Here is a 187,614-nt window from a genome sequence, read left to right on the forward strand (position 1 = left end):
GACGGAATACCGCCCTTAATAAGCTTGACATCCTTGACGGCGTCGGGATTAAAGACTGAGAAAAAACCGAACAAGTGGGACGAGTTATAAATTGGCGCTTCGTCGAGCAGTACCAGATTCTGATCAATACTTCCACCCCGAACGTTGAAACCCGTAGCGCCTTCGCCCACCGTCGAAACGCCCGGTAGCAGCTGAATACTACGTATTACGTCTACTTCGCCGAGGAGTGCCGGAATACGCTTCAGGGTTTTGACGTCAATTTTATTGACGCTCATTTCTATATTCTTGACGTTGTCGTCCTCTCGGCTTGTCGAAACGACTACTTCCTGTAGCTGTTTACCTTCCTGACTGAGTTCAAGGTCAAGCCGTACGTTTCGTTCGGTCAGGTCAACGGTCTTGGTTTGTCTGGCATACCCAACGTAGCTGATTACCAGATTGTATGTTCCCGGTGGGACAGTTACTGCGAAGAAACCGTAACTATTCGTGACGGCTCCGGTGCCCGTTTCTTTTACATAAACTGACACCCCAATCAAGCCTTCACCGTTGGCCGCGTCCTTTATGTACCCACTGACGGTATAGCCTGCATGAACGGTCTTGGCTGGGGATCTTTCAAGAGAATTGGCTGTCTGCCCCTTGCTGTTCCCCATAGGTAGAAAAGCGAAAGAGAGACAGTAGAGCCAGAATCGTATAGTCTGTTTCATTGCGTTATCAATTGGCCACGCATTTATTTGACGGTGACTCAGGTTGTTAACGCAAAAGTAGGAAGGGCACTAGTAGGATTATGTAAAAATTAGATGAACCGACTAAATCTAATCGTGAACGGTATTGGACGTAGGACAAAACCAATAACGATTGAATGAGAGAGCAGCAACCGAGAATTTATTTGCCACCATCCTGCTTTTTAATTTGCCTGATTAGTTTCTGCGCTTCCTTTTCGTCCGTTTTAGGGAACGATACGGGCAATGATTCCAGTACGTCGGTCAGAATACGCGCAATAATGAGCTGCTGGTTATCGCGGTCATCGCTTGGAATCACATACCAGGGATTCTGGCGAGTGGCTGTTGCGTTGATGGTATCTTCGTAGGCCTGCATATACTCAGGCCAGAACTCTCGTTCTTCCAAATCGTTTTCACTCAGTTTCCACTGCTTTTCGGTATCTTCCAGGCGGGCAATCAGTCGTTTGCCCTGTTCTTCTTTGACAACGTGCAGGTAAAATTTCACAATCGGGAAACCGTTTCGGAACAGGTAATCCTCGAAGTGAACAATATCGCCAAACCGCTGCTTCCAAAGCGTCTGGTCATTAGTTGGAAGCAAATTTTCTGGAATCAACTGCTGCTTCAGCCGTTCCGGATGGACACGTAGCGCAAGCACTTCTTCATAGTAGGATCGGTTGAATACGCCAATGTTACCCCGTTCGGGAAGTTCCTGCCAAAACCGCCAAAGAAAATCGTGTTTCAGGTCTTCTTCCGCCGGTTTTTTGAATGGTGCCATCTGGAAGCGAGACGGATTGACGCCTTTGAACACGCGCCGAATACTGCTGTCCTTCCCGGCGGCATCCATCGCCTGAAAGACAACAAGCATCCCGTAGTGCTCATCGGCGTGCATCCGGTTCTGGGCCTGATCCATCCGCTCGGCTAATTCATCCAGCTGGCGATCAAGATCCGCTTCGTCGGTATAGAATGGCTCAACTAGGGTGGGTGTAGCGTTGGCTGAAAATGGCTTCTTTCCGTCGTATCGGAACGTATTGGTGTTGAATTTTTTCATGATGTAACGCGGCTGGAAAGCCGCGATTATCTAATAGTGAAATCGCGGCTTTCCAGCCGCGTTACTGACCCTGAATAACAGAAATCAATTTTTGCAGCTCCTTAAATCGCTTCTCGTCGGGTTCGGGATTAGCAATAGGTAGCTTTTTAAGTTGCTCAATAATCACCTGACCGACCAGCAATCGCATGTTTTCTTTATCGTCGGCTGGAATCACGTACCAGGGCGCATTGTCCGTAGCGGTTTCATTGATCGCTTCCTGGTAAGCATCCTGATAGTCGTCCCAGAACTCCCGTTCTTTGACGTCCCCTTCCTCAAACTTCCAGTTTTTTTCGGGGTCTTTAATCCGGGCGATAAGACGATCAGCCTGCTCTTTTTTAGAAACGTGCAGATAAAACTTAATGGTTATGAAGCCGTTTCGGTAGAGAAATTTTTCCATATCCCGAATGGATTCATAGCGCTGTTTGAAGAGCTTGTCCAGATCATTAGTTACTTTTTCGGGCAATCGCTGGCTTTGCGTCAGGATCTCCGGGTGGACCTTCGTGACCAGCACTTCTTCGTAATAGGAGCGGTTAAAAATGCCAATGGTACCGCGTTCGGGCAATTCGCGCCAGCTACGCCACAAAAAATCATGATCAAGCTCCTGATCAGTTGGTCGTTTAAACGAATAGACACGTACGCCCGTTGGGTTTGTGCCCGTAAAAACGTGTTGAATCGTGCCATCTTTACCAGCGGCATCCAATGCCTGAAACACCACGATTACACCGTATCGGTTGTAGGTATACATTCGTTCCTGCCACTTGTCGATATCGGCCGCCTGTTGCCGCAGCAGGGCTTCATAATGATCTTTATCTTCGTAAAGCTTATCCACGTCTGTGGGTGCCTTTTTGATTTTAAATTCCTTATCTCCGTCATAGCGGAACCGGTCGGTATCGAAATCTTTCACAGGCTTAGGGGCGCAAAATTTACGCAGGTCAGTTATAGTCTATCATTGAACAACCACAAACCTGACGAATGGTTGCAACACCACGTCGCTAGCCATGTGTCTGATTGCCCCCTCTACGCCTTCAGAGTAGCAGCGTGACCGTACCTGGCCAGCCAAAAGAAATCAGTAATCAGGTCCATAAACAAATTTAGTGGAGCCACCTTTTTAGACAGGTATTTAAACAGAAATTGACTCTGGAAGTTACTCGTTAGGCTATCCTGGTGTATTTATTCATAAATAATGCAACTTGGCTATGAGTTACTTTTTTTGTGAATAAAGTGAGCTATTAAAATTAGTCGAAAATAACGTATTGATTATTAGTTATTTAACTTACTAACTTGCGTTCTGTTTATAATTATGTGCGTTGAAAATCCGCCAGTTCAGTACGTATTCAGTGGTTGAGTTTATATATGACCGATTAATAAGACGTTTACATTTTTGCTTGGTCGCCCAAAAGATTCGCATTTACTTTGTCCGAAATTTTACTTTTAAATCAGTTGAACCAAATGAAAAAAATCCACTTTTCTATTTTACTCGTGCTTGGTTTGTTAGCCGGTACTCAATCATTTGCCCAGCTCGCTGTTGACAAAGGCACTAAATTTATCAACCTTGGCATTGGCGTAGGTGGTTACTCTAGCGCAGGGGGTATTGCTTTCGGTGTCTCAGGAGATTTTGGTGTTGCTCCAAATTTCACAGTTGGTGGACAAGTAGCCTATCGTAGTTTTAATTACGGCTATGTTGGTTTCAACGGCAGCATTAATTACCTCTATTTTGCCGCCCGCGGTTCCTACCACTTTAACCAACTCCTTAATCTAAGTACAGACAAAGCGGACTTGTATGCTGGCATTGGCTTAGGTTATGAGAATGTTTCATATGGCGACGGCTTTGGAGCAGGCTTCAATACATTTGGCAGCGGTATTTTCGTGCCAATTCACCTCGGCGGTCGTTACTTTTTCTCTGAAAAAGTTGGTGGCTTCGCTGAACTAGGCAGTGGTATTGCTCCCTTAATGTTGGGCGTTACGTTCAAGCTATAATTGACCAAACTACAACAAAAAAAAGGCTTCCTGATAACCAGGAAGCCTTTTTTTTGTTGTAGTTTGTTATTTGCTTGCGATCTCTTTCAACGTCTTAACCCCCATATTCCAGAGAATAAACGCGTAGATGTCGGCGGTCGTTTCTATATTCTTTTTTGTGTTGCTGGCTCCGTGACCCGAGTTCGTATCAATACGTATCAGTACCGGATTCGGTCCTTTGTAAGCCGCCTGTAACGTAGCGGCATACTTGAATGAGTGAGCCGGTACAACCCGGTCGTCGTGGTCGGCAGTGGTGATGAGCGTAGCGGGGTAATCCAGGCCAGACTTTATATTGTGAATGGGTGAATACGCATAAATAGCCTTGAATTCATCAGCATTATCGCTACTGCCATAATCGGCAATCCAGTTCCAGCCAATGGTGAACTTATGGAAACGTAGCATATCCATGACACCTACCTGCGGAATCGCTACCCGGAACAAATCGGGCCGTTGATTCATAACCGCCCCAACCAGCAACCCACCGTTTGAGCCACCCTGAATAGCAAGTTTAGCCGGGCTTGTATAGTGCTGGGCAATCAGGTACTCGGCAGCAGCAATGAAGTCATCAAAAACGTTTTGCTTTTTGAGTTTCATGCCCTGCTCATGCCACTTCTCGCCGTATTCGCTGCCACCCCGCAAATTTGCCTGAGCGTATACGCCACCCTGCTCCAGAAAAGGAATTCGGAGCGGGCCAAAGGAAGGAGGTAAACTAATATTAAACCCACCGTAGCCATACAACAGGGTCGGATTTGTGCCATCCAGTTTCAGGCCCTTCCGGTACGTCAGGAACATAGGCACTTTTGTGCCATCCTTACTGGTGTAAAATACTTGTTTTGTTTCGTAATCGGCTGGCCGAAAATCAACTTCAGGAGCACGGAAAACAGTGCTTTTGCGCGTAGCAATGTCGTAGCGGTAAATAGTTGGTGGAAACGTGAACGATGTAAAACTGTAGAAGACAAATTTGTCGTCTTTTTCGCCCCCAAAACCACCCGCAGACCCAATCGCCGGTAATTGTACGTCTCCTTCAGACTTTCCGGCATAATTGAAAACCTCAACTTTCGAGGTCACATCCTTTGCATACTCCACAAATAACTTGCCACCGGCCGCACTAACGCTCCCTTCGGCGATAGGCTCAGGCCTCTCCGCAATAAGCGTCGAAAATGCCTTTGTTTTGGTGTCGAACGTAATGACTTTGCTGTTTGGAGCCTTCTCGTTCGTTAGAATCAGTAGCCGATCGCCGTCATTATCGACCACACCGTAGCTAAAATCAGTCACCTCGGCAACAACGGGCGTAAACGTTTGCTGAGTGGATTTAGCATCCATAAAAAACAGGGAGTTGCCATCTTTCCCCTTTCCCCGATCGCTGACTGACAAGAGCACAAACCGCTCGTCGTCGGTCGTACTGGCGATGTGAAAGCGCTGTGGATTCTTCGCGTCTTCATAAACCAGCCTGTCGGCTGACTGGGGCGTATTCAATTTATGAAAGAATACCTGATGATTTTCATTTTTGGACGCCAGCGCGCTGCCTTCGGGCTTCGGGTAGCGGCTGTAATAAAAACCATCTCCTTGCCAGGCCGCTCCGGAGATCTTAACCCATTCGACTTTCTCGGGTAGATATTGCTTCGTCGCCAAATCCATAATCTGATATTCCTGCCAGTCGGAACCGCCTTTGGATAAACCGACTACGGCATATTTTCCGTCCTTCGACAATGAAAATGCGCCTAGCCGCGTTGTGCCGTCGGCCGATAATTTATTAGGATCGATCACTAATTCGGGCTTTCCATCAAGACCTTTCTGGCGGTACAATACGGCCTGATTCTGCAAGCCGTCATTTTTTGAGAAATAAAACCACTCGCCTTTCCGGCTGGGTGCTGAATATTTTGGATAATTATAGATCTGTTCCAACCGGTCCTGCAGCTGTTTTCGGTATGGAATCTGCGCCAGATAATCAAAGGTAACTTTGTTCTCGGCCTTGACCCACTCAGCCGTTTCGGCCGAACGGTCATCTTCAAGCCAGCGATACGGGTCAGCAACCTGAGTACCGTGATAGGTATCAACCTGATCGGTTTTACGGGCCGTGGGATACGTAAGCGGGGGACCACTCTGGGCCAGCACCGTTGATGAACTCAGCATAAGCAACAATCGAAGAGATGGAGTAAACGTCATAAGATGATGAAGAATAACAGGAAAAATAACCAACTAATCACAAAGTACATCCCTATCCCTCGCTAACCAAATTGCTTGTCTGGCTTCCTGCTGTATTGGGCTTGATAAAACTATACGTGCACAGCAATAGACTACCAAACGAAATGATTTTCGGGTAGATGACACGGGCCAATCAAATTAGTGCGCCTGTTTATTCTGGGGAGTGATGTGCGGAATGAGCCCCTGCGAATCATGACGTAGCAACATCTCGAACAACAGAACCGTGGCAGCCGCATCGCCTTGGGCACGGTGACGCCCATTGAGGGGAATCCCAAGCGAACGACAGAGTTTCCCTAAGCTGTAGGACGGGTGGCCCGGTATTAATTTGCGACTCGTTCGAACAGTGCAAAGCGTCCGTCGGAAATAGTCGTGACCCAGCCAGTTTAGTTCTTTCTGGATAAAACTGAAGTCGAAGCCAACGTTGTGGGCAACAAAAATGGCATCCTGCGTAATGTTTATTACGTCGGCTGCTACGTCGGCAAATGTGGGCGCGTCCTGAACCATCTCATCGGAAATGCCGGTCAGATGGCGGATAAAGGGTGGAATTGGACAACCGGGGTTCAGCAGTGAGTGGAACGAGTCGACAACCTGCTGTCCGTCGTGGCGGAAGATTGCAATTTCAGTAAGTCGGGTAGGGCCTTTTACACCCCCTGTAGTTTCAACGTCAACGATACAGTACACAAAATATCAGTTATCAGACCAGTAAACAGCGATCAGTTAGTAATGAGTTCACTATTATTGGGTTGTCGAGATGGGCTATACACCTGCAAAGGCCGTGTTTGCATCGGTTGGCGGGCAACTACCCCCTGACGAATTAGCCGAAGTGTGTAATCCAGTACGTAGTCGCGGTTGGTCATTAAATCGTCGTAACTCCGTGTAACCGTGAAATCTGGCTCAACCGTAAATCCATTCGCCCGATCGGCTACAACAGCGTGGGTGAGCTTCTTTAAGGGTATACGTACTTGAAGTTTTGAGTTGGGCAAGGTTACGGTTTTGAAATGACCGGCAAAATCGCCCCAGTACGCGCTGCCACTGGCCTCACCAACATACGTGCCCATGCCCGCATCGAGCGTTTTAGCCAGTACGGATGTTGTCGCCGAAAAAGACGCGCCATTCAGCATAAAATACAAATTCCCTTTGAAAGCATCCTTACGGCGGGGACGATAGCGTCGGTTAGCAGAACGGCTTGAAAATCCACCAGCACCATCTGATTTATATTGTAAGCTGAAATTCAGAGCCGCTATCGGATTCCAGCGGGTTACGAGTTCGGAACGAGCGGCTTGTTTCATCTCCTCATGCTCCATGATCTTAAACGGTTTTGGCATCCAGTAACGTAACAGCCGGGCGGAGTTCAACACAATGCCGCCCCCGTTGCCCTGCATATCTACCACCAGATTCTGGACATTCTCATCGCGTAACTGCCTAAAGGCCCTTTTCAACCGCCGATTGAACGCCCATTGAAAAGGGTCCTTTTTTTTCAGCCCCATGAACGAGGAAACACGTAACACAGCTGTATGGGTGAGCGTATCGACCATCCGTACGGATAGATTAGGCTGCTGACCGATCTCAACGCCATATCGGCGCCGTATTCTTTCCCGGAAGCCAGTTAGCGTTGGGCATTTTAAGCGGGTACTATGAATGAGTGTGTCGCCCACGAGCCGATACGTAATGTTGATCGAATCGACCGACCCGTACCAGGCTGCGTAGTAGTCGGCAAACTGTACCAGACTCCACTGCTGGCGACCGGTTACATTATCGCCGTCGGAGCCGGAGTGGTCAGCGTTCATTAATTCCTGGTGCAGCTTAGCAATGGTACAGCCATTGATCGTAAGCAGTTCCGTACCACGCTGTAGGCTCGAATCCGCCGACACATTGTGGCTAATAAAGTACTGCGAACCTACGGGACGAATATAAAATGGTAAGAATCGGGTATGCTTACCGATGTAGTTTTTACGATGATTCAGGTTTGTATGCCCGTCTTTCAACGCAGCTACAAGCGGGCTTACGTGATGATAGAACGTCAGGTAATCCATGGGAGCCGTCAGCCGATTATACAGCGAATCGTACAGTTGCTCCATTCGGGGCTGGGGTGTGTAAAAGCCCATCCCAGGATGGAGCAAATCAAGCTTTCGCTTTAAATAACTTAAGTCGGTGCGAGCCTGAGCTGGAGTAATGGTTTGAGCAGGAGCAACTAAGCCGCTTAGCGCGATCAACAAGCTCCCAAAAAGCAGAGTTTGACCAATCTTCATCGTTACACGTTACGGTGTTAACCAGCTCCATGGAGCTGGTTAGTATTCGTTCGTGAAGATAAGATTTGGCGTAACTATAATCAATTAAAATTGTTTTAAACTTTATTAAAATTTTGTCTGACATAGGTTTGCCAAAGAAGGTGAATGTAGATCTAGCTGTCTTTCCGGTGCGGAATCACTGTCCAATGCTTCACTCCCGGCATATTATCGGCAATAATATCGCTGGCGACAGTCTCTAGATTTTCTTCATTGGTGGTGAAAAACAGGCTTTTAGGGTGATCGCCCTCCTGCGTAGTGCGCACTTCATAATATTCATTGTGGTGCTCAATCGCGTTTTTGTCAACAAGGTGGTACGTTGCCATAATAGTTTAATTGGTTAGGTAACGATAACCCAATTTTTGGCCAGATAGTTACCCAAGGATTGTAATCAATACGGCCCCAATGACCATAACACTGGCGCCGATGAGTTTCCTGAGAATACCCTGTTCTTTAAAAAACTGATAGCCAAATAAAACGCTTATCAGGGCCGACGTTTGAAACAGGGCCAGGGCATACCCAACGGGCATGCCGGCCAGGGCAATATTGCTAGCCAACTGGGTTATGCCAACAGCCAGACACAGCGCTACGTAAGTAAGTTTGTGTGCCACTAGAAGGTCCACCTGCTGACGCCATTGTTTTCGTAGCGTTAGTAAAACCCAGACGAATGTGAACAGAAAGCCCAACAAGCACCAGTAGAAAAATGCAGTAGCTGGGGTCGATACTAGAATGGCTTTCTTCAGAAACACGCCGTCGATAGCCGAAAATACCAGGGCTGCCAGCCGCAGTTTAACTTCGGGCCGTTGAAACAGGCTGGTTCCAACTGACCACCAGGATAAACCACTACGTTGCTGATTGTGGCCTAGGACGATATAACTACCAACGATAATCAGAATGATACCAGCAAGTCCCCACCAATCCGGAATTTCGTTCAACAGAAAAATGCTGACCACCATGCCCACCACCGCTTTATACGCGTTGATGGGTCCCAATACAGATAAATCTCCGATGTGCAGCGCCTTTACCAGAAAGACATTGCCGAACATGGCCAATATACTGGTTAGCAGGATGCTTTGCCAGAATAGGGGAGACAGGCCCGTAAATTGAAAGTGTGCTGAGAAGGCTAAACAGAACAAGGTCAAAAGTCCATAGGTCGCTGAAGTAATAAATAATGGATCGGCAGTACGCTGCGTCAGTTGTTTCTGGAACACGTTGGCAAGTGGATTCGCCACGATACGGATTAGTACGGCGAAAGTGGTAAGGGTAATAATGGTAAACAGAAGCATTGTCTCAGGTCAATAGCCACAATATATTGAGGAAATGTAGGAATACGTATCCTCCCAATGAGCTTTCACTTTTTTGGACTGATTGTCAGCGGGTTTAACAGTAGAATGACCAATCTGCCAAATCAGTTGTCAATTGATCCGGCCAACTAAATTTTTGCTAAGTACTTTCCTGATTAACAAACGTTTCGTACCTTTGCGGTCTTATTTTTTGAGAGGAGGTAGAGAGGTGAACGTACTACGCGCATACGACATCAACATTGTTGGTCTGGAGAAAAAACGATACGAATACGATTTTACGTCGGACGATTCGTTTTTTGCTGCGATGGAACAGGAGTTAATCAAGAAAGGCAACATCCAGACGCATGTGCTGCTGGACAAGTCTGAAACGATGATTCGCCTTGATTTTCATATCGTTGGCACCGTTGAGCAGGTATGTGATCGGAGCCTCGATGAATATGATGAGCCTGTAGATACGCAGCAGACGATGTTGTTGAAATTCGGCGACCATAATGAAGAACTGAGTGACGAAATCGAACTTATCGAGCGAAATACGTCGACTATCAACGTAGCGCGCTATATCTTCGAGTTCGTCAGCCTGTCTCTCCCAATGAAACGGCTTCACCCTCGGTTTCGGGATGAAGAGGATGTGGACGACGAACAGGACAGTAAATTAATTTACCAATCTGGTTCGGAAGCAGCTAACGATAGTGACGATCAGTCGGATATTGACCCACGCTGGGCAGCACTACGTAAATTGAGTGACAACTAATTGCAGTTGTAGAGTTATAGGGTTGTAATACGGCGAGCCGTAGCAGTCATTCGTGGCTGAAGAACAACCTGCCAACTCGAAAACTATACGACTATATAACTTTATAACTATAAGACTGAATCATGGCACACCCCAAACGACGCCACTCCAGCACCCGGCGCGATAAGCGCAGAACGCACTACAAGGCTACGGCTGTAACTCTCTCGACGGATGCCCAAACGGGTGAAGTACACGAGCGTCACCACGCCCACGTTTTTGAAGGAAATCTGTTCTACAAAGGGCAAATGATTATTGAGAATTACGCCAAAACGGCTTAAAGCTTGCTAATTTCTGAAGAGTATTTCGCTGATGTCTTTCTCAAGATGAACGCGAAATACTTTTTTATTGCATGTCACCTCCCTATTTTTACGCGTATTTATTTTTGAAGCCAGCTTAACTGGGAGGTATTGAACAAACAGAGTCAATGAAAATTGCAGTGGACGCAATGGGTGGCGATTTCGCTCCCGACGCAATTGTGGAAGGAGTTATGATGGCCGCTGCTGAATTGCCGGAAAATGTAGCTATTGTGCTGATTGGAAAGCAGTCTGTCATCCAGGAATTAACCCAAAAACACGGTATCCACACAGTTGCCAATATTGAATTGGTTCATGCTGACGACGTTATCGAAATGGATGAGCACCCAACCAAGGCGCTCTCGCAGAAGCCCAATTCCAGTATCGGGGTTGGGTTTAAACTTTTAAAGGAGGGCCAGGTTCAGGCGTTTTGCAGTGCCGGTAACACGGGAGCAATGCACGTAGGGGCTTTATTCAGCATCAAAGCAATTCATGGTGTTTTGCGTCCGTGCATCGCTGGTTTAGTACCTCAGCTGGCAGGAGGCTATGCCGTGATGCTCGATATTGGGGCAAACGCCGATTGCAAACCTGAAGTGCTGGCTCAGTTTGGTGAAATTGGGTCTGTTTATGCTCAATATACATTTGGTATAAGCCAACCTCGCGTAGCACTCATGAACATCGGCACAGAAGATCAGAAAGGATCGCTGGTTGCTCAGGCTGCGCACCAATTGCTGAAAGAAGTCTATAAGATCAACTTTATTGGTAATATTGAAGGCGGTGATCTTTTTACGGGCGTAGCCGATGTCATTGTAACAGATGGCTTCACGGGTAATACGATGTTTAAGCTAGGGGAGTCGTTCTATTCGGTAGCCAAACAACGGGGCCTCAGTGACGAGTTCTTAGATAAAACCAACTATGAGTCCATTGGAGGTAGTCCAATTTTGGGCGTTAATGGCAATGTGATTATTGCTCATGGCATTTCGTCGCCGTTGGCTATAAAAAATATGATTGGTCTGGCCATCCGACAGGTCGAATCTGACGCATACACTAAAATTGCACAGGCCCTGGCCTAGACCAGCTACTTGTCTTCAACCCGCATTCCCAACCTATGAGTAAAGCTGCCATAACTGGAATCCATGGTTACGTTCCCGACTATGTGCTGACCAATGCCGAATTGGAGCGTATGGTGGATACAAATGATGAATGGATTACAAGCCGAACGGGTATTAAGGAACGACACATTCTGAAAGGCGAGGGTATGGGCTCTTCGCACATGGGAGCAAAAGCTGTGGCAGGTTTGCTCGAAAAAATGAACATCAAGCCCGAAGAAGTCGATCTGCTTATTTGTGCGACCACTACCCCCGACTACGTATTTCCGTGCACAGCGAACCTGATCTGCGATATGGTTGGTATTCGTAATGTGGGTAGTTTCGATATTCAGGCAGCTTGCTCCGGATTCCTGTATGCACTGACTGTCGGGTCTCAGTTTATCGAAACGGGTAAATACAAAAAAGTAATTGTCGTTGGAGCCGATAAAATGTCGGCCATTGTCGATTACACAGATCGGACTACCTGTGTTCTGTTTGGCGATGGTGCCGGGGCCATTATGCTTCAGCCCAGCGAGGATGGCTTTGGTGTCCTGGATTCCATTATCAAGTCGGATGGGTCCGGCCAAAGTCATTTATTTCAGAAAGCGGGTGGAAGTCGCTATCCGCCCACGCACGAAACGGTAGAAAAACGCTGGCACTACGTTTATCAGGATGGGCCTTCTGTATTTAAATTTGCGGTCAAAAATATGGCCGACGTATCCGCCGAAATTATGGAGCGCAATCACCTGGCTGGCAGCGATGTCGCCTGGCTGGTGCCCCATCAGGCCAACAAACGCATTATTGACGCCACGGCGCACCGAATGGGCATAGATACCGATAAGGTGATGATGAACATTCATAAGTACGGCAATACCACGGCTGCCACGATTCCACTCTGCTTATTTGATTACGAATCGCGCCTTAAAAAGGGCGATAATCTGGTTTTGGCAGCGTTTGGAGGAGGTTTTACCTGGGGAGCCGCTTATGTGAAGTGGGCGTACTAGTTTTATATATGATGTATGATATATGAGGTATGAATGTACCTGCCAATTATATCATACGCCATACATCTTATATCCTATATATTTAACATGGCAACGACCGCAGATATCCGCAACGGACTGGTCTTAAACTACAACAACGACCTTTTTCAAATTACTGAATTTCAACACGTGAAGCCAGGCAAAGGTGCGGCTTTTGTGCGTACCAAGTTGAAAAGCCTGACGACCGGGCGGGTCATTGACAATACGTTCAACTCGGGTGCAACAATTTATCCGGTACGGGTTGAGCGTCGGAAATTCCAATACCTTTACAAAGACGAAGCTGGCTATAACTTCATGGACCAGGAGACGTTCGATCAGATAAATCTGGGCGAGAAGATCGTGGAAGGGGCTGATCTGATGAAAGAAGGCCAGGAAGTCGAAATCCTGATTAATGCTGATAGCGATACACCGCTATCGTGCGAATTGCCGCCTTTTGTTGAACTGGAAGTTACCTACGCTGAACCGGGTATTAAGGGCGATACTGCCAACAGCCCTAAAAAACGGGTTGAGGTAGAATCGGGCGCAAAAATTATGGTACCGCTCTTTATTGAGTCGGGTCAGAAAATTCGGATCGATACACGAACACACGACTACGTAGAACGCGTGAAATAAATAAAGTCGTAAGTTGGTAATTGATCAAGCTTATCCACTTACGACTTGCTGACTTACGACTTTTCATATGAGTACAAAAGACATTCAACAACTAATCGACTTCATTTCGCAATCGGGCCTGGATGAAGTTAATATTGAAACGAATGACCTGAAAATCAGCGTCAAGCGTTATGGTTCGGGTGCTCCTGTAACCTATGCAGCTGCTCCAGCATCAACTGCGCCAGTAGCACAGGCCCCCGTAGCTCAGCCACAGGCTGTAACGCCGACGACAGCCGCAGCCGCTCCGGTTGTTGCGCCTAAGGCCGATACGTCGAACTACGTTACTATCAAATCGCCGATGATCGGTACGTTCTACCGGTCGGCCAATCCCGAGTCACCTATGTTTGTGGAAGTCGGTGATAGTGTTACAGAGGGTAAGGTTGTCTGTATCATCGAAGCTATGAAGCTGTTCAACGAAATCGAATCCGAAGTGTCGGGCCGTATTGTAAAAATACTCGTCGAGAATGCTACGCCGGTCGAGTACGACCAGCCGTTGTTCCTAGTCGAACCTAACTAAAATAAAGAGCGAAAGAGTGAAAGAGCGAAAGACTGGTTTCCAGCACATTCGCTCTTTCACTCTTTCGCTCTTTCGCTCTTTCGCTCTTTACATCATGTTCAAAAAAATATTAATCGCCAACCGGGGAGAGATCGCGCTACGTATCATTCGGACGTGCCGTGAGATGGGTATTAAAACGGTAGCTGTTTACTCGACGGCCGACCGCGACAGCCTGCATGTGCGCTTCGCTGATGAGGCTGTTTGTATAGGTCCCCCGACCAGCAAACTATCTTACTTAAGCATTCCAAATATCATTTCGGCGGCCGAAGTAACCGGCGCTGATGCCATCCACCCCGGCTATGGCTTTCTGTCCGAAAATGCTGAGTTCTCGCAAATCTGCACGGATTACGGCATTAAATTTATTGGCGCTACTGCTGAACAAATCAACGGTATGGGTGATAAAGCCACGGCTAAAGCAACTATGCGAGCCGCTGGTGTACCCGTCATTCCTGGCTCCGATGGGCTTCTTGACTCTGTTGAGCAGGGTAAGAGATTGTCCGCTGGCATGGGTTATCCGGTTATTGTGAAAGCTACGGCCGGTGGTGGTGGGCGTGGTATGCGTATCGTGCGTTCGGAAGACGAGTTTGAGAAAGCCTGGAATGATGCCCGCACCGAAGCCGGGGCCGCTTTTGGTAACGATGGGCTTTATCTGGAGAAATACGTAGAAGAGCCGCGCCACATTGAAATTCAAATTGTAGGCGACCAGTACGGTAAAGTTTGTCATCTTTCCGAGCGCGATTGCTCGATCCAGCGCCGTCACCAGAAACTGGTAGAAGAAACGCCATCGCCGATTGTATCGCCCGAACTTCGGGAGAAAATGGGTGAGGCAGCCATCAAAGGGGCACAGGCTATTGGCTACGAAGGCGCAGGAACGGTTGAGTTTCTGGTCGATAAAAACGGGGATTTCTATTTCATGGAAATGAATACCCGAATTCAGGTGGAGCATCCGATTACAGAAGAAGTGACTGATTTTGACCTCATTAAAGAGCAAATTAAAGTAGCCGCTGGTGCTGAAATATCGGGTCGGAACTATACGCCGAAACTCTACGCCATGGAATGTCGGATTAATGCCGAAGATCCAGCCCATGGTTTCCGTCCATCGCCCGGTAAAATCACGAACCTACACTTCCCTGGTGGGCACGGTGTTCGCATCGATAGCCACGTGTACAGCGGCTACACAATTCCACCGAACTATGACTCGATGATTGCCAAACTGATCGTTTCGGGACAATCGCGGGATGAAGTTATCACCCGGATGAAGCGGGCGTTGCAGGAATTCGTTATCGAAGGCATAAAAACCACGATTCCGTTCCATATTAAACTTATGGACGATCCTAAGTTCCGCTCTGGTCAGTTCACGACGTCGTTCCTGGAAACGTTCGATTTTAGTAATTTGTAACGTAGCGTATTCTTGGGTTTCTACGGCAACGGCCGACTGTTCGCGCTACGTTGTCTGGTATAAAAAACGGGTGTCCTGCTTTATAGTCAGGACACCCGTTTTTTACTGCCTACATGAATCACCTCGCTACGGCCGATTACATCGTTTTCTTCGTTTATTTTATCATTGTTGTTGGCTATGGTTACTGGGTTTATCAGCGCAAGCGTCAGGCCCAGATGAATACAACCGATTTTTTTCTGGCTGAAGGTTCGCTGACCTGGTGGGCAATCGGTGCTTCATTGATTGCCTCCAATATATCGGCAGAGCACTTTATTGGCATGGCGGGTTCGGGTTTTGCGATGGGGCTGGCCATCTCGTCATACGAGTGGTTCGCAGCGGCAACGCTCATCATCGTCGCGGTATTTTTCATCCCGATCTATCTTCGAAATCACATCTATACTATGCCCCAGTTTCTGGCGCAACGGTACAGCGATACGGTCAGTACTATTCTGGCAGTGTTCTGGCTGGTAGTTTACGTACTGGTCAATCTCACGTCTATTCTCTATCTAGGCGCTATTGCCATTGAGTCACTTGCCGGAATTTCATTTACTACGTGTACGATCGGGCTGGCCCTGTTCGCCATTTTCATTACGCTGGGCGGGATGAAAGTAATTGGTTATACGGATGTCATTCAGGTAGTTGTCCTGATTTTTGGTGGTCTCGTCGTTACGTATCTGGCTTTGCAACTGGTTTCGCAGGAAACGAACGGGACCGCGAGCGTATGGAATGGACTGGTAACCCTGAAATCTAAGGCCGATAGTCATTTTCATATGTTTCTGCCCAAAGGACATCCTCATTATGAAGTCTTGCCGGGTATGGCACTGGTAACGGGCGGTATGTGGATCAATAATCTCTCGTACTGGGGCTGTAATCAATACATTGTGCAGCGCGCGCTGGGTGCCGATCTTAAAACTGCCCGCAGTGGTATTTTATTTTCTGCGTTCCTAAAACTGTTTATTCCAGTAATTGTGGTCATTCCGGGTATTGCGGCTTTCGTGTTGTATCAACATGGTCCGTTTCGTGAAGCCATGACCGATGCTGCGGGCGTTGTAAAGCCCGATCATGCCTATCCCGTGCTCATGAACCTGTTGCCGGTGGGCATGAAAGGGTTAGCCTTTGCCGCCCTAACAGCCGCCGTAGTAGCTTCACTGGCAGGAAAGTGCAATTCGATTTCGACGATTTTTACCCTCGACCTGTACAAGAAATACGTAGATAAATCGGCGTCGGAGCAGAAGCTGGTCAATGTAGGACGTTGGGCTATCGTCGTGTCATTTGGCATCGCAATTCTGTTGGCGCCTATGCTACGTTCGCTCGATCAGGTTTACCAATATATTCAGGAATACACCAACTTCATTACGCCGGGGGTATTCGCCATTTTTCTGTTGGGGTTTTTCTGGAAACGGGCTACAAATCGGGCGGCTATGACGGTCGCTATCTTAACGATTCCCTTCTCGACGTTGCTCAAATTTTGGCCCGAACTGATGGACCTCGTTGGCGTACAGGCAGATTCTATTCCATTTCTGCACCGGACCACAATCGTTTTCTGTATTGACGTGGTTCTTATGGTAATTGTGTCACTCACCGATCCGGCGGGCTATGCAACGGGGAAAACTATTGACGTTGATCAGCGCATGTTCCGCGTAACGCCCTCGTTCGTAATTGGGTCAGTCGGTATTTTCGGTATATTGGCTGTATTGTATACCAAATTCTGGTAAATCTTAATGCTGAAAATTTTGATGGTAGGTTGGCTACTAATGTCGACATCGGCAATGGCGCAGCTACGTGAGCGGCTTGACTCGGTCATGCGAGCTACGACTCAGCCTAATCAACCCGGTACGGCACTTCTGGTTGAGCTGGATGGCAAACCCATTTACCAAAAAGGATATGGCCTGGGCAATATCAAGACGAAAACACCCATTACGCCCGAAACCAATTTTCGTATGGCGTCCGTCTCGAAGCAGTTTACGGCGATGGGCATTTTGTTGTTAGAGAAAGATCACAAACTGTCTCTTGATGATCCACTTATCAAATTCTTTCCCGACTTTACGGGGAATGTTGCCCGAAAAGTGCAGGTCCGTAATCTATTGACTCATTCATCGGGAATTCTGGATTACGAATCGGTTATGAACCTCAGTCAGCGCGAGCAACTTCTGGACGCCGACGTCCTAACGCTCCTGAAAGATCGAGACTCTCTTTACTTCGAGCCGGGGAGCAAATTTCAGTACAGTAATTCAGCTTATTGTCTGCTGGCATTGATCATCGAGCGGGTTTCAGGACAGTCGTTTGCTACGTATATTAAACAGCACATCTTCCAGCCGCTCCAGATGACGCATTCAGTTGTGTATGAAGTGGGAAAATCGATTCCAAATCGGGCAATGGGTTATGCGAAAAACAAAGTAGGTACGTTCATTCTTTTAGATCAAAGCGTAACGAGCGCGACTAAAGGAGATGGCGGTGTTTATACATCGCTAACCGATTATCAGAAGTGGAGCCATGCGCTGCAAAACGGTACGCTACTGGATTTAAAGGCGGCATTGGCGCGAACGAGTCAGGCGATAGACGCAACGTCGGGCAGCAGCTACGGCGCAGGCTGGTTTTTTCGTCGGCCAGCCAATCCCGTTTTATTCCACTCGGGCAGTACGTGCGGTTTCAATAACTACGTGATTATGATCCCCGAAAAACGGTTTCTGATGGCATATTTTTCAAATCGGGCTGACAACAAAGCCAATGCTGCGGCTGTGCTCAAAATTCTGGTTGAAGCCGGCCAAACGGAGATTACCGATATACTGGCTTTAGACGACTTGACTCAATAGCAGAAACAGAACTAACAATCCCTCTATCTCGCTGGTTAACAGCAATAAATTTGTAGATTTGTTCTCTAAATTTTCAGTTAAACTATGATTAGCGAAACCGCCCCTCTTGCCAGTCTTGATCAGTGGGAAGACGACCTACTGCTCCGCTACCCAGAACCAGAACATAAGTCAAAGGAAGACTACCGGAATTACGATTCGCCGGAGCGTGATACGGTACGGGAGTTCTATCGACTCAACCATACGTATCAAACTTACGACTTCGTTCGGGAGAAAGAGCGTGAATTTCTGGCGTTCAACAAAAAGGAATTACCCGTTTGGGGGGCGATGGAGTTTTTAAATACACTGGTCGATGACTCCGACCCAGATACGGACCTCGATCAGCTTCAACACCTGCTGCAAACGGCCGAAGCCATCCGCGCCGACGGTCATCCTGATTGGTTCGTTCTAACGGGCTTTCTGCATGACATGGGTAAAGTGCTGTGTTTGTTCGGTGAGCCACAGTGGGCTGTCGTTGGCGATACGTTCCCTGTAGGTTGCCAGCATTCCGACAAGATTGTTTATCCTGAATATTTCGTAAACAACCCCGATAGTTACGACGAGCGTTACAACACGAAATACGGCGTTTATGAGCCGAATTGTGGCCTGCGTAACGTGCATATGTCATGGGGGCACGACGAGTACCTGTACCAGATCATGAAAGATTACATGCCTGAACCGGCTCTCTACATGATGCGGTACCACTCATTTTATTCGCAACATCGCGAGGGCGCTTATGATCATCTTATGGACGATCACGATCATGAGATGTTTAAGTGGGTTAACAAATTCAATCCTTACGATTTATACTCTAAGAGTCCAAAGCCGCCGGTTGTCAGTGAATTGAAGCCTTATTACGAGGCTCTGATTGCCAAATATTTACCTGCTACGCTCAAGTTGTAGTTGCTTTAAGTAGAGAGAAAACAGCGATTGGCACCGAGTACACAAAGGATCAGCAAAATTCTGTGTACGCTGTGCCAATCGCTGTTTTCTGTGTGTTTATATTCGCCCTATGCTCCTTTTTTTCATTGGCCTCTATCTTCTTTCTAACGTAGCCGTTGGTGCATGGGCGGCCCGGCGCGTTACAACGTCTCAGGATTTTGTGCTGGCTGGTCGACGACTTCCCCTGTTTCTGGCTGCCTCTGTAACGTTTGCCACCTGGTTTGGCTCTGAAACAATTATGGGCGCCCCGGCAATGTTCGTGGAAGGCGGCTTTCTGGCGGTCATTGAGGAGCCTTTTGGGTCGGCGTTGTGTCTGTTTCTGGTGGGGGCTTTTTTTGCTCGCCCGCTTTACCGGCTTAATATCACTACGTTCTCCGATTATTTCCGGATTCGATTTGGTCGCTCGGCCGAATTACTGTCGGCCTTGATGGTCATACCGTCGTATTTCAGTTGGATTGCCGCGCAATTGGTCGCTATTGGCATCGTATTGAGCGTAGTGACAGAAGTTCCCCGTGAGTACTGCATTATTGCCAGCGCTGCCGTTGTTATGATTTATACCCTGTTAGGCGGCATGTGGTCTATTTCGGTAACTGATTTTTTCCACAACCTTATTATCATTCTGGCGCTGGCTGTGCTGGGCGTTTTACTCTGGAACGACGTTGGAGGCTGGGAAGTCATTGAAAAGCGAACCCCGGCGGGCTTCTTCCGATTCGTGCCCCAATCGACGGCCAAAGACTGGCTGGCCTACGTAGCGGCCTGGATCACAATCGGCCTGGGCTCAATTCCGCAGCAGGACGTATTTCAGCGAGTAATGGCGGCCAGGACCGAAGATACGTCAGTTCGAGCGTCGTATCTGGCGTCGGGAATGTACCTGACCATCGCTATGCTGCCGCTGTTTATCGCCTTGAGCGCCAAAATACTTCATCCCGATTTACCCAAAGACAATCAACTTATTATCCCCAACATGGTGATGCGTCACGGGAGTTTACCCTTGCAGGTATTATTCTTCGGAGCCGTTACGTCGGCAATTTTGAGTGTGTCTAGCGGAGCGATCCTGGCGCCCTCGACGGTCTTCGGTGAAAACGTTGTCAAGTTTTTTCGACCCGACATTAGCGATCAAGACCTGTTGAAAACCATCCGCTGGACAGTCGTTATCATCACAATTATTTGCGTATTGATGAGTACCACCCGCGACACGAACATTTTCGATCTCGTTGGCGAGTCGTCCGCGTTTAGTCTGGTATCGCTGTTCGTGCCGTTGGCGGCCGGTATCTACTGGAAACGCGCTACCCTAACCGGCTGCCTGTATTCAATGGTTACTGGTTTCTGTGTATGGTTACTCTGTCTGTGGCAGGAAACTACCTATTCGCCGATGCTTTGGGGATTGCTGGCCAGTACGTTAGGAATGGTAGGAGGGAGCCTATTGAGCAAGTCTGCGACTGTTACAAGTCCAGCAGCCTCCGATGATAATTGATTTGGCCGAGGTGATACGTTAGGTGCGTTGTCAAATGCACCAGAAGATATTCTGTTGATGTCATTTCGTCGAAAACCAGCATCGGGTATTCTTGCTGGAGTTGCTCTTCGGTTACATTATCGAGCGCCTTGTCAATAACTTTGATCGTTTCATCAATCTTCTGCAGCAGCTCCGCTTTGGGAATATCCTTCAAAGAAAACTCCCGCTCCCGCTGACGTACATAACCCGTTTTGCCAAGTTCGACGCCAATGTAGGTGTTCAGATTTCCAACCAGATGAAGACACAAATTTCCGGCTGAATTAGCAATGCCTTTATCAATATGCCATATTTTAGCCTCGTCTTGATAGGAATCAATTTCCAGCCTTAATCGGTTGAGGTCTCGACAGAAAAGCGTTTTTAAGGTTTGTACGAGCATAATTGTCGAGAAACTATCCAAAGTATTGCTGTTCAATCCGGCCGACGTAGCCGAGATACGTAGCGCTGTTGAACCACGGCTGGATTTTCGCGCCTATGTTCGGGTATAAGTTCAGTTTATCCAGGTCAGCCACAGGTAGCCAAACTAAGTTTAAAGCCGTTGTTTCGGCGGGATTTAAATTGGGTTCGCCCCGGAGGTTACGGGCTGCAAACACGATATGCAGCACATCATCATTACGTTGCGACAGTAGCATTTCGCCCGCTAGGATCATCTCGCCGACATCAACCGAAACACCCAGTTCTTCTCGAATTTCGCGGATGATCGTTTGGGGTAATGTTTCATCCCGGTCGGGGTTGCCGCCGGGTAACGCAAAAACGTCCTGTCCGCCATAATTGTAGCGCATGAGCAGAACTTCAGTTTGGTTGGCTTGTTGGCGCCAGATAAGGGCAGACGGACGGACTTTCATACTGGCAACTTATAAAAGAGCAGTCGCCTTTCCCAATTTTTTGTTGGAAAAGGCGACCGCTCTCATTTTTTGTGATGTTGGTATGCCAGCATCACAAAAGCTTAATTCAAATCACGCGTGGTTTCAAACAGGAACCAGGTACGCCGTTCGGTCTCGTCGATGTAGACTTCGAGCAGGCTGGCTGATGCTACGTCCTCCGCATCATCGCAGATTTGGTGAGCATCGCGCATATTTTTGGCCATCTTTTTGTTCTCGGCCAGCAGATCCTTCAGCATGTCGGGTGCTGATACGAAATCTTCGTCATTGTCTTTCACGCGTTGCAATTGCGCAATGTGAGCCACTGACCGAATTGTATTGGCACCAATTTTTCGCACGCGTTCGGCGAGTGGGTCAATGGTAGCAAAAATCTGATCGGCATGTTCATCCAGCAATAAGTGATAGTCGCGGAAGTGGCGACCGGACATATGCCAGTGATAATTCTTGGTTTTGATGTATAACGCGAACGAGTCGGCAACGAGTCGATTCAACGCTTCGGCTACTTTCTCCCGGCCCTTTTCCTCAAGGTCAGAAGGCGTATCTAATGGTTTAACTTTATTGATAGCAGTCATGAGTAATGCAATTTTGTTCGTAGAAAACTTACTTCTCAAAACCTCATTTTTGCGCTATTGTTTGTTAAAACTAGCTTAAAACCGCGCCAACACCTTCTGCGATACCGTTTGTCCGATGGCCAGCGATGAGGTAGCGGCTGGTGACGGCGCATTCACTACGTTGATGGCCTTGTCAGTCTCCAGAATAGCGAAATCATCGAGTAAGCCACCGGTGCGGTCGCAGGCTTGGGCCCGTACGCCCGCTCCACCTTCCTCTAAATCTGACTCCTGCACTTCGGGAATGAGTTCCTGTAGGGCTTTTGTAAACGCCGATTTCGAGAAGGAGCGATACATTTCACCCAGGCCCGTTTGCCAGTATTTAGCGGCTACTTTCTGGAATCCGGGCCACGCCAGCGTTTCAAACAGTTCTTTCAGATTGATGTCTGATTTGGTGTATCCCTCGCGCTGGAACGCCAGCACCGCGTTCGGGCCAGCCTCTACGCCCCCGTGAACCATACGGGTAAAGTGAACGCCCAGAAACGGAAAATTCGGATCGGGAACGGGATAAATCAGGTTTTTGACCAGATATTGTTTCTCCGCCCGGATCTTGAAATACTCGCCCCGGAACGGCACGATACGTACGTTGACCGGATCACGCTGTGTTAGTTGGGCGATTTTGTCGGAATATAAACCCGCGCAATTGACGACGAGCTTGGTTTCGTAGCGGTCCCTGTTCGTTACGACAATGCTCAGGCTTGTACCGGGGGTTATCTGCTCAACGCGTTCGTTGAGCCTGATTTCGCCACCCAATGCCCGAAACTTTTCGGCGTATTTATCAGACACCTGCTTATAATCGACGATGCCCGTTTGCGGCACGAACATACCCGCGACGCCTTTAACGTGCGGTTCAATTTCGCGCATTTCGGGCAGCGTCAGTTTTTTTAGACCACCCAGGCCGTTGAGTTGACCGCGTTCGTAAAGTGTTTCGAGCTGCGGCAATTCTTCCTGTTTAGTAGCCACCACAATTTTGCCGCACAGGTCATACGGAATGTTTTCGGCGTTGCAAAAGTCAATCAACATCTGATATCCCCGAATGCAGTTGATAGCCTTCAGGCTCCCCGGCTTGTAATATAAACCGGAGTGAATCACCCCGCTGTTATGACCGGTCTGGTGACGCGCCACCGCCGATTCCTTTTCTATCAAAACGACCTTCAAACCAGGACGTTGCTGTTTTAATTGTAACGCGGTAGCCAACCCAACGATGCCTCCGCCAATAATTACTACGTCTGTCATGCTTGTCAACGTATCTGCCAGCATAATGCTGTCGGACACTTATGCACAAAGGTACGGCGCAATGGGCAAAAAAAACGGGTGCAACGATACCCTCGCTGCACCCTCTCCTTTAGCTATCTGTTGTTTACTGGTCTTTTCTCGTCTTCAGTTCACTGCCAAAAAGATGAGGAAAACCGGGTTGAAAACAGGGAATTTGGATAAAAGGCAGATTAGTCAGACAAGCGGTCTACCGCAATTGGCCTTCAATCCAATCCAGCCCGCGACCGTAGAGCGCGTGGGCAAAGCGGATGCGATTGTCGAAATCGGTATCTGTGGTATGGCCATCATTCATAAACTGGCGCACGAGTCGGGCGTTGTCAGTAGCTAGCGGTAGGTCGTATACGGTTTCCGTTTCGGTGCGGAAGGACGCAAACGCGGGTGCATCACCTTCAAAATGCTGATAGAACAAGTGTCCGCGTGGGGTTCGAACGGCGCATAGAATACCAGTCGAACGGCTTGTTGAGGGAGCCAGACTTCCTTCGAGACCGCGTTTAAGGACAATGACGGCATCAAAACCCGCCAACATGGCCAGTTCCGCCATTTTCATCTGATACGTTATGTGAAACACCGATGTGACCAATACACGGGCATGACAGGGATTTAAGACTTTTTCGAGTGTAGCCAGAAACGGGCGTTTCAAAATTATCTGCCGACGATCAACCCAGCGATTCAGAGCGGGTGAGAGGGCTTTTTGGTCAAGTACCCAGCCGAATTGGCCCAAAGGGGTGTCGAGTTCATGGTTGCTTTGCAAAAACTGGCAACCCAAATGCATGTATAAATCGAGCGCGTTGAGCGTGAATTTTGGTCCACCCGATCGCCCAACCAGTGATATGGCTCCGTAGCCTCGTTTCTGGAAAAACTGGGCTAGCAAGGGTGTGGTGAGGTAGCTATTTTCGACCCCGTCGAACGGTTCAGCGAGTTGGATGAGGGGGCGGTCGGCGCAACTTATCGGGCCAAACCCTGGTGTAAACGTTTCTTCGGCGGCCCGCATCAGTCCATGATACTCCTCGTTGGTTTCATGGCGAACGCGCATAATACTGGCGGCCATGCCCCGAAATGTTTCGCATTCGCCTTCGCCAAATAAGTAATTACCAAGCTGCTGGGCTTCTGTTACCTGTAGATTCGCTCCCCGAACTAATTTTGTGGCGATAGGAAGTAAACCTCCGGGTAAATCAGGGCAAACTTTATTGATAAAAAACGTAGCATGGTCGAAGGCTCCTTTGCCAATTACTTCCTCCAGCGTCTTCTCTTCAGGAGTTGGTCCCTTAGCCAACAGCGCCCCTAGAAAAGCTCCCCGTTGGAGCGGATGTGTCATTGGGTCCGTCAGTGCGATGCGGCATTCAGCGAGCAAATCGGGTGGGAGAGGCTTACTACCATACTTACCAATTCCAATGTGTTTGATACCTCGGCCAAGGGGCGTATCGGTGGCGGGTGTGTCCAGAACCATACGAACGATTTATCTAATTGAACATGGGGAGTAGGTAAAAGTAAAGAAAAAAGAATGACTTCCCTATGCCTGATTAGGCCGTAAAAGCGCTTTCTGGGGTTATTTCTTCGCTCATTTATGACGAATCAGGGTACTATCCAAAATTTCGCCCAATACCGTAATTAATTACCGTCGTTACATGCTTGAATCACGTATTTTTGCTGAGTTCAATAAGGCGCAATGGCTTGTAAATAAGCATTCTGGTAGATACATATAAATGGTACTTCGGCCGCTTGTTTCGCCCCGTTTTGGGGCTTTCCTGATTCTTACCGCTCTGCTCATTTGGACAGAGGTAATGGTTACGCATACAAGAGCTTTTAGCCAACACCCGGCAGTTCTGTCTGTGGGTGTACTCTGCGATTTAGTTTTCGTGACGTCAGGTATCTTCTACTGGATTGTGGCTCGTCCACTTCGCCTGGCAACCAATCGGACCGTCTTGATCACGCTGCTGATGCTACGGTTGGCCTTAGTTATTGTACCCCAATCGTCTGGTCTACCTAACCAACTGTGGCCGTTCCTGTTGGCGATAAGTGAGGGTGTGGTCCTGATTGTTGCTGGCGTACGTATCCGCACCATCACGCGAATGTATCGACAATTGCGCCCGTCAGCGGATGCCGAAACGGCTCTGCGTGGCGGCCTTGCTACGGTTTTTGGAGAGAAAGCGACCGGGGTCATACTTGGCGAAGGTCTTACGCTCTACTATGTTCTGCTGGGCTGGCGGCTTCAATCGGATATACCGGCTGGTGGGCAGGTAGTAACAAGCCACCGCGAGTCGGGGCAAGTTGCCTTAACAACAGGATTGGTATTGGTGGGTGTCATTGAGGGCGTAGCTGTGCATTTACTGCTGGCACGCTGGAATCCTGCCATAGCCTTCTGGGTGACAATGCTCAGTATGTACGGGATGCTCTTTTTTGTGGCCGACATCATCGCGACCCTCAAACGCCCATCTTTCCTGACGACTGATCACTTGCATCTACGGCTGGGTGTGCGCTGGCAGAGGCAGATTCCTCGTTCCGCGATCGCTGATGCTACGTTCATTCATGAGAAACCTGCCAGGCAATCCGACCGGCTCAATGGTGCCTTCCTGACGGCTCCTAACGTACTGCTAACATTTACTAGGCCAATTGAGATTAACGGTCCTTATGGTCTACAGAAGAAGGTTCGGCAGGTTGCGTTTTTCGTCGATGATCGGGCCGCTTTTGTGCAGGTGCTGAATGGTTAACATTGAAATCACTACGTTCCTCCAACAACCATAACTCGTGCTGTTTGATGATGGATTTACTTCGTTGCGCCATAATTGAAGATGAGCCGCTGGCGCAGGAACTGCTTGAGAAGTACGTTCGGCGCGTGTCGTCGCTCGAACTGGTCGGTACGTTCGATGATGCCATTGCCGCTTTTGAGCAACTGCCCGCCCTTCGGCCAGACGTTATCTTTCTGGACATAAATATGCCCGAAATGACGGGTATTGAGTTTCTGAAGGCCTATCCCACGCCCCATCCAATTGTGGTGATGACAACCGCTAACCCACATCACGCGCTGGATGGCTTCGATCTGGGCGTGATGGATTACCTGCTCAAACCAATTTCCTTCGACCGATTTCTGAAAACGATTGGCCGGATTCGCGGTAAAGCAGATGGACAATCTAACAAGGTGGATGCCGCAGCCATTGCTGCATTGACTACCGATGATGTAGTTGCTTCGCAAGCCGTTTCGCGGGCGCCAGACTTTATGTATCTCAAAACGGATAAGAAACTAGAGCAGATTCGATTTGACGATATTGTCTTTATCGAGGCACTGGGCGATTACCTGAAGGTATTTTTGCCCGATCGCTACGTTGTCACGCACCTTACGATGACCAAATTAGTCGAAAACCTTCCTGCCGATCGCTTCCTGCGGATCAATCGTTCGTACATCGTGCAGCTTCAGTACATCAAAACGCTCGACGGCAACATGGTCACTACGTCTACGAGCCATAATCTTACCATCGGCCCCAATTACCGGGACGTAGTGAAAGATGCCTTAAAAAAGTGGTTAGTCAACTGATCGCAAACGTATCAACGGGCTTTAGTCAGGAAGGTGTCTTCGGGCTTATTATTACTGTAGACAGTGCCTCCTTTCATAACGAGTCGAATGTTGTAGAAAACTTTCTTGAAATCTTTTTCCAAATCTCCCTGAAACACAACCAGATCGGCGTAGCTGTCTTTCTTCACCACACCAATCCGATTCTCAGCCCACAGGATTTTGGCTGCGTTACGGGTGGCGAACGCCATTACGTCGGCGGGGCTAACCCCGGATTCATAATAGGCGACCAGCACATCTTTCGCATACTCTCCACGCGGTATGTTCAGGTCAAGGTAGGCATCGGAACCAGCTACAATGGGTATGCCTTTTTTGATGGCTTTTCTCAAACGCTCCTGTAGGGCAGTCAATTGACTACGGATTTCTTCATCACTGACTGTATAGCCACTGATGGGTACCGAACGTTTATATGTATCGAATGAAATATCGGTTGGCACCAGGTAAATTCCTTTCTTACTCATAAGCGTCAGAGCGCTGTCTGATAGGAAATACCCGTGTTCAATACCATCCACGCCCGCGTCAATAGCTTCCAGAATAGACTGTTCATGGGTAGCGTGGGCGGTTACCTGATAATGATTTCGATGCGCAGTCTGAACAATCGTTTTGAGCGCGTCTGTATCCATTACGATACGGTCGTTGTTGACCACTACCTTGATAAAATCAACACCATAACCGATATGCTCTTCGACTGCCAGCCGGGCGTCATCTGCATTTTTGATAACCCGATAGTCCTGATCAATCAGGCGCTGGTTTTGTGTGCCCAATCGGGAAAATTGACCACTCGCTGGACTTAAAATTGGCCCTGAAACGTACATTCTTGGCCCAACGACATGATTCGCACGAATCGCTTTATCTAATTGATCATCCAGGTATTGCCCCGAATTGCCCACATCCCGGATAGTCGTGAACCCTGATTCCAGATACGACTTGGCAAAGGCTACGGCACGTAGCGCCCGATCGACATCCGAATTTTCCCAAAGATCAGTATGCAGTGGAGCATTCGGTTTTTGCGAAAACAACAGATGGGTATGGGCGTCAATCAGGCCGGGCGTAACTGTACAATCACTAAAATTAAGCACATGCGCTTCTTTGGGCGCATTGACATTGGGGCCGACTTCCACGATTTTATCGCCTTTTACCAGAATTTGCTGGTCTTTTAGGAACGTCGCCTTCTGACTGTCGTAGAATTTGCCCGCCTTTATCAGGTATATTTTTTCGGGCGCTTTCTGAGCGAATGTCAATAGAGAATATGTCAGAAATACAGATAGAAATGGAATGATCTTCATGGCTGGTCAGGGTTTCGCTATGTGTCGTATCGACGGCGAAACTAACGGGCGTAACCTCGATCCATAAATTAATTCGATGAACGCTGCCTACTATTCGGTGAATGTTTATGCTGGGTTTTCATCGAATAAAATCCACTTTTCATCGAAAATTTTGCCTGTGCATCAGCAAAACGGTCTACTTTGCCTTACTCATTGTCATCCCTATGGCCAATTTATGGCTTGCTCTCATCGCCGACGAAACGCGTTATCGTGGCTGGACACGGATCGGTTTCCACGGATTATTGATCCTGGGCATTTTTCTACTCATTTTCTCCGCCTACGTTCCCTGGTTTCTATACCCAACGACCCCGGTTGATGTACCGTTTAAAACGTATGTTGGTCCCGTGTTACGCGATGGGCTCAGCGTCGTGTTGCAGTATTACGTATTGGTGTTCGTGTTTACTCGCTACGTTCGTAAACCTGTTTTGCTGGCGCTCGGTCTGGCTATTTACTACGTAGTGCTGTTCACATTTTATTACTATTCTGCCTTTGTCGTCAAGAACTATTTCGGGCTGCCCGATGACTATTCCGGCTCTATCACACACTTCGAACGGCTTTCTTATTGGCAGGCACTACGTCATCCATCCACATTTTTTCACTTGCTGTTTATCATCGAACGAGCTTTTTATCCGCTTGCCATCAAACTGCTGGTCGAAATCTATCGGCGGCAAAGTCGCAATGCCCGACTACAGCAGCAGTATACACAACTCGAACTCAATTTTCTGAAGAGCCAGATCAATCCACACTTTCTGTTCAACGTCCTCAACAGTATTTACGCCCTGACGGAGGAAGCCAGCCCGCGCGCAGCGCTGCTTGTGGAACAACTGTCGGGTATGATGCGCTACAGCCTGTATGAGACGACTGAAACGCACGTATCGCTTCAAAAAGAACTCCAGTTTATCCGGGATTACGTAGCGCTGGAGCAAACCCGTACTCTCAAACGGCTGACACTCCAGCTAGAACTGCCGGAAGTTGTGAACGAATCGCTCAAAATTGCGCCGTTCATTCTGATCACGTTCGTGGAAAACGCCTTCAAGCATGGCGTCGAAAGCACCAGTAAAAAAGCCTGGATGCATGTAGCCGTGCAACTCGAAGGAACAAATCTTCGCCTAATGGTGGCGAATAGCAAACCGCTGACTGAACCGTCAAAACCGGGTGGTTTGGGGCTGGCGAATGTCCGGCGACGGTTATCCTTACTCTATCCTAGCCATGAACTTCTCATTGACAGTAAGGTAGATAGCTATACGGTAAATCTGACCTTGCCCTTAAGCTAGCTTCTTTTTGACAGTATAGGCGGCCTGCCTGTAAATCCTGTCAAAAAAGAAGTTGTCTTTTTCTCTAAATTCGGCAATACACGTTGCTGTACAGCTAATACGTTATTTTTGCAGGCAATTAATTGATTTAGCAGAAATGGCGGAACGCATCGCTTACGGCAAAACATGGTGGGGGCAGCAGTGGCTCAATGCCTTGACAAGCATTGACATGGCTAACCGCCTGCCGCGTGGCAAAACCTATGCAAATAAGGGAGCGGTGCAGGGACTGACCATTTCTCAAAATCAGTTTAGTGCATCCGTTAAAGGATCAGCGCCAAGGCCATATAAGATCAAACTATCGGTGCCGCTCTTCACCGAGCAGGAGAAAGAAACGCTGCTGACCGAAATTCGGGAGAATCCGGCTACGTTGGCGCAACTCCTTAATCGCCAGCTTCCACCCGAACTCACCGAGTTTGCGGATAAACGTAACATTCAACTGTTTCCACATTCGTTTCGGGATTTGGTAATGGGATGTTCCTGCCCGGATGCGGCTGTACCCTGCAAGCATCTGGCGGCCGTTGTGTATGTGATCGCCAATGAAATCGATCGAAATCCATTCCTGGTTTTCCAGGTAAAAGGGTTGGATATTCTGGCCGAACTTCAGAAAGGGCAGACAGATATTATTGGGGGTACGATGAGTAGCGTGCTGTCGTTCAAAGACCTCGGCACCGACGATCTGCCCGACGATGAGGATTGGCATCCTGACGAAAAGGCGCGTGCCGGTCTTGATTTTGCCACGATTCCCTTATTAGCTGATCAACTGCTGGGTCTGCTTTCGCCAGACGTTACGTTCACCAAAGGTGATTTTCACAAATCGCTGGCTAAGGCGTACAAGCTGTTCAGCAAGCCGTTGGCAGACATAAAAGCGAAAACTCCCGATGATGTATCCCCCGACTTCAGCGATAGCATTGAGCTACAGCTCGATGAGCTAATGTCGGTGAAGAAGATCAGCATATTCAGCGAACACGGTGACCAACGATCCCTCCCTGGGTTCAAAATGAGCGATCTGGCGGCCTGGCTCGATACACTTACCGAAGCTGACTGGCCCGAAATGAGTGATTCCGTGCGGGGGTTGTATCTGACGCATCAGTTTTCGGCTGCGTTGCTACGTCGGGGGGCGGTGGTGCCGCAATTGCTACGTGTGGGGCCAACCGAAGATCAATATCGGGTGCGCTGGCTTCCGGCAACGCTCAACGAATCGGTCAAACACCAGACCGATTTACTAGCTACGCAACTCCCACCAACGCTGCTGACGGTTCGCTGGCAAAAAGAGTGGCTGGCTCTCCCCGGCGAACAGCAACTTCTGACGCTTTGCTCGCTGTTTCTGCGCCGGGTAATCAAACCATCGACGATCGAACTGTGGGAACGCTGGCCCCTCGAAGATGCTGATCGGTTGTTTTTCGGTGTTGAAACGCTACGCTTTGAAGGCTTTGGCCGGAAAGAGATGCCTTTGGCGATTCAGCTCTGGGTGAATGATTTCTTCCTGACACACAAACGATTCGTACCGATTCTGGCCGTCGAGGACAGCGAATTCGGCGATGAATTTCGACTTAGTCTACTGATCCGGGATCGCGAAGCAACTGACACTGCTGGCAACGGAGTGTCAGGCAAGAAGCCTTCTAGTCAGCCGGAACAGCCGATCCCGCTGCCCGAATTGCTTACAAAAAAGAAGCATGAACGTATCAGGATGGCGGTTTTACAGGATTTACTGGTACTCTCCCGGCATTTTCCTGACCTCGCCAAACTGACCAAAACGGGGCCTGGGTCTGAGTACTTGTCCTACTCGCCGGAGCAATTTGTGCAGGTTTTGCTCGATACGTTGCCCCGGATGCAACTGCTCGGCATTGCGCTCTGGTTGCCCAAATCATTGCAACACTGGGTTCGACCACAGGCGGGCGGGCGACTCAAGGCCAAAGTTTCGGCCAACAATGCGTTCATGCGACTGGATGATATGCTGACGTTCGACTGGCAGGTTGCACTGGGCGATGAGATGGTGAGCGTAAAAGAATTTCAGAAGCTGGTAGGGCGTTCGACGGGTTTGGTGAAGATCAAAGATCAATACGTTCTGGTTGATCCAAACGAGCTAACCAAACTCTACAAACAACTCGAAAATCCACCTGAACTGACGGGTTCTGAGTTGCTGAGAGCAGCTCTGTCGGAAGAATATAGAGGTGGCCGATTAGGCCTGTCGGCCGAGGTGCGGACGTTGGTGAAACAGTTTACCGAAAGTGCTGCACAACCCCTGCCCGACGCACTGAATGCTACGTTACGGCCTTACCAGCAGCGCGGATATGACTGGCTTATCAAAAACACCGCCCTCGGGATGGGGAGCTTACTGGCCGACGATATGGGCTTGGGCAAAACGCTTCAGGTGATTGCGTTGCTGCTCAAATTTAAACAGGAAGGCCGGTTCAAAAAACAGAAAGGACTGGTGGTGTTACCAACCACGCTACTCACCAACTGGCAGAAAGAAATTGCCCGGTTCGCTCCCGAATTACAAGCCCGAATTTATCATGGCTCGAACCGGAAACTGCCCACGACGACTGACAACTACGACCTGCTGCTGACAACCTATGGCGTAGTACGTAGTGATCTTGATACACTCAAGAAAACAACCTGGGCCATTGTCGTTATTGACGAAGCACAGAACATCAAAAATTCAGATACGGAACAAACCAAGGCTGTCAAAGCCTTGAAAGCCCCCATCCGGATTGCGCTCAGTGGTACGCCCGTTGAAAACCGGCTGTCGGAGTTGTGGAGCATTATGGATTTCGTGAATAAAGGCTATCTGGGCGGTATCAGTAAGTTCAACGAGGAGTTCGGCAAGCCGATTCAGCAGGAGCGCGATCAACAGAAACTCGACCAGTTCCGGCGCGTAACGAGTCCATTTTTGCTCCGACGCGTCAAAACCGACCGGACTATCATCAGCGATTTGCCCGACAAGATCGAGAACAATCAGTTTTGCGCACTCACCACCGAACAGGCCGCTTTATATGAAAGCGTCGTTCAGGAAAGTTTACGCGCTATTGAGGAAAAAGACGGCATTGCGCGCCGGGGTTTAGTACTAAAACTCATGACGGCGCTCAAGCAGATTGGCAATCACCCGTACCAATACCTAAAGCGAGGGTCTGAGATTCCCTCGCTGTCGGGAAAGGCTACGTCGCTGTTAAATCTGCTCGAAAATATTTATGCGAGTCACGAAAAAGTACTGATTTTCACACAATACCGCGAGATGGGTGAACTACTGGCTCAGTTTATTCAACAGTCATTCGGTATGCAGCCGCTGTTTCTGCACGGTGGTACGTCCCGTCCGGAGCGGGACCGGATGGTCGAGCAATTTCAGAAAAATCGTAGCGATCATACATTTATTCTGTCGCTCAAAGCGGGCGGTACGGGTCTCAACCTAACCCAGGCTAACCACGTCATTCACTACGATTTATGGTGGAATCCCGCCGTTGAGTCCCAGGCAACCGACCGGGCTTTTCGTATCGGCCAAACCAAGAACGTATTGGTATACCGGTTAATGAATCAGGGAACGCTCGAGGAGAAGATCGACGCCATGATCCGTTCCAAACGCGAACTTGCCGACCTCAGCGTTAAAACCGGCGAAACCTGGCTCGGCGATCTGAGCGATGCCGAATTGAAGGAGTTGGTCACGCTGGGGTGATTTCTACTTCAACAGTGCCATCACTGCATCATCACCGACAACCGCGCTGGCTGGACGCGGGTGATCGGCGTTAAATGCCTGCAAAGTGGTAGGGGCAAGCACCGTATTGGGAGATTCGTCGATTTTTCCGTCTTTTAGTACGTTGTTCAGGTCTAATTTCAGGTATTTCGCCAGGAAACGATACGCTGCTTCGCGCTTAGAAGGCCCATAATCGTGTCCCTCTGTAGGCAGATGGACGTTCTGAACCTTATCTTTTGCGCCGTAGTATCCATAGATCGTATGGATGTAGGGAAACTCGACATTGGGCGTGTTTTTCGTCCAGTCTTTTCCGTCCGAAACCAGCAATAGGGGCCTGGGTGCGGTCAGGGCGGCAATCTCTACGTTACTGGTCTGGTACGTGGGTCGCTTATGAATGGGCATCCCACTTTCGCAGACGCAACCCCCGAAAAAGTGCGCGGACACCATAACGACAGGGGCCGACACTTTTATGCGTGAGTCAAGTGCCGTGAGCAGAAACGTCTGCGTACCACCACCGGATTCGCCTGTCATCCCAATTCGCTCTGTATCAACATCGGGCAAACTGGTCAGAAAGTCCAGGGCTCGTAAACTGTTCAGAGTTTGCAGTTTCAGGGCCTGCGGAATTTTATGATCGCACTGTTTTGAATCACCATAACCAATCATATCGTATGCAAATACCACAGCGCCCATGCGTGCCAGCGTAGCGCATCGTTGCTGCGTATACGCCATCAGGCGGTTGTTCTGATCGGCCCCGTGTCCATGCGTACAGAGAATGCCCGCTGTTTTCCCCGCTATTTTCAATGGACGGTATACATTGCCCGTTACAAAAAATCCTGGCAAACTCTCAAACGCTACGTTCTCAACCGTGTAGCCGTTCAGTTTTTGCAAACTGTGTCGAATGGGTTTAAGGGGTGCAAAGTTTGGTTTGACGGATAAATTCATTCCATCGCGAATACCTTTTCGAATCATTGCTGCGCGGGTTTCCCAACTGGCTTTGTCGTGGTACGTTTTGGCAAAACTATGTAGTGCATCTGCTCCCGCAGCTTCGGTAAAATAAGCCCCCTGGCATAAGTCAGGCCGTTCAGGATTAGGTTGAGCAACAGTTCCTAAGGCTACTAATGTGCAACAGATGACGAGAAGAGTCCGAGCGTTCATGACTGCGAGTTTAGATTATTGCTAAAAGAGTAAATCACCAAACTCTTACCTAAAACCAACTCAATCAGCGTGGGATGTCTCCCCGTTTAAGCGCTTTCACTGCATAATCGGCCGCCCGCGCCGACAAGGCCATGTAGGTAAGCGAAGGATTCTGGCAAGGGGAAGAAGTCATGCTGGCGCCGTCCGTACAAAATACATTCTTGACGCTGTGGTGCTGATTGAATTTATTGAAAACCGAGTTTTTGGACGTAGTGCCCATACGAGCTGTCCCCATTTCGTGAATGCTTAAGCCCGGATGCGCCTGACTATCAAAGCCGTTGATATTCGAGAATCCGGCTTTTTCGAGCATGAGCATTGCCTGATCGTGCGCGTCCTTACGCATGCGGGTTTCGTTATCCCGGTATTGAACATCCATTTTTAAGGTCGGTTGACCCCATTTGTCGGTCACTTCATTCGTCAAAGATACCCGATTGTCTTCATACGGCATGCATTCACCAAAAGCGTCGAGCGTTATTTTCCACGTACCAAACTGGGTTGCTTTCTCCTTGAAATCGGCCCCGAAACCCTCGTCATGATAGGCATGGTCCCAGTTTTCTCGGTTGGTGTAGACCTCGAAACCATAACCGCGCGTAAATGACTGTTTGTCCTGTCCCGGCAAATTACGGAAGCGCGGAATATATAGCCCTGCGGGATGGCGACCGTAGTAATATTTATCCAGATCCTGGTCATAATCGGCGGTGGCACCAACGTGAAAATGGTGGTCCATCAGGTTGCGGCCTAATTGTCCGCTATCATCCATGCCATTCGGAAACCGTTTCGACTTGGAGTTCATTAGGATGTATGTCGAGCCCAGCGCCGAGGCATTCAGGAAAATAATGCTGGCGTGAAAATCATGCCACTGGTGCGTCTGCTCATCAATCACCCGAACGCCCGTAGCGCGGCCTGATTTCTCTTCATAAATAATCGAGTTGACAATGGAATGTGGTCGAACCGTCAGTCGTTTGGTACGTCGGGCAGCCGGTAAGGTAGCGGATTGCGTACTAAAATAGGCGCCATACGGACAACCCCGCATACACAGGTTTCGGTATTGGCATTTAGCCCGGCCCAAATTCATTTGCTCCTGCGTGGGCGCCGTGAGGTGAGCCGCCCGGGCTGAAATAACTTTTCGATCCGGGAAATCTGCGTTTACGCTTTGTCGAAAGTGTGCTTCTACGCAATTGTCAGGCATGGCAGGCTGAAACTGACCATCGGGCAAATGAGGCAATCCATCCCGATCGCCAGCGATTCCGGCAAATTTCTCGACGTAATCATACCAGGGCGCAATGTCTTTGTACCGAATGGGCCAGTCGGTGGCAATACCTTCTTTGGCATTCGCTTCAAAATCGAGATCAGAAAATCGGAACGAGTAACGTCCCCACATCAGCGATTTCCCGCCAACATGATAGCCTCGAATCCAATCGAACGGCTTTTCTTCAACGTAGGGATTTTCCAGATCGTTGACGAAATGCTGATGTGTGGCTTCGGTAATGGTAAATCCCGTTCGATTTTGCACCGGGTAATTTTTTAGCAACTCCGTTGGCATAGCCTGATTCCGGTGCGGAAAATCCCACGGGTTCTTGGTCGCCGTATGATAATCCGTAACATGCTCAATCATGCGGCCCCGTTCGAGGAGCAGTACGTTCAGTCCTTTTTCACAGAGTTCTTTTGCCGACCAGCCTCCGCTAATACCAGAGCCGACAACTATGGCATCGAACTTTTTGCCGGATGGAATAGGCGGTTGGGCAGACATATTGCGGTGGCTCATGATAGGTTAGTGCTTTTATTTTAAACGCAAAGAACGCGAAGGCAGACGCAGGGAGCACCAAGAAATTTATTGGGGGTATTACCGACTGGCGTTCTGCAAAAACGCGGCAATTTCCATGCCCCAGGCAATGCCGATATGAATGAGTAACCCGCCCCAGATGCTACGGGTGCTCAAGGCTAAAACGCCTAGTAGATAGCCGCCGAACAACGACGAAATCGCTTCTCCCAGCGGACGTCCGAAGTGAATAGAACAATACCAAACGACCATTGGCAATACAGCGCCTGGCCCTAGAATTCGACTCATACCGATAACCAGAAATCCACGAAAAAGTAGTTCCGTTGGTACGAAGTCCCAGCCATAGCAAAGCTCGTAAATGAGCGCTGTTACCCATTCGGGTACGTTGAAGAACTCGTTGGCGTTGGTGTCGCGGTAGGTTGGATACGATTGTAAGAAATCTGGCTGGAATGAGGCCCATGTAATGAGCGGAATCATCAGAGCTAACAATAAAGCATACAAAACCAAGCCTTTCCGCTTAGGTGCCATGCCATAAAAATTGCCTGGTCTGGATTGGCTTAAATAGGGTTCTACAAACTTATAAAACAGAAAGAGGGGCAGCACAATAGTTAGTATCGATTGCAGATTGTGCAGGCAGTGGTAAGCAAACAGGTATATCTGCCCATCAAAGAGTTCAAGGCTCCATGTGTTGTGAGCATAAAATCCGGCATAAATGGAATAGCAGATCAGCGCAACGAGGCTACGTAGCCAGAAGGCGCGATTTCGCCAGATATCAAGTCGTTGGTGAAAATACGTCCAGAGCCAGACGCTAACGTAGTAGGCGGTAGCGTAGAGCAAAAAATACAGGACCGACCAGATTGGCTTTCCCTGAAACGAGTCGATATACGCGTCTTCGAGATCGAAATAGAAGTTGACACTCAGCAGTAACGTAGCCCAAAGCGCGGTTGCTACGTAGAGATCAACCCGGAAGTCAGTGCGGAGATGGTCACGAAGGTCGTGCCAGAGAGCTTTCATATATTAGTTGTCATGGCTCCGGTCAGACCAGGTGGCCGGAGCCATGACAAAATTCAACAGAAATCAGAATCCTTCTTTTTCGGCTTCCTTATCTTTTTTCTTCTCGTCTTTCTTTTTCTCTTCCTTCACCACTTTCTGGCCGGGTTGCAGTTTGGGCTTTGGAGCGGCTTTGGCTTTCGTCTTATACTGATCCAGATAGCGATCAACAAAGAGCGTTTTCTCATCGACAGTGGCCGCCATTACGTCGAGCGAAGATTTGCTGGATTGTTTCAGCGCTATCAGTTGATCGTTGATTTCCTGCTCCGACGTAATGATGGCTAACTCACCCTGCGACGATGGTGTGCTGCCCGGTTTGTAGTCATAATATACCCACACATCCGGTGAAGATTCGAGGTAAATGGTGGCTTCATCGCCATTGGCTGATTTACGTATTTCGATGAAACCATCCATCTGCGCGTTGACATCGGTCGCCATTATGTTCGATACACCCAACTGCCCGGTGCTATAAAACGCATTGAACTTAGTAGACCAGCGCAGATTGGCGTTCGCCAGGACAAGCGTCGTAGCTAATTTTGGCGATGCCTGACTCAGTGGCGCGTGCTGATTTTGAGCTTTTAATCGATAGGCATCCACCGCCTGCTGACCGATCAGCGGCACCAGTTTATCTGAAAGTCGGTTCAGGTCATCGTCGGCTGCTTCGTCGTTTTTCTCTTCCAAATTCGCCTTCACAATTCGATCACCGATGGCCGTATTAATCGGGTCGGGCACCGGGAACGTAAAGGCCAGCAACGTATTGAACCGGTATTGAGTGCTGTCGATATTGATCCGTGCCGATCCGGAAGCTAGCAGATATTCATTCGGAGCTGCATTCAATAGATTTAATTTTCCTTTGAACGTCATCAGGCCGCGCGAATCGTTGAACGTAAACGCATTTTCAACGTCATCTATAACCGTCTCTGTAACGGCTGCCACACGGGCAGAGCTGTCAATGTGTGCGGTACTGTCAGTGCCGACAAGTTTAGCTGTACTATCGGTTCCTATAATTTTGGCAGTGCTATCAACTTTCGCTACAAGATCGGTCTTTGCACTGTCGACTGGCGCAGCCGCTGCAACTGCCGTAGCCAGCGTCGATTGTCCAGCGGGCGATTCGCTTCCTTTCGATTCAATCCGATAGACCTTGTCTTTCTCATCGTAATGCATAATGCCCGTTGCCGTGAACAGGTCAACGTCTCTTGGATCTTCCTTGGGCGAGAGGAAGGTTGGATAAAGTCCGGCATTGCCTTCCCGGAAATGAATACCAGCCACCAACTGCTGTCCACCTTCGTTTTTGAGATTTTTATCCACCTTTATCTCAAGCCGCTCGGCTACCTTTTCCTTGAACGGAATCCAGCCACCAACCAGATCCTGCCGTTTTTTCAGCGCTGGTTTTATGAAGCCATCCATAGCCAGATCGGGCTGGGGCGCCTGCATGGAAATGGTGCCCTTATACAACATTTTCGGCGCCAACTGGAGGTTGTCATCTTCGTCAACCTCCGCCCGGGCAACGGTGAAATACGTAGTAGCTGGCTGTGTTGCATTTTTCCGTCCCCGACCCGACTTTTTGGTGTCGGCGGTCAACGTGCTGGCGGCTACGGCTGGCGCTTCTTTTAACTCAAAACTGCCCATTTTTATGCTGGCCGTATCGCCCTTGGCGGTAGCAAATTGATACGTAGCATCGCCAGTGAAGCGGGTGCGGGATAGAATCTGAATGTTGCCATTCTTGAGCCTGTGAAACAAACTGACGGTATCTAGTTCAAGTTTGGCATTCTTTAGTGCCAGCATCTCGCCGTTACGCTTAATACTCACCAGGCCTTTGTCGGGATAGATTCGGGCATCGGCCGAGGTTACGTAAGGAACGCCACTGATGTTGAGCGTCATTTTCTCCACGTCGTACAGAGCACCTGACCCATTAAAGGTTAAGCCTTCCTGCTCTTCGGCGGTGGCGGTAAAGGTTGACGTTTTGACGTCGCCTTTCATGGCAATCGTTTTGGCGTTTATGTTCCATTGCGCCTTGCTGATGCTGGTTTTATAGGCCGCCGATGGGAACTCCAGGCTTGACTGTACCGTATCGGTGATGCTTAAATTTTTATTAATCGACAGCCCAACAATACCTTTCGTCTGGTTGAAATCTACATCAATTGCCGTGCCCAGCAGCATTGGTTTGGCAACCGTGGCTGTTCCGTTTACGACCTTGTCGGACAGGACTTTAAACTGTGCATTACTAGCCAGAAAACCCTCTCTGTTGAATTTGATGCTTCCCGAAATAACTTCCGAATCTTTCCGGCGCAGGATGCCATGTCCGAATAAACCCGATGAACGTAGCACCAGATCACCATCCAGATTGGTCGTTGCATTGTAGAAATTGAAATTTTTCTTCTGCGTAACGATGACCATGCTATCGGCTTTCGGCCACCATTTCATTGTGTAGTTATTCAGTTGTACCTGAGGAAAATAGGCTTTCGATGGACCAGCTTGCCCCGCCAGCGTTTCCTTAATTTCGCCTTTCTCGCCCGCTCCTGTCAATGAATCGGTCATGAATAGCATGTTCTTGGCGTTCAGGCTGGCCGTCAGGTGATTCAGTACCCCGTCGGCATGCAAGCCGCTCTTGTCCATCGTCAGATCGCCCGTAAACTTTACCGTTGAAGCTGCTGACCCTTTCTTGCCGCTGTAAATCGGATAACCCGTTGCCGGTGCTTTGTGCACGAAGCCCAACGTATTGTCGGGCATGGTTTTGAGTTCAGCCTTGAAAGGCGGAAAAATGCCATCGGAATAGAACGTACCCATGAAGGCAATATCCCCCTTGCCGAGACTGTCGTTGTCAACGGCCGGAATTTTGAAATAAACCTTCTGATCGTACGTACGGTCACCACGGGCAGGTTGATTGAAATAGACGGTCATACCCTCCGGCATGACCAGCCGCTGTGTCGCTTTCTTGCCGGCAATACGCCCCGACTTATTATCCGCGCTACTGAGGTAGACCGTTCCTGGGTTCTCATACTTGATGTCGCCCCCCATTTCCTGACCTGGTAACTTCTGCGACGAGAACGTAATGGAGTCGATCTTGTTGAGATTCATCGCGAACTTGTCGTAATCGAACCTGAGGTCGCGACCCGCGTAACGTAGCGTTCCGGCCTTGAGCTGGCCGTTCAGGGTGAAGGCCCGTCCTTTTCCAATACGTAATGTTTTGTCGGAAGGAATACCGAAAATTTTCAGCGAATCGGATAGGTTAAAGCGCTCAACGCCCCGGATCGTCAGCATTTTGTCGTCCAGATTGATCGTTGCGTTTTTGGTGCTATCGTTCGAGGGAAAATAGGATTGCACCTGGAAGTTGTCGTAGTCGCGTTTCTGCGCGTAGGCAAGTACGTACAGGGCACCTTTACGGCTCAGGTGCATCAAGCCCGAGTTCGCATCGCGATCAAGGTAGCCTTCCAGCACCATGCGGTTCAGTGCCCCGCGTAGTGCCACCGGACTGACCTTATTCGCCTTTGTAAAGTCAACAATATCGCTCTCTAAAAACGTTTGCTGCTTTTTGGTTGATACGTAGTTCGCTACAATTTGCAGCGGGTGAAATCCGTAATCGACTGTCAGGTCGGAGTAGCGCTGTGGGTGGAAATAATCAAACGATTCAAAACGTACGGGCACTTCCTGTTTTGCGCCAACCTGATAGAAATCCACTTTCCGCCGGGGCAAATCCCAGCGCACAACTTCGGGCAGAATATAAAATTTGTGGTAAGAATCAGAATAAGGGACGCGGGCGTAATCGGTACGTTGTTCGCGGTCGAGCCAGGCAATGTGCTGGTTCTTATCGTACCGGAATTTCACGGAAGGGTGCGTAACGGAGTCCGTGTCCACATAGCCAACAAAGGACGCTGAATTCGCCGAAATCAATGATTTTGCCGCATTCGTTCCGCTAAATCCTGACGTATTGAATCCTCCATTCTGGGTTGAATCAGGTTTTATTGCCGGCTGGGTCAAACCCGCTGAGGCAGAATCGATTTTACTACTGAAATCGAACCGGCGGCTGCTGGCTTTGAAGGCCGTCTTGCCGTTATACTTAATCGTAAGTTGAGCGGGCTGGCCGCTTGCCGATGCACCGACCATCTGAGTGCCCGATAGCGCCAAACCACCCCGATAGTCGATGTCTGGTCCGAGGTCTGGTAGTTTAACATCGTTTTGCCAGGACATGAACCTCGGATACGTGACCGGCCCGCCTTTTTTCTTGCTAACGTACTCAAATACGCCTTTTATTGGCTTGGTGGTCCCGTATGTCAGCGTTACGTCGTCGGCCTGTATGCGCGGATTCATAGTTGTGAGCGAGTACTCACTGAGTGTTACGTAGATATCCGGTCGCCCGGCGGTTGCCCAGGTGAATTTCCCCCCGTTGCCAACCAGCATGCCATCTTTGAGCATCAAATCACCATTAGTGTTCGACAGAACAGCCGAATCACCATTAGCAATCATCGCCAAGGTTACGTCTTTTAGCGTAATAACAGCTCCTGATACCGAGGGAATTGGCCGACGTTGTGGCGTGTACTGCACACCCAGTGAACGTGGCTGTGTTGAGTCTGACGTTGACGGGGTATCCCAGCCGTCAAAACGGGAGCGTTCGATAGAGGCTTTCACCGAAGCGATTGAATCGGCAGCCGTTGGCGGTACACCCGGTTGACTAACTGTTGGGACATTTCCTACGTAGCGAAACTCGAACGTACCACCCAGGGCATAGAGCTTGTTATAGTTGCTGGCATACAATTCGTGCCGTTCCATGAACCGCCGGGCCGTTTCTAAACTACGGGTAAAAGCTTTGGGATCATTGGCCTCGAACAGCTTTTCGGCAATTGTCAGAATGCCATCAACGGTTGTTGCTGAAGCTGTTTGCTGCTGGCTTGCCTGATAGAGCGCTTCATAAAAAGGAGCAAAATGAGTAGCTGGTTGGAGACGTTTCTGGTTCAGTTTGCGACTCAACGCCATGATGCGCTCCTGTTGCTGGGGCGACAGTTTATTTTCGGACCACAGCGACTGCAAATTCGTTCCGGCCCGTACGGCTACAGGTCCGCCCGTTGCCATCAGCTTTTGCACTTCCGTCATAAACTGCTCGGGCTTGTCGGAAAGCCGAACGGCCTGCCCGAAACTAACGACAGTCGTTAAGAAAAACAGTAAAATCGCGATTCTCGAAGTCTGTATCTTATACTTATAATTGCGCTTCATAGCTATTTTTGAAAGACGAGCGAAGTCCATTCGCGATTCGTCATGCTCCTGACAGGTCTAAGACCCGCTTCAATGGCTTTCTGTTGGATATCCAGAGCGTCGTGTTCATAAAAACCGCTCACCAACAGATAACCGTCTGTTTTTAATAAATCGGTATACGTAGGAATTTCGGCTAGTAATACGTTTCGGTTAATGTTAGCCAACACTATATCATATCGGTTGCTTGGGTCAACATCGGCAATCGTTCCCTGAAAAACCGTTACCTGCGGGCAATCGTTAAGTTCAGCATTTTCGCGGGCATTTTCAACGGCCCATTCCTCAATATCGAAGGCTAATACGTCTTGTGCGCCCATTTTAGCCGCCAGAACGGCTAGAATGCCCGTGCCGCTGCCGACATCAAGCACTGCTTTATCCGCAAAGTCAAGGCTAAGCTGTTGTTCCAGCATCATAGCCGTGGTTTCGTGATGGCCCGTTCCGAATGACATTTTGGGGTTTATAACGATGTCGTAACGAAACCGGGCGTCCAACTCGTGGAAGGACGCCCGGACCCGGACTTGGCTCGCTACTTCAATCGGCTCATAATCGCGCTCCCACTCGGCGTTCCAGTTTCTTTTTTCTAACGAACTGACTTCATAGGCTATTGCAGTCTGACTGTCGTATTTAGCAATGAGTTCCTGTACAGCCTTTTCATCGAAATCTGGTTCAGTAATGTACGCATTCAGACCCTCGTCAGTTTCAACGAATGACTCGAATCCAAGTTCGGCGAGTTCGGCGGTGAGGATATCAGTATAATCGGGCGACAGGCGCAGTTGCAGTTCCATGTAATTCATACATCAAAGTAACGAAAAAGGAGACTATGGCTTGGTCTATAAGCGGGATAAAGCGTTGACCTGAATTTGATTTTGACTGTCTCTTCACCTTTTGTTGTTTACTATTACACTTTACTTTGCATGCGGTTTAAGCGGATGAGCAAAAACGCACGGCTAATTTTAACCTAGTGAGTTATGAAAAACGCCTTTCTGATTATTGATGCCCAGTTTGACTTCTGCCATCCCGAGGGAGCGCTGTTCGTGCCGGATGCTGAACAGGATATTGACCGAATTGCTACGCTTATCCAACAGCATGCCGACCAGATTGACCATATTGTCGCAACGCTCGACACGCATCATATTCTAGACATTGCTCATCCATTATTCTGGCACGATTCCTTGGGCAGTCACCCTGCTCCGTTCACACGTATTACGGCCGCGGAGGTTGACGCTGGACAATGGATACCCCGTTTTTCGACCGAAAAGGCTCGTCAATACGTTCACGATCTCGAAGCCGACGGTCAGTTCTCGCATTTTATCTGGCCCGAACATTGCCTGATTGGCTCTCGGGGTGCCGCGTTGCACGATACGTTATTGGGGGCGCTTAAAGATTGGTCGAGAAAACGTGACCGCGACTACGTAGCCGTTCAGAAAGGGCTTTATCCGTTGTCGGAACATTTTGGAATTTTTCGGGCGCAGGTACCCGATCCTGACGTGCCCGAAACGCAACTCAATACGTCCCTTATTGCTGATCTGGAACAGTATGATACGGTTTACTTAATGGGTGAAGCCAAATCGCATTGTGTGGCTAATAGTTTAAAGCAAATGCTGGATTTTGCCCCCGCATTAATACCAAAGCTGATAATCGTTACCGACTGCATGTCAGACGTAACAGGATTGGGCTACTTAGCCGATTCTATTTACACCGAAGCTCAGGACAAAGGTGTTCGATTTACGGTCTCTGACGCAATTTTCAACTAAAAAGCCGTATTTTTCGCCGTTATGGAAAAGACGCTATCCCTATTCCCGCTCAATCTGGTCGTTTATCCCGGCGAGGATTTGAACCTGCATATTTTCGAGCCGCGTTATCGCCAACTCATCAATGAGTGTCTGGAAGAGGAGCGCACATTTGGTATTCCGGCGTTTATCAATAACAAATTACCGGGTCATGGCACCGAAATGCACGTTACGACGCTACACAAACGCTATCCCGACGGTCGAATGGATATTAAATCCAAAGGGCTGGGTGTTTTTCGATTAGTAAATTTTGAAAATCCCCTGCCGGGCAAACTTTACGCGGGTGGAGACGTGGAGTTGATCAAAACGGGCGATAGTTTCAGTGCCCATTCAACCGCCCTGATGGAGCGCTTGGAGCGGCTCTACAAACTATTGCAGATCGAAAAGGACTACACGGCTACGACAGAGAACCTTTCTTATAAAGTAGCGCACCGAGTTGGCTTGTCAGTAGAACAGGAATATGAACTGCTGACGCTCGAAACCGAAGCTGAACGTCAACTTTTCCTTATCCAACACATTAATAACGTATTGCCCGTAATGGTAGATATGGAGCGCACGAAGCAGCGTATTAGCATGAATGGCCACTTTAAAAATCTCGACCCGCTTAATTTTTAGTTTTCAAAGAGCGAAAGACTGAATGAGTGAAAGAGCGAAAAGATAATGCAGCCCTTTTCGCTCTTTCACTCATTCAGTCTTTCGCTCTTTAAGATTTCTCCTCCACTTTCCCCACTTTCTTGGCACGTTTGGGCAGTTGATCGGCTAATTCTTTTAGGTTTTTTATGGGTGGGCGGGGTTTTTCAGCTTCGCCAATCAAGAATCCATAAGGTTTGAGTGAGTCTACGGCATCAAAAATAACTTTGAGAATAGCCGTCATGGGAAGGGCCAGCACCAAACCAGGTAGCCCCCATATATTTTCCCAAAGAATCAGCACAATAATGGCGGCTAGTGGATTGATGCTAACTTTTGAACCGACGATATAGGGCGTAATAAAATTTCCCTCCAGCGCCTGTACAAATAAGAAAACGCCAACGACCGCGAGGGCTTTGATTGGATTGTCCTGAGTGACAAGTGTATACGCGGCTGGCAATAACGATCCCAGCGAGATGCCGAAGTACGGAATCAGTACAAGACAAGCACCGAAGAACCCAAAAAATACAGCATAATCAACACCCAGAATGAGTAGGCCAATGGTCATAAGCGTACCAATGATAATAATAACCAGCACTAATCCAGCAAGATAATCTTTAACGACCTGGTAGATTCCTGCCATCACGCCATCAATCTTTGATGGGCGAGCATCGCTAAAGGCTCTATAGAAAAATGACCGAAAAAAATCGCGGTAGAGCAGGAAGAAAAAAGCGAACAGTAAGACAAGAAAGAGATTCGTCAGAATACTGGTTGTGGCCAAAAGCGTTGTTGTGACGATGGTTCCGCCTTCGGCAAGTGCCTGATTCAGATACTTTTTGATTTCGTCGACCTGCCGTTGTCGATCAATATTCAAATGTTCGTCGGCAAACGTTCGTATGCTGTTAATGTACTCATTTCCGCGCTTAACGAATTGAGGCACAACTTCGGCAAAGCTGCTGATTTGAATCGAAATGCCATAAAACAAGCCCGTTAGCACCGTCAAGGCGAGTAAGAGACATAAAATAATAGCCAGTATTCTGGGAACCCGCCAGTTTTCGAGCCTCTGCACCAACGGAAAGAGCAAAACGGAGAATAGAATGGCGAAAACCAGTGGGATAAGTAAGCCAGACAGTGTATGTAATCCGTAAACAATGATTACTAGTGAAAGTAGTATGCAGACTAGTCTGGCGTAGGAAGGAAGTATAATTTCCCGGGGACGAATATTCATATAAGTAAATAATAGCAACAACTATTTTGGTCGTTATTGCCTTAAGCAGGTAGTAATATTACTTAAGTACGAACCATCTGTTACGGGCATTGTTTAGGGTAGTATGCTTTATTAATTGGGAATTAATAAACTCGTTTTCAGACAGGAACACAAGACTGAATTCATTGACAGGCTGTTAAGTTATTGTTAAGTCTGCATTCAGCATTGATAACGTTGCGGATAAGCCACGTAACTTCGTGGTCGCCATCAGTTCGGCAATGTACCAACAGAACGGTCATTCTCACCAACTTTACTACGTATGAGTGCTGCTAAAGCTGCTCAACCCCTACATCGCGTTCTAGTCGTTGACGACGACGCCGACATCCTTGAGATGTTAGAATACAACCTCACCAAAGAGGGGTACGATGTTCGCACCGCTGCTGATGGCCGGAAAGCCGTTGACGTTGCGAAGTCCTATTTGCCCGAATTAGTGTTACTCGACATCATGATGCCCCATTTGGATGGCATCGAAGCGGGACGGCAATTGCGTGATATCCCCGAGTTACGGCAGACCTACATTCTTTATCTGACGGCTCGCTCGGAGGAATATTCCGAAGTGGCGGCTTTCGACGTAGGTGCCGACGATTACATCACCAAGCCCATTAAGCCGCGGGCGCTGATGAGTCGCATCAACGCGTTGTTTCGGCGCGAGGCCCAGAAATCTGATCCCGGTGAGCAAATTGCCATTGGCGATCTGTTGATTAACCGGAAAAACTATTCGGTTAGTCAGAACGACAAGTCAGTAATTTTGCCCAAGAAAGAATTTGAATTGCTGTTTTTTCTGGCGCAACATCCCAACAAAGTTTGTAGTCGAGAAGAGTTACTCCAGAAAATATGGGGTGCCGACATCTACGTCCTCGAACGTACGGTGGATGTTCACATTCGCAAGCTCCGCGAAAAAATCGGGGACACCCATATTCGAACCTTAAAAGGCGTGGGTTACATGTTTACCGACCAGCCTGAATAAAGAGTGAAAGAGCGAATGAGTGAAAGAGCGAATTAGGCCGGTTGGTTTTCGCCCTTTCACTCATTCGCTCTTTCACTCTTTTTATCTTTGCTCTATGTCCCTGAGTCCCCGCATCATTGCGCTCTTACTGGCCTGCCTGATTTCGTCCCTGACGCTAACATTTCTGACGTTTGTGGAGGGCGTCACGAGTACTATGTTGTTCGTGGTGGGGGTTTCGTCATTTGTGCTCTCGTTTTTTTTAGTTTTCTATGCTATTGAGTTGCTGGTTTTTCGGGAAGTGAATAAGATGTATAAAACCATCCACCAACTGAAAATTCGTGACTTTACTATCTCACGCAAAGCCATTATCAAGAACACAAATCCGTTCAAGAAGCTGAACGACGAGATTTTTGTCTACGTTGCCAAGAAGCAAAAGGAGATAGATGAACTGAAACGACTGGAGCAATTTCGACGGGAGTTTCTGGCCGACGTATCACACGAATTGAAAACACCCATCTTTGCCGCTCAGGGCTTTATTCATACGCTTATCGATGGCGCTGTTGATGATGAAAACGTTCGTGATAAATTCCTCTCTAAAGCAGCTAAAAGCCTCGATGGTCTCGATGCGTTAGTGAAAGACCTGGTGGCTCTTTCGCAACTGGAAACCGGTGAAGTAAAAATGAGCTTTGGTCGGGTTGATCTGGCTGACATAACGCAGGAAATTTTTGACCAGCTAGAGGATATTGCCCGGTCTAAACACACCTCGCTGACGCTGTCTAAACCGCACCCTGGTCCTGTTTGGGTAAAAGCTGATTCACAACGTATTGTTCAGGTAATGACCAACTTAATCGAGAATGCCGTGAAATATGGCAACGAGCTTGGGCGCGTGGTCGTTACGTTGGAAGAAGATAAAAAGCATATTATCGTATCCATTCGGGATAATGGACCGGGCATTCCACCTGAACACCTGAGTCGAATTTTTGAGCGATTTTATCGGGTGGAAAAAAGCCGCTCCAAAGATCGTGGTGGTACTGGTTTGGGACTTGCTATTGTGAAGCATATTCTTAGTGCTCACAAAGCCAAAATTACGGTAATGAGCAAAGTGGAGAAAGGCACTACGTTCCGGTTTAAGCTGGAACGAATGGATTGATGTGATGCGGGTTTCCACCCGCTCTACTGTTAAATCAACCGTTTCAAGACAAAACTCGTTATAACCATCTGGCCATTTCGCCGGACAAGTATCGATACCTCGCGGCCTTCGCCTTTTTGTAGTATTTTGTAAATGTCGCTGATTGTTAAGTTGTTAGTCGAACTGTTGTTCACGAAAAGTACTTCATCGCCTTCTTTCAAGCCCGCCATTTCGGCGGGGGAGTTTTCCAGAATTTTATCTACATAGTAATTACGAAAACTTTCGCCCCTGGCCCGGAGTTCGAGGCCACTCATGTCATGCTCAAAACTTTCTCGCATAAGCCGTTTAATAGGCTTCATGACAATATACTGCTCTGGATAATTGAATGTAACGTTAAATCGACGTAGTAATTCGCAGCCAACGTTACCCTGACGTTCGGGCATATCGACCAGTTTCATACCGAAAGCCATGCTGTCTGGAAATGAGGCCAGAATATTTTCCAACTCATAGCGTCCAAATCGAACCTTTTGAATTCGACCCAGCCGCCCATTGATAACGCCGTTTAACCCCCGGCCCAATTGGGCACGAATGCTCTTTTCGGGAAGCGGCATAGCCACTAAACTACGTGCCTGATCGAGCAGTAAGGCGTGTCCTGCGCCCGTATCCAGAATTACCCGCAAAGGGGTTACTTTCTCTCCGTCAAAGATTGATAAAGCGTCCGTATAAGCTTTTGTGTCCTGAATGGTGATGGGATACCGATCGCCTTTCCCCTTACGGTATTTGTATTTGTTGGCTTTCATCAACATGATCTCATGCCGCTGAAAGTCAATATTCACGACGAAGTTGGCAAAAATTTCATAACCAAAAATGCCATGTACCGGCGTTCCAACGTACTCCGAAAGCTTAAGGATGTCTTCGTCCAGAAGGACCAGATTATGATGAGCTGCCCGTAAGCCACCCATGCTGAGGGTATTGTCGATGGCAATGGAAGCGGTCAGGCTGCCCCCTTCTCCGGCACCCGAGAGTTTGACTTTGCGAGCCAATGTAAGGGGCTTCTTCCGAAAAGCACTGGGATCGGTGATAATGGTGTTGCTCACACCCGTGTCCAAAATGAAACGCAACGTATCAGAATCATTGACCCGTACCGGAACGATGATCAGGTTGGAATGGAGCTGAAATGGAATACGTGTCCATGAGTGGTTGTCAGCAATAAAGAATCCATAGCGTTCCTTGTCGGGCACGCGTTTGTTATGGTCGTCGGCACGACTGGCCAGACATATACTTAACAGCCCAATTACCAACACCAGCGTTTTCATCTCCTTTTTGTATAGACATTGAAATTACGCATTTTTTTATTCAAATAACACAAAAAATTAGTGATTGGTTTTTCGCGTTTATGTATGCTTCATTCTGCATATGAACGGCTGCACAAAATTTAGTAGATAGCTGGCAATAGGTTCGGTTTAAATGTTCTAATTTCGCCCCTAAATAGCGAATAAACACTACGTTCGCCAGGTTTAGAAAACTGATTTTGAACACCTTATTTATTTATTATGCGTAAAAAAATTGTTGCCGGGAACTGGAAAATGAACAAGACTGCCGAAGAAGCAACCGCTTTATTATCGGAAGTCGTGAACATGATTAAGGACGAAGTCACGGGTGATGTAGAGGTGGTGTTGTGTCCGCCCGCGCTGTACCTGACCACGGCGCGGCAGTATCTAACTCCCGGTGGTAAAATCTCGATAGGTGCCCAGAACTGCCATGAGAAAGCATCGGGTGCTTACACAGGTGAAATTTCGGCACCTATGCTGCAATCCATTGGCGTTGAATACGTGATCCTGGGGCACAGCGAACGGCGACAATATTTCGAGGAAACCAACGCACAGTTGGCTGAGAAAGTCAACATCGCACTTGAAAACAACGTGATTCCTATTTTCTGCTGCGGTGAATCGCGCGATCTGCGCGAAAACGGCGATTATATCGGCTTTGTGAAAGATCAGATCACGGATAGCCTGTTTCATCTCTCGGCTGAGTCATTTGGTAAGGTTGTCATTGCTTACGAACCCATCTGGGCTATCGGCACCGGTTTAACGGCTTCGTCGGCGCAGGCGCAGGATATGCACTTTGAACTGCGTCAGCACATTGCCAGTCAATACGGTGATATGATAGCACAGGATACCACGATTCTATACGGTGGTAGCGCCAATGCCCAAAATGCAGCTGAACTCTTCGCACAACCCGATGTTGACGGCGGCCTGATTGGCGGAGCTTCGCTCAAATCGCGTGATTTTACGACGGTAGTAAAAGCAGCCCAGTAAATTTTAAAGGCGAAAGAATGAAAGAGCGAAAGAGTGCCTGAGTAAATACGTAATTTAAATTTATCGCTTTTTCACTCTTTCGCCATTAATCATGACCGCAGCATACTACGTCAACACCTTGAACATGCTGCCTCATCCTGAAGGTGGCTATTTTGCTGAGACTTATCGGTCAGCTGAAACAATTTCGCAGGCTGCCTTACCTGATCGATTTAATGGAGCGAGAGCGTTTGGAACGGCGATCTACTTTCTGTTGGAAAATCATCACATTTCTGCGTTGCACCGTATCCAGTCCGACGAGATCTGGCATTTTTACGATGGCGGTACGCTGGAGGTTTCGGTTATCTCGCCAACAGGAAAGCTGACAATTATCCGGTTAGGCCGTAATCTCAACCAAGGCGAAGTATTTCAGGCGGTCGTCCCAGCCGGAAGCTGGTTTGGTTCTAAACCGGCTGTAGGGACAGATTTTTCGCTGGTAGGCTGCACTGTTGCCCCTGGTTTCGATTTTGCCGATTTCGAGATGGCAGATCGGGCAACTCTACTGGCCGAATTTCCACAGCATCGGTTAGTAATTGAGAAGCTGACTACCTGAAATTCACATTGCCAAACGTCGATACAACCCGGACTTTAGTGCCGGTGCCATCGCCCATTTTACCAATATATTGCTTTTTTAGGCGAGGTCCATGGTTGTTATCATTATCGCTTGGCTGAGATTTAAAGTGCATCTCTGAACCCGAACCATAATTGAAATTACCATAGCTAACCGTTACATCGAAATCGCAGTCGTTACTACTGTCCATCGGTAGGGCAACTGATGAATAAGACGATTGAATATCAACGTTCTCGACCGTTTTAGATAACTGGTCGATGCGAAACCCACCCGAAAATTCGAGCTTGATTTTTCCGGATTCACGTAGCGTCCCGATTTTCGCTCCCGAATAGTTGATGTTAGCATCCAGTTTGCCAACATCGCCGATATTCATTTTTCCAAACTTATTGGTTAGTACCAATACGTTTGCTTTCGATAGTTCGAGACTCCCGTAGGCAATATCCAGCTTTCCCTGGCCAAGCGTGCCAATATCAGCTTTACCGTAGGCCACGTCAATGTCATTTTGGCGGCCTGTAAGATCATCGGCACTGAAGTTACCATAGCGGCTATGAATCGTCAAGGGGGCCTGAAAATTCGGGATGTTGGTATTGCCAAATTTGTTACGTACTGTCAACGCATTTTGTTTGGGCATCATGACCTCATAATTGATCTTAACGAAATTCCGCTCACCTCCATTCTTCCATTTGCTCAAACTCCAGTTCGACATAGTGTTCTGACTAAAATTTGTGCGTACCAGAATCTGATTCCCCGTGCGTTTTTCCTCAATCGAAACAGCGTCTATGAATTGCTGCACCCGTTCGTCGGACTCGGAGTTAGCGACAATCGTGATCTGAACCCGAATCTCTTTTTTGTCCCACAGGCCAATAGACACTTGTCCGTATTGATTTTCTATGACTAGATTATCACTGGCATCTACATCGAAAATTTTGATGATGGTCTTCTTTTTTTCTACGGCGCCGATGTCAATCGGGTCCTCTGCCCAACTGAATAGCGGGCACAGGCAGAGTAATAGGCTATACAGGAGTACTTTCATTGGTTTGTTGTTTAATGCGCTGAATAACACGCAACTGTTCATTAAGCAGATTAATCTGAAATTGCAGATTCTGAATCATCGCCTGAATCAACATTTCCTGATTCGGATTTTGCGGCAAATCCGCCTTTAGTGACTGGTAAGACTTTTCGAGCCGGTCCAGATCGGTAGCAAACTCCTTATACAGGGCCGGATTGTCTTCCGTCATCTGCTTTAACTCGGCTCGCTTGGTGTCAATCAACCGTGTGTATTGCACTACTTCTTTGGCGTAGGTCGGATTGGCGGCCACAACCTCGGGCTGGTGAGTAACACCATATTGTTGGTTCATATACAGAAAACAGCCCGCCAGCAACAGTATGGTAATGGAAGCCGCTACGCGCCAGTCGAGACTGAGCCAGGGCCATCCCGTTCGGCCAGTCGGACGACTTTCCAATTGAGCTGGGTTTTTATGAACCTGCAAGAAAGGCGATGCCTTGGCAGGCTGCTCTTTCGCTGATTCAAGTCCATCCAAGCCTGACTTTTCCAGTTCAACTTTCTTCAAACCAGCTTCTATCTTTAACCATAGATCGTCCCCTGGCTCTTTATCATCAAAAGCCTCTTTATTGTCACGGACGAAACGTTCAAGATTATCCTTTTTCATATTGTTGACGACATTCTTTTGGTTTGTCGATTGTATTTGTTGTTCTGTAGTTGTTCGGTCATGCCGGTCTGTTTTAGAGTAATTCCATTAATCGTTTTTTACCCCTCAGATACTGAGTTCTCGACGTTGTTTCGCTGATATTCAGTACGTTGCCGATCTCTTCATGGTCATAGCCTTCAAATAAATAGAGGGATAAGACCACTCGATAGCCCTCAGGGAGCAGTTGCATGGCGCGCCGTACCCGCTCCACTTCCAACTGAGTTCCTTCTTCGTCGTAAGGCTCCGTATCGGCATAATCCAGGCCATCGTCTTCGCCCAACCGAGACGACTCAATATCTACGAACTCTAACCGCCGACTGCGCAGATGGTTGATGGCCCGGTTCACCACGATCTGCTTCAGCCAAGCGCCAAACGTACTCTGTCCCCGAAATGAATTGATATGACTGAAGGCGTCAATGAAAGCTTCCTGCAAGACATCTTCGGCCTCAGCTTCATGATTAACAATCCGCAGACACACATTGTGCATCGCCTTAACGTACTGCTGATAAAGTTCATACTGCGCTCGTCGCTCACCCTGTTGGCAGCGTTTGACCAGTTCAGCATGGCGGTCTGGGTACGGCGGTCCGACGTTTCGGTTCGATTCCAACAGGTTCAGCTCCGGAGTGGTTTAGGTTGTTAATCAGGAGAAAGATGCAGGAAAAGTGAGGATGTTGCACAATAAGAAATAAAAAATGTGCGTTTCTTTCGTCACCTCAGCCAAGTTACTATTTTTCTGTACCTTAAGCTGATAAATTTCCTTGCTCCTCATGTAATGATACGCTTTCTACCCTGTATATCGTTGCCTGTTTTACGTCCTCCCAACCAAATTATTTCGTAGCTTTACTTGTTATAGAAGGATAGAAACAAGCCGAATGGTTGATTATATTTCTGGATTAAATGAACCCCAGCGGGAGGCTGTCATGCACGGCAACGGCCCGCTGATGATTATAGCCGGAGCGGGTTCGGGCAAGACCCGCGTACTTACTTACCGCATTGCTCACCTGATTGAAAATGGGGTTGATCCCTTCCGAATTCTGTCGCTGACGTTTACCAACAAAGCGGCCGGAGAGATGCGTCACCGTATCGAAAAAGTAGTTGGAACCGAGGCCCGGAACATCTGGATGGGCACATTCCACTCCGTCTTTGCCAAAATTTTACGGATTGAAGCCAAGGCTATTGGCTACACCAGCAACTTCTCGATCTACGATACCGACGACTCGAAGTCGCTGCTACGTAGCATTGTCAAGGAAATGGGGCTGGACGATAAAGTGTATCGGGTCAACAGCGTTTTCGGGCGGATTTCGGGTGCAAAAAACCGGCTCATCGGTCCCGAAGAGTATATCAATAACGTAGTGATTCAGGCCGATGACGAGTCTGCCCGGATGCCCCACATTGGCCGGATTTATAAGCAGTATGCGCTACGTTGTTTTGCGGCCAACGCGATGGATTTCGACGATTTGCTGTTCAACACAAACGTCCTGTTTCGTGATCATTTAGATATTCTGAACAAATACCAGCATAAGTTTCAGCACGTAATGGTCGATGAGTTTCAGGATACGAACGTATCACAGTACCTCATTACGCGCAAACTGGCAGCTGTTCATCAGAATATTGCTATTGTGGGCGACGATGCCCAGAGTATTTACGCATTCCGGGGTGCAAACATCGAAAACATTCTGAATTTCCAGCGCGATTATGGCAAGGAAAATGTCAAAATCGTGAAGCTGGAAGAGAATTATCGCTCGACAAAAACCATTGTACAGGCGGCAAACTCAATTATTTCCCGTAACAAAAATCAACTGGAGAAGTCGGTTTTTACGAATAATGAAGACGGTCCGCTTATTGATGTTATCAAAGCCTCGTCGGACAACGAAGAAGGGAAGCTCGTAGCATCGGCCATTTTTGAAGCCAAGATGAACGAATCGTTGGCAAACAACGACTTCGCCATTCTGTATCGTACCAACGCGCAGTCGCGGGCCTTTGAAGAAGCACTACGTAAGGTAAGCCTCAAGTACCGCATCATAGGCGGTTTGTCATTCTATCAGCGTAAAGAAATTAAAGACCTGATTGCTTACCTGCGTTTCACCGTGAATCAGCAGGATGAGGAAGCCTTCAAGCGGATTATCAATCTGCCCAAACGGGGCATTGGCGATACAACGGTGGCGAAAATCAGCGTCATTGCCGCCGAGAAGCAGGATTCTGTCTGGGAGATCGTAGCGGATATAAGTAAACACGTAGCAGGACGGTCATCCATCGCTATCGAAGGGTTCGCCGATCTGATCAAGAGTTTTAAACTCCTGCTCGATCAAAAAGACGCGTTTGAAGTAGCGTCGCATATTGCCAAAGCGTCGGGTTTACTGAAGGAATTGTATGACGATAAGACCGTTGAAGGGCTGGCTCGCTATGAGAACGTACAGGAATTGCTGAACGCCATTAAAGAGTTTGTCGATAACCCCGATAACGAGGAAAAAAGCCTCGGCGCCTTCCTGCAGTCGGTTTCGTTGCTTACCACAGCTGATGAAAAAGAGGATGATGGCGACAACGATAGAATAACGCTGATGACCATTCACGCGGCTAAAGGGTTGGAATTCAAGAATGTGCATATTGTAGGGCTGGAAGAAGATTTATTCCCTAGCCAGATGATGCTTGAAAGCCGCAATGATCTGGAGGAAGAACGACGGCTATTTTACGTGGCCATTACCCGAGCTGAGAAACGCCTGACGATATCCTACGCCGAAACGCGCTACCACTACGGTCGCCTGAAAATGTGCGAACCAAGTCGGTTTATTATGGAAATTGATCAGAAGTACCTGAAAGCGTCGAAGCTACGCTCAGCACCGAGCCGGATGGATTTCGATCGACCTGAGCGAGATAAAAGCGAGAGTACATCGACAGGGTCAATGTCTTTCGTGCGGTCGCTGGCGCAGAAAACGGCTCGTTCACAGGCTCCTCAGCAAAAAGTATCGCACACACCTTCATCTGATTTTGCCCCCACCAGTACGGCCGACTTAGCGGCTGGACAGCGGGTTGAACATGCTAAATTCGGTTTCGGTGTTGTGAAACGCCTGGACGTGAACGGCACCGAACGCAAAGCCACGATCCACTTTGATACAGAGGGCGAAAAGGTGCTTCTGTTGAGTTTCGCGAAATTGCGGGTGGTGGTATGAGTTTAGGTTTTGTCTTACCTTTGGCCTGACTTTCCGTCTGTTAATATGCTGTTTAGTTCGGCCATTTTTTTATTTCTGTATCTTCCTTTTTTCCTGATTGCCTATTATCTGCTGCCCCGCCGGTGGCACAATGCCTTTTTATTCGGAGCTAGTTTGCTGTTCTACGCGTGGGGCGAAGGGCTGGTCGTATTGGTATTATTGCTATCAGCGTTGATCAATTTTGTGGCGGGGCGGCTCGTTGAAAACGGTCAGCGCCGGGCAGGTTTGTTGCTGTCATTGATTGGGAGTTTATCGCTGTTGTTCTACTACAAATACACCAATTTTCTGGTCGATTCAGTACGTGGTTTTGCCGAAGCGTTTGCGCTTCCGATTACAGACAGCCTGACATTATCGCAGATTGCGCTGCCTATTGGCATTAGCTTCTATACGTTTCAGGGCATTTCTTATACGCTCGATATTTACTGGGGACGTATCAAAGCTAACCGTAGCTTCCTGGATTACGGCACCTACGTAGCAATGTTTCCGCACCAGATTGCCGGGCCAATTGTTCGATACGCCGACATTGCTCCCGAACTCGCTGATCGATCTGTTTCAGTCGAAAAGTTTGGAGTAGGCGCAGAACGATTCATTATTGGGCTGGCCAAAAAAGTGCTGTTAGCCAATACGTTCGCGGGAATAGCCGATACAATTTTCAACGCCCCATCCAGCAGTTATGCAACGGCAACGGCCTGGCTGGGCATAATTGCTTATTCGCTTCAGATCTATTTCGATTTCTCAGGCTACTCGGATATGGCCATTGGGCTGGGCAAGATGGTTGGGTTTGATTTCAAAGAAAACTTCAACTATCCGTATATCGCCCGGTCAATTCAGGATTTCTGGCGACGTTGGCATATCTCGCTGTCGAGCTGGTTTCGGGATTACGTTTATATTCCGCTTGGTGGAAATCGGGGCAGCAAAGCCCGCACGTATCGTAATCTGCTGATTGTTTTTTTTGTCACAGGTCTGTGGCATGGCGCCAGTTGGAACTTCATTATTTGGGGGCTTTATCACGGTTTGTTCCTTCTCATCGAACGAGCGGGACTTGGTAAGCGCCTGGAGCAAATATGGGCTCCGCTTGCTCACATATATGCGCTGCTTATTGTCTTGATTGGCTGGGTATTTTTCCGAGCCGTCGATTTGACGTCGGCAATTGTCTATTTACAGAAAATGATGGGGCTTGGAACAACAGGTCGATTGGCGTACCCACTGTCCTATTTCCTGAGCGTTGACGTGATTGTTTCTCTACTACTTGGTATCGTGCTGGCGACGCCCGTTTATCACCATTTTCAGACGTTTTGGCACCGCCTGCTGGCGCGGGTTGTGGCAACACCTGCCCGCCTGACGTTGGACACGGTTTATGTACTTGGCCTGATTGGGCTGTTCGTTATGGCGGTGTCTTATCTGGCGGCCGATACCTATAATCCATTTATTTATTTCCGGTTCTGACGTTGGTCGGTTACAGTCTATGAATACAGCTCGCTTTAAACTAGCCGCCTTCGCCTTCGCCCTCCTGATTTTCTTGCCAACATTCGATCAGATATTGGGGCTGTCGTCGCGCTTTAGCAGCACCGAAAACCGTCAACTCAGTGGAATGCCGCCGGTAAACTTCCCCCATGTTCGAAGCTTTGCCCGCCAGTTCGATAAATATTATAAAGAGAATTTTGGATGGCGCAATGCATTGTTCTACGCCTATAGCCGCTGGAAATTTAACGTATTGGGCGAATCGCCCCTGCCCGAAAAAGTAGTGGTTGGTAAAAAAGGTTGGTTCTATCTCGGTAATAGTTATAACAACGTGGTCGATCAGCACCGGGGATTATTGCCACTCTCGCCCGATTCGGCACGTATCATTGCCAACCATATTGTATCCCGTCAACAAGAGTTAGCTAAACAAGGTATTCGGCTCTACGTATTTATTGCACCGGACTCTCACACGATTTATCCCGAAAATCTGCCTGATCATCTGCAGGTTAGCCCAGAACCATCTCGGCTGGACAGACTCAAAAAGGCAATGAACCAGACACCAGTTCCATTTATCGATATTCGTGATACACTCTGGACTGCCAAACGTGACCATGTTGTGTATTATCAAACCGATACGCACTGGAACGATTATGGAACGCTAATTGGGTGTGCATCGCTAATAAACCGGATTCGGCGTGACCAGCCAACAATGCCGCCGATTACTCTTGCTGATTTTCGTATTGAGAAGCAGCGTGGTATCGGGGGCGATCTGACAACGATGCTGACGTTACAGGATGAGATGAAAGATCCCATATTTTATCTTATTACGCCCGTTGCTAATCGTGCTGGTAAGCAGACTGCCCTTATCAAAGATCCTAAACTGGACTTTCCATCAACACGGTTCGTCGGGTCTGGTTCAGACAGTTTGCTGTTCATTGGCGATTCATTCAGTCATAGCATGATGCAGTACTTACCGGGCTACTTCAAAAAATCCTACTTCATTCGTGCCAGCAAACTTGACCTGAACTTAATTCGCACAGAACGGCCAAATATTGTTGTTATGGAAACGGTTGAACGGAATATTAGCAAGCTGGCGACCTTCTGAGATGCCATTGTCCATTGACTGAACCGTTTTCTTCTGGTGAGTTACCCGTTGTTCTCCCAGAATTATATCGACCGCTTTCCTGCAATTATAATAACTGATGCGTTCGTGTTTCTTGTATTTTCTAGAATTATCTTTTGTACAGACTATTCAGGGAGACTTACCAATTTTTGGGCCAGTTTTTGTAAACAAAATACCAATTCTCTCTATTAATACGGCATAATAAGTCAACTGCTTTAGGGCAGACTTATATGATGGTGAAGAGAAACTATTTGGGCGAGAGAATGCTATTCAGTTATAAGTTAGTATGGACAATGTACGGGTACTAGCAAAAGACTTACGGTTTCCTGAAGGTCCAGAATTCGATGGATATAATAATCTTTGGTGCGTTGAGCAAGAAGGTGAGGGATTATTTTGTCGAGCGGCTAACGGGCATACAAAACGAATTCATACAGGTGGACGCCCTAATGGGTTGACCTGCCATCTCGGGTATCTTTGGTTCTGCGATTCAGGTCAGAATTCGATCCGGCGGGTAAATATAAAAACCGGGGAAATTGAGACCATTCTTGGTGAGATTGGTGGTCGGCCACTTAATATGCCTAATGATCTGCTCTTCGATGACGCCGGTAACTTACTTATTTCCTGCCCTGGTCCCTACGATGATGGCCAATCGGGCTACGTAGCAGTTTGTTCACCGAATGGTCCTGTGCAAATTATTGCAGACGGCTTATTTTACCCAAACGGACTGGCCTTCTTCCCAAATAAACAAACACTATTAATCGCTGAAACGCATCGACAACGTATCTGGAGCGGATACTGGGACAAGGAGGGAGTAAGCTGGGAGACCATTCGCGTATGGGCAAACGTTATTGATGCGCCCGTCGATGCCGATATTCCCGGCCCTGATGGTATGGCAGTTGGTTCCGACGGGCGGCTCTACGTAGCCGTATTTGGAGCGGGCATTGTCAGGGTATTTTCAGATGAAGGGCAATTCGTCCGCGATATTCATTTGCCAGGGCAGAACCCTTCAAATTGCGCCTTTGATCCAACTGGTAAACTAGGCTTGGTCGTAACGGAAACCGAACGTGGGCAGTTGTTGAGTATCAGCGTATAAAAGCTTAATTAAGCGTCACTTTAGCTCAGCTATTACTGTAACTCCTCCTTTCGTAACGTCGCCAATCTTGACATTGATTTGAGCATCTAATGGCAAAAATACGTCTACACGCGACCCGAATTTTATAAAACCAAACTCCTCCCCCTGCTGAACAGGCTGTCCTTCTTTTACGTACCAAATGATGCGTCGGGCCACGGCACCCGCAATCTGACGTAGCAGTACTTCTGTACCACTTGCTGCTTGAATAACAACCGTAGTGCGCTCGTTTTCTGTACTCGATTTTGGATGCCAGGCAACCAAATATTTACCAGGGAAGTACTTAAAATAACGCACAATCCCCGTGATAGGATTCCGATTGACGTGAACGTTCAGGGGCGACATGAAAATCGAAACCTGCCGCCGACGATCTTTAAAGTATTCACTTTCAATGGTTTCCTCAATCACAACAATCTTTCCATCAGCAGGGGCAATCACCTGTGATTCACCCGTGGTCAGCAGTCGGTTCGGAATGCGGAAGAACTGTACCACCAGCACTAACAGTACCAGACTGATGATCACAAGTAGTGTAATTGCGGTTGGATTGTCCGAAAACAGAAAGACAGAGGCAAGCAAGTCCAGCACTAGCAGAACTAGCGCTGTGGTAATCATAATGGTTTTACCTTCGCGGTGTAGGCGCATGAAATAATGTATGATATAGGATGTATGACGTATTAAACGGATTCTTTAATTCACAAAATTAGACATCCTATACCATACATCATACATTCTGTTTAGTATCCACCCCGGTATTTATAGGTGCTGGCCACTTTATCAATCGCAACTATGTAAGCGGCCAAACGTAGTGGTACCTGATAGCGTTGCGATGTTTCAAAAACGCGATCAAAAGCATCCTTCATCACGCGGTCGGCCCGACGATTAACGCGGTCGAGTGTCCATTTGTAGCCAATTCGGTTCTGTACCCACTCAAAGTAGGAGACCGTAACACCACCAGCATTAGCCAGAATATCGGGGACCACTAAGATTCCCTTACTATTAATAATTTCATCGGCACTAGCTGACGTAGGTCCATTGGCACCTTCCACGATCATTTTCGCCTGAATGGATGCCGCATTATCTTCCGTAATAACGTCTTCTTTGGCAGCAGGCACCAATACGTCTACGGCCAGCGAGAGCAGTTCTTCATTCGAAATTTTCTCGGCTCCAGTGAAGCCTTCCAGCGTTCCTTTATTGGCATTGCGATAGGCTACGGCTGCTGTAATGTCAATTCCGCTCTTATTGTAATAACCGCCAGAAATATCACTGACGGCTACTACTGTGACGCCCCGTTCGTGCAGTAGTTCAGCCGCAAATGAACCAACATTGCCAAACCCCTGAATAGCCGCTGTAGTACGGTAAGGATTCATGCGCAGTTTATCCATAGCCGCCAGAGCTGCTACCGTAACACCTCGTCCGGTAGCTTCAGTACGGCCCAGTGAACCACCCAATACAAGCGGTTTTCCCGTCACTACGTTATTGACAGTCATTCCTTTTGCTTTGGAGTACTCATCCACAATCCAGGCCATTTCGCGCGGGCCAGTGCCCATGTCGGGGGCTGGAATATCCTTATCGGGACCAATTACGTCGAGCATAGCCACTGTGTATTGTCGGATAAGGCGCTCAATCTCGCCCGCCGACATAGCCCTTGGGTTGCAGGCAATGCCGCCTTTAGCGCCCCCGTACGGAATATCCACAACAGCACATTTCCAGGTCATCCAAGCCGCCAGGGCTCTAACCTCGTCTAAGTGCACAGCTGGATCCAGCCGAATTCCTCCTTTTGCAGGCCCAAGAATGTTGGAGTGAATAACCCGATAGCCTTCGAAGACCTTTATAGCCCCGTTGTCCATCGTGACGGGTAGCCCAACAATTACCTGCCGGGCTGGTACTTTTAATATGTCATACATTTCATCTGAAATGCCCACTAATTTGGCCGCGGCATCAAAGCGCGACATCATTGACTCGAGTGGATTTTCTTTATCTTTTATTGGAGCTGGTTCAATATATCCCATGACTTTACTATAACTTCTGTTTTTAGAACAAAATTGCTGCTGAAGTGTCCCACAAACTTAGTAAATCGTAGATAATACTATGAAAAGTATATTTTTTCTAGGATTAATGTAATATCAAATTCTCAGTAGAATCATTCACATATTATTTAAAGGCCCAAAGACTTTTTAGTGAAAAATATGATAGGCAGAAGATTCATTTGGCTAATTACAGAATCACAATTCAGTGAATTTTCAAAAAAAGTATTTATACTTAGCTAATTGATTGAATTCCTGACGACAAAGCCTTAATTTTGTGGCCAAAATAAGGTACCGCATCTAACGTAAGTACTTGATATGGTTCAGGAAGAAAAAAAGCGCTATTCGGAAGAAGATTTGAAGGAGTTCGAGGAACTGATTAGTAAAAAACTCGACGGGACTCGTAGTGAGCTAAATTACATAAAAGAAACACTGAGCAAGCGGAATGATAGCGGTACCGATAACACGTCGGGTAACTCCAAACTCCTTGAAGATGGGGCTGACACTAGCGAACGCGAAAATCTAAGCCAACTGGCAGCTCGATTGCAAAAGTTTATTCAGCAGTTGGATGGCGCTATGGTACGGATTAAAAACGGAACCTACGGTGTGTGCAAGGATACGGGTAAGTTGATACCAAAGGAACGGCTCCGAGCTGTGCCACACACGCAACAGACGATTGAAGCTAAACTGCGTCAATCGCGCTAACATGAAAAGTAAGGCGAAACTGTTGTATGATTACCCAATAGATTAATATTTAACCATCCTTCAAATGGGCTGGTGCTTACTTATGCCTAGTCATAATTGACACTAATCCTGGAGGAGCCTCACTTCTAGTCAATATTGGATAATTTCATAAAGCGGCTTCGGTACATAATTAATGTACCGAAGCCGCTTTTATTTTACCCTGTTTTCAAACAAAATGAGCGTTTTTTTGTAAATACGGCAGAGTAAAATTAAATTATCTACGATTATGCTAGAACGCTTGGAAGAAATTCGGGAAAATATATTTCGTTATCTGGAAGCCCGTATCGAGTTGTTTACGCTGGAAAGCAGAGGCAAGATTGAGGAAGGAGTTGTCGTAGGTGTGCATAGTATTGTGCTGGCTCTGTTAGCTACTATGACAACTATATTTTTATTTATTCTGCTGGCCGCTTACATAAATGAACTTACAAGTAGTCGGTATCTGGGTTTTTTAATTGTGGCAGGCTTTTTTCTGCTTCTAAGCCTAATCTGGATAGCTGCTAAAGATTTCTTCAAATCAAAAATTCGCGTAGCTGCTTACAGTGCGATAAAAAAGAGTCAGGAGAAAAAGATTGAAGAAAAATCGGAAGCTGTTCAAGAATTGATGGCGCAAACCCGGTCATCTATGAGCGATACAGGACGTAGTGCCTAGCACAATCGATATTTTTTCAAATATGCTGATAGACAGATCGATAAACTACTTTATGAGCCACTTATTTACACGAAATCAGGAAGAAGAAAATGGAAGATCCTAAAGTGTTATTCGCTGATACGACAGCTCGTCGAGCAGAATTGATGGCCGCTACAGAGCGATTTAAAACCTCAATTACCGATGGCGTTGAGTCTATAAAAGGCGATGCTACAGAAGTTGGCAAAACGACGGCGTTTGTTGCAGGTGCCGCTTTAGCCGTATATTTGGTTGTAAATGCCATTCTGCCTAAGTCCGATGAGTATCGGTACGCCGAAAAATATGGTGAGCCGGACGATGAGGAATATGACTATGACGAAGATGACGAATTATCGGACGAGCCGTCAAATCAAAAAGTTGCTAAGCAGAAGGCAAATAAAATTCAAAAGTCGGCAGCCACGAGTGGCCTGATTGGAGGCATAATCACCTCTGTTCTAACTAACATCGCTCGTGAGCAGCTAACTGGATTTTTAGCCCGCATACGTACTAATAATGCCATCAATCCAACTGCCGAACCAACTGACTACCACGAACAAGCTCCCACAGAGCCTGTTGACTACACTCCGTAAGTATAGGTTGTCTGGTCAAAAGGCCTTTGCCGTTCTGCTCGATCCTGATAAGATTGAGCAGAACGCATTTTCTGCTCTACTTGCTCAAACGGTTACAAATCAAATCGACTTTTTCCTGGTTGGTGGTAGTTTGGTAACCGATTACGCTCATAAGGAAGTCATCTCTGCTATTCGGCGTCATAGTCAGACGCCGATTATTTTGTTCCCGGGTAACCCACTTCACATTGAGGCATCGGCCGATGCTATTTTACTTCTTTCGCTTATTTCAGGCCGCAATCCAGAATTTTTAATCGGGCAGCATGTTATTGCGGCTCCACTACTCAAAAAAAGCGGGCTGGAAATTCTGCCAACGGGGTATATGGTGGTAGATAGCGGTACGCAAACAACCGTTTCATACATTAGTGGTACAATGCCCTTACCCTACGATAAGCCTGGCGTGGCAGCCTGTACCGCTATGGCGGGTGAAATGCTTGGCCTGCAATTAATCTACCTGGATGCAGGCAGCGGTGCACGTCGCCCTGTATCGCCCGAAATGATTGCCGCTGTTCGTGAAGCGGTTGATGTGCCCATTGTTGTAGGCGGAGGGATTAATTCTGGCGAAAAAGCATATGAAGCCTTGAAAGCAGGTGCTGATGTGATTGTGGTTGGGAATGGTATCGAGCAAGACCCGGATTTATTGCCGCAATTATCGGCCGTAGTGCGGGAGTTCAATCAATCAGTAGTACAAGCTTAATTCATGAAACATTGTACCTCACCTTTGCTATACCTAGCGGTTATAGCCTGTACACTCTTATTCATCAGGCGTCCTGAGGCAATGGCGCAGTCGGTTAAGGGAAAAATTTATACAGTTGCCGAACGCCAGCCGGAGTATCCAGGAGGAAAAGCTGCATTGAGTCTGTTTCTGGCCGAGAATATAAAGGTCCCTAACGCACTGGTACGGAAAAATTATGATACCGGACCAGTTGCGGCCAAATTCATTATTGACGACCTGGGCTATGTGCATGATATTAGAGTAACGACGAAACCGCTCGACAAAAAAACATTAAAAAGAATGCAGGGTTTTATAACCGCTGTTATTGCGGCTATCGAAAAAATGCCCCGCTGGCGTCCGGGAGAGGTGGGAGGTAATCCTGTTGCGGTATTTTACACGCTGCCTATTGAAGTAAATATGCAATAAAAGTCAACAAGCTGATAGGCGTCAGTTAATAGTATCTACTTGCCGCTCAGCGGTCTGTTATACTATTGACTGACGCCTATCAGCTTGTTAACTTTATTTTATACGTTCATCAGGGACTCCCGACGGCGCATTTTACCGGCCGGAATACCGAACATCATCTTGAATCGGCGGCAGAAATAAGCCGTGTCTTTGTAACCCACTTCGGCACCGATCGCGCGAATGCTCTTTTTGCTCGTACGTAGTAATCCCACGGCGGCTTCCATCCGTTGGTATTCAATATAATCCTGCGGGTTGATTCCCGTCAGCATCTTGAAATATTGTCCAACGTAATCTTCTGAAACGTTTGCTACGTTGGCCAGCACTTTGTTGGACAGGTCTCCACCGAGATTTTCTTTGATGTAGGCAAAAATATCGATCAGACGTGGATCTTTAAAGTAGGTACTGTTCGTCACCAACTGCTCGACGAACAGATGGTTTTTCAAAATATACCGAACGACTTCAATAACAATTTCCTCCGTCTTAATCTTAATAATGCGGCCCTTCCCGGCCAGATCGGTCATTTCTTCGGCCAGAATCTGATCAATGGTAGTCGCTAAATGTTCTTCCCGCTTGATGATGAATGGAGGAACATCCAGCGAATTAAAAAAGTTAACCGAGTCAAAAACTTTGGCTTCAAACGATACGTACCCGAATGAATTAGGCAGATGGCCAATAAGTTTTGGGTCATGGTTGCCTTCCCAGTATGATTCCCGATGCGTCATGAATTCCTCATTAGAGACGGTTTTTGGGTTTGATGGATCACCATACGTAACTGTAACGTGCTTACCACCAGGTATAAAAAGCATGTCACCAACATCCACCTTTATTTTCTCGTCGCCAATTGATACGTCGCCGTTGAACAAAATCAACAGTGTGTTTTCAACATCGTAGAAATTTTTGATGGTGATCGGTTGTAAAATCCGAATATTACGGGCCTTAATAAACTTAACACCCAATGATTCGATTATTTTATTGTAATCTTCCATAGTAGAAAGGGGATATCTCTAAATTTTAGTTCGGTGCTCAAAGTTGCACAAAACTAATAATTTGTACAAAACTAATACAACTATAAAAGTTTCCAAAAAATAAAAAAAATAGTACGTATTCAGCAAGAACACGTACTATCGGTTTAGGAAAATTCGACTTTACCAAGAAAACCCCTAGCGAACCAGTTCTCGGGCTATTACTAATTTTTGTATTTCGGAAGTACCCTCATAAATCTGAGTGATTTTTGCATCGCGCATTAACCGCTCTACATGAAATTCTTTTACATAACCGTAACCGCCGTGAATTTGGACAGCCTCGGTGGTGGTCCACATCGCTACATCTGAGGCAAATAATTTAGCCATAGCAGCCGCCTGGACGTAATCTTTGTGTTCATCTTTCAGCCGTGCGGCCTTGTAGACAAGAAGTCGTGCGGCTTCTATTTTTGTTGCCATTTCAGCTAATTTAAACTGAATAGCCTGATGGTCAAATAGTTGCTTTCCGAAAGCTTTGCGTTCCTGACTGTACTTTAGCGCTAATTCATAAGCCCCTGCTGCAATGCCCAATGCCTGAGCAGCAATACCAATCCGGCCGCCATTTAGCGTTGACATGGCAAATTTGAAGCCAAAACCATCATCGCCAATACGATTTTCCTTAGGCACCTCTACGTCAGTAAAAAGTAAGGAGTGCGTGTCTGATGCACGTATCCCCATTTTATCTTCTTTTTTACCGACCACAAAACCCGGCGTTCCTTTCTCGATAATCAGGCAATTAATACCCCGGTGTTTTTTTTCGCGGTCGGTTTGCGCAATGACTAAGCAAATCCCCGAAGTGTTTCCATTTGTAATCCAGTTTTTGGTGCCATTCACTAAATAATAATTGCCTTTATCTTCAGCAGTGGTGCTCTGTGACGTAGCATCGGAACCTGCTTCGGGTTCTGACAGACAGAAGGCACCTATAGTTTCACCGGTGGCCAGACGGGTCAAATATTTCTTTTTTTGCTCTTCGGTACCATATGCTTCCAGTCCATAGCATACCAGCGAATTGTTAACCGACATCACTACCGAGGCTGACGCATCAATTTTTGATATTTCTTCCATCGCCAATACATACGAGACGGCATCCATGCCACCACCGCCGTACTCCGGTGAAACCATCATACCTAAAAAGCCCAGCTCGCCCATCCGCTTGATTTGCTCGGTCGGAAACCGGGCTTCGTTATCACGTTCGACAATGCCCGGCAACAGTTCATTCTGAGCAAAATCGCGGGCGGCTTCCTGCACGGCAAGGTGCTCCTCCGATAAGTTAAAATTTAAACTCTGTAATTCCAGTGCTGCCGATGCCATCTGAATAGCGTTGTTTTAGTTAATAAAGATTGTTTGTTGAGAATGGGGTAAATATAAGAAGAAATAAGACGATGGTATGCGTGCATACTATTCCTGTTCGGAGAGCAGCGTGATAAGTTCTGCTACGCAAACGGGTTTTGATTCGCCTTCGATGGCAAATATACATTCGATAAAAACCTTCGCAGTCGTTTCATTTTGCTGCTCGACTTGTTTTAATTGTGCTTGCATACGCAGTCGACTGCCAACCGGGACTGCGCTTGTGAATCGAATTTTATTGGCTCCGTAATTGATACCCATTTTGATTGACTCAATCCGGTAAAGTTCGGCCATCAGTTTTGGGGCCAGTGAAAGTGTCAGGAAGCCATGAGCTATAGTTGTTTTGTAGGGCGATTCGCGGGCGGCTCGTTCAGGATCGGTATGAATCCATTGATAATCGCCGGTAGCTTCGGCAAATAGATTGACCATCTCCTGGGTGATTGTTACGTAGTCTGTTTCGCCAAGCGATTGCCCAATATGGATCGAAAACGCAGCCAGATTCGTGAAGGTGAGCATTGGTGTTTGGGTTTTATGCAACTTTGTCAATATGACTGGGGCTACTACGTATAATTTTTTGTTTGAAGGGAATCGCCTGGCCTATCGCAAATATGGTACTGGTACGTCAATGCTGCTGGCATTTCATGGGTTTGGACAGAGTAGCCTGGCCTATAAATCCTTTAATACGCTGGCTGGTAGTCAGTTCACGGTCTTTACCATTGATTTATTCTTTCATGGGAATAGTCAGTATGTCAGCCGTAAGCTTCTAACCAAAAGTGAATGGCAAAGGTTAATAGGCGCTTTTTTACAAGATCAGAACATCCATCGTTTTTCGCTGATAGGCTTCAGTTTGGGGGGACGATTCACGCTGGCAACTGTCGAAGCTTTTGCCGATAGATTGGATCAACTCATTTTGATTGCGCCAGATGGTATCACCCTCAATGGCTGGTACAGTTTAGCAACAAATTCCGGTGTCGGCCGCTGGCTGTTTCGGTATTTGCTACGTCATTTACCCATGCTCACTGCCATTGGACACACCATGACACAACTCGGTCTGTTGAATCGAACCGTTATGCGATTTGCCGAAATATCGCTCGGTACATCTGAACAGCGCGATCTGGTCTATCGAAGTTGGACGCAGTTTCGATTAATTCATCCCGACCTAAAGACTAGTAGTATATTGCTCAATACATATCCTGTGCGGGTGCGTTTCTTCACGGGGGCCTTCGATCGGCTTGTGCCAGGTACGTATATTTCTCCGCTAACGAAACGGCTTCGGCACTATGAGCTTACTATTTTCAAAACGGGGCACAATCATCTGATTGAGTTGACTGCTGAAAAACTGAGCCAGAAATAATTTTTATGGCTAACCGATATGGTCGACATTACTTTAATGATCGCTGTATGACCTGCCATAGTCCCGCAATAGAAACAACAATCAAACCGATAATAACGATTTGAGTCCAGGCGCTTTGGTTAGGATTTTCTAAAAGCGTCTTGATTTCGCGTGCTTCGTGGCCCGACCATATAGCTAGTAATGTGCGTGGCGTCATCCCCAGAAATCCACCCAGCAAAATATTTTTCAGTTTCGCGCCCGATAGCGCGAACATCAAATTTGTTAAGCCAAATGGAAGAATAGGGGAGAGCTTGGCAAAGAAAATAACTTCCAATTCGTTATTCAAAATGCGATCCAGCACCGATTGAGCTTTGGGATTTCGGCGAAGGAAAGCAAGAAACCGGTCATGATCGAGCCAGTGAACGATAAGGTTAATGAATAATATACCGCCAAAATTGATTACGAAAAGAGGCAATACAGCCTGCCAGCCCAGAAAGTAGCCAAATATAAGGGCCAGCATTGTTGGGGGCGTCAACCCTGCCGACGTAATGGCACAGCAGAGCGTAATGATCGCCCACTGCCAACCGGTAAAACTGGCGATTTGAGCTTCGTGAACGACAGCGAAGTAGGTCAGAAACGACGTAAAGGCAATGGGCGTCACCGATAAGATAACACCTGCAATGGCGGGGCCGGTAAGAGTTTTAGGAATAGATAACTTCACAGTATATCAAACGGGTAAATGGCGGCTGTGGTTTTAGGCAAGCCGTTCAAGTGCCTGTGCGACGTTAGATTCTTCGCTACCTTTGAGTATGAAATTCGGAACAAAAGCCATCCATGCCGGTATTGAGCCGGACCCCACAACGGGCGCCATTATGACGCCTATCTATCAAACGTCAACCTACGTGCAGGAGTCGCCGGGTAAGCACAAGGGCTACGAGTATGCTCGAACGCAGAATCCAACACGTACCGTCCTGCAAAACAACCTCGCAGCGCTCGAAAACGGGAAACACGGGATTTGTTATTCGTCGGGCTTAGGCGCAACAGACGCGATTCTGAAACTGTTCAAACCGGGCGATGAAATAATTGCCAGCAACGACCTTTACGGCGGTACGTATCGAATTATGGTGCGTGTGTTTCAGGAATTTGGTCTAAAATTTACGTTTGTCGATTTATCGAACCCGGTTAATCTGGAATCGTTGATCACACCGGCCACAAAAATGGTCTGGATTGAAACGCCGACGAATCCACTGCTACGTTTGGTGGATATCGAGGCCATTGCCGCCATTACGAAACCGCACAACATTCAGCTTGTTGTCGATAATACATTTGCGTCACCTTATCTGCAAAATCCACTCGACCTTGGCGCTGATATTGTTATGCATTCGGTCACAAAATACCTCGGTGGTCACTCTGATACCGTTATGGGGGCCATTATCCTGAACGACGATGAAACCGCGCAACGGCTGGCATTTATCCAGAACGCTTGCGGGGCCGTTCCAGGACCGCAAGACTGCTTTCTGGTGCTACGTGGTATTAAAACCCTGCATATCAGGATGCAGCGCCACTGCGAGAATGCGATCAAGGTCGCTCAGTATCTGCAACAGCACCCTAAAGTGAGTAAAGTCTACTATCCGGGCCTGGAATCACATCCGGGTCATGAGCTGGCCAAAAAGCAAATGCGGAGCTTTGGCGGTATGTTGTCATTTGAGTTGAAAGGTGATTCGATGCCCGAAGCGGTTCACGTAATGGAAAGTTTTAACGTGTTCTCTTTGGCCGAATCATTGGGGGGTGTTGAGTCACTGTGTACGCACCCCGCCAGCATGACCCATGCCAGCATTCCGAAAGAAGAGCGTCTGAAAAATGGTCTGAAAGATACCCTCATCCGGCTCAGCGTTGGTATTGAGGACATTGAGGATTTGATTCAGGATCTGGAGCAGGCGATAAATTAATCTGAACCGGGATTTAAATGATTAATACGATTAGGCTTCCAAGAGTGAAAACAACAAAATCACATTAATCATTTAAATCCCGATTCAGACAATCTGATAATTAAAACCTTATGCGAATCCCCGCCAGAAAATTCCGTCCGGCTTGTGGATAATAGCCATTATCGGCTGCGACTTTCCCTTCAGAAATATAAGCGTAGGTATAGCCATTCGATTCGTAAAGCTCATTCAGTACGTTATTGAAGAGCAGCGTAAAGACAATTTCCTGTGCGAACTTGGGCTTGAGGCTGTAAATCAGCCGAATGTCATTAGTGAAATACGAATTCAGTTTGCGGCTTTCGTTCGACGTATTGTCCAGATATTGCTTGCCAACGTATTTGGAGAGTAACCCCAGCTCCAGCCCTTTGGCGGGTGTAAACAGCAACTGCGATCCGGCAATCACATTCGGTGAGAACGAAATATCCGTTTGATTGTACTGTCGGCTCTCCTGCTGACCGTTGTCGAAGTTGTCCAGATATTCCGTAAAATTCTTGATCTTGTTCTGGCTGAAGGTAGCGTTTACGTTCCAGCGAAGCGATTTGGCTAGCCGTGCACCAGCCTCCAACTCCAGCCCCGCCCGATAACTGTTTGGTACGTTTACCCGATTAGCCGCACCTACGTCATTCAGTTGACCCGACAATACCAGTTGGTTCCGGTAATTCATGAAGTAAGCGTTGGCCGTAAACGCCAGTTTCTCTGTCTGAATTTTATACCCTGCTTCGTAATCGATTAACTTCTCGGCTTTGGGACGACTTTCGGGCGTTGACTGTGTGTAGTCGTTGCGGTTTGGCTCCCGCTGACCTACCCCCACAGAGGCATAGACCGTACTGCGGTCGTTGATTGTGTATGTCAGCCCTGCTTTCGGATTGAAAAATGTCAGTTTCGCGTCCTGCTGAACGTTTTGCAACTGGCTGTTGAATCCTAAAAATGAATAGTCGATCGTTCGAATCTGGGCATCAACAAAACCATTTAAGCCCTGCGTAAACTGGTAAAACGCTTTTGCATATAGATTGAAATCTCGTTTCGTGGCGTTGTCTTCATAATACCGGTCTCGGATATTCGCGTTGCCAGAAACTCTTGCCCAGATAATTTCGCCGTAGTGAGCGCCCGTATACTGATTCCAACCGCCACCAATATTGGCCGTCAGCTTGCCAAAGCTGTTGTAGTCGAACGAAAAAACGCCCCCGTAAAAATCATTGTCCAGCCACAACCGCCGAACCAGATCCGTTTTCGTGATCATAGAATCACCGATGACGACATTGGGCAAACCGTATTTACTGAAGTTATCGGCCGGTTTAAACTCCTCATAATACCCTTTGCCTTTTGTATAAAAGAATGACACGTTAGCACGCCAGTTTTTACTGAGTTCATGCGATGTAATTAACTGATAATTATCCTGCTGGTAGTTATCCGTCTGATTATCATACGTAAACGAGTTGTATGTGCGGTTGGTCTTTAGCAGATTTTCCGGTACGCCATTCCAGGCCTGATACGTTTGCTCCTGACCCGAAAATATGTTTAGCCGGAAAAAACTCTTTTTCGTGTAGTAGCCACCAGAGATATAAAAAGACTTTAGGTCAGAGAACGCGCGGTCAATGTAGCCATCGGAATGGATTTTTGAGAGTCGGGCGTCCAGCACGAAATGATTATTGAGTAGACCCGTACCGACTAATACGTTCACTTTGCGGGTTCCAAATGAGCCTGCCGATACGTTCGTTTCGGCATAAGGCTTCTCTTCCAGCTTATTGGTCTGAATATTAACCGACGCCCCAAAAGCGCCAGCTCCGTTGGTCGATGTACCGACACCGCGTTGAATCTGAACCGTACTGACTGAAGACGCAAAATCGGGCATATTCACAAAAAACGTCCCCTGCGACTCGGCATCGTTATACGGAATTCCGTTGAGCGTGACGTTCACCCTCGTTGCATCCGACCCGCGAATACGAATACCGGTGTATCCCACGCCCGCACCCGCATCGGATGTTGTGACGATCGAGGGGGTGAAGTTGAGCAACTGCGGAATGTCCTGACCCAGATTGAGTTTGTTCAGCTCCCGGCGCGTCACATCGGTGTACGCAATCGCCGACTTTTGATTGGCGCGTGTGGCACTCACAACAACCTCATCAACCGCAATGGCCGCTTTTTGTAACGTAACAGTTATGTTCGTATTCTGCGTCAGGTCGAGCGTTTGCGTCTGGGTCTCAAAGCCTAGTAGCGAAACATGTATTGATAATTGGCCGGTCTTTAGGTTTGTAAGCTGAAAGACTCCGTTAGCATCGGTGAAAGTACCTTTGTAAGTACCTTCGATGGTAATGGCCGCGCCGGGCAACGTACCGCCGTCAGCCTCGCTAACTTTTCCCGTAATGGCGAATTGAGCCCACGCGGGCAGATTTGACAGCCAAAATAAGGCTACAAGCAAAATAAGATAAGTCGTCGTTTTTTTCATGACGAAAAAATAGACGATAGGCTAGGGGCCGGACCTATCTTTGGTTAGAGATGATTTTTGGCAACTACTCACGAACCTAATTCGTGAATACATTTCCCTTAGCAGCATTACCCGCCCAGGTTCAATGGGTATAATCTCAGCCCGTTATATTGGGGCACCCCTTAATAAGATTAGCGGGAGCAAAGTTAACTCAATTTTAACAAAACAAGACGTCAAATCGGGCGTTACTTATTTCAGGAGCATTTTTACAGTACGCATGAATGAGTTTGATTTAGTTGTGTTACAGGAAGACGTAGCCGACGGTCGCTTAAAAGCAGGCGACGTTGGCATTATTCTAACCGTCTATAATGAAGGGAAAGCCTTCGAGGTCGAGTTTGTTACATTGACTGGCGAAGCTGTTGCGGTAGAAACGTTATTACCGCACCAGATTCGGGATGTACGGGCTTCCGAAATGTTGGCTGTACGGGATATGGCCATAGATTAAGGAACTGATTCGTAAACTTTTGAGGGTTACGCTTTTCCGTAATGGTAAATATTCCTAATTTTGCAATCCAAATTGCAAAAGCATGAGCAAGAAGAATCCCGGCCTGGACTTTTTAGAAGACCCGGACGCATTAGAAGGAAGGTTGGAGGATGTTGGTGATTATTTCCAGCAAAACAAAAATATTGTACTTGGTATACTCGGTGGCATCATGCTACTGGTTGTTGGCTTCTTTGGCTATCGATACTACGTAGGTACACAGGACGAAACCGCTCAGGTTGAGCTGTTCCCTTCTGTTTATCAGATCGAAGCCGATTCGCTAAAAAAAGCCCTCAGTGGTGATGGCCGAAACCCAGGTTTGTTGGCGGTCGCTGATAATTATGGGTCAACGCCGGCCGGTGATCTGGCCGAGTTTTATGCCGGTATCGGTTTGCTGAAAGAAGGTAAATACGACGACGCCATCGAGCGTCTGAAGAGTTTCAGCTCGTCTGACTTACTGGTTCAGGCGCGTGCTTATGCGCTTATCGGCGATGCCTACATGGAGAAAAAGAGCTTCGACGAAGCGGCTGATTACTACCGTAAGGCGGCTGACTACAAGCCGAATAAATTTTTTACGCCTGGTTATTTGCTGAAATTAGCCATTGCTCAGGAGCAGGCTAAGCAAAACGATAAGGCTATCGAAACCTATAACAGCATCATTATTACGTACGCTCAATCCGCCGAAGCCGCTAGTGCCAAAAAGTATAAATCCTTACTTGAGGCAACCGTCGGTGAGTCGTAAGCGTACTGGAATACTTCAATACTGCAAAGGACAAAGCCGAACCGGTTTTGTCCTTTTTTTGTCTGAACCAAGATTTATTCGATTTGAATGATTTACATGATTTTACTTTCAGTGAAAGTGAAGAACAAAATCATGAGACTTATTCCAATCCCTATTCAGACAGTCAAGAAAATCATTTAAATCCTGTAAATCCTGGTTCAGATGGCATCTGATTTAAAAAACCTTAGCGTCTTTTCAACGGACGAATTACCCGATATCAGTCATCGGCGATTTGCTATTCTGGTATCCGAATGGAACACGGAGGTTACCGAAGCCCTTTTCGAAGGAGCATACCAAACATTGCTTCAGCATGGAGCGAAGGCAGAAAATATTATCCGGGGCAATGTACCGGGCAGCTATGAGTTGAGTTTAGGCTCTCAGTGGCTTGCACAACGTGCTGATATTGATGCTGTTATTGCGCTGGGTTGTGTAATTCAGGGCGAGACCAAACACAACGATTATATCAATCATGCTGTAGCGCAAGGACTGACGAACGTATCGCTGAAAACGGGTAAGCCTGTCATATTTGGTGTGCTTACGCCGAATGATCAGCAACAGGCGATTGACCGGGCGGGTGGTAAGCATGGCAACAAAGGTGATGAAGCTGCTATCACCGCCGTTAAAATGCTAGGATTACAGGAACAAGTTTATAGTAAGTTTTAAAGAGTGAATGAGTGAAAGAGTGTTTCCACGGCTTTCCTGTTCACTCATTCACTCATTCACTCATTCATTCTTTAAAAATGCACGTCTGGAAATTTGGCGGCACGTCGGTCGGGAAACCCGAGCGTATGCACTCCATCCGAAACCTGATTACCAGCGACGATACCCGTAAAATCGTCGTCCTGTCGGCTTTGTCCGGCACTACCAACGCATTATTGGCTATCGGCGAATCGCTTAAAGCAAACGATGATGGCGAAGCTAATGCGAAAATTGATACGCTGAAAGCCCATTACGATAGCTTCATCAATGAATTGTATAAATCGGCCGAAGGCAAAGCGGCTGGTCAACAAGTTGTTGAGAATGAGTTCTCCTTTATCCGGTCGCTGACGGGTATCAAACCCTTTACGGTCAAACAGGAGAAGGAGTTGGTAGCCGAAGGTGAGTTACTGAGTACTCAGATTTTTCAGGCTTATTTGGTTGAGGAAGGTGTTACGTCGGCTTTATTGCCCGCGCTGGAATTCATGCGGATTGACGCCGACAATGAGCCGGAAATCCACTACACGGAAGAAAAACTCGCCGAAATATTGCCTTCGCATGCGGACACGCAAATCATTGTAACGCAGGGTTTTATTTGCCGGAATCCTCGTGGCGAAGTAGACAATCTAAAACGGGGTGGTTCTGATTATACAGCGTCGCTGATTGGCGGAGCGATTCGGGCGGAAGAAATCCAGATCTGGACGGATATTGATGGAATGCACAACAACGACCCACGTATCGTAAAAAATACGTTTCCGGTACGTGAATTGACCTTCGATGAAGCCGCTGAGCTGGCCTATTTCGGTGCAAAGATTTTGCACCCATCGACTATTACACCCGCTCGGATGTTTGGCGTTCCGGTACGTCTGAAAAATACGATGGAACCCAGCGCGCCCGGTACGCTGATTGCCGACCGTCCCGGAGCGCCGGCCACATCAAGTGAGGTATTTAAAGCTGTGGCTGCTAAAGACGGTATTACGGCTTTGTATATCCACTCGACCCGTATGCTGAATGCTTATGGGTTTCTGCGTCGGATTTTCGAGATTTTCGAGAAGTACAAAACACCGGTCGATATGATAACCACTTCGGAAGTATCGGTGTCGGTTACGATTGATAATACAGAGCGCATTCAGGAGATTACGGATGAATTAAATACGTTCTGTACGCTCGAAGAACCCGATTTCGATCAAACCATTATTTGTATTGTTGGGAACTTCAGCGCTGACAATCAGGGCGTAGCGGTACGTGTTTTCAACGCAATGCAGAACATTCCGATTCGGATGATTTCGTATGGCGGTACCGAGAGTAACCTATCTCTGCTCGTGCATAGCCGTTATAAGGCCGAAGCCCTCAATGCGTTGAACGACGGACTGTTCTCTGTGTAAGGCGAGCAGCCTCAGTGACTAGATGTTGGAATTGCCAAATCCCTAATTGACTAATACTGGCTTTTCGCCAGAACTAATACCATGCTGCAACTCAATTTTATCCGCGAAAATAAAGAAACCACGCTGGCTGGCCTGCGCAAGAAGCACTTCGCCAACGCCGAAGCAGTGGTTGACCAGGTGCTAACGCTCGACCAGCAACGGCGCGATACACAACGAGAGCTTGACGATGTGTTATCGCAATCCAACGCCAAAGCGGGTCAGATTGGTGCTTTAATGAAAGCCGGAGATAAAGTTGCTGCCGAAGCTGCTAAAGCCGAAACGGCTAACCTGAAAGCACGCTCGAAAGACCTAGCCGATACGCTCCGGCAAATTGAGGCTGATCTACAGGCCGTTATGGTAACGATTCCAAATCTGCCGCATAGCAGCGTTCCGGAGGGACGTAGCGCCGAAGATAACGTAGTGGTGCTTGAGCATGGTGAGAGACCTACGCTCCATGACGCAGCTCAACCGCACTGGGAGTTAATTAAGAAATATGATATAATTGACTTCGAACTAGGTGTCAAGATTGCTGGAGCAGGCTTTCCTGTGTATAAGGGCAAAGGAGCCAGAATTCAGCGGGCAATGATCAACTTCTTCCTCGATGAAGCCATGAAAGCCGGTTACATCGAAGTGCAGCCACCCATTGTCGTCAACGAAGATTCTGGTTTTGCAACGGGACAACTACCTGATAAAGAAGGTCAGATGTATTATGTTACGGAAGAGAAATTGTATTTAATTCCAACCGCTGAGGTACCAATCACAAACATTTATCGGGACGTAATACTTCCCGAACATCAATTGCCGGTTAAAAATGTTGGATATACACCTTGTTTCCGGCGCGAAGCGGGGTCATGGGGTGCGCATGTGCGAGGCTTAAATCGCTTGCATCAGTTTGATAAGGTTGAAATCGTTCGGATCGAGAAAGCCGAAAATTCATATGCTGCTTTAGAGGAGATGAGCCTGCATGTACAGTCGTTGCTGCAAAAGCTAGAACTTCCCTACCGTGTGCTACGACTTTGTGGGGGCGATATGGGCTTTACGTCGGCCCTGACTTACGATATGGAGGTATGGTCGGCTGCACAGCAGCGTTGGCTGGAAGTTAGTTCTGTCTCGAATTTTGAGACGTACCAAGCCAACCGACTCAAGCTCCGCTCGAAGATTGACGGAAAAATGCAACTCATGCACACGTTAAATGGTTCAGCGTTGGCGTTGCCACGTATTCTGGCGTCGATTCTGGAAAATAATCAAACGCCAGAAGGTATCAAAATTCCAACGGTGTTGGTTCCATACTGCGGATTTGAGGTGATCAATTAACAGTCGCAGGAGTAATTGGCGTAACCTGGGTAACGAGGTGATAGCTTGCCTGAAACACTGATTACGCGATTAAGAGGGACCACGTCACCCGTCGCTAATTCGAGATGTTCGACACCATTCCGAGAAAAGAGTTGCTTAATGGTTACGTCGGTTTTGATGAATTCGTTTAAATCAGTCAGGTACTCAAGACGAACGAATTTGCCGGGAATAATTGCTGCCCGAAAGTCATTCTCGGACGTATCGATGTTAGTTTGATTCGATGTAGTTTCCATATTTGATAAACAGCGTAGTAAAACGAAACGTGCCCCAGCTCAGAGCTGGGGCACGTTTCGTTTTATTAACGCCAACTGATATTTCTGATCAATACCCTACCGTTTCCAGTTGCTTCTGTAATTCGCGCAGAATGGTTTCTTTCATGGCGATTTTACGCTTCTGAGTATTAATCTTGTTCAACACCTGTTTATCTTCGTCATTATTGGGATCAAGACCGTCGGCGTCCTGTAAAGCAAATTGTAGATCGTTTTTCTCCCGTTTAACGAGGTACTCCATCTCCCGAATTTTCGTCCGAATCTGTTCTGGCTGACTTTTTAGCTCAAAAGCTGGATACTTGCGCGTTAATACACGGCCGAGGTAGCTCAGCTCAAAAATCTTGTCGCAGGCAGCTCGGAAACGTTCATTCAAGGTTTTGTCCTGCAACTTGAACGGTACGCGAACTTCTTTCCAACTATTGAGCAGCACTTTAGCCCGCTCGGCTGCCGCGAAAATGTCAGATTGTTTGGAAAGCTTTTCGGCTTCGTCAGCCATTTTCATCTGGGCTTCAATACGCGGATCAATTTTCGGGACGATAACAATACCTTTCGCGTCGTTGTACTTAGCGTAAAACATGGTTGTCGCCTTCTTAAACTGCTTGTACAGTTTCCCGCTTTTCTTGATCGGTACCTCACCAACGGCTTTCCAGGCATTGTTGAGTTTCCGAACTTCCTGAAAGGCAGCATCCAGATCGCCCAGCCGATTCGCACGAAAGGCTAGCCGGATGAGTTCATCGTACTTGTCCAGACGCTCCTGAATGACCTTGTTTTGCTCGTTAAAGAATTCGCGCCGACGTTGAAAAAAACCATCCAGTAATTCCTGGAAACGACCTTCAATTTCGGCATCGACTGTCTTGTCAACAGGCCCGGTTTTGATCCATTTCGTCTTTATCTCCTGTAAGGCATCGGCTGTTGTTCGCCAATCAGTACTGTCGACAACTGCTTCTGCTTCGGCAATCAGGGCTCGTTTGATGTCGTAATTCTTGAGCTGATTAACTGTAATCAAATCAGCCAACAACTTTTCCTGAGCATCCAGGCGGTCGAGCAGGGGCGGAAAATCACCGAGCGCATCGAAGCCAATAAGTTTCTTGCGGAGCTGCACCAGTTTGGTTAGGTACGACCCTTTGTTCTGAGCCTCTGCAATGTCACTCTCTAGCTGACTGACCTTGTTTTGGGCAATGATGAAGCGATTTTTAAAATAATCGAGCGCTTCCTGCTCAGTTCGTTTGACTTCGCCAATCTGGCGGTCTTCATAATTCAGGTAGCCTTTCAAAAATACCTTTCCGTCTTTGACGTAACCGTATTCGTCTACCAGTGAAGCGTTTTCCATTACTGTACTTGGTTAAGGCTGCGCTGTGGGTTAAATTTGAGGAATATTACCAACCACAAATCTATCAGAAATTAATGAGTCAGGAAACCATAATTTTCTCTATGGCAGGCGTGAGTAAAAATATTCCGCCCAACCGACAAATCCTAAAGAATATATACCTTTCCTTTTTTTATGGTGCTAAAATAGGTGTTTTGGGCTTAAATGGTTCTGGTAAGTCTACGTTACTTCGCATCATCGCAGGCCTGGACAAAAATTATACCGGCGAAGTCGTTTTCTCCCCTGGCTACTCGGTTGGTATGCTTGATCAGGAGCCGAAATTTGACGCCGGTAAAACGGTTCGTGAAATAGTTGAAGAAGGCGTTCAGGAAGTAGTAAACCTTCTGAAAGAATTCGATGAAATCAATGAAGCCTTTGGTGATCCTGACGCCGACTTTGATAAACTGATCGCCCGCCAGGGTGAAGTACAGGAAAAAATTGACCATTTCAACGGTTGGGAACTTGACCAGAAACTTGAACGGGCCATGGATGCACTACGTTGTCCACCCGCCGAATCGGTCATTGATAACTTGTCAGGGGGCGAAAAACGTCGGGTAGCCCTGTGTCGTCTTTTACTTCAGCAACCCGATGTATTGTTGTTGGATGAGCCAACCAACCACCTCGATGCTGAATCGGTTCTGTGGTTGGAAGAACACCTACGCCAATATGCGGGTACCGTTATTGCGGTAACACACGATCGCTATTTTCTGGACAACGTAGCCAGCTGGATTCTCGAACTGGACCGTGGTGAGGGTATTCCCTGGAAAGGAAACTATTCATCTTGGTTAGAGCAGAAGCAGAGTCGACTTGCCAAAGAAGAGAAGACTGAATCAAAGCGGCAAAAAACACTCCAGCGTGAGTTGGAATGGGTGAAAATGGCGCCCAAAGCGCGTCAGGCTAAATCGAAAGCACGTTTGGGAGCCTACGAGAAATTGCTAAATGAAGATGCTAAGCAGCGTGATGAACGACTTGAAATTTTCATCCCGGCAGGCCCACGTCTGGGGGCGAAAGTGATTGAAGCGGAGGACGTAGCAAAAGCCTTTGGTGATCGTCTCTTATTCGAGCATTTAGGTTTCCGACTGCCGCAAGGCGGCATTGTGGGAATCATTGGTCCGAATGGAGCCGGGAAAACCACACTTTTTAAACTGATTACGGATCGTGTTAAACCCGATGCTGGCACGTTTGAAGTAGGTGATACGGTAAAAGTGGCCTACGTAGATCAGGAACACGACGGTCTCGATCCAAATAAGACCGTATTTGAAACGATTTCGGGGGGAAGCGAGTGGATTATGATGGGCGGAAAACAATCGAACGCCCGTGCCTATGTAAGCCGATTCAACTTCGCCGGAGCGGATCAGGAAAAGAAAATTGCTACGTTGTCGGGCGGGGAACGCAACCGGGTTCACCTGGCCATGACGCTAAAAGAAGGTGCCAATCTGTTGCTTTTGGATGAGCCGACCAATGACCTTGATGTCAATACGTTGCGAGCATTAGAGGAAGGGCTTGAAAATTTCGCTGGCTGTGCCGTAGTCATCAGCCACGACCGCTGGTTTCTGGACCGTATTGCCACGCATATTCTAGCCTTCGAGGGCGACTCTCAAGTCTACTGGTTCGAAGGAAATTTCTCAGAATATGAAGAAAACCGTCGCAAGCGCTTAGGCTCTGACGCGACACCGACGCGGATACGGTATAAGAAGTTGGGATGAAAAGAATAAGGGTCAGATTTCAAAATCTGACCCTTATTCTTTTTGCAAATGACACTAAAACTTCGGACAGGGCAGCTTTTTATCTCGTTTGCGGACGCCCGGCTGGCGCTTTTCGGGTCTGTCAAAAATATAGGAAATCGATATTTCGTGTGAGCCACCACTGTTGCCCAGCGTGGAAACCGTTACGTCGTAGCTATACCCGATGGAGAATTTATCCATTCGATAACCGATCAGCCCGGCTATGGCATCATGGTTATTGAGCGTCTGGTCGTATTTCTTGAACGGAATACCGCGATAATAAGCACCAATGGTTATAGGCGAATAGGTTAAGTAAGCTCCAATATCCAGCTGATCGTATTTGCCCTGGTGCTTGTACATTACCACTGGCGAGATACTAATTTCACGATCCTGCTCATCTGCCAGGCCCGTGAAGCCCCCGAGCGGAATCCGTAGACCCGCCTGAATACTTGTTTTCATCGGTAAGCGCTCGGTCCCACTGACGAAGAATCCCTGATCGGGACGGTTGATGTGGTGCGCCGACAAGCCAACCCAAAACCAGTCGGAATAAAAAAGGCCACCCGTTGAGAAATCGAGGTATTTATTTTTTGGCGAACCCGCCAGCAAAGTAGGGTCAGCGGAAACGCTACCCGTAATAAATCCCCGGTCGGTGAATTGGTCGCCGGTAGTCAAACCAAAATAGTTGATATTTCGGTTAACATAAGACCCTTGTAAGCCCAATCGTACGAAGGATGATTCACTCACTTGAAACTGATAGGCGTATTGCAACCCTATGTCCGTCGATTGAATCCTACCCTGACCTTGATTGTCACTTTGAATCAACAAACCAACACCACTATTATATTTCTCAATAAAATGGTCCACCGACACCATAGAGGTCACATAGTTGGTGATGGCCGGCCACTGGTTGCGGTAGTTAGCGGTGATACGTGGTGCGAGTGCCGAACCGGCAAAAGCGGGATTCAGATAAAGGGGAGCCGCGTAGAATTGAGTGAACTGAGGGTCCTGTGCCAGAGCCAATCGGCTCAGGGCAAGCGACAAAACGGTCAGTACGTATTTCTTAATCATAATGACAAAGTCGTGCAAAAGCTGAGTCAACTTCAATGTTGCAACGTTGGCGATACAAACGAAGTATTTAACAGCATGGTAACCGATAAAATTAGATGGATTTTAGGTGCTTTCTAGCGTATCTGACAATAAAATTTTAACGAGCCACCTTCGTTTATACTAACGTAACGCCCCCGTTGTTGTTATGCTGAGGAACGAATTTGCGAGGGTGGCCTTATTCAGTGTTTCTTCATGTTAATCTTTAGAGAATACATACGTATAGTTGGACTCTGGGCCGTGCTGTTTCTGCTGGCAGGAACCACCACGACTTGGGCGCAGGGGTTCAAGATCAGTGGCAAGGCCTGTGTACCTGATCAGGAGTGTAAGGCCGACTCTATTACGTTTACTGATAGTGTACTCAGTAACGTTGCAACGCGTGTCTGGAATTTTGGTGATGGAACGACCGTCACGAAACAAAATGATTCAATAGCCCGGCACGTTTACCAAAATGCTGGTACCTATGTTATTACGTTGACTCGAACCGTGAACGGTAAAACAGTAATCTCAGATGGTAAAATAAATATCAGCACTCCTCCACCGTCCTTTACCAACTGGCGTACAGATACTACCATCTGCAAGGGCGAAACAATCACACTGGACCCCTATGCTGGAAGCACTCAATCGGGCTTTAGGTACCTTTGGTATCCAAAAGGTGATACTACGCAAAGCATTCAGGTCGATAGTTCAGGCTGTTACTCAGTTGAGGCCATTAGCCCTAATGGTTGTTCTTATCAGAACCGAATAAACGTTGATGTTTGCGGAGAAAAGAAAGAGAGTCAGGGCGTTAAGTGGTATTTCGGTCAGAAAGCAGGACTAGATTTTGGGGGAGGAGGAAATCCCAAACCAATTACCGATGGTAATTTAAGTACCATTGAGGGGTCATCGTCTATCGCTAATACCAAAGGAATTCTACTGTTTTATACGGACGGCATTACGATTTATGAAAAGGATGGGAAACCGATGAAATCGCTCGTGCCGGGCGATACAAATACGGTTCAGATTCCATTGAATGGTAATACGCACTCTACCCAATCGGCTTTGATTGTCCCCAAACCCACTTGCCGGGGTTGCGAATATCTGTATTACGTATACACTACGTCCGAAATTCGTGGGAAGAAGACATTGACGTATAGTGTTGTTGATATGCGCCAGAATGCTGGTAAAGGCGCTATTGTAGAGAAAAATATTCCCATTTCTGGCGAAAGCACTGAGCAGTCAGCAGCTGTAGAAAATAAGCGCGATTCGACGTACTGGGTTATCACCCGGATTTATGGCACCAATAAATTTGAGATCCGGCACCTGACACGTAGTGAAGAGCCTACCACAACAACATATCAGGGTGGACAGGTCATTGATTCATTGGCGAATGCAGAAGGCTACATTAAAATTGGCCCTGCCGACACAACGGGTGGTAATGAAGGTAATCGCCCGATGGCTGTTGTTATTCCCGGACCGCCTACTAACTCCATTGACCTCTATACGTTTAATGATTCAACAGGCAATATGACCTTTAACCGAACGCTTGTTATAGGTCCTGCCCCGCCTAAAGCCTATGGTGTTGAGTTTTCGCCTGACGGTAAGAATCTATACGTAACAATGCTGGCCGATACCAACGCCAACGGTACCCAGAAAGGGGCATCTTATGTGCTGAAGTATGATTTAACGCAGAAAGACTCCTTGCTGACGCAGTCTAAAACTGTGGTGGATAGTAGTACGACGAGGCAATATGGCTCTGTGCAGATAGGGCCCGATGGCCGACTGTATATCGCCGTTAAAGGGAGCTCGACCCTCGCTACCATCGATAATCCAAACGGAGGTCTACTGGACAGTTTGATTTTTAATCCATCCGGGCAAACATTAGGTGGGCAAATCAGTCAATTGGGCTTGCCGAACTTGGTGGCTAACTTCAATGATCCCTCCAACGGGCCAGGTTTGACCTACGCCGATACGTGTGTCAACGCGCCAACCGTATTCCAGATTGGGCCAAACTGTCCAAAATTAAAGGAGACATATACGCTGGATTATGGTGATGGAAGTCGACCTTATTCAACGACGGCAACGCAACCCGTTACGCACGGATACGCCAAACCGGGCCAGTACTTCGTCACTTTACGAATTGTTACCCGAACCAGCGCGGGCGGTATCTGTAAAGACACGCTGATCAAAGACACGCTGACGATTGTGGAGCTACCGCCTGATATCCAACTGGGTGCCGACACGGCCGTTTGCAATAAGAAAGGGATTGTGCTTGACATGAAAGTACAGGCAAAGCTATACGTTTGGCTGGTCAATGGGTCAATAGCGAGTAGGCAAAAGACGATCACGCTCAACAGGCCCGGTTTTTATCGAGTAATTGCCTTGGCTGCCAATGGCGAATGTTTTAAAAGCGATACGATTGAGGTACAGATCAAGCCCCCGCCATCGCTCGACCTCGGTCCTGACACGGTCTTCTGTTATCGATCCTCGGTGAAACTGACGGTACCCCAGCAAACCTGGTCAACTTTCCAGTGGAGTAATGGTGGCACCGACCGGAGCACAGACGTATCACAAGCTGGTACCTATTACGTGACAGCGCAGAACTTCGCTGGGTGCGAAAACTCGGATACGATTAAAGTAAGTGAACTGCCTAAACTAAGAATGGCAGCAACACTTACCAATCCTAAATCCTGTACGTTGTCGGACGGTGCAATTGCCGTACGGCTGTTAACACCAGGAACGTATTACTATCGGTGGACGGGTCCATCGGGAAACCTGTTTGTTGATACTACAAGTCAGCAAACGGCGCTTGCTCCGGGAACGTACAAAATACAGGTAACCGATTCAATTTATGCCTGTAAAGTCGATACGTCCTTCCTGTTACCGCCACCTCCTCCGCCAGCCTTTTCACTTACGGATCTGGTTGCGTTATGCGAAGGCGATCAGGGAAAAGCTCAGCTTACAGCAAGTGGTGCAGCAGGCTTAACGTACCTGTGGTTGAGTCCGCGAACCGACACAACGAAAAGCATATTGGTTGATACGCCAGGGAACTATCAGGTGAAGGTGACCGATCCACAGGGATGTACAGCCGTAGGGCTATCCAGAGTTGTCAACCTGTGCGAACCGAGGCTTAGTGTGCCCGATGCATTTACGCCTAACAGTGACGGGGTTAACGACGATCTGAAGGTGTTCACGTCCTATATTACTGATTATGAATTCCGGATCTATAACAGGTGGGGCGAGGTGATTTTTGAAAGCAATAATCCCGATCAGAAATGGGACGGTACGTATCGTGGATCGACCTATCCATCCATGCTGTATCCCTACATTGTCAGCTTCAAAAGTGAGTCATTTCCGGATCGGCCACGCGTCGTTAAAAGGGGTACAGTTATGCTAATTCGGTAGCGATTTTCTGCGTATTTTTTCGTATATTTGATGTAAACGACCTGGTCAGAAATAGGCGATTTTTGCCTGAATTCTGACCAGATCTGTACTAACCAAAATCATGCGAAACGACTTTTTGAAAGGTTCGAACGACGGGATGACGGCTACCGATAAAGAGATAGAAAGAGCGCTTCGGCCGCTTTCGTTCGAGGACTTTACGGGGCAGGTAAAAGTGCTCGAAAACCTCGAAGTGTTTGTTCGGGCGGCTATGCAACGGGGCGAAGCGCTCGACCATGTGTTACTTCATGGCCCCCCAGGTCTGGGTAAAACGACACTGTCGCATATCATTGCTAACGAACTCAATGCCAACATCAAAATGACCTCCGGGCCTGTGTTGGATAAGCCTAGTGATCTGGCGGGTTTGCTCACGAATCTTCAACCGAACGATGTTCTGTTCATTGACGAGATTCACCGGCTCAATCCCATTGTGGAAGAATATCTTTATTCAGCCATGGAGGACTATAAGATTGACATCATGCTCGATTCTGGGCCTAATGCCCGGACGGTGCAGATCAAACTTAATCCGTTCACGCTGATTGGCGCAACCACCCGCGCCGGTATGCTCACATCACCCTTGCGGGCACGATTTGGGATTAGCAGTCGGCTAGAATATTATGATGCCAAATTGCTCACTACTATTGTGCAACGGTCGGCCGCTATTTTAGGTACCGCGATTGATGAGACGGGGGCCTACGAAATTGCTCGTCGGAGCCGCGGAACACCTCGTATTGCCAACAACCTATTGCGCCGAACCCGCGATTTTGCTCAGGTAAAAGGCAATGGCTACATCAATGTGGAAATAGCGGAGATCGCCTTAAGTGCGCTCGAGGTTGATCAGCATGGGCTGGACGAAATGGATATTCGTATCCTGACCACGATCATTGAAAAGTTTAAAGGTGGGCCAGTGGGTCTCTCCACGATTGCTACGGCCTGCGGAGAAGAGTCTGAAACGATCGAGGAAGTTTACGAACCATTCCTGATTCAGGAAGGCTTTTTGAAGCGAACCTCACGGGGACGGGAAGCTACAGAAAGAGCCTATATCCATATTGGTATTGTGCCTCCTTACAAAACCGGCGAGTTATTCAACTAAACGCTGGGTATAAAACGACAATCGGTTCAAAGAAAAACCAAAGCCGCGTCTTTCTTTGAACCGATTGTCGTTTGTCCTGATACGTGTCAGTTCAGGATTTTACTTTTATAAATGCAGTCAATTACATCGGCTACAGCCGAATCGACCAGAAAATAGTAAATGTTTTTACCACTGCGCCGAATATCTAAGATACCCTTATCGCGCATGTTGATCAGGTGATGAGAAATCAATGACTGCTCCGCATTAAGATGCTTATAAATTGCCGAAACATTCAGCTCTTTATTATCATGTAGAATCTGAATGATTTTAATACGTAGTGGATGCGCTACAGCTTTTAGTACGTAAGCAGCTTTATCGATTCTTTTTTCTTCGTCTAGTACTTCTGTAGCCATGCGGTTTTCGGTTAATTCGGTGTGAAACAGAGGAATTTATGCTGAAAGTTGATATTTAAAATTGACTAATTTCCTTTGAGTGGGCTAGAATTTATTAAAAGGTTGTTTTTCCATCCTATTATACAATGAAAGTACGTTTATACGTAGCGTTAGTCACCTATATATAAGAATTAGGATAATACCTTCACCTGTTTTATCAACGAAGAACAAGATTCAACATCAATCAGGTGAAGCTCATCTAGTCATTTAGTGGCAGTATAGCTTGCTTTTTTCCCCGCCAGCCGATGAGAAACACACCCGCTAAAACGAGTAAGGTGCCAGTAATCTGTTCGATACTGATTGTCTCGTGTAGAATGGTTGTCGATAAAATGATCGTGAAAATTGGCCCGATGCTGGCAATAATAGAGGCATTGCCAGAGCCAACTCGTTTGATTCCCTCAGCAATCATAAACGTGGGGATAACAGTTACAAAAATTCCCATACCAAGGCCCAGCGCATAAACGGGCATAGGAAAGCCGCCCAACTGTAAGCCGTTCTGTATAGCACAATGCAACACGGTCGGGACCGTAGCCGCAATCATGGCGTAACAAGTGTAGCGTTGTGAGCCAACCAAAGCAATCATTCGGTCGCTGCCAACTAAATAAACAGCATAAACCAGTCCACTTAGAATCACCCAGAAAGCACCTAATAGCACATTTTTCTGTACGGAGTTTTCGATGTTACCCCAAAACGCCAGCAGAATGCCCGCGTAAGTGAGCAAAAGCGCCATTACCTGTAGCCTTGTGACCCGGCGTCCAAAGCCAACAGCATTCATTAGCAAAACGAACGTGGGATAGACGAACAGCAGAATCCGCTCCAGGCTGGCTGTAATGTAAACTAAGCCCAGAAAGTTAAAGAAACTGGCCAGGTAATACCCGGTAATGCCAAATACCGCCAGTGACATCCACTGACGAGTGGTCAACTGAACAGGTGCTAGCTTTTGGGTCAGACGTAGCGCAATGATGACGTAAAACGGGAGCGCAAACAACATGCGCAACGTCAACAACGATATAGAATCAATGGGGTATTGATAGGCCAGTTTAATTAAAATGCCCTTCGTTGCAAAGCAAAAAGCAGCCAGAAAAACCAGAAAGGCCCCAATCCAATAACGGTTACGTAGTGAATTCATTAACTCGCATTCAAAAGTGGAAGCGGTTCTCTGGTTAAGATCGGTACTGAGTAGACCAATCTCAACCAGAGAACCGCTTCGGCAGATCGACTGAAATCTTAACTACTTTATTTCTGGCGGAAGAACACTGTAATAGGTACGCCCGTGAAATCAAAATGCTCCCGGAGCCGGTTCTCTAAGAACCGTTCGTACGCTTCCTGAATGTATTGGGGCAGGTTGCAAAAGAAAACGAACGTTGGCGAAGGCGTTGGTACCTGGAGCATGTACTTAATTTTGATATGCTTGCCTTTAGTGGCTGGGGGCGGATATTTTTCGATTTCGGGTTGCATAGCCTCATTTAACTTCGAGGTAGTAATCCGTTTGGTCTTATTTTCATAGACCTCCATCGCTTTTTCCATCACCTGAAAAATTCGTTGTTTTTCGAGAACAGACGCAAAAATGATGGGTACGTAGTCAATAGGCATCATTCGCTGAATCATCTCTTTTCGTAGCGTATCGGCCGTACGGTGATCTTTTTCAACCGCATCCCACTTATTGACCATGATGACAATGCCTTTTTTGGCCTTTACAGCCTGGCCGATAATATTCAAATCCTGCGCTTCGAGGCCACGGGTTGCATCGAGCAAAATGATACACACATCCGAGTCCTCCATTGCCTTAATGGAACGTAGCACCGAATAAAATTCGATGTTTGAGTCAACGCGGGCTTTGCGACGGATGCCTGCTGTGTCGGTCAGAATGAAATCTTTTCCGTAGGCTTTGTATCGAGTATCGATCGCATCACGCGTGGTCCCAGCGATGTCAGTGACGATACTACGGTCCTGACCGGTCAATACGTTCAGAAACGACGATTTACCAACATTTGGGCGTCCCAGAATCGCAATTCTAGGAATACCAGCGTCCGGATTTTCAACACCTTCGTTCGGAAAATGCTTGATAACTTCGTCCAGCAGATCGCCCGTACCAGATCCTGTTTGCGACGAGATTGAATACGGGTCTCCCATACCTAACGCATAGAATTCGGCTGCCCCCTGCGAGCGTTCGGCTGTTTCGGCTTTGTTGGCCACAATGTAAACTGGCTTTTTTGACCGACGTAGCACTTTGGCGAAGTCCTCATCCAAACCCGTGATACCGGTTTGTGTGTCGACAACGAACAGGATCACGGTTGATTCCTGGATGGCAATTTCGACCTGCTCGCGAATCGACTCCTCGAACACGTCTTCCGATCCAACTACGTAGCCGCCCGTATCGACAACTGTAAAATATTTATTGTTCCACTCGGCCGTGCCGTAATGCCGGTCGCGTGTAACGCCACTTTGGTTATCCATGATGGCCTGACGCTGTTCCGTTAACCGGTTAAACAGCGTGGACTTGCCCACATTTGGGCGGCCAACGATTGCAACGATGTTTGCCATGATTTGAAGTCGTGAGTCGATAAGTAGAAAGTTGTAAGTGTGGTTCTCAGTCGGGGCTGACGTAATAATACTTACGCCCTACCGACTTACGCCTTACGACTACTCTTCATACCCCAGGCGCTTGAGCATACGCTCTTTCTGCCGCCAATCGGGTTCTACTTTAACGAATTGTTCTAGATATACTTTCTTACCGAAGAAACGTTCGAGTTCTTCGCGAGCCATGATGCCCGTTTTCTTAATCATTTTGCCTCCTTCACCGAGCAGAATAGCCCGCTGGGTAGCGCGTTCAACCAAGATTTCGGCCTGGATAACAATGATGTCGTCTTTCTCCTTAAACCCTGTTACAACGACCTCGCTGCTATAAGGAACTTCTTTTTTGTAGTTGAGGAAAATCTTTTCCCGAATAATTTCCGATGCGAAGAACCGTTCAGGTTTATCGGTTAATTCGTCTTTCGGAAAATAGGGAGGATGCTGCGGCAGTCGGCTAATAATACCTTCGAATACGTAATCCATATTGAAGCCATTAAGCGCTGAAATTGGAATGATTTCCTGCGCATGGAAGCGTTCCTGCCAGTACACGATCTTCTCATTAACCTGCTGTTGAGTAGCCTGGTCAATTTTGTTGATGAGTAACAGAACCGGAACTTCCGATTTTTGAAGCCGTTCGATTACATCGTTTTCGTCGTGCTCTTCAAAAATGTCGGTCACAAATAACACAACATCGGCATCTTCGATCGAACCACGAACAAAACTCATCATGGATTCATGAAGTTTATACAGCGGTTTGATGATGCCGGGGGTGTCGGAGTAAACGAGCTGGAATTCCTGGCCGTTGTGGGTTCCGTTAAGAATACCCATAATCCGGTGACGAGTAGTCTGGGCCTTGGCGGTGATGATAGACAGTCGCTCACCGACCAATTGATTCATCAGAGTTGACTTGCCGACGTTTGGCTTTCCAACGATACTGACGAAACCTGCCTTATGATCGGTCGTGTGATCGCCGATCGGGAAATTTGCACTATTTTCTGGATTCATTCGTAGGTGATCCCGCTGGTTGATTACCAGTGGCTTTAGCAAACAACTCTCCGATGAAAAAAAACGTTTCCGATCGGAAATAAACTTTTTTTACAAAGGTACTTGTTTTTTCAAAAAGTTGCCGTACTTTTGCAGTCCAAACATCGCGGGATGGAGCAGTTGGTAGCTCGTTGGGCTCATAACCCAAAGGTCGCTGGTTCGAGTCCAGCTCCCGCTACTAAGGAAAAGGCCACTGAAATTCAGTGGCCTTTTTGCGTTTAGCCCGACAACGTAACATAAATCCTCTTTCCCGCGTTTATCTCACTCAAGTGTCCCCACATTCGCAAGTGATACATTCTTTACATATTCGCAAACATCTATATATGTGGGTAGTTTGCTTATTGTTTGTAAGTACATCGGCTGATGCACAACGAGAGCGGCAAAGACCAGACCTGCGGGAAAGACGTGTCTTCCCGCCAGGGCATCCACGCTACGTGCCACCCGATACACAACAGCCAGAAATTTATTTTCCACAGGCACCCGTTCCAGGCAAATGGCGTCGATCAATTGGCGCTGTATTTACGACGACGCCCCCCGAACTGACTGAAGAAGTGCGGGTGAGTGTACCGGCTATTGATTTCAACATCCAGCGAGGCTTAACAAAGCACTTGTATTTTGCTGGCCGCATACAAACACAAGTCGTCCAGAGTAATCTGGGGATAGGCTTGCGTTGGGCTACTCAGGTCAGCAAACGGACGTTTATAGGGGCTGGTTATGATCTGAACGGCTGGTTTGGAGCGTTACAAATCAAAGATGTCTTTAATAGCCAAGCATACGGCGTGCAAACCTTCCCCAGTCTGTCGGTTGGTTATCGCTTAACGAGGGACGTTCAGTTATCCGTTAGAACGGAAGCGATTCTGGATCTGTATTATCGCTCTCAGGTTGGCAACCTGGCCGTTGTGTATGATCAGCGACGTATCAACGGCGTAGCATTTACAGTGGTACTTGAACAGCCATTTTATGATAATAAGCATGTTTCACTAGGCCTTAGAGCGGCTTATTCTAATTTCAATTGGCAGCTCTGGTCGCTCTACGACACGTTCGATCGAAACCTGTTCTACCCACAACTTATTTTCGGCTTTATCCTGTGAAATCGTCTGTTTATATCCTGCTGGGCTTGTTGCTTATCGGTTTTGAGAGCTGTCGAAAAGACTACGAAGCGCCAGTACCTTATACGTTTACCAACACACCCGGTTCCGGACGATTTGTGGCGTCTGTTCGACAAACGATGGAGGGCGTCTATGGGGTTACCGATGGAGTTGGTCAATTCGGCGATCAGGTTGCACTGAAGTGGACGTATGTGCTAAATGGCGCTGATACAACGCATTATCTGTCCATTTTTACGGGAGTAGACGTTGGCTATTTCAACCTGGAGGGTGATCCCAAAGCGGACAATCTGGTGCTGAATGGCTACTGGCGAAAACTGGTCAATACGTCTACTGGTCTTGTTCGCCTGACAGTGCGGACAAAGCATAATGGCGTATTAGAGCCTTACACTGGTCGCCTGGCTACCGGTGATACACTGGTTGTCGATGGGCTGTACGGTGAAAATAGCGGGACGCCAACGCAAAAATTAACACTTACGTACCGGCGACCCCTGAATCAAAGACCCTTTTCGATTTTGGCGCACCGGAGTGGAGGACGTACATCGGATTTGCTGCCTGCGTCAGAAAACTCCCTGGAGATTATAAAACTGGCTTCGCGTTTGGGAGCAACGGGCATAGAAATTGATGTGCGCTATACCAAGGATGGGGTGCCAATTCTCTATCACGACAATACACTTAACCTTAGGCTCATCCAGAAAAGTGGGTTGACCGGGCCTATTGAAGCTTATACGTACCAACAATTGAATACGCTTGTTCGATTGGTGAATGGGGAGAAAATTCCAACACTGGAAGAAGCTCTGGAAACCGTTATCAATAATACATCGCTGAATTTTGTATGGCTCGATACCAAATATATTGGTCCGATGGACAAAGTACAGGCTATTCAGCAAAAATACCGACAGAAGGCTATTCTGTCTCGACGAGATCTCCGAATCATAATTGGTCTGCCTTCTACCGACGCGGTGGCATCCTACCAGGCTCTGGCCGATAAAGAAAATACGCCCATCTTATGCGAGCTGGACACGGCGACTACGCTTGGTTTGGGCGCACGCATCTGGGCTCCTCGCTGGACGTTAGGACCTCAAACACAAGAGGTATTAGCGATGAAAGCTGCCGGGCTGACGGTGTTTGTCTGGACGCTCGATGAACCGAAATTTATTCAGGAATTTGTTAGTCAGAACAATTTCGACGGTATTCTGTCTAATTATTCGCCGATCGTTGCGTATTACCACTACGTAGAGCAGTAATTGTATGAAGGTTCATTTATCAATTATAGTCTGGATGGTTTGCCTGTTCGCTGGCAACGTAACGATTCTTGCGCAATCGCTTGAGCAACAATTATCGAATCAAACAGGTCCGGACTCAGTTAAGGTTGTTTCAAAACGTGGCCCTTATACAATCGTTGTGTCGGCAGGCAGTGGCTTATCCTACTACTCAACGCATTTGGGTGTTCCCGCGTCTTTAGAACAGACCCATGTCAGCCGTTTTGGGGTTCCCGCCACACTACGTGCCATGTGGTATCCCGATCATCGGCTGCGCATGGGTCTGGAAACAGGCTGGACAACTATGTACAGTTACCGGGGGCTGGTGGGAAATGAAACGGCGCATATGTACGTATCGGTCGTGCCCGTTTTGCTGGTATTTTCGATGCCACTGGCCTGGTTGAGCGGAACTGAACGTAGTATTGCCCGGCGACTTTCTATTACGGGAGGCACTGGCATTTACATCAATCACTCACGGCTCGATTATGCGGGTACCGTCATGGCCAATACAAATAGTTTAGGATGGATGGCGGCTGCTTCCTATACCTATCCCATTAGCCGCCGGGTTCGGGTAGCGGGTGAATTGAAATGGTATGATGCCGTAGCGGCTGAGAATGCTGCATTTACCGCCGAAGTTCAGTTCGTATGGCGTCCATTTTCATGGTAGATATCAATGGGCGGGGTATAAAACGTTGTTGATTGAGAAAAAAGAGCGTTATGGAAGAGGAAAATAATAAACGGGAAATACTTTTTTTAAGTGATACACAGGCCCCCATGTGGGTTGAAAAACTGGTGCTGCGAACGCACCAGAATAAGAAAGCTACTCAAACGATTTTTGCCGAGATTTTGCGAATAAAGCCAGCGGTACTCTACTGGCTAGGCGACATTGTCTCGTTAGGATACCGCAATAATAAGTGGCGGCTTATTGATCAGTTTCTATTAAAATGTACGGAGGTTCGAACGGCTGTTTACGCAATCATGGGTAATCATGACGTAATGGGCCGACCCAGAAAGGGCGCTAAAAATTTTCAACAACGTTTTCCGGAACATATTCCTACAGGATACGTGAAAACGACGGACGCCATTGCTGTGGTAATGCTGAACTCCAATTTCAGTACGTTGTCAGTAGCGGATTTAGTCAAGCAGCAAACCTGGTATGAACAGACATTGATCGAGCTGGATGCCGACCCTGAGGTGAAGGTCGTTATTGTTACGTGCCATCACGCGCCTTACTCGAATAGTAAGCTGGTGGGTTCGTCGAAGTTGGTGCAGCAGCGATTTGTACCCAATTATATCCGGTCGCAAAAAGGACGACTGTTTATTACTGGTCATTCGCACGCGTTCGAACGGTATGAGTTTGAGGGCAAAACGTTTCTGGTCATTGGTGGGGGAGGTGGACTGAGGCAACCCCTGAATACCTCATCAACTCGCCTGCCCGATCTTGCAACTGAGTATAAACCTATGTTCCACTATCTGTCCGTCCGGCGTGAAGGTGACGGTTTAGCCTTAACATCGTACTGCCTGAAGAAGGATTTTTCGGGCTTTTCGGAGGGCTATCACTTTGAGATTCCAGCGGAGGTTTCAGCGGAATAAGAGACGATTTTATTCTTCCGTTACGTTCCCGGCACCCAGGTCTGAAAACAGTTTTTGCCAGTATTGCGTCACGGCGGGGTTGTTTTCTTTGACGGATGCGTTTGGCTCGAAAGGCAGAATCATGGTGATATCTGGACTGCCAATGGTGTAGCGTTTCAATTGCTCGACATCGGCTTTGGCCCACTCATCGGCCTGGGCGTTGTCCTTAGGTGGTTTCACCTGAAAATCCCGACGAGTGGTTCCTTTAACGCTTTCGATCATATCACTCAGGTAATACACTTTCACAATTGCTCCCGTTTCGTTGGCTTTGGCAATAACGGGTAAACTCGCCCAGATATCGGTTTCCTGATTCGATGCACCCGTATTTTGCGCAACCAGCTGTTGTAGTACCCGCTGCCGAATCTGGGCTTTTTCGCGGTTCAGGGCTAATGAAAATTCGGTCTCGGCGGCTTCGCGATCGGTTGGACTGGCGGCCGATACGTCTTCCATCTCTGTTCGGGCTGTTACGTTCAGCGCACGCGCTTTGGACGTATTTTCGTGAATAAAGTAGACTTCCAGTTTATCGCCCTTCTGCTTAATATTCTGGTCAATAATGTCGGTTAGCGCCTGCTGGTATTTTCGGGCGATAAAGGCTTTATCGACATTAACACTACGTGTTTTATCCAAGAAGATCAGTGTATACGTAGGTTCGTCTGTCGAGGTTTTAGCTTTGTCGCTATTGCTGGAGCAAGCCAGCGTGATGATACAAAGTAGGCAAATGAAAATGCGGCTCATAAGATCTTGGTCATTTGTCATAGCTTCTGCTGCCTGATCGGGTTAAGATGTGGCGTCGAAAGAAGGAGGACAAAACGCAATTTTAGTTGTTGTGCCCGCCGTAATATACTGACGATAGGCAGGTTGTGATTTTTGTGATTGGCGCGAATAATTTATACTAAAACGGCACCAGAGGCTATAAAGTTATCTTTTGCTTTCGCGCAATCTGCTACGTTACGTTGCAAAAGTCCGCTAGTTTCGCTTATCTTACAACTGTTTCTTCAATCAACTTTCTACGCATGACACGCTTCTACGTCCGATCGCTGCTTCTTTTGCAGTGTTCACTCCTCATTGTCCATTCCCTCACGGCTCAGGTCGCAAAATCCCCGGCACGACATGAGGGCGAAGGTCCCTTCGGTAAACTCATCATCCGGGGTGTCACCCTCGTCAACAGCACCGGTGCCCCCCCGGTTGGGCCGGTAGATATTGTGGTAGAGAAAAATAAGATCACTCAGGTTAAGCAGGTAGGCTACCCCGGTGTGCCAATCGATCCGAAAAGTCGACCAAAAGCGAACGCTGGTGATAAGGAACTGAACTGCGAAGGCATGTATCTAATGCCCGGCTTTGTGGATATGCACGGGCATATTGGTGGCCAGGCGCAGGGGGCTAGCGCAGAGTATGTTTTCAAGCTGTGGCTTGGACATGGGATCACCACCGTTCGTGACCCATCCTGTGGCAATGGCCTCGATTGGGTTCTTGAACACCGCGCCAAAAGTGAACGTAATGAAATTACAGCGCCACGCATTAAAGCGTATACGGTATTTGGTCAGGGTTCTAAAGAGCCGATCAGTACACCCGAACAAGCCCGCGCCTGGGTACAACTGAATGCCAAACGGGGAGCCGACGGCATTAAATTTTTCGGTGCGGAGCCAAATATATTTAAGGCAGCACTGGAGGAAAATAAAAAACTTGGTCTTCGGTCGGCTTGCCACCATGCGCAGTTGGAGGTAGCCCGGATGAACGCATTGGCTACGGCCAAAGCGGGTTTGACATCACTGGAACACTGGTATGGTCTTCCAGAAGCGTTGTTTGAAGATAAAACCGTTCAAAATTATCCCGTTACGTATAATTACAGCAACGAGCAAAATCGGTTCGAAGAAGCTGGTAACTTATGGCAACAGGCCGCCCAGCCGGGTACTGCCCGCTGGAATAAAGTAATGGACGAACTTATCGCACTGGATTTTACGCTCGATCCTACGTTCAATATTTACGAAGCCAACCGTGAACTGATGCTAGCCCGTCGGGCCGAATGGCATGATGATTACACCATGCCAAGTCTCTGGCGCTTCTACGGTCCCAGCCGGATTTCGCACGGGTCGTACTGGCAATCGTGGGGAACGGAGCAGGAAGTAGCCTGGAAAAAAAATTACCAACTCTGGATGGCCTTCATCAATGACTACAAAAACCGGGGAGGGCGTGTCACGGCAGGTTCCGATTCTGGGTTTATTTATCAGCTTTACGGCTTCGCCTACATCCGCGAACTCGAACTCCTGCGCGAAGCCGGTTTCCATCCGCTCGAAGTAATTCGGGCTGCTACGTTAAAAGGGGCCGAAGCGCTTGGTATGGACGATCAAATTGGTTCTGTTGAAGTAGGGAAACTCGCTGATTTTGTGATTGTTGATCAGAATCCGCTGGCGAATCTGAAAGTGCTGTACGGTACGGGCGCGATTCACCTGAACGAAAAGAACGAGGTAGAGCGCGTTGGTGGTGTTACGTATACGGTGAAAGATGGTATCGTTTATGACGCCAAAAAACTGCTGGCCGATGTTCGCCAGATGGTCATTGATGCCAAGCAGAAAGAGAATTTCGAGATTACCCAACCGGGAGTTGCCCCAAAACCAGGTAAGGTATCGGGCGGGAAGAACTAACCGATAAAAACTACACCCGCTACGTAGTTATAGCCCCAACGTAACCAGCTAATCTGTTACGTTGGGGCTATTCATTTATACTACTATTGGTTTAACCGTAAGACCAGTGCTCTAGCTCTTGCCTAAATGGCTACGCGTTGACCGTCAGCTAGTCTCTTTTCTAATCGCGTCAGCTTACTGTTTATGGCTGTCCACCACCAGGCGTTGGTCGCGGTTGGCTATTTCCCAGGCAGTGTAAAATACGAGCCGGGCACTACGTTCCGCCAGGTTAAAGTCAATTTTTTCAATATCGTCCGTAGGACGGTGATAGTCGGCGTGCAGACCGTTGAAGTAAAAAATAATAGGTATCTCGTGTTTGGCGAAGTTATAATGATCGGAGCGGTAGTAAATCCGTTCGGGATCTTTCGGATCATTGTATTTGTAATCCAGCTCCATCTTCGCGTATTTCTGGTTGGCCGCTTCGCTGATCTTATGCAGATCCGACGAAAGCTTATCGGAGCCAATCACGTAAATGTAATTCTCTGATTTTCCCTGATGTAGGTCATCCACTCGACCGACCATGTCGATATTCAGGTCCGCAACCGTTTTTTCGAGCGGTATTACGGGACTCATATCGGCATAATATTCTGACCCCAGTAAGCCTTTTTCTTCGCCCGATACGGTCAGGAACAGGATGGAACGTCGTGGCCCTTTTCCGGCGGCTTTGGCTTTGGCAAAGGCCTGCGCAATTTCGAGGACGGACACGGTGCCAGAACCATCGTCGTTAGCCCCATTATTGACCTGCCCATCGGCACTAATGCCAATGTGGTCGTAGTGGGCCGAAATCACCAGAATTTCATCTTTTTTGTCGGTGCCTTCAATAAAGCCCAACACGTTCGATGATTGCGCTTTTTCTTCCACCCGATCGGCCTTGACGCTTACGCTACCCGCCAGCGATGACGTAATGGGTTTGGCTGACTGCGCCAGTTGAGCCGTGACCTGACTAAGTGTAGCGGCCGACGTACCGAGCAAGGCCGACGCTGTTTCTGACGTAATCATAAATACACCGACTGAGCCTACATTTTCGGCACCCGGTTTCAGGGTCAACCGGTTAAATCGAGCCTGTAACGCGCTACGTTGTGCGAGCAATTGCTTAAATGCTTCCGGTGATTCGGCCGAGATAATGAAAACCTGAGCTGCACCTTTTTCCTTAGCCAGCAGACTTTTCGCACGCCAGCCGTTGGGCCCACCCCATTTGGAAGCCTGGTTGGTGCCGCTTATCAGCAGTTTGTCGTCAGCCGATTTGGGTTCTCCATCCAGCATCACAACGGCTTTACCCGTTACGTCGCGCCCGGCATAATCATCGTAGTTCGTTTCACCAATGCCGTAGCCGACAAATACGGATTCGTACTTCGTTTCGGTAGGCAAATAGAGCAAGCCGTTCACCAGAAAATCTTTCAGATACTCAAATTTTTTACCGCCTGCGTTGATGTAAAATTCGCCCCAGCCTTTCTTGAAAAGCGTAAATTGTTGCTGGTAGGCCAGTTTCCCATCGTCCGTTTTAACGATCGGTTTGAGCCCTTCGGCGGCAAACTGACTGGCTATGTATTCGGCGGCTTTGCGCTGGCCGGGCTGACCGGTTTCGCGGCCTTCCATGTCGTCGGCGGCAAGAATACGGAGGTGTTTTTCAAGGTCGGCGGCTGTAATTGTGGTCGCAAACTTTTCCTGACCAAAACTTAAAAAGGGCAGACCCAGTAAGCTGGCGCCTAGTAGTAACTGCTTGTACATCATCAAAAATGATTGGGTATTGTGATTAATGTATCTGTTGGCTAAGATACAACTCAATCGTAGAACGACGTAATGGGGGTCGTTATGCGGGGAGGAATTGTCAATTGGCATGAAATTATCTCAAAATTCCTACATTTGAATTTTACAAACCAGCGTATGGAGACGATTTCGCTCGACGAGTTTTATAAACACATGGCACCACCTGGAGAAGGTGGCTTAAACTTGCTTTTACCAGAAGGTATAAACAAAGAAATAGGCCACTTCAATATCTTTAATGTGGCGGATATAACGGCTAAGATTAAAGTAAGGCCTTTTATGCCGTATAACCGACGGGCCTATTACAAAATAAGCTGGATTAGCGGGCGGAACAGAGCCGAGTATGCCGACAAGGTGATAGACATTGAAAAGAATGCGCTTCTGTTTGCCACACCCAAAGTGCCTTACCACTGGTTGCTGCAGGATTGGGATCAATCGGGATACTTCTGCGTCTTTACCGATGAGTTTTTGGTTCAAACCAAAAGTGGCGTTGTATTGGATGATTTGCCGATTTTTCAGCCCGGCGGGTATCCTGTCTTCCAGCTTTCTGACGAAGAATCTGAGGAAATAGCCTTTATATTCAGGAAGATGTATAAAGAAATGTCTTCTGATTACGCCTACAAGTACGACCTGATCCGTAATTACGTACTCGAACTGATCCACTACGGTCAAAAACTGCAACCCGCTACGTTATTATACCCCACTCATACGGCATCTGCCCGTGTTTCCTCATTATTTATCGAGTTGCTGGAAAGGCAATTTCCGATTGAATCCCACCATCAAAAACTCAGTCTGCGTACGGCTAAAGATTACGCAGACCGTCTGGCCGTCCATGTAAACCATTTGAACAAGGTGTTAAAGGAGAATACGGGCAAAACGACCACTGATATTATCAGCAGCAGGATCGTACAGGAGGCCAAAATTCTGCTAAAACAAACCGACTGGAACATTTCTGAAATCGCTTATTGCCTGGGCTTCGAACAGGTCGCTCATTTCTCCAATTTTTTTAGAAAACAGACTTCATTATCGCCACTGGGCTTCCGGTCATAGTAAGCCTGATTTGAATTTTGCAAACAATGGATTGATGTTTGCAAACAGACAACCGGCACTCTGTCTCACCTTTGTTCCATCAAATTTCAGCCGGTGGTCAGGCTAGCTTGATCATTCGAAAAAGCACTTGATGGCACGTGTTATTAAACTAACGAATCAGATTGCTTCCAGCTTGCTCCTGAGTTGGATCAGCAAAGTGGGTGCAACATTGATTGCCTTGTTGAGTACTCTTACAACAATTTAACACAATGACAACCAACAGTAAAATCGCTCTGGTAACCGGTGGAAGCCGCGGACTGGGCAAGAACATGGCGCTGAGCCTGGCTAAAAAAGGCATCGACGTAGTGCTGACGTATAATAGTAAAAAAGAGGAAGCGGAAGCGGTAGTCGCCGAAATCGAACAGGCTGGACAGAAAGCCGTTGCGTTGCAACTTAGCGCTGGAGAGGTGAAACGTTTCGACGCTTTTCTTGACGAGTTGACTACGGTTTTAAAAGACACCTTCGTCACCGACCACTTCGATTTCCTGATCAATAACGCAGGCATTGGCCTTAATACGCCCATTGGTAACACGCGGGAGGAAGACTTCGATCAGTTGATGAACATTCAATTCAAAGGCGTGTACTTTCTGACGCAGACATTGCTGCCAATTCTCAATGATGGCGGTTGCATCATTAATATTTCTACGGGTCTGACGCGCTTTACGAGTCCTGGACGTGCCGTTTATGCATCGATGAAAGGAGCCATTGAGACCTTAACGATGTACATGGCTAAAGAACTTGGTTCGCGGGGCATTGCGGTGAACGTCGTCGCACCGGGCGCCATCGAAACCGACTTCGGTGGTGGCGTTGTCCGGGATAATGCGCAGGTCAACAAGCACATCGCTGAGATTACGGCCTTAGGGCGAACCGGTCAGGCTGATGATATTGGGGGTGTTGTGGCGTTTTTGTGTACTGATGACGCCCGATGGATCAACGCCCAACGTATTGAGGTTTCGGGCGGTATGAACCTATAATATCTACCAAACTTCCCCTCTCTTCATATGAGTGAGGGGAAGTTTAGGTTTATTAAGAATTAACTTTTAGACTGCCTTCCATTAAACCCGTTCTCCACACATTGTCAATTATGAAAATCATAAGCGGAATCCTGATCCTGATTACAGCCTTTTTGAGTTTTAAACACGGCTGGGAGGGATTGGTAATAGAGACTAATCCTGCTGAGCCAAACCTGTTTACGCAATTTGGCATCGGTAAAACAGGGATTTTACTCATAAGCCTACTATCTATTGCTGTCGGGCTGATGGTTTTATTTCCTCCGACATTTTTTGCCGGCAACCTGATCAACGCAGTCATGATTCTTTCGATAATGGGGTTGTCCTTGAAAACCGGCAATTTGAAAATTGCGTTGATTGAAATCCCATTTCTGTTGATGCCACTAGTAATGATTTACCTGGGGCATCCTTTCAAAAAGTAAATCCGGCTACGTCTAACCTTATCAATCTTTACTCAATTTTGCCACATTCTCTGCGGATTTAGTGTTTCTGTTGGCAATGAGTATGGGTACGATCAGAAAACTGATACTACTCAATACGAGAGTGAAGCCGAATCCAACGGCATGAAGAAAAGTCGCCACGACGGCGCCCTGAGTAGCCGTAAAGCCGTACAGAATCAAGGCTCGACTGACCAGGAAATGATATGTACCGATGCCGCCCTGGGTTGGAACAGCCAGCCCACCTAATGAGCTAACCGCCATAATGGTCAGCGCGGCCGTTGGGGGAAGGTTCTGCGTCGAATCGACAGCTAGTAAAAGTATATAGGTGCCAAGCCATGCCAGAAACTGATTTAGTAGTGTAAGTACGACGAATAAACCAGGATTCGGTAGTTGCCGGATGGCCATAAACCCCCGACTGAACCCTTCAAATATATTGACCACTTTGCTTATCAGTGAGTGATTTCGCACGGCATCACTACGTATTGCCCACCAGCCCACCAGTCCGGATACAATGACCAGGCCTATTACACCAAATACAGCATATGTATTTGGTATCGCTAGTGTCAAACCAATAAGGTAGGTTTTCATCCGGGCAAATTCCAGAGAGACTGTCAGTAGCAGCACCAGCATCAGCATGAATAGGTCAATGATACGCTCTGCCACGACCGAGCCGATGCCCTGTGAAATGGGGACGCCATCGGTACGTTGCAGGGTGCCACAACGGGTGAGTTCCCCCGCGCCCGGCACCAGCATACTGGCCATGGAGCCCGCCAGTAAGGCAACCGTTACCCGAAATAAAGTAGGTTGATAGCCAATGGCTTGCAGCGTTATTTTCCAGCGCGCTGCCCGCACGACATAAAATAAGCCAGTAAGAAGCCCAACCAGCGATAACCAGCCGTAATTAGCCCGGCAGAATTGACTGGCTATTTCGGGGAGTGGTACGTCTTTTAGAACATACCACAGCAGAATCGCAGCCAGCAGAAGAGGTATCATCCGCTGTAGAAAGGCTTTATTCATGCGAGCAAATTACCGCATTTTCAGAAAGAAAACGTTGGATGTTGGCAAACTGGCAGGGGATGAGTAAGTTTGATAACGTATACCCAATTGCTAATCCAATCTGAGAATTCGTTCAGACGCTTATTCATGTCTAAGAAACAAAAAGGACGGTCTACCCCAGCTGGGCTTGGCCCGGTCGTGAAGCCTGCGAGTGCACTACCTACGAAACCTCTACAGCCACTAGCCACGCCCTCTGAAAACGATGACTTGTCCGATCCTGAATGCCCTTTTGAACTGATCCGGTTTGATAAACGGGTGAAAATTACGCTCGGCGCATTTGTGGCCCTTTTTGTGCTATTTGTCCTGTTCAAGTGGCACTACGTTTCGTTGCCCATGTGGAATACACTTCTGCCCGACGGTTCGCCCGCAACACGCGGGTTAGTAGCCGGAACGCCGAAACGAATCCGGATGGACGATTATGCGGTGGGCGCTCCCTGGATTTTGTCGAATGCCCTGAATGGGTACCCGCTGGAAAATGAAGCGATTGGCGGTTTGAAGTCACCTATGCTCACCGTACCGGTGAAGCATCCGGTTGCTTTTTTTAAGATTGGTAGCTGGGGTATGTTTTTGCCCGATTTGGACCGGGCTTACGCCTGGATGTACGACACGAGTCCATTTGTTCTACTGGTTGGTGCTTTTTTGTTTTTCTTACTGGTCACTCGTAATGACTATTGGTTGTCGCTAACAGGGACACTAACGCTACTTTTATCTTCAGGAACAGTTCGGTGGTCATTTATTCCAGCGAATATGATTGGCTATAGCTGTGCTGCGTTTGTCGCAGCCGTTTACTTACTGTATGAACGAAAGCCGCTAAGACTTGCCATCGCTGCCTTATTGTTAGTCTGGCTGGTTTGTGCGTATGCCCTTATTCTATATCCTCCCTATCAGCTACCGATGGCTTATTTATTCGGTTTAGCGTTGGTTGGCTATGTTATTAATAACCGACGTAATCTTTTTCCACTCAAGTCGGTATTACTGAAAATCGGCTTACTGGCAGGTGCTGCTGTACTGGCTGGATTGATGCTGGCTCCATTTTTCTCCGACATACAGGAAACACTGAAAGCTGTCACGAGTACCGTCTATCCTGGGCAACGTAGCGAAACGGGCGGCACTGGTTTTATTGCAAACTGGTATTCAGAGTATTATAGTTGGTTTTTTTCTGATGAAGTGTTTCCAAAGAGCTGGTTGAATATCTGCGAGCTTTCGCATTACCTCAACTTCGCGCCCGTTATCATTCCATTAACGGGGGTCCTGTTTGTTCTAAACAGAAAAGTGGACTGGATGCTGGTTGCGGTATCGGTATTTGTTTTGTTTATGTGGGTTTGGATTGAGGTTGGTTTTGGCCAGGGATTGGCTAAAGCAAGTTTGATGAGCATGGTGCCAACGCGTCGGGCACAGATTCCAATGGGGGTTGGCGGTATTGTTTTACTGATCTTATATCTAAATGCTATCAAAAACAGCACCATCCGGGATACATACAAACACGTACCTGTATGGGGAAATGTGCTGGCTATCGTGGGTGTTATTGGATTTGTTGTCTACACGGCTTATGTCAACGTAAATGACTCTGATGGGTTGATTAAACCCTATCAGACATTTGTGCCAGTCGTGTTTTTCTCGTTACTGAATATTCTGCTGATTTTCACGCTTCCAATACGTTACCGAGCCTCTATTTTCTGTGCGGGTCTGCTTATTTTTCTGTTGCCTAATTTAAAAGCCAATCCCCTCTCGAAGGGAGTGAGCCCGATTACAGAAAATGCCTTTTACAAAACAGTCCGGCAACTTGTTGAACAGGACCCACAGGCGCGTTGGCTGGTGAATGGGAATCAGTTTATAACTTATATGGTCACGGCAACTGGCGCCAAACAAATTACGGGCGTAAAATACTTGCCCGACCGCAAGCATATTTTCAGTGTACTCGACCCGCAGATGAAGCGCGATTCAGCCTATAATCGCTACGCTCACGTTACCAATCAGAGTTATATTGACGGTAAAGATTCGGTGATTTTAGTCAATCAGTATGAGGATGGCTACGTTATTGCTATGGACCCTTGTTCACCCCGGATGAAGAAACTGAATGTAAAATACCAGGTTTTCGATCACCAGCCCCAGCCAGTTGAAGTACGCTGTATGAAGTCGATTGCAACACTTGGTTCGCTGACCATTTATCAGGTAAATCCATAAAGACCAGAAGCCAACGGGCAATGACTATCAATGAGAGTACAGACGTGAGCTTGCCGCCTAAACCGCATATCCTGGTCATTGTGCCTTGTTATAATGAACAGGGGTCCATTGCCAATGTGGTACGTGAACTCAGTACGTTACGCGATCGGGTTGGTTATGTGCTGGATGTACTGGTTGTAAATGATTGCTCCACCGATAATTCATTATCTATTGTACGTACGCTGCCCTGTCGGTATCTCAATTTGCCCGTTAATCTCGGCATTGGTGGGGCCATGCACACAGGCTATCGATACGCTTACCAGCATGGATACGATATTGCGGTGCAGGTAGATGGCGATGGGCAACATCCGGCTGACGAACTGCCTAAGGTTCTTGGACCAATTTTGCAACAGGAAGCTGACGTTTCGATTGGTTCACGATTTATCAATCGGGAAGGCTTTCAATCGTCGTTTCTTCGGCGGGTAGGCATCAGCTATTTTCGCTGGCTCAATCAATTACTGATCGGCAAAACGGTTCACGATAGCACGTCCGGTTTCCGGGCTTTTAACCGGCGTACGATCGAAATTGTGAATAAATATTACCCGGACGAGTATCCCGAACCTGAGTCTATTGTTCAATTTGGCTTACACGGACTATTAATTAAAGAAGTTCCGGTTCGGATGCGTCATCGGGAAGAAGGGGTCTCGTCTATTAATACCAGTCGTGCATTTTATTACATGCTAAAGGTATCGCTGGCAATCGTGTTTATGTATTTTCGTTTACTTAATAAACGCGCTCTTTAATGGCAACTGTACCTGTAACTATCCAGATTATCAGTTTATTAGGTGCTTCCTTATTTCTGATATTCATCTTCCGGCTGATCGTGAAAGGGCAGCTTCGGGAAGAGTATTCGATTCTGTGGATTGCCTGTACTCTTATACTGATCATCTTCTCGATATGGCGTAGAGGACTGGAGCAGATTTCGCTTGCACTAGGTGTCTTTTACCCACCCTCCTTGGTCTTTCTAGCTGCCATTTTCGCCATTTTAGTGTTTTTAGTCCATTTATCAGTCGTTGTTTCCCGGCTTCAGAACCAGATTAAAGTACTTACCCAGGAAGTTGCTTTATTGAAGAATGAGCTTAATAGTCGCCACTTACTTACTGAGTCGGTTGCCGGTGAGGTCAGTAAATCCACTACGTTTACTGATTGACCATGTTGCCATCCATCAGCGTCATTACGCCATCTTATAATCAGGGAGCTTTTATCCGGCAAACGGTAGATTCAGTCTTGTCGCAGAACTATCCACGGTTGGAATACATTGTGGTCGATGGTCTTTCAACCGATAATTCATTAGCCATTCTAGCTACATATCAAAGCCAGTTAACGCTCATTGCTGAGCGGGACACGGGCCAGACAAATGCTATCAACAAAGGGTTACGTTTGGCCACTGGCGATATTGTCTGCTGGCTAAATTCCGACGATTATTTTCTCCCCGGAGCACTACGTAAAGTTGGAGAACATTTTGCTCATCATCCAAATAGCCTTTGGCTCACAGGTGATTGTCAGATCGTTGATGAAGCCGGAGTCCATATTCAGGAACCTGTTCGGCAGTATAAACGCCTGCTTCGCACGTTGACTCCAGCTTTATACGCGGGCCTTACAAACGCGATCTGTCAGCCTTCTACGTTCTGGAAACGGTCGGCCCATGAGCAACTTGGCTACTTGAACGAGTCGCTGCGGTATACGATGGATTATGATTGGTGGCTTCGGCTGCTGGCACTCCAGCCACCGGCCGTTAGCCGGGAGCTATTGACGGCCTTTCGGATTCATGAAACATCAAAAGGTGGCAGCGAGTTTGGGAAACAATTTGAGGAAGATTTTGAAACGGTAAGCCGTCACTACCCGTCTTATTTTGTTCAGACTCTGCATCGTTGGCACAATCAGGCCATTGTTCAAGTCTATAAGCGAATTAAATAGCTCTTTGGGGCTTTCCGATGGCTTCCTCCAGCAACTGTCGAAAATCAACGTCTGTTTGTTCCCACCTAAAGTGACTGGCTTGCTCTACAGCTCCCGCTGAGAGTTGTTGCCAATAAGGCTCATCATCAAACAACCTTGCCAATTTCTGCGCTAAATTCGCTACGTTACCGGTCTGAAAATAGAGACCGGATTTGCCATCAATCACCGTTTCGCCTGTGCCGCCCGTACCCGTTACTACCGCGGGTGTGCCGCAGGCAAGGGCTTCGATAACCGACAGGCCAAAGGGCTCATTATGGGCCGCATGAACCAGAACGCGGCTATGCTGAAGAAGGTCAGCTAGTTGATCATTTGTATAAAACTCATCGATAATCTGAACCGAGTCTGTAAGGGCGAGGCTATTAGCCAGCTGACGCAGGCTTTCTTTCTCAAAGCCTTTTCCTTTAATTATCAGGTTGATGTGCTGGTATTTGGGTTGTTGATGCAGCAGGTGAAGAGCCCGAATAACTAAATCTGTATTCTTGAATTTTGACAATACACCAACCATAACAACTTGAGGCAATCGTTTTGTATCAGGTTGCACGTAGAAAGCGGTATTATCAATGCCCCCGTAGATCAATCGAATTTTCTCGGGAGCCAGACCTGGAAAGGTAGCCTTTACTTCCTGGGCTGAGTAGTGTGAATTCACTTCAACCAGGTCAGTAATGGGCATTAACGTTTGTTCGACCCACCGAAATAATGGGTTAGCCAGTTTCAGGCCCCAGCGCATGTAATTGGGTTTGATGGAGTTAATCCACGCCGTTGAGAAAATAAAGGCCGTTGGTTCGTGGCACACGTAAATCAAGTTGACTTCCGGACGTAGTAGTTTATAGAACCAGCCCCACCAGTTAGCCGGAAATGGTTCGGACACAATAACAGGGGTATTCAGTTGCCGGGTAGCCCGGTAAATGCGCCAGAACATAAATGGATATAATATCCAGAACCAGATCGATGATGATAGCGGACCACCTACATCCACAAACCGCACCCCGGCTTGTCGGGCCTCAGCCACAATAGTCGGATCGGAGCGTATTGACACTACGTTGATTTTCCAATCGTGACGTACTAATTGCAGACATACCTGTAGCATAAAGGTCGTTGAACCCCCGGCCAACATGCAATGGGGGTGAAGGAACGTGACGGTGCGGTTCACGAGATAGCCTGTTGTGAATCAGGTGATTTTTTTGTCTTACGGAATCGCTCCAAAAGCAAGTCCAGCGTTGCTGACTTAAGCGTTTTCTTAATAGTTGATGGAATAATACCAGGATAGCGAAATGGATGCCGGTATATTTTATCATACAGCTTGGCCGCACCGGCAATATCCGTTACGCCATATGCCAACGCATCTACTAAAGCGAATGGCTGAAAATACCGGCTGACGTCGTAACGAACGGGTCCGGGCGGGCTTTGCTCATATTGGCTGATCAACGCATCGAATTCAGTCATCGGGAGCTTATTTTTCACAAGGATTTCCCGTACGTTGGTCAGGATTTCAGCCCGATGACCTTTAGCAGATGAATAGGCTTCCTGAAGGGCTTGCCTAATAAAAATGGTTAAATCGAAGTCTTTCAAAATTTCCTGATTCAATCCCTGGTCAAATGATTGAAGAAATGATTCGGCGATAACAATACTCACCGATCGACCTAAAGTGGATGATAAACGGGGATGTATGGGTAGGTTATCCTCGTTCAAAAATGTTTGCGCAGCTTCCTGGTTAGCGGCATCATAGACCAGTGATGCGCCAATACTTTTTTTCGATGTGCCAAACAGTTTCAGACTCTGGTCTGCATAAATGTAGTTTCCGGCAAACGGCGCCAGTGAAATAGCAGAGTACACATCCGGAATACGGGAGTGGAAAAAAGCACCACTGATTGTCTGGACTTTATCAATTACACTGCGGTCAATAAACGATGTATAGAGGCAGGGGAGATCAGCGTAACTCTTAGTGCCAGTTAGCGTTTTTTGCAATTCCTCCTTTCCATTGAGCAAGTGATAGCCTGATCTGAATTTGATATATAACGTATTGGCTCTATCAGCATTAAAAAACGAAGGCCAAAGATAATCTGCTGGATTAAGGTTGATCGCTTTACTCCCCGTTTCACTCAGCCAGTCGGCAGCTGTTTTTACGCTATTGGGCAAAAAGCCATCATCATCGCCCAGAAGTGTGACAAAGCCGTCCTTAACCTGGCTCAGACCAAATTCATAATTGCCTGACATGCTTAAGCGCCGTCCCGTATTTACGTAGCGGATGCGAGGATCGTTTATCGAATGAACGACATCTTTCGTTTCGTCCTGACTGAAATTATCGGAAACCACTATGCTTAGCTGATCATAGTCCTGCATGACACATGTCTGCAAACTATATAAAAGGGTATCCGCTCGCTCACGGGTGGGAATTACAATCGTGAATTTAGGACGTTGCATGAATTGACGGGTTTGAATAACTATTACAGACTTAATAGCTTCTGGTTATTGCCCCAAAAGGCCATCGGTTCATAGTCTGGGTATGGATAATGGCCTAAATTTAAGGAAATAGTCGTGTTCCGGGTATGGAGGTAATTTTCTACGAACCGCCTGATCGACATTGGCTGACCACTGCAGCAGTTAATAATTCCCGCTACGTTCGTCTGTGTGGCTATCTGGCAAAGATAGGTTGCTACGTCCTTGATAGGCAGATAGTCACGAAGTTGCTCACCCCCCGACATATTAAATACAGTTTCTCCCTGCTCGATTGCCCGTTCCAGCAAGGGTATGATTGAGTTTGGATTTTGTCCGGCGCCATACATATAAAACAAGCGGGCCCATTTCAGACTAAATCCCTGCTCTGTTTGCAAAGCTTGTAGCATTTTCCGTAACGTATCTTTCGCCAGCGCGTATGGATTCGTAGGCATGGTCAACTGATTTTCTGATAAGCAACCGTTCTGCATCCCGTATTCGAAACACGTACCCGTTACGGTTATGTCACGCAATCCGTTATGGATGAGGTTCTTAAGAAAGAGATATTGTGGAAAAAGATTCTGCTCAAAGTGGAACGTCGCTTTGTAATTCGGTAATCCCTGCCAGGCCAGATGGATTAGTGCATCGGGTTGGCCAAAGTAGTCGTACAGATTCTGGTCATCATCTGATAAGGGAAGGCTGTATTCTACAAACATTACCTGATCGAACCAGCCGAATTGAGTGGCTTTGTCTCGATTAGTACCAGTTGCCACTACGCTATGGCCGTCGGACAGAAGCTGCCGAACCACGTACTGCCCAACAAAACCGGTGGCGCCTGTGACTAGAATTTTCATAGTACCCGGACGGATGGAATGGGTACGACAAACTGGCCGCCCCAGTCACGAATATAGCTTAACTGCCGGGTGATTTCGTCGGTTAGATTCCAGGGTAAAATCAGGACGAAATCGGGTTTTATTTCCCGTAATACGTGTTCCTGTACAACCGGAATATGGCTGGCTGGCAAAAACTTCCCCTGCTTGGCCGGATTGGCATCAACGACAAAATCAATCAGGTCATTTTTGATGCCGCAGTAATTCAGCAACGTATTGCCTTTGGCCGCTGCTCCATAAGCCGCTACGGTTTTGCCTGCTCGTTTTTGGGTCATCAAAAATTCAAGCAAGCCTAGTTTCACCTGGAAAGCTTTCTGCGTAAATCCTTCGTAATAATCAAGGCGAGTGAGTCCCGTCTTGGTTTCTTTCTGCAACATAGCCGCTACGTTCGTCGAAACAGCTTTGGTGTCATCATCTTGATGTTTCGCGTAGATACGTAGTGAACCGCCGTGCGTTGGAATCTCCTCAACGTCGAACATCATCAACCTTTGTGATTCAAAAATCTGACTTACGGTGTAGAATGACAGATAGGAAAAATGCTCGTGATAGATCGTATCGAACTGGTTTTGCTCAATGAGATTCAACACATGCGGAAATTCCATCGTGATAACGCCTGTGGGTTTTAGCACCTGCTTCATGCCAGCCACGAAGTCAAGAATATCCGGCACATGAGCCAATACGTTGTTCCCCAGCAATAAATCAGCCTGCATCCCTAATTGAAGCAGTTCACGAGCTAATTCGGTACCAAAAAATCGAGTCATAGAAGGAACTCCCTTTCGGATAGCCACGGCGGCTGTATTAGCCGTGGGTTCAATACCCAGAACGGGAATCTGCCGCTCAACGAAATATTGAAGCAGGTAGCCATCGTTCGAGGCAATTTCAATGACCTGCGAGTCGCCCGCTAGGCTGAACCGCTTCGTCATGGCGGCAACGTAGCGCTTGGCATGTGCCAGCCAGCTAGTCGAAAATGAAGAGAAATACGCGTAGTCGTTATCAAAAATGGCATCCGACTTTTTGTATTCATCAACCTGCACCAGAAAACAATTGTGGCAGGTGAAGACCTTCAGCGGATAAAACGTTTCGGGTTCGTTGAGTTGCTGATGAGTCAAGTACGAATTTGATGCTGGTGAATTGACCAGATCAATAAAAACATGCTGTAAAGGAGTTTTACAAAAACGACAATCCATGAAAATCAGACAAGTAAGCCAGTAAAGGACGGTATAAGAAGTGGATGGTTTGCATCGCGGGCGGATATATCGGTTACCGGTAATGGCCAGTCGATACCAATTTTTGGATCGTTGAATCGAATAGCTCCTTCGTGTTCTGGTGCGTAGTACTCACTATGGCAGTAAATAAGCTGGCAATCGCTAGTCAGCGTTTGGAAACCGTGGGCAAACCCTTTGGGAACGTACAGGGCTGCCTGATTTGTCGCTGATAATTCTGCCCCAAACCACTGACCAAACGTTGGCGAACTGGCGCGAAGGTCAACGATTACGTCGAAGACTTTTCCTGCAATGCAACGTACTAATTTAATTTCGGCATGTGGTGGATGTTGAAAATGCATACCCCGAATGGCTCCAACCTGGCGAGTGAGCGAATGATTCATCTGCACCCAGTCGGCCATATGGCCCATCTGAGCAAAGGCGGCTTTGTCGTACGTTCGAACGAACCAGCCCCGATCGTCGCTGTGGGGCGATAATGCAACCAGATAAGCGCCAGATAGGGGAGTTTCGGTAAAGATCATTGCGTCCAGATTAGGTTAGACGCCCGCGCCTGTTGAACATAAGTTTCCAAATCGGCCTGTGTAAAAAGCTGATTTCGCTCATAATAAGCTTGGTACCAGTCGATGGTTCGGGTTATGGTTGTTTGCATATCCCAAACCGGATACCAGTCCAATTGCTGCTGGGCTTTTGTGCAGTCGAGACGTAGCAAATGCGCTTCATGCGGATTATCGGCCGAAGGCGTTTCGTTATAACCAATCGTTGACCAGCGAGATTGCGCCTGCTGAACTACGTCCCGAACGGGCAATATATCGTTTGGTCTGGGGCCAAAATTCCAGCCACTGGCAATTGACGTATCGCCCAGCAATAACCGCTGTCCAACCAGTAAATAACCTGACAACGGTTCCAGTACGTGTTGCCAGGGACGTACTGAATCCGGGTTGCGAATGGTAACACGCTGACCCGAAATACTGCCTTTGATCAGATCGGGAATGAGCCGGTCTTGCGCCCAGTCGCCCCCACCAATTACATTTCCTGCTCTAACGCTGGCTACCAGTGTCTGATGCGTTATGCCGTATTGAGTGGGGTTGAAAAACGAGTTTCGATAGCTATTCGTGACCAATTCAGCCGCGCCTTTCGACATACTGTAGGGGTCATAACCACCCATTGGGTCAGTTTCTTTCAAGGGATGCCCATCCTCTGGATTCTCGTAGCACTTATCGCTCGTTACAATCACAACGGCTCGCACCGAAGGCGTTTGTCGAGCGCATTCCAATACGTTTGCCGTGCCCGTTACGTTGGTTTCAATGGTTTCTATTGGGTGCCGGTATGAATAGCGAACGAGCGCCTGAGCTGCCATATGGATCACAATATTAGGCTGATAGGATAGAAATATTTCCTGGAGTTTGGAAAGATCACGGATGTCCCCTACTACGCTGGTGATGGGTAAATTGAGCAAATTCCAATGACTTGGTTCGGTAGGAGCGGGTAAAGAATAGCCAACGACATTGGCCCCAAGCTGATGAAGCCAATAAGCGAGCCACGAACCTTTGAAGCCGGTATGGCCCGTTAGTAGTACCGTTTTGTTCCGATATTGGTCCGCAAAGAATGGCATCATAGGATAAAGTTGCTTACCAGATTTTCCAGTCGGCAGTACCCGCGTTCCAGGCGGTTTCCAGTTCCAGTTTATCGCGTAGTGTGTCCATTGGTTTCCAGAAACCAGTATGCTGGAAAGCCATCAGTTCACCTTCTGCGGCTAGTGTCTCTAATGGATACCGTTCCCAGCTTGTATCATCGTCCTCAATGTAGTTGAAAACTTCGGGCTGGCAAACGAAAAAGCCGCCGTTGATCCAGGCGCCGTCGCCCCTGGGTTTTTCCAGAAACGAGTTCACCTGATTCGCGTCGTTCACATCCAGCGCACCAAAGCGGGCCGATGGCTGAACAGCCGTCAATGTACAACGCCTGCCGTTTGCCTGATGAAAAGCCACCAGGTCTGTAATGTTTATGTCGCCAACCCCATCGCCATACGTCAATAAAAATGGCTCATTGCCAATATGATGCTGAACTCGTTTAATACGTCCACCCGTCATGCTATCTTTGCCCGTGTCGACAAGCGTAATTTTCCAGGGTTCGGCGTATGAATCATGAATTTGTACCTGGTTAGTACTCAAGTCAATGGTTACGTCGGACTGATGCAAAAAATAATTGGCGAAGTATTCCTTGACCATATAACCCTTGTAACCCAGACAAACAACAAACTCGTTGTAGCCATGCGCCGAATAGATTTTCATGATATGCCATAGGATAGGCATACCGCCAATTTCGACCATCGGTTTAGGCTTGACAACGGTTTCTTCGCTCAGTCGCGTACCCAGGCCGCCCGCAAGAATCACAACTTTCATGAAAATAAGAGAGCAGGCATAGTGGTGAATGGTCGTCGCATCAAATCAATCTCATAGTTAATCCTTACTATCCTTGTCAACGTCGCGATAATGAAAGACATATATTTAAGTGACTGATGACCGTTGTCTAGCGAAACGTACCGGCAATTTGCACATTTTGGCGTAAATTTGAGTTTCCATTAAAACGAAATAGTGGGCAACTCAGGCATGAAACTAAATCTTCAGCAGACAGACATATTTGAAGACCGTCACCACGGTCAAACGGATGCGGCCCAGGCCGATATGCTCAAAACAGTGGGCGCAAAATCGATCGATGAGCTTATTGGACAGACGGTACCAGCGGCTATTCGACTATCCAAACCACTCAATTTGCCCGAACCCAAGTCAGAAATGCAGTTTCTGGCCGACTTTAAAAAAATAGCCGGACTGAATAAAGTTTTTAAATCGTATATCGGCACGGGTTATTACGATACGCTCACGCCAAATGTTATTCTTCGCAATATTCTGGAAAACCCAGCCTGGTACACAGCCTATACGCCGTATCAGGCCGAAATTGCGCAGGGACGACTCGAAGCACTGCTGAATTTTCAGACGGTTGTGTCCGACCTGACGGGTATGGATTTAGCCAACGCTTCATTGCTTGATGAAGCGACTGCCGCAGCTGAGGCCATGAATATGCTTTATGCAACACGCCCGGCGTCCAGAAAATCGGCTGAAACGTTTTTCGTTTCGGATCGCTGCCATCCCCAGACCATTGACGTTATCAAAACCCGGGCGACGCCCATTGGTATCGACGTACTAATTGGCGATCACCGCACGGTTGACCTCACGAATGGGTCTATTTTCGGGCTGTTGCTTCAATACCCAGCCTCTGATGGCGAAGTGTTTGACTATACCGACCTTATTTCTTCTGCCCACGAGTTAGGCATCACGGTAGCCGTTGCCGCCGATTTGCTGGCTCTGACCCTGTTGACTCCTCCGGGCGAAATGGGTGCCGACGTAGTGGTTGGTTCATCGCAACGCTTCGGGGTACCAATGGGTTACGGTGGTCCTCATGCGGCTTTTTTCGCGACCCGTGATTCGTTTAAACGCCAGATTCCGGGTCGGATTATTGGCGTATCACAGGATGCCGAAGGAAAGCCTGCACTACGTATGGCCCTGCAAACGCGGGAACAACATATTCGTCGCGAAAAGGCCACCTCAAACATTTGCACCGCGCAGGTTTTGCTGGCCGTAATGGCAGGAAGCTATGCTGTGTATCACGGTCCGCAACGGCTTCGCGCCATCGCCGAACAAGTACACGCACTGACTAAAATCTTTGCAACGGCGCTACGCTGGAGTTCGCACGAAGTAAGTACCGAAAACTATTTCGATACGATTACAATTCGGGTTGATGATACCGAATCGCTGAAAAAATCGGCACGGGCCGCTCAACTGAATTTGCGGTATCTGCCGGATGGAGAGCATGTAAGCATTTCATTCGACGAAGCAAAAACGCTGCACGACCTGACTGAATTGCTGACCGTGTTTGGTGTGAAAACCGATGTTGATGCAATTCTGGAAGGGTTGGAAATCACTTGGCCGGAGCAACTGGTTCGCAAGTCGGATTATCTGATGCATCCGGTGTTCAACACGCACCACACCGAGCATGAGATGCTACGTTATCTCAAATCGCTGGAAGAAAAAGATTTGTCGCTGGTTCATTCGATGATTTCGCTGGGTAGTTGCACCATGAAGCTCAATGCAACGGCCGAAATGATTCCTGTTACGTGGCCTGAATTTGGCAAGCTGCACCCGTTTGCGCCTAAAGAACAGACGGCGGGTTATCAGCAACTGTTTACGGAACTGAATGCCTGGCTTTGCGAAATCACCGGTTTTGCTGCCATGTCGTTGCAACCCAATTCGGGCGCTCAGGGCGAATATGCGGGTCTGATGGTGATTCGGGCGTATCACGAAAGCCGGGACGATCATCACCGGAACATTGCCCTGATTCCACAATCGGCGCATGGTACGAACCCGGCCAGTGCGGTTATGGCAGGCATGAAGGTAGTAATCGTGAAATGCGATGAACGTGGTAATATCGACCTCGCCGATCTTAAAGCAAAAGCAGAACAGTACAGCGCTGATCTTTCCTGCCTGATGGCTACGTACCCGTCAACGCACGGCGTATTTGAGGAAAGTATCAAAGAAATTTGTGACATCATCCACCAGCACGGCGGTCAGGTGTACATGGATGGAGCGAACATGAATGCGCAGGTTGGCCTGACCTCTCCGGCAACGATCGGTGCCGATGTTTGTCACCTCAATCTGCACAAAACGTTCTGTATTCCTCACGGTGGCGGTGGCCCAGGTATGGGACCCATCGGCGTAGCCTCTCAGTTAGTGCCGTTTCTGCCAGGTCATGCATTAGTGCACATCGGTGGCGGCCAGGCGATTCATGCGGTTTCGGCAGCTCCTTACGGTTCGGCCAGCATCCTGACCATTTCTTACGCTTACATTGCAATGATGGGTGGTGAAGGATTGACAAACGCGACGAAGAAAGCCATCCTGAACGCGAACTACATCAAAGCTCGCTTACAAGGTCACTACGATACGTTGTATACAGGAACCAATGGACGTTGCGCCCACGAGATGATTATCGACTGCCGCCCATTCAAAGCGGTTGCGGGCGTTGAAGTTGAGGACATTGCCAAACGGTTGATGGACTACGGGTTCCATGCACCAACAGTTTCGTTTCCGGTAGCGGGCACGCTGATGATCGAACCAACCGAATCGGAATCGAAAGCTGAACTCGACCGTTTCTGCGAAGCGATGATTGCCATTCGTAACGAAATTCGGGAGGTTGAAAATGGCGAAGCGGACCGTGCGGCCAACGTACTGAAATTCGCTCCTCATACCGCTACAGTAGCGTTGAGTGATACCTGGGATCGGCCCTATAGTCGGGAGAAAGCGGTGTTCCCCTTGCCACAGGTACGCGCTCGTAAATTCTGGCCGAGTGTCAGCCGGATTGACTCCGCTTACGGTGACCGAAATCTGGTTTGCGCCTGTGTGCCTGTCGAAGCGTACGAAACCGAAGTTGCCGACGAAGCAAGCGTAGTGCAACAGGCCTAGTATAATTTTAGAGTGATGTAATGAGGGTGGAAACCCGCGATTGTTAGCTATAAAAAATAGTCTATTCGATCGCGGGTTTCCACCCCCATTACGTTCAATAAATCATGGATTGTATTCGTTAAAAGTAAGACCCGCCCGAATTTACCTTATCTTGGGCGAGTATTTGTTTTTGCTCAATAATCCATATGAGAATCAATACGTTGTCTGTAATGCTGGTCGCGATGGCATTAGCCACCGGGTTGACGGGCTGTAACTCGGCCATGCAGGCGTATAAAAAAGGAGTTCACCACTATGATGCTGGGGAATATAATTTAGCCCTGACCCAGTTCCAAAAAGCCGCTACGGGGACCATTGATCCCGCCCGATTGAACTACTACATGGCGGAATCGTATCGCTTGTCGAACCGATTCGCCGAGGCTGCTCCGTTTTATCAGAAAGCGTTGGCCGCTAATACAACTGAGCCAGAAGCCCATTTCAACTATGCCTACGCGTTGAAGTCGGAAGGTAATTATGCGGGTGCGCTGGAGCAGTTGCAGCAATACGTGGCTAATGCCCCTAAGACTGCGCCCAAAGCGACCCTCGACAAGGCCAGGCGCGAAGTAGAGACCTTGCGGGCGATTGACATGATCGCTAAAACCAAATCGCTCATTACGATCAAAAACATGGGTGGCCTCAACTCGCCCGGTGCTGAGTTTGCACCAGTTGTGCGGGGTGAAGAATTGGTTTTTACGGCGTCAAGAAAGGATCAGGTTTATAAAAATAATGGCCTGCCGATGTTGGGGCTGTACAAAACCAAATTACCCCAGAATCCAGATGAAACGGGTAGCGCTGCGCCGACCGGTCCGCCTGAATTGTTTAGTACAAATGTTTTTGAGGGTGACGTGAACGAAGGAACTCCCGCTTTCTCGAAAGATGGCAAGACGATGATTCTGGCACGGGGTAACAACGGAAAACGCAAAGGTGGCCTGGATGTGGATCTTTATATCAGTCGCTTAGGGGAAGGCAACGCGTGGAGTCAGCCACTACGTCTCCCAATTAGCGATTCCACTGCCTGGGATGGTTCGCCTGCTTTTTCGGCGGATGGAAAGACGCTTTATTTTGCTTCAAACCGGGCGGGTGGCGCAGGAGGGATTGATATTTACCGTACCAGTATTGACGCATCAGGTCGGTTCAGCCGTCCGGTCAATATGGGCCGCGACATCAACACGCCCGGCGACGAGATGTTCCCATACGTAGCACCGAACGCGAAATTATACTTTGCGTCTGATGGCCATCCGGGCCTAGGAAAATTGGACATTTTCGTAGCGACCCGCTCGGGTGGCGTTACACGGGTTGAGAACATGGGGCAGCCAATCAACTCGCCTGCCGATGATTTTGGCCTGATTTACACGGGAGATGCCAGGGGTTTTATGTCCTCAAATCGGGGAGGTGGTAAAGGTGACGACGACATTTATTTCTTCCAGGAAGGTCTAACTCCATCCACACCAACGATTGCTCAGAATCCACCCGCCAGCAGTGCGCCGAAAACGGTACGTTACTTCATTGCTGGAACGGTTTCCGCCAATGAAACGCCTGTTGCTCCGCTTGATTCGGCCAGAGTCAGGATTCTGGATGATGCAACAGGTCAGCCGGTTGCCGAAGTGACGACCGGACAGCCGGGTACATTTGGTAAATACCCATTAACGGAAGGCAAGGATTATACGATTCTGGCTGAACGAAAAGGCTATCTAACGCGTCGGGAGCCGTTTACGATGCAGGGGAAAAGCATTCCTGAGGTTTTCCTGACCAAGCCGCAGACCGATACTACGTTTAACGTAGCGATTCTGATGGATAAGTCGGTGCTGAACAAGACGTTCGTTCTTGAAAACATTTACTACGATCTGGATAAATACAACATCCGGTCTGATGCATCACCCGAACTCGACAAGATCGTTGTGATTCTGAAAGACAACCCTACGCTCAAACTTGAGCTCAGTTCGCATACCGACGTTCGTGCGCCAGATGCTTACAACATGAAATTGTCGCAGAATCGAGCGAAAGCAGCGGTTGATTACATTGTGTCGCAGGGTATTTCGGCAGATAGATTAGTTGCGAAAGGCTACGGCGAGACTCGTTTGGTGGTCAAAAATGCCAAAACCGAAGAGGAGCACCAGCGCAATCGCCGGACAGAAATCAAGATTCTGGAGCTGTAAAGAATACTTAAACATTCACCTAAGAGGTTGGTTGATAGCTGTATCAATCAACCTCTTTTTTATGCAAAACGATAAACTCCGGCAGTTCTTCGTCATGTTCAGTATCCTGCTGCTGATCGTGATGAACTACCTTTCCAACGTCGGTGCGTTCGGTGGACAAACCAACGGTGATATCTCCTGGAAATACCAGACGCTGGTAACGCCGGCAGGCTATGCGTTTTCCATTTGGGGGATTATTTTTCTGGGATTACTGGCCTTTGCCATATATCAGGCATTTCCATCGCAGCGGACAAATGCACGATTTAGGGCCGCAGGATGGTGGGTTGTGCTGAATGCAGTTTGTAATGCCATCTGGAGTCCACTTTTCAACAACGAACGTATCGGACTGGCTTTGGTGGTTATTCTGGTAATGCTTTTCTCACTCGTTATTATAGAACAACGGCTACTGGCGAGGCCGCATATGCCACTAGTGTCTACTGATCAGGGAACTACTCTTCCTGAATCGTCGGCTTCTACAAAGGAAACCTGGTTAGCGCGAATTCCGTTTTCGATTTATTTCGGCTGGCTAACCGTCGCCACGATTTTGAACGTAGCGGTTTTCCTGAAAGCAACGGATTTTAGCCTGATGGGATTTAACGAGTCAACCTGGGCAATCGTTATCCTGATCATTGGGTTGCTGATAGGAACAATAGTTTTTAACCGGTATCGAAGTGTGGCCTACATTTTGGTCTTTGCCTGGGCGTACGTAGCGATCGCCGTAGAGCAAAGTGATTATAACCAAATTCAACTTGTGGCCGGGGTGGGGGCAATTAGCGCGGTTGTTCTGGCTGTCAGGGGGTTATTGAATCGAAAGATTCCAGTTTATACGTAGTGTGGGCGGAATTCCACCCACACTACGTATTTCTATGCTTCGTCTTCCAGCACCGTGATGCTGTTGATTTTATCGCCCTGCTGAATCTGATCGATTATGTCCAGACCGTCGACAACCTTCCCGAAAACGGTATGATTGCGGTCGAGGTGGGCTGTGTTCTGACGGTTGTGGCAGATGAAAAACTGCGAGCCACCCGTATTACGTCCCCGGTGAGCCATTGACAAAACGCCCCGATCGTGGTACTGATTTTCGCCGGTTAGTTCACAATCAATCGTATAACCTGGTCCACCCGCGCCAGTGCCCGTTGGGTCACCTCCCTGAATCATGAAATTTGGAATAACGCGGTGAAATTTAATGCCGTCGTAGAATCCTTTTTTCGCAAGTGTAATAAAGTTGTTAACCGCTTTAGGGGCATCTTTCTCGTAAAACTCGATAAGCATGGTACCCTTGTCGGTGTTCATTTGTGCCTTTGGCATAACCTGAATCATTTTTTGTTGTAGCTACAAAATTACAATGATTTCTGGTCAATGTCAGGCGGGGTTTTAGTCACCTACTAAGTTTATACAGTTGGTGAGCCCTCAGCTTGGTACGTAGCTTTACCAATTACAAGCGATTGTATCGCCAATTTATTCTAAAAATAGTACTATTTATGGATTCGCTTTTTTGGAATAATGCAACTAAATTGCCTGACTATAAGTTGGAAAGGAAAATTAGTACTTGTTAGCTTCTTGTTTTTGTTCAATACTACTCAACGCTATTTGCTTACTGAGTAATAGTACTCGGGTAGGTTTTACTACCTGTGTGGTTGTCGTCTTTTAGAATAATTTATTACAATAAGTTACTGTGGAAAATCAATCGATTCCTTACTACGATAATCTGCCTGATTTTTTGAAGGCCGTAAAATCAATCGACTCCACAAACCGGTGCTTTGGCCTATTCCCGTTTGAGCAATTCGGTGGTCCGGGTGAGGTGATTCCACCTTTTCGGAGCAGTACCTACGTAGCGGCTTTAGTAACCGAAGGAACGGGTACCATTCATCTGGATGGTGTTCCGTACTCTGTCCAGCCGGGCACACTCTATTTCCTGCGTCCCTGGACGGTTCGGTCGATACACAAGCAGGATCAATGGCATGGCTACGTGTTGATGTTTACGTCGGAATACGTAACAAAACGGTCGGTACTTTCTGATCCGATGCGGGAGTATCCTTTCTACCGCAAAGGTGCCCAACCCCTCATTCACATTGCGCCCGCCGACGTAGCTGAACTATACAGTCAAATTGAGTTGATTGATAAGGAGTTTGCCCATCCAACCCGCTCGAAAGCAGACCGGCTTGATATAACCTATCATTTATTACAGTCATTGATGATTAAGAGTCGGCAGATTTACCGTGAAACGCTTTCGGCGACAGACTATTCCCAGCCTGTATCATTGGTTGAACGATTCCAGAGCCTGTTACAAATGTATTATCTGCCTGATCCCAGTCAGACAGCACCTGTATTGCTGACGGTTCATGAAGCTGCCGACCGACTGCATATCCATCCGCATTATCTGAGTGATATCCTGAAGAAATATACGGGTAAAACAGCGCTGCAACACATCCGCGAGCGGACGGCCTTTGAAGCCCAGAACCTGATCCGTAATACAGACCTGACGGTAGCCGAAATTGGTTACCGGCTTAATTTCGAAGACCCATCAAATTTTACGAAGTTCTTCAAGAGTATCATGGGCATAACCCCTCGGGCTTACCGTGATCAGTTGTATGCACTAGCTGCGTAAACCGGAGGTGACTGGTAATTTTACTGACTCAACTTTAGGAATCTGCATTTTTTACCAGTGAATCTACAAAACCTACCTGTTTCGCTGATAGGACCACTGGTAATTTTGTCCCAGTACCAGATAGAGTTAATACGTAACTCTGTTGATGCCAATCACTTCTCAAGCTTACTATGTGGATTGTCCGCTTAGCGTTAGAAAAAAAATACACCATCGCCGTTATGGCGTTGCTGATAATGATTATGGGTGGGTTGGCCGTTACGCAAATGCCGACCGATATTTTTCCGCGTATTAATATCCCTGTCGTTTCGGTGTTATGGGGCTATAACGGCCTTTCTACCAACGAAATGGAGAAGATGATTACCAACTTCTCCGAAACAGCTATCATCAACAACGTTAGTGATATTCAGCGGCTCGAATCGCAGACGTATAATGGTACTGCGGTGCTGAAAATCTATTTTCAGCCATCTGTAAAAATTGAGGAAGCCATTGCCCAGGTAACGGCTATTTCGCAGACGATTCTGGTTCGGATGCCGCAGGGTACGCAACCGCCCCTCATTGTCCGCTACAATGCTACTGACGTACCGGTACTCCAGTTAGGTCTTTCGTCGGATAGCCTGACTGAGCCCCAAATCACTGACTACGCCCAAACGCGGGTACGTCCGCAAATTTCGACGGTGCCGGGAAGTCGTCTATCGCAGGCGTTTGGGGGGAAAACTCGCCAGATTATGGTGGATCTGGAGCCGGATCAATTAATCGCCTATAACGTAACGCCTGAAGAAGTTACGAACGCAGTTTCTGCGCAGAACTTAACCTTGCCGAGCGGTTCACTACGGTTGGGGGAGCGGGAATACAATGTACGCCTGAACTCAAAGCCTGATGTTATTACGACGCTGAACGACGTGCCGATCAAGGTCGTTGGCGGCACAACCGTTCACATGCGCGACGTCGCTAATGTTCACGATGGAGCAGCTGTTCAGGCAAATATCGTGAAGCAGGATGGGAGTAAGGGCGTGTTGATGAGCATTGTTAAAACCGGGAATGCTTCCACAACGGAGATTGTTGATAAGATCCGTAATACCATTTTGCCGACCGTACGGGCTGCGGCACCCTCAAATTTGCGGATTCAGGAGCTTTTCGATCAATCGGTTTTTGTGCGGGCGTCGATCAAAGGGGTATTGGTTGAAGGCATGATTGCCGCCTTGCTGACAGCCGCCCTGATCCTGCTGTTTCTGGGAAGCTGGCGTAGTACGCTGATCGTGGCTATTTCCATCCCGCTGTCAATTTTATCCTCGCTCATTACCTTATATCTACTGGGCGAAACGCTGAATATCCAAACCCTCGGCGGATTGGCGCTGGCTATCGGGATTCTAGTGGATGATGCAACGGTAACGATCGAGAATATTCACCGTAACGAAGAATTGGGCATGCCGCTACGTCAGGCCATCTTGGAGGGCGCGCAACAGATTGCGACGCCAACACTCGTGTCGACACTGACAATCTGTATCGTGTTCACGTCGGTGCTGTTTCTGGAAGGTCCCGCCCGGTTCCTGTTTGGCCCCCTGGCCGAAGCCGTCGTGTTTGCCATGCTGGCTTCTTATGTTCTTTCCCGAACACTGGTTCCGGCCCTGGCTGACCTGATGCTACGGGGGGAAAAGCATGGAGCAGAGGGCATGGGGCATGGGGAAACGCCCCGCGTTACGCTCTACAGCCGATTTAATGCAGGTTTTGAGCGTTTTCAGAATAAATACATTGGTGCACTGGAATGGGTTCTGGCGAATCGTAAGCTTGTCTTAGCCTTATTTTTGGGCGTTGTCATCTTTACCGGCGTCCTGATTCCGTTTGTCGGTCGCGATTTCTTCCCACGGGTTGATGCCGGGCAGATCAAATTACACATGCGGGCACCGGGCGGCACGCGGCTCGAAGCATCGGAGCAGATAGCCGCTAAAACCGCCGAGATTGTTCGGGAAGTAATTCCGGAAGAAGAAGTTGGTTCGATCATCAGTAACATCGGCCTGACCTCGGAGCGCTACAACTTTATTTTTACCGATAACTCTTCCGTTGGCGCGTCGGATGCCGAATTGCTGATTTCACTCAGTGAAGAGCGTTCGCATGCAACCGACGACTATGTCCGTGAAATACGCGCTCGTTTGCGGGAAGAAATGCCGGACGTTACGTATTTTTTCCTGCCTGCCGACATTGTTAGCCAGATTCTGAACTTCGGTCTGACGTCGGCCATTGACGTGCAGGTGTCGGGTTTCGACCGGGCCAATAACCTGAAGGTGGCCCGCGAAATGCGCGAAAAAATTGCTCAGATTCCGGGTGCTGTCGATGTTCACCTGCATCAGGTGCTGGATGCTCCCGAGTTGTATCTGGATATTGACCGCGAACGGGCCGGACAACTGGGTCTGACCGAGCAGCGTGTCGCGACGAATATGAATATTTCGTTGAGCGGTACGGGGCAAACCCGGCCGAACTTCTGGCCTGATCCAGCCACCGGATTCCCGTATCTGATTGCCGTACAGACGCCACCGTACAAACTGGACTCCTACGAAAAACTGCTACGTACGCCCATCATACCGGGTCAGATTTCGCCCCAATTGTTAAGCAACGTAACGACGGTGAAACGCACGACGACGCCTGTTATTATCAACCGGGTTAACACGCAACCGAGCTACGATGTGTATGCCTCCGTCGAGAAAACGGATTTGGGATCGGTAGCCAAGGCACTGGAAAAAATTAAAGCCGATTATAAAACGCAGCTTAAACCGGGTAATACCATTTCTATTCGGGGACAGGTTGAAAGTATGGAAAGTGCCTTCAATCGGCTGGGAATAGGCATCGTCTTTGCGGCTTTGCTGGTGTATCTGCTGATGGTTGTCAATTTCCAGTCGTTCCGCTATCCGTTTATTATCATTACGGCCTTGCCGGGTGCGTTGTGCGGTATGGTCTGGATGCTGTTTCTGACTGGTACAACCTTTAGTATTCCGTCGTTGATGGGAGCTATCATGAGTGTGGGCGTAGCGACGGCAAACAGTATTCTGCTGGTTAGTTTCGCGAAAGATCATCTGCCCGAAGTGGGGGGAAGTGCTTATGAAGCAGCGCTGGAAGCCGGTCGAACCCGGCTGCGTCCCATCCTGATGACGGCTATTGCCATGATCATCGGGATGTTGCCTATGTCGCTGGGATTGGGCGAAGGTGGCGAACAGAATGCTCCATTAGGTCGAGCTGTAATTGGTGGGTTGCTGCTGGCAACCTTCACTACGTTACTTTTTGTCCCCGTCGTGTTTAGTTATCTGGCCGGTAAAAAGAGAACAGCTTAAAAGAATTCAGGAAAATGAATCTGATTTATCACATCGTTTCCGCAACAGACTGGGCGAAGCAGGAAAGCCAGCCGGATTATGAAGCGAGTAGTTTGCAGACCGAAGGATTTATCCATCTGTCGACAAAAGAACAGGTTGATGGTGTGCTGAGCCGCTATTATCAGAACGTACCTGATTTGTTACTACTGCATGTTGACGTGGAGAAGCTGACGCAGGAATTACGCTACGAAACGGCCACGAACAATGACCAGTTTCCGCATCTGCACGGGCCGCTCAACAAAACCGCAGTAATAGCTATTGAAAAATTGAACTAATTGTCTTTTAAGTACTTATATGAAATTCTTTCGCATCACTATTCCACTGCTGGCACTGATCGCCGTCTTTGTGTTTTTCGGGGTACTGCCCCGCATTCGCAACACGCAGGAATTGCAGGCGGCTGCCGAGCAGGAAAAAAATCGCGATCCAATCGTTAACACCGTGCGGCTGAAACACTCGTCGGACACGACGGGACTAACGCTGCCCGGTCAGATTCAACCGTATCGACAAACCCCCCTGTATGCTCGCACACAAGGCTTTCTGCGTCGGTGGTACGTCGATATTGGTGCTCAGGTAAAAGAGGGACAGGTTTTGGCGACCATCGATGTGCCCGAACTTGATCAGGATATTGCCCGAGCAAAAGCCGATCAGCAACTGGCTAAAACCAACCTTGAACGCTTGCAGAGCGTTCAGTTGCCGGGGGCCATTGCCAAACAGGATATCGATACCCGTCAATCTGGCGTGTCGGTCGCGCAGGCCAATCTCGGTCGACTAGAAGCCTTGAAGGATTTGCAACAGATCCGGGCACCGTTCAGCGGAGTGATCACCAGCCGCACCGCCGAAAATGGTAATTTGGTATCGCCGGGAGCGGGGCAGCCTTTGTTTACGATCTCAGAGTTAGGCATGTTGCGGGTGTTCATCGACGTACCACAAACTTATTATCAATACATCAAGGTAGGCATGCCCGCTACGGTGACAATACCTGAGCTGAAAAACCGGACATTTGCCGGAAAGGTTGTGCGCACATCGGGTACGTTACGGAGCGATTCACGGACCTTATTAACCGAAGTCGCCATTCCGAACCCGAAGCGGGAGTTACCTTCGGGTTTGTATAGTCAGGTTAAGTTTGATATGATTGCTGCCAATTCGCCCATTCTGATTCCGGCCAACGCGTTGCAAATGACGCCACAAGGTGCGCAGGTCGTTGTTGTGGACGCCGATCAGCGGGTACGCTTTGTGCCCATCACACTCGGCCGCGATTATGGCATTACGCTCGAAGTCGCGAGTGGGTTAACCGGTCGGGAGCTTGTTATTACTAATCCAAACGACCGTCTGCGTGATGGTCAGAAAGTTCGGTTTCGGAAGTCCGTTGCTGAAAAAACCGTAGCGTTGCGATGAACAAATTTTTTAGTAGTGCTTTTTTAGTAAGTAGTCTAGTTTTTCAGGCAACGGCGCAAACCACGCCACTCAACGCGCCGGGAGGTGCTGTAACGATTCAGCCACAGGCCCCAACTACCAACGCGGGGCCAGGGTCCAGCGCTGCGTCGACAGCCGTTGGGTATCCGAACGGCCAGGCGCCAGCTTTCACGATCAGCGGTTTCAAGCGCTTTGGTGATCCAACGCTTGAGTCTCTCCTTCAGTTAGGTCTGGATAATAGCCCGAACATCAAATCAGCGCTGAGTCGTCTGGAAGAAGCTCGGATTCGGGTCAAGATCGCGCAGTCATTTTTATCGCCGTCGTTGCGAAGTTCAGCGTTAATAACCACCCAAAGTTTGTCGGAGCGTCGGCCGCTCTCGGTGGCTAATCAGGCAGATTTATTGCCCCGGTTCCAGCTAAACACCTTTCAATTGCTGCCAATTGATGCCAGCTATGAGCTGGATTTATTCAAACGAATTCGCAACGGTATCGTTGTTGCGGACTTGCAAGCGCAGGCCAACGATGCCGATTATCAGTCGTTTCGTCTGAGTCTGGCCTCCGATATTGCCCGGACGTACATGCTTATCCGGGGCAATGATGCTGAGCAGGCCGTTTTTCGACGCAATATCCAATCGCGTGATACCACACTTGCTATTATTCGTGAGCGCTTCCGTGTTGGGTTGATCAATCAGATCGACGTTCAGCGGGCCGAAACCGACTATGCCGGTCTACAGGTTACGCTGAAAGGGCTTGAACGGGCACGTATCGAGTTGGTGAATGGACTGGCGCAATTATGTGGACAAGACCCAACGCAATTCTCGATTTCGTCGGGTACGTTGCCGACAGCTGTGCCCGTATATCCGTATGCCAGTGTGTCACCGGAACAGATTCAGCGTCGCCCCGATTTATTGCAGTTCAGCCGACAGAATCAAATTGCAGCTGCCCAGGTAACGCTTCAGCAGTCCACTACGTTGCCACGTGTGACGCTGGTAGGATCTGGTGGAATTCTTTCCGGTAAGATTGGAAACTGGGTTACGCCCAGCGCTGCCACGTATATTGTGGGTATTAATGCATCGGTTCCGCTCTATGAGGGGCACCGCGCTCGTCAGAACATCGCGCTTTCGAGGCAGTTCACGCAAACCAACCAGCAAACGTATCAGCAGGCATTGCAGCTAGCGCAGCGTGATGCTGAAACCGCTCTGGATAACCTTACACTGTTGCGCCAGCAGATCGATCTGCAGGGGCAGACGCTGGCACTGGCTCGTCGGACGGAGCAGTATAACCGCGAACTCTACATTCGGGGACTGGCTACGTATCTGGAAGTTCTTGATGCCCAACGAACGATTCTTACCACTGAGCAGCAATTAGTACAGCTCCGGAGTCAGGAAGTTCAATATGCAGTAGCCTTGTTACGGTCTGTGGGGGGCGACTACTAAAAAATTTGACAGAGAAAAGAAACCTATAAGTCGAAATCCTAAACTTTTCCAGCGTAAAACTGTAAGTTAGTGGCAACTTTGTTACAACATTACTATTAAGTACCAATGAATCATACGTATGTCATTATTATGGCGGGAGGAGTCGGAACACGGTTCTGGCCTTTCAGCCGGACGAGTTATCCTAAACAATTTCACGATGTACTTGGCACGGGCCGAACATTGCTTCAGCAAACCGCCGATCGATTTGATGGCGTATGTCCCTCCGAAAATATATTTATCGTTACCAGTGCGCTTTACAAAGACCTCTGCCAGCAGCAACTTCCGCAACTGACAGACGATCAAATACTGTGTGAGCCCATTGCCCGAAATACCGCGCCCTGTATCGCCTACGCCTGTTACAAAATTGCGCAGCAAGACCCCGAAGCCAACATCGTAGTGGCTCCGGCTGATCACATTATTATAAAAGAAGAGGAGTTCAAACGTACCATTCAGTCGGCGCTGGATGCGACGAAAGAGCAGGACATTCTGGTAACGCTCGGTATCCAGCCCAGCCGCCCGGATACGGGTTACGGCTACATTCAGTATATTCCTGAGTCGGAGAAAACGATCAAAAAAGTTAAGACCTTCACGGAAAAACCACACCTTGAGCTAGCTCAGCAGTTTGTAGAGAGTGGTGAATTCGTGTGGAATGCGGGTATTTTCGTCTGGAATGTCCAGTCTATCATTAAAGCTTTTGAGGCTTATTTACCTGAAATTGCCGAGATTTTTGCCGAAGGAACGGGCAAGTATTATACCAGCCACGAGAAAGCATTTATTGACAGAGCTTATTCACTAACCAGCAGTGTGTCGATTGACAACGGGGTGATGGAAAAAGCCAAGAACGTCTATGTCGTGCTGAGTGATTTTGGATGGTCGGATTTAGGTACGTGGAAATCCCTCTATGAAGTGTCGGATAAGAACGACGATCTCAACGTGATTGACGGCCATATCATGTTGTATGATACCAAAAACTGTATTATCAAAACGCCGAAAGACCGTCTGGTGGTGGTTAATGGCTTAGACGGCTACATTGTCGCTGAATACGACAACGTATTGATGATTTGCCGCAAGGAAGAAGAGCAAAAGGTGAAAAACTTTGTTGCCGACGCTAAAGAGCGGGGCGCGGAGTTTGTTTAAATAAGCTGTCAGGAGGTGGTCAGTAAGGTTAGGAAATAGTTAGTTATTGTTTGGCTACTTCCTGATCATACCTGACTACCTCCTGACCATATTATACAATGGCGGAAACACTCTGTTCGTTAGCTTTACGAACTGCTGATTAATCTGTGAAAAAAGTTCTCTACTTAAGTCTGGTATTACTTCTGGCCAGTTTGCTCATTACATGTAAAGAAAAAAACGCCGATTTTTCGCCCGGCACCGTTGACTCACGCCTTACTGGCTCGTGGCAGCTTTATGAACGCCGATTTTCCAAAGATTCGGTACTGTTCTCCTATATATCACAAAAAGATTCTACTCTTAATAAAGACTCCATTTACGTTGTAACGATTGATACGATACGCATCAGCCGTGATACGTCTTTCTACACCACAAAACGCTACCCGAGCGCCCCTCCCCAAACGTTGACATTCGGCACTGACGGCACGCTAAGTCGCAGCGGTACCGAAATGACGTATTACGCTCCGATTAAATATTACCGGATCGATCCAACTTACCCCGACAGTCTATTTATTAATTTTTTCATTAGTACGAACCGGGCAAATGTCCCCTTTCTGCAAGGCCTGGAGTTTAAAAAAGATACGTTATTGCTGAAGCCGTTTTGCGAGCAATACTGCTATTCTAAGTTTATCCGGGTTCGCTAATTCGTTTGTAAAAGGCAGAAGAATAGCGTAATAATTAACCGTAATTTGATAAAATCAATACGTTAAGAATGGTTCTGAAAAATACAACATTGACTACAGTCTTAATGGCTGTATGTGTCCTTTGCGCCTGGTCGCCGGTGCTCGCGCAATCTACACTGACACTGGATCAGTTGACTCAAAAAATCAATGCTGAACTAGCTAAACAGCCGGGTACCTTCGCTGTCGCCTTTCGGGATTTAACCACGGGTAAGGAACTACTGATTCGGGAGCGGGAGACATTTCATGCGGCCAGTACCATGAAAACACCCGTTATGATTGAAGTGTATAAGCAGGTCGCTCAGCATAAAATGGCCCTTGCTGATTCTATAACGATCACAACGGAGTTCAAAAGCATTGTCGATGGTAGTCCATACAGTTTGCGGGCTACGGATGATAGTGATACCAGTATTTACAAAGCCGTTGGAACCAAGCGGACATTGGCCGCCTTAGTTTATGACATGATTATTGTGAGTAGCAACCTGGCTACGAACCTGGTAATCGAGCGCGTAGGTGCCCAGAACGTAACAAAAACCATGCGCGACCTGGGCACAAAGGATATTCAGGTCCGGCGGGGTGTGGAAGACAACAAAGCGTTTGCGCAAGGGCTCAATAACACGACGACCGCTTATGACCTGATGGTAATTTTCGACAGGATTGCTACGGGAAAGGCGGTGAGTCCTGAAGCTTCGAAAGCGATGATTGCTACGTTGCTGGATCAGAAATTCAATACCGCCATTCCGGCAAAGCTCCCGAAAGACGTAAAAGTGGCGCATAAAACCGGCTCCGTAACTGGCGTTCGGCATGATTCGGGTATTGTTTTTCTGCCCGACGGTCGGAAGTATGTGCTGATTCTTCTGTCGAAAGATATTAAAGATGACAACGCTACGTTAGGTGTCATGGCAACGCTGTCAGAATGGATTTATCAGTATGTAATGCAGGGATAGGCACTTGCCTATCCCGACTATCCATAAAGCTTGACTAACGCCCGAACCGGAAATTTGCCAGCACCTTTTTGGAACGGGCACTCTAAGTAAGTTTTTGCAGGTATCTGCGTTGCTAAAATTTGCGATAAGTTATCACTACGTTGTCTGCCAATCCTTACGGCGTAACACTGGTCCAGCCTTGCGCCCGAATTGGTGTTTGCTGACCAGCTTTGGTCGACAGCACGATTTGGGTTGGGTCAGCGGTGAGGTAGCCAATAGCCGTAATTCGGGCGTTGTTTGCCAGCTTCTCGTAGGCGTGCGGATTAACCGTAAATAGTAATTCGTAGTCCTCGCCCCCGTTCAGCGCAGCCGTAATGGGACTGATCTTAAACTCGTCGGCGGCCAGGAGCGTCTGGTCATCAACGGGAATATTTTCATCAAAAATTATGGCACCCGTGCCCGACTGGTGGCAAAGATGAAGCAGTTCAGACGCTAGCCCATCCGAAATGTCAATCATCGCCGTGGGTCGAACGCCAAGGTCACGCAACTCATGAACCATGTCGGTACGGGCGTCGGGACGTAGTTGGCGCTGCACCAGATACGCCCGCTCTTCCGAAAGATTAGGCTGCATGTTCGGGTCAGCCAGAAACACTTGTTTCTCCCGTTCCAGTAATTGCAGGCCGAGATAAGCTGCACCCAGATCGCCCGTTACGCAAATGACATCGTTAGGTTGCGCCGTATGTCGGTACGTAATCAGATCTTTTGGAACCTTGCCCAATACCGAAACGGAAATGATAAGTCCCGAACGAGAGGCTGTTGTATCGCCACCCACTAAATCCACATTATAGGCTGCACAAGCCGCCCGGATGCCCTCATACAACTCGTCAATGGCTTCAACCGGAAACCGGCTGCTCAGGCCTATGTTGACGGTTAGCTGAATGGGGAGCCCGTTCATGGCCGCAATGTCGGAGACGCCAAACGTAACCGCTTTATAGCCAAGGTGTTTCAGTGGTACGTAGGTCAAATCGAAATGAATGCCTTCTACAAGCATATCGGTAGACAGCAGTCCGTAATCGTCACCCCAGGTAAAAACGGCGGCATCATCGCCGATACCCCGTATCGTTTCGATATGAGCGGGCGTAGGCGTCGCCTGCCGAATGCGCTCAATCAGGCCAATTTCGCCCAGTGTATTTAAATCAGTCATAGTGTTAAATCTAAACCTATAGGCCGGGCCCGCAATGGCAGACCGTGCCGAAGCGGTTTTGGAAACCTTATAGATTTGAACAAAAAAGCCGTTCCGCTTGATATACGGAACGGCTTCATGCGGTAATTAGTTTGCAAAATCCTACTGACTCGTAAGCGTGTATTTATTTATTTTACCGCCCGTTTTTAAGCTACCCTTTGTTCTTGTAATAACTAAATTGTTGTCGTCGATGGAATTGATCGTAAACGAAACGGCCGGACCATCGCTCGGAGGAGGATTCAGGTTCGTCAGGCTAAGGGTCTGATCATCAGGGACTGCATACTGGCCAACGAATGTATTGCCATCATATTCTGTATAACTGACGGCCGGTGGTTTGCTTAGGTCGAGTTTAAATTTAGCATAGTCCCTTATATTACTGGCTCCCCCCTTTATATAGACGGTCACGTTGTCTTCCTCGACTTTGGTAGCTGTCCATACTTTAGCGATTAGCTCCGAGACAGGCGGTGTGGACGTCTTTTTGCATCCCGTTAATGAACCGACAAGTACCATTGCCGAAAGCAAAGCGATGACGGAAGTCTTTCTCATAATCAATTGATACATATAAACAGAAGTGGCTAAGTTACGTTATTTTTGTGGTCACTCGCAAAATCGGTACCCAATAATTCGTTCGGTTGACTTAACGGAGGGATACCGGCCAACTCTTCCCAATTTGATGCTATCGTTTACCCGCTCGCAGTTAGCTTTACGTAACGGACAGGACCGCGACGAAATCTGGTGTGCTTACGAAGGCCTTATTTACGACGTATCGGCTTCGCGCTTGTGGCGTAATGGTCACCATTATGAACATTGGGCTGGTCAGGACCTAACGAACGAACTGATTGATGCTCCCCATACCGACGGCGTTTTTGCCAAATTTCCGGTTATTGGAAAATTAGTTTAATGCTCCGGGTTTAACGGTCTTTATGTTAATCCTTGAGCTATAAACGTTGAATTGTAAATCGTACTACCAATGCTTTTAATTGCCGACAGCGGCTCTACCAAAACCGATTGGCGTCTGGTTTCTTCCGATGGGCAGCCCCGCGCTATTCAAACGGATGGATTCAATCCATATTATCAGACGATCGATCAAATAGTCGTTACGTTACGTAGGCAATTGACACCGTATCTGAACGATGCGGATATTAGTAATGTGTTTTTTTATGGAACCGGCTGCACGGGTCCAACCGTAAATTATATCGTTGCCGATGCCCTGAGGGCCGTATTGCCCAGTTTGCAAACCGTTACTGTGAACAGTGATATGCTGGGGGCGGCCCGAGGAAGTGCAGGACAAGAACCCGGCATTATTTGTATTTTAGGGACTGGGTCGAATGCGTGCTGCTATGACGGGACGCAAATCATACGGGGCATCCAGTCGTTGGGATTCTGGTTGGGTGACGAAGGGAGCGGGGGCTATCTGGGCAAGACGCTCTTACGCGATTTTTTTCAGGAACGACTTCCTGCCGATCTTAAAGCTGCTTTCCAGAATCGGTATGCTCTCGACCGGGCAACACTACTGGAGAACGCCTATCAAAAGCCATACCCGAACCGCTATTTCGCGTCGTTTACGACCTTTCTTGCCGACCATCTCACCCATCCGTATATCGCTACGTTGGTAAGTGACGCGTTTACACTTTTCCTGACTACCTACGTTAAACGCTTTCCTGAAGCGGACAAGTGGCCGGTTAATTTTGTGGGGTCAATCGCCTATTATTTTGCCGAACCGCTACGTCTGGCTGTGCAGAAATCGGGGTTGCAACTGGGAAATATCCTAAAAGCACCCGTCGAGCGATTGGTTGAATTTCATAAAGATGAATGAGTTCCGGCGGTTCGCCGTACCTTTGTATAAAGAATTTAATAAAACACTGAGGGAGCTACACCGAGTTACACAAAGAAAACTCTGTGTAGCGAGTGTAGCTCCCTCCGCGTTTTATTAAAAGACAATCTGAATAGTAATGGCAAATCGGTATTTTTTGAAAGTAAAAGACGTCGTTCGGGAAACAACCGACGCCGTGACCATAAGTTTCTGGCATCCTATCAGTGAAGAAATTCGCTACCAGCCGGGCCAGTTTTTGACCTTCCTGCTCAACATCAACGGCCAAAAAGTCCGTCGGTCTTATTCCATGGCATCGTCGCCCCATGTCGACGTATCATTATCAGTATCCGTAAAGCGCGTACCGGGTGGACTTGCTTCTAATTATCTCTACGAACGGATCAAACCCGGCGATATTCTGGAAACGCTGGAGCCAATGGGTACATTTGTTCCAAAACTTGATGTGCAGAGCCGTCGGACGATTGTGCTGATTGGGGCAGGTAGTGGCATTACGCCCCTGTTCTCAATGGCTAAATCGACGCTTCACGTTGAGCCAAACAGCCGCGTCTGGTTGATTTATGGCAATCGCAATCAGGATTCTATTATCTATAAAGCGCATTTGGATGCCATGGAGCAGGCTTACGGCCGATCACGGTTTCAGGTGACTCACATTCTGAGCCAGCCATCGTACGGCTGGACAGGAGAAACAGGACGCCTGAATCAGCACACCTTGACGAAGCTTTTCGACCAATTGCCCGCTACCGAGCGTCAGAACGCGAGTTTCTACCTCTGTGGGCCCGATGGCATGATGGCCGAAGCCCGCTCCGCCTTGTCGCTGGTAGGTGTATCGACCGAGCGTGTACACAAGGAAAGTTATGCGACGGCCCCCGTTGCTGCTGGCGACGTAGTGGAAGAGCCAATGACGGCCGCAGACAGCGGTTCGCCGGAAGTGACGGTGTTGTATGAAGGCAGTGAATATAAGTTTGCTGTAGCTCCGCATCAAACTATTCTGGAAGCCGCATTGGACCTGGATATTGATCTGCCGTATTCCTGTCAGGCGGGCATGTGCACAGCCTGTCTGGGTCGTTGCATCTCGGGAAAAGTGAAACTGGATGAAGAAGATGGCCTATCCGACTCAGAGCTGAAAGCGGGCTACGTACTGACCTGTGTAGCTCACCCCGTCGGACGGGACGTAGTGATCGAAATTGAGTAATGTAATGGCTTACGTCCCGTCCGGGTGGCGAAGACATGGGTATAATTTTTAAACCTGTCTTTTACACCCGGACGGGACGTAAGCCATTATAACGTATCAAATCAAGCTTGCCTTCAATTAATCATTTTCAACTTTCGGGACTAAAGGACTTTTGGGTGATTTCGGTATGGCAACTTTTGCACGAGGGCTAGCAGGAGCGGGTGCAACTGGTGCCAGACGCGGATGTGCTGGCATAGCCGGTGTTGCCGGATGAACAGCGTTCGGAGCAACGGCTGGGCGTGGTGTACGCATAATTCGTGGTGTACGAGCCGGGCGGGGAGCCAGTTCTGGCGCTTCGTGTATTTCCAGTCGTTCTAATGGCTCCATGGCATCTGGTAGGAATCGCGCTATTTCGTCGCCATATTGACCGAGCTGATCGGCAAGTTGATTAATCTGGGCGTCGAGCTGCTCCGATTCATGTTTCAACTTGTCCATCGGCAGTTTGAATTCATCCTGTTTTAGTTTGAGTTGATCAACCTGCTTACTTAATTCTTCCGCATTTCCTTCAATTTTCTTAATCTCCGGCTCAAGGGCGGCTAACTGCTTTTCAACCTCAGCCTGACTCAATTTTTGCTTGCCTTCATTTTCCAGCAACCGTTGATGCTTTTCGATCAGGGCTTCCCGCTGTGCCATCAATTTGTTTTGCCGCCACATAAATACCTCCTGATTTCGATTCAGTTCGTCAATCGGAAATCTGAATTTTTCCATTTGTGAACGTAGTGCCTGCGCCTGCTGCGACCGTTGGGCCAAAAGCTGGCTTAAGCTGTCCATCTGACGCTGTTGATAGGCACGTCGTTTGACAAGCGAATCAGGCAATGTTTTCAACGCTCCCAAAGAAGCAAAGGCATCACTGATAATGGCATTGTAATCAGCTTTGGCTAGTCCTTCTACGGTTCCATCCGGGCTAAGCGGTACGTTATTCAGCGCCGACGCGACAATATTGTCGTAATCAATGTGGGCTAAACCTTTACCCAATGCATCCATGCCTTCGCCAAATCCCTGATTTGTCTCGATGATGGACAATAAGATATCGCGGTCTGATTTGTTTAAGGCGTCAAGAGAGAGCTGGCCAGCCATGATCTGATCGAGCTGACGCTGCAAGTGAGCTACGCGTTTGGCGGGTAATTTCTGCCCTTTCCAGATTACATAATTTACTTTCTTATTATCGGTAATGCTAAATTCAGTGCCATTGCCTGCCTTATGGCGTCTCGTTGGTTGAGGTTGCGTATTGCGTGACTTCGGCTTATCCTGCTGTTGAACGGCATAAACCGATACGCTCATTAACAGAATTGTTGCCAGGGTTAAGCCCACCAGGCTACCGTTTGAAACGAATGGTCGGGTTGGAGCGCCCAGCATCCGCCGAACACGGTGCAGTAAGTGTTGACGCTTCGAGGCAAAAGCCATCGCAAGCGCCGGTGTTTCAAGTTGCGAAAGCCGTAGCTCTTCAACACGGGCGAGTGCCTGGGCCAGAATACGTCCGTCGCCCCCACAAGCCTGCACCGCCAGATCATCGCAGCAATGCTCACGCTCCTCCCGCACCCGTGCTGATAACCACCACAGCGCTGGATGGAAAAAATACAGGATCTCTACGATCGACTGCAATAGATTGACCCCGTAATCATGGCGTTTGACATGGGCCAGTTCGTGGGCTAGCACGGCTTCGATTTCACGGGTACTCAAGTGAGCCGCCAGGCCAATCGGTAGGAGTAATACGGGTTTAAGGATACCGACAACCATTGGCATCGCAATTCGTCCCGACTCACGAACCTGCACAACAGCCCGGATGGCCAATGCCGCCCGCAGCCGATCGACCATATGGTCCCAAACAACGGTAGCAGGAAGGCTGGCCGTTTTACTTAGTTGTTGCAGATATACCCAGCCGCCCGCAAGCCGTACGCCAAACAGGGCTACGCCAATGAGGTAAGTCAGCACGAATTGACTCAGATGACTCTCCAGGAATTGTTGCATCTGCTGGTGCCAGGGAAGTGTTTGGGTAACCGTCTGCCACCGAATGGACATAATTTGACCACCTGTTAACGTAGCAGGAACTGGCAGGGTCGATGCGGGATTGTAGTACCAGACGAACGTAGCGACTGATGTCATCAGTTGCGTTAACAAGGTCAGTACGCCCACGCGGTAACGTAGCACACTTGACTGATTACGGAGCAAGTGCAAACCTATCGCTACCGGCAACACCAGCGCGAATCCCTGCCAGATGGCATGAAGCAAGGTCCAGCCTAAAGCGTCGGCAACTGGACTCGATAGAAAATTGAACGTGTTCATAAGATGTGTAAAGTCTGTTTGTCTAGAAAATCAGTTCACTAAAAGCGGATGCGTTCGCTTACTCAGACTCATCCGAGCGTCCGGCGTCCCGGTTCAGGTCATTTAAGAGATTTTTGATTTCATCCAACTCGGCGCGGGAGGCTTTGTGTTGCCCTAATACCTGCATCACGAGCTTCGAGGCTGACCCCCGAAAGGCTGTTTCCACAAAGCGATCCACCAAGTTTCGTTGCGTATCTTCCTGACTCACTATTGCTGTGTAGGTATGGGATCGGGAATCTTCCTCGCGGGAGAGCAAGCCCTTCTCATACATGATCTGCATTAATTTTAGTGCCGTTGTGTAGCCGATATCGCGGCTTTGACTCAATTTCTCGTGCACTTGCCGCACGGTGCTGGGACCATTGGCCCAGAGTACATGCAGGATTTCTAATTCCGAGTCAGTTGGCTTCATAATTTATCTACGAATAATTTCGTAGCAAACATATACGAAGCTTTTCGTAGATGCAAATTTTGTGAACAAAAAAGTTTTCTAACTGCTTACAATAAAGCCATTAATCGTTATGCTGACGAGAAGACGCTGATTTTACAGAAATAGAAAAAATCAAAAATTATCATAACTAGCGCGCTGGCCGTTGACCAGTCGTGTTACTTTGTACTATGACGTCAAACGAAACCATTAACCTGCCTGCCCGGCCCACCCGTTCATTCATTGGTGAGACAATCGAATTGAAAAGCTGGAACGATGTTAAGCCACTTTATGAGGAGTTGCTTGATCGCTCCATCGACAACGCAGAAGAGCTTCAGCAGTGGCTAGTCGATCGTAGCGAACTGGAATCTTACCTGTCCGAGAATTTCGCCTGGCGATACATCCGCATGACTTGCGACACGGCCAATGAAGAATTGGTGAAGGAACTGAATTTTTTCATCGAGGAGATTCAGCCGTCCATGACCACCTACGGTAACGACCTCGACCTGATGGCTGTTAACAGCCCTTTCCTGAGTCAATTGACCGATGAAGGGTACGACGTAATGGTACGTAGCATGAAAAAGGCGATTGACATTTTCCGGGAAGAAAATATTCCGCTTCAAACCGAGCTTCAGACCGAAGAACGCAAGTACGGTGCTATTGTTGGCGCCATGACGGTAACAATTGATGGTCGCGAAATGACGTTGCCCGAAGCCAGTGACCGTCTTCAATCGACCGATCGGGCTGTTCGTGAAGAAGCCTGGCGCAAAGTCTGGGAACGGCGCTACAAAGACCATGAGGTGCTTGATCAACTGTTTGACCGCCTTCGTGATCTCCGCCATCAAATTGCCCTTAACGCCGGTTTTACCAACTTTCGGGATTATTCATTTGCTGCGTTGGGCCGCTTCGACTACACGCCGGAAGATTGTTTTAATTTTCATGAATCAGTAGCTGAGGCTGTTGTACCCTTATTAAATGAGCTAGCCAACGAGCGCCAAAGAAAGCTAAGTGTAGATCCACTACGTCCCTGGGATACGAAAGTGGATGTGGAAGGTCGCCCACCCTTAAAACCCTTCGCTACAGGCAGCGAACTCCTCGAAAAAGCCATTACCTGCTTTGACCGGCTCGATGGCGACGGCCAACCGAAAGAGTTAGGTGACGATCTGCGCATCATGCGGGCCATGGGCCACCTCGATTTGGAGTCCCGAAAGGGTAAAGCGCCCGGCGGTTATAATTACCCACTGGAGGAAATTGGGGTGCCGTTTATCTTTATGAATGCTACGTCGAGCCTGCGTGATCTGGTGACGATGGTTCATGAGGGAGGCCACGCTGTTCACTCATTCCTGACGCGCGACTTGCCCCTGAAAGCATTCCGAAATCCACCGATGGAAGTGGCTGAACTGGCTTCTATGAGCATGGAATTACTATCAATGGATCATTGGGACGTGTTTTTTGATGATGCCAATGAACTGCGTCGTGCCAAATTACAGCACCTCGAATCCATCATCGAAACATTGCCGTGGGTCGCTACGATTGATAAATTCCAGCACTGGATTTACGAAAATCCTACCCATACGGACGCTGAACGGCGTGAAAACTGGCTTCGGATTTATACTCAATTTGCCGACACGGTAACGAACTGGGATGGCTTTGCTTTCTACCAGGAATACATCTGGCAGCGGCAACTGCACCTGTATGAAGTTCCATTCTATTATATCGAATATGGAATTGCTCAACTGGGCGCGATTGGTGTATGGCGTAATTACCGCCGAGATCCGAAAGCAGGCCTTGATGGCTACAAAAAAGCATTGAGCCTAGGCTATAAGGCACCCATACGGGAGATTTACGCAGCCGCCAACGTACCATTTGATTTTTCCCGTGAGCATATTCAGGAACTGATGCATTTTGTCTGGGAAGAAATCAAAAAACTGAATTAGTAGACTTTGATTTTTATGTCGTCAGGTCGAAATGACAAAAAAACTAATGACTAATGACTGTCGGCTAGCGACTGTTTCTTATTTTTGTCGAATCAATTCGTAATCAAGTAGCTATGAAACGCGTATTCAGTGCAGGTTTATTGGTGGTGGCAATGTTATCGCTGGCGTCCTGCGACTATCAGAAATATAACACGGTCCGTCAAAACGATTACCGTGCAAACGACTATCGTGCTGACTACCGGGCTGGTGATCCTGAAGTATATGGAACCGGTCGTGATTCGGCGGCTGTACAAACGAAATATAAATACACGCCAAATCCAGCATTAGACGCGCGGACGCAGAAAATTCGTGAGAAATTGTTTGGAAAAGGATCGCTTCAGCAGGGCGCGTAATACAAATAAATACAATGAATAATAGCGATGGATTAGCGAATAGCCGCTGATTCATCGCTATTATTTTGCTTCACCGTTTGCTAAATAGCGACGGTCGTTTGTCAGACTTACTTCTTAAAAAGCAACGTAAGTAGAGATATTTGCGTTACTTTGTTCAGTTAAACTTCCTGACAAGTAGTATTATTTGGGTATATAACTTGCCCTATGCACGTATAACGACATGAAAATTGCATTAGTTACGGGTTCGGCTGGATTGATAGGTAGCGAAGCGGTTGCCTTCTTTGCTGATAAATTCGATCTTATTATTGGTATTGATAACAACATGCGGCAGTACTTCTTTGGAGCTGATGGCTCAACGGAGTGGAATCGCAATCGACTGGCTGAAACATACAGTAACTATCTGCACCGTCCAGCTGATATTCGGGAGGTTGGTCAGTTAGAGACTATTTTTCAGGAATTTGGTACCGATATAAAATTAGTCTTGCATACGGCAGCTCAGCCCAGTCATGACTGGGCCGCCCGCGAGCCATTTACCGATTTCGGCGTCAACGCGGTCGGTACGTTGAACATGCTCGAAATGACCCGGTTGCATTGCCCAGAGGCTGTGTTTATTTTCACGTCGACCAACAAAGTTTACGGCGATAATCCCAATTTCCTGCCGCTCATTGAAACCGAAACCCGCTGGGAAATCGATCATAACCATCCCTATTTCGAAAATGGTATCGACGAGTTCATGAGCATCGATCATACCAAGCATTCTGTTTTTGGGGCCTCCAAAGTAGCCGCCGATATAATGGTGCAGGAGTACGGTCGTTATTTTGGTATGAATACTGGGGTCTTCCGGGGTGGTTGCCTGACGGGTCCGAACCACTCAGGAGCACAATTACATGGCTTTCTTTCTTATTTGATGAAGTGCGCCATAACGGGCAATCAGTACACTATTTTTGGCTACAAGGGCAAGCAGGTTCGCGATAATATCCATAGCTGGGATTTGGTGAATATGTTCTGGCATTTCTACCAGAATCCACGTCCGGGCGAAGTTTATAATGCGGGCGGAGGCCGTTACGCCAACTGTTCGATGCTCGAAGCCATTGCCCTTTGCGAAGAGATTTCGGGTAACAAAATGAATTACCAGTACTCGGAAACCAATCGTAGTGGCGACCACATCTGGTATATTTCTGATCTGACTAAATTTAAGCAGCACTACCCTGGCTGGGACTGGACCTTCGACTTAAAAGAGACGATGAGCCAGATTCACGACAGCATGGCTGCCCGGCTGTTACTTCAAAAATAACGTCTGATTTTCCTGTAGCCTTCTTTTCCGGTGATACTCGAAGGAAGTGAGGCTACAGGAAAATTATATCTCCATAATTCGTTGATTAACAACGTAGTGAAGAAGTACTCACCTACCATTTCGTTCAACACGAGCGTCATTGATTTAAAGTTGCAATGAATTTGTTATTATCTCCCCTGTTCTGGGAAGTAGGAGGCTGGCTCGCTTTTCTGTTTGTGGGAGGTTTATGCATGTGGGCTGATTTTGGTCGTAACCTGTCACGTAAGCAGCAGATCGGGCTATTGGCCGTGCTGATCGGTTTGTTATGTTTTAAGCGAGTTCTGGTTCTTTTCATTAACCGGGAACTCAATCCCGACGAAAGCCAGCTCCTTTCCCAGGCTCTTACACTACGTTATCACCCTGTTTATTGGAAATACGTGGACGGGGCTACGATGGGGCCATTAAGTTGTTATTTTGTTTCCTTACCCGGCTTCTTTGGTGTACCCCTCAATTATGTAGTTATTCGCTGGCTCGCTTTTGGGTGTACGCTACTAAGTGTAACAGGTGGGTATTTCGCTATCGAAAACTTCTTCGGCCCACGGGCGGCCCGCCTGGCGATTTTTCCAGCCATTGCCTTTCTGGCCTTTACAACGCATCTGGATTTTCTGCATGCTACCAATGAACACCTCTCGCTGGCCCTGATTGGGCTGGCCATCTGGCAGTATTCCCGGTTATACAAGCAGCGAGCTTTTGACTCAGTTACTGGTTTATTCTTATTAGGGTTTGTCAGTAGCCTGGTTCCGTTTGCCAAATTGCAGGGTACGCCTACAGCGCTCATTATTGTGAGCGCTGCGTTCATTGGATTGATCCGGCAATTCCCAACCTTAACACCTTTCCGTTTCTGGCGGGCGTTGGGTGGCCTGTTGATCGGTGGATTGCTGTTCCCTGTCTTAGTTGTCGCTTTGACCTTGTTTTTTGGCGTGTTTGGCGACTTCATTCATTTCTATATTCAAAGTAATCTGGCCTATAGTGCCGGTGCCGGTTTCCTGGTTTTTCTTGCTCATTTTCCTGTTTTCGTTAGCCGTACCAGCGATTTTGTTCTTTTCTTATTACCTACTCTAGCCCTGATTATTGCCTGGGTTCTCTTTTCCCGTAAAGGAAATGGCAAAAGCGACGTATTGTTTTTCAGTGTGGCCGTGCTGGTCTCAAGTGCTTATGCCGTCATCAAACCAGGCAATGAGTTTACCCATTACCTGCTCTATTTAGTTATTCCGGTTTGTTTGCTGAATGCTTGGTTCCTCGATACGTTTCGCAAGCCGGTTCATACCGTTTTTTGGGTAGCTGCAATTCTGATTTCGGTTGGTACAAATGCGATGATGGAGGGAGATAAGCCGTCGAATAAATACCGTCAGATTCCCTTCGCACTACGTCATTTTTACGTATCACCAACAGCACAGGAAGTACTCAAACTGGCCAAACCGGGTGAAGATCTGGTAGTATGGGGGTGGGCGCCTAATTTTAATGTTGAAACGCAGATGCCGCAGGGTGTTTGCGACAATCATACAATTCGTGAGGTCATGGGGAGCGACCAGGAAGTGCACCGTGCTCGTTATATGCGAAACATTCAGGCGTCTCGACCACCTGTTTTTCTGGATGCCGTTGGGCCTCATTCAACCTGGCTTAATGACCGGGCCAGGTATGGCTATGAGACGTTTCCCGAGCTTAAACGCTTTATCGACACGAATTACCGCTACGTTGGTGAGATTGATCAAACGCGTGTTTATGCACGTAACGATCGGTATAAACAGCCAACCTTAACAACTACATCAAATGTGGACAAAACACGGATTAATCTATAAGCCAGATGGCTCACAAGCCTTCAGCCGCACACACGCACAAGTGCCATTTGGCTATCCAATGGGCGATAAACTGCGCGTCTATTTCTCCACGCGCGATGAGGCTATTTCATCCGCTGTTTCTTTTGTCGAACTTAATCCCGACAACTTATCCGAGGTAACCTACATACATGACAAAGCCTGTCTGAGCAAAGGGGCGGTGGGTATGTTCGATGAAACAGGAACCATGCCATCGTGGTTTTTACCGGTAGGCGATGAAATCTGGCTGTATTACACAGGTTGGAATAAAAGCGAAACGGCCAGTTACCGGTTAGGTATTGGGCTGGCCATCAGCCGGGATGGTGGGCTGACCTTTGAGCGTAAATATGATGGCCCTTTGCTTGATCGCTCTATTTACGATCAGGTCTGGATTGCTCAGCCGTGTGTGATGCGGGAAGAAAAAGCGGATGGGTCGATCTGGTGGCGGATGTGGTACTTGTCCTGCACAAAAATCGAAGTGATCAACGGTCATCCTGAACCTTTTTATGACGTAAAATATGCTGAATCGGAAGATGGCATTAAATGGGAACGTACGGGTCATGTTTGCGTAGGCTACGATGAATTTACGGATGCGATCGGTCGGCCGACGGTTTATAAGGATGGCGATTTATACAAAATGTATTTCTCTTATCGAAACGCAACCAACTACCGCACTGACGTACAACGTAGTTATCGCATTGGATACGCTGAGTCGAAAGATGGTATTACCTGGGAACGGAAAGATGAACTGGCAGGCATCGAACGATCGGCTGAAGGCTGGGATTCACTAATGATGGATTACTGTCACATTTTCCCCCACCAGGATCAGTGGGTGATGTTTTATAATGGGAATGGCTTCGGTGCATCGGGGTTTGGTTATGCAACACAACCGGTAGCTGATCAAAGTCAGTCTTACGTTGAGTAAAATCAGTTTCAGGACGTTTGCATTTTACGTGTGCAGCCTCCTATTTTGTACTAAATCAGTAAGCGAAAAACTATGAAAGAAGTAGCAAAATACCTGATAAAAGTTGACGCTGAATTCAAGGATGGTCGGATTGTTCCCGAGATTCCCTACGAAGAAGTGATGCGGCTGGTGAATGAGCCAAACATAGTTCTTATTAAAACGGGCATTCCCGAGAATACGCTCCGGACCATAATTGACACAACGCGTGCCTGGGCGGCAGAAACTCCGCTGGCCGAAGGACCCGATACGTTCGATAATAATCAGCATAAGCAGCGGTTGCACATTGCCAAAATTCAGAAAGCACCGCAGTTGTTTCACGATCATACATTCGACGCCATGTTGGATCTTGATGAGCCGATGAAGCAAACGTTCCTGAGCGTTTTTGACCCGATGCGGCAGTTTTGGAACAGCCTGACGGGTAATAATGAGGAATATGGTATTCGCAAAGGCGAGCCCTATTTCCATCCACAGGTGACCCATTATCCATTGGGCGGCAGCTTCTTCGGTCGGCACTGGCATCCGCTTAATCCACAGAAAGTAGGGATGATTCTGGCACTGAATCAGTACGGTAAAGACTATCATTCCGGCGGAACAGGATACGTTATTAACGATCATATTGTTGAGACAGAAGGTTTCCAGGATATTGGCGATATGACCCTGTTCCGGTATGACCTGCCGCACTGGGTAAGTCCGTCAAGTTTTGCGGACCGTTTCAGCTGGGAAGATCCCGCCGGACGGTGGGTGGCTATCCTGCCTTTCTACAATCCGTGGGGAACACCTGCAGATAAAGATGAGCCCCAGGGATGGAAAACTCAGATTCAAGCAGCTAAAAACACACCATCGGAGGCCGCCGTTTAATCAGGAACTACTACCCAATGAATGAACCAGAATGTACTTCTGGTTACTATCTTTGTAATGCTAACTAAAGAACCCGGTCTTCACGCCCGATACGTAGCGTTTAGACCGGGTTCGTTTTTCGCGTATGATTAAAGTCAGTGTCCTGATTATTACCTACAATCAAAAAAAATTCATCCGTAAGGCTATCGATAGCGCACTTGCGCAGAAAACTACGTTTCCGATCGAAATCCTCGTCGGCGATGATTTTTCGAGTGATGGCACACGGGAGATTATTCAGGAATACGAAAGGGCACATCCTGGGTTGGTGATAGGGGTGCTACATCCGCGCAATATGGGTAAAAATGGAGGCATCAACTTTCTGGATACGCTGAAACTCGCCAAGGGTGAATATTATGCGCTGATGGATGGGGACGACTATTGGACCGATCCGCTCAAATTGCAAAAACAGGCTGATTTCCTGGACGCTCATCCGGATTATTCGACGGTTTTCAATAACGCGCTCATTACGTATGAAGACGGGGCGCCTTCGCACCTGCTCAATGGGCCGGATATGAAGCCATTTTATACGGTTGACGATCTCATTGGCGAAAGTGAAATCTGGTTCATGGCTACGTCGAGCACCATGTATCGCAATAACATTAAGGAGTATCCAACCTGGTTTCGGGAGTCGTCGAGTGGCGATATTCCCCGGCTGATTTTAAAGGCTAAACTTGGTAAGATTGGTTATATACCGGACGTCATGTCGGTTTATCGGAAGAATCGAGCGGGTGCTAGTTTCCACGATAACGAGCGCGATGAAACGTTCCTGCGTAATCGAATCCAGATGTATCGTGATATTAATCGGGAACTGGATTATCGCTATGATTCCATTTTGCGCCGAAATATCGCCCGTTATTACCGAATGATGCTCGACGCCAAGCAATATGAAGGAAGTTACTTTCGACGTGCCCGACTGGCTCTCAAATACATTTACCTGGGTAAACCTGATTGGGAAAAGACGAAAGATGTCATTCGTGATTATATTGTGCCGGAGCCAATCTCAAAACTTTATAGTTCACTTCGACTTTTACCACATCGGTAAAACATATGTACAGTTAGCTAATTGATAGATATTCTTTTATTGCTGTGTAAATTATCCGCATACTATATATGAAATTGAGTGTTGTCATACCCGCTTATAACGAGGAAGAGTCTTTGCCGCCAACGCTACGTTCCCTGTATCAAACATTGGCTAAGCATGGGATTCCTCACGAAATTTTTGTGACGAATGACAACTCAAAAGATAATACGCTGAAGGTATTGCAGAATTTGGCTGCTACGGAAATTCCAACATTGGTGTATCATACCAATCCGGGTCCTAATGGCTTTGGTTATGCTGTCCGGTATGGTCTGGAGCGATTTTCGGGCGATTGCGTAGCTGTCTTTATGGCTGACTTATCTGACGACCCTGAAGATTTGGTAAAATATTACAATAAAATGCTGGAAACCGATGTCGACGCCGTATTCGGCTCGCGTTGGGAGAAAGAGGGCAAAGTAATTGACTATCCACCGCTCAAAAAATTCATCAACCGTATTGCCAACTTCATTGTCCGCCTGGTAATGGGCATTAAATATAACGATACAACAAATGCCTTCAAACTCTATAAACGGGAGACAATCGAAGGTATAAAACCGTTTTTATCACCACACTTTAACCTGACGGTCGAACTACCGCTGAAGTCGATTGTACGCGGTTACAGTTATGCCGTGGTACCAAATAGTTGGACGAATCGTAAATACGGGGAATCAAAGCTGAAAATTAAGGAAATGGGCAGCCGGTACTTTTTTATCCTGATGTACTGCCTGATTGAAAAGTATTTCTCACAGGGAGATTTTCGCAAAAAGTCGGCCACATCGGCACCACAGTCGGTGAGTCGGTAATCCGCCAGCTATGCCGCTGATTCATTCTGCCTATCCTGGCCCTCCTGCCTATCAATATAATGGTCATATGCAGACCGTTTTTCCTAGTCTTACACGAAAGGTTTCAGGCGTAACCTACGAGCGTGAACGTCTTGTCCTGGCCGATGGTGATTTTGTTGACCTGGACTGGATTGAGACCGGGTATGACCGGTTGGTTATATTGACGCATGGTCTCGAAGGCGATAGCAATCGACAATACATTCGCGGAACGGCCAAGCTTTTCGCTCAGCATCATTACGACGTATTGGCTTGGAACTGCCGTTCGTGCAGTGGTGAAATGAACCAGGCGTTTCGGCTCTACAATCATGGTGAAATTGGGGATCTAAATGAAGTAATTCACCATGCCCTGCGTACAAAACAATACCGTGAGATAGTACTTATTGGTTATAGTATGGGAGGGAACATTACGCTGAAATACCTTGGCGTACATGGAAATCAACTGCCTGATGCCATCAAGCGAGGTGTTGCCGTTTCGTCACCGACAGATTTGGAGGCCAGCGCCGTACTTCTCGACCGCCCATCGAATCGCTTCTACCGAAATCGGTTCATGAAAAAGTTACTCGTCAAATTGAACCAGAAGGCCGACCGTTTTCCCGGACGATTAGATATGAGTAAACTGGAGAAAGTAAAACGCTGGCGGGATTTCGATGAATTTTTTTCGGCTCCGGTTAACAATTATCATAGTGCCGACGATTTTTACAGGCAGGCATCTGCCGTTAATTTTATGGCTGGTATTACGGTGCCGACTTTGTTGCTGAATGCCCAAAATGATCCACTTCTATCACCTGAATGCTCACCGGACTGGCTGGCTGAAACGCATCGCTACATTTTCCTGGAAACGCCCCCAACAGGCGGCCATGTTGGCTTTCAGGTAGTTCGTGATCCGCATACGTATGCTGAACGGCGATCCCTGGCGTTTGTTCAGGGTTTAGTTTAATTCAATATTGGCGATACAGCTACTTTATCATGTTGTTTAGGCAACGGAGCAGTTGGTAGCGGAGTAGATGACAGCTTAGGAGCTTACTATCCTTATTAATTCGTCGATTTGGTTGATGATCCTAACATTCTCTGGTGTCATGATATCTTGCCCAACTACCTGATAGCCAGTTAGAAGGACTTGTGAATTAGGAAACGTCTGGGCCAGTCGATTCACAAAAGGCTGAACTTCGTGATTAGTGGGAACTGAGGTTAGCGCCGTAAAAATATAGTCGGGTTGGTAGAGCTTATATACAAAGATTAATTCGTTGAATGGCATGCTCTGCCCTAGATAAATAACTTTGTTTGCACGGCTCCTTATTAAGTAGTTGGCGAAAAGAAGGCTGATCTCGTGAAATTCGCCTTCGGGTAGGAATAACATGTAGGTTTTACCCGTTGGTGGTAGCTTACTCATCTGACCATCAATGGCTACAATAAGCTTTTGCCGAATTAGATTTGTTATGAAATGCTCTTGTGCCGGGCCTATTGATCCTGTAATCCACAGTGTACCAATACGGCTCAGGAAAGGATAAACGATATGAATCATCGTATTCTCGAAACCGAATTGCAGGCTATTCGTACTGATTATTTTCTCGAAACGCTCCTCATCCAGATCAATCATGGATAGGGTTAGCGCCTGGATCTGATCAGGGTAGTTGAGTTGGCGGGCTGAAATTTTAAGCACTTCAAGGTGCATATCCTCCATCGACATTTTCGAAATTTCCGAAATCTTGTAGCCATGGTCCTTCAGCAATGAAATATTCAGGACCAGCTTAAGATCCTGGTCATCGTAGGTCCGAATATTTGTATTTGTACGTTGCGGAGCAATGATATTATAGCGTTGTTCCCAGATGCGCAGTGTATGGGCTTTAATGCCCGAAAGCTGCTCCAAATCTTTGATAGAGTAACTACTCATGGAAAACGGTTGATAGACTAACTACTGAAAAGAAGGTAATCAGATAAAACGGGGTTGATATAAACGGTAGTTTTCAGAAGCCACTCTGTCTTTCATCACCCTATGTTACGCCTATTAACCCTATTGCTTTTGTTTTGTTTAATCTTTTCTGTAAAATCATAAACAAAATAAATACTATTAACACCTATACTACTAGGAGAAGCAGCTATGAAAGGATAAGAAAAGAATGTAGATGTAAACAAAAAAAGTCCTGATTATCAGGACTTTTTGAAGGGTGAAAGACGGGGCTCGAACCCGCGACCTCCGGAACCACAATCCGGCGCTCTAACCGACTGAGCTACAATCACCGTTTTAGGAGTGCGAAGATAAGATTCAAAGACGAATTATGAATGATGAACGAGGACTTTTTTTGTTGAATTAACCTAACGCATCATTTACCATCCATAATTCATCGACAAAATCTTACGCTGCTTTGCCTTGCTGATACCGTTTTTCAGCGGCAGCCCAGTCTACTACATTGAAGTAAGCAGCAATGTAGTCTGGCCGACGGTTCTGGTACTTGAGGTAATAAGCATGTTCCCACACATCGAGGCCAATTATCGGAAAACCTTTCACTTCGGCTATGTCCATTAATGGATTATCCTGATTAGGCGAAGACGCGATCGTTAACTCACCTTCGGGAGTTACGATTAACCACGCCCAGCCTGAACCAAAACGGGTGGTTGCTGCCTTCGTAAATTCTTCTTTAAACGTATCGAAGGAGCCAAATTTCTGATTGATAGCTTCTGCAAGCGTACCCGTAGGTTGACCACCGCCGTTGCCAGAAATTGTGTTCCAGAACAACGTGTGGTTATAATGCCCACCTCCATTATTACGAACAGCTACAGGGGCCTTACTCACACTAGCCAGTAAATCTTCAATGGACTTATTCTCCATGTCAGTTCCGGCAATAGCATTGTTCAGGTTCGTTACGTAGGCGTTGTGGTGCTTTCCATGGTGAATTTCCATGGTCTGCTTATCAATATTGGGTTCGAGCGAATCGCTAGGGTAGGGCAGGGGATCTAATACAAAAGCCATTTTACTATTTTGTTAGAATGGAAGACTATTCGGGTAAGTTAACAAGCCTGGTTAAATTTATGTTCTTAAGTGCTTAAAAAACTTCGTTAGCAACATCTGGCTTTCTTCGGCCAATACGCCCGTTTCGAGTCGGGTTTTGGGATGCAATACCGACGGCTCAATACGGCTGTAACCCCGTTTAGAGTCACTAGCACCAATGACTAATCGACCAATCTGCGCCCAGAATAAGGCGCCTGCACACATCACACAGGGCTCCAGGGTGACGTATAGCGTACAATCGGTCAGGTATTTACCGCCCAGATATTGCGTGGCCGACGTAATAGCCATCAGTTCGGCATGAGCTGTTACATCCTTTAACTGTTCAGTCTGGTTACGGGCTTTGGCAATGATTCGATTACGACAAACGATAACGGCACCAACGGGAATTTCACCATCGGCCGCAGCTTCTTCGGCCAGACCAAGTGCAATTTCCATGAAGTATTCGTCGGGCATGAGTAAAATAGTCATTAGTGGGAAGTCAACAGAAATTGCCCTCATTGACTTCCCATTATTTTTACTGTTTCATCACTTTTCGCGTAGTTTGCCGATCTCCAACCTGTATGTGGAGAAGGTACAAACCACTTGGTTGCGCAGTAAGGTCAAGCTCGTGACGCTTATTGCGCGTCGTTTGTTGTAAGACCGGCCGACCACTCATAGTAGTTAGAGAGAGGGTTGCTGGATCGCGAGTCAGGGGTAGGTCGACTTCCACCGTAAGGATAGACGTAGTTGGCACGGGGTAAGTTTTTACCAACGGATCGAGGGAATTGTCATCGACGCCCAATAGAGGTAATACCGTGATAATCGCTGTCCCTGAAATCGTACCCGTGCCACATCCGTTTGCGACGCTTGTTAGGCGATACGTAGTCGTGCGGGTAGGCCGAACTTCTGCTGGATAAGGGCTGGCCGTGGCAACTGCCGAGTAACTCTGGACGCTGTCAGCATACGTAACCGTCCAGGGACCATCTCCCCCAAATGTAAAGGTTAGACTACCAGGATACCCTTCATAAATTTTTTGCGTACCTGCCAAAGTCGCCGTGGCTAATGAGCGTACTGTCAATGGAGTCGGACTGTTACTTCCAATAATGGCAATCTCAGGATTATCCGCTTTAACGCGGACATAATACTGACCACTAGCCAGTGTCAGTGGTAAGGGTGCCGTTACAGGAGAAGCAGTAGCTGTTCCTTGTACACTGAATTTTTTTGACGTATCAGCCACACTCACCAGTTCAAATCTAAATAAATTCCCCGTGTTGAAATCTCCGGTACTCGTAAACGGAACGGAAAGCGACGTACCAACACAGGCGGTTAACTGCGTCAATGTGCTGGTTGTAATCGTAGGTACGCGAACGGCAATGGTTGCCGTTGCCGGATTGCCGGGTAGTCCGACTCCGCAACTGTTTCTTACCGATACAATTTGATACGTTGCTGTACTGGTTGGTAGTAACGAAAGAGTTGTGTCTGATTTATTCACTACACCGATAAGTCCACTTGTTGAGAGGCCATTTGTAAGCGTGTAGCTAAAGGGAGCAGCACTCGTAAATTTCAGCTGCAAAGCGACTCGCTGACCTATATTGATGCTGGTTGCGGATGGAACTAGCGAGAGTGTCGGTAATGCATTAACAAGCGCTTTAATGGTCGTTCGCCCACTGTAACAACCGTTTGATCCGATCTGATAGACGTAAAAAGGATCACCGCCAGCCTGAATGCTCGTATTGAGTGTAAGAGGGATAGGTGCTACGTTCGAAACATTTCCATAGGGATCAATCCAGCGAAGACTACCACCCGTTTCGCCAGTAGCTTCCAGTGGCACCGCTTTGTCGTTTATGCAGTACGTAACCAGTGACTTCACCGCAACCGGCAGGGCTGCTGTACCTACTGTAACCAGAAGCGTAGATTTATTTGGGCTCTCACACCCATTGTACGTCTGGCTAACTGAATAAGTCTGCACGCCGGTCTGACTAATTGGTGGTACAGGTGCAATGGTCGTGAACGTCCCATCCGGATTATACCATTTCAGGTTTTCACCAAATGCATTTAATGCTTCTACATTTTGCGCTGGCTGATCCTGCGTTTGTAGACAGAAAGCACGATTCACCACACCCGGTGCATTAGGTAGTGGCTTAACGGTGACGGTCAGCGTCGCTTTGGGACTTTCACAACCAGCTGCTGATGTTTGGGATACTTTAAATACCTGATCTCCTACAGTACCTGTACCAGGTGTAGGGGCTCCGCTTAATAGATTATCCGTGGCGCTATACCATTTCAAATTTGTACCATTTGCTGACAGTTGAGAAGATGGACCATTCAAACAAATGCCGATTGGTCCTACCCCTGGTGAGGCAGGTGTTGGGTTAACGGTGACGGTAAGCCCGGTCCGGTCACTTTCACAGGTATTTGTTTTTGTTTGACTGACGTAGTACGTTATAGAACTGGCCGCATTCGTAGCCGGAATAGGCGCAGCAGCTAAAGGAGTGCCACCTGTCTGGGTTAGGTACCATCTTGGATTGTCACCAGTAGCCGTTAAAGCTGCGGCTGATTGGCCTACGCAGTAGCTCAGGGGGGAGGTGCCTGGTGGGCTGGCTTTGGCTACAACTGTAACTGGAATGCTAGCTCTGGAGCTTTCACAACCATTGACGTTTTGAGTTACGTAATAGAGTAGAGTGCCGGGCGCATCTGTGCTGGGGGTGGTAGCGGTGCTATTTCCGGTGCCGCCTGTTTGGTTGAGGCCATACCAAAGCAGGTTGGCGCCAGAAGCTGAAAGTGGAGAGGCACCAGCTCCCTGGCAATAAGCAGCCGGGTTGCCGACAGGGGGAGCCGAGAGGGACTTAGTGGTGACGTTTATGGTGGCCTGGTCACTTTCGCAGCCAGCAGCCGATGTTTGAGAGACCTTGAAGACCTGAGGACCTACTGCCGAAGTCGAAGGCGTGGGTGCCCCGCCCAGTAAAGTACCCGCTGCATCAAACCATTTTAGATTCGATCCATTGGCTGTTAATGGAGCCGATGGGCCATTGAGGCACAAGTCAACGTTACCCACACTAGGTGGAACTGGTTTGGCATTGACAGTGACAGTAATAGTTGCTTTAGAACTTTCACAAGTACCCACGGTTTGAGATACTTTAAATATTTGGATGCCTGCTGTAGTGGTGGCAGGTGTTGGAGTTCCAGGTAGAGGGTTGTCTGCTGCGTCATACCATTTTAAGCTCGAACCTGTGGCTATTAAGGGAACAGCCGTCTCTCCCACACAATACGCTTTGGGCTGAGTAACGTCGGGAGAGGCTGGTTTGTTAACGGTTAGTGCCTGGGAACTGGCTGTGCCAGTCGCAGCGGGAGTGCTAGAAACAAGCCGAATGTGATACCCTGCGCCGTTGGCTGTTGATGCCGGAATCGTTGCGTTAACTGATCCGGCACTTACGCTCGTGATACTGCCTATGATAGCGGGGCTTGCAAACGATCCAGCCGCGTCAGATAGTTGTGCCGTAAATATATTTCCAGCGGCAAATGTGCCGCTTATTGTATACGAAATGGTAACGGCACCACCTGCGCAGACGCTGGCAGGTGAAATGGTCGTAATGGTCTGAGCAAAGCTATGGGTTACTAAACCAGAGATACATAACCAGATAAACAAATAGGAGTAGAGATTACGTCCATTCATAAGCAATAACAATGAAACAGTTCTGGGCCTAAAGTTAATGTATTTATAGATGATCTCACGATCTTGCCGTGGCACTCAGACAACAACAGTGTTCAGTCGATATAGAGATAAGCAGCAACCAGTACGATGATTGCCAATGAGGAAAAAAATGGATTGGTTTCTATCAGGATAAAAATCAACCATAAAAGACCGGCAGGTAGTCTTCTTACTTTTATCGTCTGGTTGAAGGCCGCGGAATATTATTGAATGGCGCTGTAAATTACCTCGTGAATCCGTCGGCGAAGCTTCGTGGTATTAATAGACGTATTCCCGGCTGTGGGATAAATACGATTAGACAGGAAAACAAATATCAGATCTTCGTCGGGATCAACCCAAACGACATTACCGGTGAAGCCCGTATGCCCGAATGAGCGGGGAGATGCTTGCTGGGCCATGTACACACTACTCGCACTTTCAGGATTTGGCTTGTCCCAACCCAGTGAGCGATGACTACGATTACTCAGGGTTTGGGTGAAATAAGGAACCGTCATTGGCTGAAAGATGCGCTGTTCGCCATATACGCCTTTCTGAAGATTCATTTGCAATAGGGTCGCGATGTCGTGGGCATTACCGAAAAGTCCGGCATGGCCCGAAATTCCCCCTTGCACAGCCGCCATCTGGTCATGAACAGTGCCCATCAATAACTGATTCCGGTAGTACGTATCCTGCTCCGTTGGTGCACATTGTGGGTGCGGAAGACGTAGTAAAGGTGTAAAGCCGAGTTGATGCAGACCCAGTGGTTTGTATACGTTTTCTGTAACGAACTTATCTAAAGGCTCCTTACTAACGCGCTCCACAATTTTCTGCAATGTCAGGAAGTTCAGGTCGCTATAAATGTAAGCGGGTTTGCCCGATTCGTCCATTTTTTTCGACATTGGCGAGTGAACTACCCATTTCCAAACGGAATCTCGTAGCGCTGGCACACCCCAGAGCGTTGGCGCAATCTGAAGCGTATGCAGACTATCGCGGGTTGCGGAATAATACTCGGCTTTCAATCCCCCGCCTGGCAATCGGGTACGATCCCAACTAGTCGGGTAGTATGATACCATACCCGATTGATGCCAGAGCAGATCCTGAAGGATAATGTTTTGCTTGTTCGTATTTCGTAGCTCGGGTAAGTAGAACGATGCTTTCTGACTCAGATCAATCTGCTTCCGGTCATACAGCACCATCACGGATTGTAATGTAGCCAGTACTTTAGTGAGCGAAGCCAGATCATACAACGTCTCATCGGTTACTTTTTCAGCACCGGGGGAATAGGTCAGCGCGCCAAAATTTTTGCTGTACACAATCTTTCCTTTCCGGGCGACCAGGACCTCACAGCCAGGCACTACGTGATTCTTGACGGCACCCTGCACGATCGCGTCGATCTGGTTTAGAACCGTAGACTTCATCCCGACGCTCTCCGGTGATCCCGACGAAAGCCGCCCTTCGGGATTTAACGTCAGGCCCATCCCCACTTTCATGTCACCCGTTGAAATGGGTAGCATGCCCCGAGCCCCCAATCCTCCGAACAAGACTTGTGGCACAACGCGTTGCATATCATCAAGTTCCTGATAAGCACAAACCAATGCATCGGCACCGGCGAACTGAGTCAAACTGTAGGGTGATCCGAAGGCGGTAACGATCACTTTTATACCCCGCTGTTTCAGCCGTGTGATTAAATCAAGTGAAGGTTTGGTAATGCCATATTTCCGCGAAGCGGACTCGCTCATCTTATGAAAGCTAACCACCACCGTATTGACATCGCCAAGCTGAGCCAGTGCGTTATTCAGGTCAATTTCGGAAGCTAATTTGCCTGGAAAAGCAACTGTCTGAAACGGCGCATATTGGTTCAGCGTCTTTTGAAATACGTTGCCTGGCTCAGCACCAATGGCAATCGATGCTAACCGTAAGGTATCTAACCGATTCAGCGGAAGAAGATCATTCTTATTATCGGCCACGGTAACCGACTGTTCGCAAAGTTCCTGCTTCAGCAATTCGGCTTCGGGAGAATTCAGGTCGGCGGCCAGATTGCCAAGATTGATTGGCTTGTAGTTATTGAGGCCCGCCCAATATTTTGCCCGCAGGATTTTTTTGACTTTTTCGTCAATAAACTCCTGCGTGATAATACCCTGCTGAACAGCATTTAAAATGTTTGTGGTGGCGTCCCGAACGTTTTCAGGATAAAGCAGAATGTCGTTGCCTGCAATTAAGGCCCGCAGATTAACGTCCAGTGCCTTCGGCGATCGGCTACTGATGCCACCCATATTCAGGGCATCCGTGAAGACCAGACCCCGGAAGCCTAACTCTTTTTTTAATAGTTCAGTAACAATCTTTTCCGACAACGTAGCCGCCAGGGCGGGCGTATTGTCCATGACCGGTACGTGCAGATGCCCCGTCACGACACCCATCAGGCTATCGGCAATGAGTTTGCGGAATGGATAGAGGTCAATTTCCCGCATCTGCTCCGACGACCGGCTGATGGTTGGCAACGTGTGATGTGAATCTGCATTGCTATCGCCGTGACCGGGAAAATGTTTGGCTGTTGCAATAACGTGTGTTTGCTGCAAGCCTCGCATGTAGGCCGATGCCTTGAGTGCTACGTTCTCCTTCGATTCCCCAAATGATCGAATCCCGATAACCGGATTAGTAGGATTGCTATTAATATCGGAGACGGGGGCAAAGTTGATGTGAATACCCAGTCGCTGGCACTGCCGACCGATTTCGGCGCCCATTCGGTAAATCACTTCGTTATTTCGAATGGCACCCAGCGACATTTGCTTGGGGAATTCCATGGTGCTGTCCAGACGCATGCCCAAACCCCATTCGCCATCAATGCCAATGAGCAAAGGTACTTTTGACTCAGCCTGATAGCGGTTCGTTAGGGCTGCTTGCCGATAAGGCCCCCCCTGAAAGAAAATTAAACCGCCAATATTATTGCTCTGGATCAGATGATCAATGTACTGATAATGATTTTCATGGCGGTTGGAGAACGTCGCTACCATGAAAAACTGTCCGACCTTTTGCTCTGGCGTTAGCGTATGAAACACACTATCTACCCAGTGCTGACCACTGTCTGTCATGGTAAACACCTCAACCGGCTTAGCTGCTGGTCCATAGACATAGGGCTCAATAACCGCTTTAGGAGCAACGTGAGGTATTACCCGCTTGTGAGTCGTTTTTGAATGTGCCTTATGAGAGAGCCGGGCCCACATATGGCGACCCGGTTTCATTAATCCAAACGCAGTTACTAGACTGACGAACAGGAGGCCGACAAGTAAAATGGGTCGTACAACAATGTTCCGCATGGGCACTCGGTAAGTAAAAGGGTACGGTCAGCAATCGATGGTTTCGGGCCAAACCATAAAAATAGCCTAATCCTATCAAAAACTAAGAGCTGTCGTTGAATTGTCTAAGTTTTTAACGAAATAATGTAGATTAAATGATATTCGCAACGGATTAATACAAAATTAAAAATGAGTAATCTTGATTTATCCAAGCGAGGTGGGCAAGTATTTATATAGTGATTTATTATTCGGTAAGTTCCCGAAGCCCTGGCTGAGAGAGAAACTGACTGCAGTTGGTCAGCTTTTTGTGGCCCTTAATATAACGTAATCAATACGTTATGTAAAGAGCGTCCTGGATGGACAAAGAGAAGAAATAGACGTAGTGCGCTCGTGTGTCGCAACAAAAAACGTCTGATGGCACTGAAGGAAAATAATAAATTAATAGGCTTGCGTTGGACGCACATGAGAAAGCACGGCTATCAAGCGATCACCAACTGTGGTCTTGGCTACCTGAACGGTCTGCTGTAAGCCTGAAAAGACTGACGTTTTAGTTCTAACGACTGATGTCGATGTTTTGGCACGTAATTGCTTCCGGGCGGCAAACATATTGTGCGGATGCCCCATGCTCAATGCCTGTCCGCTTATGCCTACCAGTAAGATTCCGACAATTAGGAGGGTTTTCATGACCTTTAGATTTAATTACTATGCAAAGATATAGGTTTAGATTGGTATCTTGCAATGCATAGTACTATATTTTTTTAAATTATTTTTTCATGATCAGGCAGAAATGGCGATTGGTCGCTAATTAAATTGATTACCCAATCGCCATTTCCCGGTCTTATTCCACGACAATCCGTTTTACGGCACCATCCTCGTTTTGAGTGACGGTAATAAAATAGGTTCCCTGTGTATTCTTGCCTAAATCAATTTGTCCGACGAACTCGCCTGAAAAATCTTTGATTTCACGTTTTGCCACTTCTTTTCCCTTCGGATTTGTGACAATAATGCTGATGTCGCCTTTGGCTGGTGCTGTGAAGCGAACATTTAGTTGATTATGGTCGGGGTTATTAGGATACGCATCCAGTCCACGAATGGTCGATGGTTTTCCATTCAAATTACGAGCCCAATCTTCAAAAGGCCGGGCGATCTGCCGGTCAAAATCTCTGGGAATTTGAAATTTAAACCGATTGAGTTGGTCAGCGAGTGAATCGGTCCCTTTACGAAACTCGTAGCGCCAGTTCTGATTGTTCCAGAAGTCTTGATTGGATTTAGGAATCCGGCCACGTAGTGCGTACGCATCGGCGGGAACACGGCGCTTATCCAGTTTAAGCCGTTCACGGGTAACACGTTGGTCTCCATTAGTATCTTCGACAATGATTGTCATCTGGCGTTGGCCACCCCCTTTCCGGGTCGCTTTAAGCGAATCGACTAGTTTTGTTACCAATTTGTCGCGCTCAGACTCACTCATGCCGTCAATATGATACGTGCGTTCAACTTCCCGAGCCTCGCTGCCATTACGTTCGATGATTCTGACATTCAGGTCATTTTTCTCTGACTTGGGCGATGGAGATGCTGACTTTTGAGCCGTGGCAACCCCACTTAGCGTGGCTATCAACAATAGAGCCGGAACGAACCGGGAACCTACAAAAACTGTTTTTTTCATAGCAGTAGATAATTGGGAACAAAGAACAGTACGTCGCGAAATCGATTGATACTGGGGTTGTTAAAGTTTGTTAACGAGCCAATCTGTAGCCGTAGGGGTTCGTACTTTTACTGACCACCACGATGGCTTTCTTATAGATGTAAAAGTTAGGGTAAGGTTGCATGAGGAGTAAAAAAAATGTCTAAACAACGCATACGCTGGATTGTAGCCCTGATGACCATAGGGCTGTTGGGTCTGGTTGGCCTGCAGCTCTACTGGATTGGCAGTGCGCTGCAATTGCAGAAAGAACAATTTGCCTATAAAGTGACCGACGCCCTCCAGGAAGTTGTCCGGACGCTGGAACGCCAGGAAATACTTTATTTAACAAAACAGCGATACCAGGCTCGTGAGCAACAGAGCAGGCTGATGGCGATTGCTAAAAAGGAAGACAAAGCGGTAAATAAGAAACCGCCTACCCAACATAATATGCCTGCTCAATCCGATTACCTGGCGCAGTCGAAGCCAGGGGATTATGCTATGTCGGGCAGGCAGGGAGGTACACGACAACTGTCTCCAGCGGGCACGATGGTGGTACAGTCGGATGTGTTGCATCCAATTGTACAGCCGTTATCGCCTGAGCAAACGGCCATTGTTGAAGAGTTTTTTCGCAAGCAGGAAGAGTTGATGGCTGTTGGCGACTGGCAAACGCAATTGGCTCAACAGGACCAGTTTAATGCATGGGCTGAAAAAATATATATCAATGAACTCAACCGAATCAACTCTCAGGTAGATCAGTTGGCCCGTCAGAATGATTCAATAGCGCGCGCCCATAGAAAACGTGCCAAGGCTACACAATTACGGAAAGCTCAGCAAGATAACGCTCTAGCCTCTGCCAATTCCGGATTGATTACGCGCCCAGCAAGCATGAGCCAGCATCGGGCCGAAGAACAGGCACACCGGATCAAGGATATATTGAAAGGCCTATTACTGTCTGATCGCCCGGTTGAAGACCGTGTTAACCGAATGGCAATCGATACGTTACTCCGGCAGGCATTAGTTGAGCGGGGGATCAATATTCCATTTGCGTATGCGGTTCGAACGCGTAAACAACCACAGTTCCTGTTTACGTCGCTGGGTATGGGGGCTCAGCAATTCGATGTTGATGGCTACAAAGCGGCTCTTTTTCCCAATAATTTTATTGAAACGGGCAACTACGTATATGTCTATTTCCCTACCCAGCAGCAGTTTATTCTAGGTCAGTTGGGTTTTACATTTGGCGCATCCGTCGTGTTGATTCTGGTCATTCTGGCGTGTTTCTACATTGCCATCAGTACGATTGTCAGGCAAAAGAAACTGGCTGACATTAAGAACGACTTCATCAACAATATGACCCACGAGTTCAAAACGCCCATTTCGACAATCTCGCTGGCCGTCGAAATGGCACAGGAACAATTGCGGCCAGCCTACGTAGCAGAAAATGAATATGATACTTCACCCGAACTTGCTACAAAACCTGACCAGCGGCTGACCCGCTACATGGGCATTATCCGGGATGAAACCCGGCGGCTTGGTTCGCACGTAGAGAAAGTGTTGCAAATGGCGTTACTGGACCGGGGCGAGATTAAGCTCAATTTCTCGCCAGTTAATGTGCATGACGTAGTGGAAAAAGTCCTGAATAACCTTGGTTTGCAGATTGAGCAGCGCGGGGGTGAACTTGATCTACACTTCGATGCTGATCAGGAAGTCGTTGAAGCCGATGAACTGCACTTGACGAACATTGTATATAACCTCCTTGATAATGCCCTGAAATACTCGCCCGAAAGTCCGCATATTACACTCAGTACGCGTAGTTTACCGGAGGGCGTCAGCATTACGGTTGCCGATCAGGGCATTGGGATGACAAAAGATCAGTTGAGTCGAATCTTTGAAAAATTTTACCGGGTGCCTACCGGAAACCGGCATGATGTGAAAGGGTTTGGCCTTGGTCTCAGCTACGTTAAAAAAATGATTGACGAACACCACGGCCAGATTCATGTCGAAAGCCATCCCGGCAAGGGAAGTTCATTTGAAGTGATTTTACCTTATAAAACAAGTGAAAGAATGAAAGAGTGAAAGAGCGAATAGCTGGCGCGTTAGGTTTTCACCGCCACGCTGGGTCGCTCTTTCACTCTTTCATTCTTTCACTCTTTACACGTATGCCAACCATTCTCCTTGTTGAAGACGATCCCAATCTGGGTACCCTGGTGCAGGAATACCTGACCATGAAAGGCTATAAAACGGACCGCGCCACTGATGGGAATCAGGGTCTACAGCTATTCATGGCAGGTAAATACGACCTCTGCATTTTCGACGTCATGATGCCCAAGAAAGACGGCTTCACACTGGCGAAGGAAGTACGGATGGATCACCGCGACGTTCCCATTATTTTTCTGACGGCTAAATCCATGCAGGAAGATACAATTCAGGGATTCAAGGTGGGCGGGGATGATTACATGACCAAACCCTTCAGCATGGAGGAACTGTTGCTACGTATCCAGGCGATTCTCCGCCGGTATCAGCGGTCAACGGATTCAGTCGAGCCGAGTGTTTATCAAATTGGCTCATTTTCATTTGATTACCCGCACCAACTGCTCTCTCGGGCGACCGAAAATCAATCAGCAGATACCGCCGACGGCGTGCCTCAGAAACTAACCAGCAAGGAATCAGAGTTATTAAAGTTGCTGGCACAGAACCTGAATCAACCCGTCAGTCGTAGTTTTGCATTGAAAATGGTTTGGGGGGATGATTCTTATTTTAACGCCCGAAGCATGGACGTGTACGTAACGAAACTGCGCAAATACCTCAAGGAAGACCCCGCAGTTCAGCTTGTTAACGTACACGGCGAAGGATTTAAATTGATTGTATAAAAATAGCTGCCAGTCGTCAGTCAATGGCACCAGTAATTAGGTTTACTATGGACTGACAACCAGCGACTATAGACTAACTATGAACTTAATACGTCGTCCTCGTCGGAATCGCCAATCGGCCGTTATCCGCGATATGGTGCAGGAAACCCGCCTGTCGGTTACTGATTTTATATTACCAATCTTCATTACCGAAGGACAGAACGTTCGCTCGGAAGTGGTGTCAATGCCGGGCATTCATCGGTACTCGCTCGATTTATTGCTGGAGGAAATTCAGGAATGTGTTGATCTGGGGGTCAAATCGTTTGACCTGTTTCCTAACCTGTCTGACGCGAAGAAAGATAAATACGCCACTGAGAGCTACAATCCCGACGGTCTATACCTGCAAGCCATCAGGACCATAAAAAATCGGTTTCCTGATGTTGTCATTATGACCGACGTCGCGATGGACCCCTACAGTTCCGATGGGCACGATGGTATTGTTGAGGATGGCAAAATTCTGAACGACGCTACGCTGGACGTGTTGGGTAAAATGGCTCTCGCGCAGGCACAGGCGGGCGCTACTATCGTTGGCCCGTCCGACATGATGGATGGCCGCGTGGGTTACATTCGGCAGGTACTGGACGAGGGCGGCTTTCACGACGTAGCAATTATGTCCTATGCCGCTAAATACGCGAGTGCCTTCTATGGGCCCTTCCGTGATGCGCTTAACTCAGCGCCGAAATTTGGCGATAAAAAGACGTACCAGATGAATCCGGCCAATAGTCGGGAAGCCCTCATTGAAGCCCAGCTTGATTATGAGGAAGGTGCTGATTTTTTGATGGTTAAACCCGCGCTGGCCTACCTGGACATTATCAAACTGCTGAACGATAACTTTCATTTGCCCATTGCCGCCTATAACGTAAGTGGTGAATACGCCATGATTAAAGCGGCCGCGCAAAACGGCTGGCTCGACGGCGAACGGGCGATGATGGAATCGCTGATGGCCATTAAACGGGCCGGTGCCAATGTGATTTTGACCTATTTTGCTAAAGAAGCCGCGCGCTTACTATGAGTAAACTCCTGATTCGTAATGCGCGCTTAGTTAACGAGGGACGTACCATTGAGACCGACGTACTCGTAGAAAACGGCTTCATTGCCCAGATCAAATCAGGCCTGTCTGACGATGGCGTTAATCAGGTCATTGATGCTAATGGTCAATACTTGCTGCCGGGTGTCATTGATGATCAGGTGCATTTTCGTGAACCGGGCTTAACGCATAAAGCAACGATCCATTCAGAAGCGCGGGCGGCTGTGGCTGGCGGAGTGACCAGTTTTATGGAAATGCCGAATACGGTCCCAAATGCACTGACGCAGGAGTTACTGGCTGATAAATACGCGATTGCCGCCCGGACGTCGTTGGCGAATTATTCATTTTTCATGGGTGCCTCGAACGATAACCTTGCCGAGGTGCTACGTACCGATCCCCGTACCGTTTGCGGTATTAAGGTATTTATGGGCTCATCGACAGGCAATATGCTGGTTGATAATGAACAGGTGCTGAATAGCTTGTTTAGCCAGAGCCCGATGCTTATTGCGACCCATTGCGAAGATGAAGCTACGATTCGTGCCAACACTGAATACTATCGGGAAAACTACGGTGACGAAGCCACGGCGGCACTGCACCCGTTGATACGTAATGAGGCCGCGTGTATGACCTCATCGTCGCTGGCTGTTGGGCTGGCCCGGCAGCATAACGCCCGGCTGCACGTACTGCATATCTCGACAGCCGACGAACTGGCTCTTTTTGATAATGACCTGCCCCTTACTCAAAAACGGATCACCGCTGAAGTCTGCGTGCATCACCTCTGGTTCGACAGTAGTGATTACACAAGGCTGGGGAATCAAATCAAGTGCAATCCGGCCATAAAGGCTCCGCACCATAAAGAGGCCCTGTTCGCTGCCCTTTTAGACGACCGGCTGGATATTATTGCTACCGATCATGCTCCCCACACCTGGGCTGAAAAGCAGCAGGGCTACTGGCAGGCGCCCTCAGGCTTGCCATTGGTACAGCATCCCCTGTTGCTAATGCTCGATTTTGTAAAGCAGGGTAAAATCTCGCTTGAAACCGTTGTCCGGAAAATGTCCCACGCACCCGCAGACTGTTTTCAGATTGACCGGCGTGGCTACGTCCGTGAAGGCTACTGGGCCGATCTGGTGTTGGTGGATGCGCGACATACGACCACCGTTTCTAAGCAAAACATTCTGTATCAGTGTGGTTGGTCGCCGTTGGAAGGGCATACGTTCGGCGCCAGCGTTACACATACCATCGTATCGGGCGAATTAATCTATCAAAACGGCCAGTTTTTGACGGAAAAACCGGGTCAGCGGCTTCTATTTGATCGGTAGGATCGAAAAAATTTCGACAAAAGGCTTGCGCGATCAGACGTGAGAACCGTATCTTTGCCATCCCAACACGGGGAAACGAGCTGCCGAAGTGGTGAAATTGGTAGACACGCACGTTTCAGGGGCGTGTGTCTTTACGGACATGCGAGTTCGAGTCTCGCCTTCGGCACATAATTAAGTCGCAATTAACTGTAAGACAGTTGGTTGCGGCTTTTTGTTTGTAGGATGGTGTACGAAATGGATTGGATCTGACACTTATGCTTACTAGTAGATATCTTTTAGTTAGTAATCGTTTCGTTAATTTTTATTTTGAGTTTTTGAATTTGAATCCTTGAGCCTGAGCTAGAAATACAATCGTTGCAAATTTAATTTCCGAAGGACGGCGATTTCTATAACAGTATTCTAAGAGCTTTGCGCTCTTATACTCATCATGTAATTCACCATCTAACTCGCATAGTGACATATAGTATTTTAAGCCAATCTCTAAAGTAAATGTATCTGCTATAGAAAGCGCAACACGATACCAATTCTCGTATGTGTTAGTAATTGAAAGCCTTCTTTTTTTAAGATATTTAATGATGGCCCCAATAGCATGGCGATCTTTGGAGTTATTTCTATCAGATGTATCATAATAAGCCCGTCTCTCATTAGCTTGGTATGCAACCACACTCTTGAGTTCTAAATTAGTTTTAGAATGATTTGAAGTTTTTGGAACAGGATATAGATTAAAATCAAATGGTACAGAAGTGGGTTTAAATATTAGATCTTTGTCATGTGAAAAAAAGCATAGTCTACATATATCACTACCACTTTTATCAATAGATATGTTGTAAGTACTAAAAAAATAATAATACAAAGCGTCAAAGCATTGCTTATGCTCATGCTGCGTAGAAATCACTGATATTAAAGCTTTTACCCCTTTGCCAGAAGGTGATATCCAAGAAGCAAAAATATGTTTATCTGAGGCTATCAACATTTTGATCTCCTGAACTTCACTAGAATTAATGCCATCAACATCAATTACTAATAAGTTTGAATATTTCACTAAGGCTTCACTTTTACGCGAAGCGCTAAAAAGCCCGCTAAAAGCAACAGCAGGTAATTGAATCTTTGACGCTTTATAAGATTTGATATCGTTTGTAAGTATAAACTTCCTACAATCAAGAATTATGTCTCTAAATTCGTCGTTTTGTATCTTTAGTAATGCCTCATGAAGGCTAATCGTTTGACTATTAGTGGAATATATATTTTTGTAAAAAGAAACTATAATCTTGTCAAAATTATTCATCGAATAGACGCTTGCATTTTAACTTGCAAATTATAGATTTGAATGTGGAGTAGTGAAGGGGGCCCTAAAAAGCACCAAGTATAGGCGGGTTTAAGAGCTTGGTCACGTAGAGGCCACCGTCCGTTAATCTCTACACTGAAATATGTCAGAACATTTCCCTGAATTAGATTCCGCTACTCCACAATTTAAAAATTTAAATAAAATATACTTTGAAGAATATTTTACAGATGAAAAAATCATAGACCTTCTATGCAAGTATAGAGTAAAAGTTGCAAGAAGTAAACATAAGCATCATTTATTTAGAGAAATAAGTGTGGCAAGTATTGCTAAACGAAACATTGCCAAACAAGCTAATAACAATACAGAAATTAATTCTCTACTCCCTCCTAGGAGACAATGGAAAAGGCCCTGTAAAGACGAGCGAGCCAAACATAAAAATTCGCAGACACTAACTATAGCTTCTATAAAAAATACGATCAAATTTGCGTATAAAAAATACTCAGGTTGTCATAACGACGAAAAACCTATTTGGTTTATAAGCCTTTGTGAATTTATTGAAGTAATTAACGACTCTGTTCACAATCCAAATAAGAATATAATTGATGCTCCAATTATTAAAGCTGTAAAGAAAGAAGACAAAAAAGACTGTATCGAATGTAGGGCTCTTTCTATTTATAGTTTGAAAGATAAGATAATCATAAGCTTAACAGCAAAATATTTTACCGATTTGTTTGATGACTATTTTCTAGACTGTTCTTATGCTTTTAGATCGGTAAGAAACAGAACACAGTCGGTAACTCATCATGATGCGATAAAAAGAATAATAGAATATAAGCAAAATAATTCTTCGGATCTGTGGGTTGCAGAATGTGATATAGTAAAGTTTTTTGACTGTGTAAATCATAAACTTGTCCTTACTACTCTTCATAAAAACATAAAAGACTACAAAATACCTCTAGACAATAATGCACTGACACTATTCGAAAGCTATCTATTATCATACTCATTTAATCACAATGTATTAATCAAAAACAATTCAGAGTTTTTTGAAAATACTGCACTTGCTGGTTGCTATTTCCCTTGGCCAGATGAAAGACTTTTAATTGATTTTTATGAGGAATCGGGAATCCATAAAGAAAGAATTGGGGTTCCTCAAGGGGGGGCAATTTCATGCTTTATCGCTAATTTAATAATGAATGAGGTAGATAAATCTGTGATTAACAATAAAAGCGACAAAAATCTATTATATATACGTTACTGTGATGATATGATAATTATTCATCCAGAAAAAGAAAAATGCCAAATGGCATTGAAGACATATCAGACAGAAATTGCTAATCAAAAACTATTAATTCATAGATCAAATCCTCTAAAAGAATATGGCAGAGAGTTTTGGGATAAAAAAAATAAATCCAAAGACCCATATAAATGGGCTGATAAAAATGCTCTCATAAGTAACGTTCCTTGGCTTTCATTTGTGGGTTATCAAATGCGTTATGATGGTTTTATTAGAATAAGAAAACATTCATTAGAAAAAGAATTAAAAAAACAGAAAAAAGAAATTAATGAGGTCTTAAGCGCTTTAGAGCAAAATATAAATAATTACTATCCAGATACTGATAGTGTAGACATAAATAGTGTTTCGTTAAAATCTAGAGAACATCACATTCATGCTATCCAAAACCGATTAATTAGTATGTCCGTTGGTCGTTTAAAATTGCATACCAAAGATCAAGCTTTTGATTTATGCTGGACAAACGGTTTTAAAGCTTTAAATCAAAATGATATTGTTAAGTATCAATTAAAAAGATTGGATAGAAACAGAAGTAAATGTATATTTCTAATAAAAAAACGTTTAAGTAACCTTACAATTGAAAGCATGAAAATCAAAAATTCAAATAAAAGCAATGTGAAATATTTAGGAGCGCCGTTCAGTTATCATTATTTTTATTATAAACTTAATAAGAAAAAAGAATTAGATATTAGTCAATAACCTTCTCACATGTTTATTCATAGTCCTATACTAAATACTTACCTAATTCAAAATCTTTTGACTGATAATATTGATTGCGTAAAGTTTCAAAATATTTACTTTTTCCGCTTCTTTCTAAATACTCGTTGTATAATCTGTTAGCAATCAAAAAAAGATAGTATCCGTATAAAGAAGAACAGCGGATTTTTTTATTAATTTCATCACCACTTAACGGATTTATATTAACGAGCTCCTTTAAAATGTTATCTAAAGAATAATCACACGCAATTGGATAAATAGTTTTCCGAATAGATTGTATCGCATACGGGCCTTGGTAATTAATTGAATTTCTCACGTCTGCTGGGAAGTTACTTTTATATGCAGAGCATAAGCTAATTAAACTTTTAATAATTGTTTTTTCATCATTACCACAATTTCTTGAAGATGTATCTAAAAATTTCTTTGCTTCAAACCAAGTGAGTTTATGTACACCTTCACCTTTGTTAACAAGCTTTACAATTACTGTACCAGTAGTAGTTTCTTCAATAAAATCAAAAAAATAATTGCTACTCTCTAAACTGATACTAGAGCTTGTGAAAAAATTGATATTGTTGCTTAAATTATTTAGTTGCTCTTTATCGAAAAATACAAACCCTTTACGCGTAATTCTTAGTAAAAGCGTTGCTGAAAAAAAACTAAAATAATATTGAGTTACTGCGGACCAAATCGGTGAGGTTAAATTATTTGATTTTTGTAAGTCAATAAGTTGTAGCACTGCTTTCGTATAGAAATGTTCTATCTCTGCAACCAGACAACTATAAAACTTAGCTGAATCGTAAACGAGATCATATGTATCACCTACACGATTCACTCCTTGTACTTCCTCTGCTAAAAACTTTTTAAGATTCCAGTTGTCGATTTTCTTTAACGAAACGCTGTATGTTATTAGAGGGATAATGTATTCGTTACGCAATTTAAAGTAGTTTTTACCGAATAATTCAATAGCCATCAGAAAATATTATTATTTAAAGTAAAAGCTTGCTTTAAAGAAGGATTTAATTCTTTTTTCATATCAGATACAACAGTAATTAATAAAGAATTACTTGACCCGGTATAATTATCAAAATTAAGTTTTGATATAGGTTCAAGTGTAGAGTAGAAAGAATCAACTTTCAAATCTTTAAATTCTATTAAGGTTCTTTCTGTAACATCATTGAAAATCTCAAAAACCGCCCTAAATAAGGTTGAATTAGTAAGTTTAGCTCGGCTAGACTTACTAGTTGTGAAAACCATTTCGACTGCCTGCAAATAATTTTTGACAGCATTAAAAATAACTTCTACCGTTTGATCTTGGAAATACCCACTTTCAAAAAGCATATTTGTTGCTTTATTGAAAGTTACACGTGTAATATATCCTACCTTAGTCCTTGAAGGAGACATAAAACCCGCCATTACGCTCTCTTTATTTAATTTATCAAATAATTCTCTTTGCTTTTCTTCTTTTTTGGTTTCTTTGCCGCTTAGGCTTTTAATGTCCAATAATAATGTAGTTGGCACTCCACGTTGAGTTGTATTTATGTCAATAAATAAATTAACTTCTTCATTAGTTTTTAAATTGTTGAAAATTACAACAGGCATATGGTAATTGTTTTCTGACTTGAACAACCCATATAATCGATGTTGACCATCAAGAACTAAAAAACTATTTGCATTTGATACGAAGCTAATATAGTTGTCTTCATATGTAAATCTTGAATTATCTTGAGCACTAACTATTAGAGGAGATGGTAACACCCCCTCTTCTTCATTCATATATTTTGCTATATCTTTTGCTCTTGCCTCGTTTAGAACTCTTTGAAATCCTTTCTTGTTGTTTTCTTCTCTACGGGCAACATAACATACTTCTGCAAGTACTTTACTGTCAAGTACGGTAATGAAAAACTCTTTCTCATTTTGAATACAGCGGATAGCATGGGTTTTTATTGTCGTGGCCATTTACGAAAAATTTAAATTTTTCTTTTATAATTTTGCAAGGTATATCATTTTTTTCATTGAAGCTGTTTTGACTTTCAGTTTCCGGTTGATTTTTCGTAGGAAAATGTCTGAGAATGCGATAAAACATAGGCTCATCCAATTTTTCACCGAAAATTCAAACCGTACTAACATGGCTTTGAAGCCGTCGATCCAAGCATTGGCGTGCTCAATGAAGGAACGATCTTGATGAGTCGATGAAAAATACATCCCACAACCTCCGTCAAAGAGACTGTCGTTTCAAATCCACGTTGCCCGATTGTCAAATGTGGCAAAATCCACGTTTCAATCATAGATTTGTCTATGATCTCCATTTCTGTGTTTATTGAAAATTCGCACCTCAAAATTCACACAGCTTTGGGGATTTTCCTGAAAGTTTAAACAGCTTCGTTTTAATCTTAAACAGGCGCATTTAGTAAACGGTATTAAAATTCATTATCCCATCTCAATCTTGTCCCACCCCGTATTTTTATACACACGTAGCAAATACCAGAATGCACCCGCTGATAAGGGTATGGCTATCCAGACGCCATAGGGCAGGAAAGTCAGGCCGTAGTGCGAGAAACCGACGATCCCCAAGACAATACTGATCAGCAGGCCGCGGGCTGTGTTGTTTTGTTTTAAAGCATCCGGGGGTGTTGAGAACGGCAGATAATGGGTTGAGAGCAAGGCCGCGCTAACCAGCATGATCAATGAATTACTGAACGCGAGTAAGACGTCGCCAATCTTGTCGATGCCGTATCGATACAGGATATAAGCTGACACGACGACATAAAATGGTGCTAGTAATTTGACCATTAACGCTTTCAGGGCGCCCGATAATACATCGCCTGGGTTACGAATGGGCGCACTGCCGTAAACCCATGACGCCCGGTAATTATCCGAGATACCCAGTTGATTTTGCGCCACCAGTACGTAGAGACTCGCGAAATAAAGCGCAAACAGATAGAAAAAGCCGGTCGATCCAAAACTCTGCCCCCGGACCGACATCACCACGACATAGGCTAGCCCAAACCCTAACTGAGGGTAGGTTTTTAGCTTGAATTTCCGATCGCGACCCGTTATGCGCCACGTAAACGCAAAGGCTGCCCGTTCGAGCGGGCTGTCGGTAAACCAATCGGATAGGCGTTCGATCCACCCCGTTTGACTCTGGTGTTGTCCCTGTGCTAACGTAGCAGGAATGACGGTAGAACTTTCCTGATCAATACTGCTTAATGTTTGTGTGAAACCAGCAGTCAGAAACCGGTTCATGAACCACAGGCCAGCGAAGGGCGTCAGTAGCGCCAGTGCTCCGAAAATCAGGTGCGTTGCGTCAACCATGGGCCGAACAACCATATCGACAGCGCCCGCCATCCACATCGGTGGAATCAGGTAATGCCACCATTGATGCGTCAGGGCCTGAGTCAGCATCGTTTGCGTGTCCATCAGGCGGGGTAAAAGCTGGTAGCCACCGTAGAATAGAATCGCCATCACGATCTGGAAATAATTGATGACCTCGCGTAACTTTTCTTCGCTGATGAAACGCATCAGGACGAGATAGAATACATTGGTCAAAAACACCATCAGTACGGCTGATAGCAGACTCATTAGTAAATACAAAAGGCCAGCCAGTGCGCCAAAGCGATAGGTGACAATCAGCACACCCACTATGGATAGGGATAACGCAATGGAGGCCAGGTAACTGGTAATATGCACCACGCGAGCCAGCCAGAGCGTTCGGCTGTTGACGGGTCGCGGTAAAATGATCTGGTTGTCAGACGAATCCAGAATGACCGACGAAAAATCAGAAATGAGCGTCATGGCGCAGAGAGCCATGATATATGAGAATTGCAAGGTAAGCGGGAAGAACAACCGGTCACGTTCGGGCGCGGCCAGCATGGCCAGACTAATCAGCCCGCCAATCAAAGTGTAGACAAGGAGGACGCGGGTGAAACTGTTGTTGCTTTCGGCTGATTGCTTGCCATAACGACCCAGCCCAACACTTGGTCGGCGGTTATCCATCGTTAATTTGACCTGCACAATCGCTCGGAGCTGGCTGTAATCGGCACCCGATGCCCGAATTAACGGTTGCAGCCGGTCCAGAAGCCAAAGGATACTACGTGTCATACCGGTTAATTCTTCAGCGTGTGAATAAACTCCTCCGCTATGCCCGTTTGGCCTTCGCTGCCAGTAAGTTCGGCGAAGAGTTGTTCGAGGGATTCAGGCCGTTGGTGCTGCAATTCGGCGAACGTACCATCGGCGATAATCTGGCCCTGATTGATGATGATAATCCGGTCTGAAATCTTTTCCACTACGTCCATAATGTGCGAGCTGTAGAAGATTGTCTTGCCACTGTTCGCCAGTTGCCGGATGATTTCCTTGACCAGCACCACCGCGTTGGCATCTAGACCCGACAGGGGTTCATCCAGGAAAATAACGTCGGGATTATGGAGCAGCCCCGAAATAAGCAAGACTTTCTGGCGCATTCCCTTCGAGAAAGTTGTCATGCGGGCGTTTGCATGGTCGCTGAGTTGAAACAGACGTAGCAGATCAAGGGCTTTTCGCTCGATTTCTGTAGCATCCAGGCTGTACAACTGCCCGATGAATTGCAGGTATTCCATGGGCGTCAGCGTATCGTACAGGGCTGCATTTTCGGGAACGTAGCCAATTCGGCGCTTAATGTCGAGCGACTGGGTTTTTACGTCCATACCCAACACGGTTGCTTCGCCTGTGTAGTCGGGCAGCATACCGATCAGGATTTTGATGGTCGTTGATTTTCCGGCGCCATTCGGGCCAATATAGCCGACGACCTGACCAGCCGCTACGCTTAAATCAATCCCTTTCAGAACCGGCGTTGAGCCATATGATTTATAAATATTCTGAAGCTGGATAACGGGGGGAACGGTCGTTACACTTGCTGAAAAAGTTTCTTGTTCCATTGAAAACAACCTGTATACGGTAAATTCGATATGTAATATAAGCGAAAAGTCCCGCCCAGCTTACTGCCGAACGGGACTTCTGGTCTTTATTCAGGAAGAATGGTTACGCGGCTACTTCTTCCGCTTCCACCAGATTATGTTTCAGTAAATATTCAGCGATTTGCACAGCGTTGGTTGCCGCGCCTTTGCGAAGATTGTCCGCCACGATCCACATATTCAGTGTTTTGGGCTGGCTTTCATCGCGCCGGATGCGACCTACAAAGACTTCATCTTTACCGTGCGCTGTCAGCGGCATCGGGTAGATTTTGTTTTTCGGATCGTCCTGGACAATAACGCCTTCGGCATTTGTCAGTAAATCAACGACTTCGCTGATCTCAAACTCGTTTTCAAATTCAACGTTCACGGCTTCGGAGTGCCCGCCGATCGTTGGGATACGTACCGTGGTGGCCGTTACCTGAATCGAATCGTCGCCCATGATTTTCTTGGTCTCATTGACCATCTTCATCTCTTCTTTGGTATAGCCATTGTCGAGGAAGACGTCAATGTGCGGCAGTACGTTCAGATCAATCGGATGGGGGTACACTTTCGGTGCGTCGGTATTGCCAGCACGTTCGGCGTAAAGCTGATCGACGGCGGCTTTACCCGTACCCGTTACGGATTGGTAGGTCGAAACGACGACACGTTTGATTTTATAGCGATCGTGGAGTGGTTTCAGGGCCACCACCATCTGAATGGTCGAGCAGTTTGGATTGGCAATGATTTTGTCTTCTGGCGTCAGCGTATTCGCATTGATTTCGGGAACGACCAGCTTTTTGCTGGGGTCCATACGCCAGGCCGACGAGTTATCGACAACCGTGATGCCCGCTTCTGCAAATTTGGGAGCCAGAGCTAACGACGTACTACCACCCGCCGAAAAAATCGCAATGGCAGGTTTGGCAGCAATGGCATCTTCGAAGCTAACAACCGTGTATGATTTACCCTTAAACTCGACCTGTTTACCAACCGACCGCTCGGAAGCAACGGGAATGAGTTCAGAAACAGGGAAGTTGCGTTCTGCCAGCACCTTCAGGATTTCGCCACCGACCAAGCCAGTAGCCCCAACGACTGCGATTTTCATAATAATTTAGACAATTGATTAAAGAATTGGGTGCAAAAGTACGGTAAAAGTTTGACGGACAGGCGGTGTACTTTAAAAAAACTTGGTGCCTCCGACCCAATCCTGAGTGATCTTGTTCAATGATATGTACCGTATTAAGTACCGCGTCAATATGAGCAAAAGGGGAGGACGTAGTGCAGAACAATAAGACCAAGTATTAGCTATAACCCTCTTTTGGTTAATATAGGGCTATATTCCTCGGCAAGCTGTCGTCTTCTTATAGACAGGTGATTATATTTGACGATAAATCGTGTCGCGGAACCTGCTTATGAACGTTGGTGCAGCCCCTACTTATCAACCTTCTCCTTTTATTCAACGATGGCAGCGTGCCCTGGGCATTCGGCCAGATGAAGGCCGAACGGTAGGGCTATTTTTTGTCCATAATTTTCTTTTAGGTATTGGTACGATCCTTATTTATGTGGCCGCCAATGCCATTCTGCTGGAAAATCATCCCGAAACCAGCCTGCCCGTTGCCTACATCGCATCGGCGGTGGCGATGATTATTGTCGGTCGGTTATACGCCTATTTCGAGCATCAACTGGTGCTACGTAGCCTGGCCGTACGGGTATTGGTGGCGGCTGTTGTCATGACCATAGTTGTCGGGATACTGGTTATTGTGGGCCACTCTGTTGCAGCAGCGGTGGCGATTATGACGGGTTACCGACTTATCTACCTGCTGACGAATCTTGAATTCTGGGGCGTTTCGGCGGTTGTGTTCGATACTCGGCAAAGCAAGCGTTTGTTTGGCGTAATCAGTTCAGGCGATATGCCAGCCAAAGCAATAGGCGGTATTCTAACGGCTTTGGTACATGCTCATGCCGATGTACTCCGTCTGATAATCGTTGCCTTCGGGGCGTTTTTGGCGGCACTATACGTACTTCAGTTAACCATTCAGTCGCACGATGTGCACGCGCCCCATCAGCCACCGCGCCCCGCCCGTCGCGAACCATCGCGGCTGATAGGCCAGCGGTTTGGTGGGAGTGAACTGGTGTTCTATATGTGTGTGAGTCTGGCGGCATTGGCAGCCGTGGCAACTGAAATCGAATATAACTTCTTCATTAACGTTAAGCACCGGTTTCACGACCAGACGGATGTCATTCGCTACGTTAGCTACATACTGGCGCTAACGTATGGGCTGGCGATGTTGGCCAAATTGCTTCTGTCACGTCAGGTTCTCGACCAGTTTGGGGTACAGCGCTCCCTGCTCGTACTCCCCTGGGTAGCCTTAGCCGGTCTGGCCATACTGACCTTTGTGAATAGCTTCGTTACGAACGAAACTGTATTGCTCATCTATTTCTGTGGCCTCTATCTGGTGTTTGAAGTCGTGCGTCGTGCGTTGTTCGATCCGGTCTTTCTGGTATTATTTCAGCCTTTATTGCCTCCTCAGCGGCTTAAAGGCCATACGCTGGCGAAGGGTCTTTATGAGCCACTTGGCCTGGGAATTGCCGGATTCATGATTTTTATTCTCCATGCAAACCTCCAGTCTTGGGTGCCGTTGGTGTGGATTGCGGTGATGGCTGGAGCCATATGGTTATTGCGCCATACGTATCAACGGTATCTGCATGAGTTGAATGATGCTATCGGTCGTCGCTTTCTGGAAAGTGAGCAACTGGCGATGCCCACCGCGGCCAAAAAGAGTCTGGTAAATCAATTGCAAAGCCGTAATCCCGACGACGTACTAACGGCTATCGGCTGGCTCGATGCTTACAATCCTGCTGAACTGGCGCATCAAACGCTGCCGTTGCTAGCGCATCCTGATGCCGATGTCCGACGGCGAACGATGGATGCAATTGCCCATCAGAATAAGTTGGTGCCAGTTCGGCAGTTGATGCACATTGCGCTGACCGATACGGAGCCCTTACTACGTCAGCAGGCGGCTTATTTGCTGGGACGGCGTATTAGTGCTGAACCGAGCGAACTGGCGCCGTTGCTAAACCATACCGATTTATATATTCGGCAGGGGGCCATCAAGGGCGTACTGGAATTGAATCCCCGTGATGTTGCTGCTCGTCAGGGATTAACCCAACTGGCAAATGATGCCGATCCAGAACATCAGAAAATTGCCTTGACTCTGATTGCATCGCTGCGACTGAATGACCTTGTGCCGCTGGTGACTGAACGATTGGCAAGTTCGAATCTTGAGGTGAAAAAAGCGGCTATTGCCGCGGCCGGTTACTTACCAGATGCTGGTCTGACGACTTATTTACTAGCTAACCTGACTGATAAAACTATTGGTCGGGCTGTTACGCAGGCACTGAAAAACCGAAATGACGAAACGATTCCCGCCCTGAATCAGATGCGAAAATCAGCGCCTGACCGCCTGACGCTGGAACGTATTGCCGCCATTTGTGGCGCCATCCATACCGCCGAAAGCCGTCAATTGCTGAATTCCCTCGCTCAGCAACCGGATTTAATGATACGGGGTGCTGCCCTGCGGGCATTACGTCGTTTCCCGAACGATTCTGCTGATGACAATATGTTTCGCAGTCTTATGCGCGACGAAGTTGCGCTGGCACAACGGCTCATGCAGGGAAGCCTGACCGATCCTGATCTGGCCGAAACGCTTGATTACGAGATGTCGATATTGATCCAGCGGCTGTTCGATATATTGGCACAACTCTACGACGCCGAAACAATTGCCGGAGCCCGAATGGGTATTGGGCATCCCGCCCGCGAACGCCGGGCCAATGCACTCGAAATGCTCGATAATCTGGTGCCCAGAGCGACGTACCAAACATTGCAGGCATTGGTCGATGATCTGCCCCGCTCCGAAAAAATACGTATACTTGATGCAGAACTTGGCCCAATGCCCGAATCCGAATCCATCCGCGATTTTATTTTACGAGTGGGTGAGACAGTTTTTTCGGCCTGGACAGTCAGTATTGTTTTGCGAAGTTTGCCTTCGGAAGATGAATTGGCAGCTCGTCAACGGTTAGCATCGCGCTTTTCTGCTTTATCCCCCCTGCTTATGAGTCACTCATCGCATTCAACCGATCAGATTTCAGCTTACGACCGGGTCTTGCTACTGGCGCATACCAGTTTATTTGATCAGACGCCTAACAACGTACTGGCCAGTATTACGCCGATTATGAAGGAAGAGCAGCACCAGGCAGGTAATACCATTTTTCATAAAGGGGATCTTGGTACGGGCATGTATGTCATTTATACGGGCGAAGTCGCCATTCTTGATGGCGATACGGAATTAGCTCGTTTTAGCCGGGGCGATTTCTTCGGTGAACTGGCCTTGCTGGATACCGAAGCCCGTTCGGCAACCGCCGAAGCGATCACCGATGTGCGGCTGTTGCGCATTGATCAGGACGATTTCTATGACCTCATGGAAGAACGGGGCGAAGTGCTACGTAGCATCGTTCGGAGTTTATCGGGGCGTATCCGTCGGCAGAACGCACTTATTGCCCGTCAGTCAAACCCTGTAAACGAACAAGCCGTATGAACTGGGCAGATGGAGAATCATACGTAGCGATTTTTGTCGCCTTTTTCGTAATCCGCTACGTTCGCAATTTTCTGGAAACGCCCACTCGGTTACCGGACTGGGACATGTACTTTAAACGGATTTGGCTTACAGGCTTCATCCTGATGGGACTCGGTGAAATATTCCCGCGTCCGTGGCTAATCTGGTTCCAGTTAATCGTCTTCTTGTCGATTGCCTATACCGTCTGGCAACTGTATGACTTACGCCCGGCCCGGACCTTATTGTTTGCCATAGCACCTTATGCCATAATCAGTTGTTTGGAAAGTTTGGTAAAATCGCTTTCCCATTCTTTTTACAAAAAAACCGATGATTATTTTGAGTCGGGTGCTACGTTCTCGATCATCTGGTTGATCACGTTTGCGGTTATTGCTGCGAACCAGAAAAAATCGCTTGAAAAAATACGTCTGGAGCGAGAGAAAGAAGCCGAGCAACGGCGCATCATAGAAAATAAAAAGAACGAACTTGAATATTTAGTCGCCGAACGGACCGCCGAGATTACTCGCCAGAAAGAAGAGTTGGAGGAGGCCCTTAAAGAGTTGAAAACGACGCAAACCCAGCTCGTCCAGAGTGAAAAAATGGCTTCACTGGGTGAACTGACGGCAGGCATTGCGCATGAGATACAGAATCCACTTAACTTCGTGAACAACTTCTCTGAAGTGAGCATTGAGTTAATCGACGAACTGGAAGAGGAACATGCCAAGCCAGATCGGGACGTTGAACTGGAGACGGAAATACTGGCCGACCTCAAGCAGAACCTACAGAAAATTACTCATCATGGTGGTCGGGCTGCATCCATCGTGAAAGGGATGCTGCAACACTCCCGCACCAGCACAGGCCAGCGCGAACCCACCGATATTAACGCGCTCTCCGATGAATACCTGCGATTGGCCTACCACGGCCTGCGGGCGAAAGACAAAAGTTTCAATGCTACGTTTACCAGTGATTTTGATACGTCTCTCGGCCTGGTTAACATGATTCCACAGGATATGGGACGGGTAATGCTTAATTTGTTCACCAATGCCTTTTACGCCGTTCAGCAACGCCAGAGAGAGGGCGGTGATCCCAACTACAAGCCAACCGTAACGGTTAGTACACGATGCGTGAATGGAGAAGTAGTAATCACTGTTAGCGATAACGGGACGGGGATGCCGGAGGCTGTCAAGCAAAAGATTTTTCAGCCTTTTTTTACGACCAAACCTACGGGCGAAGGAACGGGCCTGGGCTTGTCCATGGCGTATGACATTGTGACCAAGGGGCATAACGGAACTCTGGAAGTAGATAGCAAAGAAGGCGAAGGCACCACGTTTAAAATTACCATTCCCGCCTGAGATACCCAACAACACTCGGCCTGACCGAGAAAAGATACAGGGCTTTCGAATAGAGCTGTGCTACGGTGCTAGCTGAAGGCCTACTGATAGTTAACCAATACCTTCATCAACTCATGCGCAACCTGTATATCCTCTTACTAATCAGCCTCATTCATGTCACTACGTATGGCCAAATGGCCGCACCGTCACCTGCTCCATCCCCTACTCCATCTGCATCACCTGACCTGAACGAGCGGGTTCGGATGCTGGAAGAAAGCCTTCGTTATGCCAACCAGGGATTAGCGAAAAACGTCGATGATTTACTGTGGTATCAGAAACTGGGCGACGTAGCAACGATTGATAAAATTCGGTATGGCAGTAAACCACCCCATGTTATTAGAAATCCGACTGGGCAAGGTGCCACGAACCCGGTTGTGATTCCTGCCTATACCTTCGCTCCCAAGAAGTTTGCATCGGCGAAAAAATTGCCACTGCTTATTTTTGTCCACGATGGTATCCACGGGGATTTTAGTACGCTCTATTCGCATGTCGTCCGTGAGTTGCTGGATCAGGGATACTTGATTCTCGCCCCCGAATACCGGGGCAGCGTTGGGTACGGTGGCGAATTTTACCGGCAAATTGATTACGGCGATTACGAAAATGACGACGTATTGGCTGGCAAGCGCTGGGCTGTTGAAAACATGCCGCAAGTCGATGCCGATCGAGTGGGGATTATTGGCTGGAGTCACGGTGGTATGATTTCGTTGATGAATATTTTCGATCATCCTGAAGATTATAAAGTAGCGTATGCCGGTGTACCCGTTTCTGATATTATTGCCCGACTGGGCTACAAACCAGCGGCCTATCGAACTATATTCTCGGACGCTGCGCACATTGGAAAAGATCCGTCCGACAACGTAGCGGAGTACCGTCGTCGGTCGCCGGTTTGGAATGCCCAGAAGCTTAAAACACCGCTCCTGATCCATACCAATACCAACGATGAAGATGTAAACGTACTGGAAGTCGAATCGCTGATTAACGCGCTAAAAGCCCACGATAAGAAATTCGAGTACAAAATTTACCAGGATGCGCCGGGCGGCCATAGCTTCAACCGGCTCGATACCAAACTGGCGCGTGATTCGCGTGATGAAATTTATCGGTTTCTGGCCCGGTATCTAACGCCACCCAATGCCACCAAATGACCTCTTTGAAAAATAAAACTAGTTCACTCAATACGTATCACTGATGGGTTCCGCAGGTATGTTGAAAATATTAGTAGTTGATGACGAACCGGATGTAAAAGACCTGTTCCAGCAGCGTTTCCGACGAGAAATTCGGAATGAAGAGTTTCGTCTGGATTTTGCCAATTCCGGCGAAGAGGCTTTGAGTTACCTCAATGGGCACGCGTCCGAAGTTATCCTGATTTTGTCCGACATCAACATGCCCGGCATGAGCGGGTTCGAGTTGTTACGTCAGATTCGGAAAGATTTTAACACTCCTCCATCCCCCGTCGTGATGATGATTACGGCTTATGGCGATCCTAACTCAGAGCAAATGGCCGTCGATCTGGGAGCGAATGACTTCCTGACAAAACCGCTCGATTTTGCGGTTTTGAAACAAAAACTTAAAGAGATCGTATGAAGGCAAAAGTCTTGGTAGTTGATGACGAAACTGACCTGGAATTGCTCATCAAGCAGAAATTCCGGCGCCAGATTCGGGAGAAGCTATACGAATTTGTCTATGCTCATGACGGCGTGGAAGCCCTGGCAGTCCTGGCTGAACAGCCGGATATTGACATGGTGCTGACCGACATCAATATGCCTGGTATGGACGGTTTAACGTTGCTGGTCAAGCTACACGAAACCAATCCGATGCTCAAATCCGTCATTGTATCGGCCTATGGCGACATGGATAATATTCGCACGGCGATGAACCGGGGCGCGTTTGATTTCGTGACTAAACCGGTCAATTTTGAGGATCTGGAGCGGACGATGCAAAAAACGATGGAGTATGTAGAGCAACTCCGGAAAACGCTGCAAGCCATAAAAGAAAACGATATTCTACGGATGTATGTGGATGAATCGGTCCTTACGTTCATGAGTCGGCCTGAGTTTGAAACGTCGCTGTCGGCCAGTGAAACCATTGTCGCCACCGTACTATTCATCGACATTTGCGGATTTACCGCTATCTCCGAACGCGAATCGGCCGATACGGTTGTGCGGCTGGTTAATCGCTATTTCGACGTAATGGTTAAGGAAATAATCGCCCAGGGCGGCTACGTAGACAAGTTTATGGGCGATGCTGTGATGGCCGTTTACCGGGGCGAATACCACCTCGACCGGGCTATTGAAACCAGTCTGGCCATACGGGCGCAGGTAGCCACGCTCGAAGACAACCTGCCCAACCACCCGAATTATCATCCGCAAGTATCCATTGGCATCAATAGTGGCGAAATGGTATCTGGCAATATCGGTTCTGCTACGTTACGTCGGTTAGACTACACCGTGATTGGCGATGCGGTCAACATGGCACAACGTTTGCAATCGGTAGCACAAGCTGGCCAGATTGTCATTGTTGAGTCAGCACAGCAGCAAGTAGCCGAATCCTTTACCTGCGAACGTATCGGCGAGGTATCGCTTAAAAATAAAGCCGCACCGGTGATTATCTACAACGTATTAGGATGAGAAGAGAATGATAAATGATGAATGATAAATTATTTTTTGCAGAATCATTCATCATTTTTTACTCTTCTGCCAGCGTGCGTGAAATGTTCATGCGATAGACGCCTAAAGCAGGGAGCGCAGCGGCCAGTAAGCCAATCAGGATGGCGACACCCAGTAAAATCCACTCTTCGGGGAGGATACCAAAGGCGGCCAGATTATAGTGATAGTCCTCGGATACGCTGCTTGAGAACAACCATAGCCCGATGCGGCTAAACAGAATCCCCAGGACAAAACCAATCAGTGATAAAACCAGCCCTTCCAGGACCAACATCCCGAAAAGCTGGGCTCTTGTGGCGCCCATCGACAGCATAAGCGCCATCTCATAACGTCTCTCTTTCAGGGAATTATAGAGCGATACGAACACGCTGATGCCGGAAATAAGCATAATGACGATGGCTAGACCACGTAGTGTTTCAACGCCTACGCCAAGCAACGAAAACAGCCGGTTGATTTCAATATTAGGCAACGCAGCCTGTAGTTTAGAATTACTGTTGATGCCACGCGCCAGCATCATGCCCATTGGGTTCCGAAACTTGATCAGCATACTCGTAATCTCGCGTGGAGCTTCATCATCATGGTGTTCGTCGGCTTCGTGTTCATGCTTATCACCTGCTTCATGCTCTTCCCCAGTTTCATGTGCTTCACCCACTTCGTTGTGCTCTTCATGATGTTCATGGATAGCCCACACGCTCGAAATGGGCGTCAGAATAAGCTGATCGGCAACCGTGTTTGTCGCATTCAGAATGCCTACGACTTTATATTTTGTATCGGCATGAACTTCGCCTTCGGCATCGAGCCCGTGCGACCCTGAGAACGTATCGCCGAGTTTCAGGCCCGCAACAGCAGCGACACGAGGCCCAATCACTACGTCTAAATCCTTCTGAAATAAGGTTCCCTGCGCTACCGTGGCACCAAAATGCTCAAGGTATTTTTTGTTCGTACCAACAATGCGAAACGAGCGGTAATTATCGCCCATTGACAACGGAATTGCCGTTTTAATCATGGGGTTACGCGTGAGCCGTTCTGCCTCCTCGAGGGGAATATTGCCCGTCGGCGAATCAATCTGATAAATACTTGACAGAATCAATTGCAATGGGCTGCCCTTAGCCCCAAGCACCATGTCGATTCCTTTGATATTCTTTCGAAATTGGTCGTCCAGTTGCTTGTTGAGCAACAGCAGTAACGAGATAATCGTGATGCCAAATGTCATTAATAACCCACTCAAAAAACTGCTCAGCGGTTTATCTCTCAGATTACTCCAACTAATTCGAAACAGATTCATAATACCGGATCAATACTGTTTTTAGCAGAAAAAGGCAGACGCAAATTACTGAATTGCAGCCCCATTACAAGTCCAGTTTGAAATGATGACTGGCAATATTGAATCGTTTGTTCAGATATAGACGGTGGGCATCATAACGAGCTGGATTCTGGCCGGAGTCCAGCGAAACACATTGGCAACCCTTCTGACGGGCTTGATCAATGACAAAATCCAGCAACGTACTGGCATAGCCTTTCCCTCTGGCGCTAGGGAGCGTCGACAAATCGTCGATATAAAGCGTCTTGCCACTATATAATAGCGTCATGTATCGGTAGCCTACGACCGCTGGAGCCGGTTCAGAAGAATCATCGGCATGCCGCATCACCTCAACAAACGCAAGCACAAAATTTTCGTTGGCCTGCTGAAAACGGATTTGTTCTAACGCCTTCTCGGGCGTGAGGTGAGGACGTAGCGCCAGCATGGCGGGTAAACACCGCTCAATGTCGGCATCGGATTGGGCAATAACTACGGTCATATTTGTGAACGGATTTCCTGTAGTAACTTGTCGCCACCCCGTTCCAGAATGCTTTCGGCCAGCGAATACCCCAGCAACGTAGCTTCCTCCGACGCTCCGGCAAAGGTTTCGCGGAGTAATTGAGTACCATCCAGACTGACTAAACCACCCGTCAAACTGATACGTTGGTCGTCGCTCCAGTGGGCCAATGCAAAGGATGGAATGCTGCAACCTCCTTCAAGTCGTGCCAAAAAGGCGCGTTCGGCCCGCAGGCAGGCTTCTGTAGGTTGGTGGTTTATAACGCGTTTGATGGCCTCAACGATTTCACTGGCTAACGAACCGGCAATTTCAATGGCTATACTGCCCTGTCCGACGGCGGGCGTAAAATCGGCGACCGGCAAGTGCTCAACAATCAGGTCATCGTACCCCATTCGGTGAACACCTGCGTAAGCCAGCAAAAGTGCATCGCACTGACCTTCGTCGAGTTTACGGATGCGGGTTTGCAGGTTGCCACGCATATCAACCGTAGTGAGATGCGGGCAGTAATGTTTCAGCATGGCCACCCGTCGTGTAGATGACGTACCAATTCGGAAAGCCTCGCTACCGCCAAGCGACAGCGTTTTGTTTCGGCTCACCAGTACGTCATTGGCCAGTTCGCGTTCAGTGAAGGCAATGATACTGAGGTCAGATGGCAGGCTCGATGGTAAATCTTTGGCACTATGAACCGCAATGTCAATGGTGCCGTCCCGAAGCTGATCTTCTAACTCCTGCGTGAATACCCCTTTGCTACCAATCTTCGCCAGCGACCGATCCAGTACCAAATCGCCCTTGGTTTCGATTAGGACTAACTCCGACGTCAGACCGCCTTTCTGTAATAAGGTTTGTATATGTTCCGCCTGCCAGACTGCTAACCGGCTACTGCGCGTTCCAATTCTGATATGCATGATTTCACAAAGGTACGGCAAGCCAGTCAGCTTTTGCTAACTGAATACACCTGTGGAGATGTGTAGAAAGAGAACCACACACAGACCATAAATCGCAACACTATTAAATTTACGTACATACGTAGCAAAATGGCATAAATAAGCCTCCATCGTGTCAAAAAGGCATATTTACTCTAAAATTGATAGTGAGTTACTGACAGCTTGACGGAGAAACAAGGCATTAATTCATTAGGCACGAGGTTTGTTTAGATACTAGTACTTGAACAGTAAACGACATCCACTATGAAAGCGATAGAAAATGTATTTCAGGGGACAGGTGGTCAGATTGATTTGTTGAATACGCTTTATGGTGGATCAACCCAGACGACTATGAATGTTGAGCGTGAAGACGAACGCTTGGTTATTACCCTATCGGCACCCGGCGTAAAAGCCAACTCATTTAACGTACTGGTTGAGGGCAATAAACTTGTTCTCTACACTTTGCTGGTGAGTACATCCGTACAGCAGGAAGAAGGAAGTAGCCAGCGGTTGGCTGTACCTATGTTTTTGCGGGTTCTGGATATTCCCTCGTTTGTTGATGCCGATCATATCGAGGCTGCGCATGAACACGGAAAAGTGGTTGTGATGCTGCCCTTTAAAGACGAGGAGCACATGCACCGCCGGATTGACATCAAAAAGCTCTTTTAATCTATATCCTGAATTTTCCCCTTCCGGGACCACCTTTAGGTCCTGTAGCCTATAGATGAGTTCAAAGCCGCTTTTACGAAAGCGGCTTTTTGATTTTCAGTGCTTTCTAAATGAAAAGACAGCTATCTTTTTGAACACAAAAAAGCCGCCTGATTTTGTCAAGCGGCTTTTTTGTGATGTAGCCCGACCAGGGCTAATACCTACTTAATCTCGTTATTTACTTTAAACACCGCTAATAATTAAAATACCCTTATATTTAACTTTAAAGCTCATTTGCCTAATGTCTACTGATTAAGATGAATAAGGACAAGTTAGAATAAATTAAGGCAATCCGTACACAATTTCGTACACTAGCTTATATTTGGTGTACGGAATAAACTCTCCGCTACGTATGGCTCGTACCTCTGATTCGCCCGTAACTTATTTGCTTCGTGACCCTAAGTCAAAGAAGCCTACCCCTATAAATTGTATCGTTCGATTCAACAATAATCGTATCAATGCAGGAACAGGCTTCAAAATACTACCCGCCTTCTGGAACCTGAAAACCAGCCGGGTCAAAAATGTAGTCGATGCCGTAGACAAAGACCATATCAATAACTTTTTAAGCGGTCTGGAAAACTCCATCAAAGCAATTATTAGCGAACTAAAAGCCGGACGTAATCTAACGGTAGAAGCGGTCAGAGGCCGTGTTGATGATTACCTAAAGCCACAGCCCAAGCCAGAGGAGCCAACGCAAGCCGCCTTGTTTTCCTTCATTGAGCAATACATTGAACAGGCTCCTACCCGCGTCAATAATGAAACCAATAAAACGGTTGGGTATCGAACCATACAGAAGTACAGAACAGTATTAAAAGTCCTACGCGAGTTTGCTGAAACGTACCCCCGCCCCCTGGATTTTGATACTGTAGATTTAGAGTTCTACGGAGCATTCAAGAATTATCTCACCATTGGCAAGGGATTTACAACCAACAATGTAGGTAAGTACATCGCTACGCTGAAAGTATTTCTGAATGAGGCTACATTAAGTCAGAAGAAACTAGGCGTTACCGTGGATCAGTCATACCGTGAAAAACGGTTTAAAGCTGTCAAGGAAGACGCTGACAACATCTACCTGAGTGAGCAGGAAATACAACACCTGTACAATCTAAACCTTACTGACAAGCCGCGTTTAGAGCGTGTTAGAGACCTTTTTGTTGTTGGATGCTATACAGGTCTTAGATTCTCAGATTTCACGGCTTTGCGCCCGGAATATATCAAAGACGGGCTGATACGTATGGAGCAGTTTAAGACGCAGGGTAAAGTTGTTATTCCGTGCCACCCTGTTGTTAAAACCTTACTCGAAAAGTATAGCGGACAACTCCCGCAGTCTATTAGTAACCAAAAAATGAATGACTATCTAAAAGAGCTTTGCCATTTTGCGGGTATAATCTCAAAGGAGAGTAAAGCACAGACGAAAGGAGGGAAGCGCGTAACAAGTGTTTTGGAGAAATGGCAGATGGTCAGTACACACACAGCCAGGAGGTCATTTGCTACAAATATGTATTTGCTGGGCGTACCCGCTATTACAATAATGCGGATTACAGGCTACAAGACCGAGAAAGCATTCATGCAGTATATCAAGCTAGATGAGGAGCAACACGCGCAAATAATGGCCGCTCATTGGCAAAGACATTTTCAATCGCAAGCCGCAATAGTAGCAGAGTAAAAAAGCCCATTACATTCTGGACCACCGTAACGGGCAAAAAGCTAAACTAAATCAAGATGGAAACTCCGAACGATCCCCAACAGTTCGATTATCGGATATGGCTTTCTAATGGACTTAAAACTGAGATTGACATTCTCTTTGAGAAAGCAATAGGGGAATTTTCGGAAAAGCCTTGGTTTAAAACTTCAAGTGCCGAAGACTGGAAGGAGATTCTGCCTTTCCCCGTTCCATGCCCAGAGAAGTCCTGGAGTGGTCGTTATTCCCAAGCTTATGCTAAGTGGATAGATGATGAGAAGCAATGGGAAATTCGTGCTGCTATCTGGCTTGATAGTAAAAAGAAACTTTTAAGAACATTACAGGATCAAGCCAAAAAATTACTCCCCTATGCGGTAAAGATTATCAATGCTAAATATAAAATACATTTAAAGCCAGATAATATTTTCAGTACATGGATTGAATCGGTAATACATCTGCCGTTATATGAATTTGAAAAGATTATAATTTCAGTTAAGAATGTAAGTTCTTTTCTTTCACAACAAGCAAATCAGTATGAAAATCGAAATAGTGAAGCAGGAAGACCTGATGATTCCTCTAAGGCCATCACCGTTACTAAACAGGAAGTTGAGCTTGTAATAAAGGCCGCACAACAAGCCAAAATAGATAACGTACCATTCTCCGATTTACTTATCAACTTTTCAATTGAAGATTTAGACGCTCTGTTGGTTCATTTAAAGATAAAAGACACAAATGGAAATACTACTTTATTAAATGGCAAAAAAGCAAATCTCCACGAAGTTATAACAGCCCTAGAAGGATTTGATTTATTAAAAGAAGTAACCCGTAAAAAGAAGTACAATAGTTTATGTCTCTACCTCGGCATGACTCTGACACGGACAAAAAACGGCCACTTAACAGCCAAAAACACTACCAGAGCAAAAGCCGTCACTTACTTGAAACAAAACCATTTAAATCAAAAATAGAACATCTTTTTTGTGTTCCCTTATTGATTATAGATTTGTGAGTTAGTCCGTAAAGAATGCTACCTCCTTCTTACGAAAGAAACAGCTTATGCGCTCTCGATCAGCCTGTAAGTAATTCACT

The 187,614-nt window shown here is 47.4% G+C and carries 158 protein-coding genes and 3 tRNA genes (1 of these 161 cut by a window edge); 91 read left to right on the forward strand and 70 right to left on the reverse strand.

What is annotated here, in order from left to right:
* From BM202_RS21255 to BM202_RS21265, 3 genes are all read right to left on the reverse strand, one after another.
* On the reverse strand, positions 1-701 hold the 5' portion of the coding sequence (locus BM202_RS21255) for a TonB-dependent receptor (protein WP_093829867.1). It extends 1,729 nt beyond the left edge of the window; only the first 701 of its 2,430 coding nucleotides appear in the window; it begins with the start codon at positions 699-701; its stop codon lies beyond the left edge, outside the window.
* 178 nt (positions 702-879) lie between these two features.
* The gene (locus BM202_RS21260) at positions 880-1,764 is read right to left on the reverse strand and encodes a PPK2 family polyphosphate kinase (RefSeq protein ID WP_093829869.1); all 885 of its coding nucleotides are present in this window, start codon (positions 1,762-1,764) and stop codon (positions 880-882) included.
* A 61-nt stretch (positions 1,765-1,825) separates the two neighbouring features.
* On the reverse strand, positions 1,826-2,707 hold the full coding sequence (locus BM202_RS21265) for a PPK2 family polyphosphate kinase (protein ID WP_093829871.1): 882 nt from the start codon (positions 2,705-2,707) through the stop codon (positions 1,826-1,828).
* Between the two features lie 545 nt (positions 2,708-3,252).
* Between BM202_RS21265 and BM202_RS21270 the strand changes: the two genes are divergently transcribed.
* Positions 3,253-3,780: a hypothetical protein gene (locus BM202_RS21270; RefSeq protein ID WP_093829873.1), complete on the forward strand. Its 528-nt coding sequence runs from the start codon at positions 3,253-3,255 to the stop codon at positions 3,778-3,780.
* A gap of 66 nt (positions 3,781-3,846) precedes the next feature.
* Here the strand turns inward: BM202_RS21270 and BM202_RS21275 are convergent, their stop codons facing one another.
* The 5 genes from BM202_RS21275 to BM202_RS21295 all read right to left on the reverse strand — a co-directional run bounded on the left by BM202_RS21275 (position 3,847) and on the right by BM202_RS21295 (position 9,595).
* Positions 3,847-5,952 (reverse strand): prolyl oligopeptidase family serine peptidase, encoded by a 2,106-nt coding sequence (locus BM202_RS21275; protein WP_093829875.1) that lies wholly within the window; start codon positions 5,950-5,952, stop codon positions 3,847-3,849.
* A 210-nt stretch (positions 5,953-6,162) separates the two neighbouring features.
* Complete coding sequence (locus BM202_RS21280) at positions 6,163-6,705, reverse strand: 3'-5' exonuclease (RefSeq protein WP_093829877.1); 543 nt, start codon at positions 6,703-6,705, stop codon at positions 6,163-6,165.
* A 32-nt stretch (positions 6,706-6,737) separates the two neighbouring features.
* On the reverse strand, positions 6,738-8,273 hold the full coding sequence (locus BM202_RS21285) for a S41 family peptidase (RefSeq protein ID WP_093829879.1): 1,536 nt from the start codon (positions 8,271-8,273) through the stop codon (positions 6,738-6,740).
* Positions 8,274-8,425: 152 nt separating this feature from the next.
* Positions 8,426-8,635: a hypothetical protein gene (locus tag BM202_RS21290; protein WP_093829880.1), complete on the reverse strand. Its 210-nt coding sequence runs from the start codon at positions 8,633-8,635 to the stop codon at positions 8,426-8,428.
* A gap of 48 nt (positions 8,636-8,683) precedes the next feature.
* Positions 8,684-9,595: a DMT family transporter gene (locus BM202_RS21295; RefSeq protein WP_093829882.1), complete on the reverse strand. Its 912-nt coding sequence runs from the start codon at positions 9,593-9,595 to the stop codon at positions 8,684-8,686.
* A gap of 226 nt (positions 9,596-9,821) precedes the next feature.
* Here BM202_RS21295 and BM202_RS21300 point away from each other — a divergent pair, with 226 nt between their 5' ends.
* The 11 genes from BM202_RS21300 (at position 9,822) to BM202_RS21350 (ending at position 20,737) form a co-directional block, all read left to right on the forward strand.
* Positions 9,822-10,364: a YceD family protein gene (locus BM202_RS21300; RefSeq protein ID WP_093829884.1), complete on the forward strand. Its 543-nt coding sequence runs from the start codon at positions 9,822-9,824 to the stop codon at positions 10,362-10,364.
* 122 nt (positions 10,365-10,486) lie between these two features.
* Positions 10,487-10,681, forward strand: a complete 195-nt coding sequence (gene rpmF, locus BM202_RS21305; protein ID WP_077923042.1) for a 50S ribosomal protein L32 — start codon at positions 10,487-10,489, stop codon at positions 10,679-10,681.
* A 146-nt stretch (positions 10,682-10,827) separates the two neighbouring features.
* A complete protein-coding gene (gene plsX / locus BM202_RS21310) occupies positions 10,828-11,769 on the forward strand; it encodes a phosphate acyltransferase PlsX (protein ID WP_093829886.1) in 942 nt (313 codons plus the stop codon).
* A gap of 35 nt (positions 11,770-11,804) precedes the next feature.
* The gene (locus tag BM202_RS21315; RefSeq protein ID WP_093829888.1) at positions 11,805-12,788 is read left to right on the forward strand and encodes a beta-ketoacyl-ACP synthase III; all 984 of its coding nucleotides are present in this window, start codon (positions 11,805-11,807) and stop codon (positions 12,786-12,788) included.
* 87 nt (positions 12,789-12,875) lie between these two features.
* Positions 12,876-13,439, forward strand: coding sequence for an elongation factor P (gene efp / locus BM202_RS21320; RefSeq protein WP_093829890.1), 564 nt, complete (start codon positions 12,876-12,878; stop codon positions 13,437-13,439).
* Positions 13,440-13,506: 67 nt separating this feature from the next.
* Positions 13,507-13,995, forward strand: coding sequence for an acetyl-CoA carboxylase biotin carboxyl carrier protein (accB, locus tag BM202_RS21325; RefSeq protein ID WP_093829892.1), 489 nt, complete (start codon positions 13,507-13,509; stop codon positions 13,993-13,995).
* A gap of 94 nt (positions 13,996-14,089) precedes the next feature.
* Complete coding sequence (accC, locus tag BM202_RS21330) at positions 14,090-15,433, forward strand: acetyl-CoA carboxylase biotin carboxylase subunit (protein ID WP_093829894.1); 1,344 nt, start codon at positions 14,090-14,092, stop codon at positions 15,431-15,433.
* Positions 15,434-15,546: 113 nt separating this feature from the next.
* A complete protein-coding gene (locus BM202_RS21335) occupies positions 15,547-17,187 on the forward strand; it encodes a sodium/sugar symporter (RefSeq protein ID WP_093829896.1) in 1,641 nt (546 codons plus the stop codon).
* Between the two features lie 6 nt (positions 17,188-17,193).
* Complete coding sequence (locus tag BM202_RS21340) at positions 17,194-18,285, forward strand: serine hydrolase domain-containing protein (protein WP_093829898.1); 1,092 nt, start codon at positions 17,194-17,196, stop codon at positions 18,283-18,285.
* Positions 18,286-18,369: 84 nt separating this feature from the next.
* Complete coding sequence (locus BM202_RS21345; protein ID WP_093829900.1) at positions 18,370-19,224, forward strand: inositol oxygenase family protein; 855 nt, start codon at positions 18,370-18,372, stop codon at positions 19,222-19,224.
* Between the two features lie 109 nt (positions 19,225-19,333).
* Entirely contained in the window at positions 19,334-20,737 is a 1,404-nt protein-coding gene (locus BM202_RS21350) for a high affinity choline transporter 1 (protein ID WP_093829902.1), read from the forward strand.
* Here BM202_RS21350 and BM202_RS21355 read toward each other — a convergent pair.
* The 5 genes from BM202_RS21355 to BM202_RS21375 all read right to left on the reverse strand — a co-directional run bounded on the left by BM202_RS21355 (position 20,706) and on the right by BM202_RS21375 (position 24,984).
* Positions 20,706-21,152 (reverse strand): DinB family protein, encoded by a 447-nt coding sequence (locus BM202_RS21355; RefSeq protein ID WP_093829904.1) that lies wholly within the window; start codon positions 21,150-21,152, stop codon positions 20,706-20,708. The two genes, BM202_RS21350 and BM202_RS21355, sit on opposite strands and share 32 nt — an antisense overlap.
* A 13-nt stretch (positions 21,153-21,165) precedes the next feature.
* Entirely contained in the window at positions 21,166-21,618 is a 453-nt protein-coding gene (locus BM202_RS21360; protein ID WP_093829906.1) for an NUDIX domain-containing protein, read from the reverse strand.
* Between the two features lie 101 nt (positions 21,619-21,719).
* Positions 21,720-22,226, reverse strand: a complete 507-nt coding sequence (locus BM202_RS21365) for a Dps family protein (RefSeq protein WP_093829908.1) — start codon at positions 22,224-22,226, stop codon at positions 21,720-21,722.
* Between the two features lie 75 nt (positions 22,227-22,301).
* A complete protein-coding gene (gene lhgO / locus BM202_RS21370) occupies positions 22,302-23,498 on the reverse strand; it encodes an L-2-hydroxyglutarate oxidase (RefSeq protein WP_093830161.1) in 1,197 nt (398 codons plus the stop codon).
* 226 nt (positions 23,499-23,724) lie between these two features.
* Entirely contained in the window at positions 23,725-24,984 is a 1,260-nt protein-coding gene (locus BM202_RS21375; protein WP_093829910.1) for an anthranilate phosphoribosyltransferase, read from the reverse strand.
* Positions 24,985-25,240: 256 nt separating this feature from the next.
* On the opposite strand from BM202_RS21375, the gene BM202_RS21380 reads away from it, so the two are divergent.
* Together BM202_RS21380 and BM202_RS21385 are read left to right on the forward strand one after the other, a co-directional pair.
* A complete protein-coding gene (locus BM202_RS21380) occupies positions 25,241-26,245 on the forward strand; it encodes a hypothetical protein (RefSeq protein ID WP_093829912.1) in 1,005 nt (334 codons plus the stop codon).
* Between the two features lie 47 nt (positions 26,246-26,292).
* Positions 26,293-27,066 (forward strand): LytR/AlgR family response regulator transcription factor, encoded by a 774-nt coding sequence (locus BM202_RS21385; protein ID WP_093829914.1) that lies wholly within the window; start codon positions 26,293-26,295, stop codon positions 27,064-27,066.
* A gap of 11 nt (positions 27,067-27,077) precedes the next feature.
* Here the strand turns inward: BM202_RS21385 and BM202_RS21390 are convergent, their stop codons facing one another.
* A complete protein-coding gene (locus tag BM202_RS21390; RefSeq protein ID WP_093829916.1) occupies positions 27,078-28,388 on the reverse strand; it encodes an amidohydrolase family protein in 1,311 nt (436 codons plus the stop codon).
* Positions 28,389-28,591: 203 nt separating this feature from the next.
* Here BM202_RS21390 and BM202_RS21395 point away from each other — a divergent pair, with 203 nt between their 5' ends.
* Both BM202_RS21395 and BM202_RS21400 read left to right on the forward strand, forming a co-directional pair.
* Positions 28,592-29,701 carry a sensor histidine kinase gene (locus BM202_RS21395; protein WP_177236642.1) on the forward strand — a complete coding sequence of 370 codons (1,110 nt, stop codon included), beginning with the start codon at positions 28,592-28,594 and terminating at the stop codon, positions 29,699-29,701.
* A gap of 136 nt (positions 29,702-29,837) precedes the next feature.
* Positions 29,838-33,407 (forward strand): SNF2-related protein, encoded by a 3,570-nt coding sequence (locus BM202_RS21400; RefSeq protein WP_093829920.1) that lies wholly within the window; start codon positions 29,838-29,840, stop codon positions 33,405-33,407.
* 3 nt (positions 33,408-33,410) lie between these two features.
* Here the strand turns inward: BM202_RS21400 and BM202_RS21405 are convergent, their stop codons facing one another.
* The 5 genes from BM202_RS21405 to prmA form a co-directional block, all read right to left on the reverse strand.
* The gene (locus tag BM202_RS21405) at positions 33,411-34,580 is read right to left on the reverse strand and encodes an alpha/beta hydrolase family protein (protein ID WP_093829922.1); all 1,170 of its coding nucleotides are present in this window, start codon (positions 34,578-34,580) and stop codon (positions 33,411-33,413) included.
* Positions 34,581-34,644: 64 nt separating this feature from the next.
* Positions 34,645-36,384: a GMC oxidoreductase gene (locus BM202_RS21410; protein ID WP_093829924.1), complete on the reverse strand. Its 1,740-nt coding sequence runs from the start codon at positions 36,382-36,384 to the stop codon at positions 34,645-34,647.
* 78 nt (positions 36,385-36,462) lie between these two features.
* The gene (locus BM202_RS21415) at positions 36,463-37,413 is read right to left on the reverse strand and encodes a CPBP family intramembrane glutamic endopeptidase (RefSeq protein WP_093829926.1); all 951 of its coding nucleotides are present in this window, start codon (positions 37,411-37,413) and stop codon (positions 36,463-36,465) included.
* 63 nt (positions 37,414-37,476) lie between these two features.
* Entirely contained in the window at positions 37,477-42,657 is a 5,181-nt protein-coding gene (locus BM202_RS21420; RefSeq protein WP_245776738.1) for a hypothetical protein, read from the reverse strand.
* Positions 42,658-42,659: 2 nt separating this feature from the next.
* Positions 42,660-43,487: a 50S ribosomal protein L11 methyltransferase gene (gene prmA / locus BM202_RS21425; protein ID WP_093829928.1), complete on the reverse strand. Its 828-nt coding sequence runs from the start codon at positions 43,485-43,487 to the stop codon at positions 42,660-42,662.
* A 174-nt stretch (positions 43,488-43,661) separates the two neighbouring features.
* On the opposite strand from prmA, the gene BM202_RS21430 reads away from it, so the two are divergent.
* Positions 43,662-44,447, forward strand: coding sequence for a cysteine hydrolase family protein (locus BM202_RS21430; protein ID WP_093829930.1), 786 nt, complete (start codon positions 43,662-43,664; stop codon positions 44,445-44,447).
* Between the two features lie 21 nt (positions 44,448-44,468).
* Positions 44,469-45,098 (forward strand): LON peptidase substrate-binding domain-containing protein, encoded by a 630-nt coding sequence (locus BM202_RS21435; RefSeq protein ID WP_093829932.1) that lies wholly within the window; start codon positions 44,469-44,471, stop codon positions 45,096-45,098.
* 88 nt (positions 45,099-45,186) lie between these two features.
* Here the strand turns inward: BM202_RS21435 and BM202_RS21440 are convergent, their stop codons facing one another.
* A complete protein-coding gene (locus tag BM202_RS21440; RefSeq protein WP_093829934.1) occupies positions 45,187-46,338 on the reverse strand; it encodes an AI-2E family transporter in 1,152 nt (383 codons plus the stop codon).
* A gap of 298 nt (positions 46,339-46,636) precedes the next feature.
* On the opposite strand from BM202_RS21440, the gene BM202_RS21445 reads away from it, so the two are divergent.
* Positions 46,637-47,344, forward strand: a complete 708-nt coding sequence (locus tag BM202_RS21445) for a response regulator (RefSeq protein WP_093829936.1) — start codon at positions 46,637-46,639, stop codon at positions 47,342-47,344.
* Between the two features lie 94 nt (positions 47,345-47,438).
* A complete protein-coding gene (locus tag BM202_RS21450) occupies positions 47,439-48,473 on the forward strand; it encodes a sensor histidine kinase (RefSeq protein WP_093829938.1) in 1,035 nt (344 codons plus the stop codon).
* A gap of 29 nt (positions 48,474-48,502) precedes the next feature.
* On the opposite strand, the gene BM202_RS21455 is transcribed toward BM202_RS21450, so the two are convergent.
* The gene (locus tag BM202_RS21455; protein WP_093829940.1) at positions 48,503-49,768 is read right to left on the reverse strand and encodes an aspartyl protease family protein; all 1,266 of its coding nucleotides are present in this window, start codon (positions 49,766-49,768) and stop codon (positions 48,503-48,505) included.
* 237 nt (positions 49,769-50,005) lie between these two features.
* On the opposite strand from BM202_RS21455, the gene tpiA reads away from it, so the two are divergent.
* Positions 50,006-50,770, forward strand: coding sequence for a triose-phosphate isomerase (gene tpiA / locus BM202_RS21460; protein ID WP_093829942.1), 765 nt, complete (start codon positions 50,006-50,008; stop codon positions 50,768-50,770).
* Positions 50,771-50,861: 91 nt separating this feature from the next.
* The gene (locus tag BM202_RS21465) at positions 50,862-51,359 is read left to right on the forward strand and encodes a cupin domain-containing protein (RefSeq protein WP_093829944.1); all 498 of its coding nucleotides are present in this window, start codon (positions 50,862-50,864) and stop codon (positions 51,357-51,359) included.
* On the opposite strand, the gene BM202_RS21470 is transcribed toward BM202_RS21465, so the two are convergent.
* The 3 genes from BM202_RS21470 to BM202_RS21480 all read right to left on the reverse strand — a co-directional run bounded on the left by BM202_RS21470 (position 51,352) and on the right by BM202_RS21480 (position 53,693).
* Positions 51,352-52,410, reverse strand: a complete 1,059-nt coding sequence (locus tag BM202_RS21470) for a hypothetical protein (protein WP_093829946.1) — start codon at positions 52,408-52,410, stop codon at positions 51,352-51,354. The two genes, BM202_RS21465 and BM202_RS21470, sit on opposite strands and share 8 nt — an antisense overlap.
* Positions 52,391-53,047: a hypothetical protein gene (locus tag BM202_RS21475; RefSeq protein ID WP_093829948.1), complete on the reverse strand. Its 657-nt coding sequence runs from the start codon at positions 53,045-53,047 to the stop codon at positions 52,391-52,393. Before BM202_RS21475 ends, BM202_RS21470 begins: the two co-directional genes overlap by 20 nt.
* Positions 53,048-53,120: 73 nt before the next feature.
* A complete protein-coding gene (locus BM202_RS21480; RefSeq protein ID WP_093829950.1) occupies positions 53,121-53,693 on the reverse strand; it encodes an RNA polymerase sigma factor in 573 nt (190 codons plus the stop codon).
* 265 nt (positions 53,694-53,958) lie between these two features.
* On the opposite strand from BM202_RS21480, the gene BM202_RS21485 reads away from it, so the two are divergent.
* The 4 genes from BM202_RS21485 to BM202_RS21500 all read left to right on the forward strand — a co-directional run bounded on the left by BM202_RS21485 (position 53,959) and on the right by BM202_RS21500 (position 59,969).
* Positions 53,959-56,253, forward strand: a complete 2,295-nt coding sequence (locus BM202_RS21485; RefSeq protein WP_093829952.1) for an ATP-dependent helicase — start codon at positions 53,959-53,961, stop codon at positions 56,251-56,253.
* A gap of 45 nt (positions 56,254-56,298) precedes the next feature.
* Positions 56,299-57,738 (forward strand): MBOAT family O-acyltransferase, encoded by a 1,440-nt coding sequence (locus BM202_RS21490; RefSeq protein WP_093829954.1) that lies wholly within the window; start codon positions 56,299-56,301, stop codon positions 57,736-57,738.
* A 19-nt stretch (positions 57,739-57,757) separates the two neighbouring features.
* Positions 57,758-58,858 (forward strand): alginate O-acetyltransferase AlgX-related protein, encoded by a 1,101-nt coding sequence (locus BM202_RS21495; protein ID WP_093829956.1) that lies wholly within the window; start codon positions 57,758-57,760, stop codon positions 58,856-58,858.
* 304 nt (positions 58,859-59,162) lie between these two features.
* Positions 59,163-59,969 carry an SMP-30/gluconolactonase/LRE family protein gene (locus BM202_RS21500; protein ID WP_093829957.1) on the forward strand — a complete coding sequence of 269 codons (807 nt, stop codon included), beginning with the start codon at positions 59,163-59,165 and terminating at the stop codon, positions 59,967-59,969.
* 15 nt (positions 59,970-59,984) lie between these two features.
* On the opposite strand, the gene BM202_RS21505 is transcribed toward BM202_RS21500, so the two are convergent.
* Complete coding sequence (locus BM202_RS21505) at positions 59,985-60,647, reverse strand: phosphatidylserine decarboxylase family protein (protein WP_093829959.1); 663 nt, start codon at positions 60,645-60,647, stop codon at positions 59,985-59,987.
* Positions 60,648-60,739: 92 nt separating this feature from the next.
* Positions 60,740-62,014 (reverse strand): Glu/Leu/Phe/Val family dehydrogenase, encoded by a 1,275-nt coding sequence (locus BM202_RS21510; protein ID WP_177236643.1) that lies wholly within the window; start codon positions 62,012-62,014, stop codon positions 60,740-60,742.
* A 333-nt stretch (positions 62,015-62,347) separates the two neighbouring features.
* Here BM202_RS21510 and BM202_RS21515 point away from each other — a divergent pair, with 333 nt between their 5' ends.
* The 5 genes from BM202_RS21515 (at position 62,348) to BM202_RS21535 (ending at position 65,204) form a co-directional block, all read left to right on the forward strand.
* Positions 62,348-62,734, forward strand: a complete 387-nt coding sequence (locus tag BM202_RS21515; RefSeq protein WP_093829961.1) for a TraR/DksA family transcriptional regulator — start codon at positions 62,348-62,350, stop codon at positions 62,732-62,734.
* A gap of 265 nt (positions 62,735-62,999) precedes the next feature.
* Positions 63,000-63,422: a phage holin family protein gene (locus BM202_RS21520; RefSeq protein ID WP_093829963.1), complete on the forward strand. Its 423-nt coding sequence runs from the start codon at positions 63,000-63,002 to the stop codon at positions 63,420-63,422.
* A gap of 89 nt (positions 63,423-63,511) precedes the next feature.
* Positions 63,512-64,027, forward strand: coding sequence for a hypothetical protein (locus BM202_RS21525; RefSeq protein ID WP_093829965.1), 516 nt, complete (start codon positions 63,512-63,514; stop codon positions 64,025-64,027).
* Positions 64,011-64,760 carry a phosphoglycerol geranylgeranyltransferase gene (locus tag BM202_RS21530; RefSeq protein WP_245776739.1) on the forward strand — a complete coding sequence of 250 codons (750 nt, stop codon included), beginning with the start codon at positions 64,011-64,013 and terminating at the stop codon, positions 64,758-64,760. Before BM202_RS21525 ends, BM202_RS21530 begins: the two co-directional genes overlap by 17 nt.
* Positions 64,761-64,763: 3 nt before the next feature.
* A complete protein-coding gene (locus BM202_RS21535) occupies positions 64,764-65,204 on the forward strand; it encodes an energy transducer TonB (RefSeq protein WP_177236644.1) in 441 nt (146 codons plus the stop codon).
* Positions 65,205-65,302: 98 nt separating this feature from the next.
* On the opposite strand, the gene BM202_RS21540 is transcribed toward BM202_RS21535, so the two are convergent.
* The 3 genes from BM202_RS21540 to BM202_RS21550 form a co-directional block, all read right to left on the reverse strand.
* Entirely contained in the window at positions 65,303-66,229 is a 927-nt protein-coding gene (locus tag BM202_RS21540) for an AraC family transcriptional regulator (RefSeq protein ID WP_093829969.1), read from the reverse strand.
* A gap of 174 nt (positions 66,230-66,403) precedes the next feature.
* Positions 66,404-67,573: an acyl-CoA dehydrogenase gene (locus BM202_RS21545; RefSeq protein WP_093829971.1), complete on the reverse strand. Its 1,170-nt coding sequence runs from the start codon at positions 67,571-67,573 to the stop codon at positions 66,404-66,406.
* 87 nt (positions 67,574-67,660) lie between these two features.
* Positions 67,661-68,125: a MaoC family dehydratase gene (locus BM202_RS21550; RefSeq protein ID WP_093829973.1), complete on the reverse strand. Its 465-nt coding sequence runs from the start codon at positions 68,123-68,125 to the stop codon at positions 67,661-67,663.
* Between the two features lie 31 nt (positions 68,126-68,156).
* Here BM202_RS21550 and BM202_RS21555 point away from each other — a divergent pair, with 31 nt between their 5' ends.
* Positions 68,157-68,963 (forward strand): alpha/beta hydrolase, encoded by an 807-nt coding sequence (locus BM202_RS21555; RefSeq protein WP_093829975.1) that lies wholly within the window; start codon positions 68,157-68,159, stop codon positions 68,961-68,963.
* Positions 68,964-68,991: 28 nt separating this feature from the next.
* Here the strand turns inward: BM202_RS21555 and BM202_RS21560 are convergent, their stop codons facing one another.
* Positions 68,992-69,663: a TVP38/TMEM64 family protein gene (locus BM202_RS21560; protein ID WP_093829977.1), complete on the reverse strand. Its 672-nt coding sequence runs from the start codon at positions 69,661-69,663 to the stop codon at positions 68,992-68,994.
* Positions 69,664-69,751: 88 nt separating this feature from the next.
* Here BM202_RS21560 and BM202_RS21565 point away from each other — a divergent pair, with 88 nt between their 5' ends.
* Complete coding sequence (locus BM202_RS21565) at positions 69,752-70,891, forward strand: cystathionine gamma-synthase (protein WP_093829979.1); 1,140 nt, start codon at positions 69,752-69,754, stop codon at positions 70,889-70,891.
* A gap of 100 nt (positions 70,892-70,991) precedes the next feature.
* Here BM202_RS21565 and BM202_RS21570 read toward each other — a convergent pair whose 3' ends face one another.
* Positions 70,992-73,373 carry a TonB-dependent receptor gene (locus tag BM202_RS21570; protein WP_093829981.1) on the reverse strand — a complete coding sequence of 794 codons (2,382 nt, stop codon included), beginning with the start codon at positions 73,371-73,373 and terminating at the stop codon, positions 70,992-70,994.
* A gap of 256 nt (positions 73,374-73,629) precedes the next feature.
* On the opposite strand from BM202_RS21570, the gene BM202_RS21575 reads away from it, so the two are divergent.
* The 5 genes from BM202_RS21575 (at position 73,630) to serS (ending at position 78,108) form a co-directional block, all read left to right on the forward strand.
* Positions 73,630-73,857, forward strand: coding sequence for a DUF4926 domain-containing protein (locus BM202_RS21575; RefSeq protein WP_093830167.1), 228 nt, complete (start codon positions 73,630-73,632; stop codon positions 73,855-73,857).
* An 82-nt stretch (positions 73,858-73,939) separates the two neighbouring features.
* Positions 73,940-74,635: a tetratricopeptide repeat protein gene (locus BM202_RS21580; RefSeq protein ID WP_093829983.1), complete on the forward strand. Its 696-nt coding sequence runs from the start codon at positions 73,940-73,942 to the stop codon at positions 74,633-74,635.
* A gap of 201 nt (positions 74,636-74,836) precedes the next feature.
* On the forward strand, positions 74,837-75,337 hold the full coding sequence (ribH, locus tag BM202_RS21585) for a 6,7-dimethyl-8-ribityllumazine synthase (protein WP_093829985.1): 501 nt from the start codon (positions 74,837-74,839) through the stop codon (positions 75,335-75,337).
* Between the two features lie 77 nt (positions 75,338-75,414).
* Positions 75,415-76,755 carry an aspartate kinase gene (locus BM202_RS21590; protein ID WP_093829987.1) on the forward strand — a complete coding sequence of 447 codons (1,341 nt, stop codon included), beginning with the start codon at positions 75,415-75,417 and terminating at the stop codon, positions 76,753-76,755.
* A gap of 81 nt (positions 76,756-76,836) precedes the next feature.
* Positions 76,837-78,108, forward strand: a complete 1,272-nt coding sequence (gene serS / locus BM202_RS21595; RefSeq protein WP_093829989.1) for a serine--tRNA ligase — start codon at positions 76,837-76,839, stop codon at positions 78,106-78,108.
* On the opposite strand, the gene BM202_RS21600 is transcribed toward serS, so the two are convergent.
* On the reverse strand, positions 78,105-78,380 hold the full coding sequence (locus BM202_RS21600; protein ID WP_093829991.1) for a hypothetical protein: 276 nt from the start codon (positions 78,378-78,380) through the stop codon (positions 78,105-78,107). The two genes, serS and BM202_RS21600, sit on opposite strands and share 4 nt — an antisense overlap.
* An 88-nt stretch (positions 78,381-78,468) precedes the next feature.
* The gene (locus BM202_RS21605; protein ID WP_093829993.1) at positions 78,469-79,746 is read right to left on the reverse strand and encodes a DUF349 domain-containing protein; all 1,278 of its coding nucleotides are present in this window, start codon (positions 79,744-79,746) and stop codon (positions 78,469-78,471) included.
* Positions 79,747-79,820: 74 nt separating this feature from the next.
* Here BM202_RS21605 and ettA point away from each other — a divergent pair, with 74 nt between their 5' ends.
* Positions 79,821-81,488: an energy-dependent translational throttle protein EttA gene (gene ettA, locus BM202_RS21610; protein WP_093830169.1), complete on the forward strand. Its 1,668-nt coding sequence runs from the start codon at positions 79,821-79,823 to the stop codon at positions 81,486-81,488.
* 54 nt (positions 81,489-81,542) lie between these two features.
* Here the strand turns inward: ettA and BM202_RS21615 are convergent, their stop codons facing one another.
* A complete protein-coding gene (locus BM202_RS21615; RefSeq protein ID WP_093829995.1) occupies positions 81,543-82,574 on the reverse strand; it encodes a PorP/SprF family type IX secretion system membrane protein in 1,032 nt (343 codons plus the stop codon).
* 231 nt (positions 82,575-82,805) lie between these two features.
* Between BM202_RS21615 and BM202_RS21620 the strand changes: the two genes are divergently transcribed.
* Both BM202_RS21620 and ruvB read left to right on the forward strand, forming a co-directional pair.
* Complete coding sequence (locus tag BM202_RS21620; protein WP_177236645.1) at positions 82,806-85,994, forward strand: T9SS type B sorting domain-containing protein; 3,189 nt, start codon at positions 82,806-82,808, stop codon at positions 85,992-85,994.
* Between the two features lie 100 nt (positions 85,995-86,094).
* The gene (gene ruvB / locus BM202_RS21625) at positions 86,095-87,123 is read left to right on the forward strand and encodes a Holliday junction branch migration DNA helicase RuvB (RefSeq protein WP_093829997.1); all 1,029 of its coding nucleotides are present in this window, start codon (positions 86,095-86,097) and stop codon (positions 87,121-87,123) included.
* 86 nt (positions 87,124-87,209) lie between these two features.
* Here the strand turns inward: ruvB and BM202_RS21630 are convergent, their stop codons facing one another.
* The 4 genes from BM202_RS21630 to era form a co-directional block, all read right to left on the reverse strand.
* Positions 87,210-87,515, reverse strand: a complete 306-nt coding sequence (locus tag BM202_RS21630; RefSeq protein ID WP_093829999.1) for an ArsR/SmtB family transcription factor — start codon at positions 87,513-87,515, stop codon at positions 87,210-87,212.
* 238 nt (positions 87,516-87,753) lie between these two features.
* Positions 87,754-88,683, reverse strand: coding sequence for a DMT family transporter (locus tag BM202_RS21635; RefSeq protein ID WP_093830001.1), 930 nt, complete (start codon positions 88,681-88,683; stop codon positions 87,754-87,756).
* Between the two features lie 107 nt (positions 88,684-88,790).
* Positions 88,791-90,098, reverse strand: coding sequence for a ribosome biogenesis GTPase Der (gene der / locus BM202_RS21640; protein ID WP_093830003.1), 1,308 nt, complete (start codon positions 90,096-90,098; stop codon positions 88,791-88,793).
* A 99-nt stretch (positions 90,099-90,197) separates the two neighbouring features.
* A complete protein-coding gene (gene era, locus BM202_RS21645) occupies positions 90,198-91,133 on the reverse strand; it encodes a GTPase Era (protein ID WP_093830005.1) in 936 nt (311 codons plus the stop codon).
* 144 nt (positions 91,134-91,277) lie between these two features.
* On the opposite strand from era, the gene BM202_RS21650 reads away from it, so the two are divergent.
* The 5 genes from BM202_RS21650 to BM202_RS21670 all read left to right on the forward strand — a co-directional run bounded on the left by BM202_RS21650 (position 91,278) and on the right by BM202_RS21670 (position 95,133).
* A tRNA-Met gene (locus BM202_RS21650) sits at positions 91,278-91,350 on the forward strand.
* A 145-nt stretch (positions 91,351-91,495) separates the two neighbouring features.
* Positions 91,496-92,263, forward strand: a complete 768-nt coding sequence (locus tag BM202_RS21655) for a hypothetical protein (protein ID WP_245776740.1) — start codon at positions 91,496-91,498, stop codon at positions 92,261-92,263.
* Positions 92,260-93,525: a glycerophosphodiester phosphodiesterase gene (locus BM202_RS21660; protein ID WP_093830007.1), complete on the forward strand. Its 1,266-nt coding sequence runs from the start codon at positions 92,260-92,262 to the stop codon at positions 93,523-93,525. The genes BM202_RS21655 and BM202_RS21660 overlap by 4 nt, the downstream gene beginning before the upstream one ends.
* Positions 93,526-93,529: 4 nt before the next feature.
* Positions 93,530-94,207: a hypothetical protein gene (locus BM202_RS21665; protein ID WP_093830009.1), complete on the forward strand. Its 678-nt coding sequence runs from the start codon at positions 93,530-93,532 to the stop codon at positions 94,205-94,207.
* A gap of 50 nt (positions 94,208-94,257) precedes the next feature.
* Complete coding sequence (locus BM202_RS21670; protein WP_093830011.1) at positions 94,258-95,133, forward strand: metallophosphoesterase family protein; 876 nt, start codon at positions 94,258-94,260, stop codon at positions 95,131-95,133.
* 9 nt (positions 95,134-95,142) lie between these two features.
* On the opposite strand, the gene BM202_RS21675 is transcribed toward BM202_RS21670, so the two are convergent.
* A complete protein-coding gene (locus BM202_RS21675) occupies positions 95,143-95,907 on the reverse strand; it encodes a hypothetical protein (protein WP_093830175.1) in 765 nt (254 codons plus the stop codon).
* 278 nt (positions 95,908-96,185) lie between these two features.
* On the opposite strand from BM202_RS21675, the gene BM202_RS21680 reads away from it, so the two are divergent.
* Positions 96,186-97,814, forward strand: coding sequence for an amidohydrolase family protein (locus tag BM202_RS21680; protein ID WP_093830013.1), 1,629 nt, complete (start codon positions 96,186-96,188; stop codon positions 97,812-97,814).
* Positions 97,815-97,988: 174 nt separating this feature from the next.
* Here the strand turns inward: BM202_RS21680 and BM202_RS21685 are convergent, their stop codons facing one another.
* The gene (locus tag BM202_RS21685) at positions 97,989-99,584 is read right to left on the reverse strand and encodes a M28 family peptidase (protein WP_093830015.1); all 1,596 of its coding nucleotides are present in this window, start codon (positions 99,582-99,584) and stop codon (positions 97,989-97,991) included.
* A gap of 153 nt (positions 99,585-99,737) precedes the next feature.
* On the opposite strand from BM202_RS21685, the gene BM202_RS21690 reads away from it, so the two are divergent.
* From BM202_RS21690 to BM202_RS21700, 3 genes are all read left to right on the forward strand, one after another.
* The gene (locus BM202_RS21690) at positions 99,738-100,667 is read left to right on the forward strand and encodes a helix-turn-helix domain-containing protein (RefSeq protein ID WP_093830177.1); all 930 of its coding nucleotides are present in this window, start codon (positions 99,738-99,740) and stop codon (positions 100,665-100,667) included.
* Positions 100,668-100,915: 248 nt separating this feature from the next.
* The gene (locus BM202_RS21695; protein WP_093830017.1) at positions 100,916-101,680 is read left to right on the forward strand and encodes an SDR family oxidoreductase; all 765 of its coding nucleotides are present in this window, start codon (positions 100,916-100,918) and stop codon (positions 101,678-101,680) included.
* A gap of 101 nt (positions 101,681-101,781) precedes the next feature.
* On the forward strand, positions 101,782-102,138 hold the full coding sequence (locus BM202_RS21700) for a hypothetical protein (RefSeq protein ID WP_218160591.1): 357 nt from the start codon (positions 101,782-101,784) through the stop codon (positions 102,136-102,138).
* A gap of 21 nt (positions 102,139-102,159) precedes the next feature.
* On the opposite strand, the gene BM202_RS21705 is transcribed toward BM202_RS21700, so the two are convergent.
* On the reverse strand, positions 102,160-103,173 hold the full coding sequence (locus tag BM202_RS21705) for a lysylphosphatidylglycerol synthase transmembrane domain-containing protein (protein ID WP_093830022.1): 1,014 nt from the start codon (positions 103,171-103,173) through the stop codon (positions 102,160-102,162).
* A gap of 126 nt (positions 103,174-103,299) precedes the next feature.
* Here BM202_RS21705 and BM202_RS21710 point away from each other — a divergent pair, with 126 nt between their 5' ends.
* Genes BM202_RS21710 through BM202_RS21725 form a run of 4 tightly spaced genes read left to right on the forward strand, consistent with a single transcriptional unit; the run spans position 103,300 to position 107,352 of the window.
* Positions 103,300-105,396, forward strand: coding sequence for a DUF7657 domain-containing protein (locus BM202_RS21710; RefSeq protein ID WP_093830024.1), 2,097 nt, complete (start codon positions 103,300-103,302; stop codon positions 105,394-105,396).
* A 20-nt stretch (positions 105,397-105,416) separates the two neighbouring features.
* The gene (locus BM202_RS21715; protein WP_093830026.1) at positions 105,417-106,178 is read left to right on the forward strand and encodes a glycosyltransferase family 2 protein; all 762 of its coding nucleotides are present in this window, start codon (positions 105,417-105,419) and stop codon (positions 106,176-106,178) included.
* Complete coding sequence (locus tag BM202_RS21720) at positions 106,178-106,585, forward strand: DUF2304 domain-containing protein (protein WP_093830028.1); 408 nt, start codon at positions 106,178-106,180, stop codon at positions 106,583-106,585. The genes BM202_RS21715 and BM202_RS21720 overlap by 1 nt, the downstream gene beginning before the upstream one ends.
* A gap of 2 nt (positions 106,586-106,587) precedes the next feature.
* Positions 106,588-107,352, forward strand: coding sequence for a glycosyltransferase family 2 protein (locus BM202_RS21725; RefSeq protein ID WP_093830030.1), 765 nt, complete (start codon positions 106,588-106,590; stop codon positions 107,350-107,352).
* Here BM202_RS21725 and BM202_RS21730 read toward each other — a convergent pair.
* From BM202_RS21730 to rfbF, 7 genes are read right to left on the reverse strand one after another with little or no spacing between them, the layout of a single operon-like run.
* Positions 107,345-108,541 carry a glycosyltransferase family 4 protein gene (locus BM202_RS21730; protein ID WP_143100725.1) on the reverse strand — a complete coding sequence of 399 codons (1,197 nt, stop codon included), beginning with the start codon at positions 108,539-108,541 and terminating at the stop codon, positions 107,345-107,347. The two genes, BM202_RS21725 and BM202_RS21730, sit on opposite strands and share 8 nt — an antisense overlap.
* Complete coding sequence (locus BM202_RS21735; RefSeq protein WP_093830034.1) at positions 108,538-109,812, reverse strand: glycosyltransferase family 2 protein; 1,275 nt, start codon at positions 109,810-109,812, stop codon at positions 108,538-108,540. The genes BM202_RS21730 and BM202_RS21735 overlap by 4 nt, the downstream gene beginning before the upstream one ends.
* A gap of 23 nt (positions 109,813-109,835) precedes the next feature.
* On the reverse strand, positions 109,836-110,678 hold the full coding sequence (locus BM202_RS21740) for an NAD-dependent epimerase/dehydratase family protein (protein ID WP_093830036.1): 843 nt from the start codon (positions 110,676-110,678) through the stop codon (positions 109,836-109,838).
* Entirely contained in the window at positions 110,675-111,901 is a 1,227-nt protein-coding gene (locus tag BM202_RS21745) for a class I SAM-dependent methyltransferase (RefSeq protein WP_093830038.1), read from the reverse strand. The genes BM202_RS21740 and BM202_RS21745 overlap by 4 nt, the downstream gene beginning before the upstream one ends.
* Before the next feature lie 5 nt (positions 111,902-111,906).
* Positions 111,907-112,458: a dTDP-4-dehydrorhamnose 3,5-epimerase gene (rfbC, locus tag BM202_RS21750; protein ID WP_093830040.1), complete on the reverse strand. Its 552-nt coding sequence runs from the start codon at positions 112,456-112,458 to the stop codon at positions 111,907-111,909.
* A complete protein-coding gene (rfbG, locus tag BM202_RS21755) occupies positions 112,455-113,552 on the reverse strand; it encodes a CDP-glucose 4,6-dehydratase (RefSeq protein ID WP_245776741.1) in 1,098 nt (365 codons plus the stop codon). Before rfbG ends, rfbC begins: the two co-directional genes overlap by 4 nt.
* Before the next feature lie 13 nt (positions 113,553-113,565).
* Complete coding sequence (gene rfbF / locus BM202_RS21760; RefSeq protein ID WP_093830044.1) at positions 113,566-114,336, reverse strand: glucose-1-phosphate cytidylyltransferase; 771 nt, start codon at positions 114,334-114,336, stop codon at positions 113,566-113,568.
* Positions 114,337-114,543: 207 nt separating this feature from the next.
* Between rfbF and gcvP the strand changes: the two genes are divergently transcribed.
* The 3 genes from gcvP (at position 114,544) to BM202_RS21775 (ending at position 120,510) form a co-directional block, all read left to right on the forward strand.
* Positions 114,544-117,447: an aminomethyl-transferring glycine dehydrogenase gene (gene gcvP / locus BM202_RS21765; RefSeq protein ID WP_093830046.1), complete on the forward strand. Its 2,904-nt coding sequence runs from the start codon at positions 114,544-114,546 to the stop codon at positions 117,445-117,447.
* A gap of 185 nt (positions 117,448-117,632) precedes the next feature.
* Complete coding sequence (locus BM202_RS21770) at positions 117,633-119,639, forward strand: CHU_0125 family OmpA-like outer membrane integrity protein (protein WP_093830048.1); 2,007 nt, start codon at positions 117,633-117,635, stop codon at positions 119,637-119,639.
* 61 nt (positions 119,640-119,700) lie between these two features.
* The gene (locus tag BM202_RS21775) at positions 119,701-120,510 is read left to right on the forward strand and encodes a tryptophan-rich sensory protein (RefSeq protein WP_093830050.1); all 810 of its coding nucleotides are present in this window, start codon (positions 119,701-119,703) and stop codon (positions 120,508-120,510) included.
* A gap of 32 nt (positions 120,511-120,542) precedes the next feature.
* Here the strand turns inward: BM202_RS21775 and BM202_RS21780 are convergent, their stop codons facing one another.
* On the reverse strand, positions 120,543-120,986 hold the full coding sequence (locus tag BM202_RS21780) for a peptidylprolyl isomerase (RefSeq protein ID WP_093830179.1): 444 nt from the start codon (positions 120,984-120,986) through the stop codon (positions 120,543-120,545).
* 367 nt (positions 120,987-121,353) lie between these two features.
* Between BM202_RS21780 and BM202_RS21785 the strand changes: the two genes are divergently transcribed.
* The 8 genes from BM202_RS21785 to BM202_RS21820 all read left to right on the forward strand — a co-directional run bounded on the left by BM202_RS21785 (position 121,354) and on the right by BM202_RS21820 (position 131,333).
* Positions 121,354-122,286 (forward strand): helix-turn-helix domain-containing protein, encoded by a 933-nt coding sequence (locus BM202_RS21785; RefSeq protein ID WP_093830052.1) that lies wholly within the window; start codon positions 121,354-121,356, stop codon positions 122,284-122,286.
* A 170-nt stretch (positions 122,287-122,456) separates the two neighbouring features.
* Positions 122,457-125,606 (forward strand): efflux RND transporter permease subunit, encoded by a 3,150-nt coding sequence (locus BM202_RS21790; protein WP_093830054.1) that lies wholly within the window; start codon positions 122,457-122,459, stop codon positions 125,604-125,606.
* A gap of 14 nt (positions 125,607-125,620) precedes the next feature.
* Positions 125,621-125,920: a DUF952 domain-containing protein gene (locus BM202_RS21795; RefSeq protein ID WP_093830056.1), complete on the forward strand. Its 300-nt coding sequence runs from the start codon at positions 125,621-125,623 to the stop codon at positions 125,918-125,920.
* Between the two features lie 19 nt (positions 125,921-125,939).
* A complete protein-coding gene (locus tag BM202_RS21800) occupies positions 125,940-127,040 on the forward strand; it encodes an efflux RND transporter periplasmic adaptor subunit (RefSeq protein WP_093830058.1) in 1,101 nt (366 codons plus the stop codon).
* Complete coding sequence (locus BM202_RS21805; RefSeq protein ID WP_093830060.1) at positions 127,037-128,494, forward strand: efflux transporter outer membrane subunit; 1,458 nt, start codon at positions 127,037-127,039, stop codon at positions 128,492-128,494. Before BM202_RS21800 ends, BM202_RS21805 begins: the two co-directional genes overlap by 4 nt.
* A 105-nt stretch (positions 128,495-128,599) precedes the next feature.
* Complete coding sequence (locus tag BM202_RS21810; RefSeq protein WP_093830062.1) at positions 128,600-129,670, forward strand: mannose-1-phosphate guanylyltransferase; 1,071 nt, start codon at positions 128,600-128,602, stop codon at positions 129,668-129,670.
* Positions 129,671-129,816: 146 nt separating this feature from the next.
* Positions 129,817-130,350: a hypothetical protein gene (locus BM202_RS21815; RefSeq protein WP_093830063.1), complete on the forward strand. Its 534-nt coding sequence runs from the start codon at positions 129,817-129,819 to the stop codon at positions 130,348-130,350.
* A gap of 104 nt (positions 130,351-130,454) precedes the next feature.
* Complete coding sequence (locus BM202_RS21820; RefSeq protein WP_177236649.1) at positions 130,455-131,333, forward strand: serine hydrolase; 879 nt, start codon at positions 130,455-130,457, stop codon at positions 131,331-131,333.
* 154 nt (positions 131,334-131,487) lie between these two features.
* Here BM202_RS21820 and thiL read toward each other — a convergent pair whose 3' ends face one another.
* Complete coding sequence (gene thiL, locus BM202_RS21825; protein WP_093830067.1) at positions 131,488-132,516, reverse strand: thiamine-phosphate kinase; 1,029 nt, start codon at positions 132,514-132,516, stop codon at positions 131,488-131,490.
* Positions 132,517-132,657: 141 nt separating this feature from the next.
* Positions 132,658-133,101 (reverse strand): hypothetical protein, encoded by a 444-nt coding sequence (locus tag BM202_RS21830; protein ID WP_093830181.1) that lies wholly within the window; start codon positions 133,099-133,101, stop codon positions 132,658-132,660.
* Between the two features lie 127 nt (positions 133,102-133,228).
* On the opposite strand from BM202_RS21830, the gene BM202_RS21835 reads away from it, so the two are divergent.
* The 3 genes from BM202_RS21835 (at position 133,229) to BM202_RS21845 (ending at position 135,578) form a co-directional block, all read left to right on the forward strand.
* Positions 133,229-133,456, forward strand: coding sequence for a cytochrome b5 domain-containing protein (locus tag BM202_RS21835; RefSeq protein WP_093830069.1), 228 nt, complete (start codon positions 133,229-133,231; stop codon positions 133,454-133,456).
* Positions 133,457-133,525: 69 nt separating this feature from the next.
* Positions 133,526-134,371 (forward strand): BadF/BadG/BcrA/BcrD ATPase family protein, encoded by an 846-nt coding sequence (locus BM202_RS21840; protein WP_093830071.1) that lies wholly within the window; start codon positions 133,526-133,528, stop codon positions 134,369-134,371.
* A 136-nt stretch (positions 134,372-134,507) separates the two neighbouring features.
* The gene (locus BM202_RS21845; RefSeq protein WP_093830073.1) at positions 134,508-135,578 is read left to right on the forward strand and encodes a ferredoxin--NADP reductase; all 1,071 of its coding nucleotides are present in this window, start codon (positions 134,508-134,510) and stop codon (positions 135,576-135,578) included.
* A 117-nt stretch (positions 135,579-135,695) separates the two neighbouring features.
* Here the strand turns inward: BM202_RS21845 and BM202_RS21850 are convergent, their stop codons facing one another.
* Together BM202_RS21850 and BM202_RS21855 are read right to left on the reverse strand one after the other, a co-directional pair.
* Positions 135,696-137,900 (reverse strand): M56 family metallopeptidase, encoded by a 2,205-nt coding sequence (locus tag BM202_RS21850; RefSeq protein WP_093830075.1) that lies wholly within the window; start codon positions 137,898-137,900, stop codon positions 135,696-135,698.
* 58 nt (positions 137,901-137,958) lie between these two features.
* Positions 137,959-138,348: a BlaI/MecI/CopY family transcriptional regulator gene (locus tag BM202_RS21855; RefSeq protein WP_093830077.1), complete on the reverse strand. Its 390-nt coding sequence runs from the start codon at positions 138,346-138,348 to the stop codon at positions 137,959-137,961.
* A 206-nt stretch (positions 138,349-138,554) separates the two neighbouring features.
* Between BM202_RS21855 and BM202_RS21860 the strand changes: the two genes are divergently transcribed.
* From BM202_RS21860 to BM202_RS21900, 9 genes are all read left to right on the forward strand, one after another.
* Positions 138,555-140,300: a M3 family oligoendopeptidase gene (locus BM202_RS21860; RefSeq protein ID WP_093830079.1), complete on the forward strand. Its 1,746-nt coding sequence runs from the start codon at positions 138,555-138,557 to the stop codon at positions 140,298-140,300.
* A 113-nt stretch (positions 140,301-140,413) separates the two neighbouring features.
* Complete coding sequence (locus tag BM202_RS21865) at positions 140,414-140,692, forward strand: hypothetical protein (RefSeq protein ID WP_093830081.1); 279 nt, start codon at positions 140,414-140,416, stop codon at positions 140,690-140,692.
* 220 nt (positions 140,693-140,912) lie between these two features.
* Positions 140,913-141,986: an NAD-dependent epimerase/dehydratase family protein gene (locus BM202_RS21870; protein ID WP_093830083.1), complete on the forward strand. Its 1,074-nt coding sequence runs from the start codon at positions 140,913-140,915 to the stop codon at positions 141,984-141,986.
* Positions 141,987-142,141: 155 nt separating this feature from the next.
* Positions 142,142-143,824 carry a hypothetical protein gene (locus BM202_RS21875; RefSeq protein ID WP_093830085.1) on the forward strand — a complete coding sequence of 561 codons (1,683 nt, stop codon included), beginning with the start codon at positions 142,142-142,144 and terminating at the stop codon, positions 143,822-143,824.
* Positions 143,796-144,764, forward strand: a complete 969-nt coding sequence (locus BM202_RS21880) for a glycoside hydrolase family protein (protein ID WP_093830087.1) — start codon at positions 143,796-143,798, stop codon at positions 144,762-144,764. Before BM202_RS21875 ends, BM202_RS21880 begins: the two co-directional genes overlap by 29 nt.
* Before the next feature lie 72 nt (positions 144,765-144,836).
* Positions 144,837-145,661 carry a hypothetical protein gene (locus BM202_RS21885; RefSeq protein WP_093830089.1) on the forward strand — a complete coding sequence of 275 codons (825 nt, stop codon included), beginning with the start codon at positions 144,837-144,839 and terminating at the stop codon, positions 145,659-145,661.
* A 124-nt stretch (positions 145,662-145,785) separates the two neighbouring features.
* The gene (locus BM202_RS21890) at positions 145,786-146,742 is read left to right on the forward strand and encodes a glycosyltransferase family 2 protein (protein ID WP_093830091.1); all 957 of its coding nucleotides are present in this window, start codon (positions 145,786-145,788) and stop codon (positions 146,740-146,742) included.
* A gap of 68 nt (positions 146,743-146,810) precedes the next feature.
* The gene (locus BM202_RS21895) at positions 146,811-147,581 is read left to right on the forward strand and encodes a glycosyltransferase family 2 protein (RefSeq protein ID WP_093830093.1); all 771 of its coding nucleotides are present in this window, start codon (positions 146,811-146,813) and stop codon (positions 147,579-147,581) included.
* 10 nt (positions 147,582-147,591) lie between these two features.
* The gene (locus tag BM202_RS21900; RefSeq protein ID WP_093830095.1) at positions 147,592-148,557 is read left to right on the forward strand and encodes a YheT family hydrolase; all 966 of its coding nucleotides are present in this window, start codon (positions 147,592-147,594) and stop codon (positions 148,555-148,557) included.
* Positions 148,558-148,632: 75 nt separating this feature from the next.
* On the opposite strand, the gene BM202_RS21905 is transcribed toward BM202_RS21900, so the two are convergent.
* The 8 genes from BM202_RS21905 to BM202_RS21940 form a co-directional block, all read right to left on the reverse strand.
* Positions 148,633-149,511: a MerR family transcriptional regulator gene (locus tag BM202_RS21905; RefSeq protein ID WP_093830097.1), complete on the reverse strand. Its 879-nt coding sequence runs from the start codon at positions 149,509-149,511 to the stop codon at positions 148,633-148,635.
* A gap of 272 nt (positions 149,512-149,783) precedes the next feature.
* Positions 149,784-149,859 (reverse strand) — tRNA-His (locus BM202_RS21910).
* A gap of 114 nt (positions 149,860-149,973) precedes the next feature.
* Entirely contained in the window at positions 149,974-150,588 is a 615-nt protein-coding gene (locus tag BM202_RS21915; protein WP_093830099.1) for a superoxide dismutase, read from the reverse strand.
* A gap of 57 nt (positions 150,589-150,645) precedes the next feature.
* Positions 150,646-151,080: a nucleoside deaminase gene (locus tag BM202_RS21920; protein ID WP_093830101.1), complete on the reverse strand. Its 435-nt coding sequence runs from the start codon at positions 151,078-151,080 to the stop codon at positions 150,646-150,648.
* A 61-nt stretch (positions 151,081-151,141) separates the two neighbouring features.
* On the reverse strand, positions 151,142-154,279 hold the full coding sequence (locus BM202_RS21925; protein WP_093830103.1) for a T9SS type A sorting domain-containing protein: 3,138 nt from the start codon (positions 154,277-154,279) through the stop codon (positions 151,142-151,144).
* A 239-nt stretch (positions 154,280-154,518) separates the two neighbouring features.
* Positions 154,519-157,608, reverse strand: coding sequence for a serine hydrolase domain-containing protein (locus BM202_RS21930; protein ID WP_093830105.1), 3,090 nt, complete (start codon positions 157,606-157,608; stop codon positions 154,519-154,521).
* Positions 157,609-158,025: 417 nt separating this feature from the next.
* Positions 158,026-158,271 (reverse strand): hypothetical protein, encoded by a 246-nt coding sequence (locus BM202_RS21935; protein WP_093830107.1) that lies wholly within the window; start codon positions 158,269-158,271, stop codon positions 158,026-158,028.
* A gap of 154 nt (positions 158,272-158,425) precedes the next feature.
* Positions 158,426-159,250, reverse strand: coding sequence for a T9SS type A sorting domain-containing protein (locus BM202_RS21940; RefSeq protein ID WP_093830109.1), 825 nt, complete (start codon positions 159,248-159,250; stop codon positions 158,426-158,428).
* Positions 159,251-159,427: 177 nt separating this feature from the next.
* Between BM202_RS21940 and BM202_RS21945 the strand changes: the two genes are divergently transcribed.
* The 5 genes from BM202_RS21945 (at position 159,428) to BM202_RS21965 (ending at position 164,686) form a co-directional block, all read left to right on the forward strand.
* On the forward strand, positions 159,428-161,341 hold the full coding sequence (locus tag BM202_RS21945; RefSeq protein ID WP_093830111.1) for a sensor histidine kinase: 1,914 nt from the start codon (positions 159,428-159,430) through the stop codon (positions 161,339-161,341).
* An 83-nt stretch (positions 161,342-161,424) separates the two neighbouring features.
* Entirely contained in the window at positions 161,425-162,135 is a 711-nt protein-coding gene (locus BM202_RS21950; protein ID WP_093830113.1) for a response regulator transcription factor, read from the forward strand.
* Positions 162,136-162,214: 79 nt separating this feature from the next.
* Complete coding sequence (hemB, locus tag BM202_RS21955; RefSeq protein WP_093830115.1) at positions 162,215-163,186, forward strand: porphobilinogen synthase; 972 nt, start codon at positions 162,215-162,217, stop codon at positions 163,184-163,186.
* Positions 163,183-164,520, forward strand: coding sequence for a dihydroorotase (locus BM202_RS21960; protein ID WP_093830117.1), 1,338 nt, complete (start codon positions 163,183-163,185; stop codon positions 164,518-164,520). The genes hemB and BM202_RS21960 overlap by 4 nt, the downstream gene beginning before the upstream one ends.
* 82 nt (positions 164,521-164,602) lie before the next feature.
* Positions 164,603-164,686: transfer RNA gene (locus tag BM202_RS21965), tRNA-Leu, on the forward strand.
* Positions 164,687-164,821: 135 nt separating this feature from the next.
* On the opposite strand, the gene BM202_RS21970 is transcribed toward BM202_RS21965, so the two are convergent.
* Positions 164,822-165,805, reverse strand: coding sequence for a BT4734/BF3469 family protein (locus BM202_RS21970; protein ID WP_093830119.1), 984 nt, complete (start codon positions 165,803-165,805; stop codon positions 164,822-164,824).
* 142 nt (positions 165,806-165,947) lie between these two features.
* Here BM202_RS21970 and BM202_RS21975 point away from each other — a divergent pair, with 142 nt between their 5' ends.
* Positions 165,948-167,798, forward strand: coding sequence for a reverse transcriptase/maturase family protein (locus tag BM202_RS21975; protein WP_093830121.1), 1,851 nt, complete (start codon positions 165,948-165,950; stop codon positions 167,796-167,798).
* Positions 167,799-167,823: 25 nt separating this feature from the next.
* On the opposite strand, the gene BM202_RS21980 is transcribed toward BM202_RS21975, so the two are convergent.
* The 5 genes from BM202_RS21980 to BM202_RS22005 form a co-directional block, all read right to left on the reverse strand.
* Positions 167,824-168,786: a hypothetical protein gene (locus BM202_RS21980; RefSeq protein WP_093830123.1), complete on the reverse strand. Its 963-nt coding sequence runs from the start codon at positions 168,784-168,786 to the stop codon at positions 167,824-167,826.
* Positions 168,786-169,772 (reverse strand): DGQHR domain-containing protein, encoded by a 987-nt coding sequence (locus tag BM202_RS21985; RefSeq protein WP_093830125.1) that lies wholly within the window; start codon positions 169,770-169,772, stop codon positions 168,786-168,788. Before BM202_RS21985 ends, BM202_RS21980 begins: the two co-directional genes overlap by 1 nt.
* Positions 169,773-170,243: 471 nt before the next feature.
* Positions 170,244-171,914, reverse strand: a complete 1,671-nt coding sequence (locus BM202_RS21995) for a hypothetical protein (RefSeq protein ID WP_093830127.1) — start codon at positions 171,912-171,914, stop codon at positions 170,244-170,246.
* A gap of 5 nt (positions 171,915-171,919) precedes the next feature.
* A complete protein-coding gene (locus BM202_RS22000) occupies positions 171,920-172,726 on the reverse strand; it encodes an ABC transporter ATP-binding protein (RefSeq protein ID WP_093830129.1) in 807 nt (268 codons plus the stop codon).
* A 103-nt stretch (positions 172,727-172,829) separates the two neighbouring features.
* Positions 172,830-173,843: an aspartate-semialdehyde dehydrogenase gene (locus BM202_RS22005; protein ID WP_093830131.1), complete on the reverse strand. Its 1,014-nt coding sequence runs from the start codon at positions 173,841-173,843 to the stop codon at positions 172,830-172,832.
* A 307-nt stretch (positions 173,844-174,150) separates the two neighbouring features.
* Between BM202_RS22005 and BM202_RS22010 the strand changes: the two genes are divergently transcribed.
* From BM202_RS22010 to BM202_RS22030, 5 genes are all read left to right on the forward strand, one after another.
* Positions 174,151-177,333 carry a cyclic nucleotide-binding domain-containing protein gene (locus tag BM202_RS22010; protein ID WP_093830133.1) on the forward strand — a complete coding sequence of 1,061 codons (3,183 nt, stop codon included), beginning with the start codon at positions 174,151-174,153 and terminating at the stop codon, positions 177,331-177,333.
* Positions 177,330-178,700, forward strand: a complete 1,371-nt coding sequence (locus BM202_RS22015) for a sensor histidine kinase (RefSeq protein ID WP_093830135.1) — start codon at positions 177,330-177,332, stop codon at positions 178,698-178,700. Before BM202_RS22010 ends, BM202_RS22015 begins: the two co-directional genes overlap by 4 nt.
* Positions 178,701-178,813: 113 nt before the next feature.
* A complete protein-coding gene (locus BM202_RS22020) occupies positions 178,814-179,881 on the forward strand; it encodes an alpha/beta hydrolase family protein (protein ID WP_093830137.1) in 1,068 nt (355 codons plus the stop codon).
* Between the two features lie 58 nt (positions 179,882-179,939).
* A complete protein-coding gene (locus BM202_RS22025) occupies positions 179,940-180,320 on the forward strand; it encodes a response regulator (RefSeq protein ID WP_093830183.1) in 381 nt (126 codons plus the stop codon).
* Entirely contained in the window at positions 180,317-181,363 is a 1,047-nt protein-coding gene (locus BM202_RS22030) for an adenylate/guanylate cyclase domain-containing protein (protein WP_093830139.1), read from the forward strand. Before BM202_RS22025 ends, BM202_RS22030 begins: the two co-directional genes overlap by 4 nt.
* Before the next feature lie 58 nt (positions 181,364-181,421).
* Here BM202_RS22030 and BM202_RS22035 read toward each other — a convergent pair whose 3' ends face one another.
* From BM202_RS22035 to hemC, 3 genes are all read right to left on the reverse strand, one after another.
* Positions 181,422-182,684, reverse strand: coding sequence for an ABC transporter permease (locus tag BM202_RS22035; RefSeq protein WP_093830141.1), 1,263 nt, complete (start codon positions 182,682-182,684; stop codon positions 181,422-181,424).
* Positions 182,685-182,748: 64 nt separating this feature from the next.
* Positions 182,749-183,198, reverse strand: a complete 450-nt coding sequence (locus tag BM202_RS22040) for a GNAT family N-acetyltransferase (protein WP_093830143.1) — start codon at positions 183,196-183,198, stop codon at positions 182,749-182,751.
* Positions 183,195-184,121 carry a hydroxymethylbilane synthase gene (gene hemC, locus BM202_RS22045; protein ID WP_093830145.1) on the reverse strand — a complete coding sequence of 309 codons (927 nt, stop codon included), beginning with the start codon at positions 184,119-184,121 and terminating at the stop codon, positions 183,195-183,197. Before hemC ends, BM202_RS22040 begins: the two co-directional genes overlap by 4 nt.
* Positions 184,122-184,403: 282 nt before the next feature.
* On the opposite strand from hemC, the gene BM202_RS22050 reads away from it, so the two are divergent.
* The 3 genes from BM202_RS22050 to BM202_RS22060 all read left to right on the forward strand — a co-directional run bounded on the left by BM202_RS22050 (position 184,404) and on the right by BM202_RS22060 (position 187,493).
* Positions 184,404-184,808 carry an Hsp20/alpha crystallin family protein gene (locus BM202_RS22050; RefSeq protein WP_093830147.1) on the forward strand — a complete coding sequence of 135 codons (405 nt, stop codon included), beginning with the start codon at positions 184,404-184,406 and terminating at the stop codon, positions 184,806-184,808.
* Positions 184,809-185,199: 391 nt separating this feature from the next.
* On the forward strand, positions 185,200-186,513 hold the full coding sequence (locus BM202_RS22055; RefSeq protein WP_093830149.1) for a phage integrase SAM-like domain-containing protein: 1,314 nt from the start codon (positions 185,200-185,202) through the stop codon (positions 186,511-186,513).
* Between the two features lie 56 nt (positions 186,514-186,569).
* Positions 186,570-187,493: a hypothetical protein gene (locus tag BM202_RS22060; RefSeq protein WP_093830151.1), complete on the forward strand. Its 924-nt coding sequence runs from the start codon at positions 186,570-186,572 to the stop codon at positions 187,491-187,493.
* Positions 187,494-187,614 lie beyond the last annotated feature (121 nt).

The sequence above is a fragment of the Spirosoma endophyticum genome (assembly GCF_900112365.1).
GTDB lineage: Bacteria > Bacteroidota > Bacteroidia > Cytophagales > Spirosomataceae > Spirosoma > Spirosoma endophyticum.

What these genes read in the sequence shown, in the direction of transcription:
- BM202_RS21350 (WP_093829902.1), top strand. Translation starts at nt 19,334, where the DNA reads ATGCTCCTTTTTTTCATTGGCCTCTATCTTCTTTCTAACGTAGCCGTT.
- BM202_RS21410 (WP_093829924.1), bottom strand. Translation starts at nt 36,384, where the DNA reads ATGAGCCACCGCAATATGTCTGCCCAACCGCCTATTCCATCCGGCAAA.
- ribH (WP_093829985.1), top strand. Translation starts at nt 74,837, where the DNA reads ATGGCATCTGATTTAAAAAACCTTAGCGTCTTTTCAACGGACGAATTA.
- BM202_RS21635 (WP_093830001.1), bottom strand. Translation starts at nt 88,683, where the DNA reads ATGAATTCACTACGTAACCGTTATTGGATTGGGGCCTTTCTGGTTTTT.
- BM202_RS21810 (WP_093830062.1), top strand. Translation starts at nt 128,600, where the DNA reads ATGAATCATACGTATGTCATTATTATGGCGGGAGGAGTCGGAACACGG.
- BM202_RS21695 (WP_093830017.1), top strand. Translation starts at nt 100,916, where the DNA reads ATGACAACCAACAGTAAAATCGCTCTGGTAACCGGTGGAAGCCGCGGA.
- BM202_RS21570 (WP_093829981.1), bottom strand. Translation starts at nt 73,373, where the DNA reads ATGAAAAAAACGACGACTTATCTTATTTTGCTTGTAGCCTTATTTTGG.
- BM202_RS21800 (WP_093830058.1), top strand. Translation starts at nt 125,940, where the DNA reads ATGAAATTCTTTCGCATCACTATTCCACTGCTGGCACTGATCGCCGTC.
- BM202_RS21655 (WP_245776740.1), top strand. Translation starts at nt 91,496, where the DNA reads ATGTGGGTAGTTTGCTTATTGTTTGTAAGTACATCGGCTGATGCACAA.
- BM202_RS21520 (WP_093829963.1), top strand. Translation starts at nt 63,000, where the DNA reads ATGCTAGAACGCTTGGAAGAAATTCGGGAAAATATATTTCGTTATCTG.
- BM202_RS21430 (WP_093829930.1), top strand. Translation starts at nt 43,662, where the DNA reads ATGAAAAACGCCTTTCTGATTATTGATGCCCAGTTTGACTTCTGCCAT.
- BM202_RS21920 (WP_093830101.1), bottom strand. Translation starts at nt 151,080, where the DNA reads ATGCCCGACGAATACTTCATGGAAATTGCACTTGGTCTGGCCGAAGAA.
- BM202_RS21505 (WP_093829959.1), bottom strand. Translation starts at nt 60,647, where the DNA reads ATGCGCCTACACCGCGAAGGTAAAACCATTATGATTACCACAGCGCTA.
- BM202_RS21670 (WP_093830011.1), top strand. Translation starts at nt 94,258, where the DNA reads ATGGAAGAGGAAAATAATAAACGGGAAATACTTTTTTTAAGTGATACA.
- BM202_RS21385 (WP_093829914.1), top strand. Translation starts at nt 26,293, where the DNA reads ATGATGGATTTACTTCGTTGCGCCATAATTGAAGATGAGCCGCTGGCG.
- efp (WP_093829890.1), top strand. Translation starts at nt 12,876, where the DNA reads ATGGCAACGACCGCAGATATCCGCAACGGACTGGTCTTAAACTACAAC.
- BM202_RS21510 (WP_177236643.1), bottom strand. Translation starts at nt 62,014, where the DNA reads ATGGGATATATTGAACCAGCTCCAATAAAAGATAAAGAAAATCCACTC.
- BM202_RS22020 (WP_093830137.1), top strand. Translation starts at nt 178,814, where the DNA reads ATGCGCAACCTGTATATCCTCTTACTAATCAGCCTCATTCATGTCACT.
- BM202_RS21395 (WP_177236642.1), top strand. Translation starts at nt 28,592, where the DNA reads ATGGCCAATTTATGGCTTGCTCTCATCGCCGACGAAACGCGTTATCGT.
- BM202_RS21440 (WP_093829934.1), bottom strand. Translation starts at nt 46,338, where the DNA reads ATGAATATTCGTCCCCGGGAAATTATACTTCCTTCCTACGCCAGACTA.
- BM202_RS21795 (WP_093830056.1), top strand. Translation starts at nt 125,621, where the DNA reads ATGAATCTGATTTATCACATCGTTTCCGCAACAGACTGGGCGAAGCAG.
- BM202_RS21390 (WP_093829916.1), bottom strand. Translation starts at nt 28,388, where the DNA reads ATGAAGATCATTCCATTTCTATCTGTATTTCTGACATATTCTCTATTG.
- BM202_RS21470 (WP_093829946.1), bottom strand. Translation starts at nt 52,410, where the DNA reads ATGAAAGTACTCCTGTATAGCCTATTACTCTGCCTGTGCCCGCTATTC.
- BM202_RS21565 (WP_093829979.1), top strand. Translation starts at nt 69,752, where the DNA reads ATGAAATTCGGAACAAAAGCCATCCATGCCGGTATTGAGCCGGACCCC.
- BM202_RS21870 (WP_093830083.1), top strand. Translation starts at nt 140,913, where the DNA reads ATGAAAATTGCATTAGTTACGGGTTCGGCTGGATTGATAGGTAGCGAA.
- BM202_RS21580 (WP_093829983.1), top strand. Translation starts at nt 73,940, where the DNA reads ATGAGCAAGAAGAATCCCGGCCTGGACTTTTTAGAAGACCCGGACGCA.
- BM202_RS21995 (WP_093830127.1), bottom strand. Translation starts at nt 171,914, where the DNA reads ATGACACGTAGTATCCTTTGGCTTCTGGACCGGCTGCAACCGTTAATT.
- serS (WP_093829989.1), top strand. Translation starts at nt 76,837, where the DNA reads ATGCTGCAACTCAATTTTATCCGCGAAAATAAAGAAACCACGCTGGCT.
- BM202_RS22035 (WP_093830141.1), bottom strand. Translation starts at nt 182,684, where the DNA reads ATGAATCTGTTTCGAATTAGTTGGAGTAATCTGAGAGATAAACCGCTG.
- BM202_RS21875 (WP_093830085.1), top strand. Translation starts at nt 142,142, where the DNA reads ATGAATTTGTTATTATCTCCCCTGTTCTGGGAAGTAGGAGGCTGGCTC.
- BM202_RS21535 (WP_177236644.1), top strand. Translation starts at nt 64,764, where the DNA reads ATGAAACATTGTACCTCACCTTTGCTATACCTAGCGGTTATAGCCTGT.
- BM202_RS21365 (WP_093829908.1), bottom strand. Translation starts at nt 22,226, where the DNA reads ATGACTGCTATCAATAAAGTTAAACCATTAGATACGCCTTCTGACCTT.
- BM202_RS21980 (WP_093830123.1), bottom strand. Translation starts at nt 168,786, where the DNA reads ATGGCTATTGAATTATTCGGTAAAAACTACTTTAAATTGCGTAACGAA.
- BM202_RS21895 (WP_093830093.1), top strand. Translation starts at nt 146,811, where the DNA reads ATGAAATTGAGTGTTGTCATACCCGCTTATAACGAGGAAGAGTCTTTG.
- BM202_RS21285 (WP_093829879.1), bottom strand. Translation starts at nt 8,273, where the DNA reads ATGAAGATTGGTCAAACTCTGCTTTTTGGGAGCTTGTTGATCGCGCTA.
- BM202_RS21925 (WP_093830103.1), bottom strand. Translation starts at nt 154,279, where the DNA reads ATGAATGGACGTAATCTCTACTCCTATTTGTTTATCTGGTTATGTATC.
- BM202_RS22000 (WP_093830129.1), bottom strand. Translation starts at nt 172,726, where the DNA reads ATGGAACAAGAAACTTTTTCAGCAAGTGTAACGACCGTTCCCCCCGTT.
- plsX (WP_093829886.1), top strand. Translation starts at nt 10,828, where the DNA reads ATGAAAATTGCAGTGGACGCAATGGGTGGCGATTTCGCTCCCGACGCA.
- BM202_RS21490 (WP_093829954.1), top strand. Translation starts at nt 56,299, where the DNA reads ATGCTGTTTAGTTCGGCCATTTTTTTATTTCTGTATCTTCCTTTTTTC.
- BM202_RS21290 (WP_093829880.1), bottom strand. Translation starts at nt 8,635, where the DNA reads ATGGCAACGTACCACCTTGTTGACAAAAACGCGATTGAGCACCACAAT.
- BM202_RS21500 (WP_093829957.1), top strand. Translation starts at nt 59,163, where the DNA reads ATGGACAATGTACGGGTACTAGCAAAAGACTTACGGTTTCCTGAAGGT.
- rpmF (WP_077923042.1), top strand. Translation starts at nt 10,487, where the DNA reads ATGGCACACCCCAAACGACGCCACTCCAGCACCCGGCGCGATAAGCGC.
- BM202_RS21495 (WP_093829956.1), top strand. Translation starts at nt 57,758, where the DNA reads ATGAATACAGCTCGCTTTAAACTAGCCGCCTTCGCCTTCGCCCTCCTG.
- BM202_RS21830 (WP_093830181.1), bottom strand. Translation starts at nt 133,101, where the DNA reads ATGAGAAAGACTTCCGTCATCGCTTTGCTTTCGGCAATGGTACTTGTC.
- BM202_RS21715 (WP_093830026.1), top strand. Translation starts at nt 105,417, where the DNA reads ATGACTATCAATGAGAGTACAGACGTGAGCTTGCCGCCTAAACCGCAT.
- BM202_RS21770 (WP_093830048.1), top strand. Translation starts at nt 117,633, where the DNA reads ATGAGAATCAATACGTTGTCTGTAATGCTGGTCGCGATGGCATTAGCC.
- BM202_RS21525 (WP_093829965.1), top strand. Translation starts at nt 63,512, where the DNA reads ATGGAAGATCCTAAAGTGTTATTCGCTGATACGACAGCTCGTCGAGCA.
- BM202_RS21550 (WP_093829973.1), bottom strand. Translation starts at nt 68,125, where the DNA reads ATGCTCACCTTCACGAATCTGGCTGCGTTTTCGATCCATATTGGGCAA.
- BM202_RS21420 (WP_245776738.1), bottom strand. Translation starts at nt 42,657, where the DNA reads ATGAAGCGCAATTATAAGTATAAGATACAGACTTCGAGAATCGCGATT.
- BM202_RS21435 (WP_093829932.1), top strand. Translation starts at nt 44,469, where the DNA reads ATGGAAAAGACGCTATCCCTATTCCCGCTCAATCTGGTCGTTTATCCC.
- BM202_RS21260 (WP_093829869.1), bottom strand. Translation starts at nt 1,764, where the DNA reads ATGAAAAAATTCAACACCAATACGTTCCGATACGACGGAAAGAAGCCA.
- BM202_RS21780 (WP_093830179.1), bottom strand. Translation starts at nt 120,986, where the DNA reads ATGCCAAAGGCACAAATGAACACCGACAAGGGTACCATGCTTATCGAG.
- BM202_RS21835 (WP_093830069.1), top strand. Translation starts at nt 133,229, where the DNA reads ATGCTATCGTTTACCCGCTCGCAGTTAGCTTTACGTAACGGACAGGAC.
- BM202_RS21745 (WP_093830038.1), bottom strand. Translation starts at nt 111,901, where the DNA reads ATGGATTGTCGTTTTTGTAAAACTCCTTTACAGCATGTTTTTATTGAT.
- BM202_RS21340 (WP_093829898.1), top strand. Translation starts at nt 17,194, where the DNA reads ATGCTGAAAATTTTGATGGTAGGTTGGCTACTAATGTCGACATCGGCA.
- BM202_RS21840 (WP_093830071.1), top strand. Translation starts at nt 133,526, where the DNA reads ATGCTTTTAATTGCCGACAGCGGCTCTACCAAAACCGATTGGCGTCTG.
- BM202_RS22060 (WP_093830151.1), top strand. Translation starts at nt 186,570, where the DNA reads ATGGAAACTCCGAACGATCCCCAACAGTTCGATTATCGGATATGGCTT.
- rfbC (WP_093830040.1), bottom strand. Translation starts at nt 112,458, where the DNA reads ATGATCTTTACCGAAACTCCCCTATCTGGCGCTTATCTGGTTGCATTA.
- BM202_RS21485 (WP_093829952.1), top strand. Translation starts at nt 53,959, where the DNA reads ATGGTTGATTATATTTCTGGATTAAATGAACCCCAGCGGGAGGCTGTC.
- BM202_RS21905 (WP_093830097.1), bottom strand. Translation starts at nt 149,511, where the DNA reads ATGAGTAGTTACTCTATCAAAGATTTGGAGCAGCTTTCGGGCATTAAA.
- BM202_RS21740 (WP_093830036.1), bottom strand. Translation starts at nt 110,678, where the DNA reads ATGAAAATTCTAGTCACAGGCGCCACCGGTTTTGTTGGGCAGTACGTG.
- BM202_RS21720 (WP_093830028.1), top strand. Translation starts at nt 106,178, where the DNA reads ATGGCAACTGTACCTGTAACTATCCAGATTATCAGTTTATTAGGTGCT.
- BM202_RS21405 (WP_093829922.1), bottom strand. Translation starts at nt 34,580, where the DNA reads ATGAACGCTCGGACTCTTCTCGTCATCTGTTGCACATTAGTAGCCTTA.
- BM202_RS21445 (WP_093829936.1), top strand. Translation starts at nt 46,637, where the DNA reads ATGAGTGCTGCTAAAGCTGCTCAACCCCTACATCGCGTTCTAGTCGTT.
- BM202_RS21890 (WP_093830091.1), top strand. Translation starts at nt 145,786, where the DNA reads ATGATTAAAGTCAGTGTCCTGATTATTACCTACAATCAAAAAAAATTC.
- BM202_RS21295 (WP_093829882.1), bottom strand. Translation starts at nt 9,595, where the DNA reads ATGCTTCTGTTTACCATTATTACCCTTACCACTTTCGCCGTACTAATC.
- BM202_RS21590 (WP_093829987.1), top strand. Translation starts at nt 75,415, where the DNA reads ATGCACGTCTGGAAATTTGGCGGCACGTCGGTCGGGAAACCCGAGCGT.
- hemB (WP_093830115.1), top strand. Translation starts at nt 162,215, where the DNA reads ATGAACTTAATACGTCGTCCTCGTCGGAATCGCCAATCGGCCGTTATC.
- gcvP (WP_093830046.1), top strand. Translation starts at nt 114,544, where the DNA reads ATGAAACTAAATCTTCAGCAGACAGACATATTTGAAGACCGTCACCAC.
- BM202_RS21725 (WP_093830030.1), top strand. Translation starts at nt 106,588, where the DNA reads ATGTTGCCATCCATCAGCGTCATTACGCCATCTTATAATCAGGGAGCT.
- BM202_RS21380 (WP_093829912.1), top strand. Translation starts at nt 25,241, where the DNA reads ATGGTACTTCGGCCGCTTGTTTCGCCCCGTTTTGGGGCTTTCCTGATT.
- BM202_RS21805 (WP_093830060.1), top strand. Translation starts at nt 127,037, where the DNA reads ATGAACAAATTTTTTAGTAGTGCTTTTTTAGTAAGTAGTCTAGTTTTT.
- BM202_RS21710 (WP_093830024.1), top strand. Translation starts at nt 103,300, where the DNA reads ATGTCTAAGAAACAAAAAGGACGGTCTACCCCAGCTGGGCTTGGCCCG.
- prmA (WP_093829928.1), bottom strand. Translation starts at nt 43,487, where the DNA reads ATGAATTACATGGAACTGCAACTGCGCCTGTCGCCCGATTATACTGAT.
- BM202_RS21790 (WP_093830054.1), top strand. Translation starts at nt 122,457, where the DNA reads ATGTGGATTGTCCGCTTAGCGTTAGAAAAAAAATACACCATCGCCGTT.
- der (WP_093830003.1), bottom strand. Translation starts at nt 90,098, where the DNA reads ATGGCAAACATCGTTGCAATCGTTGGCCGCCCAAATGTGGGCAAGTCC.
- BM202_RS22055 (WP_093830149.1), top strand. Translation starts at nt 185,200, where the DNA reads ATGGCTCGTACCTCTGATTCGCCCGTAACTTATTTGCTTCGTGACCCT.
- BM202_RS21615 (WP_093829995.1), bottom strand. Translation starts at nt 82,574, where the DNA reads ATGATTAAGAAATACGTACTGACCGTTTTGTCGCTTGCCCTGAGCCGA.
- BM202_RS22025 (WP_093830183.1), top strand. Translation starts at nt 179,940, where the DNA reads ATGTTGAAAATATTAGTAGTTGATGACGAACCGGATGTAAAAGACCTG.
- BM202_RS21985 (WP_093830125.1), bottom strand. Translation starts at nt 169,772, where the DNA reads ATGGCCACGACAATAAAAACCCATGCTATCCGCTGTATTCAAAATGAG.
- BM202_RS21335 (WP_093829896.1), top strand. Translation starts at nt 15,547, where the DNA reads ATGAATCACCTCGCTACGGCCGATTACATCGTTTTCTTCGTTTATTTT.
- BM202_RS21900 (WP_093830095.1), top strand. Translation starts at nt 147,592, where the DNA reads ATGCCGCTGATTCATTCTGCCTATCCTGGCCCTCCTGCCTATCAATAT.
- BM202_RS22030 (WP_093830139.1), top strand. Translation starts at nt 180,317, where the DNA reads ATGAAGGCAAAAGTCTTGGTAGTTGATGACGAAACTGACCTGGAATTG.
- BM202_RS21940 (WP_093830109.1), bottom strand. Translation starts at nt 159,250, where the DNA reads ATGAAAAAAACAGTTTTTGTAGGTTCCCGGTTCGTTCCGGCTCTATTG.
- rfbF (WP_093830044.1), bottom strand. Translation starts at nt 114,336, where the DNA reads ATGAAAGTTGTGATTCTTGCGGGCGGCCTGGGTACGCGACTGAGCGAA.
- BM202_RS21855 (WP_093830077.1), bottom strand. Translation starts at nt 138,348, where the DNA reads ATGAAGCCAACTGACTCGGAATTAGAAATCCTGCATGTACTCTGGGCC.
- BM202_RS21400 (WP_093829920.1), top strand. Translation starts at nt 29,838, where the DNA reads ATGGCGGAACGCATCGCTTACGGCAAAACATGGTGGGGGCAGCAGTGG.
- BM202_RS21775 (WP_093830050.1), top strand. Translation starts at nt 119,701, where the DNA reads ATGCAAAACGATAAACTCCGGCAGTTCTTCGTCATGTTCAGTATCCTG.
- BM202_RS21865 (WP_093830081.1), top strand. Translation starts at nt 140,414, where the DNA reads ATGAAACGCGTATTCAGTGCAGGTTTATTGGTGGTGGCAATGTTATCG.
- BM202_RS21450 (WP_093829938.1), top strand. Translation starts at nt 47,439, where the DNA reads ATGTCCCTGAGTCCCCGCATCATTGCGCTCTTACTGGCCTGCCTGATT.
- BM202_RS21975 (WP_093830121.1), top strand. Translation starts at nt 165,948, where the DNA reads ATGTCAGAACATTTCCCTGAATTAGATTCCGCTACTCCACAATTTAAA.
- BM202_RS21605 (WP_093829993.1), bottom strand. Translation starts at nt 79,746, where the DNA reads ATGGAAAACGCTTCACTGGTAGACGAATACGGTTACGTCAAAGACGGA.
- BM202_RS21630 (WP_093829999.1), bottom strand. Translation starts at nt 87,515, where the DNA reads ATGGCTACAGAAGTACTAGACGAAGAAAAAAGAATCGATAAAGCTGCT.
- BM202_RS22010 (WP_093830133.1), top strand. Translation starts at nt 174,151, where the DNA reads ATGAACGTTGGTGCAGCCCCTACTTATCAACCTTCTCCTTTTATTCAA.
- BM202_RS21620 (WP_177236645.1), top strand. Translation starts at nt 82,806, where the DNA reads ATGTTAATCTTTAGAGAATACATACGTATAGTTGGACTCTGGGCCGTG.
- thiL (WP_093830067.1), bottom strand. Translation starts at nt 132,516, where the DNA reads ATGACTGATTTAAATACACTGGGCGAAATTGGCCTGATTGAGCGCATT.
- BM202_RS21665 (WP_093830009.1), top strand. Translation starts at nt 93,530, where the DNA reads ATGAAGGTTCATTTATCAATTATAGTCTGGATGGTTTGCCTGTTCGCT.
- BM202_RS21275 (WP_093829875.1), bottom strand. Translation starts at nt 5,952, where the DNA reads ATGCTGAGTTCATCAACGGTGCTGGCCCAGAGTGGTCCCCCGCTTACG.
- BM202_RS22050 (WP_093830147.1), top strand. Translation starts at nt 184,404, where the DNA reads ATGAAAGCGATAGAAAATGTATTTCAGGGGACAGGTGGTCAGATTGAT.
- BM202_RS21850 (WP_093830075.1), bottom strand. Translation starts at nt 137,900, where the DNA reads ATGAACACGTTCAATTTTCTATCGAGTCCAGTTGCCGACGCTTTAGGC.
- BM202_RS21345 (WP_093829900.1), top strand. Translation starts at nt 18,370, where the DNA reads ATGATTAGCGAAACCGCCCCTCTTGCCAGTCTTGATCAGTGGGAAGAC.
- BM202_RS21970 (WP_093830119.1), bottom strand. Translation starts at nt 165,805, where the DNA reads ATGAATAATTTTGACAAGATTATAGTTTCTTTTTACAAAAATATATAT.
- BM202_RS21915 (WP_093830099.1), bottom strand. Translation starts at nt 150,588, where the DNA reads ATGGCTTTTGTATTAGATCCCCTGCCCTACCCTAGCGATTCGCTCGAA.
- BM202_RS21415 (WP_093829926.1), bottom strand. Translation starts at nt 37,413, where the DNA reads ATGAAAGCTCTCTGGCACGACCTTCGTGACCATCTCCGCACTGACTTC.
- BM202_RS21680 (WP_093830013.1), top strand. Translation starts at nt 96,186, where the DNA reads ATGACACGCTTCTACGTCCGATCGCTGCTTCTTTTGCAGTGTTCACTC.
- BM202_RS22015 (WP_093830135.1), top strand. Translation starts at nt 177,330, where the DNA reads ATGAACTGGGCAGATGGAGAATCATACGTAGCGATTTTTGTCGCCTTT.
- BM202_RS21360 (WP_093829906.1), bottom strand. Translation starts at nt 21,618, where the DNA reads ATGAAAGTCCGTCCGTCTGCCCTTATCTGGCGCCAACAAGCCAACCAA.
- BM202_RS21820 (WP_177236649.1), top strand. Translation starts at nt 130,455, where the DNA reads ATGGCTGTATGTGTCCTTTGCGCCTGGTCGCCGGTGCTCGCGCAATCT.
- BM202_RS21735 (WP_093830034.1), bottom strand. Translation starts at nt 109,812, where the DNA reads ATGCAACGTCCTAAATTCACGATTGTAATTCCCACCCGTGAGCGAGCG.
- BM202_RS21705 (WP_093830022.1), bottom strand. Translation starts at nt 103,173, where the DNA reads ATGAATAAAGCCTTTCTACAGCGGATGATACCTCTTCTGCTGGCTGCG.
- accC (WP_093829894.1), top strand. Translation starts at nt 14,090, where the DNA reads ATGTTCAAAAAAATATTAATCGCCAACCGGGGAGAGATCGCGCTACGT.
- BM202_RS21685 (WP_093830015.1), bottom strand. Translation starts at nt 99,584, where the DNA reads ATGATGTACAAGCAGTTACTACTAGGCGCCAGCTTACTGGGTCTGCCC.
- BM202_RS21950 (WP_093830113.1), top strand. Translation starts at nt 161,425, where the DNA reads ATGCCAACCATTCTCCTTGTTGAAGACGATCCCAATCTGGGTACCCTG.
- BM202_RS21880 (WP_093830087.1), top strand. Translation starts at nt 143,796, where the DNA reads ATGTGGACAAAACACGGATTAATCTATAAGCCAGATGGCTCACAAGCC.
- hemC (WP_093830145.1), bottom strand. Translation starts at nt 184,121, where the DNA reads ATGCATATCAGAATTGGAACGCGCAGTAGCCGGTTAGCAGTCTGGCAG.
- BM202_RS21885 (WP_093830089.1), top strand. Translation starts at nt 144,837, where the DNA reads ATGAAAGAAGTAGCAAAATACCTGATAAAAGTTGACGCTGAATTCAAG.
- BM202_RS21600 (WP_093829991.1), bottom strand. Translation starts at nt 78,380, where the DNA reads ATGGAAACTACATCGAATCAAACTAACATCGATACGTCCGAGAATGAC.
- BM202_RS21355 (WP_093829904.1), bottom strand. Translation starts at nt 21,152, where the DNA reads ATGCTCGTACAAACCTTAAAAACGCTTTTCTGTCGAGACCTCAACCGA.
- BM202_RS21860 (WP_093830079.1), top strand. Translation starts at nt 138,555, where the DNA reads ATGACGTCAAACGAAACCATTAACCTGCCTGCCCGGCCCACCCGTTCA.
- BM202_RS21465 (WP_093829944.1), top strand. Translation starts at nt 50,862, where the DNA reads ATGACCGCAGCATACTACGTCAACACCTTGAACATGCTGCCTCATCCT.
- BM202_RS21545 (WP_093829971.1), bottom strand. Translation starts at nt 67,573, where the DNA reads ATGGCATCGGCAGCACTGGAATTACAGAGTTTAAATTTTAACTTATCG.
- BM202_RS21540 (WP_093829969.1), bottom strand. Translation starts at nt 66,229, where the DNA reads ATGGAAGATTACAATAAAATAATCGAATCATTGGGTGTTAAGTTTATT.
- BM202_RS21270 (WP_093829873.1), top strand. Translation starts at nt 3,253, where the DNA reads ATGAAAAAAATCCACTTTTCTATTTTACTCGTGCTTGGTTTGTTAGCC.
- rfbG (WP_245776741.1), bottom strand. Translation starts at nt 113,552, where the DNA reads ATGATGCCATTCTTTGCGGACCAATATCGGAACAAAACGGTACTACTA.
- BM202_RS21930 (WP_093830105.1), bottom strand. Translation starts at nt 157,608, where the DNA reads ATGCGGAACATTGTTGTACGACCCATTTTACTTGTCGGCCTCCTGTTC.
- BM202_RS22040 (WP_093830143.1), bottom strand. Translation starts at nt 183,198, where the DNA reads ATGACCGTAGTTATTGCCCAATCCGATGCCGACATTGAGCGGTGTTTA.
- BM202_RS21690 (WP_093830177.1), top strand. Translation starts at nt 99,738, where the DNA reads ATGGAGACGATTTCGCTCGACGAGTTTTATAAACACATGGCACCACCT.
- tpiA (WP_093829942.1), top strand. Translation starts at nt 50,006, where the DNA reads ATGCGTAAAAAAATTGTTGCCGGGAACTGGAAAATGAACAAGACTGCC.
- lhgO (WP_093830161.1), bottom strand. Translation starts at nt 23,498, where the DNA reads ATGACAGACGTAGTAATTATTGGCGGAGGCATCGTTGGGTTGGCTACC.
- BM202_RS22005 (WP_093830131.1), bottom strand. Translation starts at nt 173,843, where the DNA reads ATGAAAATCGCAGTCGTTGGGGCTACTGGCTTGGTCGGTGGCGAAATC.
- BM202_RS21960 (WP_093830117.1), top strand. Translation starts at nt 163,183, where the DNA reads ATGAGTAAACTCCTGATTCGTAATGCGCGCTTAGTTAACGAGGGACGT.
- BM202_RS21845 (WP_093830073.1), top strand. Translation starts at nt 134,508, where the DNA reads ATGGCAAATCGGTATTTTTTGAAAGTAAAAGACGTCGTTCGGGAAACA.
- BM202_RS21575 (WP_093830167.1), top strand. Translation starts at nt 73,630, where the DNA reads ATGAATGAGTTTGATTTAGTTGTGTTACAGGAAGACGTAGCCGACGGT.
- BM202_RS21515 (WP_093829961.1), top strand. Translation starts at nt 62,348, where the DNA reads ATGGTTCAGGAAGAAAAAAAGCGCTATTCGGAAGAAGATTTGAAGGAG.
- era (WP_093830005.1), bottom strand. Translation starts at nt 91,133, where the DNA reads ATGAATCCAGAAAATAGTGCAAATTTCCCGATCGGCGATCACACGACC.
- accB (WP_093829892.1), top strand. Translation starts at nt 13,507, where the DNA reads ATGAGTACAAAAGACATTCAACAACTAATCGACTTCATTTCGCAATCG.
- BM202_RS21375 (WP_093829910.1), bottom strand. Translation starts at nt 24,984, where the DNA reads ATGGTTCTGGACACACCCGCCACCGATACGCCCCTTGGCCGAGGTATC.
- BM202_RS21675 (WP_093830175.1), bottom strand. Translation starts at nt 95,907, where the DNA reads ATGAGCCGCATTTTCATTTGCCTACTTTGTATCATCACGCTGGCTTGC.
- BM202_RS21455 (WP_093829940.1), bottom strand. Translation starts at nt 49,768, where the DNA reads ATGAAAACGCTGGTGTTGGTAATTGGGCTGTTAAGTATATGTCTGGCC.
- BM202_RS21945 (WP_093830111.1), top strand. Translation starts at nt 159,428, where the DNA reads ATGTCTAAACAACGCATACGCTGGATTGTAGCCCTGATGACCATAGGG.
- BM202_RS21475 (WP_093829948.1), bottom strand. Translation starts at nt 53,047, where the DNA reads ATGAAAAAGGATAATCTTGAACGTTTCGTCCGTGACAATAAAGAGGCT.
- BM202_RS21555 (WP_093829975.1), top strand. Translation starts at nt 68,157, where the DNA reads ATGACTGGGGCTACTACGTATAATTTTTTGTTTGAAGGGAATCGCCTG.
- BM202_RS21935 (WP_093830107.1), bottom strand. Translation starts at nt 158,271, where the DNA reads ATGAAAACCCTCCTAATTGTCGGAATCTTACTGGTAGGCATAAGCGGA.
- ruvB (WP_093829997.1), top strand. Translation starts at nt 86,095, where the DNA reads ATGCGAAACGACTTTTTGAAAGGTTCGAACGACGGGATGACGGCTACC.
- ettA (WP_093830169.1), top strand. Translation starts at nt 79,821, where the DNA reads ATGAGTCAGGAAACCATAATTTTCTCTATGGCAGGCGTGAGTAAAAAT.
- BM202_RS21315 (WP_093829888.1), top strand. Translation starts at nt 11,805, where the DNA reads ATGAGTAAAGCTGCCATAACTGGAATCCATGGTTACGTTCCCGACTAT.